The organism is Agrobacterium sp. (assembly GCF_059499945.1).
Genome location: NZ_JCABZP010000016.1, coordinates 1 through 230,686, shown reverse-complemented (window position 1 = coordinate 230,686; position 230,686 = coordinate 1). Strand labels below are relative to the sequence as shown.

Annotated in this window: 203 protein-coding genes and 3 riboswitches (1 of these 206 cut by a window edge); of the genes, 85 read left to right on the top strand and 118 right to left on the bottom strand. The window is 59.2% G+C overall.

Features of this window, described 5'->3' with window-relative positions:
* A protein-coding gene (gene acnA / locus AC5I5B_RS20395) for an aconitate hydratase AcnA (RefSeq protein WP_020810179.1) crosses the window boundary here: on the bottom strand, nucleotides 1–1,358 show its 5' portion. 1,336 nt of this gene lie to the left of the window's left edge; the window shows 1,358 of its 2,694 coding nt (coding positions 1–1,358); its start codon is at nucleotides 1,356–1,358; its stop codon lies beyond the left edge, outside the window.
* A gap of 268 nt (nucleotides 1,359–1,626) precedes the next feature.
* On the opposite strand from acnA, the gene ccmA reads away from it, so the two are divergent.
* The 5 genes from ccmA to AC5I5B_RS20370 all read left to right on the top strand — a co-directional run bounded on the left by ccmA (nucleotide 1,627) and on the right by AC5I5B_RS20370 (nucleotide 4,729).
* Nucleotides 1,627–2,268, top strand: coding sequence for a heme ABC exporter ATP-binding protein CcmA (gene ccmA, locus AC5I5B_RS20390; RefSeq protein ID WP_111793370.1), 642 nt, complete (start codon nucleotides 1,627–1,629; stop codon nucleotides 2,266–2,268).
* Between the two features lie 202 nt (nucleotides 2,269–2,470).
* Complete coding sequence (gene ccmB, locus AC5I5B_RS20385) at nucleotides 2,471–3,130, top strand: heme exporter protein CcmB (protein ID WP_003505065.1); 660 nt, start codon at nucleotides 2,471–2,473, stop codon at nucleotides 3,128–3,130.
* A gap of 60 nt (nucleotides 3,131–3,190) precedes the next feature.
* A complete protein-coding gene (locus AC5I5B_RS20380; protein WP_111834639.1) occupies nucleotides 3,191–3,952 on the top strand; it encodes a heme ABC transporter permease in 762 nt (253 codons plus the stop codon).
* A 4-nt stretch (nucleotides 3,953–3,956) separates the two neighbouring features.
* A complete protein-coding gene (gene ccmD / locus AC5I5B_RS20375; protein WP_035221713.1) occupies nucleotides 3,957–4,130 on the top strand; it encodes a heme exporter protein CcmD in 174 nt (57 codons plus the stop codon).
* The gene (locus AC5I5B_RS20370; RefSeq protein ID WP_003505071.1) at nucleotides 4,127–4,729 is read left to right on the top strand and encodes a DsbE family thiol:disulfide interchange protein; all 603 of its coding nucleotides are present in this window, start codon (nucleotides 4,127–4,129) and stop codon (nucleotides 4,727–4,729) included. Before ccmD ends, AC5I5B_RS20370 begins: the two co-directional genes overlap by 4 nt.
* 16 nt (nucleotides 4,730–4,745) lie before the next feature.
* Here the strand turns inward: AC5I5B_RS20370 and AC5I5B_RS20365 are convergent, their stop codons facing one another.
* From AC5I5B_RS20365 to AC5I5B_RS20335, 7 genes are all read right to left on the bottom strand, one after another.
* A complete protein-coding gene (locus AC5I5B_RS20365; RefSeq protein ID WP_162695550.1) occupies nucleotides 4,746–5,927 on the bottom strand; it encodes a GGDEF domain-containing protein in 1,182 nt (393 codons plus the stop codon).
* 119 nt (nucleotides 5,928–6,046) lie between these two features.
* The gene (locus AC5I5B_RS20360; RefSeq protein ID WP_111834638.1) at nucleotides 6,047–6,643 is read right to left on the bottom strand and encodes a DUF2585 domain-containing protein; all 597 of its coding nucleotides are present in this window, start codon (nucleotides 6,641–6,643) and stop codon (nucleotides 6,047–6,049) included.
* The gene (locus AC5I5B_RS20355; protein ID WP_111834637.1) at nucleotides 6,640–7,290 is read right to left on the bottom strand and encodes a septation protein A; all 651 of its coding nucleotides are present in this window, start codon (nucleotides 7,288–7,290) and stop codon (nucleotides 6,640–6,642) included. Before AC5I5B_RS20355 ends, AC5I5B_RS20360 begins: the two co-directional genes overlap by 4 nt.
* Before the next feature lie 2 nt (nucleotides 7,291–7,292).
* Nucleotides 7,293–8,726 carry a signal recognition particle-docking protein FtsY gene (gene ftsY / locus AC5I5B_RS20350; protein ID WP_111834636.1) on the bottom strand — a complete coding sequence of 478 codons (1,434 nt, stop codon included), beginning with the start codon at nucleotides 8,724–8,726 and terminating at the stop codon, nucleotides 7,293–7,295.
* Nucleotides 8,727–8,758: 32 nt separating this feature from the next.
* Complete coding sequence (mtaB, locus tag AC5I5B_RS20345) at nucleotides 8,759–10,033, bottom strand: tRNA (N(6)-L-threonylcarbamoyladenosine(37)-C(2))-methylthiotransferase MtaB (protein WP_111834635.1); 1,275 nt, start codon at nucleotides 10,031–10,033, stop codon at nucleotides 8,759–8,761.
* On the bottom strand, nucleotides 10,030–10,932 hold the full coding sequence (gene dapF, locus AC5I5B_RS20340; RefSeq protein ID WP_060725469.1) for a diaminopimelate epimerase: 903 nt from the start codon (nucleotides 10,930–10,932) through the stop codon (nucleotides 10,030–10,032). Before dapF ends, mtaB begins: the two co-directional genes overlap by 4 nt.
* Before the next feature lie 122 nt (nucleotides 10,933–11,054).
* Complete coding sequence (locus AC5I5B_RS20335; protein ID WP_080868365.1) at nucleotides 11,055–12,125, bottom strand: MBL fold metallo-hydrolase; 1,071 nt, start codon at nucleotides 12,123–12,125, stop codon at nucleotides 11,055–11,057.
* A gap of 44 nt (nucleotides 12,126–12,169) precedes the next feature.
* Between AC5I5B_RS20335 and AC5I5B_RS20330 the strand changes: the two genes are divergently transcribed.
* The 6 genes from AC5I5B_RS20330 (at nucleotide 12,170) to trmD (ending at nucleotide 16,151) form a co-directional block, all read left to right on the top strand.
* Nucleotides 12,170–12,460, top strand: coding sequence for a hypothetical protein (locus AC5I5B_RS20330; protein WP_495752787.1), 291 nt, complete (start codon nucleotides 12,170–12,172; stop codon nucleotides 12,458–12,460).
* Nucleotides 12,453–14,021 carry a signal recognition particle protein gene (gene ffh, locus AC5I5B_RS20325; protein WP_099085819.1) on the top strand — a complete coding sequence of 523 codons (1,569 nt, stop codon included), beginning with the start codon at nucleotides 12,453–12,455 and terminating at the stop codon, nucleotides 14,019–14,021. The genes AC5I5B_RS20330 and ffh overlap by 8 nt, the downstream gene beginning before the upstream one ends.
* A gap of 11 nt (nucleotides 14,022–14,032) precedes the next feature.
* Complete coding sequence (locus tag AC5I5B_RS20320; RefSeq protein ID WP_003520511.1) at nucleotides 14,033–14,350, top strand: chorismate mutase; 318 nt, start codon at nucleotides 14,033–14,035, stop codon at nucleotides 14,348–14,350.
* 33 nt (nucleotides 14,351–14,383) lie between these two features.
* On the top strand, nucleotides 14,384–14,761 hold the full coding sequence (rpsP, locus tag AC5I5B_RS20315) for a 30S ribosomal protein S16 (protein WP_003505093.1): 378 nt from the start codon (nucleotides 14,384–14,386) through the stop codon (nucleotides 14,759–14,761).
* A 120-nt stretch (nucleotides 14,762–14,881) separates the two neighbouring features.
* Nucleotides 14,882–15,448 carry a ribosome maturation factor RimM gene (gene rimM / locus AC5I5B_RS20310; RefSeq protein ID WP_020809776.1) on the top strand — a complete coding sequence of 189 codons (567 nt, stop codon included), beginning with the start codon at nucleotides 14,882–14,884 and terminating at the stop codon, nucleotides 15,446–15,448.
* Nucleotides 15,449–15,452: 4 nt separating this feature from the next.
* A complete protein-coding gene (trmD, locus tag AC5I5B_RS20305; protein ID WP_111834634.1) occupies nucleotides 15,453–16,151 on the top strand; it encodes a tRNA (guanosine(37)-N1)-methyltransferase TrmD in 699 nt (232 codons plus the stop codon).
* On the opposite strand, the gene AC5I5B_RS20300 is transcribed toward trmD, so the two are convergent.
* Entirely contained in the window at nucleotides 16,133–16,879 is a 747-nt protein-coding gene (locus AC5I5B_RS20300; protein ID WP_111834633.1) for a sulfite exporter TauE/SafE family protein, read from the bottom strand. The genes trmD and AC5I5B_RS20300 overlap by 19 nt on opposite strands.
* A 268-nt stretch (nucleotides 16,880–17,147) precedes the next feature.
* Here AC5I5B_RS20300 and rplS point away from each other — a divergent pair, with 268 nt between their 5' ends.
* The 4 genes from rplS to AC5I5B_RS20280 all read left to right on the top strand — a co-directional run bounded on the left by rplS (nucleotide 17,148) and on the right by AC5I5B_RS20280 (nucleotide 22,208).
* Complete coding sequence (rplS, locus tag AC5I5B_RS20295) at nucleotides 17,148–17,687, top strand: 50S ribosomal protein L19 (protein WP_003505101.1); 540 nt, start codon at nucleotides 17,148–17,150, stop codon at nucleotides 17,685–17,687.
* A gap of 337 nt (nucleotides 17,688–18,024) precedes the next feature.
* Nucleotides 18,025–19,758 carry a type I secretion system permease/ATPase gene (locus AC5I5B_RS20290; RefSeq protein ID WP_080866478.1) on the top strand — a complete coding sequence of 578 codons (1,734 nt, stop codon included), beginning with the start codon at nucleotides 18,025–18,027 and terminating at the stop codon, nucleotides 19,756–19,758.
* Nucleotides 19,751–21,064, top strand: a complete 1,314-nt coding sequence (locus AC5I5B_RS20285) for an HlyD family type I secretion periplasmic adaptor subunit (protein WP_060725366.1) — start codon at nucleotides 19,751–19,753, stop codon at nucleotides 21,062–21,064. The genes AC5I5B_RS20290 and AC5I5B_RS20285 overlap by 8 nt, the downstream gene beginning before the upstream one ends.
* 181 nt (nucleotides 21,065–21,245) lie before the next feature.
* Entirely contained in the window at nucleotides 21,246–22,208 is a 963-nt protein-coding gene (locus tag AC5I5B_RS20280) for a rhizobiocin (RefSeq protein ID WP_111834632.1), read from the top strand.
* A 122-nt stretch (nucleotides 22,209–22,330) separates the two neighbouring features.
* On the opposite strand, the gene AC5I5B_RS20275 is transcribed toward AC5I5B_RS20280, so the two are convergent.
* Nucleotides 22,331–23,608 (bottom strand): MFS transporter, encoded by a 1,278-nt coding sequence (locus AC5I5B_RS20275; RefSeq protein ID WP_003505106.1) that lies wholly within the window; start codon nucleotides 23,606–23,608, stop codon nucleotides 22,331–22,333.
* A 426-nt stretch (nucleotides 23,609–24,034) separates the two neighbouring features.
* Between AC5I5B_RS20275 and leuC the strand changes: the two genes are divergently transcribed.
* Complete coding sequence (leuC, locus tag AC5I5B_RS20270; RefSeq protein ID WP_003505108.1) at nucleotides 24,035–25,444, top strand: 3-isopropylmalate dehydratase large subunit; 1,410 nt, start codon at nucleotides 24,035–24,037, stop codon at nucleotides 25,442–25,444.
* A gap of 61 nt (nucleotides 25,445–25,505) precedes the next feature.
* Here leuC and AC5I5B_RS20265 read toward each other — a convergent pair whose 3' ends face one another.
* Nucleotides 25,506–26,012 carry a DinB family protein gene (locus AC5I5B_RS20265; protein ID WP_060725364.1) on the bottom strand — a complete coding sequence of 169 codons (507 nt, stop codon included), beginning with the start codon at nucleotides 26,010–26,012 and terminating at the stop codon, nucleotides 25,506–25,508.
* Between the two features lie 97 nt (nucleotides 26,013–26,109).
* Between AC5I5B_RS20265 and AC5I5B_RS20260 the strand changes: the two genes are divergently transcribed.
* Entirely contained in the window at nucleotides 26,110–26,706 is a 597-nt protein-coding gene (locus AC5I5B_RS20260) for a TetR/AcrR family transcriptional regulator (protein WP_003505112.1), read from the top strand.
* A 12-nt stretch (nucleotides 26,707–26,718) separates the two neighbouring features.
* Here AC5I5B_RS20260 and AC5I5B_RS20255 read toward each other — a convergent pair whose 3' ends face one another.
* From AC5I5B_RS20255 to AC5I5B_RS20225, 7 genes are all read right to left on the bottom strand, one after another.
* Entirely contained in the window at nucleotides 26,719–28,179 is a 1,461-nt protein-coding gene (locus tag AC5I5B_RS20255) for a M48 family metalloprotease (RefSeq protein ID WP_065695313.1), read from the bottom strand.
* Nucleotides 28,180–28,486: 307 nt separating this feature from the next.
* Nucleotides 28,487–29,203 carry a thiamine ABC transporter ATP-binding protein gene (locus AC5I5B_RS20250; protein ID WP_111834631.1) on the bottom strand — a complete coding sequence of 239 codons (717 nt, stop codon included), beginning with the start codon at nucleotides 29,201–29,203 and terminating at the stop codon, nucleotides 28,487–28,489.
* Nucleotides 29,200–30,825: a thiamine/thiamine pyrophosphate ABC transporter permease ThiP gene (gene thiP / locus AC5I5B_RS20245; RefSeq protein WP_111834630.1), complete on the bottom strand. Its 1,626-nt coding sequence runs from the start codon at nucleotides 30,823–30,825 to the stop codon at nucleotides 29,200–29,202. The genes AC5I5B_RS20250 and thiP overlap by 4 nt, the downstream gene beginning before the upstream one ends.
* Before the next feature lie 19 nt (nucleotides 30,826–30,844).
* Nucleotides 30,845–31,858 (bottom strand): thiamine ABC transporter substrate binding subunit, encoded by a 1,014-nt coding sequence (thiB, locus tag AC5I5B_RS20240; RefSeq protein WP_060727360.1) that lies wholly within the window; start codon nucleotides 31,856–31,858, stop codon nucleotides 30,845–30,847.
* A 37-nt stretch (nucleotides 31,859–31,895) separates the two neighbouring features.
* Nucleotides 31,896–32,006, bottom strand: a riboswitch (TPP riboswitch).
* Between the two features lie 45 nt (nucleotides 32,007–32,051).
* The gene (locus tag AC5I5B_RS20235; RefSeq protein ID WP_003505120.1) at nucleotides 32,052–32,444 is read right to left on the bottom strand and encodes a VOC family protein; all 393 of its coding nucleotides are present in this window, start codon (nucleotides 32,442–32,444) and stop codon (nucleotides 32,052–32,054) included.
* A gap of 96 nt (nucleotides 32,445–32,540) precedes the next feature.
* The gene (locus AC5I5B_RS20230; protein WP_060727359.1) at nucleotides 32,541–34,367 is read right to left on the bottom strand and encodes an ABC-F family ATP-binding cassette domain-containing protein; all 1,827 of its coding nucleotides are present in this window, start codon (nucleotides 34,365–34,367) and stop codon (nucleotides 32,541–32,543) included.
* A gap of 4 nt (nucleotides 34,368–34,371) precedes the next feature.
* A complete protein-coding gene (locus AC5I5B_RS20225) occupies nucleotides 34,372–35,025 on the bottom strand; it encodes a thiamine diphosphokinase (protein WP_003505123.1) in 654 nt (217 codons plus the stop codon).
* A 90-nt stretch (nucleotides 35,026–35,115) separates the two neighbouring features.
* Nucleotides 35,116–35,192, top strand: a riboswitch (SAM riboswitch).
* A gap of 83 nt (nucleotides 35,193–35,275) precedes the next feature.
* Here AC5I5B_RS20225 and metA point away from each other — a divergent pair.
* Nucleotides 35,276–36,202, top strand: a complete 927-nt coding sequence (gene metA, locus AC5I5B_RS20220) for a homoserine O-acetyltransferase MetA (protein WP_003505125.1) — start codon at nucleotides 35,276–35,278, stop codon at nucleotides 36,200–36,202.
* Between the two features lie 176 nt (nucleotides 36,203–36,378).
* Nucleotides 36,379–37,398 carry an aldose epimerase family protein gene (locus tag AC5I5B_RS20215; protein WP_060727358.1) on the top strand — a complete coding sequence of 340 codons (1,020 nt, stop codon included), beginning with the start codon at nucleotides 36,379–36,381 and terminating at the stop codon, nucleotides 37,396–37,398.
* Nucleotides 37,399–37,413: 15 nt separating this feature from the next.
* On the opposite strand, the gene mtgA is transcribed toward AC5I5B_RS20215, so the two are convergent.
* On the bottom strand, nucleotides 37,414–38,160 hold the full coding sequence (mtgA, locus tag AC5I5B_RS20210) for a monofunctional biosynthetic peptidoglycan transglycosylase (protein ID WP_020010807.1): 747 nt from the start codon (nucleotides 38,158–38,160) through the stop codon (nucleotides 37,414–37,416).
* 137 nt (nucleotides 38,161–38,297) lie between these two features.
* Between mtgA and AC5I5B_RS20205 the strand changes: the two genes are divergently transcribed.
* Complete coding sequence (locus AC5I5B_RS20205) at nucleotides 38,298–39,212, top strand: polyprenyl synthetase family protein (RefSeq protein WP_026363750.1); 915 nt, start codon at nucleotides 38,298–38,300, stop codon at nucleotides 39,210–39,212.
* Between the two features lie 32 nt (nucleotides 39,213–39,244).
* On the opposite strand, the gene AC5I5B_RS20200 is transcribed toward AC5I5B_RS20205, so the two are convergent.
* From AC5I5B_RS20200 to AC5I5B_RS20175, 6 genes are all read right to left on the bottom strand, one after another.
* On the bottom strand, nucleotides 39,245–39,907 hold the full coding sequence (locus tag AC5I5B_RS20200) for a YiaD family glycine zipper/OmpA-like lipoprotein (protein WP_003505133.1): 663 nt from the start codon (nucleotides 39,905–39,907) through the stop codon (nucleotides 39,245–39,247).
* A gap of 66 nt (nucleotides 39,908–39,973) precedes the next feature.
* Nucleotides 39,974–41,224 (bottom strand): flavodoxin-dependent (E)-4-hydroxy-3-methylbut-2-enyl-diphosphate synthase, encoded by a 1,251-nt coding sequence (gene ispG, locus AC5I5B_RS20195; protein WP_003505135.1) that lies wholly within the window; start codon nucleotides 41,222–41,224, stop codon nucleotides 39,974–39,976.
* A 120-nt stretch (nucleotides 41,225–41,344) separates the two neighbouring features.
* The gene (locus tag AC5I5B_RS20190) at nucleotides 41,345–42,535 is read right to left on the bottom strand and encodes an MFS transporter (RefSeq protein ID WP_003505136.1); all 1,191 of its coding nucleotides are present in this window, start codon (nucleotides 42,533–42,535) and stop codon (nucleotides 41,345–41,347) included.
* A gap of 12 nt (nucleotides 42,536–42,547) precedes the next feature.
* On the bottom strand, nucleotides 42,548–43,348 hold the full coding sequence (locus AC5I5B_RS20185) for a DeoR/GlpR family DNA-binding transcription regulator (protein WP_087745164.1): 801 nt from the start codon (nucleotides 43,346–43,348) through the stop codon (nucleotides 42,548–42,550).
* Nucleotides 43,349–43,477: 129 nt separating this feature from the next.
* Nucleotides 43,478–46,939, bottom strand: a complete 3,462-nt coding sequence (pyc, locus tag AC5I5B_RS20180) for a pyruvate carboxylase (protein WP_111834629.1) — start codon at nucleotides 46,937–46,939, stop codon at nucleotides 43,478–43,480.
* Nucleotides 46,940–47,045: 106 nt separating this feature from the next.
* Nucleotides 47,046–47,783, bottom strand: coding sequence for a helix-turn-helix transcriptional regulator (locus AC5I5B_RS20175; RefSeq protein WP_003505141.1), 738 nt, complete (start codon nucleotides 47,781–47,783; stop codon nucleotides 47,046–47,048).
* A 338-nt stretch (nucleotides 47,784–48,121) separates the two neighbouring features.
* Here AC5I5B_RS20175 and AC5I5B_RS20170 point away from each other — a divergent pair, with 338 nt between their 5' ends.
* A complete protein-coding gene (locus AC5I5B_RS20170; protein ID WP_026363748.1) occupies nucleotides 48,122–49,888 on the top strand; it encodes a glucan ABC transporter ATP-binding protein/ permease in 1,767 nt (588 codons plus the stop codon).
* Nucleotides 49,889–50,622: 734 nt separating this feature from the next.
* On the opposite strand, the gene AC5I5B_RS20165 is transcribed toward AC5I5B_RS20170, so the two are convergent.
* The gene (locus AC5I5B_RS20165; protein ID WP_111834627.1) at nucleotides 50,623–59,118 is read right to left on the bottom strand and encodes a glycoside hydrolase family 94 protein; all 8,496 of its coding nucleotides are present in this window, start codon (nucleotides 59,116–59,118) and stop codon (nucleotides 50,623–50,625) included.
* Between the two features lie 576 nt (nucleotides 59,119–59,694).
* Here AC5I5B_RS20165 and AC5I5B_RS20160 point away from each other — a divergent pair.
* The gene (locus AC5I5B_RS20160; protein WP_162695549.1) at nucleotides 59,695–60,873 is read left to right on the top strand and encodes a M20 aminoacylase family protein; all 1,179 of its coding nucleotides are present in this window, start codon (nucleotides 59,695–59,697) and stop codon (nucleotides 60,871–60,873) included.
* Between the two features lie 76 nt (nucleotides 60,874–60,949).
* Here AC5I5B_RS20160 and AC5I5B_RS20155 read toward each other — a convergent pair whose 3' ends face one another.
* On the bottom strand, nucleotides 60,950–61,093 hold the full coding sequence (locus tag AC5I5B_RS20155) for a hypothetical protein (RefSeq protein ID WP_003505150.1): 144 nt from the start codon (nucleotides 61,091–61,093) through the stop codon (nucleotides 60,950–60,952).
* A 229-nt stretch (nucleotides 61,094–61,322) separates the two neighbouring features.
* Between AC5I5B_RS20155 and AC5I5B_RS20150 the strand changes: the two genes are divergently transcribed.
* Nucleotides 61,323–62,426, top strand: a complete 1,104-nt coding sequence (locus tag AC5I5B_RS20150; RefSeq protein WP_003505153.1) for an NAD(P)/FAD-dependent oxidoreductase — start codon at nucleotides 61,323–61,325, stop codon at nucleotides 62,424–62,426.
* A gap of 12 nt (nucleotides 62,427–62,438) precedes the next feature.
* Here AC5I5B_RS20150 and AC5I5B_RS20145 read toward each other — a convergent pair whose 3' ends face one another.
* The 4 genes from AC5I5B_RS20145 to denD all read right to left on the bottom strand — a co-directional run bounded on the left by AC5I5B_RS20145 (nucleotide 62,439) and on the right by denD (nucleotide 67,217).
* Nucleotides 62,439–63,413, bottom strand: coding sequence for a threonine ammonia-lyase (locus tag AC5I5B_RS20145; RefSeq protein ID WP_111834626.1), 975 nt, complete (start codon nucleotides 63,411–63,413; stop codon nucleotides 62,439–62,441).
* Between the two features lie 124 nt (nucleotides 63,414–63,537).
* A complete protein-coding gene (locus tag AC5I5B_RS20140) occupies nucleotides 63,538–65,322 on the bottom strand; it encodes an IlvD/Edd family dehydratase (RefSeq protein ID WP_080864123.1) in 1,785 nt (594 codons plus the stop codon).
* Nucleotides 65,323–65,331: 9 nt separating this feature from the next.
* On the bottom strand, nucleotides 65,332–66,234 hold the full coding sequence (locus AC5I5B_RS20135; protein WP_111834625.1) for an NAD(P)-dependent oxidoreductase: 903 nt from the start codon (nucleotides 66,232–66,234) through the stop codon (nucleotides 65,332–65,334).
* Nucleotides 66,231–67,217 (bottom strand): D-erythronate dehydrogenase, encoded by a 987-nt coding sequence (gene denD, locus AC5I5B_RS20130; protein WP_111834624.1) that lies wholly within the window; start codon nucleotides 67,215–67,217, stop codon nucleotides 66,231–66,233. The genes AC5I5B_RS20135 and denD overlap by 4 nt, the downstream gene beginning before the upstream one ends.
* 199 nt (nucleotides 67,218–67,416) lie before the next feature.
* On the opposite strand from denD, the gene AC5I5B_RS20125 reads away from it, so the two are divergent.
* From AC5I5B_RS20125 to AC5I5B_RS20100, 6 genes are all read left to right on the top strand, one after another.
* Nucleotides 67,417–68,862, top strand: coding sequence for an FAD-binding oxidoreductase (locus AC5I5B_RS20125; protein WP_111834623.1), 1,446 nt, complete (start codon nucleotides 67,417–67,419; stop codon nucleotides 68,860–68,862).
* 117 nt (nucleotides 68,863–68,979) lie between these two features.
* Nucleotides 68,980–69,696, top strand: coding sequence for a FadR/GntR family transcriptional regulator (locus AC5I5B_RS20120; protein WP_003505172.1), 717 nt, complete (start codon nucleotides 68,980–68,982; stop codon nucleotides 69,694–69,696).
* A 203-nt stretch (nucleotides 69,697–69,899) separates the two neighbouring features.
* Nucleotides 69,900–71,060 (top strand): fumarylacetoacetate hydrolase family protein, encoded by a 1,161-nt coding sequence (locus tag AC5I5B_RS20115; protein ID WP_003505175.1) that lies wholly within the window; start codon nucleotides 69,900–69,902, stop codon nucleotides 71,058–71,060.
* A 21-nt stretch (nucleotides 71,061–71,081) separates the two neighbouring features.
* Complete coding sequence (locus AC5I5B_RS20110; RefSeq protein WP_003505177.1) at nucleotides 71,082–71,612, top strand: TRAP transporter small permease; 531 nt, start codon at nucleotides 71,082–71,084, stop codon at nucleotides 71,610–71,612.
* A 4-nt stretch (nucleotides 71,613–71,616) separates the two neighbouring features.
* Nucleotides 71,617–72,894 (top strand): TRAP transporter large permease, encoded by a 1,278-nt coding sequence (locus tag AC5I5B_RS20105; RefSeq protein WP_003505178.1) that lies wholly within the window; start codon nucleotides 71,617–71,619, stop codon nucleotides 72,892–72,894.
* Nucleotides 72,895–72,933: 39 nt separating this feature from the next.
* The gene (locus tag AC5I5B_RS20100) at nucleotides 72,934–73,941 is read left to right on the top strand and encodes a TRAP transporter substrate-binding protein (protein WP_060727351.1); all 1,008 of its coding nucleotides are present in this window, start codon (nucleotides 72,934–72,936) and stop codon (nucleotides 73,939–73,941) included.
* A 107-nt stretch (nucleotides 73,942–74,048) separates the two neighbouring features.
* On the opposite strand, the gene acs is transcribed toward AC5I5B_RS20100, so the two are convergent.
* Nucleotides 74,049–76,001 carry an acetate--CoA ligase gene (gene acs, locus AC5I5B_RS20095; protein ID WP_111834622.1) on the bottom strand — a complete coding sequence of 651 codons (1,953 nt, stop codon included), beginning with the start codon at nucleotides 75,999–76,001 and terminating at the stop codon, nucleotides 74,049–74,051.
* 233 nt (nucleotides 76,002–76,234) lie between these two features.
* On the opposite strand from acs, the gene AC5I5B_RS20090 reads away from it, so the two are divergent.
* Nucleotides 76,235–76,936, top strand: coding sequence for a DUF1013 domain-containing protein (locus tag AC5I5B_RS20090; RefSeq protein WP_026363744.1), 702 nt, complete (start codon nucleotides 76,235–76,237; stop codon nucleotides 76,934–76,936).
* A gap of 57 nt (nucleotides 76,937–76,993) precedes the next feature.
* Here the strand turns inward: AC5I5B_RS20090 and AC5I5B_RS20085 are convergent, their stop codons facing one another.
* A complete protein-coding gene (locus AC5I5B_RS20085) occupies nucleotides 76,994–77,653 on the bottom strand; it encodes a YggS family pyridoxal phosphate-dependent enzyme (protein WP_162691890.1) in 660 nt (219 codons plus the stop codon).
* Nucleotides 77,654–77,846: 193 nt separating this feature from the next.
* Here AC5I5B_RS20085 and leuS point away from each other — a divergent pair, with 193 nt between their 5' ends.
* The 3 genes from leuS to holA are packed head-to-tail and all read left to right on the top strand — an operon-like array spanning nucleotide 77,847 to nucleotide 82,064.
* Nucleotides 77,847–80,477 carry a leucine--tRNA ligase gene (gene leuS, locus AC5I5B_RS20080; protein WP_111834620.1) on the top strand — a complete coding sequence of 877 codons (2,631 nt, stop codon included), beginning with the start codon at nucleotides 77,847–77,849 and terminating at the stop codon, nucleotides 80,475–80,477.
* Nucleotides 80,470–81,015 (top strand): LPS assembly lipoprotein LptE, encoded by a 546-nt coding sequence (locus AC5I5B_RS20075; protein ID WP_003505190.1) that lies wholly within the window; start codon nucleotides 80,470–80,472, stop codon nucleotides 81,013–81,015. Before leuS ends, AC5I5B_RS20075 begins: the two co-directional genes overlap by 8 nt.
* An 11-nt stretch (nucleotides 81,016–81,026) precedes the next feature.
* Complete coding sequence (holA, locus tag AC5I5B_RS20070) at nucleotides 81,027–82,064, top strand: DNA polymerase III subunit delta (protein ID WP_111834619.1); 1,038 nt, start codon at nucleotides 81,027–81,029, stop codon at nucleotides 82,062–82,064.
* Between the two features lie 71 nt (nucleotides 82,065–82,135).
* Here holA and fdxA read toward each other — a convergent pair whose 3' ends face one another.
* The 3 genes from fdxA to AC5I5B_RS20055 form a co-directional block, all read right to left on the bottom strand.
* Nucleotides 82,136–82,474: a ferredoxin FdxA gene (fdxA, locus tag AC5I5B_RS20065; RefSeq protein WP_003505193.1), complete on the bottom strand. Its 339-nt coding sequence runs from the start codon at nucleotides 82,472–82,474 to the stop codon at nucleotides 82,136–82,138.
* A gap of 158 nt (nucleotides 82,475–82,632) precedes the next feature.
* Nucleotides 82,633–83,049 (bottom strand): RNA-binding S4 domain-containing protein, encoded by a 417-nt coding sequence (locus AC5I5B_RS20060; protein ID WP_003505195.1) that lies wholly within the window; start codon nucleotides 83,047–83,049, stop codon nucleotides 82,633–82,635.
* Nucleotides 83,050–83,053: 4 nt separating this feature from the next.
* A complete protein-coding gene (locus AC5I5B_RS20055; RefSeq protein ID WP_003505197.1) occupies nucleotides 83,054–86,134 on the bottom strand; it encodes a helicase-related protein in 3,081 nt (1,026 codons plus the stop codon).
* Here AC5I5B_RS20055 and AC5I5B_RS20050 point away from each other — a divergent pair.
* Nucleotides 86,133–86,480: a hypothetical protein gene (locus AC5I5B_RS20050; protein WP_020811742.1), complete on the top strand. Its 348-nt coding sequence runs from the start codon at nucleotides 86,133–86,135 to the stop codon at nucleotides 86,478–86,480. The genes AC5I5B_RS20055 and AC5I5B_RS20050 overlap by 2 nt on opposite strands.
* A 112-nt stretch (nucleotides 86,481–86,592) precedes the next feature.
* Here the strand turns inward: AC5I5B_RS20050 and AC5I5B_RS20045 are convergent, their stop codons facing one another.
* Nucleotides 86,593–87,918, bottom strand: coding sequence for a ubiquinone biosynthesis hydroxylase (locus AC5I5B_RS20045; protein WP_423753527.1), 1,326 nt, complete (start codon nucleotides 87,916–87,918; stop codon nucleotides 86,593–86,595).
* Between AC5I5B_RS20045 and tesB the strand changes: the two genes are divergently transcribed.
* The 6 genes from tesB to AC5I5B_RS20015 all read left to right on the top strand — a co-directional run bounded on the left by tesB (nucleotide 87,894) and on the right by AC5I5B_RS20015 (nucleotide 95,340).
* Nucleotides 87,894–88,778, top strand: a complete 885-nt coding sequence (gene tesB, locus AC5I5B_RS20040; protein ID WP_003505201.1) for an acyl-CoA thioesterase II — start codon at nucleotides 87,894–87,896, stop codon at nucleotides 88,776–88,778. The two genes, AC5I5B_RS20045 and tesB, sit on opposite strands and share 25 nt — an antisense overlap.
* A 212-nt stretch (nucleotides 88,779–88,990) precedes the next feature.
* Nucleotides 88,991–89,341, top strand: a complete 351-nt coding sequence (locus AC5I5B_RS20035; RefSeq protein WP_004444057.1) for a P-II family nitrogen regulator — start codon at nucleotides 88,991–88,993, stop codon at nucleotides 89,339–89,341.
* A gap of 29 nt (nucleotides 89,342–89,370) precedes the next feature.
* Entirely contained in the window at nucleotides 89,371–90,717 is a 1,347-nt protein-coding gene (locus AC5I5B_RS20030; protein WP_020810586.1) for an ammonium transporter, read from the top strand.
* A gap of 216 nt (nucleotides 90,718–90,933) precedes the next feature.
* Nucleotides 90,934–93,600 (top strand): FtsK/SpoIIIE family DNA translocase, encoded by a 2,667-nt coding sequence (locus tag AC5I5B_RS20025; protein WP_162695548.1) that lies wholly within the window; start codon nucleotides 90,934–90,936, stop codon nucleotides 93,598–93,600.
* 50 nt (nucleotides 93,601–93,650) lie between these two features.
* Nucleotides 93,651–94,376, top strand: a complete 726-nt coding sequence (locus AC5I5B_RS20020) for an outer membrane lipoprotein carrier protein LolA (protein WP_161974148.1) — start codon at nucleotides 93,651–93,653, stop codon at nucleotides 94,374–94,376.
* A 160-nt stretch (nucleotides 94,377–94,536) separates the two neighbouring features.
* Nucleotides 94,537–95,340 (top strand): exodeoxyribonuclease III, encoded by an 804-nt coding sequence (locus AC5I5B_RS20015; RefSeq protein ID WP_003505210.1) that lies wholly within the window; start codon nucleotides 94,537–94,539, stop codon nucleotides 95,338–95,340.
* 21 nt (nucleotides 95,341–95,361) lie between these two features.
* On the opposite strand, the gene AC5I5B_RS20010 is transcribed toward AC5I5B_RS20015, so the two are convergent.
* Together AC5I5B_RS20010 and AC5I5B_RS20005 are read right to left on the bottom strand one after the other, a co-directional pair.
* Nucleotides 95,362–95,817: a cyclic nucleotide-binding domain-containing protein gene (locus tag AC5I5B_RS20010; protein WP_031233965.1), complete on the bottom strand. Its 456-nt coding sequence runs from the start codon at nucleotides 95,815–95,817 to the stop codon at nucleotides 95,362–95,364.
* A gap of 151 nt (nucleotides 95,818–95,968) precedes the next feature.
* Nucleotides 95,969–96,652, bottom strand: a complete 684-nt coding sequence (locus tag AC5I5B_RS20005) for a response regulator transcription factor (RefSeq protein WP_003505216.1) — start codon at nucleotides 96,650–96,652, stop codon at nucleotides 95,969–95,971.
* Between the two features lie 286 nt (nucleotides 96,653–96,938).
* Here AC5I5B_RS20005 and AC5I5B_RS20000 point away from each other — a divergent pair, with 286 nt between their 5' ends.
* A complete protein-coding gene (locus AC5I5B_RS20000) occupies nucleotides 96,939–97,442 on the top strand; it encodes a L,D-transpeptidase family protein (RefSeq protein WP_031233964.1) in 504 nt (167 codons plus the stop codon).
* A 72-nt stretch (nucleotides 97,443–97,514) separates the two neighbouring features.
* On the opposite strand, the gene AC5I5B_RS19995 is transcribed toward AC5I5B_RS20000, so the two are convergent.
* Nucleotides 97,515–98,084 carry a CarD family transcriptional regulator gene (locus AC5I5B_RS19995; RefSeq protein WP_003505223.1) on the bottom strand — a complete coding sequence of 190 codons (570 nt, stop codon included), beginning with the start codon at nucleotides 98,082–98,084 and terminating at the stop codon, nucleotides 97,515–97,517.
* 541 nt (nucleotides 98,085–98,625) lie between these two features.
* Here AC5I5B_RS19995 and AC5I5B_RS19990 point away from each other — a divergent pair.
* Together AC5I5B_RS19990 and AC5I5B_RS19985 are read left to right on the top strand one after the other, a co-directional pair.
* Nucleotides 98,626–103,386 carry an NAD-glutamate dehydrogenase gene (locus AC5I5B_RS19990; protein ID WP_111834617.1) on the top strand — a complete coding sequence of 1,587 codons (4,761 nt, stop codon included), beginning with the start codon at nucleotides 98,626–98,628 and terminating at the stop codon, nucleotides 103,384–103,386.
* 109 nt (nucleotides 103,387–103,495) lie between these two features.
* The gene (locus AC5I5B_RS19985) at nucleotides 103,496–104,872 is read left to right on the top strand and encodes an MFS transporter (protein ID WP_111834616.1); all 1,377 of its coding nucleotides are present in this window, start codon (nucleotides 103,496–103,498) and stop codon (nucleotides 104,870–104,872) included.
* Between the two features lie 56 nt (nucleotides 104,873–104,928).
* Here the strand turns inward: AC5I5B_RS19985 and phaR are convergent, their stop codons facing one another.
* Nucleotides 104,929–105,504 carry a polyhydroxyalkanoate synthesis repressor PhaR gene (gene phaR, locus AC5I5B_RS19980; RefSeq protein ID WP_003520279.1) on the bottom strand — a complete coding sequence of 192 codons (576 nt, stop codon included), beginning with the start codon at nucleotides 105,502–105,504 and terminating at the stop codon, nucleotides 104,929–104,931.
* A gap of 243 nt (nucleotides 105,505–105,747) precedes the next feature.
* Here phaR and AC5I5B_RS19975 point away from each other — a divergent pair, with 243 nt between their 5' ends.
* The 4 genes from AC5I5B_RS19975 to bfr all read left to right on the top strand — a co-directional run bounded on the left by AC5I5B_RS19975 (nucleotide 105,748) and on the right by bfr (nucleotide 108,857).
* The gene (locus AC5I5B_RS19975; RefSeq protein ID WP_003505229.1) at nucleotides 105,748–106,929 is read left to right on the top strand and encodes an acetyl-CoA C-acetyltransferase; all 1,182 of its coding nucleotides are present in this window, start codon (nucleotides 105,748–105,750) and stop codon (nucleotides 106,927–106,929) included.
* 171 nt (nucleotides 106,930–107,100) lie between these two features.
* Complete coding sequence (phbB, locus tag AC5I5B_RS19970) at nucleotides 107,101–107,826, top strand: acetoacetyl-CoA reductase (protein WP_060725465.1); 726 nt, start codon at nucleotides 107,101–107,103, stop codon at nucleotides 107,824–107,826.
* A 268-nt stretch (nucleotides 107,827–108,094) separates the two neighbouring features.
* Nucleotides 108,095–108,406 (top strand): (2Fe-2S)-binding protein, encoded by a 312-nt coding sequence (locus AC5I5B_RS19965; protein WP_003505234.1) that lies wholly within the window; start codon nucleotides 108,095–108,097, stop codon nucleotides 108,404–108,406.
* Entirely contained in the window at nucleotides 108,372–108,857 is a 486-nt protein-coding gene (bfr, locus tag AC5I5B_RS19960) for a bacterioferritin (RefSeq protein ID WP_003505236.1), read from the top strand. Before AC5I5B_RS19965 ends, bfr begins: the two co-directional genes overlap by 35 nt.
* 42 nt (nucleotides 108,858–108,899) lie before the next feature.
* Here bfr and AC5I5B_RS19955 read toward each other — a convergent pair whose 3' ends face one another.
* The 14 genes from AC5I5B_RS19955 to rplU all read right to left on the bottom strand — a co-directional run bounded on the left by AC5I5B_RS19955 (nucleotide 108,900) and on the right by rplU (nucleotide 121,082).
* Nucleotides 108,900–109,412 carry an RNA pyrophosphohydrolase gene (locus AC5I5B_RS19955; RefSeq protein ID WP_080570260.1) on the bottom strand — a complete coding sequence of 171 codons (513 nt, stop codon included), beginning with the start codon at nucleotides 109,410–109,412 and terminating at the stop codon, nucleotides 108,900–108,902.
* Between the two features lie 46 nt (nucleotides 109,413–109,458).
* Nucleotides 109,459–110,658, bottom strand: coding sequence for a divergent polysaccharide deacetylase family protein (locus tag AC5I5B_RS19950; protein WP_111834615.1), 1,200 nt, complete (start codon nucleotides 110,656–110,658; stop codon nucleotides 109,459–109,461).
* 62 nt (nucleotides 110,659–110,720) lie between these two features.
* On the bottom strand, nucleotides 110,721–112,049 hold the full coding sequence (locus AC5I5B_RS19945; RefSeq protein WP_003505242.1) for a S41 family peptidase: 1,329 nt from the start codon (nucleotides 112,047–112,049) through the stop codon (nucleotides 110,721–110,723).
* Nucleotides 112,039–113,436, bottom strand: coding sequence for a murein hydrolase activator EnvC family protein (locus tag AC5I5B_RS19940; RefSeq protein ID WP_111834614.1), 1,398 nt, complete (start codon nucleotides 113,434–113,436; stop codon nucleotides 112,039–112,041). The genes AC5I5B_RS19945 and AC5I5B_RS19940 overlap by 11 nt, the downstream gene beginning before the upstream one ends.
* Nucleotides 113,437–113,595: 159 nt before the next feature.
* Nucleotides 113,596–114,078: a 23S rRNA (pseudouridine(1915)-N(3))-methyltransferase RlmH gene (gene rlmH, locus AC5I5B_RS19935; protein WP_003505246.1), complete on the bottom strand. Its 483-nt coding sequence runs from the start codon at nucleotides 114,076–114,078 to the stop codon at nucleotides 113,596–113,598.
* 158 nt (nucleotides 114,079–114,236) lie between these two features.
* A complete protein-coding gene (gene rsfS / locus AC5I5B_RS19930; protein ID WP_003505248.1) occupies nucleotides 114,237–114,725 on the bottom strand; it encodes a ribosome silencing factor in 489 nt (162 codons plus the stop codon).
* A gap of 69 nt (nucleotides 114,726–114,794) precedes the next feature.
* Complete coding sequence (locus AC5I5B_RS19925) at nucleotides 114,795–115,379, bottom strand: nicotinate-nucleotide adenylyltransferase (protein WP_050816429.1); 585 nt, start codon at nucleotides 115,377–115,379, stop codon at nucleotides 114,795–114,797.
* Between the two features lie 42 nt (nucleotides 115,380–115,421).
* Nucleotides 115,422–116,708, bottom strand: a complete 1,287-nt coding sequence (locus tag AC5I5B_RS19920) for a glutamate-5-semialdehyde dehydrogenase (protein WP_035212838.1) — start codon at nucleotides 116,706–116,708, stop codon at nucleotides 115,422–115,424.
* A complete protein-coding gene (gene proB / locus AC5I5B_RS19915; protein WP_060725331.1) occupies nucleotides 116,701–117,870 on the bottom strand; it encodes a glutamate 5-kinase in 1,170 nt (389 codons plus the stop codon). Before proB ends, AC5I5B_RS19920 begins: the two co-directional genes overlap by 8 nt.
* Entirely contained in the window at nucleotides 117,867–118,937 is a 1,071-nt protein-coding gene (gene obgE, locus AC5I5B_RS19910; protein WP_065695302.1) for a GTPase ObgE, read from the bottom strand. The genes proB and obgE overlap by 4 nt, the downstream gene beginning before the upstream one ends.
* A 169-nt stretch (nucleotides 118,938–119,106) precedes the next feature.
* Nucleotides 119,107–119,697: a GNAT family N-acetyltransferase gene (locus tag AC5I5B_RS19905; protein WP_060725329.1), complete on the bottom strand. Its 591-nt coding sequence runs from the start codon at nucleotides 119,695–119,697 to the stop codon at nucleotides 119,107–119,109.
* Nucleotides 119,694–120,326 carry a GNAT family N-acetyltransferase gene (locus AC5I5B_RS19900; protein ID WP_003505256.1) on the bottom strand — a complete coding sequence of 211 codons (633 nt, stop codon included), beginning with the start codon at nucleotides 120,324–120,326 and terminating at the stop codon, nucleotides 119,694–119,696. The genes AC5I5B_RS19905 and AC5I5B_RS19900 overlap by 4 nt, the downstream gene beginning before the upstream one ends.
* 131 nt (nucleotides 120,327–120,457) lie before the next feature.
* Nucleotides 120,458–120,727 carry a 50S ribosomal protein L27 gene (gene rpmA / locus AC5I5B_RS19895; protein ID WP_003492686.1) on the bottom strand — a complete coding sequence of 90 codons (270 nt, stop codon included), beginning with the start codon at nucleotides 120,725–120,727 and terminating at the stop codon, nucleotides 120,458–120,460.
* A 40-nt stretch (nucleotides 120,728–120,767) separates the two neighbouring features.
* Nucleotides 120,768–121,082, bottom strand: a complete 315-nt coding sequence (gene rplU / locus AC5I5B_RS19890) for a 50S ribosomal protein L21 (RefSeq protein WP_003492690.1) — start codon at nucleotides 121,080–121,082, stop codon at nucleotides 120,768–120,770.
* Between the two features lie 332 nt (nucleotides 121,083–121,414).
* Here rplU and AC5I5B_RS19885 point away from each other — a divergent pair, with 332 nt between their 5' ends.
* On the top strand, nucleotides 121,415–121,855 hold the full coding sequence (locus AC5I5B_RS19885) for a metallopeptidase family protein (protein ID WP_080866490.1): 441 nt from the start codon (nucleotides 121,415–121,417) through the stop codon (nucleotides 121,853–121,855).
* A gap of 676 nt (nucleotides 121,856–122,531) precedes the next feature.
* Here the strand turns inward: AC5I5B_RS19885 and AC5I5B_RS19880 are convergent.
* Together AC5I5B_RS19880 and AC5I5B_RS19875 are read right to left on the bottom strand one after the other, a co-directional pair.
* Nucleotides 122,532–122,738, bottom strand: a complete 207-nt coding sequence (locus AC5I5B_RS19880) for a DUF1737 domain-containing protein (RefSeq protein ID WP_080866492.1) — start codon at nucleotides 122,736–122,738, stop codon at nucleotides 122,532–122,534.
* Nucleotides 122,735–123,646: an HpcH/HpaI aldolase/citrate lyase family protein gene (locus tag AC5I5B_RS19875; RefSeq protein ID WP_162695547.1), complete on the bottom strand. Its 912-nt coding sequence runs from the start codon at nucleotides 123,644–123,646 to the stop codon at nucleotides 122,735–122,737. Before AC5I5B_RS19875 ends, AC5I5B_RS19880 begins: the two co-directional genes overlap by 4 nt.
* A 110-nt stretch (nucleotides 123,647–123,756) precedes the next feature.
* Between AC5I5B_RS19875 and AC5I5B_RS19870 the strand changes: the two genes are divergently transcribed.
* From AC5I5B_RS19870 to leuB, 3 genes are all read left to right on the top strand, one after another.
* Nucleotides 123,757–123,987 carry a hypothetical protein gene (locus AC5I5B_RS19870; RefSeq protein WP_003505260.1) on the top strand — a complete coding sequence of 77 codons (231 nt, stop codon included), beginning with the start codon at nucleotides 123,757–123,759 and terminating at the stop codon, nucleotides 123,985–123,987.
* Nucleotides 123,988–124,151: 164 nt separating this feature from the next.
* A complete protein-coding gene (leuD, locus tag AC5I5B_RS19865; protein WP_003505261.1) occupies nucleotides 124,152–124,757 on the top strand; it encodes a 3-isopropylmalate dehydratase small subunit in 606 nt (201 codons plus the stop codon).
* A 222-nt stretch (nucleotides 124,758–124,979) separates the two neighbouring features.
* Entirely contained in the window at nucleotides 124,980–126,092 is a 1,113-nt protein-coding gene (leuB, locus tag AC5I5B_RS19860) for a 3-isopropylmalate dehydrogenase (RefSeq protein WP_020809681.1), read from the top strand.
* Here leuB and AC5I5B_RS19855 read toward each other — a convergent pair.
* From AC5I5B_RS19855 to cobA, 3 genes are all read right to left on the bottom strand, one after another.
* Nucleotides 126,073–127,317 carry a cytochrome-c peroxidase gene (locus AC5I5B_RS19855; protein ID WP_111834643.1) on the bottom strand — a complete coding sequence of 415 codons (1,245 nt, stop codon included), beginning with the start codon at nucleotides 127,315–127,317 and terminating at the stop codon, nucleotides 126,073–126,075. The genes leuB and AC5I5B_RS19855 overlap by 20 nt on opposite strands.
* Nucleotides 127,318–127,540: 223 nt before the next feature.
* Nucleotides 127,541–128,857 (bottom strand): cobyrinic acid a,c-diamide synthase CobB, encoded by a 1,317-nt coding sequence (locus AC5I5B_RS19850; RefSeq protein ID WP_003505266.1) that lies wholly within the window; start codon nucleotides 128,855–128,857, stop codon nucleotides 127,541–127,543.
* The gene (gene cobA, locus AC5I5B_RS19845; RefSeq protein ID WP_495752786.1) at nucleotides 128,854–129,642 is read right to left on the bottom strand and encodes a uroporphyrinogen-III C-methyltransferase; all 789 of its coding nucleotides are present in this window, start codon (nucleotides 129,640–129,642) and stop codon (nucleotides 128,854–128,856) included. The genes AC5I5B_RS19850 and cobA overlap by 4 nt, the downstream gene beginning before the upstream one ends.
* Before the next feature lie 58 nt (nucleotides 129,643–129,700).
* Between cobA and AC5I5B_RS19840 the strand changes: the two genes are divergently transcribed.
* Nucleotides 129,701–130,831, top strand: a complete 1,131-nt coding sequence (locus AC5I5B_RS19840) for a cobalt-precorrin-5B (C(1))-methyltransferase (protein ID WP_020809683.1) — start codon at nucleotides 129,701–129,703, stop codon at nucleotides 130,829–130,831.
* Here the strand turns inward: AC5I5B_RS19840 and cobM are convergent.
* Genes cobM through AC5I5B_RS19825 form a run of 3 tightly spaced genes read right to left on the bottom strand, consistent with a single transcriptional unit; the run spans nucleotide 130,786 to nucleotide 133,228 of the window.
* On the bottom strand, nucleotides 130,786–131,559 hold the full coding sequence (gene cobM, locus AC5I5B_RS19835) for a precorrin-4 C(11)-methyltransferase (protein WP_065695304.1): 774 nt from the start codon (nucleotides 131,557–131,559) through the stop codon (nucleotides 130,786–130,788). The genes AC5I5B_RS19840 and cobM overlap by 46 nt on opposite strands.
* Entirely contained in the window at nucleotides 131,556–131,975 is a 420-nt protein-coding gene (locus AC5I5B_RS19830) for a cobalamin biosynthesis protein (RefSeq protein WP_060725324.1), read from the bottom strand. The genes cobM and AC5I5B_RS19830 overlap by 4 nt, the downstream gene beginning before the upstream one ends.
* Complete coding sequence (locus AC5I5B_RS19825; RefSeq protein ID WP_060725323.1) at nucleotides 131,969–133,228, bottom strand: bifunctional cobalt-precorrin-7 (C(5))-methyltransferase/cobalt-precorrin-6B (C(15))-methyltransferase; 1,260 nt, start codon at nucleotides 133,226–133,228, stop codon at nucleotides 131,969–131,971. The genes AC5I5B_RS19830 and AC5I5B_RS19825 overlap by 7 nt, the downstream gene beginning before the upstream one ends.
* Between AC5I5B_RS19825 and AC5I5B_RS19820 the strand changes: the two genes are divergently transcribed.
* Nucleotides 133,227–134,009, top strand: a complete 783-nt coding sequence (locus AC5I5B_RS19820; protein WP_060725322.1) for a cobalt-precorrin-6A reductase — start codon at nucleotides 133,227–133,229, stop codon at nucleotides 134,007–134,009. The genes AC5I5B_RS19825 and AC5I5B_RS19820 overlap by 2 nt on opposite strands.
* Here AC5I5B_RS19820 and AC5I5B_RS19815 read toward each other — a convergent pair.
* Genes AC5I5B_RS19815 through AC5I5B_RS19785 form a run of 7 tightly spaced genes read right to left on the bottom strand, consistent with a single transcriptional unit; the run spans nucleotide 133,976 to nucleotide 142,255 of the window.
* Nucleotides 133,976–134,737: a precorrin-3B C(17)-methyltransferase gene (locus tag AC5I5B_RS19815; RefSeq protein WP_020809686.1), complete on the bottom strand. Its 762-nt coding sequence runs from the start codon at nucleotides 134,735–134,737 to the stop codon at nucleotides 133,976–133,978. The genes AC5I5B_RS19820 and AC5I5B_RS19815 overlap by 34 nt on opposite strands.
* Nucleotides 134,734–135,501: a precorrin-2 C(20)-methyltransferase gene (locus tag AC5I5B_RS19810; RefSeq protein ID WP_087745200.1), complete on the bottom strand. Its 768-nt coding sequence runs from the start codon at nucleotides 135,499–135,501 to the stop codon at nucleotides 134,734–134,736. Before AC5I5B_RS19810 ends, AC5I5B_RS19815 begins: the two co-directional genes overlap by 4 nt.
* The gene (locus AC5I5B_RS19805) at nucleotides 135,498–136,130 is read right to left on the bottom strand and encodes a precorrin-8X methylmutase (RefSeq protein ID WP_107677672.1); all 633 of its coding nucleotides are present in this window, start codon (nucleotides 136,128–136,130) and stop codon (nucleotides 135,498–135,500) included. The genes AC5I5B_RS19810 and AC5I5B_RS19805 overlap by 4 nt, the downstream gene beginning before the upstream one ends.
* Complete coding sequence (gene cobG / locus AC5I5B_RS19800) at nucleotides 136,127–137,482, bottom strand: precorrin-3B synthase (RefSeq protein WP_111834613.1); 1,356 nt, start codon at nucleotides 137,480–137,482, stop codon at nucleotides 136,127–136,129. The genes AC5I5B_RS19805 and cobG overlap by 4 nt, the downstream gene beginning before the upstream one ends.
* Nucleotides 137,482–140,832, bottom strand: a complete 3,351-nt coding sequence (gene cobN, locus AC5I5B_RS19795; RefSeq protein ID WP_111834612.1) for a cobaltochelatase subunit CobN — start codon at nucleotides 140,830–140,832, stop codon at nucleotides 137,482–137,484. The genes cobG and cobN overlap by 1 nt, the downstream gene beginning before the upstream one ends.
* 2 nt (nucleotides 140,833–140,834) lie before the next feature.
* Nucleotides 140,835–141,872, bottom strand: a complete 1,038-nt coding sequence (gene cobW / locus AC5I5B_RS19790; protein ID WP_111834611.1) for a cobalamin biosynthesis protein CobW — start codon at nucleotides 141,870–141,872, stop codon at nucleotides 140,835–140,837.
* A complete protein-coding gene (locus tag AC5I5B_RS19785) occupies nucleotides 141,869–142,255 on the bottom strand; it encodes a DUF1636 family protein (RefSeq protein WP_162695546.1) in 387 nt (128 codons plus the stop codon). The genes cobW and AC5I5B_RS19785 overlap by 4 nt, the downstream gene beginning before the upstream one ends.
* A gap of 158 nt (nucleotides 142,256–142,413) precedes the next feature.
* Nucleotides 142,414–142,629: riboswitch (cobalamin riboswitch) on the bottom strand.
* Nucleotides 142,630–142,763: 134 nt separating this feature from the next.
* Between AC5I5B_RS19785 and cobO the strand changes: the two genes are divergently transcribed.
* Together cobO and AC5I5B_RS19775 are read left to right on the top strand one after the other, a co-directional pair.
* A complete protein-coding gene (gene cobO, locus AC5I5B_RS19780; RefSeq protein ID WP_031233710.1) occupies nucleotides 142,764–143,381 on the top strand; it encodes a cob(I)yrinic acid a,c-diamide adenosyltransferase in 618 nt (205 codons plus the stop codon).
* Nucleotide 143,382: 1 nt separating this feature from the next.
* Nucleotides 143,383–144,840 carry a cobyric acid synthase gene (locus AC5I5B_RS19775; protein ID WP_080866495.1) on the top strand — a complete coding sequence of 486 codons (1,458 nt, stop codon included), beginning with the start codon at nucleotides 143,383–143,385 and terminating at the stop codon, nucleotides 144,838–144,840.
* Here the strand turns inward: AC5I5B_RS19775 and cbiB are convergent.
* The gene (gene cbiB / locus AC5I5B_RS19770; RefSeq protein WP_111834609.1) at nucleotides 144,827–145,792 is read right to left on the bottom strand and encodes an adenosylcobinamide-phosphate synthase CbiB; all 966 of its coding nucleotides are present in this window, start codon (nucleotides 145,790–145,792) and stop codon (nucleotides 144,827–144,829) included. The two genes, AC5I5B_RS19775 and cbiB, sit on opposite strands and share 14 nt — an antisense overlap.
* Here cbiB and cobD point away from each other — a divergent pair.
* Nucleotides 145,791–146,837, top strand: coding sequence for a threonine-phosphate decarboxylase CobD (cobD, locus tag AC5I5B_RS19765; protein ID WP_111834608.1), 1,047 nt, complete (start codon nucleotides 145,791–145,793; stop codon nucleotides 146,835–146,837). The genes cbiB and cobD overlap by 2 nt on opposite strands.
* Here the strand turns inward: cobD and AC5I5B_RS19760 are convergent.
* The 9 genes from AC5I5B_RS19760 to AC5I5B_RS19720 form a co-directional block, all read right to left on the bottom strand.
* Entirely contained in the window at nucleotides 146,819–148,096 is a 1,278-nt protein-coding gene (locus AC5I5B_RS19760; RefSeq protein WP_060725312.1) for an L-fuconate dehydratase, read from the bottom strand. The two genes, cobD and AC5I5B_RS19760, sit on opposite strands and share 19 nt — an antisense overlap.
* 36 nt (nucleotides 148,097–148,132) lie before the next feature.
* The gene (locus AC5I5B_RS19755) at nucleotides 148,133–148,462 is read right to left on the bottom strand and encodes an L-rhamnose mutarotase (protein ID WP_020809694.1); all 330 of its coding nucleotides are present in this window, start codon (nucleotides 148,460–148,462) and stop codon (nucleotides 148,133–148,135) included.
* Between the two features lie 11 nt (nucleotides 148,463–148,473).
* A complete protein-coding gene (locus AC5I5B_RS19750; RefSeq protein ID WP_111834607.1) occupies nucleotides 148,474–149,607 on the bottom strand; it encodes a mannitol dehydrogenase family protein in 1,134 nt (377 codons plus the stop codon).
* A complete protein-coding gene (locus AC5I5B_RS19745) occupies nucleotides 149,604–150,614 on the bottom strand; it encodes a zinc-binding alcohol dehydrogenase family protein (protein WP_495752785.1) in 1,011 nt (336 codons plus the stop codon). The genes AC5I5B_RS19750 and AC5I5B_RS19745 overlap by 4 nt, the downstream gene beginning before the upstream one ends.
* Before the next feature lie 3 nt (nucleotides 150,615–150,617).
* Nucleotides 150,618–151,439, bottom strand: coding sequence for an amidohydrolase family protein (locus AC5I5B_RS19740; protein WP_111834606.1), 822 nt, complete (start codon nucleotides 151,437–151,439; stop codon nucleotides 150,618–150,620).
* Between the two features lie 3 nt (nucleotides 151,440–151,442).
* Nucleotides 151,443–152,456: an aldo/keto reductase gene (locus tag AC5I5B_RS19735; protein WP_111792787.1), complete on the bottom strand. Its 1,014-nt coding sequence runs from the start codon at nucleotides 152,454–152,456 to the stop codon at nucleotides 151,443–151,445.
* A gap of 97 nt (nucleotides 152,457–152,553) precedes the next feature.
* Entirely contained in the window at nucleotides 152,554–153,495 is a 942-nt protein-coding gene (locus AC5I5B_RS19730) for an ABC transporter substrate-binding protein (protein WP_003505310.1), read from the bottom strand.
* Nucleotides 153,496–153,570: 75 nt separating this feature from the next.
* Nucleotides 153,571–154,593, bottom strand: a complete 1,023-nt coding sequence (locus AC5I5B_RS19725; RefSeq protein ID WP_003505311.1) for an ABC transporter permease — start codon at nucleotides 154,591–154,593, stop codon at nucleotides 153,571–153,573.
* An 8-nt stretch (nucleotides 154,594–154,601) separates the two neighbouring features.
* Nucleotides 154,602–156,167: a sugar ABC transporter ATP-binding protein gene (locus AC5I5B_RS19720; RefSeq protein ID WP_162687265.1), complete on the bottom strand. Its 1,566-nt coding sequence runs from the start codon at nucleotides 156,165–156,167 to the stop codon at nucleotides 154,602–154,604.
* A 255-nt stretch (nucleotides 156,168–156,422) separates the two neighbouring features.
* Here AC5I5B_RS19720 and AC5I5B_RS19715 point away from each other — a divergent pair, with 255 nt between their 5' ends.
* Together AC5I5B_RS19715 and AC5I5B_RS19710 are read left to right on the top strand one after the other, a co-directional pair.
* A complete protein-coding gene (locus tag AC5I5B_RS19715; RefSeq protein ID WP_111834605.1) occupies nucleotides 156,423–157,115 on the top strand; it encodes a FadR/GntR family transcriptional regulator in 693 nt (230 codons plus the stop codon).
* Nucleotides 157,116–157,159: 44 nt separating this feature from the next.
* Complete coding sequence (locus AC5I5B_RS19710) at nucleotides 157,160–158,692, top strand: UxaA family hydrolase (RefSeq protein ID WP_111834604.1); 1,533 nt, start codon at nucleotides 157,160–157,162, stop codon at nucleotides 158,690–158,692.
* Between the two features lie 84 nt (nucleotides 158,693–158,776).
* Here AC5I5B_RS19710 and purH read toward each other — a convergent pair whose 3' ends face one another.
* The 4 genes from purH to htpX all read right to left on the bottom strand — a co-directional run bounded on the left by purH (nucleotide 158,777) and on the right by htpX (nucleotide 164,686).
* A complete protein-coding gene (gene purH, locus AC5I5B_RS19705; protein ID WP_111834603.1) occupies nucleotides 158,777–160,393 on the bottom strand; it encodes a bifunctional phosphoribosylaminoimidazolecarboxamide formyltransferase/IMP cyclohydrolase in 1,617 nt (538 codons plus the stop codon).
* Between the two features lie 152 nt (nucleotides 160,394–160,545).
* Nucleotides 160,546–162,213: a heparinase II/III family protein gene (locus AC5I5B_RS19700; RefSeq protein ID WP_162695551.1), complete on the bottom strand. Its 1,668-nt coding sequence runs from the start codon at nucleotides 162,211–162,213 to the stop codon at nucleotides 160,546–160,548.
* 125 nt (nucleotides 162,214–162,338) lie between these two features.
* Nucleotides 162,339–163,724 (bottom strand): RsmB/NOP family class I SAM-dependent RNA methyltransferase, encoded by a 1,386-nt coding sequence (locus AC5I5B_RS19695; RefSeq protein WP_111834602.1) that lies wholly within the window; start codon nucleotides 163,722–163,724, stop codon nucleotides 162,339–162,341.
* Complete coding sequence (htpX, locus tag AC5I5B_RS19690; protein ID WP_111834601.1) at nucleotides 163,721–164,686, bottom strand: zinc metalloprotease HtpX; 966 nt, start codon at nucleotides 164,684–164,686, stop codon at nucleotides 163,721–163,723. Before htpX ends, AC5I5B_RS19695 begins: the two co-directional genes overlap by 4 nt.
* Before the next feature lie 116 nt (nucleotides 164,687–164,802).
* Here htpX and AC5I5B_RS19685 point away from each other — a divergent pair, with 116 nt between their 5' ends.
* A complete protein-coding gene (locus AC5I5B_RS19685) occupies nucleotides 164,803–165,012 on the top strand; it encodes a DUF1674 domain-containing protein (protein WP_003505320.1) in 210 nt (69 codons plus the stop codon).
* A 59-nt stretch (nucleotides 165,013–165,071) separates the two neighbouring features.
* Here the strand turns inward: AC5I5B_RS19685 and AC5I5B_RS19680 are convergent, their stop codons facing one another.
* The 8 genes from AC5I5B_RS19680 to hemE all read right to left on the bottom strand — a co-directional run bounded on the left by AC5I5B_RS19680 (nucleotide 165,072) and on the right by hemE (nucleotide 173,820).
* On the bottom strand, nucleotides 165,072–165,953 hold the full coding sequence (locus AC5I5B_RS19680) for a ParB/RepB/Spo0J family partition protein (protein ID WP_003505321.1): 882 nt from the start codon (nucleotides 165,951–165,953) through the stop codon (nucleotides 165,072–165,074).
* Between the two features lie 30 nt (nucleotides 165,954–165,983).
* Nucleotides 165,984–166,778, bottom strand: a complete 795-nt coding sequence (locus AC5I5B_RS19675; RefSeq protein WP_003505322.1) for a ParA family protein — start codon at nucleotides 166,776–166,778, stop codon at nucleotides 165,984–165,986.
* A gap of 19 nt (nucleotides 166,779–166,797) precedes the next feature.
* A complete protein-coding gene (gene rsmG, locus AC5I5B_RS19670) occupies nucleotides 166,798–167,415 on the bottom strand; it encodes a 16S rRNA (guanine(527)-N(7))-methyltransferase RsmG (RefSeq protein ID WP_111834600.1) in 618 nt (205 codons plus the stop codon).
* A gap of 11 nt (nucleotides 167,416–167,426) precedes the next feature.
* Nucleotides 167,427–169,310, bottom strand: a complete 1,884-nt coding sequence (gene mnmG / locus AC5I5B_RS19665; protein ID WP_495752784.1) for a tRNA uridine-5-carboxymethylaminomethyl(34) synthesis enzyme MnmG — start codon at nucleotides 169,308–169,310, stop codon at nucleotides 167,427–167,429.
* Nucleotides 169,311–169,373: 63 nt separating this feature from the next.
* Nucleotides 169,374–170,705: a tRNA uridine-5-carboxymethylaminomethyl(34) synthesis GTPase MnmE gene (mnmE, locus tag AC5I5B_RS19660; RefSeq protein WP_162694597.1), complete on the bottom strand. Its 1,332-nt coding sequence runs from the start codon at nucleotides 170,703–170,705 to the stop codon at nucleotides 169,374–169,376.
* A gap of 87 nt (nucleotides 170,706–170,792) precedes the next feature.
* The gene (gene rho, locus AC5I5B_RS19655) at nucleotides 170,793–172,058 is read right to left on the bottom strand and encodes a transcription termination factor Rho (protein ID WP_004444236.1); all 1,266 of its coding nucleotides are present in this window, start codon (nucleotides 172,056–172,058) and stop codon (nucleotides 170,793–170,795) included.
* A gap of 185 nt (nucleotides 172,059–172,243) precedes the next feature.
* Nucleotides 172,244–172,789, bottom strand: a complete 546-nt coding sequence (gene hemJ / locus AC5I5B_RS19650) for a protoporphyrinogen oxidase HemJ (RefSeq protein ID WP_020809711.1) — start codon at nucleotides 172,787–172,789, stop codon at nucleotides 172,244–172,246.
* The gene (gene hemE / locus AC5I5B_RS19645) at nucleotides 172,786–173,820 is read right to left on the bottom strand and encodes a uroporphyrinogen decarboxylase (protein WP_031233715.1); all 1,035 of its coding nucleotides are present in this window, start codon (nucleotides 173,818–173,820) and stop codon (nucleotides 172,786–172,788) included. Before hemE ends, hemJ begins: the two co-directional genes overlap by 4 nt.
* Nucleotides 173,821–174,229: 409 nt before the next feature.
* Between hemE and AC5I5B_RS19640 the strand changes: the two genes are divergently transcribed.
* From AC5I5B_RS19640 to dnaQ, 5 genes are read left to right on the top strand one after another with little or no spacing between them, the layout of a single operon-like run.
* Complete coding sequence (locus AC5I5B_RS19640) at nucleotides 174,230–175,051, top strand: pyruvate, water dikinase regulatory protein (protein WP_111784284.1); 822 nt, start codon at nucleotides 174,230–174,232, stop codon at nucleotides 175,049–175,051.
* Between the two features lie 31 nt (nucleotides 175,052–175,082).
* Nucleotides 175,083–175,682, top strand: a complete 600-nt coding sequence (locus AC5I5B_RS19635; protein WP_003505332.1) for a Maf-like protein — start codon at nucleotides 175,083–175,085, stop codon at nucleotides 175,680–175,682.
* Nucleotides 175,675–176,535 carry a shikimate dehydrogenase gene (locus AC5I5B_RS19630; protein ID WP_495752783.1) on the top strand — a complete coding sequence of 287 codons (861 nt, stop codon included), beginning with the start codon at nucleotides 175,675–175,677 and terminating at the stop codon, nucleotides 176,533–176,535. The genes AC5I5B_RS19635 and AC5I5B_RS19630 overlap by 8 nt, the downstream gene beginning before the upstream one ends.
* Nucleotides 176,535–177,143, top strand: coding sequence for a dephospho-CoA kinase (gene coaE / locus AC5I5B_RS19625; RefSeq protein ID WP_060725295.1), 609 nt, complete (start codon nucleotides 176,535–176,537; stop codon nucleotides 177,141–177,143). The genes AC5I5B_RS19630 and coaE overlap by 1 nt, the downstream gene beginning before the upstream one ends.
* Nucleotides 177,136–177,834 carry a DNA polymerase III subunit epsilon gene (dnaQ, locus tag AC5I5B_RS19620; RefSeq protein ID WP_099085783.1) on the top strand — a complete coding sequence of 233 codons (699 nt, stop codon included), beginning with the start codon at nucleotides 177,136–177,138 and terminating at the stop codon, nucleotides 177,832–177,834. The genes coaE and dnaQ overlap by 8 nt, the downstream gene beginning before the upstream one ends.
* A 98-nt stretch (nucleotides 177,835–177,932) precedes the next feature.
* On the opposite strand, the gene secB is transcribed toward dnaQ, so the two are convergent.
* On the bottom strand, nucleotides 177,933–178,415 hold the full coding sequence (gene secB / locus AC5I5B_RS19615; protein WP_004444254.1) for a protein-export chaperone SecB: 483 nt from the start codon (nucleotides 178,413–178,415) through the stop codon (nucleotides 177,933–177,935).
* Nucleotides 178,416–178,517: 102 nt separating this feature from the next.
* Nucleotides 178,518–179,066, bottom strand: a complete 549-nt coding sequence (locus AC5I5B_RS19610; RefSeq protein WP_003505340.1) for an FxsA family protein — start codon at nucleotides 179,064–179,066, stop codon at nucleotides 178,518–178,520.
* 140 nt (nucleotides 179,067–179,206) lie between these two features.
* Here AC5I5B_RS19610 and AC5I5B_RS19605 point away from each other — a divergent pair, with 140 nt between their 5' ends.
* From AC5I5B_RS19605 to gyrB, 5 genes are all read left to right on the top strand, one after another.
* Nucleotides 179,207–179,905, top strand: a complete 699-nt coding sequence (locus AC5I5B_RS19605; RefSeq protein WP_003505341.1) for a Tim44/TimA family putative adaptor protein — start codon at nucleotides 179,207–179,209, stop codon at nucleotides 179,903–179,905.
* Nucleotides 179,902–181,011, top strand: a complete 1,110-nt coding sequence (gene mltA, locus AC5I5B_RS19600) for a murein transglycosylase A (RefSeq protein ID WP_111792795.1) — start codon at nucleotides 179,902–179,904, stop codon at nucleotides 181,009–181,011. Before AC5I5B_RS19605 ends, mltA begins: the two co-directional genes overlap by 4 nt.
* Nucleotides 181,011–181,580, top strand: coding sequence for a Smr/MutS family protein (locus AC5I5B_RS19595; RefSeq protein ID WP_003505344.1), 570 nt, complete (start codon nucleotides 181,011–181,013; stop codon nucleotides 181,578–181,580). Before mltA ends, AC5I5B_RS19595 begins: the two co-directional genes overlap by 1 nt.
* Entirely contained in the window at nucleotides 181,577–181,942 is a 366-nt protein-coding gene (locus AC5I5B_RS19590; RefSeq protein ID WP_060725292.1) for a helix-turn-helix domain-containing protein, read from the top strand. Before AC5I5B_RS19595 ends, AC5I5B_RS19590 begins: the two co-directional genes overlap by 4 nt.
* A 156-nt stretch (nucleotides 181,943–182,098) precedes the next feature.
* Nucleotides 182,099–184,534 carry a DNA topoisomerase (ATP-hydrolyzing) subunit B gene (gyrB, locus tag AC5I5B_RS19585; protein ID WP_003505346.1) on the top strand — a complete coding sequence of 812 codons (2,436 nt, stop codon included), beginning with the start codon at nucleotides 182,099–182,101 and terminating at the stop codon, nucleotides 184,532–184,534.
* A 105-nt stretch (nucleotides 184,535–184,639) separates the two neighbouring features.
* Here gyrB and AC5I5B_RS19580 read toward each other — a convergent pair whose 3' ends face one another.
* Entirely contained in the window at nucleotides 184,640–185,242 is a 603-nt protein-coding gene (locus tag AC5I5B_RS19580; protein ID WP_060725291.1) for a nitroreductase family protein, read from the bottom strand.
* Between the two features lie 128 nt (nucleotides 185,243–185,370).
* On the opposite strand from AC5I5B_RS19580, the gene AC5I5B_RS19575 reads away from it, so the two are divergent.
* The 8 genes from AC5I5B_RS19575 (at nucleotide 185,371) to AC5I5B_RS19540 (ending at nucleotide 193,627) form a co-directional block, all read left to right on the top strand.
* Nucleotides 185,371–186,213, top strand: a complete 843-nt coding sequence (locus tag AC5I5B_RS19575) for a fumarylacetoacetate hydrolase family protein (protein WP_060725290.1) — start codon at nucleotides 185,371–185,373, stop codon at nucleotides 186,211–186,213.
* Between the two features lie 124 nt (nucleotides 186,214–186,337).
* The gene (locus AC5I5B_RS19570; protein WP_336510234.1) at nucleotides 186,338–187,570 is read left to right on the top strand and encodes a polyhydroxyalkanoate depolymerase; all 1,233 of its coding nucleotides are present in this window, start codon (nucleotides 186,338–186,340) and stop codon (nucleotides 187,568–187,570) included.
* A 68-nt stretch (nucleotides 187,571–187,638) separates the two neighbouring features.
* Nucleotides 187,639–188,406 carry a M48 family metallopeptidase gene (locus AC5I5B_RS19565; RefSeq protein ID WP_111834596.1) on the top strand — a complete coding sequence of 256 codons (768 nt, stop codon included), beginning with the start codon at nucleotides 187,639–187,641 and terminating at the stop codon, nucleotides 188,404–188,406.
* A 102-nt stretch (nucleotides 188,407–188,508) separates the two neighbouring features.
* Nucleotides 188,509–189,171 carry a phosphoribosylanthranilate isomerase gene (locus AC5I5B_RS19560; protein WP_003505352.1) on the top strand — a complete coding sequence of 221 codons (663 nt, stop codon included), beginning with the start codon at nucleotides 188,509–188,511 and terminating at the stop codon, nucleotides 189,169–189,171.
* A 1-nt stretch (nucleotide 189,172) separates the two neighbouring features.
* Complete coding sequence (gene trpB / locus AC5I5B_RS19555) at nucleotides 189,173–190,393, top strand: tryptophan synthase subunit beta (protein WP_003521170.1); 1,221 nt, start codon at nucleotides 189,173–189,175, stop codon at nucleotides 190,391–190,393.
* Nucleotides 190,394–190,397: 4 nt separating this feature from the next.
* Entirely contained in the window at nucleotides 190,398–191,237 is an 840-nt protein-coding gene (gene trpA, locus AC5I5B_RS19550; RefSeq protein WP_003505355.1) for a tryptophan synthase subunit alpha, read from the top strand.
* Between the two features lie 27 nt (nucleotides 191,238–191,264).
* Nucleotides 191,265–192,161 (top strand): acetyl-CoA carboxylase, carboxyltransferase subunit beta, encoded by an 897-nt coding sequence (gene accD / locus AC5I5B_RS19545; protein WP_003505356.1) that lies wholly within the window; start codon nucleotides 191,265–191,267, stop codon nucleotides 192,159–192,161.
* 86 nt (nucleotides 192,162–192,247) lie between these two features.
* Entirely contained in the window at nucleotides 192,248–193,627 is a 1,380-nt protein-coding gene (locus AC5I5B_RS19540; protein ID WP_423753516.1) for a bifunctional folylpolyglutamate synthase/dihydrofolate synthase, read from the top strand.
* Between the two features lie 47 nt (nucleotides 193,628–193,674).
* Here AC5I5B_RS19540 and trxA read toward each other — a convergent pair whose 3' ends face one another.
* The 12 genes from trxA to chvI form a co-directional block, all read right to left on the bottom strand.
* The gene (gene trxA, locus AC5I5B_RS19535) at nucleotides 193,675–193,995 is read right to left on the bottom strand and encodes a thioredoxin (protein ID WP_003505361.1); all 321 of its coding nucleotides are present in this window, start codon (nucleotides 193,993–193,995) and stop codon (nucleotides 193,675–193,677) included.
* A gap of 77 nt (nucleotides 193,996–194,072) precedes the next feature.
* On the bottom strand, nucleotides 194,073–197,630 hold the full coding sequence (gene addA / locus AC5I5B_RS19530) for a double-strand break repair helicase AddA (protein WP_495752782.1): 3,558 nt from the start codon (nucleotides 197,628–197,630) through the stop codon (nucleotides 194,073–194,075).
* Entirely contained in the window at nucleotides 197,620–200,805 is a 3,186-nt protein-coding gene (addB, locus tag AC5I5B_RS19525) for a double-strand break repair protein AddB (protein ID WP_111834594.1), read from the bottom strand. Before addB ends, addA begins: the two co-directional genes overlap by 11 nt.
* Nucleotides 200,802–201,539 (bottom strand): nucleotidyltransferase family protein, encoded by a 738-nt coding sequence (locus tag AC5I5B_RS19520; RefSeq protein ID WP_060725460.1) that lies wholly within the window; start codon nucleotides 201,537–201,539, stop codon nucleotides 200,802–200,804. The genes addB and AC5I5B_RS19520 overlap by 4 nt, the downstream gene beginning before the upstream one ends.
* 16 nt (nucleotides 201,540–201,555) lie before the next feature.
* Nucleotides 201,556–203,064 carry a tRNA (adenosine(37)-N6)-threonylcarbamoyltransferase complex ATPase subunit type 1 TsaE gene (gene tsaE / locus AC5I5B_RS19515; protein ID WP_111834593.1) on the bottom strand — a complete coding sequence of 503 codons (1,509 nt, stop codon included), beginning with the start codon at nucleotides 203,062–203,064 and terminating at the stop codon, nucleotides 201,556–201,558.
* Nucleotides 203,061–205,643 carry a sensor histidine kinase gene (locus AC5I5B_RS19510; protein WP_003505368.1) on the bottom strand — a complete coding sequence of 861 codons (2,583 nt, stop codon included), beginning with the start codon at nucleotides 205,641–205,643 and terminating at the stop codon, nucleotides 203,061–203,063. Before AC5I5B_RS19510 ends, tsaE begins: the two co-directional genes overlap by 4 nt.
* Nucleotides 205,644–205,851: 208 nt before the next feature.
* A complete protein-coding gene (gene ahcY, locus AC5I5B_RS19505; protein ID WP_020010684.1) occupies nucleotides 205,852–207,252 on the bottom strand; it encodes an adenosylhomocysteinase in 1,401 nt (466 codons plus the stop codon).
* Between the two features lie 128 nt (nucleotides 207,253–207,380).
* Nucleotides 207,381–207,656: an HPr family phosphocarrier protein gene (locus AC5I5B_RS19500; protein WP_003505372.1), complete on the bottom strand. Its 276-nt coding sequence runs from the start codon at nucleotides 207,654–207,656 to the stop codon at nucleotides 207,381–207,383.
* Nucleotides 207,657–207,667: 11 nt separating this feature from the next.
* Nucleotides 207,668–208,069 (bottom strand): PTS sugar transporter subunit IIA, encoded by a 402-nt coding sequence (locus tag AC5I5B_RS19495; RefSeq protein WP_003505374.1) that lies wholly within the window; start codon nucleotides 208,067–208,069, stop codon nucleotides 207,668–207,670.
* Nucleotides 208,070–208,194: 125 nt separating this feature from the next.
* Complete coding sequence (locus tag AC5I5B_RS19490; RefSeq protein ID WP_003505375.1) at nucleotides 208,195–208,659, bottom strand: HPr kinase/phosphorylase; 465 nt, start codon at nucleotides 208,657–208,659, stop codon at nucleotides 208,195–208,197.
* On the bottom strand, nucleotides 208,649–210,439 hold the full coding sequence (chvG, locus tag AC5I5B_RS19485) for a two-component system sensor histidine kinase ChvG (protein ID WP_060725280.1): 1,791 nt from the start codon (nucleotides 210,437–210,439) through the stop codon (nucleotides 208,649–208,651). The genes AC5I5B_RS19490 and chvG overlap by 11 nt, the downstream gene beginning before the upstream one ends.
* 57 nt (nucleotides 210,440–210,496) lie before the next feature.
* Nucleotides 210,497–211,222, bottom strand: coding sequence for a two-component system response regulator ChvI (gene chvI, locus AC5I5B_RS19480; protein ID WP_003505377.1), 726 nt, complete (start codon nucleotides 211,220–211,222; stop codon nucleotides 210,497–210,499).
* A gap of 339 nt (nucleotides 211,223–211,561) precedes the next feature.
* Here chvI and AC5I5B_RS19475 point away from each other — a divergent pair, with 339 nt between their 5' ends.
* The 3 genes from AC5I5B_RS19475 to lysM all read left to right on the top strand — a co-directional run bounded on the left by AC5I5B_RS19475 (nucleotide 211,562) and on the right by lysM (nucleotide 214,244).
* On the top strand, nucleotides 211,562–213,172 hold the full coding sequence (locus AC5I5B_RS19475) for a phosphoenolpyruvate carboxykinase (protein ID WP_107677715.1): 1,611 nt from the start codon (nucleotides 211,562–211,564) through the stop codon (nucleotides 213,170–213,172).
* 112 nt (nucleotides 213,173–213,284) lie between these two features.
* A complete protein-coding gene (arfB, locus tag AC5I5B_RS19470) occupies nucleotides 213,285–213,719 on the top strand; it encodes an alternative ribosome rescue aminoacyl-tRNA hydrolase ArfB (RefSeq protein WP_003505379.1) in 435 nt (144 codons plus the stop codon).
* A 75-nt stretch (nucleotides 213,720–213,794) separates the two neighbouring features.
* Complete coding sequence (gene lysM, locus AC5I5B_RS19465; RefSeq protein ID WP_020010677.1) at nucleotides 213,795–214,244, top strand: peptidoglycan-binding protein LysM; 450 nt, start codon at nucleotides 213,795–213,797, stop codon at nucleotides 214,242–214,244.
* Between the two features lie 49 nt (nucleotides 214,245–214,293).
* Here the strand turns inward: lysM and coaA are convergent, their stop codons facing one another.
* Genes coaA through hisB form a run of 7 tightly spaced genes read right to left on the bottom strand, consistent with a single transcriptional unit; the run spans nucleotide 214,294 to nucleotide 218,914 of the window.
* Nucleotides 214,294–215,295: a type I pantothenate kinase gene (coaA, locus tag AC5I5B_RS19460; RefSeq protein ID WP_020010676.1), complete on the bottom strand. Its 1,002-nt coding sequence runs from the start codon at nucleotides 215,293–215,295 to the stop codon at nucleotides 214,294–214,296.
* Nucleotides 215,292–215,615 carry a phosphoribosyl-ATP diphosphatase gene (locus AC5I5B_RS19455; RefSeq protein ID WP_003505383.1) on the bottom strand — a complete coding sequence of 108 codons (324 nt, stop codon included), beginning with the start codon at nucleotides 215,613–215,615 and terminating at the stop codon, nucleotides 215,292–215,294. The genes coaA and AC5I5B_RS19455 overlap by 4 nt, the downstream gene beginning before the upstream one ends.
* 15 nt (nucleotides 215,616–215,630) lie before the next feature.
* Nucleotides 215,631–216,407, bottom strand: coding sequence for an imidazole glycerol phosphate synthase subunit HisF (gene hisF / locus AC5I5B_RS19450; RefSeq protein WP_003505384.1), 777 nt, complete (start codon nucleotides 216,405–216,407; stop codon nucleotides 215,631–215,633).
* The gene (gene hisA / locus AC5I5B_RS19445) at nucleotides 216,404–217,147 is read right to left on the bottom strand and encodes a 1-(5-phosphoribosyl)-5-[(5-phosphoribosylamino)methylideneamino]imidazole-4-carboxamide isomerase (protein ID WP_111792803.1); all 744 of its coding nucleotides are present in this window, start codon (nucleotides 217,145–217,147) and stop codon (nucleotides 216,404–216,406) included. Before hisA ends, hisF begins: the two co-directional genes overlap by 4 nt.
* Before the next feature lies 1 nt (nucleotide 217,148).
* Nucleotides 217,149–217,799 (bottom strand): imidazole glycerol phosphate synthase subunit HisH, encoded by a 651-nt coding sequence (gene hisH / locus AC5I5B_RS19440; protein ID WP_003505386.1) that lies wholly within the window; start codon nucleotides 217,797–217,799, stop codon nucleotides 217,149–217,151.
* Nucleotide 217,800: 1 nt separating this feature from the next.
* Entirely contained in the window at nucleotides 217,801–218,295 is a 495-nt protein-coding gene (locus AC5I5B_RS19435) for a DUF2628 domain-containing protein (protein WP_020808748.1), read from the bottom strand.
* 22 nt (nucleotides 218,296–218,317) lie between these two features.
* Entirely contained in the window at nucleotides 218,318–218,914 is a 597-nt protein-coding gene (hisB, locus tag AC5I5B_RS19430) for an imidazoleglycerol-phosphate dehydratase HisB (protein ID WP_020010670.1), read from the bottom strand.
* Nucleotides 218,915–219,114: 200 nt separating this feature from the next.
* Here hisB and hslV point away from each other — a divergent pair, with 200 nt between their 5' ends.
* The 4 genes from hslV to AC5I5B_RS19410 all read left to right on the top strand — a co-directional run bounded on the left by hslV (nucleotide 219,115) and on the right by AC5I5B_RS19410 (nucleotide 224,475).
* Nucleotides 219,115–219,639: an ATP-dependent protease subunit HslV gene (hslV, locus tag AC5I5B_RS19425; RefSeq protein WP_003505389.1), complete on the top strand. Its 525-nt coding sequence runs from the start codon at nucleotides 219,115–219,117 to the stop codon at nucleotides 219,637–219,639.
* Between the two features lie 75 nt (nucleotides 219,640–219,714).
* The gene (gene hslU, locus AC5I5B_RS19420) at nucleotides 219,715–221,022 is read left to right on the top strand and encodes an ATP-dependent protease ATPase subunit HslU (protein ID WP_020010668.1); all 1,308 of its coding nucleotides are present in this window, start codon (nucleotides 219,715–219,717) and stop codon (nucleotides 221,020–221,022) included.
* Nucleotides 221,023–221,221: 199 nt separating this feature from the next.
* Nucleotides 221,222–222,187 (top strand): DUF1402 family protein, encoded by a 966-nt coding sequence (locus AC5I5B_RS19415; protein WP_003505391.1) that lies wholly within the window; start codon nucleotides 221,222–221,224, stop codon nucleotides 222,185–222,187.
* 119 nt (nucleotides 222,188–222,306) lie between these two features.
* Complete coding sequence (locus tag AC5I5B_RS19410) at nucleotides 222,307–224,475, top strand: malate synthase G (RefSeq protein WP_162695545.1); 2,169 nt, start codon at nucleotides 222,307–222,309, stop codon at nucleotides 224,473–224,475.
* Between the two features lie 78 nt (nucleotides 224,476–224,553).
* Here AC5I5B_RS19410 and AC5I5B_RS19405 read toward each other — a convergent pair whose 3' ends face one another.
* Nucleotides 224,554–225,267, bottom strand: a complete 714-nt coding sequence (locus AC5I5B_RS19405; protein ID WP_003505393.1) for a L,D-transpeptidase — start codon at nucleotides 225,265–225,267, stop codon at nucleotides 224,554–224,556.
* Nucleotides 225,268–225,450: 183 nt separating this feature from the next.
* On the opposite strand from AC5I5B_RS19405, the gene AC5I5B_RS19400 reads away from it, so the two are divergent.
* On the top strand, nucleotides 225,451–225,936 hold the full coding sequence (locus tag AC5I5B_RS19400) for an MmcB family DNA repair protein (RefSeq protein WP_004444350.1): 486 nt from the start codon (nucleotides 225,451–225,453) through the stop codon (nucleotides 225,934–225,936).
* Nucleotides 225,937–225,942: 6 nt separating this feature from the next.
* On the opposite strand, the gene AC5I5B_RS19395 is transcribed toward AC5I5B_RS19400, so the two are convergent.
* The 3 genes from AC5I5B_RS19395 to hrpB form a co-directional block, all read right to left on the bottom strand.
* Entirely contained in the window at nucleotides 225,943–226,530 is a 588-nt protein-coding gene (locus AC5I5B_RS19395) for an ActR/PrrA/RegA family redox response regulator transcription factor (RefSeq protein ID WP_111792806.1), read from the bottom strand.
* A 73-nt stretch (nucleotides 226,531–226,603) separates the two neighbouring features.
* Entirely contained in the window at nucleotides 226,604–227,911 is a 1,308-nt protein-coding gene (actS, locus tag AC5I5B_RS19390; protein WP_112958694.1) for a two-component system sensor histidine kinase ActS, read from the bottom strand.
* A gap of 29 nt (nucleotides 227,912–227,940) precedes the next feature.
* The gene (hrpB, locus tag AC5I5B_RS19385; RefSeq protein WP_162695611.1) at nucleotides 227,941–230,406 is read right to left on the bottom strand and encodes an ATP-dependent helicase HrpB; all 2,466 of its coding nucleotides are present in this window, start codon (nucleotides 230,404–230,406) and stop codon (nucleotides 227,941–227,943) included.
* Nucleotides 230,407–230,686: the final 280 nt, after the last annotated feature.

Genomic DNA, 230,686 nt, shown 5'->3' with positions numbered 1-230,686 from the left:
GCGAGAAGGCCGGCAGCGATGAGAACCGAGGGGTTGGAGGTGTTCGTGCAGGAGGTGATGGCGGCAATCGCCACATCGCCGTGACCGAGATCAAAAGCTTCGCCTTCGACAGCATAGCGGCTGTTGATCTGGCCGGGCTTCTTGTAGTCGTTCTCGAGAGCCGTTGCGAAATTCGGCGCAATGGTTTCGAGCGGCAGACGGCCTTCCGGGCGCTTCGGACCGGCCATGGAGGGCACGACGTCACCAAGATCGAGTTCCAGCGTGTCGGTGAAGACGAGGTCGGAACCATCGCCGGTGCGCCACATGTCCTGCGCCTTGGAATAGGCTTCGACGAGCGCGATACGATCCTTGGCACGGCCGGACATGGTCAGGTAGTTGATGGTTTCGCCGTCAACCGGGAAGAAGCCGCAGGTCGCGCCATATTCCGGGCCCATATTGCCGATGGTCGCACGGTCGGCCAGAGACATCGAATCAAGGCCGGGGCCGAAGAATTCGACGAACTTCGATACCACGCCCTTCTTACGCAGCATCTGCACGACCGTCAGAACGAGGTCGGTCGCGGTGACGCCTTCCTTCACCTTGCCGGTCAGCTTGAAGCCGATGACCTCGGGCAGAAGCATGGAGACCGGCTGGCCGAGCATGGCAGCTTCAGCCTCGATACCGCCGACACCCCAGCCGAGAACGCCGAGACCGTTGATCATGGTCGTATGCGAATCCGTGCCGACGCAGGTATCCGGATAAGCGATCGTCTCGCCGTCCTCCTCCTTCGTCCAGACGGTCTGGCCGAGATATTCGAGGTTGACCTGGTGACAGATGCCTGTGCCGGGCGGAACCACGCGGAAATTCTTGAACGCCTGCTGGCCCCACTTCAGGAAGCGGTAACGCTCGCCGTTGCGCTCATATTCCAGTTCAACGTTGCGGGCAAAGGCGCTCGGCGTGCCGAATTCATCGACGATAACAGAGTGGTCAATGACGAGATCGACGGGAACCAGCGGATTGATCTTTTCCGGATCGCCGCCAAGAGCCTTGATACCGTCACGCATGGCGGCAAGATCAACCACGGCGGGAACACCGGTGAAGTCCTGCATGAGAACGCGGGCGGGGCGGTAGGCGATTTCGGTTTCGGTCAGGCCCTTGTTACCAAGCCATTCGGACACCGCAAGGATATGTTCCTTGGTGACGGACTGGCCGTCCTCGAAACGCAGCAGGTTTTCCAGAAGAACCTTCATGGAATAGGGCAGCTTGGAAACGCCCTTCAGGCCATTGGCTTCAGCCTTGGGAAGGCTGAAATAGACGTAATCCTTACCGCCAACGGTAAGGACGGAACGACATTTGAAACTGTCGAGTGATTTGGGCATGGATAAAAACCCCGCTTACACTGATAGCCAACACGTTCGTGCGGACACCTATGCACTCATGCACATCAGGATGCGGGTACGACCATTTCCGCTGTCCGCACGTGAAAATTGCTCCTCGCAATCGTCAAGTCCGGCGCAAGATGATGTTCACGCCGGCCGCTGGCGTGTTGACACCCATATAGATAATTTCAGACAAACGTGCCAGACCATTCAACCAAGCTAATCGATTTTTTTATCGAGACGACGAAATCTGAAACGGAACCGCAGCATGGATTTGACGGCGGAAAATCTTGGCGTGCGACGCGGCGAAGATTTCATATTCATGAATATTTCCTTCAAGTTAAGCGACGGAGAGGCGCTGGTGCTGACCGGGCGCAACGGCTCGGGAAAATCCACGCTGCTGCGCACGGTGGCGGGTCTGCTGCGTCCCGAGCAGGGACGGATTAAGATAGCCGGCGAAGGAATTGAGCCGGACATGCGCCCCTCGGAGGCCTGCCATTATCTCGGCCATCGCAATGCCATGAAAACCGAACTGACCGTTTCGGAAAACCTGCGCTTCTGGAAGGATTTCCTCGGTGACTTTCCCGGCGGCAGGGGCATGGCGATTGATGAGGCCGCGGAGATCGTCGGCCTTGCCGGTATTACCCACCTGCCCTTCGGTTATCTCTCCGCCGGCCAGCAGCGGCGGTTTGCCATGGCGAAGCTTTTGATTGCCTGGCGACCGGTGTGGATTCTCGATGAGCCGACCGCGGCGCTTGATAAGGCTGCGGACGGAATGTTTACCGATCTTGTGAAAAACCACCTTAGAAGGGGCGGGATTGTACTTGCTGCGACCCATCAGCCGCTGGGGTTGGAGAATACGCAGGAATTGCAGATGACGGGGTTTGCAGGGGTGGAGGCTTGGGCATGATGGTGATGTGCGTGCGGCTTACCCCCCTCTGCCCTGCCGGGCATCTCCCCCTCAAGGGGGGAGATCGACTCGCGGTTAGGTCTCGACAATCTCAACGTTTGAGAATGAAGCGTCGGGAAAGCCTCCTGCTGATCTCCCCCCTTGAGGGGGAGATGCCCGGCAGGGCAGAGGGGGGTAACGCCGCGAACACGAGGACGCCCCAATGACCGCCCTCTTCCTCCGCGATATCAAACTCTCCATCCGCGCCGGCGGCGGCGCGCTGATCGGCGTGCTGTTCTTCATGACCGTGGTTGCCGTCATCCCGTTCGGCGTCGGTCCCGATCTCAACCTGCTCGCCCGCATCGGCCCGGCCATCGTCTGGATCGGCGCGCTTCTATCAGCTCTTCTCGGCCTCGACCGGCTGTTCCAGGCCGAACGGGATGACGGATCCCTCGATCTGATCCTGATGCAGGAAACCCCGCTCGTCCTGACCGTCTTCGTGAAATGCCTGGCGCACTGGGTCACGACCGGTCTGCCGCTGGTGCTTGCCTCGCCGCTGCTCGGCCTGTTCATGAACATGGACGAGGTGGCGATCGGCGCCGTCATGCTCACCCTTCTCGTCGGTTCACCCGCCATTACCTTCATCGGCGCGGTGGGCGCAGCGGTTGCCGTTGCCCTGCCGCGCGGCGGCCTTCTGGTCTCCATCCTCGTCCTGCCGCTCGCCATTCCCGTCTTGATCTTCGGCGTCAGCGCTTCCTACGCAGCCGTGCAGGACCCGGCGCCCTTCATGCCGCCATTTCTCATCCTCTGCGCGATCACGTTATTTTCAGCCGTGACCGGCCCTTTCTTTGCCGCTTTGGCATTGCGCAATGTTATGGATTGATGAAGCACCGATTGACAGGGATCAATTGCGGGACGGCCATTCTCGGGTTACACAAACGGCATGAACGAGCAGACCTTCACCATCACCAAATTCAGTGATCTCGCCAACCCCACGCGGTTCCTGGCGCTGGCGGCACGCATTCTGCCTTGGCTCGCGGCTCTGACAGCACTGGTACTGGCATCAGGCCTTTATCTATCCTTCACCACCGATGGCGATTACCAGCAGGGTTATACCGTGCGCATCATGTATGTGCATGTCCCCTCCGCCTGGCTTGCCATGATGTGTTATTCGGTCATGGCGATCTCTGCGATCGGCACCCTCGTCTGGCGTCACCCGCTCGCGGATGTCAGCCATAAGGCCGCCGCCCCCATCGGCGCCGCCTTCACGCTCATCGCACTCATCACCGGCTCGCTCTGGGGCAAACCCATGTGGGGAACCTGGTGGGTATGGGACGCACGGCTGACCTCCGTTTTCGTGCTTTTCCTGATGTATCTCGGGCTCATCGCACTCAACCGGGCCATGGATGATCCGTCCAGGGCGGCCCGCGTCAGCGCCGTGCTGATCCTCGTCGGTTTCGTGAATATCCCCATCATCAAATTTTCGGTCGAGTGGTGGAATACGCTTCACCAGCCGGCAAGTGTCATCCGCATGGGCGGTTCCGCCATCGATGCGGAATTTCTCTGGCCGCTTCTGACGATGGCCATCGGGTTCACGCTGCTGTTCTTCACCTTGCATATCGCCGCCATGCGCAATGAAATCTGGCGTCGGCGTGTCGCAGCGCAACGGCGGCTTGCCGCCCGCATCGCGAACCGGGAGGGCTGAGAGGATGACACACGCCTTTTATATCGGCATGTCCTATGCGGCCACCGGCCTCGTCGTTCTCTGTCTCATCGCCTGGGTCGTCATGGACGGCCAGGCGCGCAAACGGGAACTGAAAGAACTGGAGGCCTCCGGTGTGCGCCGCAGGGCAAGAGCCGGTTCCGCAGGTGACGCGCAATGACGCAGGCCAACCACGACGACACCAAAGCCAAAACGACGGGCCGTGCACGTTATGCGCTGGCGCTTCTCCCGTTGCTGCTGTTTGGCGGTTTCGCCCTCATCGCCGGCAAGATGCTCTACGATCAGGACGTGAACGGGCTTGACATCAGCGCCATTCCCTCGGCGCTTATCGGTACCAAGGCACCCGCCCTGTCGCTACCGCCGCTGGAGGGCTCGAACCTTCCGGCGCTGACCGATACCGCCATCAAAGGCAGGCTGACGCTGGTCAACGTCTTCGCCTCCTGGTGCATTCCCTGCCGGCAGGAGCACCCGCTGCTTCAGGAATTGGCGAAGGACGACCGCATCACCGTCGTCGGCATCAATTACAAGGACAAGCAGGATAATGCGCTGCGTTTCCTCGGCGAGCTCGGTAATCCCTTTGCGGCGATAGGCGTCGATCCGAACGGCAAGGCGGCGATTGACTGGGGTGTCTATGGTATTCCCGAAAGTTATCTGGTCGGCGCGGATGGCACGATCCTTTATAAAAAGGTCGGCCCCTTCGATGCCCGCAGCGTCGAACGGGACCTGCTGCCAGCCATCGCGGCCGCAGCCGGGAAATAACCCACTCCGCAAGGTATCACCCCTTGGTAACGACCCTCAGCGACGGGCCTTCAGCCGGCAGACGCATGCCTTCCAGCACGACTTGGTCGCGACCGCCACGTTTTGCGGCATAGAGACTATCATCGGCACGCTTGATGGCATCGTGGATTGAATGATCCCCCCTCGCGACGGCCGAGACACCGAAGCTTGCCGTGATCTGGCTGGTTACACCCCGGTTGCGCCAATCGAGCGACGAAAGACCTGTACGCATGCCATTGGCAAGTTGGCCGGCTGCGGCAGCCGTCTGGCCGGGCAGGAAGACAACGAATTCCTCACCGCCAAAGCGCGCCACCAGCGCATCCCCGGGCGCGTTTTTTCTGAGAAGATCGGAAAGGCCGATGAGAACGATATCTCCTGCCGCATGACCGTAGACGTCGTTGATGCGCTTGAAATGATCTATGTCGCAGACAATGACCGCGCCCTCAGGCGTATCGTTGCGAAAATCGGGAACACGGTGATCAAAGCCGCGGCGGTTCAGCACGTCAGTCAGAGGATCATGTTCCGCCGCATGCAGATGCCGGTCGACGGTGACGGAAATCTGGCTCGCAAGCACGGAAAGCGCAAGCAGGAAACCGAAAATGCTCGCGGCGAGCTGCATGTAGAAGGCATAATCCGACTCGAAGAATTCGCTGAGCTCGATCATTGAGCCCCCCGGCGTCATCACCAGCAGCATGCCGATGCGCACCAGCGTTTCCACCACCACAAGACAGGCAATTCCCACCATCAGCCTGTCGGCGAGCGCGACGGGGCGCTTTCGCACGAGCCAGACCGGGATCGCAAGCAAAAGGGCGCAGACGAGATCGCCAATGACGAGCTCGCGTTTCAGATCCGGCGTGATGAAAACATGGAAAGAGACCAGCAACACCGCAACCACGACGATCGACAGTCGGGCCGCGGTATGAAGCGGCCGGTCAAAATGGGTAAGCAGCGCGTGGCCATAGAGGAAGAAGGCGGAGAAGAACAACAGGTTCGAAAGGATCGCCTGGACTTCGAAAGGCAGGCCACCGAGCACCAGAGGCGTCGCAAAACCAAAGGCCGCCGAAAGATATCCGATACCCCAATAGCGGGCGGAAGCGTGACCGATCCTCTGCAGGAACAGGAACACCACGCCGAATGTCAGCATGATGAAGGGGAGAAGATAGGCGAAATTATCTTGCAACGGGTTCTGCCAGGAAGAGACGGGTCTTTGAACCCGGACGATACCGCAATGCCCTTAAAAAAAGCCTGCATGTCTCGCGTGGTTTCAGTCCATCCCGGCCAAAATCCTGGCGGCTGCGTTCACATTTGCGGGAGCGCGTTCTGCCATTCCTTGATCGCCTCCACAGGCCAGACCAGCATGACGACGTTCAGCGTCAGATTATCGCGGATCAGCCAGCCGGTGAAGATTTCGAAGAAGATGGCGATCACAACCGTCAGCCACACCGGCACGCGGGCGGCGAAGAGGAAACCCAGCACCATAAAAACCGTATCCATCGCCGAGTTCAGGATGCTGTCGCCGGTGTAACCCAGCGCCATGGTCGCCGTGCGGTAACGATCGATGATGAGAGGCGAGTTTTCAAGGATCTCCCATGCCGCTTCCACCAGAACCGCAAGTGACAGCCGCATGGAAAGCGGTTTGTTGCGGAAGAGCAGCCAGGCGAACCAGTAGAACAGGAAGCCGTGAATGATATGCGAGGGCGTATACCAGTCGGCCAGATGCTGGGAATTGCCCAGTGTGTTCACGCCCGGCTCGAACAGCTTCACATAACCGCATTCGCAGATCGGAATGCGGCCCATGGCATAGAGAATGACGATCTGCAGGAGAAGCAGCCCGGCGGCCACGCCGAACCATTTGAGCGAGCGCGAACGGGAAGCCGACATCTCTGCAATTGTCATTTTTCGTCCTTGTTGAGCGGTTCCAGCGAATGGCGCATGACGAGCGGCATTTGCGCCATGGTGAAGATGATGGTGATCGGCATCGTGCCCCACACCTTGAAGGCGACCCAAGTGTCGGTGGTGAACATGCGCCACACAACCTCGTTCATCACCGCGAGGAAGAGGAAAAACACGCCCCAGCGCAGCGTCAGCTTGCGCCAGCCCTCATCCGTCAGCCTGAAGGCCGAATTGAAGACGTAACCCAGCAGCGATTGCCCGAAGAACAGGCCGCCCAGCAGAATGACGCCGAACAGCGTGTTGACGATGGTCGGCTTCATCTTGATGAAAGTGTCGTTCTGCAGCCACAAGGTCAGCGCGCCGAAGACGAACACCACGATGCCTGATATCAGCGGCATGATCGGCAGTTTCCGAGTCAGCGCCCATGAAACCGAGAGAGCCAGCGCCGTTGCGATCATGAACAGGCCGGTGGCAATGAAGATCGGCCCGCCGAATTCCGTCAGCACGGGGAAGGTGGAGGCCAGCCATTCGCCCCGGGAATTGGCGAAGAAGAACACCATGAGCGGGCCAAGCTCGAGCACGAATTTCAGGAGCGGGCTGATTTCCGCAACCATCTTTTCGCTTTCCTTGGAATTGCTTTCAATATCCATACTCACACTCCCGCAATGGCCTTGGCGAAATCTTCCGCCTCGAAGGGCTCCAGATCATCAACACCTTCACCCACGCCGATGAAATAAACCGGCAGCTTGTGTTTGGCAGCGATGGCGACGAGGATACCGCCCCGCGCCGTGCCATCCAATTTTGTCATAATCAGGCCCGAAACGCCCGCGACATTGCGGAATATTTCCACCTGGTTCATGGCGTTCTGTCCCGTCGTTGCATCCAGCGTCTGCAGCACCGTGTGCGGCGCGTCCGGATCGAGCTTGCCGAGCACGCGCACGATCTTTTCCAGCTCCGCCATCAGTTCCGTCTTGTTTTGCAGACGGCCGGCCGTATCGATGATGAGCACATCGCTTTTCTGCGCCCGCGCCTGCTCATAAGCGTCGTAGGCAAGCCCCGCCGCATCCGCGCCGAGCTTGGTGCCGATGAATTGCGACCCGGTCCGATCGGCCCAGATCTTGAGCTGTTCGATGGCCGCCGCGCGGAAGGTATCGCCGGCCGCAAGCATGACCTTGAGGCCAGAGCCCGAGAGCTTGGCGGCAAGCTTGCCGATAGTGGTCGTCTTGCCGGTACCGTTCACGCCGACGACGAGAATGACATGCGGCTTGTGCGAGAGATCGAGTTCCAGCGGCTTGGCGACAGGCTTCAGGACCTTGGTGATCTCACCCGCCATGATGCGCGCCACATCTTCGCCGCTGACATCCTTGCCGTAACGTTCGGAAGACAGGGCGCCGGTGATGCGCATGGCGGTCTCCACACCCAGATCCGACTGGATGAGAAGGTCTTCCAGCTCATCGAGCGTGTCCTCATCCAGCTTGCGCTTGGTAAAGAGCGCCGAAATCTGCGTCGTCAGCTGCGACGACGTGCGGGCAAGCCCGGCCCGCAGGCGCTGAAACCATGTCAGTTTTACCTGCGGTGCGATAGGGGCGGGTTCCTGCCGTTCACTTGCCGACGAAAAACCCTTGGGCAATGCCGTTGGAACCGCAGGTTCGACGGCACTCGCAGCCTCCGCCTCGTCGAGCAGCGCATCCATCGCATCCGCATCCAGCACGACATCCACAGCTTCCGACAAAGCTTCGTCCTGCTCTTCCGCGGCGGCTTCCGCCTGTAGCAACGACAATGGAACCACGCCCATATCGCCGGAAAGCTCGGCACCGGGAAGAAGCGGCGCGTCCTCTTCCTCATCTTCTTCGGAGAGCACTACATCCGTCGCCTCGTCCGGGGCCGGGCCACCGGCCGTCTCCATCTCCAGTTCGGAAACCGGGTCCTTGTCGACAGCGCCATGCACTTGCGCGTCGCTCAGCGCCGCTTCGAAGGAGGCGTTTTCATTGCCGCGCTCAGACGCGGCGTCCTCTTGCGGCCGCTCTTCCGTTTCGGCCTTGTCCTTGCCGAACGAAAAGACTTTTTTGATGAAGCCGAGGGCCATGGTCGTTCCCGTGTCTTTTCTCTTTAGCCGCCTCAGGCCGCATTTGCCGCCAGAAGCTTCATGTTCAGATGTTTGCCGTTGTGGCCGGTAATCGCAACCTGCGCAAGAGTACGCGCAGGAAGATCAGGCGCCGCGACCAGCGTGAAATTATTGGTATGGGCAAAACCGTTGTTTTCGACGAGGATCGTCTGCATCGAACCGACCATACCTTGCAGATGCGTGAGCCGCAGCGCTTCTCCGCGTTCACGAAGCCTCGCCGCCCGCTCCTTCACCAGCGCGCGGTCGAGCTGCGGCATGCGAGCCGCCGGCGTGCCGGCACGCGGGCTGTAGGGAAATACATGCAGGCTGGAAATGCCGCATTCTTCCGCCAGCGTCGCGGCATTTTCGAACATCTCTTCCGTCTCTGTCGGAAAACCGGCGATCATATCCGCGCCGAAGGCGATCTCCGGCCGCAGCGCCCGCACGTCGCGACAGAAGCGGATGGCATCGGCCCGTGAATGGCGGCGTTTCATGCGTTTCAGGATCATGTCGTCGCCATGCTGGAGGGACAGGTGCAGATGCGGCATGAAACGCGGCTCATCAGCAATCAGATCCATGAGATGATGATCGGCCTCGATACTATCGATGGAGGAAAGGCGCAGGCGCAGAATATCCGGCACCTGCTTCAGCAATGTCTTGGCAAGATAACCAAGCGACGGCTCACCGGGCAGGTCAGCGCCATAGCTGGTCGCATCCACCCCGGTCAGCACGATTTCGCAATAGCCGCTTTCCGTCAGCCTGCGCGCCTGATCCACAACCGCACCCATGGGCACCGAGCGCGAATTGCCGCGCCCATAAGGAATGATGCAGAAGGTGCAGCGATGATCGCAGCCATTCTGTACCTGAATGAAGGCGCGCACATGCCCGTCTATGTGCTTCACCATCTGCGGCGCTGTCGCCTTGATGCTCATGATGTCGTTGACGCGCAGCTTTTCTTCCGCCGAGACGCCGAAATCCGGTAGCGCGCGATAGGAGGCGCTTTTCAGCTTTTCCTCATTGCCCAGCACCGCATCCACCTCGGGCATTTCGGCAAAGGTCTGTTTTTCCGTCTGTGCGGCGCAGCCGGTAACAATGATGCGTGCATGCGGATTGTCGCGCCGTGCGCGGCGGATGGCCTGGCGCGCCTGACGCACCGCCTCGCCCGTCACGGCACAGGTATTGACCAGCACGGCATTGTTGAGCCCGGCTTTTTCGGCCTCCGCCCGCATCACTTCCGATTCATAGGTGTTGAGACGGCAGCCGAAGGTTATGACCTCGACGCCACTCATACGGCCCCCTGTTCGGCCGCAGCATCACGCGACCAGACGCCGGTAACGGGATCGACCATGCCGGACCATTCCCATTCGGCAGGGCCGGTCATGATGACGTGATTGTCCTCACGCCAGTCGATGGTCAGCGGCACGCGGATGGGGCTGGAGGCGACATCGATGGTGACCTTCCGGCCGGTACGGCCGGTGCGGGCGGCGGAAACGGCTGATGCGCAGGCGGCCGAACCGCAGGCGAGTGTCAGCCCTGCGCCGCGCTCCCAGGTGCGGGTGCGAAGCGCACTGTCGGAAATCACCTGCGCCAGCGTGATATTGGCCTTCTCCGGAAACATCGGATGGTTTTCGAGCAGCGGCCCGAAACGTTCGAGGTCGAATTCCATCGGATCACGATCCACCCAGAAGATCGCGTGCGGATTGCCCATGGACATCACAGCAGGCGAGTGCAGGATCGGCGCATCGATCGGGCCAATCTGCAATTCGATGCGGCTGGTATCGTGGAACTCCTCCGAAAGCGGAATGTCGCTCCAGCGGAACCGCGGCAGGCCCATATCGACTGATATCATGCCATCTTCATGTTCGACGGCGTTCAGGATGCCCGCCACCGTCTGGAAGGTGAAGCTAGTCTTGCCCGTTTCGGAAGACAGCGCCTGCACCACGCAGCGCGTGCCATTGCCGCAGGCCTGCGCCTTCGTGCCGTCGCAATTGAGAATATCGATGAAGGCATCCGTGCCGCCAACACGCGGATCGTGGATCGCCATGATCTGGTCGAACTGTGTGGCAGCATCGGCGTTCAGCGCAATCGCCGCCTCCGGCGTGACCATATCTTTACGGCCGCGCATGTCGATAACGAGGATCTTGTTGCCAAGCCCGTTCATCTTCGCAAATTCGACCGTATCCGCCATCGCCTTAAACCTGAAAACTGTCTGAAAACCGGTTTGCATTCGGGATTTGCCCCGCGCTTTCGCCCTATATGGCGGAAAGACCGGCAAATTACCAGACTGTTGCGGCGCAAACGGGGCTGCGGTCAGACGGAAGGCACGTCGAAAACTTCACCGGGACGCATTGGCCGGAAACGGCTTTCGTCGACCCCCTGCTCCGTCAACGCAACCTTGAGGGCCGCAAGCGGCGCATCCACGGCCTCGTCCGTCAACTGTACTGTCCCCCAATGGTGCCCGCAAACATGCGCCGCGCCGCAAAGCTTCATTCCTTCCACGGCTTCCGCCGGGTTCTGGTGCTGGCCCTTCATGAACCAACGGGGCTCATAGGCACCGAAAGGCAGGTTGGCGAGACGGAACTCACCGTGCTTCTTGCGCGCGGCGTGATAGTTGAGGCCCTCGTGAAAGCCGGTATCGCCTATATGGTAGATTTTACCGCCTGGCGTTTCGATGACGAAGGCGGCCCAGAGCGCCATGCGTCGGTCGTTAAGACCGCGGGCCGACCAGTGGTGGCACGGTTCGAAATGAATTTTCACCGAACCTGTCTCCACCACATCGCCCCAATCGCCGACCTTGATACGCGCCGCCTCGACACCGGTGCGAATAATCGCGTCATTGCCGAGCGGCGTGATGAAAAGCGGCTTGTGCGCCACATGCAGGCGCTTCAACGTTTCCATATCCAGATGGTCGTAGTGATTATGGGTCACCAGCACCAGATCGATGGGCGGCAGATCCTCGAAACGGATGCCGGGCGGATTGACCCGTTTGGGACCGGCAAAACTGAAAGGGCTGGTGCGCTGCGACCACACCGGATCGACGAGAATATTCAAACCCGCCGTCTGGATGAGAAATGAAGCATGGCCCACAAAGGTGACGCGCATGTCCCTGCCTTCGATGCGGGCTTCCGGCTTTGCGAAGGGAAAGGGGCTCGGATAGCTTTCCGGCCATGTGGCGCGCTCGCCATTGAAGCGCCATTTCAGCAGCCCCATGAAATTGCCGGGCGGCGAACCGCCGGGGTTGAAGAAGCGCATCCCGTCGAAATGATCGGAGATCGGGCCGCTATAATAGGCGCTGGCGCTCGAACGGCGGGCATAAAGGCCACCACCCGCCAGAGCGAGCAGGCCAAGAGCGGAAAAACGAAAAAATTTTCGACGGTTCATGACAAATGTATAGGGAGCGAAAGAGGGCCGTTCAAGCACCGCCAATGGTGGCCGGCGACCAATCACGCAAAGATGAAATGCAGGCCTTCGCGCCTGAAACCCGGCACCGCCTTGACTTTTCCCGCGCTTTCCTGTTTATCGCCGCCAATCAGCTGGCAGTTTCACGACTCCAAGCCGCCGACCGGGACCCGCAAAGGTATAAAGAGATCCCGGAGGTCAACACCCGACAGCGCGATGCGCCCTCGGGTGCTTTTTGGCTTTTCGTCTTGTTTTTGGCAGCGAAAGCACCGACGTTTCGGAAACCCCGGAACGAAGAAGGAAGAAACGATGTTTGAAAACCTCCAGGACCGCCTTGGTTCCATTCTGAATGGACTGACCGGCCGTGGCGCGCTGACGGAAGCCGATGTTGCTGCCGCCCTGCGCGAGGTTCGCCGTGCGCTTCTGGAAGCGGACGTTGCGCTGGAAGTCGTGCGTTCCTTCACTGACAAGGTGCGTGAAAAGGCTGTCGGCGCAGCCGTTCTGAAATCCATCAAGCCCGGCCAGATGGTCGTCAAGATCGTGCATGACGAGCTTGTCGAAATGCTCGGCACCGAAGGCGTCTCGATCGACCTGCATGCGGCCGCCCCCGTCGTCATCATGATGGTGGGTCTGCAGGGTTCGGGCAAGACCACGACAACAGGCAAGATCGCCAAGCGCCTGACCGACCGTGACAAGAAGAAGGTGCTGATGGCATCTCTCGACACGCGTCGTCCGGCCGCACAGGAACAGCTTCGCCAGCTCGGCGTGCAGACCGGCGTCGATACGTTGCCGGTCATTGCCGGCCAGTCGCCGACAGATATCGCCGCGCGCGCCGTGCAGGCTGCAAAGCTCGGCGGCCATGACGTCGTCATTCTCGACACCGCCGGCCGTACCCACATCGACGAACCCTTGATGCTGGAAATGGCCGACATCAAGAAGAAGTCCAATCCGCACGAAATCCTGCTCGTCGCGGATTCGCTGACCGGTCAGGACGCCGTCAACCTTGCACGCAATTTCGATGAGCGCGTCGGCATCACCGGCCTCGTACTGACCCGTATGGACGGCGACGGACGCGGCGGTGCGGCCCTCTCCATGCGCGCCGTCACCGGCAAGCCGATCAAGCTGATCGGTATCGGCGAGCGCATGAATGAACTCGACGAGTTCCATCCGCGCCGTATCGCCGACCGTATTCTCGGCATGGGCGACATCGTCTCGCTGGTCGAGAAGGCCGCCGAAAACATCGATGCGGAAAAAGCCCGCGCCATGGCCGAGAAGATGGCCAAGGGCAAGTTCGACCTCAATGATCTGGCCGACCAGCTTGGTCAGATGAAGAAGATGGGCGGCATGGGTGGCATCATGGGGCTGATGCCCGGCATGGCTGGCATGAAGGACAAGATGGCTTCGGCCGGCATGAACGACAAGATGTTCGACCGCCAGATCGCCATCATCTCCTCGATGACCAAGGCGGAACGCGCCAATCCCGATATTCTGAAGCACAGCCGAAAGAAGCGCATCGCCGCCGGTTCCGGCACCGATGCCGCTGAAATCAACAAGCTTCTGAAGATGCATCGCGGCATGGCCGACATGATGAAGGCCATGGGCGGCAAGGGCAAAGGCGGCATCATGAAGCAGATGATGGGCGGCCTTGCCGGCAAGATGGGCCTCGGTGGTCTTGGCGGCGGCATGCCTGATCTGTCGAACATCGATCCGAAGCAGCTTGAAGCGCTCCAGAAGCAGGCAGAAGCCGCCGGTCTCGGCAAGCCGGGCGGGATGCCCGGCCTCGGCGGCATGCCGGGCGGATTGCCGGGCCTCGGCAGCGCCAAGCTGCCAGGTCTTGGCGGCATGCCGGGCCTGCCCGGCTTTCCGAAAAAGAAGTGAGGGGGACACCAGTGAACAATGCAGAGGTGAAAGCCCAGCTTTCCGAATACCGACAGTCGATCGACAATATCGATGCCGCACTGGTTCACATTCTTGCCGAACGTTTCCGCTGTACCAAGGCGGTGGGCGTGCTGAAGGCAAAATACAATTTGCCGCCGGCCGACCCGGCGCGCGAGGAATACCAGATTGAACGCCTTCGCCACCTGGCAAAGGATGCCAATCTGGATCCGGATTTCGCCGAGAAGTTCCTGAACTTCATCATCAAGGAAGTCATCCGGCATCATGAAGCAATCGCCGCCGAACATGGCGGCACCGAAAAGACCGCCTGAAAGGCGGACAAGCCATCCTAAGGAGTAAATGACATGGCACTTAAAATTCGTCTCGCACGCGGTGGTTCCAAGAAGCGCCCGTACTACCAGATCGTCGTTGCTGACGCCCGTTCGCCCCGCGACGGCCGTTTCCTCGAGAAGGTCGGTTCCTGGAACCCGATGCTTGCCAAGGACAACCCGCAGCGCATCGAGCTGAAGGCTGACCTCATCAAGGAATGGATCGCCAAGGGCGCACAGCCGACCGACCGCGTTCTGCGCTTCCTCGCAGAAGCCGGTCTTGCCGAGCGCGCCGCTCGCAGCAACCCGGAAAAGGCAAAGCCGGGCAAGCGCGCTCTGGAGCGCGTCGCTGAAAAGAAGCAGAAGGCTGAAGATGCAGCCGCTGCTGCTGCGGAAGCCTCTGCCGCAGAATAATCTGCGCAGAATCTTTTGAAGAACGGGTGGCGTGGTTTTCCATGCCGCCCGTTTTTTGTTTATTTTGGCGTCAACAAACCTTAAAGCTGACGCAACCACCACCAGAAGACGGACGGCCCGATGGCAAAGCTGGAAAACCCGGTACTCATGGCAAAGATCGGCGGCGCGCAGGGCCTGCGCGGTGAGGTCCGTGTCAGCACCTATACGGCCGATCCGATGGCGCTCGGCGATTATGGCAATCTGGTCACCGCCGATGGCCGCATCTTCGAAATTCTTGAGGTGCGCGAGGGCAAGAACGTTGTCGTCGTTCGTTTCAGGGGCATCAACGACCGCAATGCGGCCGAAGGCCTGAACGGGCTGGAACTGTTCATCGACCGCGATAATCTGCCCGACGACGAGCTTGACGATGACGAGTTTTATTATGCCGATCTCGAAGGGCTGGAAGCCGTTGATGCCGAAGGCAAAAGCTATGGCGCCGTCAGCGCCGTCTATGATTTCGGCGCGGGCGATCTGCTGGAGCTGAAAGGTGCGGGCCGTCGCCCTGCCCTCATACCCTTTTCGGAAGCAGCCGTGCTTGAGATCGATCTCGAAGCCGGGCGCATTCTCATCGACCCGATGGCCGCCGGACTGATCGACAATCCCGACGACAAAGACGAAACCGGCGCATCGCCTTTCGGCAAGAAATAAAGCAATGACTTTCAAGGCCACCGTTCTGACGCTCTACCCGGAAATGTTTCCGGGACATTTGGGATATTCGCTGGCGGGCAAGGCGCTGGAACGCGAACAATGGTCGCTTGAGGCCGTGCAGATTCGCGAATTCGCGACGGACAAGCACAGAAGCGTCGATGACACCCCGGCAGGCGGCGGTGCCGGCATGATACTAAAACCCGACATTCTTGCTGCAGCCATCGACCATGTTTCGGATGGCGATACGCGACCGCGCCTGCTGATGAGCCCACGCGGCAAACCACTATCGCAGGACCGTGTGCGCGAACTGGCGGTTGGCGACGGTGCGATCATCGTCTGCGGCCGTTTCGAAGGCGTCGATCAGCGGGTCATAGAGGCACGCGGGCTGGAGGAAGTGTCGATCGGCGACTACATCCTCTCAGGCGGCGAGCCGGCCGCACTGACGCTTCTGGACGCCATCGTCCGCGTCCTGCCGGGCGTCATGGGCAACGATCTGTCAGGTGTGCATGAAAGCTTCGAGGGCGGGCTGCTGGAACATCCGCATTATACCCGTCCGCAGGCATGGGAGGGCCGCGATATTCCCGCCGTCCTCACGTCAGGCAACCACGCCGCCATCGACAAATGGCGGCACGAACAGGCGCTGGCGCTGACGAAGGAAAGACGGCCAGACCTTCTTAAAAAGGCTCAGGCCGAGACGAAATAATAGGCCGTCAGCACCAGGCCGACCGCGATGACCAGCCAGCGAATGATCCATTGCGGCACGCGCCTTGCCGTGTGCACGCCCGCATAGCCGCCAAGTGCCGCTGCCGGGAACATGATGAGCGCCGCCCACCAGGATACGACGCCGCCGCTGACGAAGATCGTAATCGCGATGATGGCGATCACCACCGACAGCAGGTTCTTCAGCGCGTTCAGATGATGATAGCTGCCGCCCGAGGTGATCCCGAGGATGGCGAGCATCATGATTCCCATGCCGGCACCGAAAAAACCGCCATAGATGGAGGCGAGCCCCTGAAAGACGAGGCTCGGAAGATTGCCGGGAGACCGCTCCGCACTGACCTTCGGACGCAGCCACGGGCCAGCGGCGAAAACGGCGGTGGCGGCGAGAAGCAGCCATGGAACCAGCTGGCGGAAGGAAGGATTGTCGAGCGACAGCAGAAGCAGCGAGCCGGCCAGCCCGCCGACGACGGAAACGGCTGACAGCAGGATCGCCTCGCGCCAATGCGCACGGATTTCCGGCCCATAGGCGATGACCGAGGTGATATAACCCGGAAACTGCACGATAGCCGAAGTGGCATTGGCAACGATGGGCGGCAGGCCGGCCAGCGTCATCGCCCCGAAGGTCAGGAAAGTGCCGCCGCCGGCAATGGCATTGACGACACCCGACAGAAAGCCGGTCGCAAACAGCATGAGAACGATGAATGTGGACATGGCCCCTCCCAAGGTTTTCATGCCATATCCGGCAGAAAGCCGCTTCGCAACTGCAGGAACGCGGTGCGCAATTGATAAAATATTGTCACGAAAGGGATGACAAACGGCGCTGCCTCGTGTATGTGCCCGCGTGGAATTGGGGTTTACCCCTTTAACCGCAAGCAAAGAATGGCGAACCCGCTCCTGCCGCAAGGCATGATCCCAAGGCTTTGACCGAAGGACGAACCGTTGAGCGCTCTGGCTGTTTCAGAAGAAATCAGAGGTTAACATGACCAATATCATTCAGCAGCTGGAAGCCGAACAGGCTGCCAAGATCGAAGCAAAACGCACCCTGCCTGAGTTTTCTCCGGGCGACACCCTGCGCGTCAACGTTCGCGTTACCGAAGGTAACCGTACCCGCGTTCAGGCTTACGAAGGCGTTTGCATCGCCCGTTCCGGCGGTGGCCTTTCCGAAAGCTTCACCGTTCGCAAGATCTCCTACGGCGAAGGCGTCGAGCGCGTATTCCCGATCTACTCCCCGCTGGTCGAAGGCGTTGAAATCGTTCGCCGCGGTAAGGTTCGTCGCGCGAAGCTCTACTACCTGCGCGACCGTCGCGGCAAGGCTGCCCGTATCGTTGAAAACACCGGTACGCGCGCCCGCAAGCTGAACGAATCCGAGCGCCAGGCAGCAGCCGAAGAAAAAGCACGTCTGGAAGCCGAAAAGGTAGCAGCAGCACAGGCTCTCGCCGCCGAGAAGGCAGCAGCCGAAGCCGCAGAAGCCAAGGCAGCAGAAGAAGCAGCAAAGGCTGCTGAAACCGCAGCCGAATAAGATTTCCATTTCGATGGATTAAAGAAAAGGCGGCCTTCGGGCCGCCTTTTTTGTGGTGTCTCGCTGCAAACCTAAAGCCGCAGACTGAGAATTGGCAAGCGGCCTGGAACTATGTTGCACGAGCGGTTTTATGCAGCTTGGAAAATCGAAAGAAAACTCGCCTTACTGCCCGCCTGCCGCGCGACCTTTCAGTCATTTCTCATGAAAGGATGCAGAAAGATTCCAATCAACTACAGATACTTACTTAATTTTTTCGTGTGGGTGTTTTAGCCCATCCTCGAATAGCATTGCCTAATTCCCTTTATTGTGCAATTTTCTTGCTGTTTTAGGTGTTATTATGTTTTTATTTAATTCTTTTTTAACAAGAAATAAGTCCGCTTTCCTGGCAGTTGGCCTCGCCAGCGCGTTGATGAACATCCTTAATCTTTCCGGCTCACTTTTCATGCTGGAAGTTTACGACCGCATTCTGCCCAGCAAGAGCATTCCCTCTCTTGTGGCGCTGGTCGTTCTGCTGATCGTTCTCTACGCGTTTCTCATGGGGTTCGACGCGCTGCGAGGCCGTATATTGGCGCGCATCTCGGACAATATGGACGACGCGCTCAATCAGAAGCTTTTCAGGGCGTCGATCAGCGCCCCGCTCCTTGCTTCCGGGAAGATCGATGGGCTGCAGATCGTCGGTGATCTCGATCAGATCCGCCAGTTTCTCTCAGGGCCGGGGCCTGCGGCCTTTTTCGATATTCCCTGGCTGCCCATCTATCTCCTGATCTGTTTTGCCCTGCATCCGTGGATCGGGTTCGCTGTGCTCGGCGGAGCCGTGGTTCTCATCGTGCTGACGCTTCTGACCAATTGGCTGACCGAAAGGGCGACAAAGCAGGCTTATACTGCGCGAGGGCAGAGAAACGTCCTCGTCGGCAGCAGTCAGCGCAACATTGAATCCATCAAGACCATGGGCATGATGGATGCAGTGACGTCCATGTGGGACGAGTTGCACTCCAGATATCGCTCCGTCACCCTGTCGACTTCAGATACGGCCGGCATGCTCGGTGCCATGTCGAGAACCTTCCGCCTGTTGCTGCAATCCGGCGTCATGGCCATCGGCGCCGTGCTTGTCATCGACGGCCATGCATCGGCGGGCAGCATCATCGCAGGTTCGATTCTCTCTGCGAAGGCGCTCGGCCCTGTCGAACATGCAATCGCGAACTGGCGCAGCTTCATGACCGCAAGACAGGGCTGGAAACGCGTCAACGAGTTCCTGGAGCTGGTGCCGGAACCCACACCGCCGCTCTCCCTGCCGCGCCCGCAATTTACCGTCGCAGTCGATCGTGTAACGGGTGGGCCGCCCAATGGCGCACGCGATACGGTCGCCGATATTTCCTTCACGCTGAACGCAGGCGACGGGCTAGGCATCATTGGCCCAAGCGCGTCCGGCAAGTCCACGCTGGCACGCCTGATGACCGGCATCTGGCCCTATGAACGTGGCTCCGTCCGCTTTGATGGGGCCGCACTCAACCAGTGGGATTTCGAGTTTCTCGGCAAATCCATCGGTTACATGCCCCAGCAGGTGGAACTGATGCCGGGGACGGTGGCGCAGAACATTGCGCGCTTCGACCGCAATGCGACTGCGGAAGCAATCGTCGCCGCAGCCAAGGCTGCGCAGGTGCATGAGCTGATCCTGAACCTGCCCAACGGTTACGATACCTATATTGGCGACCGCGGCGAGGCTTTGTCGGGCGGGCAGAAGCAGCGCATCGGCCTTGCCCGTGCCCTGTTTGGCGAACCCTTCTTCGTCCTTCTCGATGAGCCGAACTCCAATCTGGACAGTGAAGGCGAAGGAGCCCTGCGCAATGCGATTGGCGACATCAGGGCGCGCGGCGGCATCGTCGTCGTCATTGCCCATCGCCCCAGCGCCATCGAAAGCGTCAATCTGGTGATGGTGATGAGCAACGGCCGGATGCTGCGCTTTGGCACGAAGGAGGAGGTGCTCGCGCAAATCCTGCGGCAGAACATCCGCCAGGTGCCTGAGGAGGAAGAAACGCGCAAGATTGAAAACCGGGTGAGCGAAAATGGTTGAAGCGGAAAAACCCGGCATGACGAATGCGTCCATTCTCAGACATTCGACGGCAGTGGTCGTTCTCGCCCTTGGCCTTTTGGTCGGATTGGGCGGCTGGGCTGCTTTCGCAAAGCTTGCCGGTGCGGTGGTGGCCACGGGCCGGGTTGTCGTTGAAGGCAATTCAAAAAAAATCCAGCATCTTTCCGGCGGCATCGTCAGCGAGATCAATGTCGCCGAAGGTGACAGGGTAGAGGCCGGCCAGATCCTCCTGCGGCTGAGCGCCACCGTCGTTCAGGCGAACCTCTCCATCATCGAGAATACGCTTGCGCAGCTCTACTCGCGTCGGGCCCGTCTCCGTGCAGAGATTGCCGAAGCACCGTCTTTCACTGTAACGGAAGACCTGGCGGCGCTGACGAGTTCGAAGGCGGCCAAGACCTTCATCGACAGCGAACAGAACCTTTTTAATAGCCGTCGCAACGCGTTGGTCGGCATGAAAAAGCAGTTGGGAACGCGCAAGGACCAACTCGGTGACGAGGCGCGTGGCCTCGAGGTGCAGGTGGAGGCGACGGACAATGAGCTTGCCATTGTAAAGGACGATGTTTCCAAGACGGACGAGCTCTTCAAAAAAGGGCTCGTGACGCTCCAGCGCCTCAATCTCCTCAAACGCCAGCTGTCCAATCTCGAAGGCCAGCAGGGCCAATATATCGCCGCTCGTGCGCAAACGGTGGGCAAGCTGAGCGAACTGGATCTGCAACTGCTTCAGCTCGACGAAGACCGCAAATCGGAAGTCACGAAAGATCTGACATCAATCGAAGCGACCGTTGCGGAATATGAAGAACGGCTGGCGGCGACGCGCGACCAGCTGGATCGCCTCGACATCCGCTCGCCGATTGCCGGTCGCATCTACCAGCTTTCAGTGCACAATATAAATGGCGTCATTCAATCCGGCGAAGTGCTGATGCTGGTGGTGCCGGAGCGGGATGAGCTTGCGATCGAGGCCAATATAACCCCGCGAGACATCGATCAGATTTACGTCGGGCAACCGGTCACCGTTCGCTTTACGGCGTTCAACCAAAGCACGACGCCGGATTTGAGCGCGGAGGTTGCTGTCGTTGCCCCCGATCTGCAGACGGATTCCCGAACTGGCACATCTTATTACGCGTTGCGCATCAAACCCAACAAGGCCGGCATGACGCACCTACCTGGCGGGAAGTTGTATCCTGGCATGCCGGCAGAAGTATTTATCCAGACCAGCGAGAGGAGTGTTCTTTCTTATTTCGTAAAACCATTCCAAGACAGGCTCAGAAAAACCTTCGTTCAGGAATGATTTATTTCAGAAAAAGCGGCTTTTAGAGAAAATTTCTCAATACACCAAATACGCGATTTTTCGAAAAAAACGTATTTCTTATATTGTATTATCGTTTTTTATGTATTAAATATTACCCGCAATAATTACTATTAATTTAATTTCAATTCATCAATTTCTCAAAGATTTATAGGAGTTTAAAATGGCGTTAAAAGTAACTTTCGGTAATGGCGGCGCCGCTTCGGTTTCCTCGCTTACCAGCCTGATCGACCAGGAAGCTTATAAGCTCCTCACGGAATCGACCGCTCAGGTCAAGAACGGTTCCTCGCTCGAATCCGGTAGCGTCAATGTCGGCGCTGTATCAGTTCCCGGCACCGGTGCAGGTGGTACGGTGGATGTCGGTTACGATGCCTCCTCGAACGGCTTCAAATTTGACGTATCGTCAGCATGGAATTCGGTAAAGAACGCTCTCGCCCAGTCCGACACCTCTGAAAACCTTATCTTCAAGGATTTCGTTCAGGTCGACGTTCATCTTGGCGGCACCGGTTCGTCCACCGTGGAAGTTCTCAATGCCAAGCGTGGCAACATCACGACCGGCGCTGGCAATGACACGGTCACCGTCTCTGTCGTTTCAAATGAAAAGACCTGGGTAAACAATTTCAACATCGATACCGGGGCAGGCAACGACACTATCAAAGTCAAGGCTGGCGCGGCATTTAACGACGCCTCTTCGGCTGGGACGGGCGGTCTTGCCGCCAATACAGGCGCTGTGAACGGCGGCGCTGGTATCACGGACGGCAGCTTCACCTCTGTGAAGATCAATGCGGGTGCCGGCAACGATTCCATCGACCTGAGCGAGGTAAAGCTTGCTTCGTCGCTGGTAACCGGCGGTAAGGGTATCGATCACATCATCGCAAGCGGTGGCGCCGATACCTTCGTCTTTAATCTCGGCGACATGGCCAAGAGCTTTGCGACTGATACCATCGAAGGCTTCAACGCCGCCGTGGACAAGCTCAAGCTGGTCGGCACGGTGATCGATAACTGGGCGGTATCGACGATCGATAACGACACCATCCTCAGCTACAACGTCACTGGCGAGCACAAGGGCGAAAAGATCGTTCTCTCCGGTGTTCACCTGACCGGTAGCGATTGGTTCACCGCGTAATTCTCTCGAAGAGAATTTCATTATTTGCCGCTTAAAATGATCGTGGCCCGGAAACATCCGGGCCACGATTTTTTACAGGTGCGACGGTCGGCAATCGTGTCAGCTGTCGCGATCTTCCAAAGTCAGGCGGCCCCGACCTGATTGCCCATTCTGCGCGTTGCGACGATGACAAGCACCCCGGCAAGCGCCAGGCAGAAAGCAAGGAAGAACATCGGCGCAATGGTGCTGCCGGTCTGATCCTTGATCCAGGGCACCACATTCTGCGCCACGAAGCCACCCAGATTGCCGACGGAATTGATCGCAGCGATACCGGCAGCCGCACCTGCTCCCTTGAGGAAGCGGCCGGGCAGGCTCCAGAATACCGGCTGGCCGGCAAAGATGCCTGCGGCGGCGATGCAGAGGAAAGCGAACTGCAGGACCGGATCACTGAGCAATGCCGACATCAACAGGCAAAACGCACCGATGAAGGCAGGGCCGACGATATAGGGCGTCTTGTTCTTTGCCTTGTCGGCTGCCAAAGGCACGACGAACAGGGCAACGGCGACGATCACCCAGGGGATGATGTTGATGAAGCCGTTAGCGGTGTTGGAAACGCCGAAGCTCTTCACGATCGTCGGAAGCCAGTAGCTGAGACCATAGGCGGCCAGCGGAAAGCCGACATAGCAAAGCGCCATGAACAGAACGCGCGGATTGACCAGCGCCTTGAAGCCGTCCTCCGCATGCTCTTCCATGCCCTTGTTCTCTTCGGCCAAGCGGTTCTTCAGCCAGGTTTTCTCATCCTGCGTCAGAAACTTCGCCTTTTCCGGCGTATCATCAAGATAAAAGAAGGTGGCGATACCGGCGATGACGGCCGGAATACCCGTGGCGAGGAATACCCATTCCCAACCGGCATAACCGAGGAAACCATCCAGATCGAGCAGCATGCCGCCAAGCGGCGCGCCGATAGCATTGGCAAGCGCGCTGAAGATCATGAACAGGCCGATCATGCGGCCACGATAATCGCGCGGGAACCAGAGCGTCATCAGGAACAAAACGCCGGGGAAGAAACCCGCCTCGCAGAGCCCGAGCAGGAAGCGCAGGATGTAGAACATCGTGGCGTTCTGCGTATAGGCAAGCGCGATGGTGACGGCGCCCCAGGAAACCAGAATGCGGGCGAACCATTTGCTGGCGCCGAAACGGTTGAGGAAAAGGTTGCTCGGCACCTCGAAGAGGAAATAGCCGATGAAGAACAGCGAAGCGCCAAGGCCGTAGGCATATTCGCTGAGGCTCAGCGCATCAACCATCTGCAGCTTGGCATAGCTGACATTCTGGCGGTCGATATAGGCGATGAGATAAAGAAGGCCAAGAAACGGCATCAGCCGCCAAGTGATCTTCGAGATAAGGGCTTTTTCGGATACCATATGCTTTTCCCTCCCTTCGATTGCTCGTCGAAATGCAAATGATAAGGGAACCCATCTATATGTGCGTTGCAAAATACGCAAGTTGCACTGCATCATAACCAGCGGCGACAACTAGAAGGCAGGCCCGTCAGGGGCTTCGGCCATGATGCAGTGCATATAGAAAATGCCGAGCCGTCGCGTTCAAGGCTGTACGCATTCATATTGCCGTAAAACCGGCGATCTGCTATGAACGCTGCCATGGGATCTAAATTCGGATGTCTCGCGCAGAATGTTTATGTGCTGCAGGACCACAAGCGTCTGCCGGCACGGTTCTTTGCGCGCGTTTCCGGGGCGCTCACCAGCCGACTTAGGCTCGCCTGACAGCAGCACGCTGTCCACCGCCTTACTGAACCCTCATTACCCTTTTATATGACAAGGCACAGAGCCATGAGCGCACCCCGCACCCTGTATGACAAAATCTGGGACGACCACGTCGTCAATCGTGATCCCGACGGAACCTGTCTTCTCTACATCGACCGTCACCTCGTCCATGAGGTGACGAGCCCGCAGGCCTTCGAAGGCCTGCGCATAGCCGGTCGCCCCGTGCATTCACCTGCCCGCACGCTGGCCGTCGTCGACCATAACGTTCCAACCACGGCCGACCGGCTGGAAGGTATCAAGAACGAAGAAAGCCGCATTCAGGTAGAAGCGCTCGCGCAGAACGCTAGGGATTTCGGCGTCGAATATTATTCCGAGCGCGACAAGCGCCAGGGCATCGTTCACATCGTCGGCCCCGAACAGGGTTTCACCCTGCCGGGCATGACGATCGTCTGCGGCGACAGTCATACCTCGACCCACGGCGCCTTTGGCGCACTGGCGCATGGCATCGGCACCTCGGAAGTGGAGCACGTTCTGGCGACCCAGACGCTGATCCAGAAAAAGGCCAAGAACATGCTGGTGCGTGTCGACGGCAAAATCCCGGATGGTGTTACCGCCAAGGACATCATCCTCGCCATTATCGGCGAGATCGGCACGGCTGGCGGTACCGGTCACGTGATCGAATTTGCCGGCGAGGCGATCCGTTCGCTCTCCATGGAAGGCCGCATGACGGTCTGCAACATGACCATCGAGGGCGGAGCCCGCGCAGGTCTTATTGCACCTGACGAAACCACCTTTGATTACATCAAAGACAAGCCGCGCTCGCCGAAGGGCGAAACGCTGGAACAGGCCATCGCCTATTGGAAAACGTTGAAGTCCGACGAAGGCGCACATTACGACAAGGTCGTGGTACTGAACGCGGCCAATCTGCCGCCGATCGTCTCCTGGGGCTCGTCGCCGGAAGACGTGACCTCCGTTGAAGGGATCGTTCCCAATCCGGATGATATCGAGGAAGAAAACAAGCGTACCTCCAAATGGCGTGCGCTGGAATACATGGGCCTGAAGCCCGGAACGCGCATCACCGATATCGCCATCGACCGCGTCTTCATCGGCTCATGCACCAATGGCCGCATCGAAGATTTGCGCGCGGCGGCGAAAATCGTCGACGGCCGCAAGGTCGCCCCCACGGTCTCGGCAATGATCGTACCCGGCTCCGGTCTTGTGAAGGAACAGGCGGAAAAGGAAGGTCTCGACAAGATTTTCCTCGAAGCCGGTTTCGAATGGCGCGAACCGGGATGTTCCATGTGCCTTGCCATGAATGACGACCGCCTGAAGCCCGGCGAACGCTGTGCCTCGACCTCGAACCGCAATTTCGAGGGCCGCCAGGGCTATAAGAGCCGCACCCACCTCGTCTCCCCTGCCATGGCAGCAGCGGCGGCGATCGCCGGTCATTTCGTCGACGTGCGCGAGTGGCAATAGGTTCCTGACACCATCGTTTCAGGAAAGCCACCCGTCCCACACAGGGGCGGGTGGCTTTTTATTATGCCCCCTGCAAACGCCGTTGCGGCTGCGTGCCGTGCAGAAACACAGCAAAAGTATCCCAGGGCGGCGTGATGGAGAGCTGGCTCAGAATACGCGCGACCTCCCCTCTGTGAATGCCGGCATGCAGGACCATATGCGAGATCATCTCGGCACGGGACATGTAACCTTTGTCACCATCCGTAAAGGTGAAGGCGACAAATTCGCCAAGCGATGCCGGTGATGTTTTCCCGATGTAGTCGAGATACCAGCCATCCAGAGCAGCGACATCCTTCGCAAGATCATCCAGCTGCGGTGTTGCCTCGGTATTGTCGGAGAGAAAACCGTGCGCCGCTCCGGTGAGATGGCCCGAAAAAATCCTTGCGACCACGTAATAATGATTGATCAGCCGAATTGCCATTTGCCGCTCGGATGCGTTCTGGACGGGATCGAGTTGTTGCAGCTTCTCGAACAAGTCCCTGTTCGCCCATGCGTGATAGCCGAGCAGGCTCCTGAGCAAATCCCTCATGACAATATCCTTTACATCTGAAAAATGTGAGCACTATGTTTATATTTTCGTCATGGAGGATGCCTTGTCTACTCGCATTGCAAAGCGGAAAACCGAGATGCGCAAGGAGCCGCGTCAGGAGCGTTCCAGGGCAACGGTCGATGCTGTCATCCATGCGGCGGCTCGCATTTTAAGCGATCACGGCTGGGCGGGTTTTACCACGAACAGGGTCGCCGAAACGGCCGGCGTCAGCATCGGCTCGCTCTATCAATATTTCCCGGACAAGGTTTCGATCGTGGAAGCGGTACGCCATCGTCACCTCGAGGACTGTCTCTCCATCATGAAGAGCATCGCGCAAAAGCGGCAATCGCTCGCTAGATTCGTTGAAGAGCTCGTGACCGGCATGATCGGGGTCCACAGCATCCATCCCGGCCTTCACAAGGTCCTTCTGGATGATGCGCCGAGCCACCAAGGAACGAACGATCCCAACAGCGCTTTCGAACAGGAATATCTCGGTCTCTATGCGGCAGCGATCGCGGCACATATGACAGCCGGTTCAAAGGTCGAAAGCGGAACCGCAGCGCGGATCGTATCGGATGCCATTGACGGCATCATTCACAATGCCGCCCGCCGCGGAGAGCTGCAGTCGCCCAAAGTCAGGCGGGAAATGATCGCACTGGTTCACGCCTACCTGTCGCAGGCAACCGGCGAATAGGAGGCCGCAAGCTTATTCCGAAATGATCTTCACCCGTTGCCCGGGCTGGATTGTGGCGGTGGCGCTCATGGCGTTGATCATGCGGAACATGTCCAGCTTCCGGTCGGTTCCCATCATCCGCGCCGCCATCGTCGCCACGGTTTCACCGGGCTTCACCGTCACCACCCGCACCCTGAGCGGCTTCAGCGAGGCTATTTCCTGCGGCGTCATCTTGCGGAAGCTGGTGCGCAATGTGTTGGCGATGGAATCGAGCTGGGTATTGCCCTTCGGCACGGCCGTCAGGAAACGAAATATCTGCTGGCCGACGCGAATGACGGTCACGTCGAAATCCCATTTATCCGCGCTTGCCCGCGCCGTCGCAGCCTCCAGACCGTTGATCTGGGTTTCCTTGACGGTTTCCGGCAACAGGCCGGCAACCCAGCCGCTGGTCAGATAATTGGCAAGGCTTGTCTGTTTCGGATCGGCGACGCCGTCGAAGCGGATGGCCATATCGCCCGGCCCCGTCGCCAGAACGGCCTCAACCTTGTTGTCGATGACGAAACCTTCCGGCACATCGAAACGAATGCCGAGCGTTCCGTGCAGGAATGTCTGGCCCCGGACATACCCTTCCTGCGGGCTGTCGCCATAAAGCAGGCCGTCTATGCCGTCCAGAAACCACTCGCGACCACGATCCCCGACCTGGCCGTCCTGGCCGAAGGCGCGGGCATGACGGCGCGCAAGCTCGATACGCTGCGGCGTGTTGGGGTGGCTGGAAAGGAAGTCGAGGCTCTGGTCGTTTTCAGGATCGGCCGAGGAAAACCGCGCATAGGCCGCCATGGAATCCAGAAAACGCGGCGAGGCAAAGGGGTCATAACCGGCCTCGCCCAGCATCCGCACGCCGATCACATCCGCCTGCAATTCCTGCTGACGCGAAAAGGCCGCGAGCCGCAGCTTGCCGCGCGCAAGCGCCTGCTTGCCGGCGAGATCACTCGACAGCACTTCGGCAACCACGCGGCTGGCAATCACCTCCGCCTCTTCCCGGCGCTGGCGTTCAATGCCATGGTTGGCGGTGACATGGCCCATTTCATGCGAAAGCACGGCAGCCACTTCCGAAGCATCGTTGGCAAGCGCCAGAAGCCCACGCGTCACGTAAAGATATCCGCCCGGCAGCGCAAAGGCATTGATGGCCGGCGAGTTCAGGATGGTGATGCGGTAGGACTGTTGCGGATTTTCCGAAACCGCCGTCAGCGCGCCGGCGATGCGGGCGACGAGCCTTTCCGTCTTGGCGTCACGATATTCGCCGCCATAACTCGCCACGATGCGCGGATGCTCGCGCGCACCCATCTGGGCGCGGGGATCATTCTTCTGCACTTCTTCCACGGTCTGCGGATTATCCGAGGGACGCAAGGTGGACTGGTAGGCCGGGCTGAAGAGAGACTGGCACGACGACAGGAACACCGCAGACGCTGTCAGCACGGAACAGGCGGCAGCCATCCTGCCCGAACGGCGAAGGCCTGAACGGGAGAAGAGCCTCCACTGTGCAGTCATGCTATTTCTCATTCTCTATGCCTGCCCCTAACGTTCCTGATCATCCGTTAATTGCAGACCAGAATAACAGATTCGCCCCAACGGGCGATGAATGCCAAAACGGTAAAAACGATCCATCAAGTCCGGAATATTCCTGAAGAACGCAATAATTCCCATCTTTTCTCGGGCAACAACTTGAAACTGGCAAGTGCAAATTAGCGCCATTGAAGTCATCTAAAGCGATTGCCAGCGGCACGCGTCGAAAATAAGGCGATCACCCGTTCAGAAAACTGTCGACCGCCTTCACATTTTGTGTGGCGAAGAAATCTGCGGTCGAACCGGTATAGACAACACGGCCGCGTTCAAGAAACACCACCCGCTGCGCCAGCTTCTTTATGTCTTCGGGATGGTGGGTGACAATAATCACCGTGTTTTTTGTTTCGGCGTGCAAGTCGAGAAGCAGGGAGGTCATGCCCGCCCGCAATCCCGGATCGAGTGCTGCAAAAGGTTCGTCGAGCAACATGACAGGTTTTTTCCTGACCAGCGCGCGCGCCAGCGCCGCCCTCTGTCTTTCTCCACCGGAAAGCGTGCCCGGCAAGCGTTTGTCGAAACCCGCAAGACCGACACGGACGAGGGCCATCTCAATCTCTTGCCGGTCTTCCACCCGCAATTTCAGCCTGGGGCTGACACCGAGAGCGACATTGGTGAAGATATCGAGATGGGCGAAAAGATTATTATCCTGAAAGATTGATGAGACCGGTCTTTCCGAAGGATCAAGCGCGGTCATGTCCTGCCCGCCGATCATCACGCGCCCGGAATCCGGTTCCTCGAAACCGGCGACGAGATTGAGAAGCGTGGATTTTCCCGAGCCGGATGCCCCGACAACGGCGGTTATCTGCCCCTTAGGGAACGAACAATCAAGTTCGAAATCCTGTGTTCCAAGCCGTAGCCTGACCTTGTCCAGTTCAACGGCAAAATCATCGCCTGTCATATGCTCGCCCTTGCTGATTGGGATTGCCGTGAAACGCCGCCTGCGGCAAGCAGCAGGCAGACAATGCCGAGAAGGAAGGCATAACCGGCGGCATCATTGGTGCGATAGCTGCCCATATTGCTATAGACCAGCCACGGCAGGGTGACGAAATTTTCCGAGCCGAACAGGGCAACCGCGCCTAAATCGCCGAGCGACAGGGCCATGGCGAAGGAAAACGCCATGGCCAGCGACCGCCACAGAACCGGCAGATCGGCAAACCGCAGCCGCGTGAGGCCCTGAAGCCCGAGACTGGCGGAAAGCCGGCCGGTGCGTAAAAAATGACTGGTGAAGGCCGGCTCCAGCACCCGCATGGCAAGCGGCAAAGCCATCAACATATTGATAAGCGCCACGAGAACGGGAGCATAGAAGCTGACATCACCGAAAACCCGCAATAACAGGAACCACCCGCTTCCCAACACGACAGGCGGCACCAAGAGCGCCAACGAAGACCCCGCCCCAAGCATGGCGGAGAGCAAGCGCAGAGGCTGCCCCACCTGCCGTCTGGAGCCTACAGCCTGGCGCGCGCCGATGATCGCCATGCAGTAGAGCACGACAAGGGCTGCGGAAAGCGCGGCGATTGCAAGGCTGGTCGCCGCCGCGCGCAGAAAAATCGGTGCAGACAGAAGACGCGGCAGATCGGCACTCAAACCCGAGACAGCTATGGCGACAAGCGGCAGGCCGATCAGCAGAATAGCGAAGACAATGGCCGCCCCATCCCACAAACGTGCGCCGATGCTCTTGCCATCGAAACGGCGAAGGGAACGACCAAGCGAAGGGATTTCCGCTTCGGGCGACGGCAAAAAGGCGAGAAGGCCGAGCAGAATTGCGGTGAGGGCAATCTGCAAAACCGAAAGCGCAATCGCCCGCTGCGGATCGAAATCGAACCGCAGCGCCTGATAGATCGCCACCTCCAGTGTCGTGGCTGCCGGCCCGCCGCCTAAAAGAAGCACGAGCGTGAAGCTGGTGGCGCACAACATGAAGATAAGCCCGGCAATGCCGGGAACGAGACGCGCGACCGCCGGCCATTCGATAAAACGGAAAACCGAGACCGGCCCCATGCCGAGGCTTGCCGCCATGCGCCAATATTCGCCTGGAATACGTTCAAGCCCGGCCAGCATCAGCCGGACCGAAAGCGGCAGATTGAAAAACACATGGGCGATAAGGATGCCGGAAAGGCCGTAAATGCTGAAAGGTTCATCCGCACCGGCAAAAACGAGGGCCGTATTCAAAACACCCTGCCTGCCCCAGATGGTGATGATGCCGAAGGCGCCAACGATGACAGGCAGACCCATCGGCACCGCCATCAGCCTGATGATCCAGATCCTTCCCGGAAACTCGCGTCGCCGGGAAAGCGCCAGCGCCACCGGCAGGCCAAGAACAATGGAAAGAAGGGTGGAAAGCGTTGCCTGATAAAGCGTGAAACGCAGGATGCGCAGCGTATAGGCATCCATGATACCGGCAGCAGACGCGCCCGCATCAAAAGACAGGAGGGCCGCAACGGCGAGCGCCATGAACAGGAAAACGGCGGCAAAAGCCGCCGTTCCGAAAATGATCGATCGCCGATAATCGCGACGCAGCATCATGTGCGGGCGTGCCTCCTCCTCAATTCATGCTCATGGCCGTGAGCCATTCATCGATCCACGCCTTGCGGTTCTTCGCCACCTCTTCCGGGTCCATCAAGAAGGTCTTCTGCGGCACGACGAGCTTGGAAAACGCCTCGGGCAGGGGATTGGACGTTGCCGCAACCGGCATCATCCAGTTGTTTTCCGGAATGGCATCCTGAAAACCTGATGTCAGCGTAAAAGCGAGGAACTGCTTTGCCAGATCTTTGTGCGGCGCGTTTTTGAGAAGGCCGGACACTTCGATCTGGATATAATGCCCTTCGGAAAAAGCCGCGGCCTGATAACGATCCGTTTTTTCGGCGACCATATGATAGGCGGGCGAGGTGGTGTAGGAGAGCACCATCGGCACCTCCCCCTTGGTGAAAAGGCCGTAGGATTCCGACCAGCCCGGCGTGACGGTGAGAATGCGCTTCCTGAGCTTTGCCCATGCTTCCGGGGCCTTGTCACCGTAGACCGATTTTACCCACAACAGCAGGCCGAGCCCCGGCGTGGAGGTGCGCGGGTCCTGAATGGCGATCTTCTGCGAGGGGTCGCCTTCCACCAGCTCTTTCAGGCTCGCCGGTGGGTTCTTCACCGTCTGCGTGTCATAGATGACGGCAAAATGCCCGTAGTCGTAAGGCACGAAAACATCGTCCCTGTAACCGCCCGGCACCTTGGCCGCCGACGCATCGACGCCGCTAACATCAAAAAGACCGGTCTGTTTCGCCTCGGCAACAAGATTGGTGTCGAGACCAACGACCACATCCGCCCTGGACCCTGCGCCTTCAAGCTTCAGACGGTTAAGAAGCGCCACACCATCCGCAACACCGACGAAATTGACCGTGCAACCGCAGACCTTCTCGAAGGCTTCTTTTACCTTGGGACCGGGACCCCATTCGGAAACGAAACTCTCATAGGTATAGACTGTCAGTTCCTGTTTGTCCTGCGCGGCGGCAAGACCGGGCAGGAACAGCGAAGCGGCAACAAGGGAATTCAGGAAAAGACGACGGCGCACGGGTATCTCCTCAAAACAAAAAGGGAAATAGCCGCCTGCCTTGAAGCCGTCTAATCCCTCCGCCGGTATGAACCGGATCAGGTTCTTCGGGTTGGCAAGCCTCTCAGCCTTTTGCACGCAAGCGCAAAAGACACCCCGTTAGATCAAGATGATGGTGTAGTCCGGTCGTCCCTGCTTGGCAAGATGGCCGCCGTCAGCCCTGCTCCGTCATATGCACCAGCTCCCAGACGTGCCCGTCGGGATCCTGAAAACTGCCGGCATACATGAAGCCGTGATCCTGCACGGGTTTCCAATCACTGCCACCGGAGGCAAGCGCCGTTGCGATCATCCGGTCGATTTCGTCGCGGCTTCCCGCCGTGAGACAGGTCAGAACCTCGGTGGTGCGCGTCGCATCGGCGATGTCGCCGTTGATGAAATCGCGGAAACGCCCTTCCTGAAGAAGCATCACGAAGATGTTTTCTTCCACGATCATGCAGAGCGTGCGGTCGTCAGAATATTCCGGATTGAAGCTGAAACCGAGAGCCGTGAAGAAGCTTCTTGATTTCTCGATATTCTTGACCGGCAGATTGACGAAAATCATGCGCATTTTCACAACTCCTCCAAACGAACCAGCATAGAACGGCAATTCCGCTTTTCTGTCAAAGACCGAAGGAGGGTCGATCAAACGAGGGGCCTGCGGCCTTCAGCCTTCCAGTTCCTCGCGCAGCATCTCCAGCTCCAGCCATTCTTCTTCCATGGTCTCGAGCTTTTCACGCAGCTTCGTCATTTCCTTCGCCAGCGTGTTGAAAGTGGCCGGATCCTTGGTGAAGAGATTAGGATCAGCCATGCGCTCCTCGCGCTTGGCGATTTCGCCTTGCGCCTTTTCCATCTCCTTCGGAAGATTTTCGAGCGCGAATTTCTGCTTGAAGGAAAGCTTGCCCTTGGCCTTTGAAGGATCCTGCGACGCGGAGGCCGAAGGTGCGGCCTTCGCTTTTTCCTGCTTCTCAGCCTTGCGTTTTTCTTCCGCAGCACCCTTGCGCTGCGCCATCATGTCCGAATAGCCACCGGCATATTCGATCCATCGCCCATCCGGCTGGTCCGGATTGACCGGGGCGATGGTGGAGGTGACGGTGCGGTCAAGGAAATCGCGGTCGTGGCTGACGAGAATGACCGTGCCGGAAAATCCAGCGACGATTTCCTGCAAAAGATCGAGCGTTTCGATATCGAGATCGTTGGTCGGCTCGTCGAGGATCAGAAGATTGGTCGGCCGCGCCAGGATGCGTGCCAGAATAAGGCGCGCGCGCTCGCCGCCGGAAAGGTTGCGGATCGGCGTACGGGCCTGTTCCGGCTGGAACAGGAAATCCTTCATATAGCCCGTCACATGCTTCAATTCGCCGTTGACCAGCAGGTTTTCGCCGCGACCATCGGTCAGATAATGCGCGAGCGTATCGTTGGGATTGAGATCCTCACGCTTCTGGTCGAGCGTCGCGATCTCCAGATTGGTGCCGAGCTTCACCATACCGCTATCGGGCTCAAGCTGGCCGGTGAGCATCTTCAGAAGCGTGGTTTTACCGGCGCCATTGGGGCCGACGAAACCGATACAATCCCCGCGATGGACACGCAGCGAAAACGGCGCGACGATCACGCGCTCGCCGTAAGCCTTGGTGATGGCCTCGGCCTCGATGACCAGTTTGCCGGATTCGCGCCCTTCGGTGACGGTCGCCTGCACCGTGCCCTGCGGCCCCTTGTGGCCACGATATTCCGCGCGCATGGCCTGAAGCTCACCGACGCGGCGCATGTTACGCTTGCGCCTCGCGGTCACGCCATAACGCATCCAGTGTTCTTCGCGTTCGATGGCCTTGCCGAGCTTGTGCTGCTCCAGCTCTTCCTCTTCCAGCACCTTGTCGCGCCATTCCTCGAAATGGGCAAAGCCGCGATTAAGACGGCGGGACTGGCCACGATCGAGCCAGACGGTCGAAGTCGAGACTTTTTCGAGAAAACGGCGGTCGTGCGAAATCAGCACCAGCGCGCTGCGCGTCTGCTGCAAATCGCTCTCAAGCCATTCGATGGTCGGCAGATCCAGATGGTTGGTGGGTTCGTCGAGCATCAGGATATCAGGTTCCGGCGCCATCACGCGGGCAAGGGCCGCACGTCGCGCCTCACCGCCGGAAAGGCTTGCCGGATGTTCCTGCCCCGTGAGGCCGAGATGTTCAAGAAGATAGGTGACGCGATAGGGATCGTCGCCGGGTCCGAGCCCAGCCTCGGCATAGGCCTGCACGGTGTCGTAACCGTTGAAATCCGGCGCCTGTTCCAGATAACGGATGGTCGCGGACGGATGCCGGAAAACCTCACCCGACTGCGCTTCAACGAGACCCGCAGCGATCTTCATCAGCGTCGACTTGCCCGAACCGTTGCGCCCGACAAGGCAGATGCGATCGCCCGGCTCTACCTGGAGATTGGCGCCATCGAGCAGCGGGGTCACGCCGAAGGTCAGCTTGATGTCATCGAGTTTCAAAATTGGGGGTGCCAAGGTGTCAGGCTCCGGTCAGATCATAAGGGCGGGCGAGCACGATGGCTTTTCCGCTTTTCAGCGAGAAATGCACGGGGCCGCCATTCGCGACATTGGAAATAGTGCGGGAGGAGCCGAAAGCAAGCGCGAAATCCTTCAGCGGATAACGCACATTGCCGATATCAAGCCCCGCAAGGGCGGTAAATCCGGCAACAGAAAACAGCGAAGCGGGCGGCAGATCGACATCCAGCAAACCGGGAAGCAGCGGCCGGGCCTCTTCTTCACCTGACGTCAGCGTAACGTCGATACCACGTTCGGCCAGCGCCACCGCGTAAAGAAGGTGCTGCAGCGCATGGTCGCTTCTCTCGCCTCCAAGCGCACCGACAAGCACCAGCGAATGCGCTCCACGGGAGAGAGCTTCCGATACCGCGATCTCGCCATCCGTCACCGCCTTTGCGGCCGGGTACGGCTGCCGCGCCACATCTGGCCAGGCGTCCAGCAACTCTTTGCTGGCGGAATCGAAATCCCCGACCCACAGCTCCGGCGCAAGGCCAAGCGGCCGGGCATGGCGCATGCCGCCATCGGCCGCAATCACACGGCTATCCGCGACCGCCTCTTTCAGACGATCGGTCACCGTGACATCGCCGCCAAGCAGAATGGTGAAACGCTCTTTATCCATGCCCTGCCTTACCGCACCTCGGCCAAAAATGGAAAGCCGAAACCCCGATGAAATCAGCCTATATTGATTTTCGCCGGCTTCGGGATTATGAAACGCCTCAGTGGTGATTTGCCGACCGGCTTGCAGCCACTTTAAAGAAGTCGCTAAAGGGTCGAGGAAAAAGGCAATTTCCTGGGACCGGTCGCGATTTCGCTGCCGGTTTTTTTGTTTTCGCAACGTTCTTTACGTGATCCGGAAAAGAGAGTTCGACATGCCGATCAAGATTCCCGATACGCTTCCCGCTTTTGAGACCCTCGTTCACGAGGGCGTGCGGGTCATGACCGAAACGGCTGCTATCCGGCAGGATATCCGCCCGCTCCAGATCGGGCTTCTCAACCTCATGCCGAACAAGATCAAGACGGAAATCCAGATGGCACGCCTCGTCGGCGCTTCGCCGCTGCAGGTGGAACTGTCGCTGGTGCGGATCGGCGGCCATCGCGCCAAGAACACGCCGGAAGAGCATCTCCTGTCCTTCTACGAGACGTGGGAGGAAGTGCGCCACCGCAAGTTTGATGGTTTCATCATTACCGGCGCCCCCGTGGAGACGCTGGCCTATGAAGACGTGACCTACTGGAACGAAATGCAGAAGATTTTCGAATGGACGCAGACCAATGTCCATTCGACGCTGAATGTCTGCTGGGGGGCGATGGCCGCCATCTATCATTTCCATGGCGTGCCGAAGCACGAACTGAAGGAAAAGGCTTTCGGGGTCTATCGTCACCGCAATCTTTGCCCCTCGTCGATCTACCTGAACGGCTTTTCGGATGATTTCCAGGTTCCTGTCTCGCGCTGGACTGAAGTACGCCGCGCCGATATCGAAAAACATCCGAGACTCGAAATCCTGATGGAGTCAGAGGAAATGGGCGTTTGTCTGGTGCATGAGAAGGAGGGCAACCGGCTCTATATGTTCAACCATGTCGAATATGATTCGACGTCGCTTTCGGATGAGTATTTCCGGGACGCGAATGCCGGCGTGCCCATCAAGCTGCCGCATGACTATTTTCCGCACAACGACCCGGAACTTGCCCCGCTCAACCGCTGGCGCAGCCATGCCCATCTGTTTTTCGGCAACTGGATCAACGAGATATACCAGACGACGCCCTATGATCTAGAAGCCATCGGGCAACTGGCCGCTTAAAGCGCGTCGCGTTTGGTCAAACGCATGCGACGCGCTTTCTTCTTTGTTTTAAGCATGTCTTTGTCCCAAAACCGCAGGACACTTTTGGGAGACATGCTTTGAATTGCGGGATTGCGAATTGCCGGAAAATGACGCAACGTCCGCCGGCAATTCATGGCAACCGGGAGAATGATGTTATGGGCGACGCGGCGGCACGGGAGAATTTCGGTTTCACGGCGACCGGCGAAAAAGTCGAACGCGTCACCATCTCGAAAGGCGGGCTGACGGCCAAGGTCATCACCTGGGGTGCCGTCATTCAGGATCTGCGTCTTGAGGGCCACCAGCCGCCGCTCGTGCTCGGCTTCGACAAGTTCGAGGATTACAAATATTCCTCCTATTTCGGCGCCACCCCCGGCCGCAACGCCAACCGTATCGGTGACGGCCGGTTCTCGATCGACGGGCACGAATACCAGCTGGAACTGAACGAAAAGGGCGTAACCCATCTGCATGGCGGCAGCGACGGCATGGGCAAACGCAACTGGATGCTGATGGAACATGGCGAAAGCCATGCGATTCTGCAGATAATCGATCCCGATGGCCGCGCCGGTTATCCGGGCAATTGCACGGTCACGGCCACCTATACGATCCTCGACGGCGGTGTGCTTTCGGTGGTCTATGAAACGGTGACCGACAAGCCGACCATCGCCAATGTCTGCCAGCATTCCTATTTCAATCTCGATGGGGCAGATACCGCACTTGGGCATGAGATCAGCATCGCTGCTGACTTCTACCTGCCCACCAACGACAAGCAGATACCGACGGGCGAAATCCGCTCCGTCGAAGGAACCGTGTTCGACCTTCGCCAGACAACACCGATGCGGCGCAAGGAGAATGGCGAGCAGGTCCTCTACGACCATAATTTCTGCCTTTCGCCCGAACGTCGCGCCAAGCGCAAGGTCGCCCGCGCCTATTCGCCGGCCTCCGATATCGCTCTTGAGGTTCACACCACCGAACCCGGTGTACAGCTTTATTCGGCCTTTAAACTGGACGTCCCGGTTCCCGGCCTCGATGGCCGTCACTACGGCCCCTTTGCGGGTTTCTGCCTGGAAACGCAGATTTGGCCAGACGCCGTCAATCACCCGGATTTTCCGCATGCAATCCTGCGGCCGGGCGAAACGCTGCGTCAGGAAACCGACTATATTTTCAAGAAAGGCTGAACCAGCGCGCTAGGGTCAGTCCAGCACGCAGCCGACATAGCCGCCGGAGGCGCGGGCGCGACGCTCGATAAGGCCGGCAAGCCGTTGCAATCCGCGTCCCGGCTTGCTGGCGACGCGGTCGATGGGATTAGGTAGTGAAACAGCCAGCAGCGCCGCCTGGCGGGAACTGAGCTTTGCGGCCGGCACCTTGAAATGGTGCTGTGCTGCGGCCTCAATGCCGTAGATGCCAGGTCCCCATTCGGCAACGTTGAGATAAATCTCCATCATCCGTTTTTTGGACCAGACGAAATCGGCGGCGATCGCCAGCGGCAATTCCAGCCCCTTGCGCAGGAAAGAGCGGCCGTTCCAGAGGAACAGGTTCTTGGCCGTCTGCATCGGAATGGTGCTCGCGCCACGGGTGGAGGCCCCGTCGAGCGCATTGCTGACCACGGACTGCATCTGGTTCCAGTCCACGCCGCCATGGAAACAGAATTGCCCGTCCTCGGACATCATCACCGATTGAACAAGGCGCGGGGAAATATCCTCGAGCGGCACCCAGCGTCTGTCATAACCCTGAAAGGTCACCAGATCGGCGAGCATCAGCGTCGAGACCGGCCGGAAAAACGGCAGTGCATAGACCGGGATCAGCAGATAGGGCAGGATCAGCAAAGCCAGCAAGGTCATGATGATGCGCTTTGCCAACGTGCGAAAATCCACCTTCGGACTGCTCCGGTCTTCCGCCAGCACGGCGTAATCTGCGTCGCTTTCAGGCGTACTGCTCAATATTCGTCAAAGCCCCGCACCAATTGAAGCCTTTCATAGTCCATTGCCGCCTTCAAGGCGAGTCCGGTCAAATAGTTGCGCCTCTGGAATCACGAAAAGGTTTGCCTGCATTCGCGCGGCATGCCAAAGAGCGCGGCATGGACGCTGCGATGACAAATTTCGAAACGAAGCTGCGCGAAAACGCGGCTAAAACCGAAGCCCTGCTTGGCCGCCTGCTTTCCGGCGAAGCACGCGCAGACGAGATCACGCGCCCACAAAACCTGCTCGACGCCATGCGCCATGGCGTGCTGAACGGCGGCAAACGCCTGCGGCCCTTCCTCGTCATCGAAAGTGCCGCCCTTACGGGCGGAAATGCCGAAGCCGCCCTTTATGTCGGCGCCGCGCTGGAATGCCTCCATTGTTATTCGCTTGTTCATGACGATCTGCCCGCCATGGATGACGATGACCTGCGCCGCGGCCAGCCGACGGTGCATCGCAAATTTGATGAGGCGACCGCCATTCTCGCCGGCGACAGCCTGCTGACGCTTGCCTTTGATATCATCGCCTCGGACGAAAATCCGCTCGCGGCCGAACGCAAGGCCGCGCTCGTGCTTTCGCTTGCCCGCGCAGCGGGCATCGGCGGCATGGCCGGCGGCCAGGCCCTCGATCTCGCTGCTGAAAAGACAGCGCCGGATGAGGCCGGCGTCATTACATTGCAAGCTATGAAAACTGGCGCACTGCTGCGTTTTGCCTGCGAAGCGGGCGCAATCATCGCCGGAAGCGATGTTTCCGAAAGGCAAAGGTTGCGTCACTTCGGCGAAAAGATCGGCCTCGCCTTCCAGCTTGCCGACGATCTTCTGGATTTGACGGCCGACGCCGCCACCATGGGCAAGGCGACCGGCAAGGATGCCGCGCGCGGCAAGGGAACGCTCGTGGCATTGCGCGGCGAAGACTGGGCGCGCCGCAAGCTGCAGGAGCAGGTGGCGGAAGCTGCGGAACTGCTGGCTCCCTATGGCGAAAAGGCCGCGATTCTCATCGCGGCCGCAAGATTCATCGCTGAACGGAAAAGCTGAGCCGGTTCTCCTCTCAGCTTCCCATCATCCAATCAGCCCTTGAGCGGCGAAATCAGCACTTCGACGCGACGGTTCTGGGCGCGACCGTCAGACGTTGCATTCGAGGCGATCGGCTGCGACGGGCCGAAGCCGAGCGTCGAAATACGGCGCTGGTCGACGCCGCGCGCGCCGATATAATTCGCAACCGATGCGGCGCGACGCTCGGAAAGCGCCTGGTTATGCTGCAGGCTGCCGGTGGAATCGGTGTGGCCGTTGATGTCGATGAGCGTGCGGTTGAACTTGTTCAGCACAATGGCGACAGAATCGAGCGTCGGGTAGAATGGCGGAATGACCTGATCCTGGTCCGTCGCGAAGGTGATGTTCGACGGCATGTTGAGAACGATGCTGTCGCCGCGGCGAGTAACCGAAACACCCGTTCCCTGAAGCTGGGCGCGAAGCTCGGCTTCCTGACCATCCATGTAATTGCCGATAGCGCCGCCGGCGAGCGCGCCGATGCCCGCGCCGATAAGCGCGGCATTGCGGCGACCGGTCGGCGAACCGCCGACAGCCAGACCACCCAGAGCACCGACCACGGCGCCGATGCCGGCACCGCCGGCGGTGTTCGACATCTTCTGCTCACCCGTATAGGGATCGGTGGTGGTGCAGGCGGAAAGATAGGTCCCGCAAAGGGCGACGATCGCGATTTTTTTGATCATGTGTTTTTATGCTCCGAGAGGTTCAGGAGGTATGACAGTGGAATTCCGGCCTTTTCACGGTACTCTTTACTCCGCCGCATCTTTCCGGCCAAAACGCTTTTCGATGTAATCGATCACAAGCGCTTCAAAATCGGCGGCGATATTGGGGCCACGCAGGGTTAGCGCCTTCTCTCCGTCGATGAAGACGGGCGCTGCGGGGCTTTCGCCGGTTCCGGGTAACGAAATGCCGATATCGGCATGTTTGCTTTCACCGGGGCCATTAACGATGCAACCCATGACGGCGACATTGAGCGCCTCGACACCAGGATATTTCTCACGCCAGATCGGCATGTTCTTGCGAATATCGTTCTGGATATTCTGGGCAAGTTCCTGGAAGACGGTGGACGTGGTGCGCCCGCAGCCGGGACATGCCGCAACGACCGGAATGAACTGACGGAAACCCATGACCTGCAGCAATTCCTGCGCCACCTGCACCTCGCGGGTGCGGTCGCCATTCGGCTCCGGCGTCAGCGAAACGCGGATCGTATCGCCAATACCATGCTGCAACACGTAACCCATGGCGGCGGATGAAGCGACGATGCCCTTCGAGCCCATTCCCGCTTCGGTGAGACCGAGATGCAGGGCGTGGTCGGAGCGTTCCGACAGCATCGAATAAACGGCGATGAGGTCCTGCACCTGGCTGACCTTGGCCGACAGGATGATGCGGTTACGTGGCAGGCCGATCTCTTCGGCAAGCTCGGCGGAAATCAACGCCGACTGCACGATCGCCTCGCGCGTGACCTGACGAGCGGAGAGAGGGAAGCCCTGCTCCTTGTTCTTGTCCATCAGGGTCGTCAGCAATTCCTGATCGAGCGACCCCCAGTTGACGCCGATTCGCACCGGCTTGTCGTATCGGATCGCCATTTCGACGATCTCGCCGAACTGCTTGTCCTTCTTGTCCTTGAAGCCGACATTACCGGGATTGATGCGGTATTTCGCCAGCGCCTCGGCACAGGCAGGGTGATCGGCGAGAAGCTTGTGACCGATATAATGGAAATCGCCGATCAGCGGCACATCCATGCCGAGACGCAGCAGCCGCTCGCGGATTTTCGGCACGGCGGCAGCGCTCTCATCGCGGTCGACGGTGATGCGCACCATTTCCGAACCGGCCTGGAAAAGCGCCGCCACCTGCTGCACGGTGGCGTCGATGTCAGCCGTATCGGTATTTGTCATCGACTGCACGACGACGGGCGCACCGCCACCGACGATGACACCGCCCACGTCTACGGCGACGGATGCGCGGCGGGGCTTCGGATCGTAATCGGCATGTGACGTCATGGCGGTCTCTGGAGCTTGCGGCAAGGTCTGGCAATTGAGGTGAAACAAGGGGGCCTCCTTGTCAACACCCAACGCGCTGGAGCTTCTACTTTACCGCAATCATGGCAAAATTCGAGACGCCTATTCCTTGCCCGCACCATCAGCATGCCGGGCGAGCCGTGAAAGTAGCAGAACGACCACATGCAGCAGCGGCAGAGCGAGAAACACGCTGGCAAGACCGGTATGTTCAGCGATGAAGCCGATCGCCGAGGGCGCTACCAGAATGCCGGAATAACCCATGGTGGTGACGACCGAAAGGCCGATGCCAGGCGCCAGTCCCGGCATATTGCCCGCCGCCGAAAAGGCGATCGGCACCATGTTGGAAATACCGATACCGGCAATGGCGAAACCGATAATCACGAAAGTGGAATTTCCCGCAAGGCCGGCAATCAGAAGACCGGTGATCGACATGACCGAGCAGAAACGCAGGGTTCGGACCGCCCCGAACCTGTCACGCACCAGATCGCCGGCAAACCGCATGATCGCCATGGTCATGGAAAATGCCGCGAAAGCGAAACCGGACTGCGAGACGGAAGCGCCCAGTTCGTTGCGCAGATAAAGGGCACCCCAATCGAGGATGGCACCCTCCGGAATCATCGAGAATAACGCCATCAGGCCGATGATCCAGGGCAGCGGCGTCAGCGGCAGGCCGCCTTTCGGGCGTTCCTCCTCAGGATGCGGGCGATCCGCGAGAACCCGCGGCCATGCAATGACCAGCAACACCAGCGCGATGACCGTCAACGCAACGGCATGCCCCTGCACACCGATCGCCGTGATGAGATAACCGCCAAGACCAGCGCCGATCAGACCGCCGAGGCTCCAGAAGGCATGGCACGACGACATGATGGCGCGGCGCATATCCCGTTCCACCGCCACGGCATTGGCGTTCATGGCGACATCCATCGCCCCCGTCAGCCCGCCGAACAGAAATACCGCGATCACCCCCGCCCACACCGTGCCGGCCCAGGAAATGAAAAGCAGCGTCGGCAGAAAGATCGCGGCGGTGACGAGGCTCACCGTGCGCGAGCCGAAACGGGCAATCTGGGAACCGGCAATGGGCATGAAAACCAGCGAGCCGATGCCGAAGACCAGAATGATGAGGCCGAGCGCGCTTTCACTGAGGGAAAGGCGCGCCGCAAATTCCGGAATCTTGGGCGCCCATGACCCCATCATGAAGCCATTCATCAGGAACAACAGGGAAACGCCCAGCCTGTGCCGTGTCAGATAGGACGAACGCATGCCTGTCGGCGAAAATGTCGTGGGGCCATTCATCGGCAATATCCTTCAGACTTGACCGTGGGAAAATCGGGCGGCGTCATCGTCGCCGCAATGAATCTGTACGCCCTTTGCCGACAGCGCCTCGACGAATACGCGGTCGGCATCCTGCTCCAGCACGAGGGAAAGAGGTGGAGAAAAATCATGCACATGGAAAGCAGCCTTATGGCCGAGCTTTTCCGTGGTAATCGCTGCGACGATCCGCTGGCTGGCGCTGCAGGCAAGCCGCTTGAACACCGCATCTTCAAAAACATCCGCCGACAGACCCGTCTCGGCCGCAACGCCGCACACACCGAGAATGCAAAGATCGGGCCGCATCAGTTCGAGCTGCCGAAGCGCCATGGCGTCGATAGCCGCACCTACAGCCGGATCGACTTTTCCGCCGATCAGCACCAGATCGATATTGGCCCGCCCCGTCAGTTCGGCGGCAATGGCTGGCGTATTCGTCACCACTGTCAGGTTGAGACCGGCAGGGATCGCGCGTGCGATGGCGAGATTGGTGGAGCCGGCATCGATGAAGACGACCATGCCGGGTTCAAGCAGCGGGACAGCGGCACGCGCCAGCATGGCCTTGCGGTCCGCATCCTCGGCAATGCGCGTCTTCAGTGGCACCGTCTTGCTGTCGGAAAGCAGCGCCCCGCCATAAACGCGCAGGCATTCCCCGCGGGCCGCCATCTCACGCAGGTCACGACGCACCGTGTCTTCGGAAACGCCGAAGTTCTGCGCAAGATCCTGCGCCAGCACACGGCCGCTTTGCCGTAGCTGCGCGAGGATAAGCGCCTGCCGCTCGCTGACGAAATGATCACTCATGGAGACTCATGCATAAACAGGAACAAACGTGCACGAACATGCATATTCGAGTTTCCACCGAAGCGCAATAAAAAACGCCCGCCGAAAAAGACGGGCGTCTGACTGTGTAATGAGAGATTCGAACGGCTTTTATTCGGCGTAAGCGATCAGCAGATCCTTCGCATCGATCTGGTCGCCGGGGCGCACCAGAACTTCCGCGATCTTGCCGTCGCGTTCGGCGTGAAGCGCGGTTTCCATCTTCATGGCTTCGATGGAGAGCAGCACGTCACCGGCCTTGACCTCCTGACCCTGATTGACGAAGACGCGGCTGATAACGCCGGGCATCGGTGCACCAATATGGACAGCATTGCCCGGTTCGGCCTTGCGGCGCACGGCGGAGCCGGAAGCACCATGGGCACGATCCGGCACCTTGATGCGGCGCGGCTGGCCGTTGATCTCGAAGAACACCGTCACCATGCCCTTGTCATCAATGCCGGACGAGGCCTGATTGACGATGACAAGCGTCTTGCCGCGCTCGATATCGGCAAACAGCTCCTCGCCATCCTCCATGCCGTAGAAATAGGCATGGGTGGGCAGCACGGAAACGGGGCCGTATGTCTCGGCGGTGAGCGCGAAATCGGTGAACACCTTCGGATACATGAGATAGGACGCGAACTCGAAGTCGTCGACCTTGCGCTCCAGCTTGGTCTCGATCACCTTCCGCTCCGCGTCGAGATCGGCATCTGCCAAAAGCGAACCCGGACGAACGGTATAGGGCGCTTCGCCCTTCAGCGCCTTTTTCTGCAGGGCTGCCGGCCAGCCGCCTGGCGACTGTCCGAGATCGCCTTTCAGCATCGAAACCACCGATTCCGGGAAAGACACTTCACGATCGGGGTTTTCGACATCGGCGACCGTCAGATCCTGGCTGACCATCATCAGCGCCATGTCACCGACGACCTTGGAGGACGGGGTTACCTTGACGATATCGCCGAACATGCGGTTGGCATCGGCATAGGCCTGCGCCACCTCGTGCCAGCGGCTCTCCAGACCCAGCGACCGCGCCTGTTCCTTGAGGTTGGTGAACTGGCCGCCCGGCATTTCGTGCAGATAGACTTCCGAAGCCGGTCCCTTGAGATCGCTTTCGAAAGCCGCATACTGGTTACGAACAGCTTCCCAGTAGAAGGAAATGCGGCGGATCCATTCCGTATCAAGACCCGTATCGCGTTCCGACCCTGCCAGCGCCTCAACGATCGAACCAAGGCATGGCTGCGAGGTGTTGCCAGAGAAGGCATCCATCGCAGCATCCACGGCGTCGACGCCGGCATCCACAGCGGCCAGAACGGTGGCGGCGGAAATGCCCGAGGTATCATGGGTGTGGAAATGGATCGGCAGACCGGTCGCCTCGCGCAACGCCTTGAACAGAACCTTGGCGGCAGCCGGTTTCAACAGACCCGCCATGTCCTTGACGGCGATGATATGAGCGCCGGCTTTTTCAAGCTCGGCGGCAAGGCCGGTATAATATTTGAGATCATATTTCGGACGCGCCGAATTCAACAGATCGCCGGTATAGCAGATGGTCGCTTCGCAGAGCTTGTTCTCCTCGGCAATCGCATCCATCGAAACGCGCATATTCTCCACCCAGTTCAGGCAGTCGAAGACGCGGAAAAGATCAACTCCGCCCTTTGAGGCCTGGCGGACGAAATATTTCACGACATTATCAGGATAATTCTTGTATCCGACGCCGTTTGCGCCGCGCAGCAGCATCTGCAGCAGCAGGTTCGGCGCGCCTTCGCGGATAAGCGCCAGGCGCTCCCACGGGTCTTCAGTCAGGAAGCGCATGGAAACGTCGAACGTCGCACCACCCCAGCATTCCAGCGACAGAAGTTGCGGCAGCGCCTTGGCGTAAACACTCGCGACATGGGCGATGTCATGGGTGCGAACGCGGGTAGCGAGAAGCGACTGGTGCCCGTCGCGCATGGTCGTATCGGTGACCAGCACGCGCTTTTCATTACGCATCCAGTCCGCAAAGCCCTTCGGGCCAAGCTTGTCCAGCAGCTGCTTTGTGCCGTCAGGTGTCGGCGCATCGATATAAGGCACGATGGGCTTCGCCGCCTTTTCGGACGGCCTGGCGCGACCCTTGGTTTCCGGGTGGCCGTTGACGGTCACGTCGGCGAGATAGGTCAGAAGCTTGGTGGCGCGGTCCTGACGCTTGACCTGTGCGAAGAGCTCCGGCGTCGAATCGATGAACCGGGTCGTATAGGTGTTGTTACGGAAGCTGTCGTGACCGATGATGGCTTCGAGGAAGGTGAGGTTGGTCGCCACGCCGCGAATACGGAATTCGCGCAGCGCGCGGTCCATGCGGTTGATCGCCTCATCCGGTCGCGGCGCCCAGGCCGTCACCTTCACAAGCAGCGGATCGTAATAGCGGGTGATGACAGCGCCGGTATAGGAGGTGCCGCCATCCAGACGGATACCGAAGCCCGAAGCGGAACGGTAGGCGGTGATACGGCCATAGTCCGGAATGAAATTATGTTCCGGGTCTTCGGTCGTGATGCGGCACTGCAGCGCATGGCCATTGAGACGGATGTCCTCCTGGCGCGGAACGCCGGATTCCGCCGTGCCGATGGCGGCACCTTCGAGAATATGAATCTGCGCCTTGACGATATCGATACCAGTCACGACTTCGGTGACGGTATGCTCCACCTGAATACGCGGATTGACCTCGATGAAGTAAAATTTGCCGGTATCGGCATCCATCAGATATTCGACCGTGCCGGCGCCGATATAATTGGTCGCGGCGGCGATCCTCAGGGAGTAGGCGGCCAGTTCCTGGCGCTGCGCTTCGGACAGATAGGGTGCAGGCGCACGCTCGACGACTTTTTGATTGCGCCGCTGGATCGAACAATCACGCTCGAACAGATGCACGACATTGCCATGCGTATCGCCGAGAATCTGGCTTTCGACGTGACGCGCACGCTCGACCAGCTTTTCGAGATAAACTTCATCCTTGCCGAAGGCGGCTTTCGCCTCGCGCTTGGCCTCCGTCACCTCGCGGGCGAGGTCCTGCTTTTTGCGGATGGCGCGCATGCCGCGACCGCCGCCGCCCCAGGAGGCCTTGAGCATCACGGGATAGCCGATTTCTTCGGCCATGCGTTCCACTTCCGCTATATCATCAGGCAGCGGATTGGTGGCGGGAACAACGGGGACATCAACCGAGATCGCCAGATTGCGGGCGGCGACCTTGTTGCCGAGCTGGCGCATCGTATCCGCCGTCGGTCCGATGAAGGTGATGCCGGCCTTGTTGCAGGCCTCCACGAATTCGGGGCTTTCAGACAGGAGACCGTAACCGGGATGGATCGCGTCTGCTCCCGAGAGCTTGGCCACGCGGATAACCTCCTCGATCGAAAGATAGCTCTCGATCGGCCCCATGTCCTTGGCGAGATGCGGCCCTCGGCCAACCTGATAGGATTCGTCCGCCTTGAAGCGGTGCAAAGACAGCTTGTCCTCTTCCGCCCAAATCGCAACGGTTTTAATCCCAAGCTCATTCGCTGCCCGGAAAACGCGGATCGCAATTTCGGATCGGTTGGCAACAAGTATTTTCGATATCTTCAAGACGGTCTCCCCACACGCCAAAACAAAACTTCTGCTGCACTGCGGAATTAAGCAGCAAAACCCGGTCTTGGAAAGGGCAATTCCGGCGAGAACTGTCCTGTTTGCGCTAGCTCAGCAATCCATGACGAAAAGCAAGCGCTACGGTGTGCTGTCGGTTCTTGGCGCTGAAACGGCGCTGGATTCCGTTGATATACCAGTCGACCGTGTGGTTGGAGATCGATAGCTGACGTCCGATTTCCGTCGAGGTCATGCCGTCTGCCATCAGCGTCAGCACCTCCATTTCGCGCCTCGTAAGCTCGAGAGCGGAAACGTCGGGGGCATTGCTGAAGCCATGAGCCTGCCCGGAAAGATCGAGCAGGCGCCAGAACACGGCACGCGTGGCAGCATCAAGCAGCTCCACCTGCAAGGAGGGCAATTGCCGATCCTGACCGCCAATGAAGACCGCACCGATGAATCCCGCACGACCGTGCACGGGAAAGGCATAGCCGCCCTGCAGACCGTAGCGGCCTGCGTCGTGGAAAAAGACGCTCGCCCTTTTGCGATGCATCGCACGCGGCAGGCCCTCAAGCGCTTCCTTCCATTGAAACGGCTTGTGCACCATGCCGATCACCTTGCGGACGGGATCGACGAGATTGTACTTCTTGGCCCTGTAAACCTCCAGCCAGCCTTCAGGCAGATGTTGCGCGAGAATGTGTCCACTGGAGGCGATCTCCCCGGTCATCCGCCTGCTGACGAGAAAATATTCGAAACCGTATTCGCGAATGAGCGTTGCAAATTCGGAGCGAACGCGGTCGGCGCTTCCCGCCTGGTAACACGCTGAGATGAAGTGAAGAATATCATGCATAAAGACACGGGGTCCGGAGCTTGGCTTGAAGGGAATGACACGGAGGACATGGTCCCGCGATGACGTCATGTTACTCGGGCGCCGGTCGGTTGAGATTGAACATATCGTCGTTATCAATCCCTGAAACGAAGATGCTAAATCTTGTGACGGCAGGCCCCGGGAAACATCGGGTTCGGTTTTTTCGGTTCGCACGCGCGGTCAATCTGTTAAGCCGCCATTCAGACAGAAAGAGCGATAATTACACAAAATTCGCCGTCTCATGCAACCTTGCTAAAGTAGCATGGCGTTGAGGCCGAACAATAAACCGCTTGAAAAGACGCACGGACTGGATTGAAAATTTGACCTTGTTTCAGGTTTATACACGCGCTCTGCGCTATCTGACCGTTCATAAATGGCGTGTGACGGTTGTCGTCATTGCCAACGTCATTCTTGCAGCGATCACCATCGCCGAACCCGTACTGTTCGGCCGGATCATTGACGCCATCTCTTCCGGCACCAATGTCACGCCCATTCTCATTCTGTGGGCGGGTTTTGGCGTCTTCAACACCGTCGCTTATGTCGCGGTCGCCCGCGAGGCCGACCGGCTGGCCCATGGCCGGCGCGCTTCGCTGCTGACGGAAGCCTTTGGGCGCATCATCTCCATGCCGCTCTCCTGGCACCATCAGCGCGGCACGTCGAACGCCCTGCACACGCTCCTGCGCGCCAGCGAAACGCTGTTTGGCCTCTGGCTCGAATTCATGCGCACGCATCTGGCCACTTTCGTCGCGCTGGTGCTGCTTGTGCCGACCGCCATGTCCATGGACATGCGCCTCAGTTTCGTTCTGATTGGCCTCGGCATCGTCTACTGGTTCATCGGCAAGTGGGTGATGGGCCGCACCAAGGATGGCCAGGCTTCGGTAGAGGAGCACTATCACAGCGTTTTTGCCCATGTCAGCGATTCCATCAGCAACGTGTCGGTGCTGCACAGCTACAACCGCATCGAGGCTGAAACGAAGGCGCTGAAATCCTTCACTGAAAAACTCTTGAGCGCACAATATCCGGTGCTTGACTGGTGGGCCTTTGCGAGTGCTCTGAACCGCACGGCCTCCACTGTTTCGATGATGATCATCCTCGTCATCGGTACCGTTCTGGTCAAGAACGGCGAATTGCGCGTCGGCGACGTCATCGCCTTCATCGGTTTTGCCAATCTCCTGATTGGCCGTCTGGATCAGATGCGGCAATTCGTGACGCAAATTTTCGAAGCCCGCGCCAAGCTCGAGGATTTCTTCGTTCTGGAGGATTCCGTCAAGGAACGGGAAGAGCCGGGCGACGCCCGCGAATTGTCGAATGTCTCCGGCACCGTGGAATTCCGCCACATCAATTTCGGTTTCGCCAACACCAAGCAGGGCGTTCATGACGTCTCGTTCACGGCGAAGGCCGGCGAGACCGTTGCGATCGTCGGTCCGACGGGCGCCGGCAAGACAACGCTCATCAACCTTCTGCAGCGCGTCTACGATCCCGATTCCGGCCAGATCCTGATCGATGGCACCGATATTTCGACGGTGACGAAAAATTCGCTCCGCAATTCCATCGCCACAGTATTTCAGGATGCCGGGCTGCTGAACCGCTCCATCCGCGAAAACATCCGCCTCGGCCGTGAATCGGCAACCGATGCGGAAGTGATGGAAGCAGCGGCGGCAGCGGCGGCAACGGATTTCATCGACAGCCGCATCAATGGCTATCTGACCCAGGTCGGTGAACGCGGCAACCGCCTGTCCGGCGGCGAGCGCCAGCGCATCGCCATTGCGCGCGCCATCCTGAAGAACGCTCCCATTCTGGTTCTGGACGAAGCGACCAGTGCGCTGGACGTGGAAACGGAAGCCCGCGTGAAGGCCGCTGTCGACGCGCTGAGAAAGAACCGTACGACCTTCATCATCGCCCACCGCCTTTCCACGGTCCGCGATGCCGATCTCGTCCTCTTCCTCGATCAGGGCCGGATCATCGAAAAGGGTACTTTCGATGAGCTGAGCCAGCGCGGCGGACGCTTCACCTCGCTGCTGCGCACCAGCGGCCTGCTGACAGAAGATGAAGGCCAGCAGCCCCGGCCAAAGGCCATAGCTTCCTGAGTGTTTGGCTGACAGAATGAGAACAGGGCGGACAGCATGCTTGTCCGCCCTTTTTTCTTTGCCCGCTTCCCGACGGCAGTGCCAGATCACAGGTCTCCTATCGGAGAATTCCGGTCAAGGAACTGGCCAGCCAAAAATCGATCTGCCCGAATGGGAGGACATTTCCCAGAAAGGCAACGATACCTGCTGCGAGATTAGTTAGGAAAACTCCGAGCACCACGCCAAGCGTTACTCCGACGCTCGTCTTCCGCGGGTAGCGCGCCAACCAACACGACAACGCCAGGGAAAGAATGGCGAGCAACACCAACAGTGCAGGTTCTGTGAAAGAGGTGTTGAATTGCAAGGTAACTCCCTTTCCGATCGACCGAGAATATCGCGAAACACGCGGAGACCAATCAAGATTCCTGAGTGCAAATCCTGAAGCCGACCATAGATGACAGGTTCCTGCCGTTGCCCGTCTTCAATAATTAATCACTCGCAACTGCTGCTTTTTTCCGAAAAGATTGACGACAGGTCGGACCGGACAAATCCGGCACTGCGCCGTGAAGGCCTGCCTGCATGACCTTATCTCGGTGCCGCAGGACCTTTCAGCCGACCGCTGCGAAGGAGACCGGGCTTCCGGGCCATGATCCGGCCGATGTGCCAAGTTGGAAACCAAGCTAGCACCATAAAAATTCAGGCCCCTGCGTCACCACAGGAGCCTGAGTCTAAAAGCGAACAGAGGCCTGATCGTCTCAGTCGAAGGGGATCACCCTGTCGCCTGCCGACAAAGCCTTGCCATCGACGGATACGGAGACTTCCGCCCCACCGGCCTTGCGGCTGACGGCGATGTCCCTTGCCTTCCCGTCGAGCGTGATCTTCACCGAGAAACCGCTCCAGTCCTCCGGCAGAGACGGCGCAATATGCAGCTTGCCGTCGGTGCGTGTGATGCCGAGAATACCCTCGACAGCGGCGCGGTAGAGCCAGCCGGCCGAACCCGTGTACCAGCTCCAGCCTCCACGGCCCGCATAAGCGCCTTCACCGTAAACATCCGCGGTCACCACATAGGGTTCGACCCGATAGGTTTCTGACGATGCCGCATCGAGCGCATGATTGACCGGGTTGAGCAGCTTGAAGCAGTTCCATGCCTCCTGCGCCCTACCCTGCTTGGCGAGGGCAAGAACCACCCAGGTTGCGGCATGGGTATATTGCCCGCCGTTTTCACGCACGCCCGGCGGATATCCCTTGATGTAACCCGGATCATGCGGTGCACGCGAGAAGGGCGGCGTGAACAGCCTGATAATGCCGGTCTGCTCATCGACCAGATGCTCCATGACGGCATCCATGGCCTGCCGCGACCGACCCTCTTCGCCTTCGCCGGAGAGAACGCTCCAGCTCTGGCCAAGGGAATCGATCCGGCACTCCTCGCTTTCGGCGGAACCGAGCGGCGTGCCGTCATCGAAATAACCGCGCCGGTAATAGCTGCCATCCCAACCCGCTGTTTCCAGCGCGTTGCGCAGCCTTTCCCGATGCGATGCCCATTTGCCGACGCGGTCGGCATCGCCACGCTTTTCCGCAATCTCGATGAAATCGCGCAACGCCCCGGAAAGGAACCAGCCGAGCCAGACGCTGGTGCCCTTGCCGCCGACGCCGACGCGGTTCATGCCGTCGTTCCAGTCGCCGCCGAGGATCAGCGGCAGGCCATTTTCGCCGGTGCGATGAATGGCGAGATCAAGCGCCAGCGCCGCATGTTCGTAAAGCGTGGCGGATCTGTCGCTGATCTCCGGCTGGAAGAAAGCATCATGCTGGCCGGGCATCAATGCCGCCCCCTTCAGGAAGGGGATGCTTTCATCGAGGATCGCGACATCACCCGTGGCCGAGACATATTGGTTGATCGCATATGCGAGCCAGACCACGTCATCCGAGATGGTCGTGCGAACACCGGCGCCCGTCAGAGGCAACCACCAGTGCTGCACATCGCCTTCGGGGAACTGGCGACCGGCTGCGCGCAGGATCTGCTTGCGGGCGAGATCCGGCTGGTAGAGCAGGAAGGCTAGCGTATCCTGAAGCTGGTCGCGGAAGCCGAAGGCGCCGCTCGACTGGTAAAAGGCCGTGCGCGCCAGAATGCGGCACGCCAGCGCCTGATAGGGCAGCCAGTTATTGACCATGTGATTGAAGCCGGCATCGGGCGTGGAAACCTGCAGCTGGCCGGTAAAGCCGGTCCAGAATGCCTTGCTCTCGTCCAGCACCGTCTGGAAGTCCGCGTTGCGAACATCCTTCACCAGCGCTTCGGCCTCTTCCGCATTGTCGGCATCGCCGAGAATGAAGGTCATGTGCCGTTCTTCACCGGGCTTCAGATGGATTTCCTGCATCAGCGCCGCGCAGGGATCGCCATCGACCTCGGTGCTGCCGCTGAGTGCGCTACCCGACACGATGCCCTGCGGGGCCTGTGCCGAACCGAAGCGGCCGATGAATTCCCGGCGGCTGGTGGTGAAGCCGCTCACCTCACTGTCAAGCGTCAGGAATGCCGTGCGGGCGCTATAGTCGATGCTGTAGGGGTTCGACGCGAAGATCGCATTGCTGCCGGCATCGTGTCTGCTCAGAATGAACGGCGCGGATTTCTGGGCGTTGTTGCCCAGCACCCATTCCACATAGGCGTAGACCTTCAGGCGCCGGCTTTTTGAACCCTTGTTGCGAACGATGACCTGCGAGAACTTGACCGGTTTTTCGCGATCAACGGTCTGTGTCACTTCGACTTCAAGTGTATCGGCCACGCCTGTCAGCACGGAGTAACCTAGGCCATGGCGGGTTTCGAACATGGCTTCCGGATCGCGCGACAGCGCGGCGCAGGGAGTATAGAGCTTTCCTGTCTCCACATCGACGACATAGAAGGCCTCACCCGGCCGGTTGACGACCGGATCGTTGCTCCAGGGCGTCAGCTGATAGTCGCGCGAATTGCGGCTCCAGCTGAAGCCGGCGCCTTCGGCCGAAATGTGGAAGCCGAAACTCTCGTTCGAGATGACGTTGATCCACGGATGCGGCGTGGACTGCCCGCCATTGAGGCGCACAACATATTCCTGGCCGTTCCTGGCGAAGCCGCCAAAACCGTTCCAGAAATCGAGATCACCCGCATCTTCGACCTGTTCCGCAACCGGGAAGGACGGTACCGGCAGACGGGCCTGCGCAGCGTCGCTTGTGCCATCGGGGCCGCGATGGGCCGCAAACAGCGAGACCGCACGGTTGATCTGGTCGACAATCTTGCCGTTGCGCACGTGGAGAACGACGCGGGAAGCGGCGAGAAGCGCGCTCCACGTCTCTTCGTCCATCAGGTCGCGGCGCACGGAGAAGACGTGCGGACGACCGCCATCGGCGGGATTGATGCGGCGCTGCGCCTCGGAAATATGATCCAGCGCATGCTGCATGTCCTGTGCATAGGATGCAGCCCGTTCGTTGACGATAACGAGATCGAAGATCACGCCGCGTGAACGCAGATATTCATGGGCGCTCAGCGCCTCACGGGCGATATCCATGTCCATATCGTCGTTGATGCGCAAGCTGAAGATCGGGAAATCGCCTGAAATCGCGAGCGGCCACAAAGCACGCTGCGAGGCAAGGCCGGTTTTCAGCGTTTCCGAATCCGCACGCAGATGCATGTCCGGATAGGTCAGATAACGGCCGAGATGCTGGAAGGCGGCCGCCTGCTGCGAGGTGACGCCCACATGGCGCATCTGCACCTGCGTGCGTGTCCAGGCGTGCACGAGTTCATGGGCAAACGCGTCCGGATGACGATAACGGTCGATCGCCTTGTCGACCTCCTCGCGGCTTGGCGCGGCAATCGTCCAGAAAATCACGCTCACCTTCTTGCCCGCCGGCACGCGTACGGTGCGGCGCAATGACAGGATCGGATCAAGCGTGAAGCCGTCGTTGCTGGAAAGCGTCGCACCGGCATCGAAAGCCGCCGCTTCGCGCAGCGAGCGGCCGCGGCCGATGAACTTGGCACGATCGGTCTCGAATTCCGTCGGGCGCGACGGGCCGGCATTGTCGGCGGCAAGATGCGCGATGACGGTGCCGGGCTCGTTCGGGCTGCGACGGTTGCGCCAGGCGCGGATGACATCACCGCGGCGGCCGATCTCGGTCTGCACGAACATGCGCGAGAACAGCGGATGGGCGTTGTCGTCATCTTCAGACGCAATGACGGGCTCCATATAGGAGGTCACTTCGATATAGCGATCCTCGGAACCGACATTGAGCAGCGTGACGCGGCGGCCTTCGGCATCGTGCTCGGTGGCGACAATGCATTCGACCACGCTCTGCAGATCGCCGGTGGTCTTGTGGAACTCGGCCTTGTCGTCGGTGAAGATCGTCTTGGTCTTTTCGCCTTCGATAACACGCGGCTCTGCCGTCGCACTCCACCATTGTCCGTTGGTGGTGTCGCGCAGGAAGATGAAGGTGCCCCAGCGGTCTTCGGTCGGATCGGCCTTCCAGCGGGAAATCGCCTGACCGTTCCACTTCGAATAACCGGCACCCGTCGAGGTGAGCATCGTCGAATAATGGCCGTTCGAAAGGAACACCACTTCGCGGTCGCGCGCGGCCGGGTCGACGATGGAGCGCACTTCCGCACGCAACAGGTCCGCCTGTTCCTTGCCGGGGGTTTCCGGCTCGTATTTCGCGCTCATGACGGGCACTTCGCGCGGTGCCTTTTCCTGCAACAGCAGTTCGGCCGCTTCAATCACCGGATCGGAATGGAAGAGTTCGCGCAGCACGCCATCGAAAGCGACGTTGGCGACGGCCGCAATCGACATGCCGTGGTGGTGGGCATAATAGTTGTAGACCACCGCGCAGACCTTACCATCAGGCACACGTGTCGGTGTGAAATCCACCGCATCATGGAAGCCGTACTGGCCAAGCGCGCCAAGCTTGCGCAGCTTGTCGAGGTTCTCAAGCGCACCATCAGGATCGTACTGGCTGGCGAGGATCGACGCATAGGGCGCGATGACAGCATTCTGGCCGAGACCGCGCTTGAGGCCAAGCGTCGGCACACCGAAGTTGGTGTACTGGTAGTTCATGTTGTGATCGCGGGCGTTGAACGCCGCTTCGGAAATGCCCCATGGCGTGCCGAGGCGGCGGCCGTGGTTCATCTGTTCCTTAACGATCAGATTGTTGGTCTGGTTGAGAATGCCGCCCTGACGCTCCTGCATGACGAGCGGGGGCATCAGATATTCGAACATCGAACCCGACCAGGAGACCAGCGCGCCCTGCGCACCGATCGGCACGACCTGACGGCCGAGACGGTACCAGTGCTCTGTCGGCAGATCGCCCTTGGCGATGGCAAACAGGCTGGTCAGACGGCATTCGGACGCCAGAAGGTCGTAGCAGGCCTCGTCCAGCTCCTTGCTTTCGACGCGATAGCCAATCGACAGAAGACGGCGATCCTTGCGGTACAGGAACGTGAAGTCCATCGAGAAAGCGAGGTTGCGGCTGCGGTCGCGCAGCGATGCGAGACGCTGGCGCAACGGTTCCATATTGGTGAGATCGATGGCGCTGTCGGAAATATGCGCCTCACAGCAATCCACCAGCAATTGCGCCCAGCGGGTCACTTCCGCGCTCTGCGCAGACTTCACTTCGTGATCGACATTGGTAGCGAGTTTCTGGATGTCGCGCGCAAGCACCGCCAGATTGATGACGCGGATCGATGCGAATTCATGCTCGCGCTTGACGGACGCCAGAGCGTTCGAGAACCCGATGATACGCTCTTCGAGACGGCGATGCAGCGGACGCAGGTTCTTGCGGTCGTCAGGCAGCGCTTTCAGCGTTTCGCGCAGGATGCCGGCCAGATCGCCGATACCGTCCAGATTGCCCTGAAGATGCGCGGAAGGCGCTTCCGCCCACTGGCGGCAGGCCGACGAAACTGCAATCAGGTGACCGGCAAGATTGCCGCTGTCCACCGCCGAAACATAGCGGGGTCCAAGCGTCTGCAACGTGTCCGTATGGTACCAGTTGTAGAGATGGCCGCGATGTTTCTCCATCTTCTCGACGGTCTGGATCGTGTTCTCGATCCGCTCCAGAGTATCGGCAAAGCTGATCCAGCCGAACTGGCGCGCCGAAATGATGGAAAGCAGGTAGACGCCGATATTGGTGGGCGACGTGCGCGAAGCGACGATCGGCTCCGGCGTTTCCTGGAAGTTATCAGGCGGCAGGTGGTTTTCCTGCGGCGTCACGAAGGCCTCGTAATAACGCCATGTGCGGCGCGCGATCTTGCGAAGCTCGAAGGAGACGTGTTCCGAAACGAACAGCCGGTCTTCGGTTTCAGCCGACTGGCTGACATACCAGGCAACGGCAGGCGACAGAACCCAGAGAAGCGTGAAGGGAATGCCGATCAGGAAGGCATTGTCACCCGGCAGCGCCGCGAACAGCAGGCCGAGCATCGCCACTACGGGCGCATGCCACATCTGTCGATAATAATCGATGATGCTGCCCTGCGCGCTCGACTGCATGCTGGCGGCGGTACGCCATTCCAGCATCAGCTTGTGGCTGACGAGCAGGCGGTAAAGCGAGCGGGCAATCGCGTCGGTCATCATGCAGGCGGCATCGGCGATGAAGACGATGCGCAGCGCCACCTGTGCGTTGGTCGCGCGGATTTCCGACCAGATGGTGTGGAAATGCGCCTGCGGCACGATATCGGTGGAGCGCGGCACGAGACCGGAGAGCAGGGAAAGCGTGGGGGCTACGAACAGCGAGAAGATCAGCAGGATCTGCCAGATCAGCGCACCGAGCGGATCCATGAAATACCAGCCGAGGATCGAGGCAAAGAACCAGGCGATCGGCGTCAGCGAGCGACGCAGGTTATCGACCATCTTCCAGCGGCCGATCGCGGTAACGCCACGGGCACGATCGAGGATAAAGGGCAGAAGCTGCCAGTCGCCACGCGCCCAGCGATGCTGGCGCGAGACTTCAACCTCATAGCGGGTCGGGAAATCCTCGACCAGTTCCACGTCGGTCACCAGCGCGCAGCGCGCGAAGGAGCCTTCGAGCAGATCGTGGCTGAGAATGGAGTTTTCCTCGATCCGGCCCTTCAGCGCCGCCTCAAAGGCATCCACATCGTAAAGGCCCTTGCCGGTGAAGGTGCCCTCGGACGTCAGGTCCTGATAGACGTCGGAAACGGTGAAGACGTAAGGATCGATACCGCGGTTGATCGAGAAGACCCGCTGGAAAACGGATGCGTCCTTGCCGGTGGTGAGCGAGGGCGTTACGCGCGGCTGCAGCAGACCGTAGCCTTCGACAACCCGTCCGGACACCGGGTCAATCACCGGACGATTGATCGGGTGGTGCATCTTGCCGACAAGCTTGGTCACCGCATCGCGCATCAGGCGCGTATCGGCATCCAGTGTCATGACGTATTTCACGCCCTCCGGCACGACATTGGCGCCGCCGAGGAACGTTGTATCCTTGTCGCCGCGCAGCAGCATGTTCAGCTCATGCAGCTTGCCGCGCTTGCGCTCCCAGCCCATCCAGCAGCCTTCAGCCGAATTGTAGATGCGGCGGCGGTGCAACAGGTAAAAGCGTGTCTTGCCGTCAAAGGCATAACGGCTGTTCAGCGCCGCAAGCTCACGCTTGGCATAATCGAGAATTTCGAGGTCATCGTCGGACTGTTCATACTGCGCATCGCGCCAGTCGCTCACCAGCGAGAAATAAATCTCGCCATGCGGATTGGCGAGATAATGCACCTCGATATTGCGCATCATCTCATCGACACTGTCGCGGCTGGTCAGCATGCAGGGCACGGCAACCAGCGTGCGGGCGTCCTGCGGAATACCGTTCTTGAACTCGTATCCGACCAGCCGGAACGGCTTCACAAAGAAGGTGACGAGCGTGTTGAAGAGGCCGGTCGCGCCCTCGGATGCCGGCAATGCGAACATCAGCAGGAAGGCGGTCACCACATACCAGGGCATGCCCGCCTGCGCCAGGAACCAGCCAACGGCGAGCATGGCGAGCGCGGTGATTAGAAACACCGGCGCCGCAATCGCAAGCCAGTTGAACTTGCGCATCGCCCGGACGATACGCTGCGACACCAAAGGCCGGTAACCCAGCGCCTTCTCAAGCTCGAAACGACGCTGGCCCACGAGCACGGAGCCGACATTGACGGGATGTGTCTCGTCCGCCTCCACAGGCGTATCAGCGCGCGCCATTTCGACAGCGGCACGCGCAACCTCAACTTCAGTCTTGGGAGAACGGCGCGCCAGAAGTTCGATAGTATTGCGGTAGGTGTTTCGCGAACCGAAATCGAGCGTTTCGTAATCGGTCTCTTCGCGCAGAACCTTGTCGATGTGGCTGACTTCCTCGAACCACACCGACCATTCGGTATCGTCGATTTCGCGCAGGCTCTTGACGATGTTGCCCATCGTCACGTTGCCGGATGCAAGACGGTTATGTTCCGACATCATGACGTTTTCGGCGTCCGTGCCGGCAGCATGCAGGCGCTCTTCGAGCCATGCCACCGCAAAACCCGATGTCTGGGAGCCGTTGCGGAGACGATAAAGGAATTGCGTTGCGAAAGTCGGGTCGTCGACCAGCGTATCGACCTGCTTCAAAAGGGCCGCGGAGGCCTCCGCATCGTTGAGACGAATGATCTCGTCAACGACCTCGTTCGCCTTCTGGCGCATGCGGCGCGAACGCTCCACACGGATGGAGATGCGGCGAAGATTTTCGATGAGGACAAAACGGATGATCGACGGCAGCGCCCACAATTCGCCGATCTGCAGCGTCTTTGAGGTCTGGTAGCCATCCACCAGCGCCGTCATGTTCTCGCGCGAAACCGTGCTGTGGGTATGGGCGACATAAAGCCAGCCGAGCGCCATGACCCGCGGGATCGTCACCCCGCCCACCGTCATCGTCGGCAGCTGGCGATAGAACTTGCGCGGAAAATCGCGGCGAACTTCCTGGATCGCCTCTTCGATGACGTAGTGATTGTCGAGCAGCCATTCCGCCGCCGGCGTTATCGTCGCGCCATTTTCCGCGTCGACCGCCGTTGTGCGGTAGACCCGCAGAATTTCCTTCTCGTTCTCGCGATGACGCTCGAAGAAATCGAACTCCATGAAGCCGGGAAGGCTGTCGGCGCCATCGCGCGAAAGCGCGGCGCCCGCATCATGCAGTTCCTCGACCGTCATATAGGACGCGCGGATCGAATCGTTATGATCGATCTGCTTCGTCTCGGAATCACGGGCGGCGGCGGTCGGGGTAATATGAAATGACATCGGGCTCGTATTCTGAACTTTAGGGAAACTTGTTCGACTTGACCGGCATTTCGTCCATGGCGGGAACACATACGAAAATCAGGCCACGCTATATTTATGACTTATCCTGAACCTTCGGTGAACCGGACCGGACGCCGTGCGGAACGGATCGTCAGGCGGGTGGTATCCGCAGGTGCAGCATGTTGCAGTGAAATTATTCCGATACGATCGGAAAACCGCAGATCGGTGCGGACAGGAGATTTTCGATAACAGGAAGAAAATGGCATCCTGCGGCCCGGCAATGCCGTTCCGACCGAATTTCGCACCCTCCCCGACGGCGAAAATTGTTCGCGCAACGTCGATAATCCCCCGTTGACAACCTGAAGGGCAACGCGGAACCGAGACTGCCCGCGCTACATCCGAAAGAAGCTAATGCCCCAGGACGTCAATAGTTCCATGCCACCTGTCGCGGCACGATGCAAGCGCTGAATTTCAGGCCATTTCCGCGCCGATGACGACACTTTAGAATACATAAATATGCTGATATGTCCTTTGGGAAAGACGCCGGAAAAAACGGCCAAACCCGGGATTCTGAAAATGACGAAACAGACCGCGAATATCGCATCCTTTGCCAACCATATGCCGGATGTGGTGGCCATACGCCGCCACCTGCACCGCAATCCGGAAATCGGTCTTTCGGAGTTCAAAACCTCGGACTTCATTGCCGGGCAATTGGTGGAAATGGGTTATGAGGTGACGCGCGGGCTCGCCGGCACCGGTATCGTCGCCACGCTCAGCAATGGCGACAGCACGCGCACGCTCGGCATCCGCGCCGATATCGACGCCCTCCCGATCCACGAAGAGACGGGGGCGGATTATGCAAGCGCCAATCAGGGCGTGATGCATGCCTGCGGCCACGATGGCCACACCGCCATGCTGCTCGGCGCGGCAAAGATCATCGCTGAGCGCAAGAATTTCGATGGAACCCTGCATCTGATCTTCCAGCCGGCGGAAGAAAATTTCGGCGGCGCCAGAATCATGATCGAGGACGGGCTATTCGAACGTTTTCCCTGCGATGCGGTTTTTGCCCTGCATAACGATCCCGGCCTGCCCTTCGGGCAATTCGTGCTGCGCGAGGGGCCGATTCTCGCCGCTGTCGACGAGTGCAAGATCACCGTCAACGGTTACGGCGGCCACGGCGCCGAGCCGCAGGACGCGGCCGACCCCATCGTTGCCGGCGCGAGCATCATCATGGCCTTGCAGACGGTGGTATCCCGCAATATCCATCCGCAATTGTCGGCGGTCGTCACCGTTGGCGCGTTCCATGCGGGTGCTGCCAGCAATGTGATTCCCGAGACGGCGGAAATGCTGCTGACCATCCGCTCCTTCGATCCGGGCGTGCGCGATGAGCTGGAAAAGCGCATCCGGGCGATAGCCGAAGGCCAGGCGGCCAGCTATGGCATGAGCGTCACCATCGATTACGAGCGCGGGTATAACGCAACGGTCAACCACAAGGCGGAAACGGATTATGTCGCCGATCTCGCCCGCCGCTTTGCCGGAACTGAAAGGGTGGCTGAGATGCAGCGCCCGTCGATGGGCGCGGAAGACTTCGCCTATATGCTGGAGAAGCGGCCCGGCTGTTATTTTTTCCTCGGCACCGCGCGCACCGACAACGACCCGCCGCTGCACCATCCGAAATTCGATTTCAACGACGATATCCTGCCGATCGGAACCGCTTTCTGGGTTGATCTGGCCGAGGATTACCTGAAGGCATGAATGGACATGAAAAAGGCCGGTCGGAGGAGCGACCGGCCTTTTGTTCTCAAATACCCTGATGAGAAAGTCGGGAGGATCAGGGAACGAGACCGAATATGACGGCAGCGACAAACGCCACGCAGACGCCGACAAGAGCCGCATGAACCGAATCTTTCCAGTTACGCGGCGACTGGGGCTGCGAGACAAAGTCTTTCACTTTTCCTGCCTTGGAATAAGACATTGTGCACTCCCTTCCTGCTCGGCCCTTCAAAGCGGGCATTGCTTATTTCACGTAGAGAATAGCTTTATTCCCCACTGTTTCAGTAGAGATAAAATTCCATAAGATTGGCGCATCGGGAAAAATACGGATTGCGACTTGCCCACCGGCAAGCATCAATCTACCCATTGCCCGGGATCAACGCGCTGGAGGGCATTTCCGTTCAAAACCAGCGGCGGGCACGGAAAAGACCATGACGGATATCGACGCCATCATCATCGGAGCCGGGGTGATCGGACTGGCGACAGCACGCGAGCTGGCGATGCGCGGCCTCTCCGTCATCATCCTCGAAAGCGAAAAGGAATTCGGCTCGGCCACTTCCTCCCGCAACAGCGAAGTCATTCACGCCGGGCTCTATTATCCGGCCGGAAGCCTCAAGGCCCGGCTTTGCGTGGAAGGCAAGGCGCGACTCTATGCTTTCTGTCAAAGCCACGGCGTCTCATATCGCCGCTGCGGCAAACTCATCGTCGCCGCGAGCGATGAAGAGACGGCCATGCTCACCACCCTCCGCGAAAAAGGCAAAGCCAACGGTTGCGACGACCTTGAGCTGATCGATGAGCGACAGGCAGTCTCGCTCGAACCCGCGCTCACCTGCGTCGCAGCCCTGACATCGCCCTCGACCGGTATCATCGACAGCCATGGTTATATGCTGGCGCTCCTTGGAGACGCGCAGGATCATGGCGCAGCCCTTGCCCTGAACGCACCCTTCGAAAAGGCAGAAGTGATCGGCGATGGTTTCCGGGTTCACGTCGGCGGCGCGGAGCCCACAAGCCTGACATGCCGGCTGCTCGTCAATTCCGCCGGACTTGTTGCGCCGATGGTGGCAAGAAAGATCGAAGGATTGTCGGAGGATTTGGTCCCGCAAGCGCGTTTTGCCAAAGGCAGCTATTTTTCGCTGGCCGGCAAGTCGCCCTTTTCACGGCTGATCTACCCCGCACCTCACACCCATGGCCTTGGCGTGCATCTCACTCTCGATCTTGCCGGCCAGGCCCGTTTCGGGCCGGATGTGGAATGGGTGGACACCATCGATTACGCCGTTGATCCCCGCCGCATGGAGGGTTTTGGCGACGCGATACGGCGTTATTGGCCGGGCCTTCCCGACCATGCGCTGATTCCGGCCTATTCCGGAATCCGGCCGAAGATTTCCGGTCCGGACGAACCGGCCATGGATTTCCGCATTGACGGGCCGGAAACCCACGGCGTTGCCGGCCTCGTCAATCTCTTCGGCATAGAAAGCCCCGGCCTGACCGCCTCGCTGGCGATTGCCAACGAGGTCGCGGCACGACTCGAGGCTTGATCTCAACCTCATTCAGCCGAAACGGGACAGCGCGCCCACCATGATGTCAGGATCGACATTGCCGCCGGAAGCCACTGCAATCGCCGTTTCGCTCTCCAGTTCATCGCCGTGGAAGAGGGCCGCCGCCAGCGCCACCGCACCACCGGGTTCGACGACGATCTTCAGCCGGTTGAAGGCGAGAACCATCGCCCGCAGCGCTTCCTCCTCGGTCACGGCAATGCCCTTTCCGCAAAGCTCCGCCATGATCGGGAAAGTAATGTTTCCGGGCTGTGGCGTGACGATCGCGTCGCAGATCGAACCCGAGGTCGTGGCGTTACGCTCGATCTTGCCCGAGGCAAGGGAGCGGGCCACATCGTCGAACCGCTCCGGTTCTGAAGTCCTGACCCTGTAGTTCTGAGCTTTCGCCGCAAGTGCAAGGGAGATGCCGGATGTGAGGCCACCGCCACCGCAAGGCACCAGAACCTCGGCTGCATCGATACCCAGCTCCGCGCCCTGTTCGGCAATCTCCAGCCCCACCGTCCCCTGCCCGGCAATAACCAGCGGTTCGTCATAGGGCCTGATCAGTGTCAGCCCACGCTCGCGCGAAATGCGATCTCCGATGGCATCGCGATCTTCGTTCGCCCGGTCGTAGAGCACCACGTCCGCACCATAGGCGCGGGTATTGTCGATTTTGATCTTCGGTGCATCCGACGGCATGATGATGACGGCGGGAACGCCGTGCAGGCGGGCTGCAAGGGCCACGCCCTGCGCATGGTTGCCGGAGGAAAAGGCGATAACACCCTTGCCGCGCACCTGCGCGGGCAGGCCGGAGACGGCCGACCAGCCGCCGCGAAACTTGAAGGAACCCGTCCTCTGCAGGCATTCGGCCTTTATGAACAGCTTTCGCCCGGCAATCTCATCCAGAAAAGGTGACGACAGCAATGGCGTCCGCACCGCGTGGTTGCCGATACGCTCGCGCGCGGCCTCTATCATCGAAATATCTGTCATGTCCTGCCCTCGATAATGCGGATGTAACGCGGATTCGCGGATACATTAGGAGGTCGCAATCAAATGCGAAACAGTCCGAAAGGAAAAATCCCCGGACGTGGCCGGGGATTTTTGTCAGGTGCGATCAATGATTGTGCCGGGGCATCTTCTCGGCGATCCGGCGGAAATCCGCAGCTCCTTCCAGAACCGCGCCGTCCGAAAGCTGGGTCACCGACTGACGATAAATGCGCTGCCAGGGCGTCGCATCCGCGGGAACAGCGGGAATGCCGTCAGCCTTGCGGGCCGCAAGCTCCTCATCCGGCACCAGCGCATTGCACTCGCCTTTGTTGAAGTCGATGCGGATCACATCGCCCGTGCGGAGCCATGCCAGCCCGCCGCCTGCGGCACTTTCCGGCGAGGCGTTGAGGATCGACGGGCTGTCCGCCGTTCCCGATTGCCGGCCATCGCCGATCGTCGGCAGGCTGGTGATGCCTTTTTTCAGGAGCGCATCCGGCGGCTGCATGTTCACGACCTCAGCCGAACCCGGCCAACCGAGCGGCCCCGCACCACGAATGACGAGAATGGTGCGTTCGTCGATATCGAGAGATGGATCATTGATGCGGGCGTGATAGTCTTCCGAACCATCGAACACCACACATTTGCCCTCGAAAATGCCCTCGCGGCCCGGCTCGCTCAGATAACGCTGACGGAATTCCGCCGAGATAACGCTCGTCTTCATGATGGCGAAATCAAACAGATTGCCCTTGAGGACGAGGAACCCGGCCCGTTCCTTGAGCGGCTTATCGTAAGGCAAGATCACGTCGCGGTCGGTCGATTCCCGCCCGTCCAGATTTTCCGCCACCGTTTTGCCGGTCACGGTCGGACAGCTTCCCTCGAGCTTGCCCGCTTGCAGAAGCTCCCACATGATGGCGGGCGTACCGCCGGCGCGGTGGTATTTCTCGCCCAACCATTTGCCGGCGGGCTGGACATTGGCAAGCAGCGGAATGTCGTAACCGTGGACCTGCCAGTCCTCTTCACGAAGCTCGACGCCTGCATGCTTGGCCATTGCTGCCAGATGCGGCTGGGCATTGGTCGATCCGCCGATTGCCGAATTGACGCGGATCGCGTTCAAAAACGCCTCGCGCGTCATGATGTCGGAAGGCTTGATATTCTCGACAACCAGTTCGACGGCGCGGCGGCCGGTGCGATAGGCCATCTGGCCGCGTTCGCGGTAAGCGGCCGGGATTGCGCCGCAGCCGGTCAGCGACATGCCGAGCGCTTCGGCAATGGCATTCATGGTCGAAGCCGTGCCCATGGTGTTGCAGTGACCGACCGAAGGAGCGGATTCGAGCGCCGCCTGCAGAAATTCCTCGCGGGTGATTTCACCGGCGCCGTATTTGCGGCGCATGCGCCAGATGACGGTACCGGAACCAACGAGATCACCGTCATGATACCCGTCAAGCATCGGCCCGCCAGATAGAACGATGGCCGGAATATCGACGGTGCTTGCCGCCATCAGCGCCGAAGGCGTGGTCTTGTCGCAGCCCGTGGTCAGAACGACGCCGTCGAGCGGGTAACCGTAGAGCACTTCCACGAGGCTGAGATAGGCCAGATTGCGGTCAAGCGCCGCCGTCGGGCGCTTGCAGTTCTCGAACATCGGATGGGTCGGAAACTCGATGGGAATACCGCCCGCATCGCGGATGCCGTCACGCACCCGCTTGACCAGTTCCACATGGACGCGGTTGCAGGGCGTCAGGTCACTGCCGCTCTGGGCGATGCCGATAACCGGCTTGCCGGAACGCAGTTCTTCCGGCGTCACACCGTAATTCATGAAGCGCTCCAGATAGAGCGCCGTCATGTCGAGATGGTCAGGGTTGTCGAACCAGTCCTGGGACCGCAGGCGGCGCATGGGTGTCTTGTCGTCGCTCATGAGATCGCTTCAGCCCTGTTCGCGGTTGTTGAGTTTTTCGAGGTAAAGCAGGATGCCGCTATGGTCGATATCCGCCCCGCCATCGCCGACGAAATCATCGAATTCCCGCGTCACCTGCTGGGTGAGCGGCAGGGTAAGTGACAGGTCCTTCGCCGTTGCCAGCACGCCGTTCAGATCCTTGAGCTGGAATTTGGACGGACCGCCCGGCACGAAATTGCGCTTCACCATGCGTTCGCCATGCAGTTCCAGGATCCGGCTTTCGGCGAAACCACCACGTATGGCGTTGCGGAAACCTTCACGGGATGCACCGCCCGCTTCCACCAGCATCATCGCCTCGGCAACCGCGCCAATGGTGATGGCAACGATCTGCTGGTTGGCGAGCTTGCAGAGCTGGCCGGCACCCGAGGGACCGACATAGGTAAGCCTGCCCATCGGCGCGAAGACATCCGCAAGATCCGAGATCAGCGCCTCGTCGCCACCGGCCATGATGGCGAGCGTACCGGCTGTCGCGCCCGGCACACCGCCGGAAACCGGCGCATCGATGTGATGAATGCCCAGCGCCTCAAGCCGAGATGCATGTTCACGCGCGATCGGCGGCGCAATCGAGCTGCTGTCGATGACAACAGCGCCCTTTTTCAGCGCTTCGGCCACACCAGCCTCGAACAGCACTTCGCCCACGGCCTTGCCATCGCTCAGCATGGTGATGACGATATCGGCACCCGTGGCGGCTTCGGCCGGAGATGCCGCGAGAACGGCACCATCGGCAACCAGAGCCTCGGCCTTATCAACGCTGCGGTTCCAGACTGTGACCGCAAAGCCAGCGCCCAGCAGGCGTCGGGCCATCGGCCCGCCCATCAGGCCGGTGCCGATAAAGGCAACCGACCGCTTCTTCTCCTCCCCGCCAACACTCATTTCAGTGAACCTCCCAGCTCGTCCTCGATATGAACCTGAATGATCTCTTCGAAGGAGCTTTCAGCCGTGAAGCCCAGCTCCCGGGCGCGCTTGGCCTCAAAACCGGGCGCCCAGCCCTCACACATGCGCATGATCATCTCGTTCGGCTCGCGGCGGATGAGAGCGACAGCCTTTTCGCCCGCGACCTTGCGCAGCGCTTCGATCTGTTCGCCGACGGTGGCGCTGAGACCCGGCATCGACAGGTTGCGGCGCGGACCGACCTTTTCGACGTCGATCGTGGCGCCATGGATGAGGAAACCGACAGCGGAACGCGGCGAGGCATGCCAGTGGCGAATGCTTGCCGGCACCGGCAGAACCGCTTCCTGGCCAACCAGCGGCTCGCGCAGGATATTGGAGAAGAAGCCGGAGGCAGCCGCGTTCGGCTTGCCGGGACGAATGCAGATGGTGGGCAGGCGAATGCCGATACCATCGAAGAAACCGCGACGGCTGTAATCGGAGAGCAGCAGTTCGCAAATCGCCTTTTGCGTACCGTAGCTGGTCAGCGGCGTGGTGTGGAATTCATCCGGGATCGGATAGGGGAGCGGCGCACCGAAGACGGCGATCGACGAGGTGAAGACCACGCGCGGCTTGTAACCATCCTTGCCGTTGGCAATGCGGATGGCGTCGAAGAGATAACGCGTGCCATCGAGATTGATGCGGTAGCCCTTGTCGAAATCGAGTTCGGCTTCACCGGACACGATGGCGGCAAGGTGAAAGATGACATCGGGGCGGGCTTCGACCAGCTTTTCGGCCTCGCCCGGCGCGGACAGATCGGCCGCGCGCGCATCAACCGCACCGGAGAAGCCGGCGGGCGCTTCAGGCTGAAACACGTCGATAAGCGTGAACCTGTCGATCGACTTGCCGCCAAGCGATCCGTCCTTGACGAGACGCTGCGTCAGCTTGCGGCCAACCATACCTGCGGCGCCGATGATTGCGATATGCATGTCTTCCTCCTCTTTGTCCCGGTCATTCTCCCGAGACCGAAAAATCACCATCGGCCAGTCGACCGATAAATTAGCTTGTAAGGTTGTCTGATAACCTTATATGATCGAGTTGAAAATAGTATTTTTTCACAAACCGGCAAAAGCAAGGGTGAAAGAGCCCTGTCCGGAAATTTAGGGCGGATTGGACGGAGAGGGTGGAATGACGATCGTGAGCGAACACGATATCGAGGAATTGCGGTTCTCGCTGAAGAACAGGCTGGGCGAGGCTTTGCTGCTGACATCGCAGGAAGACATGCTGCGTTATTGTCGCGACTGGCACGGCGACGTCACAAGTTCGGCCGTGGCCGTGATCCGCCCCCGATCGACCAAGGAAGTCTCCGACACCGTTCGCGCCTGCGCCGAACTCGATCTCGCCATCATTCCCCAGGGGGGCAATACCGGACTGGTGCTCGGCGGCATTCCCGATGCGCCGAAGCGTCAGGTTGTGCTGAGCCTTGAGCGCATGAACGCCATCCGCACCATAGACAGCGACGATTTTTCGGCTGTCGTCGAAGCGGGCTGCATTCTGTCGGAATTCAAGGATGCGGTGCAGGACAAGGGAATGTTCTTCCCGCTGTCGCTTGGCGCACAGGGCAGCTGCCGCATCGGCGGCAATGTTTCCACCAATGCCGGCGGCATCAACGTTCTGCGTTACGGCATGACCCGCGAGCTGGTGCTGGGTCTCGAAGTGGTATTGCCTGACGGCAACATCTGGAACGGCCTGTCGACGCTGCGCAAGGACAATCGCGGCATTGACCTGAAGCAGCTATTCATCGGCGCAGAAGGAACGCTCGGCATCATCACCGCCGTGTCCGTCAAGCTTTACCCCAATCCCGAACATGTCGAGACGGCGCTGCTCGGCCTCAATTCGCTTGACGATGCCATCAAGCTTTACCGCCGCGCCCGCCGCGAATGCTGCGACCTGATGTCCGCCTTCGAATTCATGCCGCCGGTTGCCTTCACACTGGCGATTGAGGCGATCCCCGACCTCAAAATGCCGATCGCCGGCGATTACCCGGCCTATGTGCTGATGGAAATTTCCGGCTCCGGTTTGGTGGACACAGCCGACCTTATGGGGCGTTTCCTAGAGGGCGTCATGGAAGACGGGCTGGTGCTGGACGGCGTCATCGCCTCCTCGCGGGCACAGGCGCAATCGCTGTGGCTCTTCCGCGAGGGCATGAACGAAGGTCAGGCGCTGCGCGGTTCCCATATGCGCACCGATATTTCGGTGCCGCTGTCGAAACTTGCGGCCTTCGTGGCCGAAGCCGAAGCGGAACTGGCGGAAAAACTGCCGGAGTGCCTGGCGGTTTCCTACGGCCATGTCGGAGACGGAAACGTCCACCTCAACGTGCTGCCGCCGAACGGCGCGACGCCGCAAGAGCGCGAAGCGTTCATCTATAAGTCCAAGACACTCGTTAACGAGGTCCTTGACCGCTATGTCGGCAGCATCAGCGCCGAACACGGCATCGGCCGCCTGAAGCGTTCCGATTTCGAAAGCCGGCTATCCGATGTGCAGCGCCGGATGATCACTGGCCTTAAAAACACGTTCGACCCCGATTTGCGGATGAATCCCGGTTGCCAGATAACCCTGCAACCGGATAGCTAATCGAGGAACGGCAAAGGCGGCTGAAAACGCCGCCTTTGAAAACCCCGTTGACGGCGAAGGAGGAAGTCGCCTGCCGCGGGAAAAAGAACCAATCGTTTCTGTGGAACGGGAGCAACCATGACGCTGGAGTTCAATCAGATACATCGCAACGACCATCTGCCCGGCCGGATCGCCGCGGAGATCGCGCGCGAAATCAATGATTCGAAGCTCGGCCCGGGCGACAGGCTGCCAACCGAACATGTTCTGGCGAAGACCTTCGGGGTCAGCCGCTCGGTCATCCGCGAAGCGATCGCGCAATTGCGCAACGAGGGGTTTGTCGAAACCCGGCAGGGTGTGGGCGCATTCGTCACCGATCCCCGGCAGAGACTATCCATCCGCATCGAACGCTCCCGGCTGAACGACCCGGAGAATTTCCGCGATCTTTTCCAGCTTCGCATGCCTCTGGAAATAGAGGCAGCGGGTCTGGCCGCACTGCATCGCAGCCCACAGCAACTGACGCGGCTGGCGGCCGCTTTGGAAAAGATGAAAACCGCCGATGACTGGTCAACGGAAGGCGTTGCTGCCGATCTCGACTTTCACCGCATTCTGGCGGAAGCGACGCAGAACGAATATTTTCTGATGTTCCTCGGCTTCATCGCGGAACGCATCAGTTCCGCGATCAACATCGCATTCTCCCGCGCGGTTTTTGGCGAAATTCTCGAGGTGACGATCGCCGAACATGTGGCAATCTATGAGGCCGTCGAGAAGGCAGACGCCGCTGCTGCCAAGAACGCCATGCGCAAGCATCTGATCGGCGCCGCAAGCCGGGTCAATCTCGAACTGGATATCTTCTAAGAGCAGCGAAAGACCACGCCGGCAAAGCTATAGGACAGGTTTACGGCTTTCCGGGAATTGAGACGCGAAAGACGACAAATTTGTCGGCAAGGCCGCTAGACTCGTAGCAAAAGTCATACTAAGAAGAATGGGATTAAGTTGTCAGACATCCAGACAATAAGACCGCAGGAGGCGGCCTGTCGGATGCTGAAGGGGAGGACTACATGACCGGCACAAGGTCCATCGACGCTACTGCAATTTTGCCTGAAGATTTCGAAAACGCGCTGCTCGTCGGCCGCGTCTGGTCGAAAAGCGAGGGCGGCCCCTGCCCCGTCCTGCTCAAGGGCGGCGTGCTTTATGACCTCACTTCGCTTTCCCCGACCATGTCCGAACTTCTGGAAAACACGGATCTGGTGGAGCGGCTCGCCGACACCGGTACATTCGTCGCACTCGGTGCGCTGGAGGCGTTTCTGGACGGTTCCGCCGGCGAACTTCTTGCCCCCAATGACATTCAGGCCGTCAAGGCTGCAGGCGTCACCTTTGCCGACAGCATGCTGGAACGGGTGATCGAAGAGCAGGCCAAGGGCGATCCGCTGCGCGCGCAGGAAATTCGCGGGCGGCTGGCCCCGGTTCTCGGCGACAATCTCAAGGGACTTGAGGCCGGCTCGGAAAAAGCCGCCGAAGTCAAGAAACTGCTCCAGGAAATGGGCCTGTGGTCGCAATATCTGGAAGTAGGTATCGGCCCCGATGCGGAGATCTTCTCCAAGGCGCAGGCCATGGCCTCGGTGGGCTGCGGCGCCCTGATCGGCGTTCACCCGAAATCGCAGTGGAACAACCCGGAACCGGAAGTGGTGCTGGCCATTACCTCCGATGGCCGCATCATCGGCGCAACGCTTGGCAACGACGTCAACCTGCGCGATTTCGAAGGCCGTTCCGCCCTGCTGCTCAGCAAGGCCAAGGACAACAACGCCTCCTGCGCGATCGGTCCTTTCATCCGCCTGTTCGACGGCAACTTCACCATTGAAGATGTGAAGAAGTCGCAGATCTCGCTTCTGGTCGAAGGCGAAGACGGTTTCACCATGACGGGCGCCAGCCCCATGGAGGCGATCAGCCGCACGCCGGAAAACCTTGCGTCGCAGCTTTTGAACCGCAACCATCAATATCCTGACGGTGCCGTCTTTTTCCTTGGCACGATGTTCGCGCCGGTAAAGGACCGCCATGGACCAGGTCTCGGTTTCACCCATTCAAAGGGGGACCGTGTCGAAATCTCCACGCCCAAGCTCGGTAAGCTGATCAACTGGGTCACGACGACTGACGAATGCCCGGAATGGACATTCGGCACCGCGGCCCTGATGCGCAACCTGGCGAAACGAGGGCTGCTCTAGATATTTCTTCGGGAGGGGAAAATGCAAAAGACCATCAATCTCTTTTACCGGATTCTCGAAATCATTCTCGTCCTGCTGCTCGCCGGCATGTCGATCATGGTCTTCGTCAACGTCGTCATGCGTTACTCGATGAATTCCGGCATCAACGTCTCGGAAGAACTGTCGCGCTATTTCTTCGTGTGGCTGACCTTCCTCGGCGCCGTGCTCACCTTCCGTGAGAACAGCCACATGGGCATTGAAACGCTGGTGATGTTCCTGTCGCGCCGTGCCCGCATCGTCTGCATGATCGCGTCGAACATCATCATTCTGGCCTGTTCCGCCATCTTCTTCTGGGGAACCTGGAAGCAGTCAGGCATCAACGCCAGCATGCATGCCCCCGTCACCAAGCTTTCGATGATCTGGGTCTATGGCATCGGCATGTTCACCGGCGGCCTGATGTTCATCATCGCGCTGGAACGCCTCTACCGTCTTTTGACGGGCCGCGTGACAGAGGACGAAATCGCCCAGTTTGCGGGCGAGAACCTGACGATCGAACAGCTTTCGGAGCGCTGATACCATGACACTTCTCGTTTTTGTCGGCTCTCTCCTGGGAGCCATGGCGATTGGCGTTCCCGTCGCTTTCTCGCTGATGTTCTGCGGCGTCGTGCTCATGTGGTACATGGGCATGTTCAACACTGCGATCATCGCCCAGAACATGATTTCGGGCGCGGATACCTTCACGCTGCTGGCCATCCCGTTCTTCATTCTGGCTGGCGAATTGATGAATTCGGGCGGCCTGTCGCGCCGCATCATTGATTTCGCCATCGCCTGCGTTGGTCATATCAGGGGCGGTCTCGGCATCGTTGCCATCGTGGCGGCCATCATCATGGCCAGCATCTCGGGTTCGGCGGCAGCCGATACCGCAGCCCTTGCCGCAATCCTCATCCCGATGATGGCGAAGGCCGGTTACAATATTCCGCGCTCCGGCGGCCTCATCGCTGCAGGTGGCATCATCGCACCGGTGATCCCCCCGTCCATGGCCTTCATCGTTTTCGGCGTCGCCGCAAACGTCTCGATCACCCAGCTCTTCCTGGCAGGTATCGTTCCCGGCATTCTGATGGGCATTTCGCTGATCGTCGCCTGGCTGATCGTCGTTCGCAAGGATGACATCAAGCCGCTGCCGAGAACCACAGCCAAGGAACGTCTCGTCGCAACCGCCCGCGCCGGCTGGGCGCTCGGCATGCCCGTCATCATCCTCGGCGGCATCAAGGCCGGCATCATGACACCGACGGAGGCCGCCGTCGTCGCTGCCGCTTACGCGCTGTTCGTCGGCATGGTGATTTACCGCGAACTGAAGCCGGCGGACCTGTTCCACGTGCTTCTGCGCGCCGCCAAGAGCACCTCGATCATCATGTTCCTCGTCTGCGCTGCACTCGTCTCCGCGTGGCTCATCACGGCGGCGAACATTCCGAACGAAGTCGCAGGCTATATCGAGCCGCTGATCGACCGTCCGATGCTTCTGATGATCGTCATCATGGTGTTGGTCTTCATCGTCGGAACCGCGCTCGACCTGACCCCGACCATCCTGATCCTGACGCCTGTTCTGATGCCCATCATCAAGCAGGCAGGCATCGACCCGGTCTATTTCGGTGTACTCTTCATCATCAACAACGCCATCGGCCTGATTACCCCTCCGGTTGGCGTCGTGCTGAACGTCGTCAGTGGTGTCGGCCGCATCCCGCTCGGCAAGGTCACAATCGGCGTCTGGCCGTTCCTCGTCGCCGAAACCATCGTGCTGGCGCTGCTGGTGATATTCCCTGACATCGTCATGGTTCCGCTGCAGTACCTTCGTTAATCGATACTTTTTCTCGACCACAATCCAAGGGAGGATATTATGAGAAAGCTTCTTCTGACCACTACAGCGATTGCCTTCGCCGTTGGCGCCGCTGCCCCGGCAATGGCCGAATTCAACAGCCGTAACATCCGCGTTTCGAACGGCATCAACCAGGACCACCCGGTTGGCAACGGCATCAAGGCCATGCAGGCCTGCCTCGATGACAAATCCGGCGGCAAGCTGAAGCTCACGGCATTCTGGGGCGGCGCGCTTGGCGGCGACCTTCAGGCAACGCAGGCCCTGCGCTCCGGCGTTCAGGAAGCTGTCGTAACCTCGTCCTCGCCGCTCGTCGGCCTCATCCCGTCGCTCGGCGTCTTCGACCTGCCGTTCCTCTTTGCGAACGACAAGGAAGCCGATGCCGTCATGGACGGCGCCTTCGGCGACATGATGAACAAGAAGCTGGAAGAGCAGGGTCTCGTGAACCTCGCCTACTGGGAAAACGGTTTCCGCAACCTGTCCAACTCCAAGCATGCCGTGAACAAGTGGGAAGATTTCTCGGGCCTCAAGGTCCGCGTGATGCAGAACAACATCTTCCTCGACACCTTCCAGAACCTCGGCGCCAACGCAACGCCGATGGCCTTCGGTGAGGTGTTCTCGGCGCTTGAAACCAACGCGATCGACGCACAGGAAAACCCCTATGTTACGATCGACACCTCCAAGTTCTACGAGGTGCAGAAGTACATCACCGAGACGAACCACGCCTATACGCCGTTCCTCTTCCTCTTCTCCAAGCCGATCTTCGACAGCTACACGCCCGAAGAGCAGACGGCCCTGCGTGAATGCGCAGTCGTCGGCCGTGACGAAGAACGCAAGGTCATCCGCGAACTGAACCAGAAGTCGCTGGAAAAGATCAAGGCTGCCGGTCTCGAAGTGAACACGCTGTCTCCGGAAGAGCAGACCCGTATTCGCGAAAAGTCGATGGTCGTGTACGAAAAGCACAAGGCTGAAATCGGCGCTGACGTCGTTGACGCCGTTCTGGCGGACCTGAAGAAGATCCGCGGCCAGTAATCCTTACCGGATAAAATTGAAAACACCCGGAGGTTCCACCTCCGGGTGTTTTTGTTTGTGAAAATGGCCGACAGAAAAAAGGCTGCCGAAGCAGCCTTTTCAAAAGATCACGCCGTGCGGTTCTGCCGGTTGGCGATGAGGTCTTCGACCACCGCCGGATCGGCGAGCGTCGATGTATCCCCCAGCGCACCAAAGTCGTCCTCGGCGATCTTGCGCAGGATACGCCGCATGATCTTGCCGGAACGGGTCTTGGGCAGGCCCGGCGCGAACTGGATCTTGTCAGGTGTCGCAACCGGCCCGATCTCGTTGCGCACGTGTTTCACCAGCTCCTCGCGCAGCGCATAGTCGCCATTCTGGCCCGCCATCAACGTGACATAACAATAAATGCCCTGTCCCTTGATGGGATGCGGATAACCGACCACGGCCGCTTCCGAAACCTGATGATGCGACACCAGCGCCGATTCCACTTCGGCCGTGCCAAGGCGATGACCGGAAACGTTCAGCACGTCATCGACGCGGCCGGTGATCCAGTAATAACCGTCCTCATCACGACGGCAGCCGTCACCGGTGAAGTATTTGCCCTTGTAGGTCGAGAAATACGTATCGATGAAGCGCTGATGATCGCCATAGACGGAGCGCGACTGGCCCGGCCAGCTGTCGATGATGCAGAGATTGCCGTCAGCCGGCCCTTCCAGCACGTTGCCTTCGGCATCGACAAGTTGCGGCTGCACGCCGAAGAACGGCCTCGTCGCCGAGCCGGGCTTCAGATCGGTCGCGCCCGGCAGCGGCGAGATGAGAATGCCGCCGGTCTCCGTCTGCCACCAGGTGTCGACGATCGGGCTCTTGTCTTCGCCGACCACATGGTAATACCACTCCCATGCTTCCGGGTTGATCGGCTCACCCACCGTGCCGAGAAGACGGATGCTGGAGCGCGACGAGCGCTGAACGAACTGGTCGCCCGCCCCCATCAGCGATCTGAGCGCCGTCGGCGCCGTGTAGAAGATATTGACCTTGTGCTTGTCGATGACTTCCCAGAACCGGCCCTGATCGGGGAAGTTGGGAACGCCTTCGAACATCAGCGTCGTCGCGCAATTCGCTAGCGGCCCATAGACAATATAAGAGTGTCCGGTGACCCAGCCGACATCGGCGGTACACCAAAAGACCTCTCCATCCTTGTAGTCGAAGACATATTCATGCGTCATCGACGTATAGACGAGATAACCACCAGTCGTGTGCAGCACGCCCTTCGGCTTGCCGGTAGAGCCGGAGGTATAAAGGATGAACAGCGGGTCTTCAGCGCGCATCTTCACCGGCGGGCAATCCGGCTTAACGGTGGCGATTTCCTGATGGTACCAGATGTCGCGGCCGGGAGCCCAGCCGGTCTTGCCGCCGGTGCGGCGCACCACCAGAACCTTGTTGACGATGACATATTGCTTGGCGGCGATATCGATCGCCTTGTCGGTGTTTTCCTTGAGCGGGATAGGCTTGCCGCCGCGCACGCCCTCATCGCAGGTGATGACGAAGGTGGACTGGCAATCGACGATGCGGCCCGCCAGCGCTTCGGGCGAAAAGCCGCCAAAGACGACCGAATGGATGGCGCCGATGCGGGCGCAGGCGAGCATCGCATAAGCCGCTTCGGGTATCATCGGCATATAGATGGTGACGCGGTCACCCTTCTTGACGCCGTGCTTCTTCAGCACATTCGCAAGACGGCAGACATAATCATAGAGCTGGTTATAGGTGATCTTCTTGTCGATATAGGGGTTATCGCCTTCCCAGATGATCGCCGTGCGCTCGCCATGCGTCTTCAGGTGACGGTCGATACAGTTATAGGAGACGTTGGTGAGGCCGTCCTCGAACCACCTGATCGGCACCCTACCCTTGAAGGACGTATTCTTGACCTTGGTATAGGGCTTGAACCAGTCGATCCGCCGGCCGTGCTTGTCCCAGAACTTTTCCGGATCCTCGACGCTCTCCTGATACCATTTCTGGTAACGCTCATTGTCGATGAGCGTGCGGGCCTTCGCCGATTTGAGCACCGGGTAGATTTTGGCAGACATGAACTCCTCCTGGAACCAGATATGGCTAGATATGCGTGACCTTGAGACTCCCACCTCAGGCATGTGTTGAATTCATAGCAGTTCAAATGCGCACGGCAATTAGACAAAGGTCATTTGTTTCGCAAAGAATTGCAATTATGATGCAATCCGGTTATAGAGCGCCAATATCCCGGAAATCAGTGGTTGATACCACGCCCGCGACACCGGCGCGGACGGACAGAAGGACTGTATCTATGGCTCAACAATTGCTCATGCCAAAAGCTACGGCTGTATGGCTGGTTGACAACACCGCGCTGTCGTTCGATCAGATCGCCACGTTCTGCAAACTGCATCCGCTTGAAGTCAAGGCAATTGCCGACGGTGAAGCCGCGCAGGGCATCAAGGGCCTCGATCCGATCGCGACCGGACAGCTTTCCCGCGACGAGATCGCCCGTGCCGAAGCCAATCCGAACCATAAGCTGAAGCTTTCCGAGCCGAAGGTCCGCGTGCCGGAATCCAAGCGCCGTGGCCCGCGCTACACGCCGGTTTCCAAGCGTCAGGACCGTCCGAACGCTATTCTCTGGCTCGTTCGCAACCACCCGGAACTGAAGGATGCGCAGATTTCGCGTCTCGTCGGCACCACGAAATCGACGATCGAGCAGATTCGCGACCGTACCCACTGGAACTCGGCAAACCTGACGCCGATGGATCCGGTAACGCTCGGCCTCTGCAGCCAGATCGATCTCGACCTTGAAGTCGAACGCGCCTCGCGCGGCCGCCCGCTGCCGACAGCCGAAGAGCTGGACAACACACTGCAGCCGGCAACCGTGACGGAAGGTCTGGATTACAACTTCCAGCGCGAAGAAGACGAACAGATCGACGCCGATGCGGTCTTCAAGAAGCTCTCCTCGCTGAAATCCACGCAGAAGGACGAAGACGAGGACGATCAGTACTGATCGTCGTTTTCGAATGCTTGAAACCCGGCCTCAGCGCCGGGTTTTTTGTTTATGGCCTTATCGCGTACCGAAGATGGCCGAACCCACACGCACACTGGTCGCGCCGAATTCGACGGCCGTTTCGAAATCCCCGGACATGCCCATGGAAAGCTTCTCAAGGCCGCACTCCCTGGCAAGCTTCGCCAGCAGCGCAAAATGCGGACCGGGATTTTCATCAGCCGGCGGAATGCACATCAATCCCTCAACCTGCAATTTCAGCTCATCCCGGCAAAAGGCCACGAAAGCAACTGTCTCACGCGGATCGATGCCCGCCTTTTGCGGCTCAAGCCCGGTATTGACCTGAACATAAAACCGGAGGCTGCGGCCCTGTTTGGCGCATTCCTCGGCAAGCGCGCGGGCGATCTTTTCGCGGTCGACGCTCTCGACGACATCAAACAGCGCCACGGCATCCGCCGTCTTGTTGGATTGCAACGGGCCGATCAGACGCAACTCTATGCCGTCAGTCTTCTCTTTGAGTTTCGGCCACTTGCCCTGCGCTTCCTGCACGCGGTTCTCGCCGAATACGCGCTGGCCGGCATCGATGACCGGCTGGATCGCCTCCGCATCGAAGGTCTTCGAGACCGCGACAAGGGCAACATCCGCAGGCTTGCGGCCGGATTTTTCCGCGACATCACCAATGCGCTGCCTGACATCCTCAAGACGTGCTTCGATTTCCATCACAAGACCTTCATTTGAACCATTCGCAACGCTAACTAGACGCCGATTGCCTTGATGCCAAGCGGGTTTAGCACCATTTGAGGCACGCTGGCCAAGATTGAACGCCCGAATGCCCCGCCAAACTTGACGCCCCGGTCGTTTCATGGTGAAGGTCAGCGCAAATTTTTCCCCTCGATACCCGGAATTCTAAACAATGGCCATCGAACGTTACAATCCTCGCGACGCCGAGCCGCGCTGGCAGCAGAAATGGAACGAAGACAAGGTTTTCGTCACCGACAACAGCGATCCGCGTGAGAAGTATTACGTTCTAGAGATGTTTCCCTATCCGTCGGGACGCATCCATATGGGCCATGTCCGCAACTACGCCATGGGCGACGTCGTCGCCCGCTACAAGCGTGCCCGTGGTTTCAACGTCCTGCATCCGATGGGCTGGGACGCCTTCGGCATGCCTGCCGAAAATGCCGCCATGCAGAACAAGGTTCATCCGAAGGATTGGACCTACCAGAACATCGCGACCATGCGCGGCCAGCTGAAATCCATGGGCCTGTCGCTGGACTGGACCCGCGAATTCGCCACCTGTGACGTGGAATATTACCATCGCCAGCAGGCGCTATTCGTCGATTTCATGGAAAAGGGTCTCGTCTATCGCAAGCAGTCCAAGGTCAACTGGGACCCGGTCGACCACACCGTGCTGGCCAACGAGCAGGTGATCGACGGTCGCGGCTGGCGCTCCGGCGCGCTGGTGGAACAGCGCGAACTGACGCAATGGTTCTTCCGCATCACCGATTTCAGCCAGGACCTGCTGGACGAGCTGGATACGCTGGATCAATGGCCGGAAAAAGTGCGCCTGATGCAGAAGAACTGGATCGGCCGCTCTGAAGGCCTGTCGCTGCGCTGGCAAACCGTCACTGACACGGCGCCGGAAGGTTTCTCCGACATCACCGTCTATACGACGCGCCCGGACACGCTGTTCGGCGCATCCTTCCTGGCGATCGCCGCCGACCATCCGCTGGCGCGGGAACTGTCTGCGCAGAATCTTGCGATTGCCGAGTTCTGCGACGAATGCCGTCGCCATGGCACCTCCTTGGCAGCGCTGGAAACCGCGGAAAAGAAGGGTATCGATACCGGCGTCAAGGTCGTGCACCCGCTGGACCCGACATGGGAACTGCCGGTCTATGTCGCCAACTTCGTATTGATGGACTATGGCACCGGCGCGATCTTCGGCTGCCCCTCCGGCGACCAGCGCGATCTGGATTTCGCCCGCAAATACGGCCTGCCGGTCGTCGCCGTCGTCGCACCGGAAGGTCCGGATGCCGCAAGCTTCACCATCGAAGACACCGCCTTCACCGATGATGGCGTGATGATCAATTCCGGCTTCCTGAACGGCATGAATACGACGGACGCTTTTGAGGCGGTCGTGCAGAAGCTCTCTGCTGAGATGCTGGGCAACACGCCGCAGGCCGAGCGCAAGGTCAATTTCCGCCTGCGCGACTGGGGCATTTCCCGCCAGCGTTACTGGGGTTGCCCTATCCCGGTCATCCATTGCGAAGTCTGCGGCGTGGTGCCGGTTCCGAAAAAGGATCTGCCGGTCAAACTGCCCGACGACGTGACTTTCGATGTGCCCGGCAACCCGCTGGACCGGCACCCCACATGGCGCCATGTCTCCTGCCCGCAATGCGGCCATGACGCACGCCGCGAAACGGATACGATGGATACATTCGTCGATTCCAGCTGGTATTACACGCGCTTCACCGCGCCGTGGGAAGACGCACCGACCGACCCGAAGGTCGCCAACCACTGGCTGCCGGTGGATCAATATATCGGCGGTATCGAGCATGCCATCCTGCACCTGCTCTATTCGCGCTTCTTCACCCGTGCGATGCGCGAAACAGGGCATGTGGATGTCAAGGAACCCTTCAAGGGCCTGTTCACCCAGGGCATGGTGGTCCACGAGACTTACAGCCGCGGTGAAGGCACAACGCGTGAATGGGTGCCGCCTGCCGAACTGCGGATCGAGGAAAACGACGGCGCGCGCCGCGCCTTCCTGCTCTCTTCCGGCGAAGAGGTGAAGATCGGCTCCATCGAGAAGATGTCGAAGTCTAAGAAGAACGTGGTCGACCCTGACGATATCATCGCATCCTACGGGGCGGATACCGCGCGCTTCTTCGTTCTCTCCGATTCGCCACCTGATCGCGACGTCATCTGGTCTGAAGCCGGTGTGGAAGGTGCAAACCGATTCGTTCAGCGCGTCTGGCGGATCATTGGCGAAGCAGCCGAACAGTTGAAGGACGTGAAGCCGAAGCCGGCAACCGAAGGCGAAGGGCTGGCAGCCTCCAAGGCGGCTCACAAGACGCTGAAGGCTGTTCAGGAAGATCTGGACAAGCTCGCCTTCAACAAGGCCATCGCCCGCATCTACGAACTGGTCAATGCGCTGGCCGGTCCGCTCGCCGATGTTGCTTCTGGCGGAAAGCCTGACGACGTCAAGGCAGCGGCGCGCGACGCCGTCGAAATCCTCATCCGCATCATTGCCCCGATGACACCGCATCTGGCGGAAGAATGCTGGTCGGCGCTGGGCAATACGGGCCTCGTGGCCCAGACACCATGGCCAAGCTTCGTCGCTTCGCTGGTCGAGGAAAACGACGTGGTCATGCCCGTGCAGGTCAATGGCAAGAAGCGTGGCGAATTGACAATCGCGCGCGATGCGGATCAAGATGCGGTCCGAACGGCCGCCCTTGCGCTGGATGCCGTCAAATCGATTCTTGCCGGTGGCGAGCCCAAAAAAGTCATCGTGGTTCCGCAGAGGATTGTGAACATTGTTGTCTGACGTTTTTTCAAGATGGAGCCGCGTCGCGGCAGCGATTTCCGTCGTGACGATGGCTGGTCTTCTGGCGGGCTGCCAGGTGCGCCCGCTTTATGGTGAGGCTTCCGGAACCAAGGAGAGGCTGGCGGCCGTCAGCGTCTCCGAGACCGGTGGCAGGGTCGGGCAGGAAGTCCGCAATCAGCTGATCTTTCTGATGGCCGGCGGCGCGGGCCAACCGGCCACGGCGCAATATAACGTCAAAGTTTTTGTAAGCTCGAGCGCCACGTCAACGGAAGTGCAGAACTACGACCTGACGACCCGGGCGAACAACAATTACGACGGCCCCTATCCCGGCCGTGTCGTGATGAGCGGTCAATATGTGCTGACGCGCGTTTCCGACGGTCAGATTCTGCGCTCTGCACGCCGCAGCGTGACGGCGCAGGTGGACTTGCCGCAGCAGGAATTCGCCAAGATCCGTGCAACTCGCGACGCCGAGAATCGTGCCGCCCGGGAACTGGCTGAAATCATCCGCACCGATATCGCCGCCACACTCGGCCGCTGAGAGCGGCGGCCGTGACGGAGATAAAGTCCCATGAATTCGAGCGCTTCGCCGAAAATCCGGCGGAGCGCTTTCGCATTTTCGTGCTCTACGGCCCGGATCGCGGCCTCGTGTCGGAACGGGCGACCCTCATCGCCAAAAAGACCGGTATCGATCCCGACGACGCTTTCGCATCGCTAAAGCTGACCGCATCCGATCTGCAGGGCGACCCTGGCCGCCTGCTCGATGAAGTGAACGCCATCGGTCTTTTCGGCGGTGAAAAACTCGTCTGGGTCAAAGGTGCCTCAGCCGAAAAGGCGCTGGTGGATGCCCTCCAGATTCTGGCGGAAACGCCGCCGGAAGCGAGCTTCCTGATCATCGAAGCGGGCGATGTCAAAAAAGGTACCGGACTGCGCAAGATCGCGGAGCCTGCGCGCTCCATCGCCGCGATCCCCTGTTATGCCGACGATGCCCGCTCGCTGAATGCACTGATCGATCAGGAACTATCCGCAGACAATCTCCGCATCGCGCCTGCTGCGCGGCAGAGGCTGATAGAATCGCTCGGCGGCGACCGTATCGCTTCGCGCAATGAAATCCGTAAGCTCGCGCTCTATTGCCGTGGCGCGGACGTGGTCGAAGAAGACGACGTTCTCTCCATTATCGGCGATGCCAGCACGGTCTCCGCCGACGATGCCGTTGACGCCATCCTGAAAGGCGACAGAAACGCCTTTTTCCATGCGACGCAGAAGATCGTCTCTTCGAAGACGCCGATCTTCCTTGTGCTCCAGGGATGCCTCAAGCAATTCCAGCTGCTCGACCAGATGCGGGCCGAAATGGATGAGAAAAAACTGCAGGCCGGCCAGGTCATGCAGACGCTTGGACGCCACATCCACTTCCGCAGAAAACCCGTCATCGAAAGAGCGCTGCGAACGTGGCAGCCAGCGGCGATTGCCCGCGAGATGAACCGTCTGCAGGCCGCCATCCTGCAAAGCCGCCAGCGGCAAAGCCTGGAGGAAAGCGTGGCCCTTCTGACATTGCTCTCCACCACGCTCCAATCCGGCCGCGGCGGATAAACAAAAAGCCCTCGTGCTGGGTGCAACGAGGGCTTTTCAAATATTTGTACAGGACCTTCGTAAATCCGAGGTCAGTCGCCCTTACCGGGCTCGGCAGAGAAATAAAGCTCCAGCTTGCCTTCAACTCCGTCCATTTCCTTGGCTTCCGCCATCGGGTCGCGCTTGATTGTGATGTTCGGCCAGATTGCCGCATATTCGGCATTGAGCTTCAGCCACTTGTCGAGACCCGGCTCCGTATCGGGCTTAATAGCCTCGGCGGGACATTCCGGTTCGCACACACCACAATCGATGCATTCATCGGGATTGATCGCGAGGAAATTTTCACCCTCGTAAAAGCAGTCGACGGGGCAGACCTCAACGCAATCGGTATATTTGCAGCGGATGCAATTGTCGGTCACGACATATGTCATGATGAACTCCAGAATATGCAGGCCGGGTCTTTGGGCTTCGGAACACAAGCCGTCGCCCGGAATTCAGACAGGGCAATTTCGCAAGTGACGTAATGCCTTTGACTACAGATAGCAAGGATAAACAATTCTGAAAAACGGGTGCGACTTGGAGGTTTATTCTAATCTTTGCTTCCGTCGCTATCAGACAGAAACCTGTCGAGCGCCCTGCGCTCTTTTTTAGTCGGACGCCCGCTGCCCGGCTGGCGCAACGCCTGCTCGAGAGGCGTCAGCCTGTCGGAAGGTTCCCGTGGCGGTGTCTGGTCGTCATAGAGAAGTCTGGCTTCCTCATAGGGCCCACGCCGTGTTCCGCCGGACTTGACGACGAGCAACTTGTCCATGCGCTCGAAACCGATATCGAGCCTGTCACCCGCCTTCACCGCATGGCTGGGCTGGCGGATGGTAACCCCGTTGACCTTGACGTGGCCCGACTGAATGTAGCCTTGGGCAAGCGAACGGGACTTGGCCATACGGGCAAAGAACAGCCACTTGTCCAGACGCTGTCGCGTGCTTTCCAGTGGCTGTTCGCTGCTTCCCATAGGCTTACTTCTTCAGCTGCTCCTTGAGAGCAGCGAGCTTTGCGAAAGGTGAATCCGGATCGAGCGGCTTCTCCTTGCGCGGCGGCTTGGCTTCGAAGCGCTGCTGCCCCTGCGGCTTTCCGCCACGGTCATTGCGTTCCGGCCGGTCCTTGCGCTCCCCGCGATCATGACGATCATTGTTGCGGTTGTTGCCACGGTCGGGACGTCCGCCATCACGCTTGCGCTCGCCGTCGCCACTGCGATTGGCAGCTTCGCGGTTTGCACCGTCACGATTGCCGGGACGGCCTTCACCGCGACGCTCACCCTGTTCGCGGGCTCCCTCACCACGGCCTTGACCGCGATTGCCGGGACGACGGTTTTCGCCACGCTGATTTTCGTTGCGACCACCCGGACGCCACAGAAGGACAGGCTTGGGCTCGGCGGCCTCGGCGTTTTCCGACGCAGCCTCGGCTGCAGCAGCCTCTTCGCTGGCAGCTTCCGCAACCGGCGCCTCGGCAGCTTCGCCTTCCGCAACAGTCGCCGTTTCGGACACCTGCTCTTCGGAAGCCGGCTCGTGCTCCTCGGTCTCGATGCTTTCCTCTTCTGCCGTCGCCGCTTCTGCAGCAACCGGGGCAGAGGCACCGGCGTGACTGGCGAGGAAGGCCTGCGCCTCTTCCGCCGTCACCTGGTCGGCGCGGTAACCGAGACCCTTCAGAATTTCTTCCATGTCGTCGAGCGTCGCGCCGAGAATGGAAAGCATGGCTGTCGTGGTCGTGAAACGGCGACCGTCATAGGCGCCTTCCGGACGCGGCTGCTGGCCGGGCTTCCATTGCAGGAGCGGACGGATGAGATCAGCCAGACGCTCGAGAATGTCGATACGCACGGCGCGCTTTCCGAGGAAACGGAAACCGGCGAGCTTATAGAACATGCGCTCGAAGCTGGCATCGGTGACGACCGATGTACGGCCGGCGGCAAGCACCGGAATGAGATCGCCGTAACCCGGCTTGCCAAGGCCATCATTCTTCAAAGCCCAGAGCAGCGTGACGAGCTCCGCCGGAGCGGGCTTGAGAAGCGCGGGCAGGAAAACATGGTAGGCGCCGAAACGCACGCCGTAACGGCGCATGGAGGCGCGCGCGTCCTGGTCGAGAGACTTCACGTCTTCGGCAACGTCGCGGCGGAACAGCACGCCAAGATTTTCGACCAGCTGGAACGCCAGGCCCTTCGCCAGACCCTGAAGGTCTTCGGCGCGGGAAATATCGTCCAGCGGCTTCAGCACGGTCGCAATCTGATGATTGACGAAACGCTCGACGCGCGCCAGCGCGTGATCACGGGCATTGCCGCTCAACTGCTCGTCGGCAAGCAGGATCACCCGCGGCTTCATGATGTTGTCGCCGGCCGAAAGGCGGGCTACCGGCTCGCCCAACCAGCGAACCAGACCATCGGAGCTCAAAGCGAGATCGCCATTTCCACTGGCATGCAGACGCGCAGCACGCGCCTCGTATTCGAGCGCGAGCGCCTTCTGCGCCGCAGCCTGCACGGCCTTCTGATCCGGCCCTTCCATTCCCGGCACCGGCGTGAACCGGAACCCGGCCAACTGGCCGACGTGATGTCCTTCTACAAAGACATCACCATTTACACTGATTTCAGCTTCAAGCATCGCATTCTCTCTCAGGCGCCTCATGAGCACAGATGTCCTGCGATCAACAAAGCGTTTCGTCAACCTTTCATGTAGCGCATCGGACAATCGATCCTCGATTTCCCGAGTCTTTTCTTGCCAGTGTGTCGGATCGGCAAGCCATCCTGGGCGGTTCGATACATAAGTCCATGTTCTGATCTGCGCAATCCTCGCAGACAAGGTATCGATCTCTCCATCCGTCCGGTCGGCGCGGCGCACCTGCTCGGCCATGAAATCCTCATTCACCGCCCCCCGTTTGACGAGGTCGAAATAGAGCGTGGAGATCAGGTCGGCATGCTGTGCGGGGGCGATGCGGCGATAATCGGGCAGCGCGCAGGCCTCCCAGAGCTTTTCCACCCGCGAATCGGTGGTCGTCACATCAATGATCTCAGGATAACGCGACAGATATTCCAGCGCCTGCTGGTCAATTGCCGGCAGAGCGCGCGAAAGTCCCTGGATCGCCGGTGCGGCGTCGAGGCTCAGGCGCAGATTGGCGATGGAGGAAAAATCGAAATTTTTCGTCCGCCATTGCAGCACCTTCACCGCGTCGAACTGATGGGTTTCGATCCGCTCCACCAATTCGTCATCGAACGGATCGACACGCCCCGTCACACCGAATGTACCGTCGCGAAGGTGGCGACCGGCGCGGCCGGCAATCTGGCCGATCTCGCCGGGATTGAGATTGCGGAACTGATAACCGTCGAATTTGCGGTCCTGTGCGAAGGCGACATGATCGACATCGAGGTTGAGACCCATGCCGATGGCGTCCGTCGCGACAAGATATTCGACATCGCCGGACTGGTAGAGACCCACCTGCGCATTGCGCGTGCGTGGCGAAAGCGCACCCAGCACCACGGCTGCGCCACCGCGCTGGCGGCGCACCAGTTCGGCAATGGCATAGACCTCATCGGCGGAAAAAGCGACGATCGCCGTGCGCTGTGGCAGACGGGTTATCTTCTTCTGACCCGCATAAAAAAGCTGCGACAGGCGCGGACGTTCCACCACGGTAATTCCGGGCAGCAGCTTTTCGAGGATAGGGCGCATCGTGCCCGCGCCGAGCAGCAGCGTTTCCTCCCGCCCGCGCAGATGCAGCACCCGGTCGGTGAAGATATGCCCGCGCTCGAGATCACCCGCCAGCTGCACCTCGTCGATCGCGACGAAGGCGGCCGTCGTCTCGCGCGGCATGGCTTCAACCGTGCAGACGGAATATTTGGCTTTGGGAGGTGAAATCTTTTCTTCGCCGGTAATCAGCGCCACATTCGGCGCCCCAACCTTTTCAACGAGGCGGGTATAGACCTCCCGCGCCAGAAGACGCAGCGGTAGGCCGATGACACCGCTGCCATGCGCGACCATCCGCTCGATCGCGTAATGGGTCTTGCCGGTATTGGTGGGGCCGAGAACGGCCGTGACACCGCGGCCGCTCAGGATCATGGGGCGAAAATTCAACGTACTATCCGCGAATCGACTTCATCTGCTTGCCGTGCCGCTCACCATTGCTGATGCGGGCCGCACGCACCACACATGGCAACGCCCGCTGACAAAGGCAATAGGCCTTGCCCGCAAAGTGGCGCAAGGCGACCGATCCACGGAATTTTCCGTGCAGATTCAGCAAGTTGAAGAAACAAAAAGAATCCGGCGAAAATCGAATCGATTCGGCTACGGAACAGTCTGCGAACGAATCGAATACGAATCGCTGACTCCGCATGATTCAGCTTTTGTTCTCCGCAATATCTGGTTGGCGAGCGCGCGGCCCATACCAGATTATGAATCCGGATAAGTCCTTGGCCGGATTCATCTTTACGGAAGGGCGTCGGGGCAGAAAATACCGGGATAGGCTGTCAAGCGGCAATCCCGGAAAAGCCGATCCGAAATATATGCGAAGGGCTGGATCAAAGCGCCTCGCCGACAAGCAGACGCGGCGCATTCGCATCCGTCGTGCCGGCGGCCTGACCGATGAAATAGGATTTCAGACCCGGCAAACGATCCACGACGCCGAGACCGAAATCACGCATGACACGGATAGGACCAATATCATTGGAGAAAAGCCGGTTCAGCACATCGGTCGTCACGCCCATCCGCAACGTATCGAAACGCCGCCAGGACTGGTAACGCTCCAGAACATTGAGAGAGCCAATATCGAGGCCCAGACGGTCGGCCTCGACCACCGTTTCCGCGAGCGCCGCCACATCCTTGAAGCCAAGATTGAGACCCTGCCCGGAAATCGGGTGAATGCCATGCGCCGCGTCACCCGCAAGCGCAAACCGTGGCGCGACGAAGGAGCGCGCCAGCGTCAGCCCCAGCGGGAAGGCGCGGCGGGGACCGACGGGACGCAGAGGACCGAGCTTGTGACCGAACCGGCGCTCCAGCTCTTCTTCAAACACCAGATCGTCGGAGGCCACCAGCCTGTCGGCATCGGCCGTGCGTTCGGTCCAGACGAGCGAAGACCGGTTTCCCTTCAAGGGCAGGATGGCGAAGGGGCCCGATGGCAGAAAATGCTCCTCCGCACAACCCTCATGCGGCCGCTCATGCTCAACGGTCGTCACGATACCGGACTGATCATAAGCCCAGTGCACGGTCTTGATGCCAGCCATGTCCCTGAGTGCCGAGCGAACCCCGTCACAGGCAATCAGCAATCGCGATTCGAGCATTGACCCGTCGGAAAGGCTGATGGCCGTCGACTGCGGCCCCGCGGCGAAATCGGAAACACTGAGACCGTGGCGGATTTCTATGCCAAGGCGTTCGCACAGGCCCCGCAACGCCCCCACCAGAGCGACGTTCGGAACCATATGGGCAAACGGCCTGCCCTCTTCTACGGCACCGTCGAACGTCAGGAACACGGGACGCACCGGATCGGCGGTCTTCGAATCGGTGACGATCATCTTGTGGATCGGCTGGGCTTCCGGCTCAATCTCGCTCCAGATGCCGAAAACATCGAGCATCCGGGTGGCCGCCGCGATGATGGCGGACGCACGGACGTCCTTTACCCAGACATCCTCGGGAGCGGCCTCGACCACCTGCACATTAAGATGCCGGGCCGCCTGCTTGATTGCAACAGCAACGGAAAGACCGACATATCCGCCGCCTGCCACCACTACGTCCAGCATCACGCTTCTCCTCAAATCTTGTGCACGCATCATCGGCGCACTATAGACCATGTGACGTCTTCCTACAGCCGGAGCAGGCCGAAAAAATGTCGCATCCCTCGCAAACGTCAGACCCGATGGCCAATCTCATCGCCACGCTCGATCTCGAGAAGCTGGAGGAGAACCTGTTCCGGGGCGAAAGCCCGCAAATCGGCTGGCAGCGGGTTTTCGGCGGTCAGGTCATCGCGCAGGCCCTGATTGCCGCCCAAAGGACCGTGGATGACGACCGTTTCGTGCACTCGCTGCATGCCTATTTCATGCGCCCGGGCGATCCGCTGGTGCCCATCGTATACCAGGTAGAGCGCATCCGCGATGGCGCGAGTTTCTGCACCCGCCGTGTCGTCGCCATTCAGCATGGCAAAGCGATTTTTTCCATGTCTGCTTCGTTTCAGATTTTCGAGGATGGTTTCGACCATCAGATCAAGATGCCTGATGTGACGCCGCCCGAAAAGCTGATGAGCGAAGAGCAGATGCAGGCGGCCTTCCTCGCCAAGGCGCCCGCTTCAATTCGCAAATACTGGAGCAACAAGCGGCCGATCGAGATAAGGCCGGTTTCGCTGACCCACTATATCTCGAAAGAAAAGCTGGAACCGCAGCAGGATATCTGGGTCCGCGCCGTCGGCGACGTGCCGGATGATCCGCGTCTGCAGTCGGCCATTCTCGCTTATCTCTCAGATATGACCCTGCTCGACACCTCGCTCTACGCCCATGGAACAACGATCTTCGATCCCTCCATTCAGGTGGCGAGCCTCGATCACGCCATGTGGTTCCACCGCCCCTGCCGTCTGGACGACTGGCTGCTTTACACACAGGATAGCCCCAGCGCTTCCGGCGCTCGTGGTTTGACCCGTGGCAATATTTTCACCAGACAGGGTGAACTGGTCGCTTCCGTGGCGCAGGAGGGTTTGATCCGCAAAAGGGCAAATGATTAAATAATGTGCTTTTTCTGAAAATCGCACATTTAATAGACGCAAATTTTGGCGACAAATGCCCCTTTTTCAGACGCCTTTCATATAAGTTTTATATTTCAATACGTTAGATACACACTCAAAACTGGCACGCCCTTTGAATGTATGTCCTCAGTCGCTGTTACTGATCTGCCAGCGGCAGGAGAGTCGGCTCCGTGCCGAGGACAAAACAAAGGATGGGAAACCAGATGAAAATTGTGATGGCCATTATCAAGCCGTTCAAGCTGGATGAAGTGCGCGAAGCGCTCACCGGCGTCGGCATCCAGGGCCTGACCGTGACCGAGGTAAAGGGTTACGGACGCCAGAAGGGGCATACCGAGATTTATCGCGGCACGGAATATGCGGTGAGCTTCCTTCCCAAGCTGAAGATCGAGATCGCAGTTCCATCCGACGTCGTCGACAAGGCCGTCGAGGCGATCGCGTCTGCGGCAAAGACCGGGCAGATCGGTGACGGCAAGATCTTCGTCTACTCTATCGAACAGGCCGTGCGCATCCGTACCGGCGAAACCAACACAGAAGCGCTTTGAAGCACGGCTGACAGGGGAGTTTTCTAACTATGCAACTCAACAAATTTTCCACGCTCGGCAAGCTGGGCGCCGCAGCGGCGGCCCTGATGGCGCCGGCCATCGCCTTTGCCCAGGATGCCGCGCCGGCAGCAGCCGCAGCGCCCGTTCCTGAAAAAGCCGACACCGCATTCATGTATGTCGCGACGATCCTCGTGCTGTTCATGATCCTTCCGGGTCTGGCGCTGTTTTACGGCGGCCTCGTCCGCACGAAGAACATGCTCTCCGTTCTCATGCAGTGCACCGTCATCACCGCGGTCATGATGCTCATCTGGGTCATCTACGGCTATTCTTTTGCCTTTGGCGGCGGCACCGGCCCCTATTTCGGCGGTTTCGGCAAGCTGTTCCTGTCGGGCGTTTCGCTTGACAGCACCTCGGCAACCTTCTCCCAGGGCGTCGTGATCTACGAATACACCTTCATCGCCTTCCAGATGACCTTTGCGGCCATCACCCCGGCGCTGATCATCGGTGCCTTCGCAGAACGCGTGAAGTTCTCCGCCGTCATTCTCTTCACCATCCTGTGGGCCACCTTCGTTTACTTCCCGATCGCTCACATGGTCTGGGATGCGAACGGCCTGATCTTCGGCATGGGCGCTCTCGACTTCGCCGGCGGCACGGTCGTTCACATCAATGCCGGTGTAGCGGGCCTGATCGGCGCGATCATGGTTGGCAAGCGTACCGGCTTCGGCAAGGACATGATGGCCCCGCACTCCATGACGCTGACGCTGGTTGGCGCAGCCATGCTGTGGTTCGGCTGGTTCGGCTTCAACGCCGGCTCCAACCTCGAAGCATCTGGCGGTGCGGTTCTTGCAACCATGAACACCTTCCTCGCCACTGCAGCAGCCATCGTTTCCTGGTCGCTGGTTGAAAGCTTCACCCGCGGCAAGGCTTCCATGCTGGGCGCAGCTTCGGGCATGATCGCCGGCCTCGTCGCCGTAACGCCTGCGGCCGGTTCCGTCGGACCCATGGGCGCTATCGTTCTCGGCCTCATCGTCTCGCCGATCTGCTACTTCTTCGTCTCGGTTGTGAAGAACAAGTTCGGCTACGACGACACAGCTGACGTCTTCGGTGTCCACGGCATCGGCGGCATCATCGGCGCCCTCGGCACCGGCATCTTCACGTCTCCGCTGCTTGGCGGCACGGGCAAGGCCGATTTCTCCATCGCCTCGCAGGTCTGGACGCAGTTCGTCGCCGTCGCCATCACCATCGTCTGGTGCGCCATCGTCTCGGCGATCCTCTACAAGATCGTCGACGTGATCGTTGGTCTCAGGGTTCCGGTCGAAGCCGAACGCGAAGGTCTCGACCTCGCGACCCACGGCGAAGCCGCCTACCACTCCTGATATCACGGAAGAGGGGTTCTCCATCCCCTCTTCCAAAAGAAGGCCCGCTTCGGCGGGCCTTTTTCTTTGACGCAAACCCGTGAACGCTCAAAAAACCGCATGGTTAATACGACATTAACCAGCAAGCGGTTAGTTTTCCCTGTCAATCCGGGATTTGGTCACCAGCCGAATCTTGCCGAAACCAAGAAAAGCGACGGGTTCAGGGACATGGGCAGAATGCATTCTCCGACATTCGATGGTCGTCACACACGCTTCGTGCTGACGGCGTTTTTCGTGCGTCAGATCATGGCTCTGGCCGGTTTCGCTATGCTGGCCACGATCGCGCTGGGCATTGCCGCACTCGCCACATGGAATGTGGCGGATCCGAGCCTCTCCTATGCGACAGGAAACCAGCCTACCAATCTTCTGGGTTACGGTGGTGCGATTTTCGCCGATATCGTGATGCAGTTCCTCGGGCTTTCCGCAATCATCTCGCTTCTCCCGGTCATCGCCTGGGCGATCGCGCTGATCGCCAATCGTAAATTCCACCGCATACCCGTCCGCCTCGTGGCCTGGATCGCTGGCGCCATTGTCTGCGCCGCCTCGCTCGGCTGTTTTCCTGCCCCCGTCACCTGGCCGCTTCCGAACGGCATCGGCGGTGTCATCGGTGACATGATCCTGCGTTTTCCCGCCCTTTTTATCGGCGCTTACCCCACCGGCACGATCGCCACGGTACTGGGTGTCATATTCGCGGCACCGGCTGCCTGGCTGATGCTGTTTGCCGCCGGTATTGTGGGCGGCCTGGACGATGAACTGGAGCGGGAAGAAGCCGCTCCGGTCACCACCAGCAAGGCCCGCGCAGCCCGTGAAGTCGAAGAGGATGACGAAGACGACGGCGAAGGCTTCTTCGCCAATATGCTCGCCTTCGGCGCGCTTACGCATTATTGGTACATCACCCAGGCGCGCTTGCGCCGCCTGTTCGGCCTGAAGTCGAAGTCCCTGCACGATGAGTTCGAACATCCCTATGACTTCAACGAATATGAGTTCGGCACGCTGAACGAACCTTCTCGCCTCAAGACCGCAATCAACCGCCTCGACCAGCGCGCAGAGCCGTCTTTCGAAGAACGCGCCGCATCGCGTCGCCAGATGTCACCTCCATCCATCGCGCTCGATCATGACGAGGACATGGATAACGAACCGCCCTTCGACGCGGACGAACGCCGTCTGCCGGACGGCATTCTCTCCGACGACGAGGCCGACCAGAAATTCACCGCCAGACAGGTGCCGGGACGCGGACAGCCCAGAATAACAGCACCTTCCGCACGACCGAAGCCCAGCGAGCGCGTGGCAAGGGAGGCGCAGGCCTCCTTCATCGCCGCAGACGGTTTCCAGCTGCCAACCGTCCATCTTCTGGCAGAACCGAAGAATGTCGTTCGCGACAATATGCTGAGCGAGGAAGTGCTGGAACAGAACGCCCGCCTTCTGGAAGGCGTTCTCGAGGATTTCGGGGTCAAGGGCGAAATCATCCATGTCCGCCCCGGCCCGGTCGTCACGCTTTACGAACTGGAACCGGCGCCCGGCATCAAATCCTCGCGCGTCATCGGTCTTGCTGATGACATCGCCCGCTCCATGAGCGCGATTGCCGCCCGTGTCGCCGTCGTTCCCGGTCGCAACGCCATCGGCATAGAACTGCCGAACCAGACGCGCGAAACCGTGTTCCTGCGCGAACTGATCGGCAGCCGCGATTTCGAAAACAGCAAGGCGAAGCTCGCCATGGCGCTCGGCAAGACCATCGGCGGTGAACCCGTCATCGCCGATCTTGCCAAGATGCCTCATCTGCTGGTCGCCGGCACCACCGGCTCGGGCAAGTCGGTTGCCATCAACACCATGATCCTGTCACTGCTCTACCGCATGTCACCGGAGCAGTGCCGCCTGATCATGATCGATCCGAAAATGCTCGAACTGTCGATCTATGACGGCATTCCGCATCTGCTTTCTCCGGTCGTTACCGATCCCAAAAAGGCCGTGGTGGCTTTGAAGTGGACGGTGCGCGAGATGGAAGAGCGCTACAAGAAAATGTCGAAGATCGGCGTGCGCAATATTGACGGCTTCAACAGCCGCGTGCAGCAGGCGCTCGACAAGGGTGAAATCCTTACCCGCACGGTCCAGACCGGCTTCGACCGCCAGACTGGTGAGGCGATCTACGAAACGGAAGAGTTCGACCTGAAGCCACTGCCTTATATCGTCGTCATCATCGACGAGATGGCAGACCTGATGATGGTTGCCGGCAAGGACATCGAAGGCGCGGTGCAGCGCCTGGCGCAGATGGCGCGTGCCGCCGGCATCCACGTCATCATGGCCACCCAGCGTCCGTCCGTCGATGTCATCACCGGTACGATCAAGGCAAACTTCCCAACCCGCATCTCCTTCCAGGTGACGTCGAAGATCGACAGCCGCACCATCCTTGGAGAACAGGGCGCCGAACAGCTGCTCGGCATGGGTGACATGCTCTATATGGCGGGCGGCGGGCGCATCCAGCGCGTGCACGGCCCCTTCGTTTCCGACAATGAAGTCGAAGAAATCGTCGCCTATCTGAAGACACAAGGGTCGCCGGAATATCTGGAAGCGATTACCGAGGAAGACGACGAGGAAGGCAATGCCGGCGGCCCGGCCGGCGCAGGCAACTTCTCCGATTCCGAAGACCCCTACGATCAGGCCGTGGCCGTCGTGCTTCGCGATGGCAAAGCCTCCACCTCCTATGTGCAACGGCGTCTCGGCATCGGTTACAACCGCGCCGCCTCGCTGATCGAACGCATGGAGCAGGAAGGCATCATCGGTCCCGCCAATCACGCCGGAAAACGCGAAATCCTCGTGCCAACGGAAGCAGACATCATCGAGCGGTAACGTCCGCAACCAAGCGGGGCGGAGAAGCGTTATTCCACGCTTTCAACGTCATGAAGCCGCCGCCTTTTATGCGGACAATCGCTGCGATGAAGGAGAATAGAATGAACGACCTCACCACCGGCGAAACGGCCACCGCAAACGCAACGCAAAACGGCGTGACGCGACGTGGCGTGCTGACGGCATTTTCCATGGCCGCGGTGATCGCCGGCCTATCGCCGCTTGACGCCTTTGCCCAGGCGGCCGGCAATAGCGCGACCGCACAGAAAATCGCCAATCACTTCTCGTCGGTCAAAACCATGATGGGGGAATTCGTCCAGTTCGGCCCGCGTGGTGAGCAGACCGGCGGCAAGTTTTACATCGAACGGCCCGGCAAGCTTCGTTTCAATTACGAGGACCCATCGCCCATGCGCGTCATTGCCGACGGCAGGAACGTCGTCATTGGCAATATGAAGCTGAAGACATGGGATCTTTATCCGCTCTCCAAAACGCCGCTCAGCCTGCTTCTGTCCGACAAGATCGATCTCGGCAACCAGAAGGTCCGGAACGTGAAGGAAGAATCGGATCTGACCACAATCGTGCTGGGCGACAAGAGCGTCTTCGGCGATTCCACCATTACCCTGATGTTCGATCCGAAGACCTTCGACCTGAGGCAATGGACGACGACCGACGCCCAGAACAAGGACACGACCGTCATGATCTTCAACGTCCAGACCGGCGTAAACCTTGATGAACGCGTCTTCAGCATCAATTATGAGGAAGTCCGTAAAGGCGGCTGAGGCATCAAGCCCACGGAAACTTTTGAAAGGCGGCCCTGCGGTCGCCTTTTTCATTTTAGCGCTAAAATAAATTCCCGTTTTCATCGCGATGTTATAAGCCTGCGCCCCGGAAACATGTCACGGGCCATGCGGTTCGCGGCAATAAAAGCGGAGCACATGCATGTCGTTTTCGATAACCACCTGGAACATCAACTCGGTCAGGCTCAGAATGCCGATCGTTGAGCAGTTTCTGGTGCGTTACAAGCCCGACATTCTCTGCCTGCAGGAAACGAAATGCCCGAATGGCGAGTTTCCGATGAAGCCGCTGAAGGCGCTGGGTTATGAGCACGTCATCATCCATGGCCAGAAGGGCTATCACGGCGTCGCCATCGCCTCGAAGATTCCGCTGACCGAAGATCATCGACAGGACTATTGCGGAATCGGTGACGCGCGGCACATTTCCGCGATTTTCCAGGTTGGATCGCGCCGTGTGCGGCTGCATAATTTTTATGTGCCGGCGGGCGGTGACGAGCCGGATCGCTCAATCAATCCGAAATTCGGCCACAAGCTCGATTTCATCGAGGAAATGAAGGCGCTGCGTGCCGATGGCGTGCCCGGCACCTCGTCCATTCTCGTCGGCGATCTCAACATCGCACCGCTCGAAAATGACGTCTGGTCCCACAAGCAGCTTCTGAAGATCGTCAGCCACACGCCTGTTGAAACCGAGGGGATGCTTGACATCATGAAGCAGGGCAACTGGCTTGATCTGATGCGTCTGAACGTGCCTGAGACTGAAAAGATCTATACTTGGTGGAGCTACCGCGCCAAGGATTGGGAGGCGGCTGATCGCGGCCGCCGTCTTGACCATATCTGGTCTTCGCAGGATCTCGGCCCCTCGCTTGAAAAAATCGACATATTGCGCGAGGCCCGTGGCTGGAACCGGCCATCGGACCACGTTCCGGTCACCGCCCAGTTCCGGTTTTGAGCCGGCGCGTTTGACTTGACGTCAGACGAAGCGGTTCTGCAACCGGGCCGCACCCGCCGCCAAAGACGCGATATTGTCGCGAATACGCGCCGATACGATATCGGCCACTTCCGGAAACTCCTCCACTAGCCGGTGAAAGAGGATGCGCGTTATCCGAATGACTTCGGAATCCTCAGCCGCGACCGCAGTGAACTTTCTTTCGCAAAGCGTGAAAAGCGCCAGCTCCGAAAGCAGCGCCCCTTTTCCGGGCGTCGCCTGCAGCACGGGCTTGCCATCCCGCCCGGCCGTGAAAAGCTCGAAATGGCCCGATGTCACCGCAAAGGCGCATTCGGCCGGTGAGTGCTCCCGGAACAATGTCTGCCCGGCAGATACACGGCGGCGTTCCGCACCGAAGGCGATGAGCCGCAGCTGGTCATCGCTGAACCCTGCAAACAACGGCACTTGCCCCAGCAGCATGATATCGTCCGTCAAGGCCATGTCGATCGTTACTCCGGAAAACGCCTGCATCACTATAGCGGTTTTCCAATATCAGTCCTCAAAATACAAGGTGTTAGAACGCCGCGCGCCTTTTCGGACGCGCGGCGTGAGCTTCAACGACGACATATGAAAGGCGCAACAAGGTCCCTGCTCAGGGAACGATCTTGTATCCGCCGTTCTCGGTGACCAGAATTTCAGCGTTGGACGGGTCGCGTTCAATCTTCTGGCGCAGACGATAGACATGCGTTTCGAGCGTGTGTGTCGTCACCCCGGAATTGTAACCCCAGACCTCTTCGAGCAGGACGTCGCGTGTCACGACGGTGCTGCCGGCGCGGTAGAGATAACGGATGATCGCCGCTTCCTTTTCCGTCAGCCGGATTTTCTTGCCATCCTCCGTCGTCAACAGCTTCTGGCTGGGTTTGAACTGATAGGGGCCGACAGTGAAAACCGCATCTTCACTCTGCTCGTATTGGCGCAGCTGCGCCCGGATACGCGCCAGAAGCACGGCGAAACGGAAAGGTTTCGTCACATAGTCGTTGGCACCAGCTTCCAACCCAAGGATAGTATCGGAATCAGTGTCGTGCCCAGTCAGCATGATGATCGGCGCCTTGAAGCCGCCCTTGCGCAACAGCTTCACCGCCTCACGGCCGTCCATGTCCGGAAGGCCGACATCCATGATCAAAAGATCGACCTGAGCGGTCTTGGCGGTCTGCATCGCCTGTGCGGCGTTTGCGCCGCTCAAAAGCGAGAATTCCTCATAGGGAGACAATTGCTCGGTCAGCGTCTCCCGAAGATCGTCGTCATCGTCCACCAGAAGGATAGTGCGAGCCGTCATTCGGATTCTCAGCCTTTCTTACTTTAGCGCACCAGCCCAAAAATCAGGTTCGATTTTCGAGAAGCACGATGCGTAGTTTAAAAGAGTTAGAGCGTCCCTTGGGCGTCCGAAAAGACGCCTGGCGCTCCAATTATCAGCCAATTCAGCGGTTTGCCGATAAAAGGTCAACCCATTGCCTTGATATAACGAAGTGCTATGACTTCACGTTAAATAACCTGCAAAGCAAAATCTCGTGAAAAACATGAGCATACAGCCCGCAAGACAACGTAAACGCGCATCGACGCTCATGGTTCGGCCAGCCCCTTCGAAAATCAGCCGCGCCATCGTCCAGCTCGGACACCTCACTTTTCCAGCCGCGATCGGTCGAAATGGCCGCACCGCACTGAAACGCGAGGGAGACGGAAAATCCCCCATTTCCACCACGCGCCTCCTGCACGGGTTCTATCGCGGCGACCGCCTTCCCGGCATCGCCACGGCGTTGCCGATGCAGCGAACACGGAAGTCCATGTTATGGTGCGACGAGCCACGCAACGCCAATTATAACAGGCTGGTCAAGGCGCCCTTCGCCCTGAGCCATGAAGAAATGATGCGCAAGGACGGCCTCTACGACGTCTGCCTGGTGCTTGACTGGAACATCACCGCGAGAAGCCGCAACCGGGGCTCGGCGATCTTCATGCATCTGATCCGACCGGGATATGAGCCGACCGCAGGCTGCGTCGCCCTGCACCCCCGAGACATGCGCCGCATTCTACCGTATCTGCGCAAGGACACAAAGATCCGCATCCTGTGACGTTGAGCCTGCAAGCAGCCAACAAAAAACCCGCCATTAAGGCGGGTTTTTTTAGAAGGAAAAAGCCTGATATTAAGCGGCTTCGTCCTGAGAATCGTCCTCTTCAACGGTCTTGCCACGCTTGGGGCCCTTGGCAAGGTTGACTTCCACCAGGCGAACAGCCTCGGTTTCCGACATCTTGTTGACGGCGGCGATTTCGCGCGCCATGCGATCGAGCGCAGCCTCATAAAGCTGACGCTCGGAATAGGACTGCTCCGGCTGGTTTTCCGCACGGTAGAGATCGCGCACAACTTCCGCAATTGCGATGAGATCGCCGGAATTGATCTTCGCATCATATTCCTGCGCGCGGCGCGACCACATGGTACGCTTCACACGCGCCTTGCCCTGCACCACTTTCAGCGCCCGCTCGACAAAATCGCCTTCGGAAAGCTTGCGCATGCCGATGCTGACGGCTTTTGCGACGGGAACTTTAAGACGCATCTTGTCTTTTTCGAAATCGATGACAAAAAGCTCAAGCTTCATGCCGGCAACTTCTTGTTCCTCGATTGCAGAAATGGTACCGACACCATGAGCGGGATACACAATCGCTTCACCGGTCTTGAAACCGTGATGTGCTGGAGATTTCTTCTGCTGGGTCGTCATTCGTTCTAAAAACTCCCTGTTACATACCCGGGGATGCCGGGGTTGGGTCGGTCAGGCCCTGATGAGACGGGGGAACCGTCAGGTGACTCCGCACTGGTCCAGCCGTGCACGCAAAAACACACCTTCCCGTCTTGCGGGGTTCGATAACGTAAACGCTCGATATGTCACGGAAACCGCGTGCAAAAGAGGTGTTGCTTTCGTGGTGTTTTTGGGCACACAAATGCCACGCTGTGGATCAGTGTCGTTGGTGTACCACAAAAATAGGCGCAAATCAATAATTTGCTTCGACCGTGGCCGCAACATCACATGGCGGCCAAAGAACCGCCTAAAAATTAGCCGCAGAAATACTGTCAAAATGCTTCGTGACAGGCCTCATGGCAAAAGGAGCAAAAAAATTTCGTTTCCAAACTGCAGAAACACGAAAGCCTCTTAAACTCTTCGTAATTCCACGCCAATATCCGATTCGACTGAAAAGGCAAAATCCGCAAATTGGCGATGCTTTTTTATATTAAAGTGTGATTTTTGGAGGAATCCACGTTAAATGGGCTATAGAAACAATCCAAAACGCGAAAAACAGATCGAAAAAGCGCGCCAGCAGGCAATTGCCGAAAATGTCCAATTTCTTGATCCAGGTATTCTTTATGGAAGGGCAAGTGCGGACGATATAGAATATTATTCCGCAGAGATGCTGGCGGCGAGCGCGGCCCACAGTTTCCAGGCACTTTCGCACTGGACGGGAGAGGTTCCGTACATCGGCATCTCCCAGGTGGAGGGCGTTTCACCGCGGGACATTCCGGTAACGGTTCTGACCATTATCGGCCGCAATATGCCTTTCCTTTATGATTCCGTCATGGGCGAGGTCACCAGCAGCTATCGCGGCCTTTATCTCGCCGTGCACCCGATACTGGTGCGCGACGAAAGCGCGCAGGCAGGCTATCGTCTTGCGGAACCGGAGGATGATCCCGCTGAAAATATCAGCCTCATCCAGCTGCATATCGCGCCGCTCACGCAGCAGGCCGCCGCAGCGCTGGAAGAGAAGCTGCGCTTCGTACTGACGCAGGTCCAGTCAGCCTATCGCGACTGGCGGCCCATGCTGGCGAAACTCGACGAGGCGCTGGACGAATTGTCCAAGCGCGGCTCATCGCGGCGCAAGACGGAGCGAACGGAAGCGGTCGAATTCCTCAACTGGCTTCGCAATGACAATTTCACCTTCCTCGGCATGCGTGACTATACCTATTCCGGCAAGGGAAAGAACGCGAAGATCGAACGCGGTGACGGCGTCGGCCTCGGCAGTCTCAGCGATCCGGATGTGCGCGTGCTGCGTCTCGGCAAGAACGCCGTGACGACGACCCCGGAAATCCTTGCCTTCCTCGACGGCCCGGATTTCCTCATCGTCACCAAGGCCAATGTGAAATCCATCGTGCACCGCCGCGCCTATATGGATTATATCGGCATCAAACGCTTCGACGAGGACGGCAATGTCATCGGCGAATTGCGCATCGTCGGCCTCTTCACCGCCACCGCCTACACGCGCTCGGTCAAACAGATACCCTTGCTGCGCGCCAAGGTCGCGGAAGTCGAACGGCATTTCGGCTTCGATCCGAACAGCCACTCCGGCCGCATCCTGCAGAACACGCTGGAAGCCTACCCGCGCGACGATCTCTTCCAGATCGAAACGGATCTTCTGATCCGCTTCGTCGAGCAGATCATGGAACTGAGCGACCGGCCACGCGTGCGCGTGCTTGCGCGTATCGACCGTTTCGACCGCTTCGTTTCGGCCATCATCTTCGTTCCGCGTGAGGAATATAATTCCTATGTGCGTGAGAAGATCGGCGATTATCTGAGCAGGGTCTATGACGGGCATATTTCCGCCTATTATCCCGCCTTCCCCGAAGGCGCCGTCGCCCGCGTGCACTTCATCGTCGGGCGCACGGAAGGCAAAACCCCACGCATTGCCCAGGACAAGCTCGAAGATGCCGTCAGCGATATTGCAGCGCGCTGGATAGACCACTTCATTGCGCTGTCGGAGCCCGGTGCGCCGGTGCTGGAGGTGGATCAGGCGTATCAGGAGGCCTTCACGCCGGAAGAGGCGATCGGCGACATGCCCGATATTCTGGGTGCCGCGAAGGGTGAGCCGGTCCGCATCGAATTTTACCAGCAGGAAGGCCAGTCGGCCGACACGCTGTCCTTGAAAATCTTCCACCGCGACGGTCACCTGCCGCTTTCGCGCCGCGTACCGCTGCTCGAAAATCTCGGCTTCAACGTCATCAGTGAGCGCACCTTCGACATCGGTGTGGTTTCAGATGGCGAGAAGCGCGATATCGTTCTGCACGATATGGAACTCTCTGTCGCAGCCGGCACGACGCTCGATCTGCCGCATTACGGACCGAAGCTCGAAGAAGCCTTCCTTGCCGCCTTCTCCGGCAAGGTCGATAACGACAACTTCAACCGCCTGATCCTCACCAGCGGTTTGACAGTGCGCGAAGTTTCCGTCCTGCGCGCCTATGCCCGTTATCTGCGCCAGACCGGCATCGTTTATTCACAGGAGCATATTTCCGAAACGCTCTATAAATATCCTGACATTTCGCGGAATATTTTCGCGCTGTTCAAGGCCGGCTTCGATCCGTCTGTTGAGGAAAAGAAGCGGGTGAAGAAACTCGCCGAGATACACAAGGCAATCGAAGCGGCATTGAGCGGCGTTCCCAATCTCGATGAGGACCGCACCCTCCGACGTTACGTCAACGCCATCGACGCGACGCTGCGCACCAACTACTTCCAGAAAAACGCCGATGGCACGCCGCGTGACATTCTGGCGTTCAAGTTCGATCCCAAACATCTTGATGGCCTGCCCGACCCGCGCCCCTTCCGCGAAATCTTCGTTTATGGAACCGAGGTCGAAGGTGTGCATCTGCGCTTCGGCAAGGTCGCACGTGGTGGTCTGCGCTGGTCGGATCGCGGCCAGGATTACCGCACGGAAGTGCTCGGTCTCGTCAAGGCGCAGCAGGTCAAGAATGCGGTGATCGTTCCTGTTGGCGCCAAGGGCGGCTTCTTCCCGAAGAGCCTGCCCGCCGGCGGCTCCCGCGATGAGGTCTTTAATGCCGGCCGCGAAGCCTACAAGACCTATATCCGCACCCTGCTGTCCATCACCGACAATATCGTTGATGACGCTATCGTGCCGCCGGCCGATACGCTGCGGCTCGATGGCGACGATCCCTATTTCGTTGTCGCCGCCGACAAGGGAACAGCAACCTTCTCCGATACGGCGAATGGCCTTGCCCACGACGCCGGCTTCTGGCTGGACGATGCCTTCGCATCGGGTGGCTCGGCCGGTTACGACCACAAGAAGATGGGCATCACCGCGCGTGGCGCCTGGGAAACCGTAAAACGCCATTTCCGTGAAATGGGCACCGACATACAGACCACGCCCTTCACCGTGGCAGGCGTGGGCGACATGTCCGGCGACGTTTTCGGCAACGGCATGCTGCTGTCGGAAAAGATCAGGCTGATTGCGGCCTTCGATCACCGCGACATCTTCATCGACCCGGACCCCGATACCGACAAGTCCTTTGCCGAGCGCAAGCGGCTTTTCGAACTGCCCCGTTCCAGCTGGCAGGATTACGACCGTTCAACGCTCTCCGGCGGCGCGATGATCATTTCGCGCTCCGAAAAATCGGTGACGCTGACGCCAGAAGCCGTGGCTGCCATTGGCATCGACAAATCCGTCGCCACGCCCTTCGAGATCATGACCGCCATCCTGAAGGCGCCGACCGATCTTCTGTGGTTCGGTGGCATCGGCACCTACATCAAGGCGGCGGTGGAAACCAATGCCGAGGTGGGCGACAGGGCGAATGACCCCATCCGCGTCAACGCAACGGAGTTGCGTGCGAAGGTCATCGGCGAAGGCGCCAATCTGGGCATCACCCAGAAGGGCCGCATCGCCTATTCGCTCTCGGGCGGGCGTTGCAATTCCGACGCGATCGACAATTCGGCGGGCGTGAATTCCTCCGACGTCGAGGTCAACATCAAGATCGCACTGGCCTCCGCCGTTAATAGTGGTCGCCTGACGATGCCGAAACGCAACCAGCTTCTCGCTTCCATGACGCCGGAAGTGGCGCAGCTCGTGCTGCGCAACAACTACCTGCAATCCCTGGCGATCTCGTTGACGGAGCGGCTGGGGCTCGCCAACCGGGAAGAGCTCGGCCGCCTGATGAGCGCATTGGAGGCAACCGGACAGCTGAACCGCAAGGTGGAAACCCTGCCGAACAATGCCGAACTCAGCGAAAGATATGCCTCCGGCAAACCGCTGACCCGGCCGGAAATCGGCGTGCTTCTGTCTTATGCCAAGCTGACCCTGTTCGACGCATTGGTGGCAAGCCCGCTTCCGGACGAGCCCTATCTCCAGCATCTGCTGGTCGATTATTTCCCGGCCAAGATGCAGAAGAACTATGCCGACGATATCAAGGCGCATCGTCTGCACCGCGAAATCGTCGCGACCGCACTCGCCAATGCCGTGGTTAATCGCGGTGGCCCGGGCTTCGTACAGAAACTTGCCGATGCGAGCGGTCTTCTGGCCGCTGATGTCGTCAAGGCGGCGGTGATCGTCGAGGACGGTTTTGGTCTCAAACGTCTTTGGAGCGAAGTCGACGCGCTTGACGGCAAGATCGGAGGTGAAGTCCAGAACGGGCTTTATGCGACGATCACGCGTATCTTCTCGGATGCGAGCAGACTTTACCTGCAAACCGGGAGTGCGGGCGCGGCGACGGGCGACATGGCGACCGAGATCGAGCGCCTGAAAACCGCGATCAAGACGCTGTCGCCAGCGGCAGCGAAATATCGCCGGGAGCTTGGCGTCACGGAAATCGACGGCGTTCCCCCAGCTCTTCTGGAGGAACTCGATACGCTTTCGCTGCTGATCTATGTGCCTGAAATCATGCGCATCGCCGAAAGTGCGGGCACGACGCTCGCCCGCGCCGCCGAAAGCTATGCCACCGTCTCCTCGACTTTCCGTGTCGCGCGTCTGCTGGATGCCAGCCAGCGCATCACGCCGGCGGATCATTACGAGAGTCTGGCTCTCCTGCGCAGCCAGGATCAGATCTCCTCGTCGAGACGACGGATCGTCATCTCCGCGCTGACGGAATATGCCAAGGAAAAGGATCCGGTTCAGGCCTGGTATGCGGCAGACCGCGTGCGCGTCAACCGTATCGTCTCTGAACTCGGCGCACTCAGCGACAGCGGCGATACCAACCTTGCCCGTCTGACGGTCGCGGCGGGGCTGCTTGGCGATATCGTTCAGGCACGCTGATCGGCAGCCTAGAAAAATGCCATCCGGGTCACTGCCCCGGATGGTGTCAGACAAGTCGGATGCACCCGCATCGCGCATTTTATTTCCCGATTTTCCGATAGGACGATGAATGACTGCCCCTTCCCCAAATGCGGAAACAGTGGTTGCCAAACGCGGCATCTGGGGCTGGGTGATGTTCGACTGGGCGGCGCAGCCGTTTTTCACGGTCGTCACAACCTTCGTTTTCGGACCCTATTTCGTCGCACGGCTCACCGACGATCCGATTTCGGCGCAGGCGACATGGAGCAACATGGCGACGGTGTCGTCGATCATCATCGCCCTCTTCTCCCCCATTCTCGGCTCCATCGCCGACCAGTCCGGCGCACGCAAGCCGTGGATCGCCTTTTTTGCCGCCATCAAGATCGTCAGTCTTTTCTTCCTGTGGTTCGCAACACCGGGATCGCCGCTCATCCTGCCGATTATCTGTATTATCCTCGCTTCCATCGCGGCCGAATTCTCGATTGTCTTCAACGATTCCATGATGCCGCGGCTGACCAATCCGCAAAATGTCGGGCGCATTTCCAATCTCGCCTGGGGGCTTGGTTATCTCGGCGGGATGGTGGTGCTGACCGCCGTGGTGACGCTTCTGGCCGTAAGCCCTAAAACCGGGCTGACATTGGCCGGAATTACGCCGCTCTTAGGACTGGACCCCGCCAGCGGTGCGGATGCGCGAGTAACCGGGCCAATTGCCGCAATCTGGTATCTCGTCTTCATTCTACCAATGTTCCTGTTCACGCCCGATGCGAGAAGGGGCCTGCCCTTCGGCGTGGCGATCCGCTCAGGGCTTTCTGAACTTAACAACACGTTGCGTGAGCTGCGCAGCCGCCCGCTTCTGCTACGATTTTTCATCGCCCGGATGCTGTATCAGGATGGCGTGAATGGGCTCATCATCCTCGGAGGAACGTTTGCTGCCGGAATGTTCGGCTGGGAAACTATGGAAATAGGCCTTTTTGGCATTTTGCTTAATATAGTTGCCATCGCAGGCTGTTTCACGGCCGGGCGCGTCGATCAGACACTCGGTTCTCGTATCACCATTCTGATTAGCCTGTCGCTCCTGCTGCTCGCGACGCTCGGACTCGTCTCGACGGACAAAGACTCCACCCTTTTCGGCCTGCTACAATTATCGACCGCAGATAATGGCGGCATCTTCGCCACCGGCGCGGAAAAGGCCTATCTGCTTTATGGTGTGTTGATCGGCCTTGCCTTCGGCCCCGTTCAGGCCTCGTCACGATCTTATCTCGCCCGCAACATCACCGTGGCGGAGGCGGGCCGTTATTTCGGTATTTATGCGCTCTCCGGACGCGCCACCAGCTTCATGGCGACGCTGTCGTTTTCCATAGCAACCACAATAAGCGGCTCGGCCCATATCGGCATGGCGACGCTCATCGTATTTCTGGGATCAGGGTTCCTACTATTGCTGCGCGTGCCGGAAAGAACGGCAGGCTGAAAGTCTGAAGCAAAAGCCGATGCGGTTTGCTGAAACCGGGCATCGGCCCGACAGGATCAGAGCTGATCGAGCTTTTGCTGCAATGCGCGCAACTGCGCCTTCAGCTCATCGATTTCGGATGCATTCGGCTTGCGGGTTTCCTTGGGCGCCTGCGGCATTGCGAAAGGCGTGAAGCCCTGCATCGCCTGGCGGAAGAGTTCAGTGTTGCGGCGGATCTGCTCTTCCATCATCTGCAGCGGCGCCTGGAAATTGCGCGCCAGCGAACCGTCGCCGAAGGCCTTGGCCATGTGCTCCTGCATCTGGCTCTGCTGATCGGAGAAGGTCTTCATCGAATGTTCGAGAAATGTCGGCACCACCATCTGCATCTGGTCGCCGTAATAGGAGATCAATTGCCGCAGAAACGCCGTCGGTAGCAGCGTATTGCCGGTTTTGGCCTCCTGTTCGACGATGATCTGCGTCAGGACCGCGTGGGTAATATCCTCTGATGATTTGGCATCCTGAACCTTGAAGTCCTCGCCGCGTTTGACCATCTGCGCCAGATCATCAAGCGTCACATAGGTACTGGTGCCGGTATTATAGAGCCGCCTGTTGGCGTATTTTTTAATGATTGTTTCGCCGTCGTGTTTCGCCATGCCCGCCTCCTCGCGATGATGGTATTTTCTTGTTTTTTGGTGTTATTGCTCTTCCCACCGCAAAGTGTATGCGCAAAACAAGCCCTCTGACAAATGTTTTGTGCATCGCAACAGTTTGTTTTTTGCGCAGCAATTTTCCGCAAGATTCCAGCGTGATTTAGCAACATCTTTTAAAGCAACTTTCGCCATTTGACTTGTATTGAAAGCTTTGCCAGTCTCCGCCCGCAAGTGAGGAGAAAACTAATGACCCTGCCTTCAATCGTAATTGCCAGCGCCGCGCGCACCGCAGTCGGCTCTTTCAATGGCCACTTTGCCAATACGCCAGCCCATGAACTGGGGGCGACCGTCATCAGCGCCGTGCTGGAACGCGCCGGCGTCGCGGCTGGCGAAATCGATGAAGTCATTCTCGGTCAGGTCCTGACGGCGGGCGAAGGGCAGAACCCGGCGCGGCAGGCGGCGATGAAGGCCGGAATTCCCCAGGAAGCAACCGCCTTCGGTCTCAATCAGCTCTGTGGTTCCGGCCTGCGCGCCGTGGCCCTTGGCATGCAGCAGATCGTTACCGGCGATGCGGCCATCGTTATTGCCGGCGGCCAGGAATCCATGTCCATGGCGCCCCACTGCGCCCATTTGCGCGGCGGCGTGAAGATGGGCGATTTCAAGATGATCGACACCATGCTGAAAGACGGCCTGACTGACGCCTTTTACGGCTATCACATGGGCATCACTGCTGAAAACATCGCACGCCAATGGCAGCTTTCCCGCGATGAACAGGACCAATTTGCGGTCGCATCGCAAAATAAGGCCGAAGCCGCGCAGAATGCCGGTCGTTTCACTGACGAGATCGTTGCCTTCACGGTCAAAGGCCGCAAGGCCGATATCGTCATCGATGCGGATGAACATATCCGCGCTGGCGCTTCACTGGAAACGATGGCCAAGCTGCGCCCCGCCTTTGACAAGGAAGGCACCGTGACGGCGGGCAACGCCTCCGGTCTGAATGATGGTGCCGCCGCCACGCTTTTGATGTCGGAACAGGAGGCGGGAAAGCGCGGTATCAAGCCGCTGGCCCGTATCGCCTCCTGGGCGACGGCAGGTGTCGATCCGCAGATCATGGGCACCGGCCCCATCCCCGCCTCCCGCAAGGCGCTGGCCAAGGCTGGCTGGTCGATCAGCGATATTGGCCTTGTGGAAGCCAACGAAGCCTTTGCGGCCCAGTCCTGCGCGGTGGTGCGCGAACTTGGTCTTGATCCTGATATCGTCAACGTCAATGGCGGGGCGATTGCCATCGGCCATCCGATCGGCGCCTCCGGTGCGCGCGTCCTTAACACCCTGATTTTCGAAATGCGCCGCCGCAACGTGTCGAAGGGTCTCGCAACGCTCTGCATCGGCGGCGGCATGGGTGTCGCCATGTGCATCGAAGCACTCTGAAACCACCGCCTGACTTGTCAAAAAGCAATTCCGGTTCGGCGTGCAATAGGTTAGAAGCGGCCTCCCATTGGCCGCATTTCTGTGGCCGGTGAGCGCGACGAAAAACTTCTGCAAGATATGGAAGCATCCTCGCATATGCAGGCGCTTCAATGACAGGTCATGGAGGCCGATATGAGCCGGGTTGCTTTGATTTCCGGCGGGACGAGCGGCATAGGCGCCGCAATCGCCCGCGCCCTGCAGGCGGCCGGCTACCGCGTGGCCGTCAATTACGCTTTCACGACGGACAGGGCGGAAGCATTCCAGAAAGAAACCGGCATCCCTGCATTCCAGTGGGATGTGCGCGACTATGACGCCTGCGTCAGTGGCATTGCGAAGGTGGAAGAGACTTTGGGGCCTGTCGAAGTCCTCGTCAACAATGCCGGCATCACCCGCGATGCGATGTTCCACAAGATGACACCGCAGCAATGGCGCGAGGTGATCGACACCAACCTCACCGGCGTGTTCAACATGACGCACCCCGTCTGGCCGGGCATGCGCGACCGCGGCTTCGGTCGCATCGTCAATATTTCCTCCATCAATGGCCAGAAGGGACAGGCAGGGCAGGCCAACTACTCCGCCTCGAAGGCAGGCGATATCGGCTTCACCAAGGCGCTCGCCCAGGAGGGCGCCAGCCGCAACATCACCGTCAACGCCATCTGCCCCGGCTATATCGGCACGGAGATGGTAAGAGCGATCCCGGAAAAGGTTCTGGCCGAACGGATCGTGCCGCAAATTCCCGTAGGACGGTTGGGTGAACCCGAGGAAATCGCGCGCTGCGTTCTGTTTCTGGTTTCCGACGAGGCCGGCTTCATCACCGGCTCGACCATGACGGCCAATGGCGGACAATATTTCGCCTGAGGCCATCCATCGCCGCCCTGCCGGCCGCCTAAACTCAGTAAACTTTCCGTGATCTCGGCTTCGATAAATTTGCGGCGCACAAAAACTTGAAGATGAAAGACAGGAAAGACAGGCCGCCTAAACCAATGAAAATACGATAGTTTTTGTATAGTTTAGAATGAGTCTAGAAAACCCTTGGCGACTCATTTAATAGGTTTTTCTTGACATTGGCTGTCCTGTTTTGGTTTAAGAATGAAAACAACGTGTTGCGTCATACAGGCAGTCCATCATGCTGGTTTGCAGCTGCAATTACATCACTGATCACGATATCCGGGACGTCATTAACGAGCTCCTCGACGAGGACTGTTGGCAGCTCATCGTTCCTGCAAAAGTGTATCACGCCATGGAAAAACGCGGCCGCTGCTGCGGCTGTTTCCCGACCGTTGTCGACCTGATCATCAAAACGACTGAAGAATATCATGCCCGTCGCCACTCGACTGAGGCCGATGTTTTTGATTTTATGTCCCGCCTGAAGCAATTCCATGAAGAGAACAGGAGAGCGGACATTGAAAGGCGACAAAAAAGTCATCGAGCGGCTTAACGAGGCCCTTTTTCTCGAACTCGGTGCGGTAAACCAGTACTGGCTTCACTATCGTTTGCTGGAAGACTGGGGCTACACGAAGCTCGCCAAAAAGGAACGTGCTGAATCCATCGAGGAAATGCAGCACGCCGACAAGCTGGTCGCACGCATCATCTTCCTTGAAGGCCATCCCAACCTTCAGACGGTTTCGCCCCTGCGCATCGGCCAGAACGTCAAGGAAGTTCTGGAAGCTGACCTTGCCGGCGAATATGACGCCCGCACCTCCTACAAGAAATCGCGCGATATCTGTTATGAGGCCGGAGACTACGTCTCCATGAAGCTTTTCGAAGAACTGCTGATCGACGAGGAAGGCCATATCGACTTTCTCGAAACCCAGCTCGAACTGCTCGGCAAGATCGGCGAAGAGAAATACGGCCAGCTCAATGCCGATTCCGCCAACGAAGCGGAATAAGCACTGGCGACAGGACAGAAAAGGCGGCCCAGGCCGCCTTTTTTATTTGCCGGAAAGGTGCTGGAACTCCGCCACAACCTTCTCGTATACCGCCCGCTTGAAAGGCACGATGAGCTCCGGCAGGATTTCCATCGGCTTCCAGTCCCATGCGTCGAATTCGGCCGTGTGCCCGGTTGGCGGCGGATCGATCTGGATTTCGCTTTCATCGCCCTCGAAGCGGAACGCAAACCAGCGCTGCGCCTGCCCGCGATATTTGCCCCTGAGGCCGATACCAATCAGTTCGGGCGGCAGATCATAGTGAATCCAGTCGCTCGCTTCCGCAAGCAGGCTCACCGTTTTCATGCCCGTCTCTTCGTAGAGTTCGCGAATGGCGGCCGTCAAAGGCCGTTCGCCGTCATCGATGCCGCCCTGCGGCATCTGCCACAATTGCGGTGAACCGTCATATTCGGAATTGCCTTCCTTGATACGCCGACCGGCCCAGACGAGGCCCCGAGCGTTCAGAACCATTATTCCCGCACAGGGACGGTAAGGCAAATCTTCTGCTTTGATTGTCATGGGAAACCCGCACTGTCTCAACGCCGGAAATGGTCGCAGGCAAGGTTTACTGCCCCGCCTGCCCGGAAACAAGCGCGGAAACACCGACGATCTCAATACCGCGCCCGCCGGCCTCACGCGACCATTTCGAGATCGCCGCAACGCTTTCATCGAAGGCCGACGCAACGCCGATCGCCTGGCCATTACGCCGCGCAATCCGCTCCAGCTCGTCCAGCTTGCGCAGAATGGAAGCTTCGGTGACTTCGCCGTCGAGCAAAATATCGGCAAAGCCCTGCGGCGCGGAAATAGCCTTCGCGATCCCCCCGCTCAACGACTGCGCCGAGGAGCCATCATCCAGAAACAGCAGGCCACGCTTGCCGATGTCGCGCATGACAGGCTCCAAGGCCGCCTGCTCGGCAAGAAAGCGCCCGCCGAGATAATTCATGATGCCGGTGTAATTGGTGATTTTTGTCATGGAGCGATGCAGCCGGTCGATATTGACCTTGGCAGGGTCACCCGCCAGCAGCGTGTCCGGGCCGGGATTAGTACCCGGATAACCGAAGGGTTCCAGCGGTATCTGAAGAAGAATTTCATGTCCTTGCCGGCGCGCTTCCTGCATCCAGCGCTGCAGGCTGTTGCCGCTGGCGGCAAAACCAAGCGTGACCTCCGGCGGTAGGTCTCGGATCGCTTTTTGCGACCCCGTCTGGCTGAGACCCAGCCCGCCGACCACGATCGCCACCCGTGTGCCCCGTGCGCCCGACCAGGGCCGTGCATATTGCTCCATCGGCCGCAAACCGTCCGCGCCAACGACCGGCAATCTGCCGAATGCGGTTTCTTCCAGCAGCTCCTCATTGGGCCGCGTCGCCATGCGCGGATCCTGACCATAGGTCTGGCCGCTCATCAGCACCGGCCCGTCACCCTCGCGCGGGCGGGGGGAGTACACCGATACGACATTGCCATCAGGCATTGTCTCGCGATTGATATTGGCGCCGGAGCGCCCGCTTTGCGGCTGCAGAACGGCAGCATCACCGGGAGCCGTTACCTCGGCCAGTGCGGTTTCAGGTGTCTTGTCGGCAAGCTGAGGCTGTGCATCCGGCCCGCTCGCCGTCTTCTGCAAATTGCCGGGCGAAAGCGCCGTATAGACGGACAGGCCGACGATCGAAAAAAACGCAAGCACCGACAGAGCCATAATGACGGAAAAGCGCCGGTTAATACCGGCGCTTTTTTTCTGACGACCTAGAAGCGGTTTTCGCAGGTCCGAAGGCAATGAACGATCCGTCCAAACGGTTGGGCAATCGAGACAATGCGCCGGCTGACCGGCGCACTATCTTACTGCTTGTTGACCACAGCCTTGTCCGGGTTCGGCGGGAAAGACGGATCCGTCTTGGCGCCGCGCAACAGGTCCAGCGCGTAGTTGAGCTGGATGTCGTCCTTTGCTTCCGGCGGCACGTAGGCGGAGGAACCAGAACCTTCGTCCGTTTCACTCTGGCCCTTGATATGGCCGGTCAGACTGGATTCGCCTTCGGTCGTGACGCGACCCTGCAATTCCGGCGGCAAAGGCTGTTCAACCTTGATGTCAGGCGTAATGCCCGTGCCCTGGATCGATTTGCCCGACGGCGTGTAATAAAGCGCCGTGGTCAGACGCAACGCACCGGCCTCGCCGAGCGGGATGATCGTCTGGACCGAGCCCTTGCCGAAGGAGCGCGTGCCGACGACGGTCGCACGACGCAGATCCTGCAGGGCACCGGCAACGATTTCCGAAGCCGAAGCCGAACCGCCGTTGACGAGCACGATTACCGGCTTGCCATCGGTCAGATCACCGGCCGTCGCGTTGAAGCGGCGGGTCTCGTCGGGATTGCGGCCACGGGTCGAAACGACCTCACCGCGCTCGAGGAAGGCGTCGGAAACATTGATCGCCTGATCAAGCAGACCACCCGGGTTGAGGCGCAGATCGAGCACATAACCCTTCAGCTTGTCGGCAGGCACATCAGCCTTGATCTTCTTGATCGCCTTTTCGAGATCATCATAGGTCTTCTCGGTAAAGGAGATGACGCGCAGATAACCGACATTGTCACCCTCGACGCGGGACTTGACGGCCCGCACGGCAATGACATCGCGCATGACGGTGAATTCAAGCGGCTTGTCAGCGCCCTGGCGGATGATCGTCAGCTTGATCGGCGTCTTGACCGCGCCGCGCATCTTTTCAACCGCCTGTTCCAGCTTCAGGCCACGAACCGGCGTACCGTCAATTTCTGAAATGAAGTCGCCGGCGAGAATGCCTGCGCGGGAAGCCGGCGTGTCGTCGATCGGCGTGATGACCTTGACCAGCTCGTTCTCCATGGTCACTTCGATGCCGAGACCGCCGAATTCACCCTTGGTCTGGGTGCGCATATCGTTGGCATCCTTGGCATTCATGAAGCTCGAATGCGGATCGAGCGAGCTGAGCATGCCGTTAATGGCATTTTCCACCAGCTTCTCGTCATCCGGCGGCGTCACATATTGTGCGCGCACGCGCTCGAACACGTCACCAAAGATCGACAGTTCCTTATAGGTCGAAGGCCCGGCCGCCTGTGCCGGCATGCTCGCCGAATAAATCACACTCATCGCCGTGGCGCCCATAAGCCCACCGATAAGGAGAAGCGAAACCTTACGAATCATTGTGCGCCCTTCCGGTATTTTTTGCGGTCCACCACGGTTGGGAATCAACCGGTACACCATCTTTCCTGAACTCAATGTAGAGCGTTGGCCTGTCGGTTTCCAGCGCCAATGCTGCTGCACTCGCTACTCTTTTTGCACCCATGGAGGCGATGGGCTCTCCGGAGAACACGAACATGCCCTGCCGCGTCCTCACATTGTCCATGCCCGTCATCACCACATGATATCCGTTACCCGTATTGAGGATGATCATCCGGCCGTAACTGCGAAAATCTCCAGCAAACACCACGAAGCCGTCTGCAGGCGCCGTCACGATGGCTTCCGGTCCGCTCGCGACAACAATTCCCTTGGAAAAGTGGCCCGTTCCGTCCGCATCGCCGAAGCGCCGCAGCACCTCGCCGGCCACCGGCAACTCCAGCTTTCCCTTCAAACTCGCGAAGGGATATGCGGGCGCAATGCGGTTTTTATCGGGCATTCCCGCCTCGGCCGCGGCGCGTTCCTTCTCGCGTTCCGCCTCCGAAAGACGAGCAAGACGCTGCTCTTCCGCCCGCGCCTTTTCCATCGCTTCCCGCACCGAGGTAATCTCGCCTTCGAGCGAACTGACCAGCCCCTCAAGGCTCGTCGCCTTGCTCGCAAGCTCTTCAGATCGCTTGCGTTCCGCCTCCAGTTCGGCCGCCGTCTGGGAATTCTTGCGGTCATTTTCGGCAATCAGGAGGTCGAGGCGTTTTTCCTCTTCCAGACTTGCCGTCATCATACCCGTAAGATCACCCTTTTCGCGAGCGATTGCCTGCCTGACGTCGGTCAATTCTTTGAGAGCGGCGACGAGCTTGTCGGTTTCACCGCGAATGCCGGGCACGACGGCGCCGAGAAGAATGGCGCTGCGCACGGAAGCCAGTGCATCTTCAGGTGAAACGAGGAGAGCCGGTGGCGGGTTTCTGCCCATGCGCTGCAATGCGGCCAGAACCTCCGCCAGCACGCCGCGTCTTTCCCGCAATGATGCCTTGACGCCATCCTCACGGACCGAAAGCTTGGCCAGGCGATCCTCGCCGTCGCTGATCTTGGCTTCCAGCGCCTTGCGTCGGGCAGCCGATGCGATCAGTTCCTCGCGAATGCGCGCGCTGTCCTGATTGAGGGAGGCGATGCTTTCTTCGAGCGTCCTTGTCTTGTCTTCCGAAAGGCCGATGCTGTCGACCAGCTCCTCCAGATCCTGCCGGTTCTGGTCGCGGCGCTTCTCCAGCGTCTGCAGCGCATCCGGCGAGGAAGCATCGGTTGCCGCCGGGGCAGCGCCCGCATCGTCACGCGAATGGGTCGGACCGCCCCCCATGACGAAAGCAGCAATAACCGCGCCCGCAAGGGCAGCGTGCCGTTTTCGTTGAGGCGTGGTGTCCATTTGAGCTTTCTTTGATGCCGAAGCAGGAGCGCCGATATTAGGGATTTTGCCGCGATCTTCCAAGAGGCCTGAGAAAGGCCGCCGCCAAAGTCGTCCGCAGTCAGCGGTGTCGCGGAGCTTCATGTTGAAATTGAGACAATTCCCCGAAAGGAAACCCGTTCAGGCGCGGTGATAGGGATGGCCGGAGAGGATCGTGACAGCCCGATAGAGCTGCTCGGCAATCAGGATACGAACGATCTGATGCGGCCATGTCAGCTTGCCGAGATTGAGAACGGCCGCCGCCCTGTCGTAAAGCGCGGGGTCAAGCCCATCTGCCCCGCCAATGGCGATCACAAGGTCACGTTTGCCGCTATCACGCAGATCGCCAAAAAATGAAGCAAAGGCGGGACTATCAAGTGCCTTTCCGCGCTCGTCCAACAGGACGAGGACAGCGCCATCGGCCAGATGTTTCTCCAGCATCGCGGCTTCTTCGCGTTTGCGGGTCTCGGCATTGGAAGCACGGCTTTCACCCACCTCGATCACCCGCGAAAACTCCAGCCCGATCGCCGGGCCGGTCTTTGCCAGACGCTCGATATAACGGGCCGCAAGATCCTTTTCAGGGCCGGATTTCAGCCGTCCCACCGCAAAAATTGAAATCCGCATCGCAAACCTGCATTCGTCGTGACCCAACAGGGTCCCGCTCTTAACAGCATAGCCTGCGGATTCCTATGCGGCCGGTCTGATTTCCGGCCAGAGGCACCGTTTCCGAAGTCAGATTGATCTTCGGCAGAAACGATGCACTCGCTCAAAGGCTCACCGCATCAATGCAGCGTCTCTTCCGGCATATCCGGCGTCGCCCACATTTTTTCAATGTTGTAGAAGGCGCGGATTTCCGGGCGGAACACATGAACGATGATGTCGCCGGTATCGATCAGCACCCAGTCTCCGGTCTCAAGACCTTCGACGCGGGCGTTTCCGAACCCTTCATCCTTCATGTCTTTCAGAAGATGCTCGCAAATCGCCGAGACATGCCTGTTCGATCGCCCGGAGACCACAACCATGTAGTCCGCAAGCGCCGATTTTCCGGCAATGTTGAGAGAGACGATATCTTCAGCCTTGGAGTCCTCGAGGCTCGCGAGGACGGTTTCGAGGGCATGGCCGGCGGCATCGGCGCCACTGTCCTGACCCTTCGGGATAGCAACAAATGCTTTTCCCTTGGCGTGTACTGTTGTCAGAGGTTTTCCTTTCCAAGAATGACAAAACAGGCACTGCGCGACGCGATTCTCTGCGTCACACAATGAAGGTGGCATCAAAGCATTAACTTTTCAAGATATGGGCACTTCAACATCAGCCGCATACATCATTTGTGATCGGAGCTGTCATTTACGGCCGTTGCGCAGCGCCGTGGAACTGAGCGTAGAACGCGGTCCGTGAATGAAAACCCAGGCGGGAGCGCGTTTTTTCCACAGAACCCCGGCATCGTCCTCATCTATCCGCGCCTGGCTGAAGGCCTGCGCCATGGTGGAGGAGAGGTAGGACAGGGTCGAACCCGGTCGATCGATCACCGCGATTGGAAAAGTCTCGGCTATGGTGCGCCATTTCTGCCAATGGTGAAAACTCTTCAGATTGTCGGCACCCATGACCCAGATGAAGCGGACGTGCGGATTTTTTGCCTTCACCTTCGCGAGTGTATTGGCCGTATAGCTCATCCCCAGCGTTTTCTCGAAAGCCGTCACCTTGATGCGTGGATCGTGGACCAGCTTTTCGCAGGCCGCGATGCGATCTTCCAGGGACGCCAGCTCCGAACGGCTTTTCAGCGGGTTGCCCGGCGTGACGATCCACCAGAGCTGATCGAGACCCAGCCTGCGCAGCGCAATCTCGGCCACAAGCGCATGGCCTGCATGGGGGGGATTGAAGGAGCCGCCGAAAAGCCCGACGACCATGCCGCGTTCGACATGCGGCATGGTGAGATAACGTCTGTCGAGGCGCTTATCAGCGGGCAAATATCAGGTCCGTGTCTGGCCGGTGCCATGCACCCGGTATTTGAACGAGGTGAGCTGCTCGACACCAACCGGGCCCCGCGCATGCATCTTGCCGGTGGCGATGCCGATTTCCGCACCCATGCCGAATTCGCCGCCATCGGCAAATTGCGTCGAGGCATTGTGCAGCAGAATGGCCGAATCGAGTTCGTTGAAGAACCGCTCAACCACGTCAGAGTCCTCGGCGATCACCGCCTCGGTATGGTTGGACGAATAGGTGCCGATATGCTCTATCGCACCGGAAATGCCCTCCACCACAGCAACCGAAATGATTGCGTCGAGATATTCGGTGCGCCAGTCCTCTTCCGTTGCCGGCACCAGACCCGCCACCACATCACGAACAGCTTGCGAACCGCGCACTTCGCAGCCAGCTTCGATCAAGGCTTTGACGAGCGGCTCGAGATGCGTGGAAACGGCAGCGGCATCCACCAGCAATGTCTCAGCCGCGCCGCAAATGCCGGTGCGTCTCATCTTGGCGTTAACGACGATACGTTTTGCCATGTCGAGATCGGCGGATTTGTCGACATAGATGTGGCAGATGCCTTCCAGATGCGCAAAGACCGGCACGCGGGCTTCCGACTGCACCCTAGCCACGAGGCTCTTGCCGCCGCGCGGCACGATGACATCAACAGTGCCGTTCAGGCCGCTGAGAAGTGCGCCGACGGCCGCACGGTCGGTCACCGGCACCAGCTGAATGGCATGCTCGGGAAGACCGGCAATCTTCAGCCCCTCCACGAGGCAGGCATGAATAGCACGCGATGAATGTTGCGAATCCGAGCCGCCGCGCAGGATGACGGCATTGCCCGCCTTGAGGCACAAAGCACCGGCGTCCGCCGTCACATTCGGGCGGCTTTCGTAGATCACGCCGATGACGCCAAGCGGCGTACGCACGCGCTCAATCTTCAGCCCGTTGGGGCGATCCCAGGCGGCAATGACTTCGGCGACCGGATCGGACAGCGCCGCAACCGAGCGAATACCTTCAGCAATGCCGGCGATGCGGGCATCGTTGAGCGTGAGCCTGTCAACGAAAGAAGCAGCAAGACCGGCGCTCTCGGCTGCGGTCAGATCCTTCCTGTTGGCGGCAAGGATCGCCTCCTTCGACGCCTCGATGGCGGAGGCCATGGCGAGCAGCGCACGGTTCTTCTGGTCCGTGCCGGCGATGGACAACGGTCGTGAAGCAGCTTTCGCCTGAGCGCCGATGGTGATCATCAGCGCATCGATGTCATGGCTCTGCTTCACGGCCTGTTCAGGCATGGACCTCATCCTTCTTTGCATGTTTAATTTTGACGGCGGCGCCGGTCATCACGAGATCGTCGCGATGGATCATGGCCGCGCGCCCGACATAACCGAGGATCGCCTCGATCTCGTTGGACTTGTGACCGATGATAAGGCGCGCCTCTTCCGCATCGTAGCCCGCAAGACCACGAGCGACTTCCCGGCCTTCCGCACCGATAATGGCGATTGCATCCCCACGGCCGAAATTGCCCTTCACCAGTCTCACACCCGCGGGAAGCAGGCTTTTTCCGGCATAGAGCGCCTTTTCCGCGCCGGCATCCACATGGATTTCACCGGCCGGCTGCAATTGCCCGGCAATCCAGGTCTTGCGTGCCGTCACCGGCGTGCCTGATGGTGCAAACCACGAGGAGCGCGCGCCGTTTTCGATGGCCTTCAGCGGATTGAACGTTTTGCCTGACGCAATGATCATGCCGCAACCGGCAGCGGTTGCAATCTTGCCCGCATCGATCTTGGTGCGCATGCCACCGCGCGACAACTCGGAGGCCGCACCACCTGCCATGGCTTCTATCTCGGGGGTGATATCAGCGATCGTCTCAAGGAATTTCGCGTCCGGATCGAGATGCGGCGGAGCCGTATAAAGTCCGTCAATATCCGAAAGCAGCACCAGAAGATCGGCACCCGTCATGGTCGCCACACGCGCTGCCAGACGGTCATTGTCGCCATAACGGATTTCGGTGGTCGCAACCGTATCGTTTTCATTGATGATCGGGATAGCGCCGATCTTCAGCAACTGGTTGATGGTGGCGCGCGCATTGAGATAACGGCGACGCTCCTCGGTATCGGACAGCGTCAGCAGAATCTGGCCTGCAACGATTTCATGCCGCGACAGGCTTTCCGACCACGCCCGCGCCAGCGCGATCTGACCAACCGCCGCCGCCGCCTGGCTTTCCTCCAGCTTCAATGCACCAGAAGGCAGGCCAAGCACGGTACGCCCAAGCGCGATGGCGCCCGAAGACACGACCTGGACATCCGCGCCGTTTTTCTTCAGCGCAGCGATATCTTCGCAGATGGCATCCAGCCAGTCTTTCTTCAGACCGGTCTTTCGGTCCACCAGAAGCGCCGACCCGATCTTGATCACGATCCGATGGTGGCTCGCCAGCGGCTTGCGCGTCAGGCTCATAGGCGGTCGTCCTCTTCTTCGGCCTCGCTATCCTCATGCGGCATGGACCTGTCGGGCAGGGCAGTCTCCCCGCCCTCGCTTGCCGAAACGATGATGTCGCGAAGGGCGCGCAGCGCTTCCGTCATGCCGATATGCGCGGCGGCAGACAGAAGAAGCGGCGGACGGCCGCAGGCCTTTTCCAGTTCCTTCGCCTTCTTTTTCAGTTCTTTTTCATCGAGCACGTCGATCTGTGACAGCGCCACGATTTCCGGCTTGTCGGTCAGCCCGCCACCATAGGCGTCCAGCTCGGCCTTGACAGTCTTATAGGCCTTGCCGACCTTTTCTTCCTGTGCGGAAACCAGATGCAGAAGCACGCGAGTGCGCTCCACATGGCCGAGGAAGCGGTCACCAATGCCCACGCCCTCATGCGCGCCTTCGATGAGGCCGGGAATATCGGCCAGCACGAATTCGCGGCCGTCGATGGTCGCCACGCCGAGGTTCGGATGGAGGGTGGTAAAGGGATAATTGGCGATCTTCGGCCGCGCGCGGGTCACGGTCGCGAGGAATGTGGATTTACCCGCATTCGGCAATCCAACAAGACCGGCATCGGCGATCAGCTTCAGGCGAAGCCAGACCGTCTTTTCTTCGCCTGCAAGACCCGGATTGGCATGGGTGGGCGCCTGATTGGTCGAAGACTTGAAATAGGCATTGCCGAAACCGCCATTACCGCCGGCGGCAAGACGAAAGCGCTGGCCTTCCTTGGTGAGGTCGATGATCAGCGTCTCATTGTCTTCCTCAAATATCTGGGTACCAACAGGCACCTTCAGCACCACATCCGCGCCCTTGGCGCCGTTGCGGGTCTTGCCCATGCCGTGCTGCCCGATCGAGGCCTTGAAATGCTGCTGAAAACGGAAGTCGATCAGCGTGTTGAGACCGTTGACGACCTCAATCCAGACATCGCCGCCACGTCCGCCATCACCACCGTCAGGACCACCAAATTCGATGAATTTTTCGCGCCGGAAAGATACCGCGCCTGCGCCGCCATCACCGGACTTGATATAGACTTTTGCTTCATCGAGAAATTTCATCGGACTGCCGTTCTATCGGTTTGCGGGCGCGGCCGCCAATCGCGTTGCGCCAAACAAAAATATCGTCGTTTCGAATACAAGCGCTTCTTCACAAGGTCAAAGACTATCGTGCGGGAAGCCCCTGTGCGAGACAAGGCCGGTTTGGTGCAAACCGGCCTTGTTTTGATTGTCAGCGATGCGGCCGGACAAAATCCTCAGCCGTGATCATCGTGTCGATATGCGCCACCATGGCGGCGCGCGCCGTGGCGTAGATCTGGTGGCAGCCGGTCACCCGGAAGCCGAGTTTTTCCTGCACCCGCAGCGAAGCGGGATTATCCGCAAACACGCCGGAATGAAGGGTCACGCCCGGCATGCGGCGGAAGAACCGCTCAACCACGCCGGCCACCGCCTCGGTCATGTAACCCTTGCCCCAGTAGAAGCGGTTGAGCCAGTAGCCGAGATGCCACTCGCCGTGCCGCAATTCCACCGAAACGACGCCGATGAGGGTATCGTCGCCACTGGTAATGGCGAAATCCCAGTCGGGCAGGGTGCCTGAGGTGCGCAGGACCAACCATTCCAGCGCATCCTGCTTGTGATAGGGTGCCGGAACACGAGCGAGCATCCTCGTCACAGCAAAATCGCCAAGCGATTCCGCAATGCTGCCGGCATCGGAAAGCCGCTGCGGGCGCAGCACCAGACGCCGCGTCTCGATGACAGGGCAGGGGCCGGGCGGAGCCACAGTGGCAGCAGCCCGGCGACGGGTAAGCTCTAGCGCACTCATCCCATGTCCCCCCAGCTCTTCAGCGAAACCCAGGTCTTGCGGTCCAGCCGGTACCATTCGACCGGCACCATGCCGCCGAGCGCCAGCGAACCGACCATGCCGGAACCCTGAAACTGGAAACCGCACTTCTGGATGACGCGGCGCGAAGCGATGTTGGTAACCCGGCAGCGGGCATCGATCTGGTCGATTTCACGCGTGCGGAAGGCCATGTCGATCAGCGCATGCGCGGCTTCCGTCATGTAGCCCCGGTTCCAGTAGGGTTCCCCCAGCCAGTAACCGATCTCAAGCGTCTTTTCGTCTTCCTGGGGTTCGAGCGCGCAGCAGCCCAGAAACTCGCCATTGTCCATGCGGGTAATCGCATAGACGCACTTGCCAATCTCGCCAGCTTTGGAGCGTCGCACAAAATCCGCGGCGTCTTTGGCCGTGTAAGGGTGCGGCATACGCGACACCATGGTCGCGATATTGGCATTGTTGGCAAGATGGGCAAGGGCGTCGATGTCTTCTTCGTGAGGCTTGCGTAAAACCAGCCTCTGCGACAGTAAAACGGGGCAATCGCTCCTTGACCGATCGGGCCTCGGCCGCTCTTCGGGTGACCGTGATTGGTCAACCCTCAACAATTCAGCTTGCATGGTTCAGTCCCTCCATGAGGTTAAAGAAAAAGGGGAGTTGGGTGGTGCCCCATCTCCCCTGTTTTCTTGACTGAACCTGATACGTCTCAGCCGGGTCGATGGGACACCGGCTGCATATGACGCTTACCGGCTTATTCTGCGGCTTCCGCTTTCGGAGCCACGGATACGAATACGCGGCCGTTGGCCTTCGTACGGAAGTTCACGTTACCTGCGGTCAGTGCGAAAATCGTGTGGTCCTTGCCGATGCCAACATTGGCGCCCGGATGCCACTGCGTGCCACGCTGACGCAGAATAATGTTGCCTGGAATGACAGCTTCGCCGCCGAACTTCTTTACGCCAAGGCGCTTGGATTCGGAATCGCGACCGTTACGCGAGGAACCGCCAGCTTTTTTGTGTGCCATTGGAGTTCTCCTTTAAACCTTGTTTCCCGTGTCGCGCCGATCAGGCAGCAACGATGTCCGTGATGCGGACGACAGTGTGATGCTGACGATGGCCGCGCGAACGCTTGGAGTTCTGACGACGACGCTTCTTGAAGGCGATGACCTTCTTGCCGCGATTGTGCTCGACAACTTCAGCCTTGACGATGGCGCCCTTGACAAAGGGAGCACCGAACTTGGCGTCGGCGCCTTCGCCAACAACGAGAACTTCGGTGAATTCTACAGTTGCGCCTGCCTCTGCTTCCAGCTTTTCGATGGTCAGCACGGCGTCGGCCGCTACGCGGTACTGCTTACCGCCGGTCTTGATGACTGCGAACATTTTTTATCCTTTCATGTTCGTTCCGGCTCTGCTCGCAAATGCAAGCTGGCCGTCTTTTTATCAGTCGGAATTTGGTAGAAACCCTTGGGAACAGAATGCCCCTTTGAATGTCTGCCGGTGAAGCCGCCTTTTAAGGGGCGGAATAAACGGAAGGCGCATTACGCCATCAATTTGGGTGCCGATTACGCGAGACGCCAGTTTATGTCAAGATGACGACGGCCCGAAAAGTAACTGTAACGCCAAGAATTTCATGCTTTTTCGGCGGGTGAAGCAGTCAGGTCTCGAAATTTGCCCAGCAAGTGTTTATATGGGCCTTCCAACAAGGAGCAGAAATGGCCCGCATAGACCAGACCGACGATTGGCGGGACCGCCATGCGCCGACAATTTCCGCCTTCGAGTCGCTTGCGATCGAGGCATATGGCCACCTGCCGGAAGAATTTCGCGCATTAACGAAGGATCTCATCATCGAGATCGCCGATTTTCCGACCGATGACGTGTTCGAGGACATGGCTCTCGAAACGCCTTTCGACCTTCTCGGATTATTCGAAGGACGCGGCATCTCCGAACGTTTCACCATGGAAACGGGCGAGATGGTGAACCGCATCACGCTTTATCGCCGCCCCATTCTCGACTACTGGGCCGAAAATGAGGAGACGCTGGGCGATATCATCACCCATGTCCTGATCCATGAAATCGGCCATCATTTCGGCCTGTCGGATGACGACATGGAACGGATCGAAGAAAGCGCAGACGAGGCCGCCGCCGAACGTTAAAAGACCGGCACCGAAAAACTATGGTGCCGACCCTCAAGCCACTAGTGGTCGCGTCTCATTGAAAGTGCAACCGTCTCGCTACCCACAAGACGTTTGCGCTTAATCACTTCATTAACCCGCCCCGGGTTTACGCCGTAAGAAGCTGCAATGTGGTGCTGAAACTCACCACCCCAGTACCGTAACCAAATTTCTACCGCGTCTTTTTCGGTCAATTTATAAGACTGTTGATGCATGTGATTGTCCTGTTAGGTTTTCAACCTTGGACAAACTTGACAGAAGAGTCTGTGAGCGTATTTTGCTCCGTGTATATGCTGATCCGCAAGCTTTCCAAGATATTGTGGTTTCGACACGGAGCCGAGGTTGCACCCTCGGCTTTGTCGTGCCAGCTCAGAGACCGCCCCCGAGCTCGTAAATATATGTTGGGACTCGATATTTTGAGTCAAGCTTAGGGCGATAGGCCGTATCTGTTCACTTTATGTACAACGGCAATTTCATCTCAAGACACGATGAGATTTGCAAATTTTATATTTTAAAAACATACACTTAATGTATTTTCGCGCATTTCGAACAAGGGCTGTGAATAATACGCCCTAATATTCGTTTTGTTTCAGTAACAAACAAGAAAATCGAGAGAATCAGATCGACGGACCCGAATCACTCGATTTTCTACTTCAGATCACTGCTCGCCGAGCTTGATGTCCGGGTGGTATTCCTTGCCCTCGACCACCTTGGTCACGGCCTGGCCGCAATGCATGACGCCGCTTGCGGCGTTGAAGGCATAGCTCGGCGAACCCGCGAGTTCCCAGCCCTTGTTCAGCGCCTCGGTCACCCGGTGACAGAATTTCGCGTCGTCGGGACCGGTTATGAAACGATAGACCTTCACGTCCTGTTTGCCTTTCTTTGTGCGATGATATCGGCCATGTCGACCAGCCTTTCGGCCTCAACCACATGCAGCCGCTCGATCATGCGACCGTTCATGTTGATGACGTTCAATTCCACAGATTCCGGTTTTGCGAAAGCGGCAATGATCTCGCGCGCTTCCGCGACCGCCGCCTCGTCCGGCGCGAAGCGCCCGTTGGCCGGCTCGATCTGGGCCGGGTGGATCAACATCTTGCCATCGAACCCCATGGCGCGACCCTGCTCACATTCGGCTTCGAAAGCGGCGATATCGCGAAAGTCGTTCGAGACGCTGTCGATGACGTCGAGCCCGTAGGCGCGGGCGGCAAGCACCACCTGCATCATCCACGGTACGAGATAGGTGCGTCCTGGGAGGGCCGGAACCCGCGTTTCCTTGCGCAGGTCGTTGAGCCCAATGACAAAAGCCGCAAGCCGCGCATCCGGCGTATGGGCCGCGTCAGCAATCGAGGCGGCATTCAGCACACCAAGCGGCGTTTCGATCATCGCCCAGATTTTCAGGCGCTCCGGCGCATCCGCCTCAGCCAGACGATCGGCCACTTCATTGATATCGGCCGGCTGTTCCACCTTCGGCAAAAGAACCGCATCCGGCCGGCAGGAAAGCACGAGTTGCAAATCCGCCTTTCCATCCGGCGTCGAAAGCGGATTGATACGAATGACGATTTCCCGCCCGCGGAAAGACTGCGCCGAAAACAGTTTTTCCAGATTGTCCCGCGCCTTGCCCTTCATATCGGGTGCGACGGAATCCTCCAGATCGAGAATCACCCCGTCACAATCGAGATCGCGGATTTTTTCCAGCGCCCGGACATTAATGGCCGGAACTGACAGCAGCGAACGGCGCGGTCTCACAAGAATATTTTCGGAAAAATCGACCATGCCGCACTTGTGTCAAGCTTTTGTGACATCTGCAAGCTGACAATCCACTGAATCCTCTTGCAAGCCGGAAGAAGAAGGCCCACATTCGTCTGGATAGAAAGGTTTGGATCATGCAAGGCATACGTTCGTTTTTCATCGCCGCATCCGGCATTGCAGTTCTGGCGATAGTCGCCCTTTTCACCGCGTCGCTTACGGTCGCTTTTGTCGGCGTGCTCGCGGTTCTCAGCGCTGCCCGCCTGCTTTCTGCGCGTTTGAAGCCGGCCCCTATTCCGGTCAAGCCCCGTAACCAGCGTGATATGCGCGTCTGGAACGACGGTAAGGGCACGATTATCGATCTCTGAGATCGTCTCAAATCGGCAAAAATGCCAGCGCGCCACACACGGCGTACCGAAGAACGTGGGTTTGCGCTTCTAAAGCGCTTAATTTTGCGGTATTTCCCGGCTGAAAATATCCGGCAGGCCTGTCGGCGCCGGATTATGTTCAAGGGAAACACGGGAAGCGACAGATGGAAAAATTCACCAAGCTGACGGGCGTTGCCGCGCCCATGCCGGTGGTCAATATCGACACCGATATGATCATTCCGAAAGACTATCTGAAGACCATCAAGCGCACCGGCCTTGGCAAGGGCCTTTTTGCCGAGTCGCGTTATCTTGAGGATGGCTCGCCCAATCCGGATTTCGTGCTGAACAAACCCGCTTATCAGAACGCCCAGATCCTTGTCGCCGGCGACAATTTCGGTTGCGGCTCCTCACGCGAACATGCGCCATGGGCGCTTCTCGATTTCGGCATCCGCTGCGTGATCTCCACCAGCTTCGCCGACATCTTCTACAATAACTGTTTCAAGAACGGCATTCTGCCTGTCGTCGTCAGCCCCGAGAACCTCGAAAAGCTGCTGGACGATGCGTCGCGCGGATCGAACGCCGTTCTGTCGATTGATCTGGAACGCCAGGAAATCAGCGGCCCCGATGGCGGCACGATTACCTTCGAGATCGATGAGTTCAAGCGTCACTGCATGCTGAACGGGCTTGATGATATCGGCCTGACGCTCGAACATTCCAGCGCCATCGACACGTTCGAAAAGGCGAACGCCTCGGTCCGCCCCTGGGCCTGACAACATTTCCGCTCGTCAAAAAAGCCGATCCCGTACCAAACCGTACCGGATCGGCTTTTGCTTTGCTTGAAAAGCCGTTGAGGCAGAGATAAGAAGCCCACGATCCCGTCCGGCTGCGATAAGACTTTGCATCTGCAGGACGGAAACGAGTTTGACGCCGCGCTCGCCGCAACCGAAAACCCTTCGTGATGTTTTCCGGCGCGCCGCCCAAGGAGGGTTCTCATGACAGTCCGTTCGCTTTTCCTGCTGCCCGGTGACGGTATCGGCCCCGAAGCCATGGCCGAGGTCCGCAAGCTGATCGATTATATGAACAGCGCGCACAATGCCGGCTTCACTGTCTCGGAAGGCCTCGTCGGCGGCTCTGCCTACGACGCCCATGGCGTGGCTATTTCCGATGCGGATATGGAAAAGGCGCTTGCCGCCGATGCGATCCTGTTCGGCGCCGTTGGCGGCCCGAAATGGGATGGCGTGCCCTACGAGCACCGCCCGGAAGCCGGCCTGCTGCGCCTGCGCAAGGATCTCGAACTTTTCGCCAATCTGCGCCCCGCCATCTGCTATCCGGCGCTCGCTGCCGCTTCCTCGCTGAAGCCGGAGCTGGTCGAGGGTCTCGATATCCTCATCGTCCGTGAACTGACGGGCGGCGTTTATTTCGGCGAACCGAAGCAGATCATCGATCTCGGCAACGGCCAGAAGCGCGGCATCGACACGCAGATCTACGATACGTTCGAAATCGAGCGCATCGCCAGCGTTGCTTTCGAACTGGCCCGCACCCGTGACAACCGCGTCTGCTCGATGGAAAAGCGCAACGTCATGAAATCAGGCGTTTTGTGGAACCAGGTGGTCACCGAAACCCATTCCGCCAAGTTTAGGGATGTTCAGCTGGAACATATGCTGGCCGATGCCGGCGGCATGCAGCTGGTGCGCAAGCCCAAGCAGTTCGACGTGATCGTCACCGACAATCTCTTCGGCGACATGCTCTCCGACGTCGCCGCCATGCTCACCGGCTCGCTCGGTATGCTGCCGTCCGCCTCTCTCGGCGCACCTGACGCCAAGACCGGCAAGCGCAAGGCCATGTATGAGCCGGTCCACGGTTCGGCCCCTGACATTGCCGGCAAGGGCATCGCCAACCCCATCGCCATGATCGCGTCCTTTGCCATGTGCCTTCGCTACTCGTTCAACATGGTGGATGAGGCGACAAAGCTCGAAACCGCAATCGCAAACGTGCTCGACAAGGGCATCCGCACCGCCGACATCATGGCCGAGGGCAGCCGCCAGGTCGGCACCTCCGAAATGGGCGACGCGGTTCTCGCCGAATTCAAGGCGCTTTCGGCGTAACGCTTGATGAAACCGGCTGGGCAGGCGGCACGTTCGCCTGTCCATCTTCTTTCGGCAGAAGATGCTCATATCTTTTGTCAGTCAGCGTCTTCAGAAATGCGACAATGGCGTCCACACGCTTGTCGTCCAGCGCCGGTGCGGATGTCAGTTCCGTCATGGCGATATTTTCAGGCACTTCCGGCGCATCCCACGTCTTGCCGGTTTCCGGGTTGATCTGGCGGCTGGGCTTCTTGCTTTTATATTTCACATAAAACAGCACCACCGTACGCAAATCCCTAAATACGCCGTTGTGCATGTAAGGACCGGTGACGGCGACATTGCGCAGCGTCGGCACCTTGAATTTGCCGCGCTGGGCGGCATCGCCGGCAACTTCAGGATTTTGCGCCAGCCCCAGATCGACCGCGCCCGGCTTGGAGCCGTTCACGGCCCGAACCGATGTATTGGCGGGAACGCCGATGTTGAAATATTTGTGGTTGGTGAAGAGGCCGTCTTCCAGGCCCTTGGCGCCGCGGATTTCGTGGCAGGTATTGCAATTGGTAAATTGCGTCGAGGAGATCAGGACCCGACCCAGCTCTTCCTGATCGGTCAGCTTCTCCTCGCCGCGCAGGAAACGGTCATATTTGGAATCGAAGGTGGAAAATTCATCGGAGCGCTCGAAGCTCGCCAGCGCCTTCGTCATCGCGGCATAGGCAGTGTCGTCGCTCTCAAAAACATCCTTGCCGAACTTCGTGCCGAAAGCCGCGACATAATCCGGGTTTTCCCGGAGCCGTTTGACGACCGAGGTCTTGTCCGGCATGCCCATTTCGAGGGGATTAAGCGGCGGACCGCCCGCCTGATCTTCGAGCAGAGAGGCGCGGCCATCCCAGAATTGCCCGCCGACATACTCGCCCGCCGCATTCCTGCCGAAAGGCGGCGTGAAGCGGGCATAAGCTGCAGTCGGCGCATTGCGGTCGCCCAGCGAAATCCCATCGTCGCCGAGAGAGACGTCCCGCCCGACCTTTTCGCTCTCCCGCGCATCGGAAAACCCGGCAGCCTGCATATGGCAGGTGGAACAGGCCATGGTGCGGTTCATCGAAAGGTTGGGATCGTCGAACAGCGCTCCACCGAGCTTTTCCAGCGTTGCGTAATCTTCACCGTCGTGGGCGACCGTGCCGTCGGTTCCCAAAGGGGCCAGCAAAATGGTCGCAGCGAGAGCGGCAGAGACAAAAAATCCGGGTTTCATCATCGGTAGGCACGCTCGATATGAATGCGCGAGGGCAGGTTCGGACCAGGAAATATGAAGCGGCTTTCGGTCCGGCTGCGCTTCACCGAACATGGATCACGGCAGACAACTCCGCTCTTCCATGCCCTATAAAATGATCTATAGCACTTTCCCGTTATCCAAGCCTACAAACTTTCGCAGCTTGCTCCACTTTGCCGCAGGTCCCACGGACCAAAGCCGTTAACGGTCAACCGCCTCTGGCGATGGCATGGAAAAAGGTGCCTGAGACAAATCCTCTCCTGCCGCCCGATGGCCCCAGCGGACGACCCTGCCCGTCAGCAATCTGGGCGAAGGGCTCATCGCTGCCGGCATCAGTAACCCGCGCATAATGGAATTCATGGCCGCGCAGAACATCCCCCGCCGTGCCGAGCGGGCCGCTTGCCGCAATTGTTGCCTGCCGGTAGCCTAGATTCATCTTGCGCGTCGCAAAGCTGGTGGCATGCGACAGAAGCCCGGTCATTGCGTGGGTCACCCCATCCGCATCTTCCAACGCCTCGCCGAGCACCATGTAACCGCCGCACTCGCCGTGCACAGGCTTTGTCGCGGCAAAGCGGGCAATACCTGCCTTGAAACCAGCCGCATCCGCAAGCTTCCCGGCGAAAAGCTCGGGATATCCGCCGGGTAGCCAGCAGATATCACAGCTGTCGTCGGGCGCCTCATCCGCGAGCGGTGAGAACGGCACGATCTCGGCCCCGGCCGCCTGCCAATGCTTCCTAAGATGCGGGTAAAGGAAGGTGAACGCCGCATCCTCCGCCAGCGCGATACGCTGACCGGGCGGTGCGATTGCCGCATCCACCGAGCCTGAAGGCACGTCCACCGGCGCGGCGAGTGAAAGCAAGGCATCGAGATCGATGGATTTTTCCATCGCATCGGCCAGTCGTTCTATATGTGCATCGATCTCCGGATGTTCGCTGGCCTGCACCAGCCCCAGATGCCTTTCGGGCAGGATGAGCGAAGGATCACGCAGCACGCAGCCGGCAACGGGAAGGCCGATTTTTTCGATCGCTTCCGTGCACAGCGTCCGATGTCTTTCGCTGCCCGCCCGGTTCAACACAACCGCCGCCATGGTAACGGCCGGATCGTAGTGAGCAAAACCGTGGGCGACGGCAGCGGCCGTCTGCGACTGACCGGACACATCCAGCACGAGCAGCACGGGAATGCCGAACAGCCGCGCCAGATCCGCCGCCGAACCCGTGCGATTTTCCGCAACCGGAATGCCGTCGAACAGGCCCATGGCGCTTTCGATAAGAACGAGTTCCGCATCTTCCGTCTGTTGCGAAAAAAGATGTCGCAGCAAGTCTGGCCGCATGGCCCAGCTATCCAGATTAAGACCCGGTGTGCCGGTGGCGAAGGTGTGGAAACCGGGATCGATGTAATCCGGCCCTGTCTTGATGCCGCGCACCTTGATACCGCGCCGGGCAAAGGCCCGGAGCAGGCCGATGGTCACGCTGGTCTTGCCAGAACCCGAGCGTGGCGCGCCAATGATGATCGCCCGCGCCGTCATGAGCCGGAAACTCCAAGACGCGCCCGCATCGAAACAATCTCGCCGATAACGATCAAAGCCGGCGCTTCGAAATTTTCCCTGATTGCATCGTCAGCTATGCTTTCCAGCTTGCCGATGAAAATCCGCTCCAGCGCAGTCGTTGCCGACATGATGACGGCGACCGGCGTTTCGCCGGAACGGCCGCCCTGCATCAGAAGACCGGCGATCGTGCCAATATTCTTCAGCCCCATGTAAACGACGATGGGTTCCCGTGTTTTCGCCAGCGCCAGCCAGTCCAGATCCTCTTCCGTGCCCGCTGCGTGGCCCGTGGCGAGAGTCACGGCGCGGCTGATGCCGCGCATGGTGGCGGGAATGCGGGCTGAAGCAAGCGCTGTGAACGACGAGGTCATCCCAGGCAATATGCGAAACGGAATGCCGGCATGGACAAGCGCCTCCGCCTCTTCACCGCCACGCCCGAAAATAAAGGGATCGCCGCCCTTCAGCCGCAGCACCTTTTTGCCTTGGCCGGCGAAATCGATCAGCGAAGCGGTAATGTCATCCTGCGTTGCGGAAGGCTTGCCGCCCCTTTTACCGGCAAAAACAATCTCTGCCTGCGGACCCAAAGCGACGACATCGTCGCTCACCAAAGCATCGCGCACGATGACGTCGGCCTGAGACAGCGCGAGCGCCACTTCCAGCGTCAGATAACGCACATCGCCCGGCCCTGCGCCCGCGAGCCAGACGTGACCGGCCTGGAAGACCGGACCTTTTGCGGCAACGCTGTTCAAAATCTGCGGTATCGACATTCTTCTTGGCTGCTTTTTAACGATGACGGAAAAAGCCGTCCCGGCTATAGAAATTCATATGGAAACAGATGGAAAGACCCTTCGCCGCGGCTGGACCACGGGCACCTGCGCGGCGGCCGCCACGAAGGCGGCCTGCGCTGCCCTTTTGACCGGCGAATTTCCTTACCCTGTCGAGGTCGAACTTCCAAGCGGCGCGAGGCCTGCATTTTCCCTCGCCACCGAGGAAAAGGGTGAAAACTTCGCCCGCGCCGGTGTCGTCAAGGATGCGGGTGACGATCCCGACGTAACCCATGGTGCGCTGATCGAAAGCACGGTGCGACGAGGTCAACCGGGAAGCGGCATCACCTTCAAGGCCGGCAAGGGCGTGGGCACCATCACACGGCCGGGCCTGCCCCTGCCACCGGGAGAACCCGCCATCAACCCCGTACCGCGCAAGATGATCGAAACAGCGATTCGAGAGGTGGCCGGAGAAAGTGCCGATTTCGAAGTCGAGATTTCCGTCCGCGACGGCGAGAAACTGGCGGAGAAAACCCTGAACGGCAGGCTCGGCATTGTTGGCGGCATTTCCATCCTCGGCACAACAGGCATCGTTATTCCCTTTTCCTGCTCCGCCTGGATCCACTCCATCTGGCGTGGCATTGATGTGGCGCGCGCGACCGGCTGCGCCCATGTGCTGGGCGCCACCGGCAACACCTCCGAAAAAGCCGGGCAGGCGCTTTACGATCTGCCGGAAACCGCGCTGATCGACATGGGCGATTTCATCGGCGGCATGCTGAAATACCTGCGCAGTCATCCGGTCGAGCGGGTGACGATTGCCGGCGGCGTCGCCAAGATGACCAAGCTCGCGCAGGGAATGCTCGACGTGCACTCCAAGAAGGGACTGGCCGATCTTGATGCGCTGGCGGCATTGGCGACGGAAGCCGGAGGAGACGAAAGCCTCGCCATTGCCATCCGTCAGGCCAACATGGTGGCGCACGCCTTTGAGCTGGCCGAACGCGCGGGGATAGACCTCGGTGCGGTCGTGGCGGAAAAAGCCTGGGTGACCGCAGCGGCGGCGCTGAAGACGCCCGCCATTGCGCTTGATATTCTGGTGTTCGATCGTCAGGGCACGCTCAAGGGGCGCACCGCCTCCACGCCGTCGCATCAGCCCGTCGCATCTTCTTTCGGAGATCGGAACCGCCGGACATAGTCGGTGCTATAAAGCGCGCTTTCACGAAAATCCGTCGAGGCAAGTCCACGTCCGACGAAGATCAGGGCCGTCCGCTCCACCGGTTCGGCTGCGAGCTTTCCTTCAATGTCGAACAGCGTTCCCCTGATAACCCGCTCATCCGGCCAGGAGGCGCGAACCACGATGGCAACCGGGCAATCGGAGCCGTAAAGTGGCGCCAGTTCTTCCACCACCTTGCCGATGGCATGAATGGCGAGATGAATGGCGAGCGTCGTACCCGTCGCACCGAAAGCCTTCAGCGTCTCACCGTCAGGCATCTTCGATGCTCGACCGGAAATGCGGGTCAGTACAAGGCTCTGCGCCACTTCCGGCACCGTCAGTTCCCGCTGCAAAGTGGCGGCTGCAGCGGCAAAGGAGGGCACGCCGGGCGTGACGGTATAATCGAGACCCAGCCGCTCCAGTCGGCGAATCTGTTCACCCATGGCGCTCCAGACGGAAAGGTCGCCGGAATGCAACCGCGCCACATCCTTGCCGGCCTCTGCTGCAGCCACAAACTCCGCCTCGATCTCGTCAAGCGAAAGCGCTGCCGTATCGACAATGCGTGCACCCGGCGGGCAATAATCGATGAGCGCCTTCGGAACCAGTGAACCCGCATAAAGGCACACCGGGCAGGCGGTGATAAGATCGCGCCCGCGCACCGTAATGAGATCGGCGGCACCCGGACCGGCGCCGATGAAATGAACCGTCATTGTTGTTCTCCATGTTCGATGGCGCAGCCGCTATCACGTGGGGCATCGTCAGTCGTTGCGATGGCTACCGTCACATCGCCAACCACAAGACGCGGCGCGACCAGCCTTGCATTCTCTCCGGCGGCGGCAAGCGCCGCCGCTTCGCTGACACTTGGCGAGCAGGCATGATCAAGGCTTGCCTGTGAAAATGTCATTGTTTTCGAAGCGACCGCATCGAGCCGCTCCTGCGATACGATTTCCAGCGACAGCGACAGGCTTTTTGCCGCTGCCGTAAGACCGGCTTCACCGGCTTTGAGCGGCGCAGTCGCCAGGCATTCTGCGGTCATGCCAAAAGCATGCTCCGCAGCACGCACGGCGGCCATGACAGCATCCGGACCCGTGCCCTTGCGACAGCCTATGCCAGCCACTGTCACCATGGCTTGACCCAGCTCCACTGCGTCACCGGCATTGCCGGACGCCAGCCCGACATGGAGCCGACAGCCACCACCCGCGATACATCCAGACGGATCATCGAACCGCCAAGCCGCGCATGGGCGGCAAGCAGTACCGCCTCCATTTCCAGCGTCACCGCATTGGCGACCAGCCGCCCACCCGGTTTCAGGGCCTCCATGGCCCCCTCCAGCACGCCCGTTTCACTACCGCCGCCGCCAATGAAAATCACATCCGGCTGAGGCAAGCCTTCAAAAGCTGCGGGGGCCGCGCCGATCATGACCTCAAGCCCCGGTACACCGAAAGCTTCGGCATTGCGGGCGATACGCTCCGCCCTTTCCGGATGCTGCTCTATGGCGATCGCACGAAGCGAGGGATGCGACAGCATCCATTCGATACCGATCGAACCCGAACCGGCACCGATATCCCACAACAATTCGCCCCGCCGTGGCGCGAGAGAGGAAAGTGTCACGGCGCGGATTTCGCGTTTGGTGATCTGCCCGTCATGTTCGAACAGGCTGTCATCCAGTCCCTGTGCAAAAGGCAGGATACGGGCACCCTCAGCCGCGACGACATCAATCGCCACCACATTCAGCGGGTCGATGTCTTCAAAGGCGAAATCAGCCGCCCTGACCTGCCGCTGCTTTTCCCGCTCTCCGCCTAGGGCTTCGAGCAAAACGAATTCCGACTGACCGAAATCCAAATCGGACAACAATTCCGCAATCAAAGCCGGGGCGTGAGCATCCGAGGTAAGCGCAATGATGCGCGCACCGGCATGGAGATACGGCCGCAAGAGATCGATGGAACGGCCGTGTAGCGAAACGCATTCGACCGATTGCAGCCCCCAGCCAAGCCGCGCCGCCGCCAGGGAAAAGGCGGAAGGCGAGGGATGACAAACCGTCTCATCCGCCTCGACATGCCGCAGAAGCGTGACGCCGACGCCATAAAAGAACGGATCGCCGGAGGCGAGCACACAAACCCGCTTGCCACGCAGCGCCACGACATCACTCATATCCGTGTCGAACGGCACCGGCCAGCGCCGTGCTTCACCACGAACAGCCGCAGCCGCCAGTTCCAGATGGCGTTTACCGCCGAAAACGATCTCGGCCGCCTCTATCGCCTGGATCGCGTTCCGGCCCAGCCCCGCGAGCCCATCCTCACCAATGCCGACGATGGAAAGCCACGGCTTCTCTTTCTTTTCTGTGGAAGCATCGCCCGTTCCGGAATATTCAGACGTCATGACACGCTCCATACTCATCCTTGGCGGCACGGCGGATGCCCGCATTCTGGCCGGCAGGCTGGCAGAAGACTCCGGCTACCGAATTCTGCTTTCCATGGCCGGTCGCACACTCTCGCCGGTCGAACAGCCGGTGCCGATGCGCAGTGGCGGTTTTGGCGGTGCCGTAGGTCTTGCGGATTTCATTCGCACCGGGGGTTTCGATATTCTGGTGGACGCCACGCATCCCTATGCGGCGAAGATTTCCACCAATGCCGTTGAGGCGGCGCGGCTTGCCAAGGTCCCGCTTGTGGCGCTTTCGCGTTCCGCCTGGCAGTGCCAGCCGGATGACACATGGCATGGTGTCGACAGCGTCGAGCAGGCTGTTATTGCGCTCGGCAGCGAAGGCCGGCGCGTGTTTCTGGCTTTGGGACGGCAGGAGCTGCTTCCTTTCGAAGCCGCGCCCCAGCACAGCTATCTCATCCGCAGCGTTGACCCCGTGGAGCCGCCACTGAAACTGCCGCATGCGCGCTACATCACCGCGCGTGGTCCTTTTGCGCTGGATGATGAAATCCGCATGCTGGAAGAAAACCGCATCGAGACATTGGTCTCGAAAAATTCCGGTGGCAGCGCCAGCTATGGAAAGATCGAGGCCGCAAGACGGCTCCGCCTGCCGGTCATCATGATCGAGCGGCCGCGAAAGCGAAACGACGCGTCCATGAATGATGTGACGGTGCCGGATATTGCAGCTGCGCTCACCGCCATCCAACATCAGCTCTCTCTTCTCGAAAAACGCGGCGAATAAACCAGCGGTTCTTTGCCGGATCGTTCAATCAGACGGGTTTCAACCGAACCGACGATGATGCAGGTGGCCATGTCAGCCATGTCGCTCGAGGCTTCCGAAAGAGGTATCACCCGGATACGCTCATCCGCCCGGCCTGCTGCCCGACCGAAGATCACCGGCACAGAACCGGGCAAATGCGCCCGCAACAGATCAAAAGCGGTACCGAGCTGGTGCGGACGCGCCTTGCTGACGGGATTGTAGAAAGCCATGACAAACCCTGCTTCCGCCGCCGCAATCAGCCGTTTTTCAATGATGCTCCAGGGCTTCAGATTGTCCGACAGCGAAATGGCGCAGAAATCATGGCCAAGCGGCGCGCCGGCCCTCGCAGCGACCGCCAGCATGGCGGTCACGCCGGGCACGACGGAAAAATCGATCTCGCGCCACTCGGAAGGACCGCTTTCGATCGCCTCGCAAACTGCCGCCGCCATGGCGAAAACGCCGGGATCACCGCCGGACACCACGCAGACCTTGCCGCCGGAAGCCGCAAGCCGCAAAGCCTGCTCGGCGCGGGAAATCTCCTCGCGATTGTCGGACGCATGGCGACGCTGGTGCGGCCCAAGCGAAAGGCGATCGAGATAGGGAATATAACCGAAGAAATCCTCCGAGGCATCGACAGCGGCAAGCGCCTCCGGCGTCACCTGCGCCGCACTACCCGGGCCGAGGCCGACAACGACGAGCCTGCCGGTCATGGCTTTTCACCTGCAGAGGGCCTCGTTTTCCAGCCCGGCACCAGAACCAGTGAAAAATAGGGCGCAGGCGATGCATCACGTTCGATGAGCCGCACCGCATGGCTGTTGGCCATCGTGCCGCGCTCGACATAAAGCGCTTCTTCAAGCTTACCGGCCTTTTCCAGCGCCCGGCGAATCTTTGGCAGGTTGCGCCCCACCTTCATGATCACCGCACCGTCCGTGCCGGACAGACGTTCCGTCAGAACATCTTCGCCAAGCGTGCCGGGAAGGACGCTCAAAATATCATCGCCCTGCACCAGCGGCAGACCGGCCATGGACCAGCAGCCGGACATTGCCGTGATACCCGCAACGACCTCCGCCGGGTAGGACGGAGCAAGCCGCAAATGAAGGTGCATATAAGAACCGTAAAACAGCGGATCGCCTTCCGACAGCACGGCAACATTGCGCCCGGCCTCGAGATGCACGGCAATATCCTTCGCCGACTGATCGAAAAAGGCGGCGATCGCATCGCGATAATCGCTGCCGTTTTTGTCGCTTTCGACGGTTACCGGATAGACCAGCGGCATTTCCAGCGTACCGGGGCGAATGAAGGCTTCGACAATGCCACGACCGTTACCGCTGCCACCCTTTTTGCAGAAGAAGGCGAGCACATCGGCATTTTCGATGGCACGAACGGCTTTCAGCGTCAGAAGTTCGGGATCACCGGGGCCGGTGCCGACGCCAACGAGTTTACCCCTGGGGTTTTCAAAAAGAGCCGCGCTCACAGGCCAGCCCTCGCAACCGCGTTGATGGCGGCAGCCGTCATCGCCGAGCCACCCATGCGTCCCTTGACGATGGCATAGGGAATGCCGAGCGAACTTGCTTCCAGCGCGTCTTTCGATTCCGCCGCACCGACAAAACCAACGGGCATGCCGATGATGGCGGCGGGGCGCGGCGCGCCTTTTTCCAGCATTTCCAGAAGATAAAACAGGGCCGTCGGCGCATTGCCGATGGCGACCAGCGCGCCATCCAGCTTCTCGGCCCAGAGATCGAGTGCGGCGGCGGAACGGGTATTACCGATCTTTTGCGCTATCTCAGGCGTGCGCGGATCGCGAAGGGTGCAGATCACATCATTATCAGCCGGAAGACGGGCACGCGTCACGCCGTGGGCCACCATTTCAGCATCACAGAGAACGGGCTTGCCGGCTCGTAGAGCACCACGTGCAGCGGCAACAAAATCCGGCGAAAATCGGAAATGGCTGGCCGCCTCCACCTGCCCGCAGGCATGGATCATGCGAATGGCGATATCCGCCTGCTCTTCGGTAAAGGCGGACAAATCCGCTTCTTCGCGAATGATGGCGAAGGAGCGCTCATAGATCGCATTGCCGTCGCGAATATAGTCATAGTCGGTCATCGGTCATCCTGTCGAAGCGCCGCACCGATCGCCTGTTTGCCCAGCCGGGCAAACAGGGTAGCGGCGTTTTCCCCGGGCTTATGTTCTTTTTCGTAAAGACGGGCAAGCCGCGAAAGCACCGTCCTCTGATGCGGGAAAGGTAAAATGCCATCCGGCACATCGCCGGGGCGGCCTGCAATAGAAAAGACCAGGCCATCGGCAGTGCCGGAAAAAGTGAGAAGCGACGGCGCGGGATGAGCGCAACCCTTACCACAGCCGGAAATATGCAGCGTGAAGGAGCCATCCAGCAATGACGCGCATTCCTCAGACGCAAAGGCGGCCAGTTCATGGGTGGGAAGAAAAGCCGAAGCGCAGCCCGGCGCGCCGGGACAGACGGCGATGGAAGAGCGCGCGTCACCTGCCGTCGTTATGAAACCGGACTCCCCTGCAATCTCCAGCAAGGCGTTGCAAGCGGATGACGATCCAAAAAATAGCAGGCTATGGTTTGGGGATGGCCGTAGAGCCTTGATGCCGAGCGTACCGGCCCGTTCGCAGAGATGAGACAAATCGCAGGCCCGGATTTGCCCGAAAGCAGGCGCGACAGCAACTGCAAAGCAGTCCTTTCCCGTCGTCATCAGTCCCAGAGGTGCAGAAGCCACCCTGGCTTCGTCCGCAATCACCCGATCGAGCAGGCGATCTCCGCAAACTGTCTTTATGGTCGAATGGTCCAGATCGCGGCCACGGGTAAGCGGTCCCTTGCCGGCCAGAAAGGCGAGCAGCGACACGACGGCGCCCGCCGCCGCGCCCGTCTCGACCAGTCCCGCATTCAGCGCCCTGCTTTCCGGCCCGCCAACGAGCAATCGCCAGAAGGTCCGACCATCAAGTGACAGTGCTTTCAGGCGAATATCGGCCAGCAAATCTCCCATGGAGAGGTGCCCGCCGCCATCAACGACGACAGACATTTTAGCGGCAAGCTTCTCATGGAGAATGAGCCTGTCAGCCCCTTTTCGAATCTCTGCGGCGAGTGGGCGGCCATCAGCGATTTCCGCGTCATCCCGACCGGCGAGAGGCGAGGTCTCAACTGCCAGTCCCTCACGCAGCGGCAAATCCAGCGCCAGAACATCTTTTTCCAGGGCGCGGGCGCTTTCCGGCGTCAGGCCGCGAAATTGCAGGCTGCCGCGTGCGGTAATGTCGATCAATCCGTTGCCATGCAGTTCGGCAAAATGGCAAAGCGCCGCCATGTCACGCGGGGCAATATCCGCCTCGAAAGCGATCCGCGACAAAAACCCGTCTCCGGTGCGCATGGGAACGGAGAGGGCCGGGCAGAGGCCACGGCGGCCAAAGGGCTGGACGGGATCGGCAGCGGCCATCATCACGCCTCCACCCTTTGGGGCCGCGGCAGGATGAGCATTTCAAGTTCCGCATCCACAGCATTGCGGCGGCTATGCCACAACCCACGACGGCGGGCGGATAAAAACCGTTCGGCCATCACTTGCGCCGCTTTCGGATTTTCCCGCAGAATGAAATCGCGCACGTCCTCATTGCCGAAATAGGCGTCGTAAAGCGCCTCGATCAACGAGGAGGACACCGCATGTGTGGTTTCGGCAAAGCCGATCAGCCGGTCCACCGTCTCGGCGAACTCCGCCGCCCCGCGCGGACCATGCCGCATCTGGCCTGCAATGAAGCGTGGATTGACGGCGCGCGCGCGCACCACCCGCGTCAGCGCCTGCGTCATTGACCTTGCACGCGGGCGTGCCGGATCTGTGGTATCCAGCGCCACGATGTCAGCGACCCCGCCAAGCACGGCCTTCGCAGCGGAAAAGCCGCCGATAAAGGCGACATCGGAAGAACCATCGAGAAGGTCACGACCCGGATCATCGCCGGTATGAACCAGAAGGTCGGCCCGCCTGACGAGCTCCACAAAACCGGTATCTTCGAAAATCTCCAGCCCGTCCGCACCACCGAAAGCGTGGCTCGCCGCGTCGAGATAGGCCTGCCCCAGCTCCTCGCGTTCTTCCCATTTCCCGCTCGCAAGCTTTTCTTCGATGCCGGCACCATAGGTGCCGGGCGCGGAGCCGAAAATGCGCGCCGGAATATGCCCAAGCGCGACGGCCTCTTCCGCCAGAGGATTGTCGCCCGGCGCTTCCTCCCGCCGCGCAACGGCCTTGGCGGCAGCATCGAGAAGCGCGATCAGCGCCGGGAACATGTCGCGGAACAGGCCGGATATGCGAAACGTGACGTCGACACGCGGCCGCCCCAGGCTCGCCGGCGGCAGAACCTCGATGCCGGTGACCCGGCCGGTGGCGAGATCGTGGATCGGTCTCGCCCCCATCAGATGCAGCGCTTGGGCCACATCCTCACCGCCATTGCGCAGACTGGCGCTGCCCCACAGATCGAAAACCAGATGTTTCGGCCAGTCGCCGTGGGACTGCAGATGATGGCGCAGCACCTCTTCGCCCGCCATTTTGCCGAGCTCGAACGCCGTCGGCGTCGGCATGGTGCGCGGATCGGCGGCATAGAGATTGCGGCCCGTGGGCAGCACATCGAGCCGTCCGCGCGCAGGTGCGCCGGAGGGGCCGGGGGCGATATGCCGGCCATCAAGCGCAGCCAGCAGGGCAGCTTTTTCCGATTTGGCGCTTTCAAGCCTCAGAAGATCGGTCTCGGCTTCGGCACAGCGGCCAAAAACATGCTGGCCGTCCTTGATGGCGAAATCCTTGAGGTCGCACAGAAAGGCGTCGATGCGCGACAGGGCCGCATCGGCATCATCCTTCACACCCACGCCCGCCTCAGCTGCAAGCCCAGTCTCCAGCGCCTTTTCGACAATCAGTTTCGCCAGTCGGTCACGCCGGCGGCGATCCAGCCCATCCGCCTGCGCATATTCATCAACGAGCTGTTCCAGCGCCGACTGTTCCGGGGAAAGCCCGGCATTGACCAGCACCGGTGGAACATGGCCGATGGTCACGGCCGCGATACGCCGCTTGGCGACCGCCGCTTCGCCTGGATTGGAAACAATGAACGGATAGACTACGGGTAGCGAGCCGGTGACAATTTCGGGAAAACAATCACGGGAAAGCGCGACCGTCTTGCCCGGCAGCCATTCCAGCGTGCCGTGCGCACCCACATGCACGATGGCATGCGCATCTGCGACCCGCTGCATCCATGCACCGAAAGCGACTAACGCGTGACGCGGCGGCAGGGCAGGGTCGTGGTAATCCACCCGGCGATCCTCGTTGCGGCCCCGGTCGGGCGCGAGCGCCACGAATACTTCGCCGAAACGGGCGACACGAAACCGGAATGCACCATCAACCAATGCGTCGTCGTCGGTTGCTGCGCCCCATGTCGCATTTACGGATGCGGCAGCTATAGGTGGCAGGGCGGAAAAAAAACTTTCATAGACGGAAAGACCAATCGTCGCTTCCTGCTTTTCGACGCGGTCGAGCAGCGCCCGCGCGGTCTTAGGAATATCCTCGACCACATAACCTGCGCCAGCGAGATCGCGCAGCATTTCGAGAACGCTTTGCGGCACATCAAGACCGACGGCATAACCGGTTCGCCCGGGCGCCGCACCGGGATAATCCGGCATCAGAATGACGATCCGGCGATCCCGTGGAGCGGCATTCCGCAGCCGCAGGAAAGCGGCGATGCGATTTGCCACCTGCTCGACGCGATCGGCCTCGGGTACATTGAGTAAACTCGCGCCACCATCCATTCGCGCCTGTTTGAACGAAATCGCGCCGGCGAGAATCCGGCCATCCAGTTCCGGCAGAACGACATGCATGGCAAGATCGGAGGGATTGAGACCGCGCGCATTTTCCGCCCAGCCGTCCCGTCGCGTCGTCGCCATCACCACCTGAAACACCGGCACGCCGAGCCGGTCGAACAGTGTTGTACCCTCGTCATCCGTCTGGCTGGCGAAGGCGGTGGCGGCAATGATGGCGGCGGGTTTGAGATCTGGCAGCACCGTTTTGAGGAAACGGATCGCCTCTCCATCCTTCAGGCCGCTGACAAAAATCGGCAAAGGTGCAAAACCGCGCTGCGAAAGCGCTTCGAAGAGCGCATCCACGGGAGCAGCATCTGCCGCCAGAAGCATGGAGCGGTAAAAGAGGATCGGCAAAAGGGGCGCACCGGCGGGGAAACCCTCGCAGGCTTCCGCCCGATCCACGACGCCCCTGCCGGGTCGGTAGAAACCGGCTTTCGGCAGCGGTTCAGCCTCGATATCCGGCCATGTCTCACCATTTGCAAGGGAGGTAAGACCACCGGCAAGCCGGCCCATATTCTCCTGCCCACCCTCGCGGAAGAAGGAGAGGGCAGAGGCCAAGATCCGCCGATCGACGGTTGATGCCGCTTCAAGCTTTTCATCTCGGTCGCTGCATTCTCCCGGCAGGAGCAGCAGCCTTATCCCGCGCCTGCGCGCCAGAATGGAAAGCTGATCGACACCGTAGCGCCAGCGTTCTGCACCGCCGAGAATCCGGATAAGAATAACCTTGGCGTGTTCCGCCGTCTTTTCAATCCACAGATCGACCGACATTGGGTGCCGAAGCTCGGACAGGTTGTCGGCGGACAGGGAGGGTGGTGTACTCTCGGTTCGCCGCCAGGCCTGCTCCAGCCCGGCCAGATCGCTGGCCGAAAAAGACAGCATCACCACATCCGACCGGGGCTGGTTGAGATCAACCGGCTCTATCAGGTCGTCCAGAGACGAGGATGTGGTGGCGAGAATATGCATCGTCAGGCGGCCAGCATCTGCTCGATCTTTTCGCGATTGAGGCCCTTTTCGCCGATGACGACGAGGCGGCTGCGGCGTTCTTCACCCGCGGCCCAGGGCCGGTCGTAATAGTGGTTGACGCGGCTGCCGACAGCCTGCACCTGCAAGCGCATCGGCTTTGCGGAAACTTCGATGAAGCCCTTGATCCGCAGGACATTTTCCGCAGCAGCCGTCTCGGCGATACGGATAGCCAGCGCTTCCGGGTCGGTGACGGCCGGCAAGTCGATGACGAAGCTGTCGAAATCGTCATGCTCGTGGTCAAACTCGCCATCATGGTGGGTGCGGCGGTTTTCGATATCCTCTTCCACCGCAAGGCCAAGACCGATCAGCACGGCGGGATCGATAGCGCCATTGGAGGCCACGACGATCTTTGCTGCCTTCGGCAGATGTTCGAGAATATGCGCCTTGGCCTTGTCCAGGCCGGCATCGTCAAGAAGATCGGCCTTGGTCAGCACAATAAGATCGGCGCAGGCGACCTGATCCTCGAAAACCTCTTCGACCGGGTCATCATGATCGAGCGCCTCGTCATTGGCCCGCTGAGCGGCGAGCGCTTCCATGTCATGCGCCACCTGTCCTTCGGCGAGGGCAGCGCCATCCACCACGGCCACGACGGCATCCACCGTCACGCGGCTCTTGATGGCCGGCCACTGGAAGGCCTGCACCAAGGGCTTCGGCAAGGCAAGGCCCGAGGTCTCGATGAGGATATGCTCCACCTTCGGCTGGCGGCTCAGAATCTGTTCGATGGCGGGCTGGAAATCATCCGCCACCGTACAGCAGATGCAGCCATTGGCCAGTTCGACGATGTTTTCTTCCGGGCAGCTTTCAATGCCGCAGCCTTTCAGAATCTCGCCATCGATGCCGATATCGCCGAATTCATTGACGATGATCGCCAGCCGCTTGCCGTCAAGCTTTTCGAGAAGACCGCGCAGCAGCGTGGTTTTGCCGGCCCCCAGAAAACCGGTAACGATGGTGCAGGGAACGCGGTCCAGAAGGGTGCTCATGATCTCTCCTCGGTAAAATCGAATGGGGGAATGCGCGCCACCATGCCGCGCTTTAATGGTTCGGGGCGGCCGCGCCAGGGCATCAGGCCATCGGGGGCGGCAGCCAACAGCCGCGCGCCGGTCAGCAAATCTTCCGCATCACCGGTCGTCAGCCCGCCGAATACATAGGACCAGCCATTGGCGCTGCACAGCACGGCGCTGAGGCCGCGCTTGCAATTGGCAAGACAGTTGACGGAACGAACGGTGACACCCGTTTCCTCCGCCTTTGCCATGACGGCATCGGCGAGACGCGAACCGGGGCGCGGTTCGGCATTGGCGTCGGCTTCATCGCGGCAGCTTCTGCAAATGAAGACGGTCACGCCGGACGCCGTTTCGTCCTGCATGTTTCCACTCGTAGAAGAAGATGTCGCTGAAATATCCAAACCGTATCGTTTCCCGCGCCTTGCAAAAAATCTCGGGGTGCGGATGTCGAAAACGGCATGCGGACAGGCGCAAACCGGATGTTCGATCTAACCGACTGACCGGAGCACCCCGCCCGGCAGACGTTTTTCCTGAAACGGCAGGTCTCCTGGCTCGCGGCTTTACACCCTGACACCGCCTTCCCGAACCATCTTCAAGGGTCCAGTGGCTTTACGGTGCGGGCTTACCGCTTACAGTTGCGGGGGCAGCCACGGAATGACCCGGTAATCGGGTTGGAACCGTGTTCCCTCTTAGCTTTTCCCGTTGCCGGGAAAAGACCGTCAGTCCGTTACCCTTAGGCTGAACGGGCGTGAGGGTCAATGCTGCGGGCCCTGCGGCGGCACATTGCCGGGTGCGGCAAATTGGGTATAGTCGCCGCTCCGAATGTCGGGGGCACTGGATCCCGCACGGCTGGATGAAAAGGAAAATGCAATGACACGCGACATCAGCGACAGCGAGGCCGAACGCCACCGGCAGAAAATGGTCAACCGCAAGACGGTGCAGGATGCCGAAGTTGCGGAAAAGACCATTGAAAAGGGTCTGCTGATGATTAATACCGGCCCGGGCAAGGGCAAATCCACCGCCGCTTTCGGCCTTGCCCTGCGCATGCTCGGCACCGGACGCAGGGTCGGCGTGGTGCAATTCATCAAGGGGGCATGGTCGACGGGCGAACAGCAGGCGCTGACCTTGTTCGGCGACAAGGTCGTCTGGCGCACCATGGGCGAGGGTTTCACCTGGGACACGCAGGATCTGAAACGCGATGTCGCAGCGGCGGCAAAGGCCTGGGAAGAAGCCAAGATCCTGATGGCCGACGAAACCATCGGCCTGCTGATCCTCGATGAGCTGAACATCGCACTCCGCTACGATTACCTGCCGCTGGAGGAGGTGGTGGAAACGCTTTCCAGCCGCAGGCCCGATCTGCATGTCATCGTTACCGGCCGCAACGCCAAGCAACCGCTCATCGACGCCGCCGACATGGTGACGGAAATGACCCTCGTCAAACATCATTTCAAGGCGGGCGTGAAGGCGCAGGCGGGGATAGAATTCTGACATGGCTGCACGCGTGCTGATGTTTCAGGGAACCGGCTCGGATGTCGGCAAATCGCTGATGGTGGCCGGCCTTGCACGGGCCTTCGTCAGGCGCGGCCTGTCCGTCATGCCGTTCAAGCCGCAGAACATGTCGAACAATGCGGCCGTGACCGCCGATGGCGGCGAGATCGGCCGCGCGCAGGCGCTGCAGGCGCGGGCGGCGGGCGTGCCGCTTTCCGTGCACATGAACCCGGTGCTCCTGAAGCCGCAGAGCGAAACCGGCGCACAGGTGGTCGTGCAGGGCAAGATCGCCGGCAATGCCAAAGCGGCCGATTACCAGCACATGAAGGCCGGACTGATGCCGCGCGTGCTGGAAAGCTTCGAGCTCCTGAAACAGCAGGCCGATCTGGTGCTGGTGGAAGGGGCGGGCAGCGCGTCCGAAATCAACCTGCGTGCCAATGACATCGCCAATATGGGATTTGCGAGAGCTGCGGACGCGCCTGTGATCCTGATCGGCGATATCGACCGGGGCGGCGTCATCGCCAGCCTCGTCGGTACCAAAGCCGTGCTCGAAGCTGAAGACGCGGCGATGATCGAAGGTTTTATCGTCAACCGCTTTCGCGGTGATCCGGCCCTGTTTTCGGACGGCATGCGGATAATTGCGGAAAAGACCGGCTGGGCCTCCATCGGGCTTCTGCCGCATTTTGCCGACGCCGCACAATTGCCGGCGGAGGATGCTCTCGGGCTTTCCGGCCCGGCTGAGCGGAAACCTGGCGCGAAGATCCGCATTGCCGTGCCGATCCTGCCGCATATTTCCAATTTCGATGATCTCGATCCCCTGGACATGGAACCCGATGTCGAACTGATCCGCGTGCGGCCGGGCGAGACAATTCCTACCGATTGCCGTCTGATCCTGCTGTGCGGTTCGAAATCCACTATCGCCGACCTTGCCGTGCTGAAGAATGCTGGCCTGGACATTGATATCAAGGCGCATGTAAGACGCGGCGGCTATGTTCTGGGCCTCTGCGGCGGATACCAGATGCTTGGAAAAACAGTTGCCGATCCTGACGGTATCGAAGGATCGCCAGCGACGGTCGAGGGAATGGGCCTGCTGGATGTCGACACGGTTCTGACGGGCGACAAGCGGCTCATTTCCGTTCGCGGCACGAGTTTCGACGGCATAGATTTATCCGGCTACGAAATGCATGTCGGCGAAACCACAGGCATGACGGACCATCTGCCGTTCTCGACGCTCGATGGGCATAATGATGGCGCCATCTCGGCCTCTGGCCGCGTCTTCGGCACCTATATTCACGGTCTTTTCGCGGATGATCGCCAACGCGGCGCATGGCTGGAGCGTCTCGGCGGGCAGGGCGCGGACCTGAACTATGATGCGCAGGTGGAGACTGTTCTCGATCATCTTGCGGTCCATATGGAGCAGCACCTCGACCTCGACCGTCTGCTGGCTATAGCGCGATAAGGATCGCCAGAAGTCCGAACAGGCCGATCAACAGCAGATCGGCCACCCGCGCCAGTCGCAGCGCCCTGCGAATATCCTCCGCAACAAGCGTCGCCCTCCCGCCTTCACCCATGAAGCGCGCCTCGATCATCTGCCCGCCATAGGAGCGTGGGCCTGCAAGCGCGAAGCCCAGAGCGCCGGCCAGCGCCGCCTCCGGCCAGCCGGCATTGGGGGAACGGTGGTGATGGGCATCGCGACGTATCGCGGCAATGGCCCCGCCGGGTGATGCGCCCTTCACGAAAAACGAAGCGGCCACGAAAAGACCGCCGCTCAGTCTCGACGCCGGCAGATTGACCAGATCGTCCAGCCGGGCGGACGCCCAGCCGAAGGCCTCATGGCGGGGTGAGCGATGGCCGATCATGCTGTCAGCCGTATTGATTGCCTTGTAAGCCGCGCCGCCCGGCAGGCCCAGGAGACCGAGCCACAGGGCGGGTGCAACGATGCCGTCGGAAAAATTCTCGGCCAGACTTTCGATCGCCGCCCGGCAGATCGCCGCCTCATCAAGCTTTTGCGGATCGCGCCCGACGATCATCGATACCGCCTTGCGGCCACCGCCCACGCCCTCGCGCTCCAGAGCAGTGGCGACAGCCTCCACATGCTGCTCAAGACTTTTCTGCGCCGGAAGCGAAGCGCCCAGCACGGCAACCAGCAAAATGCCGAAGGGCAGAAAAATCAGGGTGGATTGCGCAAACCATGCAAGGAGCAGCGTCAGCCCGACGAAACCGGCCAGAGCCGCCACACCTGCCGCCTTGCGCTGTGAAAATGACGCGTTCTCCCGGTTCCATTTTTTGTCCAGCAGCGCGATAAGCGAACCGACCCAGGTAACGGGATGGCCGATGCGTTTGAACAGCCAGTCCGGATAGCCGGTCAGGCGTTCGATCAAGAGCGACAAGAAAGCGAGAGCAAAGAACATGGGCGAAACAGTACCAGAAAAGGCGCAGGCTGCGATCCGTCACGGCGGCAATCTCGGCAGGGCGCGTCTGATGTTTCCTGAAGCGCCGGAACCGTGGATCGACCTTTCGACCGGGATCAATCCGCACTCCTATCCGCATTCGCCCGTTCCCGCCAGCGCATTCGCCCGCCTGCCGGAACCGGATGCCGCCGAAGAATTGAAACAGCTGGCTGCAGCCCATTTCGACGCGCCTTCCGCCCGGCATGTGGTGCTTTCACCCGGCACCCAGATGCTGATGCCATTGCTGGCTCAGATTGCACTTGCTCGCGGGGCCAAGAGCGGCACCGTGCTTTCGCCCGCTTATGCGGAACATGCCCGGACCGCGCGGATGGCCGGACTTGCCGTGACCGAGGTGGAAAACACCCGGGAGCTATCGGCTCACGATTATGCCGTGGTGGTCAATCCCAATAATCCCGATGGCCGCATCACAGATCGCGCAGCGTTGCTGTCGCTAGCCGAAGCCATGCGCCTCAAGGGCGGATTGCTCGTCGTGGACGAAGCCTTCACCGAGACGGGACTTGCCGAAAGCCTCGCGAATGCCACCGGTCAGGAAGCGCTGGTGGTCCTGCGCTCATTCGGCAAATTTTACGGCATGGCGGGCGTTCGGCTGGGTTTCGCCATTGCACAGCCCGATATCGCCGCTGAACTTGAAGCAAAGCTCGGCCCCTGGGCGGTTTCTGGCCCGGCGCTTCATATCGCGACGCAGGCTCTGGCGGATAAGAAATGGCAATCTTCCATGCGTCTGCGCCTTGCCGAAGACTCCCGGCGCATGAATGACATGCTGGAAAAAACGGGACAGGCGATTGCCGGCGGCACGTCCCTTTTCACTCTGGTGCGCACCCCCCGGGCCACCGAACTGTTCAGCCATCTTGGCCAACACGGCATTCTGGTCCGCATTTTTGATGAAAGGCCGAACGACGTGCGTTTCGGCCTTCCCGGGAGCGAAACGGAGTGGCAGCGCCTTAAGGAGGCGCTGTCATCCCTCGGTTATTCCTCGAAGGTGTAGGTCTCGATCGACTCCGGCTTCATTTCGATGGAGAAGCCCGGCAGTTTCGGCGGCATGTAAGCGGCGTTTCTGATATCGCAGGGTTCGATGAAGTGCTCGTGCAGATGATCTACATATTCGATCACGCGGCCTTCCTTCGTACCAGATACCACCAGATAGTCGATCATCGACAGATGCTGCACATATTCGCAAAGGCCGACGCCGCCGGCATGCGGCCAAACCGGTAAATTGTATTTGGCGGCGATCAGGAGAACCGCCAGCACCTCGTTCAGGCCACCCATGCGGCAGCTGTCGATCTGCACCACATCGATCGCGCCTTCAGCGATGAACTGCTTGAACATGATCCGGTTCTGGCACATTTCGCCCGTCGCCACCTTCACCGAACCGATGGCAGCACGAATTTTGCGATGGCCAGCGACATCATCCGGGCTGGTCGGTTCTTCGATGAAGAAGGGCTTGGAAAAGGCGAGCTTATTCACCCACTCGATTGCCTGATCAACTTCCCACACCTGATTGGCATCGATCATCAGGTAACGGTCGGGACCAATCACCTCGCGGGCTATGGTAAGACGGCGAATGTCGTCTTCCAGATCACGGCCGACCTTCATCTTCACATGGTTGAAACCGGCATCGATGGCTTCCTGGCAAAGACGGCGCAGCTTGGCGTCGTCATAGCCAAGCCAGCCGGCCGACGTGGTATAGCAGGCGTAACCTTCGTTCTTCAGCGTCTCGATACGTTCCTTCTTGCCGCTTTCGGCTTTTTTGAGGATCGCGAGCGCATCGTCGCGGGTCAGCACGTCCGTCAGATAGCGATAATCGACGATATCTGCGATTTCTTCCGGGCTCATGTCGGCGACAAGCTGCCACACCGGCTTGCCCGCCTTCTTGGCCAGCAGATCCCATACCGCATTCACAACGGCGCCGGTGGCGAGATGCATCGCGCCCTTGTCCGGGCCGATCCAACGCAGCTGGCTGTCGCTCGTCAGATGCCGCCAATATTTGCCGGGGTTCTCGGTGACGGTGGCAAGATCGGTGCCGACCACCAGATGACGCATCGCTTCGATGGCCATGCAGCAGATGTCATTGCCGCGGCCGATGGTGAAGGTCAGCCCGTGGCCTTTGAGACCCGCCTCATCGGTATCGAGAATGACATAAGCCGCCGAATAATCCGGGTCGGGGTTCATCGCATCCGAACCGTCGAGACTTTGGGAGGTCGGAAAACGCAGGTCGAAAACACGCAGATCAGTAATTTTGGTCATGGCCGGTCACTCGCGGTCAGTGTCAAAGGAAATCGTTCAATCGTGGTGGAAGGTCTCTTCCATCATCGCCCACCACTCGCCTTCCTTGCGGCTTTCGAGTGGTTGCTGGCAGGGAATCGTGAAGGACCACCATTCCTGGTTCTTGGGGCTTTCGGCCATCTTCGCCATGTCGGCGCTGATATCGGTGCCGTGATATTCCCAATAGCCGAAGAGCAGATTTTCCGGCTCGCGCAGGAAGATCGTGTAATTGCGGATATTGCAGTCGCTGATGAGCGCCAGAATTTCAGGCCAGACGGCGGCGTGCAGCCTTTTATATTCCGCGATCATGTCAGGTTTGACGCCTATGACCATGCCCATACGCTGCATGAAAAACTCCGTTATTGCTTGATGGTGGCGAGCGCAGCGCGCAGCTTTGTCTGCGGTAGGCTTAATCCCAGCCGTTCCGCCGCGGCAATGACCGGAGCGAAGCGGCGACGCTTCTTTTCGTCGTGGTTGCCGGCGATATCAGCCAGCCGATGCGCGAGAAAGGGATTGCGCAAACGCTCCCGCAACTGACCTATATAGGCCTGCGCTTCGTCTCCCATGCCTTCGGCCGCAAAGACCGGCAGAACCTCGTCCCGCCAGAGCGTCTCCAGATCCGCGACGAGAGCATCGTCGGCCATTGCCTGACGCACCGTCTCGTCTTTCCCGCGCGCATCCTGCGTCCAGCGTTCCGCCAGATAGGAATGGCCGAGATTGAGCAGGAAAAGCTTCAGCTTTTCATAGTGATCGAGATCGTCCGTGAGCACCACGGCAGGGTGCGTGCAGGGAATGACAAGCCCGTCCTGCTTCTCGATCGCCCATAGCGCATAGGGCTCCGCCACCGCACCCACCGGATCGATAGGTTCGGAGACGATGCGATCCACCAGACTATTGGCGAAACGGCACTTCTCGTTCAGATAAAAGGCAAAACCCGCCGGCAATTGCCATTCATCGGCAAGCCGGCGAATGACCTCCTTCAGCCTTTCGCCGTTACGCGGCACAAGTTCACAGGGGAAGATGGACACGGTCGCTTCCGGATTGCTCTGAAAACGCTCCAGCATCAACATGCAGAGTTTCGCCGGAAAGCTCTTCGGCACGATCGTAAAATCGCCAGCAAGCCCAGCATTGTCGGCCGAATCCAGCTCATAACCGCGGTCGCCCGTATTGGACAGAATGACCTCGGCCTCGCAGGCGAGGCGGCGCACTTCGGCCCAGTCGGTCGCAGCGGTCAGTGCCCGCGCGACAGCCCTGCCTTGAATTTCCTCGTCCACTTCCTGCCCATCACGAATACCGCGAATAAGCACTGGGTAGGGCGCGCCGCTGTTCAGCGCCGCAACGCGCTTCAGGCTCTCCGCATTGCCGGTCGTCTGGATAATCGCAATGCGCCCGAGCGCTTCGCCCTTGTCCAGCGCCTGCGAAACAAAGAGATCCGCATGCGCCAGAAGAAAGCGGCTGGTGCCGAATTGCAGGATGGGCGTATCGGACGTCATGCGACCTCCACCATGCCTTTGATCACTCCGGCCTTCGGATCGGTCAGGCCGGAAAATTTGGAGGGCACATCGGCAAGCGTCATGCGATGGGTGATCAGTGCCTCCGGCACCTTGCCTTCCCGCAGCGCCTGCAGGACGCGCTCGAAATCCTGAGGCGTGGCATTGCGGCTGCCGAGCAGCGTCGTCTCACGCTTGTGGAACTCCGGATCGTTGAAGCTGATATCGCTGGCGACGATGGAGACCAGCACGTAGGAACCGCCATGGCCGACAAAGGAAAAGCCGCGCTCCATGGCTTTCGGATTGCCGGTCGCATCAAAGACCGCATCGAAGAAATCGCCGTCGGTGATTTCGGAAAGACGATCTTTGTCACCTTCCCCGAGTGTCACCGTATGCGCAACGCCAAGATGCTCCTTGCAGAAATCCAATCGGTCGGTACGTCCATCGATCATCGTCACTTCGCCACCATCGAGAACGGCGAAAACCGCAACGGCCATGCCGATCGGGCCGGCACCGACGATCAGAACCTTCTGCCCCCTCTCGACTGTGCCACGGCGCACCGCATGCGCACCAATAGCCAGAAATTCGGTCATCGCCGCCTGGTCGAGGCTCAGCCCCTCCGCCTTCAGTACAAATTGCTGCGGCACGCTCAGATATTCGACCATGCCGCCGTCACGATGAACGCCGAGCACACCGATATTGCGGCAGCAATTGCTCTTGCCCTTAAGGCAGGCGCTGCATTTGCCGCACGAGATATAGGGAATGACGGTGACCACGTCGCCCACGGACAGATGGCTGCCTTGCGGCGCCTCTTCCACCGTGCCGGAAAGCTCATGACCCATGATACGCGGATAGGAAAGATAAGGCTGGTTGCCGGTGAAGATGTGCAGATCCGTGCCGCAAACACCAATGCGGCGGATGCGCACCAGCACTTCACCTTCGCCACGCGCTGGTTTCGGCAGTTCCTTGGGGACGAGTTGACCTGGGGTTTCGCAGAAAATCGCCAGCATGCATCACCTGTGGGAAAGGGAATAAAAACGAATGGCATTACCGCCAAAGACTGCCGCATGGTCCTCTGCCGGCACGATATCGCGGCAGAAATCCAGCCATGCCTGATAATCGCCGGCCAGCCGCAACACCGGCCAGTCACTGCCGAAAATCACGCGGTTGCCACCAAAGAGTTCAAGAATGGTCTCGGCATAAGGCCGCACGGCTTCCGGTCGCTGTTCACCGCGCTCGGTCAGCAGACCGGAGAGTTTGCAATGGACATTGGGAAGAGCCGCCAGAGCGGCCATATCCTTGCGCCAGTCGCTGTAGTGACCGATGGCAATCACGGGCTTCGCGCCATGGTCGATGACGATGGGCAACTGCGGATGGCGGCGGGCGAACGACAGCAGATGCGGCAGATTGGGCGGCAGGACCAGCGCATCGAACGCCAGACCGTGCTTTACCAAAGCCGCCGCGGCTGGATCGAGTGCCGGATCATCGATCCAGGCAACATCCTCCATGCCCTGCAACATCGGACGCACAGCCTTGAAGGCCGGATGTTTTGCCCGGCGAGCAATTTCACTCGCCGCCTCGGGAGACTTCATGTCCACCCAGCCAACCACGCCCTTGATGAAATCGGTCTTTTCCGCCAGTTCCAGCATGAAATCCGTGTCGGCCCGTGTCTCCATCGTCTGCACCAGCACGGTGCCGGAAACTCCGGCAGCGGCCAGCAAGGGCGACAGATCGGCGGGGAGAAAATCCCGGTAGATGGCGGCGAGCGACGGCGGCGGCCATTGCCCGGCACGATCCTTCATCAGCCAGAAATGCTGGTGGGCGTCGATAATCATGCCTCAAGCCTTCCCGACAGGCGTAGGCGCACCTTCGGCAATCAGGCCACGTCTGTGCAGCTCGGACCAGAATTCATCCGGGATCGACTGTTCGAACCATTCGATATTGGAAGCGAGCTGCTGCGCATTACGCGCACCTGAGACAACAGTGACCGAAGCCGGATGGGCGAGCGGAAACTGCAATGCGGCGGCCTGCAGCGATACGCCGAGTTCCTCGCAAACACCCTGCAGCGCATCGACACGCGTGAGAATATCGGCAGGCGCGTCAGCATAATTGAATTTGCGGTTGCCAGCGAGAATGCCGGAATTGAAAGCACCGGCGACAACGATACCGACGCCGCTTTCAGCGCAACGGTTCATGAAACCAAGGCTCTGCTGTTCCAGCAGCGTATAACGGCCAGCGAGCATGGCGACGTCGATGTCGAAGACATCCATCGCGTCGCTGACAATTTCCCACTCGTTGACGCCAAGGCCGATGGCCCCCGTCGATCCTTCCTCGCGGAGCTTGCCAAGCGCCCGGAAGCCGCCGCCCGTGGTCAACTGCTCCCAATAATGCTGGTGCTTTTCGCCATGGGTGTAGGAACCGATATCGTGGACATAAAGAATATCCGGCTTCAGGACGCCTAGCCGCTGCTGGCTTGCCTCGAAGGAGCGCAGAATACCGTCATAGGAATAATCATAGACCGGGCGGAAGGGCAGGGGCGCTATATAAGCATCCTCCTCCGGACCGACGGTCTCGTCAGGAACCATCACACGGCCGACCTTGGTGCTGAGCGTATATTCGCTCCGGTCATGCTCCGTAACCATGGTGCCGAGACGACGCTCCGACCGCGTATAGCCATAAAACGGCGCGGTATCGAAATAACGCATGCCGCTTTCCCATGCCTTGTCGAACGCACCCTTGGACTCTTCATAGGGGGTGACGCGGTAGAGATTGCCCATCTGGGCGCAACCGAGGCCCATGACGGTGACGTCAACGGCGCGGTGCGGCAACTTACGTGTATCGGAGACTTTCATCGCAGGGACTTCCTGAATTTCTAGCTAGAGCGGGATGGTGAAAACCGCATCTCAAACAGGTAAGGCGCGCCGCCACAGGGCGGCGCGCCATCATGCATCAGTAAAGAACGTTCTTGGCTTCCGGCTTTTCGATATTGTCCTTGGTGACAACAACGACGCCGGTATCGACGAACTTCTCGACCTTTTCCTTGTTGATGAGCTTGGAAATGGTCTCTACGCCCTTTTCACCCATCTGGTAGGAACCCTGAACCACGATACCGCCCAGCGTGCCATCCTTGACGAAGCTCTGAAGGTCCTGATTGCCGTCGAAACCGATGGCGACGACCTTGCCGGCCTTGCCGCTCTGGGCGAGAGCGCGGCCAACGCCGATTGCCGTCGGCTCGTTAGCGCCGAAAATGCCCTTGAGGTCCGAATTGGCGGCCAGAACGTCGGTCGTCTGGTTCAGCGCGGTGGCCATCTGCGACTGCGAGTAGAACGGTCCGACAATCTTCAGATTGGAGTTCATCTGGATATAGTCGGTGAAACCGCCGACACGGCCGATTTCGGAACCGGCACCAGCGACATAAGACATGACGGCGATCTTGCCTTCCTTGCCCACCTTGTCGATCAGCGCCTGCGCTGCCAGTTCGCCGGCTTTCTTGTTATCGGTCGCCAGGAACGACTGGTAATATTGCTCCGAGCCCTTGGCGAGCTGCGAGTCGATCAGGACGACGGGAATACGGGCTTCCCAGGCCTTCTTGACGGCAGGCACCAGCGCGTCCGGATCGGAAGGTGCGAGAACAATACCAGCAACCTTACGGTTGATGGCGTTTTCAACCATGTTGACCTGGTCGGCAATCGCCGATTCAGCAGCCGGACCCTGGAAGGTCATGGTGTTGCCGGAAGAATTCTTCATCGCCGCGTCAGCGCCCTTCTGGACGTTCTGCCAGAAGGTGGAGTTGACGGTCTTGACGATGACGGCGATTTCACCGGCCTGCACGGTGGAAACGCTCCACAGCGCGATTGCGGATGTCAGAAGGGCAGTCGCAATTTTCTTCATTTCTTCCTCCGTGATGTCGGCATACCGGGCCTCCCCTGCCGATCTTTTTTGCGGAAAGGGTCCGCAGCCCTTTGATCAGCGGCGGTTGCGCAGCTGGTCGATCCAGACGGTGACCAGAATGACGAGGCCGATGATGATCTGTTGCGTGAAGGCGGAGACGCCATTCATATTGAGACCGTTGCGCAGGATGCCGATGACGAAGGCACCGATGGCCGTACCGGAAATCGTGCCGACGCCGCCGATCAGCGATGTGCCGCCGATAACGGCGCTGGCAATCGCATCCAGCTCATACATCACGCCCTCATTCGGCTGGGCAGTGACGAGGCGCGACATCAGCACGCAGCCCGTCAGCCCGGCGAGCGTGCCGGACAGGATGTAGGTGAAATTGGTGACGCGGGCGACGTTGACACCGGAAAGGCGTGCAGCATCCGCATTGGAGCCCACGGCGTAGATGTGGCGGCCGAGGATCGAGCGGTTGAGCATGAAGGAAACCGCAAGCGCAATCACCACCATCAGGATGACGGGGTAAGGAATGCCGGGGAAAACGACATTCGGAAAACCGTCGTCACCGATATTAACAATGCGGAAGAGAGCGCCGTTGCCGAGTTCGCCAAAGGATTCACCAAGGCCCGAAACGGCGCGCGCACCGGTAATCTGCAGCGCCACGCCGCGCGCGATCAGCATCATGCCGAGAGTGGCGATGAAGGGCGGCAGCTTGAAACGCGTGACCAGAAGGCCGTTGATGAAACCACAGAGCGATCCCGTCAGAATGCCGAGCAACATGCCGATCGGCACAGGCATGCCGAGTTCCTTCACCGCAAGGGCGGCAACCACACCGGCGAGCGCCAGCACCGAACCGACAGAAAGATCGATACCGCCGGTGATGATGACGCAGGTGGCACCAATGCCGAGCAGAGCGATGGACGTGACCTGCAACGCAATCGTCATGCCGTTATTGACGGTGAAGAAGGCGCTGCTGGTGGCGGAGAAGACCGCGACGAGGGCGAACAGGCTGCCGAGCGCAGCAAACTTCTGGATGATGTCCTTCTGGCGGTCGCTGACAGCAAAGCTCTTCTTGGGTTCTGCAATATTGGCCATGTCGTTCCTCACTGCGCGGCCCGGCCGTAACCGGACGCATACCGCATGATTTCTTCCTGATTGGTCTTGGCGGTTTCGAGTACGCCCGTGATGCGGCCCTGATGGAAGACCGCGATGCGATCCGTCAGCCCCAGAATTTCCGGCAATTCCGAACTGATGAGAACGACGCCGATGCCCTGTGCGGCCAGTTCGTCCATGATCTTGTAGATCGCGAATTTCGCGCCGACATCGATGCCGCGTGTCGGCTCATCGAAGAACAGCACGCGCGACTGGCGGAACAGCCATTTGCCGATGATGATTTTCTGCTGATTGCCACCCGAAAGCAGCCGCACCGTCTGATCGATCGAAGGGGTGCGGATATTCAGAAGGTCGACGTAGCGCTTGGCGACGTCGTCGTGCTTCTTGAAGTCGATCAGCCCGAAACGGTTGGAAACCTCGCCGAGATTGGCAAGCGTCGTATTGGCCGCCACCGACATCTTGATGGCGAGGCCATCGCTTTTGCGGTCTTCCGAGAGATAGGCAATACCTTCTTCGATCGCGTCCTGTGGCGAGTTGATCGAAAGCTCGCGCCCATTGAAGGTGATTTTGCCGGCATCAAGCGGATCGGCCCCGAAGATCGCCCGCGCGACTTCCGTTCGTCCCGCGCCCATAAGTCCGGCAAAACCGAGGATTTCACCGCGCCGCAGTGAAAAGCTCACATCGCTGAATACGCCATTGCGGGCCAGACCTTCAACGGAGAAGATGACGTCTTCCGTCGGGCGCGATGTGCGCTCGGGGAATTTGTCTTCCAATGAACGCCCGACCATGCGGGTGACGATGTCATCGACGGTAATCGAGGCGAAATCGTCGGTCGAAATATAACGTCCGTCACGCAGGACCGTCACACGGTCGACGATCTCGGCCATTTCATCGAGACGATGGGAAATGTAAACGATGCCGACGCCGGAGGCTTTGAGGTCCCGGATAACCTTGAAAAGAAGGCGGGTTTCCTGCTCGGTCAGCGAAGAGGTCGGCTCATCCATGATGAGCACTTCCGCATCAAGCGACAGCGCCTTGGCAATCTCCACCATCTGACATTGGGCGACGGAGAGGCCACGGACCATCTGGTCGGGGTTGATATCAACACCCAGCCGGTCGAGACAGCGCTTGGCGTCGAGACGCAGCTTCTTGCGGTCAACGAGGAAACCGCGACGCGGTTCGCGCGCAAGATAGATGTTCTCGGCAACGGAAAGATGCGGAACGAGGTTGAGTTCCTGGTGAATGATGGCGATGCCGGCGGCTTCGGATTCCAGCGGTGATGCATATTGCACCTTCACGCCCTTGTGCAGGATCGTGCCGTCGCTCGGCTGATAAACGCCGCTGATGATTTTCATCAGCGTCGATTTTCCCGCACCATTCTCGCCGCAGACGGCATGCACTTCACCGCCGCGCAAATCAAAATGCACGTTGGACAGCGCTTTGACGCCCGGAAATTCCTTGCTGATATTGTCGAGACGCAGAAGGGCCGAACGCTCCGCGCGCGCCATCTCCTCAGGCGAAAAATCGCCCCGAATTGTCGATGCGCCCTGCGACATCTGGAAACCTCCCACCCGTATCCCCGCTCCACCGGGGTTCATGAACAGGTCAAATGGTTAGGCCGGTTTTTCAGAATGGTCAAGCCAATTAGGTCAAAATTTGCTATCCTGCATCCGAAGCGGAAACAGAGTATCGAAATCATATCGGTAATAAGCATGTATTTTCATATGATTAAGTAATTCCTTGCGCATTGATACGCTTGGCGTTACGGTAAGGCCAAATACGGATTGCAGATAGGGCTCGTCGGAAAACACATGAGTGGTCAGGCCAAAATAGCGGAACCGCGCAGGCTTTATCAGCAGATTGCGGACCAGATACGTGAACTCATCGATATGGGTGAATTCCTACCCGGTACGCGGCTTCCCGCCGAACGGGAACTGGCCCAGAAGCTCGGTGTATCAAGGCCTTCGTTGCGCGAGGCGCTGATTGCGCTTGAAATCGACAACACCGTCGAGATTCGCATGGGTTCCGGCGTCTATGTGTCGGCGGAAGCTCTGCAGACGACCCATCATACCAAATCGCTTGGCGACAGCCCCTCCGAACTGATGCAGGCGCGGGCCGCGCTGGAGGGCGCGACCATCGTGCTGGCGGCAAGCCGGATGACCGATGAGACGATCGCGACCCTCCGCCAGATACTCAACACCATGCAAAGGGAAATCGAGGCCAGTCGCAAACCTCTGGATCAGGACCGGCTGTTTCACGTCACCATAGCCGAGCAATCCGGTAACAGCGTTCTGGCCCGAATGGTGGCGAACCTTTTCGATGAGCGCCACAGCCCGATTTCGGCCCAGCTTCGCGTGAAATTTGAAGACCGCGATACCTGGACCCATGCGCTTCAGGAACATGAAGCCATTCTGGCGGCGCTTGAGCTTAAAGACCCGCTGCTGGCGCAGGCAGCCATGCATACCCATCTGGAAGGTTCGAAGAGACGCTGGGTAGAAAGCTGATTTCGAAACATAGCAGACAATATATACCGGGAGGAGGATAACCCGTGAGTGAGAATTCCGAGGCAACCATTTTGCTGAACGCCAACGACAATGTCGCGGTGGCGCGTCGGTCCATTCCGGCCGGCGGCGCAACGGGCAGGGGAGATCTGGCGGCGCTCGAATTGATCGGGCGCGGACATAAGGTGGCCCTCAAACTCATCAAATCCGGAGACGAGGTGCTGAAATACGGACAGGTGATCGGCATCGCCACACAGGATATCGAGCCCGGCCGGCATGTTCACCTGCACAATCTCGCCATGGTGCCGTCCGAACACGCGCATCAGTTCAGTATCGATATTGAAGAAAAGGGCATGCTGCCGGAAGCCGAGCGCCGGACGTTCAAGGGGTATGACCGCGGCCTCGGTGGCGTCGGAACACGAAACTATATCGGCGTCATCGCTTCGGTGAACTGTTCCGCCACGGTATCGCGTTACATCGCCGATTATTTCAACAAGCAGGGCGGCCTTGATGGTTTCGACAATGTCGATGGCGTCGTGGCGCTGACCCATGGGGGCGGCTGTGCGCTGAATACAAAATCGGAAGGTTACCGCCTGCTGATCCGCACCATTCAGGGTTATGCCCGCCATCCGAATTTCGGCGGCATTCTGCTGATCGGCCTCGGCTGTGAAACCAACCAGATCGCCCCCATCCTCGAACATTACAAGATGGAAGAGGGTGAGCGGCTGCGCACCATGACGATCCAGCAGCATGGCGGCACCCGCAAGACGATCGATGCGGCGATCGCCGAGATCAAGGCCATGCTGCCAATGGTCAACGCCGCCAGCCGCACCGAGCAACCACTCTCCAAGCTGAAGGTGGCGCTGGAATGTGGTGGTTCGGATGGTTACTCTGGCATTTCCGCTAACCCGGCCCTGGGTTATGCCTCCGACCTCATCGTCCGCAACGGCGGCACCACAGTCCTCTCCGAAACGCCGGAGATTTACGGCGCCGAGCATCTGTTGACGAAGCGCGCAGTCACCCCTGCCGTCGCCGAGAAGCTCTTGCAGCGTATCGACTGGTGGCGGGATTATACCGCCCGCAACGGTGACGAACTAAACAACAACCCTTCCCACGGCAACAAGCTTGGCGGCCTGACCACCATTCTGGAAAAATCACTCGGCGCAGTCGCAAAGGGCGGCTCCATGCCGCTGAAGGCGGTTTATGAATTTGCCGAGACCGTGACGGAGCAGGGTTTCGTCTTCATGGATACACCAGGCTATGATCCCGTTGCCGTCACCGGCCAGGTCGCGGGCGGCTGCAACGTCATCTGTTTCACCACCGGCCGCGGCTCGGTCTCGGGCTTCAAGCCGGCTCCCTGCATCAAGATCGCCACCAATTCCGAAATGTATGAACACATGAAGGAAGACATGGATATCAATTGCGGCGAGATCGTCACCGGCAACGAAACCATCGAACAATCCGGCAAACGAATTTTCGAGCATATTCTGGCCGTCGCATCCGGCGACAAGACCGTCAGCGAGATTTACGACTACGGCGACAACGAATTTGTGCCTTGGCAGGTTGGGGCTGTGACCTGAACCTGCGACACCAGACTGTCCCACGTGAAACAAAAGGCCCGGAAATCACTTTCCGGGCCTTTGTCATTTCTGCCTGTTCCGCACTTAGTGGCGGAAGTGACGCATGCCGGTAAAGACCATTGCCACATTGTGCTCGTTCGCAGCGTCGATCACTTCCTGATCGCGCATGGAGCCACCCGGCTGGATAACAGCGGTAGCACCTGCGGCGATCGCGGCGAGCAGACCGTCAGCAAAGGGATAAAATGCTTCCGAAGCGACGGCAGAGCCGCGTGTCAGCGGCTCGGAAAGACCAAGAGCCTTGGCGGCATCTTCCGCCTTCTGGGCGGCAATGCGGGCGGAATCCACACGGCTCATCTGGCCGGCACCGATGCCTGCGGTCTGCCCGTCCTTAGCATAGATAACGGCATTGGACTTAACATGCTTGGCGATCTTGAAGGCGAACTTCATGTCTTCAAGCTCCTGCGTCGTTGGCGCACGCTTGGTGACCACCTGGAGATCCAGATCTTCGACCATGCCATTGTCGCGGCTCTGCACCAGCAGGCCACCCGAAACGGTCTTCGCCGTAATCCCGGCCGCGCGCGGATCAGGCAGACCGCCAGCGGTCAGCAGGCGCAGGTTCGGCTTGCGGGCGATGATGGACTTGGCTTCTTCCGTCACGTCAGGTGCGATGATGACTTCCGTGAAGAGCTTGACGATCTCTTCCGCCGTTTCCGCATCAAGCGTGCGGTTCAAGGCGATAACGCCGCCAAAGGCGGAAACGGAATCACATGCCAGCGCGCGCCGATAGGCTTCGGCAAGCGTCGGGCCGGTCGCAACGCCACAGGGATTGGCGTGTTTGATGATGGCAACGGCCGGCGCGTTTTCCGGCAGGAATTCCGCCACAAGCTCGTAAGCTGCGTCCGTATCATTGATGTTGTTGTAGGAAAGCTGTTTGCCCTGAAGCAGAGTGGCGGTCGCCACGCCAGGGCGCTTTTCGCCCGTCAGGTAGAAGCCTGCGCTCTGGTGCGGGTTTTCACCATAACGCATCTTTTCCTTCAGCGCGCCGCCGATGGCGCGGTAATCCGGCGTCTCGATCGCAAGCGCTTGCGCGAACCAGTTGGAAATCACCGCGTCATAGGCAGCCGTGCGGGCATAGGCCTTGGCGGCAAAACGCTGGCGTAGCGCATAGGAGGTCTGGCCGTCATCAGCCTGCAGGGCTTCAACCAGGTCAGGGTAATCGGACGGATCGGTAACAACAGTGACATAGGCATGGTTCTTGGCGGAAGCGCGGATCATTGCCGGGCCACCAATATCGATGTTCTCGACCGTCGTCGGATAATCGCCGCCCTTGGCGCGAACTTCCTCGAAAGGATAGAGATTGATAACCGAGAGATCGATCGCCTCGATGCCGTGCGCCTTCATCGCCTCGACATGCTCCGCGTCGTCCCTGATAGCCAGCAGCCCACCATGGACATTGGGGTGCAGAGTCTTGACGCGGCCGTCCATAATCTCAGGAAAATTCGTCACGTCGGAGACATCCGTCACCGGCAGGCCTGCTTCCGCAATGGCTTTCGCCGTACCACCGGTCGACAGGAGCTTGACGCCAAGCTTCGACAGAACCGTCGCCAGCTCTATAATGTCAGTCTTGTCAGACACGGAAAGAAGCGCCGTGCGGATTTTGACCTTGTCGGGGGCGGGGATTTTCTTGGACACGACGGCCATCAGGCATACTCCGTTCAACGGGGAGGACAGGCTGGAATGGGATTGATCCAGCAATTGCCGCCGCGTTAACACAGCTTACCGGATTAATAAACAGCGGGGATGTCAAACGGCGTAAACTATGGCGGTTTTTGCCCCGCACCGCCGGAAATTTCCTAGGCCTGGCGTTCGATCAGCCAGCGGATTTCCCGCGTATTCGCAAGATTGAAGGAGAGCTCGATCTGCTGAGAGGGCCGCATGCCGGACGCATCGGCCATGAAGACATCCTCGGTGACGAAAAGCTCCAGCCCGGGCGCCGAAAACAGCCAGACGGTTCCATCCGCCGCCTCCAAGTAGACCGACTCTTCGTCCCGCTGATGCAGCTGAATGTGAGGATGAATGTGGAAACGCGAAACCGCGGAGATCGACTGCAATTGCGTTTTTGCGGCATTCTCATCAGCCCGAAGCAGATCCCGGCCTTTTATCTTGGTGCCGGCCGCATTCAATTCTATTTCCCGCTCGTGATAGCAGCCGAAATTCTGCAAATAGCCGTCATGAGACGCCCACAGGATGTCATTGCCATTTGCATCCGTTCCACGCCGGCTGTCGACATGGCTGACGCCAGATACCATGATGGGACCAAGCAGCCGCGAGCGCGACAGTCTGCAGGATGATGTATCCGCAAGCGTGACGGTGGAATGCGCGGCCGTGGAACGGCTGGCCCGCTGATATTCCGGCGCGGCATTTCGCGGAAAGCCTGAATTGACGATGAAGCGGTTCTTGCCACAGGACATTTCAAAAGACAGGCAACCCGAATGGGCACTACGTGAAAGCTCCGCAGAAGCGGGATACCCCGTATCGACGATGATGACCGTATCGTCCGTCGCAAGCCGGTGATAGTTCACATCCGGCAGGACTTTGGAGGGCCTGCCAGCCGTTTCGTCGTAGCGCAGCACGGAAACAAGCTCATTGGCCAGTGTGGCCGTGGCGCCGTTGAACAGCGCGAGATCGCCGCCCTGATGCCGGAAGAACCGAATCGCCGGAAACATGCGGTCTATCGCCGGCACCAGACCGGAGGGGAGATCATGGCCCAGATTGATATAACTTTGTCGCAGCGGCAGGAGATCGAGCAGCAAATCCAGCATGACCCGTGGGTTACGGGAAACATGCCCGCCATCGGGCAGAATCTGGCGTTCCATTTCCTGAGCCAGCTTCATTCCGTTCCGGTTGATGCGCGACAGGCGGGTAGGCATGGCGATAGAGGCCATGGCAAGCGCGATCCTAACCCTCAGCCGCGCTTCGCCGTCAGGCGCATGTCTGACGATTCTTTCGAGATACCGCACGTGAAAGGTAAGGCTTTTCAGGAAACGGCGGTAAAAACCGGCATCAGCCTCGTATAAAACCACGGGAGAGTGCGAGAGCCAGGCTATCAACCTCTGCGCCGCGATTTCCGGCGACCAGGCGATACCCGCAAGCCGTCTGCCATGGATCACCATCCATTCGGCGACGATGCGGCGAGCCCGCTTGCAGGCCTCGCTCGATTTATCGGATCGAATATGACGCAGCCAAGTGAATGCATGCAGCCGTTCTTCGAAAACCGCCGAGGGGTAGTCCACCTGAAAGGGCGAAGCCCCGCCGGTTTCGACGACACGCCCGGCCAACGCGATGCGGCCCCGCAACAATTCCTCGGCGAAATAGGGATCGATCGCTCTGAGATCGGTCGGCGCCGCCACCAGACCATCGGGCACACGATTGGCAAATCGCGACACATGCAGGCGCAAAGGCGTAAGGCCGACACACAAATGACGATACGCCATCCGCGACAGAAGACCGGCGGCATTCATGCTGCCTGCAAAGGACCCTAACAAGCTGTGTTTCCCGTTTCACATGTTTTGTTTTTATCAGTGAACCGCGACGACCGGAACGTTTTCGATAAATATCTAATGATTCGCGAGAGCTTGGCTTTTTTCTACTTCTTACGCAAGACACTGCTAAAAAACCCATCGACGCCGCCGAACATATCAGGCGTCGTACGAAGATCGCCATCGGCGCTGATAGCCGCTTCCATTCCGGGCCAATCCTCGCGGCGGACGGCAACACGCTCCACGCCGGGATTTTCCGCCAGAACCTCGGCAATCATCTCCTCCCCTTCGGAAGGATCAAGCGAGCAATTGGAGAAGACCACGAGACCGCCGGGACCAACAAGGGTCAGCGCCTGCCGCAGCATCTGGCCCTGAAGAGCGGCCAATTTGGCGATATCGTTCTCATCCTTGGTCCAGCAGACATCAGGATGTTTGCGAAGTGTCCCGGTGGAAGAACATGGCGCATCAAGGAGAACCGCGTCAAAAAGCTGTTCCGGCTGGTACTTCAGCATATTCGCCTCCACCGTCTCGGCATTTAGGCCAAGTCGATCGAGATTTTCCCTGAGGCGACGAAGACGGTTGCCGGATTGATCCAGCGCCGTCACCCTGGCGCCCGCCAGCGCAAGCTGGGCGGTCTTGCCGCCCGGGGCCGCGCAGAGATCGGCGACACGCTTGCCGGAGATATCGCCCAGTAACCTGACAGGCATGCTCGCCGCAAGATCCTGCACCCACCATGCACCCTCGGCGAAACCTTCGAGCGATGGGATTTGTCCCTCGAATTCACCCAGTCGCACGCTGCCGTTCGGCATGAGCGTACCGCCCAGTTTCTCCGCCCAAAGAGCGGGATCCGCCTTGATCGTGAGATCAATGGAGGAGGGTGTCAGCTGCGCCTGCGAAATCCTTTGGGCTGCCTCATTTCCGTAAGCCGAAACAAGCCGCGCATAGAACCAGTCCGGCAGCACGGGAACATCGGCGACAGCCTTTTCGATCTCCGCTTTTTCACGACCGAGCCTTCTGAGAACGGCATTCACCAGCTTGACGAAACGCTTGTTGCGCGGATCACGGTGAGCCTGCTCCACGGCGAGGTCGACAGCGGAATGATCCGGCACATCGAGGTAGAGCATTTGGGCTGCACCGACGACAAGGACGTGGTGCAGCGATCGCGCGCCCTGCGGCAGCGGCCCATCGAGCAGCATCGACAATGCCGTTTCAATCCGGGGCAGGTGGCGAAACGCGCTGTTGACGATGGCCCTTACCAGCGCCCGGTCGGCAAGCGACAGGGCTCGATAGACGGGATTGCCGTTTTCGTTATCAAGCATCCCGTCCAGCGAGGTCTTCTTTTCCAGAACGGCCGCTAGAATGCGGGTGGCGGCAATGCGCGCGGCAAGGCCTGGCTTATCCTGGAAAGACGAAGGGCCGTCTTCACGGCCCCTCCCATTTGCAGGTCTCGGTTTTCTGGACCGCGCCGGCTTATTCTGAATATCGGATGTCAAGACCACGGCCCCTTGCGCTCGTTTTCATTGCCTCGTCCCCAGCCTGTTTTGGGAACAGAGCTTGATTTGCGCAGAGGTCTATCACCCGAGGACGGCGGCGTCGATCCTCGCGGAGAAAACTCCTGTGCCATGGCGTGCAGCGCCGCCACGCGGTTTTCCGTGTTCGGATGCGTGGAAAAGAGATTGTCCATGCGCTCGCCGGAAAGCGGATTGATGATGAACATATGCGCCGTCGCCGGGTTGCGCTCGGCATCATCATTGTGAATGCGCTGCGCCATGCCCGAAATCTTTTGCAGGGCGGAGGCAAGCCAGAGCGGGTTGCCACAGATTTCCGCGCCGCGGCGGTCGGCGGAATATTCACGCGTGCGGCTGATCGCCATCTGCACCAGCATTGCCGCCAGCGGCGCGACAATCATCGCAACCAGCACGCCGATAAAACCCAACGGGTTGTTGTTGTTCTCCCGGTTGCCGCCGAAGAAGAAGGCAAAATTGCCGAGCATGGAAATGGCACCCGCCAGCGTGGCGGTGATTGTCATGGTCAGCGTATCCCGGTTCTGCACATGTGCGAGTTCATGCGCCATGACACCGGCCACTTCCTCAGGAGTTAGCCGCTCCAGCAATCCGGTGGAAGCCGCAACAGCGGCGTTCTGCGGATTTCGTCCAGTCGCGAAGGCATTGGGCTGCGGGCTGTCGTAAATATAGACCTTTGGCATTGGCAGACCGGCATTCTGCGACAGATCGCGGATCATATGAAAAAACTCAGGCGCATTGGCCTCATCAATCTCCCGCGCATGATAGGCGGCGAGGACCATCTTGTCAGAATTCCAGTAGGAGAAAAGATTCATACCGGCCGCAATAAGCAGCGCAATCATCATGCCGCCCTTGCCGCCAATCAGAAAACCGACACCCATGAACAATGCGGTCATGAAGGCCAGAAGCATTGCCGTGCGCATCATGTTCATCCGTTAAACTCTCCTTCTCACTCACCGGGAATATTCCGGGGTTTATAAAGCCCATCAGATTATATAATCTGGTAAGCGGCAAACGTATTTCAATATCCCGTCATAGGGAGGATTTCATGCAGAATGCGGATAATGACAATGCCACGGACGGCGCAGAAAGGGCCAAGCAGCTTTCGCCGGCGGCGCAACGGGCTTTGAAGGAAGCAGAAGAACGGCGCAGACAACAGGCCGATCTGCAATTGCCGCCGGAAACCGGCGGTCGCGGTGGCGCTGAACCTGTGCGTTTCGGTGATTACGAAATAAAAGGCCGGGCCATCGATTTTTGAGCCCACAAATAAAAATACCCGCCTTTGGCGGGTATTTTATAATTAAAAACAATTAGTTACTACTTCTGCTCCAGAAGGCGGCATACCGCTTCAAGCTGTTCCAACGTCCGGTAACCGATGCGGATTTGCCCGGATCCACCTTTGTGGCTGATCTTCACATCGAGTCCGAGAGCATCGGACAGGCTGCGTTCGAGCGCGATCGTGTCGGAATCCTTTTCCGCAGCAGGTCGCTTCTCCGCGACATCACCCTGCGACTTGATATCGTTCTGCGCCAGGCGCTCGGCATCACGCACCGAAAGTCCCTTGGACACGATTGTTTTTGCAAGCGTCGCCGGATCGGATGTGGAAACAAGCGCACGCGCGTGACCTGCGGAAAGCGAACCATCCGCCAGCATATCACGTACCGGATCTGGAAGCTTGAGAAGCCGAAGGCTGTTGGCAACGTGGCTTCGGCTCTTGCCGATGATTTCGCCGAGATCATTTTGCGTATAGCCGTGTTCGGCGATCAGCTGTTCATATCCCATCGCTTCTTCGAGCGGATTGAGATCTGAACGCTGTACGTTTTCGACAATCGCTAATTCCAGCGCCGTGCGATCATCCACGTCGCGAACGATGACAGGGACATCGGTAAAGCCCGCCAGCTGCGCCGCGCGCCAGCGTCTTTCACCCGCAATAATCTCGTAGCGGTTGACTCCAACTGTTCTCACGACCACAGGCTGAACAATTCCGTGCTGACGAATGGAGGCGGCCAGATCCTGCAGCTCATTCTCATCGAAATGACGACGGGGGTTTCTCTGGCTGCGAGCGATGAATTCGATCGGAATGGTACGGTCAGCATTAACAGCGCGCTGAGGCTCACCCACCGGCACTGGTTGATCCATTTCTCCGATCAATGCAGCAAGACCGCGCCCCAGCCGACGCTTGGAAAGATCATCACTCATAAGATATTACTCCATACATTCCGGCAAACGTCAGGCGGCTTTACGCAGACGCTCTCTCTGGATCACTTCGGACGCCAGCTGCAAATAGGCCTGGCTGCCGGCGCATTTCAGATCGTAAAGAATTGCCGGTTTACCATAAGAAGGCGCTTCGGAAACACGCACGTTGCGTGGAATGAGCGTGTGGTAAACCTTTTCTCCAAGATGCGTGCGCACATCTGACACAACCTGTTGCGCAAGATTGTTCCGCGCATCGAACATCGTCAGAACGATGCCCTGTATATCAAGCTGCGGATTGACCGACCCTCGAATCTGACTGACCGTGTCCAGCAGCTGACTAAGGCCCTCCAGCGCAAAGAACTCGCATTGCAGTGGCACGAGTACAGAATGCGCCGCCGTCATCGCATTCATGGTCAGAAGATTGAAAGAAGGGGGGCAATCAACAAGAATATAGGAATAGCCTCTGGCTTCCTGTGTTTCCATGGCTGCGCGCAACAGAAAAACGCGGTTGGAAACATTCGCGACCTGCATCTCGAAACCGAGCAGATCCATCGTGGAAGGCACGATATCGAGATTGGGAACTGCCGTGGGAACAGCAACTTCCGCGACTCCATGATCTCCCACCAGAAGATCATAAGACGAAAGCTTGCGCTCCTTGCGGTCGATTCCAAGGCCGGTACTCGCATTACCCTGCGGGTCCAGATCCACGATCAGCACCCGCTCACCAATAGCCGCCAGCGCGGTAGCCAGATTAATGGCGGTGGTTGTTTTACCAACGCCGCCTTTCTGGTTAGCAACTGCGATAATCCGGTTTTTTTCAAAAGTCATACCGCACCTGGCCAGTTCGTCAGCGCCTCAAAACGAGGTTGCTGATTTCAAGAACAACAGAATCTGCCTCAATGGCACTCTGATGTTTTACCAGATCAAACTCCCAGCGACCATGTGCTTTCTGCACTTCGGAATCATAATCCCGGCCTTTATTAAAATAGGCCTTCAGATTTGGATTTTTCTGCGCCCAGGGGTGAATATAATCGAAAAGCAGGTCCAGTTCGGCGAGCGCGCGTGCTGAAACGACGTCGCAATTCTTGATGACTTCAGGTGCCGTCTCGATTCTGACAGGATGTACTGCACCTCTTGCACCGGTTTCCTTCAGTGCAATTCGCAGGAATGCCGCTTTTTTATTGTTGCTTTCAACGAGATCGACCCAGCCATCGCCAAGCTCAGCCAGAAAAATTGCAGTGACGACACCAGGGAATCCGCCCCCGCTTCCAAGATCGATCCAGTTTTTCGGCCGAGGGGAGAGCTGAAATATCTGCGCGCTGTCGGCGACATGCCGGCTCCAAAGCTCAGTGAGAGTGGAGGGCGCGACCAGATTTGTGGTTCTGTTCCACTTCTTAAAAAGCTCGACAAAATGTTCGAGCCTTTCCTGTGTTTCACGTGAAACACTCTGGCCGTTTATCTTCATAATCCGACTCGCTATTGGTGCATGCGCAATTTTTCATTTCGCGTTGCGGAGTCCTTCCGCAGAAGCGCGAGCAGCAGCGATATCGCAGCCGGTGTCATGCCGTCAACACGGGCGGCCTGCGCAATATTTTCGGGACGGGCTTTTTCCAGCTTTTGTTTAAGCTCATTGGAGAGGCCGGAGAGGTCCTTAAAGTCGAAATCGTCGGGAATTTTCCTGTCTTCATCCCGTTTGATATCAACGATATCAGCGCTCTGCCTCTGCATATAGACCGCATAGCTCGCTTCGATCTGCAAGACTTCGGCGACTTTCCTGTCAAGCGCGCCCAATTCAGGCCAATGTCCAGCGAGGGTCTCCAACGTCATATCAGGATAGGCGAGTAATTCATAAACGGAACGGCGCTGGCCGTCCTGATTGAGTTTCAATCCCTGTTTTGCCGCCTGGGACGGACTGATGGAGATTGCCTTCATCAACTCACGACCACGATCCAGATCGGAAATGAACTTTGCAAAGCGTTCCTGCCGCTCACGACCGACAATGCCCGCCATCTGGCCGACCGGTGTAAGTCGCAGATCCGCATTATCCACGCGCAGCGAGAGGCGATACTCCGCTCTTGATGTAAACATCCGGTAGGGTTCACTGACACCCTTTGACGTCAGGTCATCGATCATGACACCGATATAGGACTCGGTGCGGCTGAAATAGACTGGATCAGCATCGCCCGCATAAAGCGAAGCGTTCAGACCGGCCACGAGACCCTGGGCACCCGCTTCTTCATAACCGGTCGTGCCGTTGATCTGGCCGGCAAGAAACAGCCCCGGAATCTTGCGGCATTCCAGAGACGGCTTCAGCTCGCGCGGATCGACATAATCATATTCGATCGCATAGCCAGGCTGGAGAATTGTAACCTGTTCAAGCCCGGGTATCGTCCTGATAAATTGCTCCTGCACAGAAGCGGGCAGGGAAGTCGATATGCCGTTCGGATAGATGGTGTGATCATCAAGGCCTTCCGGCTCAAGAAATATCTGGTGGCCGTCCCGCTCGCCGAAACGGGTTATCTTGTCTTCGATTGACGGGCAATAACGCGGACCAACCCCTTCGATCTGACCGGAGTACATTGCCGATAGATGAATATTGTCCTTGATAATCCTGTGACCAGCAGGCGTGGTGCGAGTGACGCCACACTCGATCTGGGGATTAACAATATGATCCGTCATGAAGGAAAACGGTACGGGATCCTCATCAGCCGCCTGGCGATCCACCGCATTCCAGTCAATCGTACGTCCGTCCAGTCGGGCAGGGGTCCCTGTTTTCAGACGACCCATAACAAGACCGAGCCGTGAGAGCGTGTCCGAGAGACCTAGAGACGGCATTTCTCCTACGCGCCCCGCCGGAATCTTTTCGGAACCGATATGAATGAGACCACGCAGGAAGGTGCCGCTCGTCAGCACGACGGCGCCGCAAGGAATCCGGCTACCGTTTTTCATGATAACCGCCGCGACCCGATCATCGTCCATTTCAATATCGAAAGCATCGCCCTCAATAATCGTCAGGTTTTCAATCGCATCGATTTCACGCTGCATCGCCTCGCGATAAAGCCGTCGATCGGCCTGTGTGCGCGGCCCGCGAACAGCGGGGCCCTTCTTGCGATTGAGCATGCGGAACTGAATACCCGCCGCATCGGCAACGCGGCCCATCAAACCATCCAGCGCATCGATCTCACGAACGAGATGCCCCTTGCCGAGACCGCCGATAGCGGGGTTGCAGGACATGACGCCAATCGTCTCGCGCTTGTGGGTCACAAGGGCGGTCTTTGCGCCGTGCCTTGCAGCCGCGGCAGCGGCTTCGCTACCCGCGTGACCACCACCAATAACAATGACATCGAATGACTGGTGCATATCCTTGCGCCCTGTTCCGTCAGCGTCAACATCACGGTCTCAGCCGCCGATGTTTCACGTGAATCATTTTCCTATGCAGAATTCCGAGAAGATCACGCCCAGCAAATCTTCCACATCAACACGGCCGGTGATCCGTCCGAGCGATGTGGCGGCGAGCCTCAAATATTCCGACCTTATAGCAAGATCTGGGGTCGCGGAATCGAGCGCATCACTAACATAGTTCAGCGTCTCTTCAAGTCGTTTTTTATGACGGGCACGGGCGGGAAACAAAGTCTGGCCGGCGCCGACGCGTTTTTCTATCTCCTGCTTGAGCACCGAACGCAATTCGTTCAGGCCTATTCCCTCTTTGGCTGAGATAGACAAATCAAATTGATCGTCCAATGTAGTGGGATGAAGTGCAGCTTTTGTTCTAACCCGGAGATAGCTCCGATTTTTGAATGATTCGAGAGGTTGTTTCGGGGGCGAATCATTATCTTGCAGCAGTAGAATAATATCTGCCGTTTCAGCTGTCAGAACCGCACGCCGAACACCTTCCAGTTCCACGACATCCTGTGTTTCCCGTATTCCTGCCGTATCGAAGATCCGGACCAGATAACCTTCCAGATTGATGTCGACACTCAAGACATCTCTCGTCGTGCCGGCAATGTCGGTGACGATCGCAACATCTCGGCCGCTGAGGGCATTCAAGAGGGTGGATTTGCCCGCGTTCGGTTCGCCAACGAGCGCAACCTTGAACCCGTCACGAATGATTTCGCCACTTCCGCCTCCCTGGAGATGATCACGGATTTCCCCGCGCAACTGCGCCACTGCGTCCCAGACCTGTGCAGCCACCGAATCCGGAACATCCTCTTCGTCTGCAAAGTCCAGTTCCGCTTCTATAAGGGCGCGAGCCCGCGTCAGGCGACTGGCCCAGCCATCATAGAGTGCCGATAATTTGCCGGTGCTCTGTTCCACCGCCAGCCGTCGCTGCATTTCCGTTTCGGCTTGCAACAGATCTGCCAGACCTTCGACCTCAAGGAGGTCCATCTTCCCGTTCTCGAAGGCTCTACGGGAAAATTCGCCAGCATCAGCGGGTCGAAATCCACTGAGGTTTTCGAGTTCGGTAAAAATCGAAGCGATAACCGCGCGACTGCCGTGGCTATGAATTTCGACGCAATCCTCACCGGTGAAAGAATTTGGCGCTGGAAAAGCAATTACCAGCGCTTGGTCGATCACCTCATTGTTTCGATTCCGAATCGAGCAGAGTGTGGTCTTTCTTGGTGATGGAAGGTCCCGACCCGTCAGCATCTTCAAGGCATCAAAAGCCCCTGACCCGCTGATCCTGAGAACAGCGACGCCAGCAGGCAAGGCACCGCTGGAAAGCGCATAGATCGTATCGGCGGAAGCTGGCATCATTTACCTCGGTCTAAAACAGTCAAGCCGCATCCGAGTGAACGGATACGGCTTTACAAATCTTATGATGAATCCGGCTAAAAGTTCGGATCAGGTATTCATCGATTCAAAGAAATCCGAATTGTTCTTTGTCTGCTTCAGCTTGTCGATCAGGAATTCGATGGCGTCCATCGTTCCCATCGGCGCGAGAATGCGGCGAAGAACGAAAATCTTCTGCAGATCCTGGCGCGGCACCAGCAGGTCTTCCTTACGCGTACCGGATTTGAGAATATCCAGAGCCGGGAAGATACGCTTGTCGGCAACCTTGCGGTCAAGCACGATTTCCGAGTTGCCGGTACCCTTGAACTCTTCGAAGATGACTTCGTCCATACGGCTGCCGGTATCGATCAGCGCCGTGGCGATAATCGTCAGCGAACCGCCTTCCTCGATATTACGAGCAGCGCCGAAGAAACGCTTCGGGCGCTGCAGGGCATTGGCATCCACACCACCAGTCAGGACCTTGCCGGAGGAGGGAACAACCGTGTTGTAGGCGCGGCCAAGACGGGTGATGGAATCGAGCAGGATGACAACGTCGCGGCCGTGTTCGACCAGGCGCTTCGCCTTTTCGATGACCATTTCAGCGACCTGCACGTGACGGACTGCCGGCTCGTCGAAGGTAGAGGAAACAACCTCGCCCTTCACCGAACGCTGCATGTCGGTCACTTCTTCCGGACGCTCATCGATCAGGAGAACGATCAGATAGCATTCCGGATGGTTTGCCGTGATGGAATGGGCGATGTTCTGCAGCAGAACCGTCTTACCGGTGCGCGGCGGCGCCACGATCAAACCGCGCTGGCCCTTGCCGAGCGGCGCGACAAGATCAATCACACGCGACGACAGGTCCTTCGAGGTCGGAACATCCAGTTCCATCTTGAAGCGCTCATTCGGGTAGAGCGGCGTCAGATTGTCGAAGTGAACCTTGTGGCGGATCTTTTCAGGATCGTCGAAATTGATCGTGTTGACCTTGAGAAGTGCGAAATAACGCTCGCCTTCCTTGGGGCCGCGGATCGGGCCTTCAACGGTATCACCGGTCTTCAGCGAGAACCGGCGGATCTGCGAGGGCGAAATATAGATATCGTCCGGACCGGGCAGATAGTTTGCGTTTGCGGACCGCAGGAATCCGAACCCGTCCTGCAGGACTTCAACGACGCCTTCGCCGATTATTTCGATGTCCTGGCTCGCGAGAACCTTGAGGATTGCGAACATAAGCTCCTGCTTGCGCATGGTGCTCGCATTTTCAACTTCCAGGGATTCAGCAAAAGTCAGCAAGTCGGTAGGCGATTTGCTCTTAAGTTCCTGAAGCTTCATTTCAGCCATGAAGGAAAGACCGTTTAATAATGTAATTTGGGGGAGGGCGTGTTCGCGAATCAGATGCTGAGGAAGACACCGCAGATGACTGAATAATTCACATGCCACGAAGATGAGTGGTCCGAAAATAGCGATTGAACACGGCCGCTGCAAGAGGAAAGCACGAATTCCGCGAAATTTATCGTTGCACCGTCTTAACCGAAGGGTTTCACAACCACAAGTATGACAATCAGGATCATCAGCAGGGTCGGAACTTCATTCATCAACCGCCAGTGACGAGCAGGTCTTGTATTTTCATCCCGCGCAAAACGCTTCGCACTGCGGGTGAAATAAACATGTGTCGCTGTCAAAAGCACCACCAGCCCGATTTTTGCATGCAGCCAGCCGCCGGAAAAACCATAAACCGACCATGCGAGATAAAGCCCCAATATCCAGGAAATCATCATCGCCGGGTTCATGATGACCTTGATCAGCCGCTGCTCCATGACCTTGAAGGTTTCGGATTGCTGCGAACCGACGGGTGCATCGGTGTGGTAGATGAAAAGCCGCGGCAGGTAAAAAATCGCCGCCATCCAGGAAATCACGGCGATGATATGCAGCGCCTTGACCCACAGATAGAGATCGGCCGGATCAGCATAAAATAACAGGGCGACGAAAGCGGCAAAGACACCAAGTGCAATGCCGGCGCGCAGAGCCGCGCGATTGCCGGAACGGGCGGAGGTTTGTTTTTCATCACTCATGCCCCGGCTCCACCGCCGCGCACGCGCTGCACCAGCCGGGTGACGTTTTCCGGGTCAGCCTGCGGGGTAATGCCATGGCCTAGATTGAAGATCAGCGGACCCTGTCCCAGCGCCTGCAAAACAGCGTCGATGCCATCCTGCAAGGCCTTGCCGCCCGCTACCATCAGCATGGGATCCAGATTGCCCTGCACCGGGCCTTCCTTCTGCAAGTCCCTGGCAAAACCGAGCGGCACCGACCAGTCGAGCCCGATGGCGTCAGCGCCCGTCTTGCGACGATAATCTTTGAGAAGATAACCGGCCCCTTTGGCGAAAGCGATGATCTTTGCCGAGGGCCGACGGGCGCGCACCGATGCGATAATGCGGGCAACCGGCTTTATCGCATAATCCTCGAATTCCTTCTCACCGAGCACACCGGCCCAGGAATCGAATATCTGCACCGCATCGGCGCCGGCATCGATCTGCGCCACCAGATAATCAGCGGAAACATCGGCAAGAAAAGCCAGCAGCTTTTCCATGGCGGCCGGCTCCTGATAACCGAACAGCCGCGCCGGAGCCTGATCCGGTGTTCCGTGTCCCGCGATCATGTAGGTCGCAACCGTCCAAGGCGCGCCGCAAAAGCCAAGAAGCGTCGTTTCATCCGGTAAGGTCTTACGCAAACGGGAAACGGTTTCGAAAACGGGCGAAAGATGCGCCATGACATTTGCGGCATCCAGCTTCTCGATACCACTGACATCGATCGGGTCCATGGCAGGACCCTTGCCTTCGCTGAAGGAGACGTTGCGGTGAAGCGCGTCGGGTATCACCAGAATATCGGAAAAGAGAATTGCGGCATCCAGCCCGAACCGGCGAATGGGCTGGAGAGTGACCTCCGTTGCCAGCTCGGGGTTATAACAGAGATCGAGGAAACTTCCGGCACTCTTCCGCGTTTCCCGATACTCGGGAAGATAGCGCCCAGCCTGTCGCATCAGCCAAATGGGCGGCGGCGCGACCGTCTGCCCGTTCAACACCGTCATAACCTTGCGTTCGCTCATGGCACCTAGCTTCTAAAAAATAAAATCAAAGAGATTTAAAAGATTTTCTATTTCTTAGAGTCTGTGAGTAGCAAGGATTAAAATCATTCCAGTCGAAATGCCGCAGTTGCAAGGCCCATCAGGTACCTGAGGATATTGTCGATGTGCTTACTCGTAGATAATTCGGAAAACGACAATTTACTAAATTATTTCATTTAGTTACCGCCGAACCAGAAAACCGCATATCTGTGGATAATCTGGGGAGAATTTTTGAACAACTCCACATTCTTCAAATAATTCACAGGCGCGCCGGCGATGATTGAAGCCACTTGCGGATTGTGGAAAAACACCACTTTATTCACGGCGCGGTTCGACCCGCAGGGCAATTCGGGGATTTGTCCCGGTTTATCAACAGCGGGAGAAAAACAGCGTGGAGAACAAAAAAAGCTTCTTCCATCTGCACCTGATTTCGGACTCAACCGGCGAGACTCTGATGTCGGCCGGTCGTGCCGTCTCGGCCCAGTTCCACGCCTCAATGCCGGTGGAACATGTCTATCCGATGATCCGAAACCAGAAACAGCTCGCGCAGGTGGTCGACCTCATCGACAAGGAGCCGGGTATCGTCCTCTATACCATCGTCGATCAGCAGCTGGCCGAGTTCCTGGATCTGCGGTGCCATGCGATCGGGGTGCCCTGCGTCAATGTCCTCGAACCGATCATTGGTATTTTCCAGACTTATCTCGGTGCGCCGTCCCGACGGCGGGTGGGCGCGCAGCACGCGTTGAATGCGGATTATTTTGCCCGGATCGAGGCGCTCAATTTCGCCATGGATCATGATGATGGGCAAATGCCGGAAACCTATGACGAGGCTGATATTGTTATCATCGGCATCAGCCGCACATCAAAAACACCAACCAGCATCTATCTCGCCAACAGGGGAATAAAGACTGCCAATATTCCGGTTGTTCCCAATGTGCCTTTGCCCGAAAGCCTCTATGCCGCCACCCGGCCGCTGATTGTGGGTCTGGTCGCGACATCGGATCGCATATCGCAGGTGCGTGAAAACCGGGAGCTGGGCACGACGGGCGGATTTGACAGCGGGCGTTACACGGATCGCGCCACCATCATGGAAGAGCTGAAATATGCGCGCTCGCTCTGCGCCCGCAATAATTGGCCACTGATTGATGTCACACGCCGCTCCATCGAGGAAACGGCCGCAGCCATCCTTGCCCTCCGCTCGAGGACGCGATAATCCGGATCGCACCATTCGGAGCAGACAGTCGATGAAACAAGAGTTGATCCTCGCCTCGTCCAGCGCATCCCGCCAGATGCTGATGCGCAATGCGGGGCTGACATTTTCGGCAATCCCGGCGGATATTGATGAGCGTGCGCTCGATGAGCAGCTGGAACGAGACGGCGCCAGCCCGGAAGAGGTCGCACTGGAACTTGCCAGGGCCAAGGCTCTTGCGGTCGGCGCGCTCCATCCGGAAGCACTGGTTCTTGGCTGCGACCAGACCATGGCGCTTGGTGCCCGTGTCTATCACAAGCCAAAAACGATAGTGGAGGCCGAAGCGCATCTGCTCTCATTGTCCGGCAAGGTCCATCGTCTGAACAGCGCTGCCGTTCTCGTCCGGCATGGAGAGGTGGTGTGGCAGACCGTTTCCAGCGCCGAGCTAGGCGTTCGAACATTAAGTGCAGAATTTGTCTCCCGTCACCTGAAACGGGTGGGCGAAAAGGCCTTGAGCAGTGTCGGCGCTTACCAGCTTGAGGGAGAGGGAATCCAGCTATTCACCTCAATCGAGGGCGATTATTTCACCATTCTAGGTCTGCCGCTTCTGCCGCTTTTATCGAAACTGCGCGACATGGATGTCATCGATGGCTGATTCACGTGAAACATTAACCATAAATGCCTTCGTTGTCGGTTACCCGATCAAGCATTCGCGGTCGCCTATTATCCATTCTTACTGGTTGAAGAAATTCGGGATTGCCGGTTCGTATAAGGCCGTTGAAGTCTCTCCTGATGATTTCACGAATTTCATTGCAGTGCTGAAGGAAGGCAAGCCGGGCACACCCGTCGGCGGCAATGTCACTATTCCCCATAAGGAAGCGGCCTATCGGCTGGCAGATAAACCCGATGCTCTGGCGGAAGAACTCGGTGCCGCCAACACTGTCTGGATGGAGGAGGGCAGTCTTCGCGCCACCAATACGGATAGTTACGGTTTCGTCGCCAATCTCGATGAACGTCATCCGGGCTGGGACAAGGCCGAGCGGGCCGTGGTTTTGGGTGCCGGCGGCGCAAGCCGGGCAGTCATTCAGTCCCTGCGTGATCGCGGTATTGCCGAAATCCACGTCCTCAATCGTACCGTCGAACGTGCGCGTGAACTGGCCGACCGTTTTGGACCGCGGGTCTTTTCCCATCCCCAGGCAGCGCTTCATGAGGTTATGCAGGGCGCTGGGCTTTTCGTGAACACGACATCGCTCGGCATGGATGGAACGGAAGCGCCGCATCTTGATTTTTCGCCGCTGGCCGCCCAGGCCGTCGTGACCGATATCGTCTATGTGCCTTTGAAGACCCCGATCCTGAAGATGGCGGAAGAGCAAGGCATTGCGACGGTCGACGGATTGGGCATGCTGCTTCATCAGGCAAAACCCGGTTTCATGCGATGGTTCGGCAAAATGCCTGAGGTGGATGAAACCCTGCGTTCTCTCATCATCGAGGACATGGAGAAACATTGATGATCGTCATCGGTCTCACCGGCTCGATTGGAATGGGAAAAACGACGACCGCCAAGCTGTTTGCGGGGGAAGGGGTTCCGGTTCTCGATTCGGATGAGGTCGTGCATGGGCTATACCGGAGCGAAGCCGTTCCGCTGATTGAGGCAGCATTTCCGGGTACCACCGTTTCCGGTGTGGTGGACAGGCAGAAACTCGGCGATGTCTTGCGGGAGAATCCGGCTAATTTTGGCAGACTGGAGGAGATCGTGCATCCGCTGGTACGCAAGAGGCAGGAAGCCTTTCTGGCGGCGGCAAGGAAAGACGATCGGCAATTCGCCCTCCTCGATATCCCCCTGCTGTTCGAAACCGGGGCGGAAAGTCGCGTCGATAAAGTCGTGGTGGTAAGTTGTGCGCCGGAGATTCAGCGAGAGCGGGTTTTGTCCCGACCCGGCATGACGGAAGAGAAATTCGAAATGATCCTCGCCCGACAGACGCCCGATGCGGAAAAGCGCCGGCGTGCCGATTTTATCGTCGATTCCGGAAGTGGTGTCGAAGCAGCACGGGATCAGGTAAGAGAGATATTGCAGAAACTGGCCGCTGAGTCGCGCCGCGGAGAGATGAATGCGTGAGATCATTTTCGATACGGAAACCACAGGCCTTGAATCGAAGCTGGACCGCGTGATTGAAATCGGCGGTATCGAGCTGATCAACCACTTTCCCACCGGCCGCACGCTGCATCTCTATATCAGCCCTGAAGATCGCAAGGTTCATCCCGACGCGCTTGCCGTTCACGGCATTACCGACGAGTTTCTGAAAGACAAACCGAAATTCGCCGAGGTCGTCGACCAGATTCGTGACTTCTTCGATGGTGCGCGCTGGGTGGCGCATAATGCCACATTCGACATGGGCTTCATCAATGCCGAATTCGCTCGCCTCGGCATCGAACCGGTGTCCGCCGATCTGGTGACGGACACGCTTTCGCTTGCCCGCCGCAAGCACCCCATGGGGCCGAATTCGCTGGATGCGCTTTGCCGGCGTTACGGCATCGATAATTCCCACCGTACCAAGCACGGCGCACTTCTCGACTCCGAACTGCTGGCCGAAGTCTATATTGAAATGATCGGCGGGCGGCAGACGGCGCTCGGCTTCGGTTCCGCCGCCAAGCAGGAAACCATTGTCATCGAGGATGATGTGCCGCTTGCGCCGCTGCAACGGCCGAGCCCTTTGCCCTCAAGACTGGATGCGGAGACGGTGGCGACCCATGGCAAGCTCGTTCTTGGCATGGGCGACAAGGCAATTTGGAACCGCTACCAGAATTGACGCCTGCTGAGGCGTTGAAATGGAACTCTGGCCAAAGAAAAACCCGGGCGAAGAACCCGGGTTTTGTTTTATCTGCAATGTAGGGCCTTGGGCGCCGCTTAGTTCGGTACAGCCTGAACCTGGGCCTTGGCCTGTTCTTCGGCAACGCGCTGCGCAAACATCTGCGCGAAATCGATCGGGTCGATCATCAGCGGCGGGAAGCCGCCATTGCGGGTGACGTCGGCGATGATCTGGCGGGCGAAGGGGAAGAGCAGGCGCGGGCACTCGATGAACAGCACCGGCAGCATATGCTCCTGCGGGAAACCGGCAATGCGGAACACGCCGCCATAAACTAGCTCGGCCGCAAACAGGACCTTGTCGCCATCCTTGGCTTCCGCATTCAGCGTCAGGACAACGTCGAAATCCGAGCCGGAGATCGGGTTTGCATTGACGTTGACATTGATGTTGATCGAAGGCGCATTCTCACGGGCCTGAAGCGAACGAGGAGCACCCGGATTTTCGAAGGAAAGATCCTTGATGTACTGGGCAAGAATGTTGAGGGAAGGACTTACTGCGCCCTGTGCACCATTTTCAGCGGTCATTACGTTTCCTCACGGCGTGAATTCGTGGAAGGCGGTCTATCATTTCGACCCGGGGCTTACAACCCTTCGTGATCGGGTCATCGCGATCCATTCCGCCCGAGATCAGGGTTTGGGCAGGTCGCGATCATCAGGTTTGCGCGACCATGGGGAACCCTTTGGCTCCTCGCGGTGAAACTCCTCCTCGTCGAGATCCACCACCTTCGAATTGCCGGCATGTCCCGGACCGTTGCGAAAGCCGGAAAAATCACCGGGCTGAGGACCGGATTGCTGGCCGGATTGCCGAAACGAACCCGCAACGACGACCCGCGGTCCGAAGGCTTTCCAGAAAAACCGCCGTACGATCGGAGACAGAAGCAGAAGGCCGAGAATGTCGGTAATGAAGCCGGGAATGATAAGCAGGATCCCGGCAACGACGCGCATAGCGCCATTCACCAGTTCATCCGCCGGCTGCGCGCCGGTGCGGCCCGCATCCTGAAGGTTTCTCACCATGCCGATGCCGCCGAGACGTAGGATCAGGAGCCCCAGAAACGACGTGAACAGGACAAGCGCCAATGTCAGCCACAAGCCGATCGCTTTGCCGACGATAATGAAGCCGGCAATTTCGAGAATGGGCATCATCAGGATGACGATGGGGAGAAAGGAAAAACGCATCTTCTAGCCTTGCGTGTGCATCTCTGGCAGATTGCCGGTTCCCGGGACACCGATGATTGAATCTGCACATTTGAATGATGATAAGATGCAGACTATATGATGGTGAGGTTTTCGAATTTAAATGGCGGTTTTGGTAAAACATGGGCTTTAGCGACTTTATCACATTGTTTTTTCTCGTTGCAGCGGTGCTGATCTTCTTTCAGCTGCGCAGCGTCCTTGGCCGCCGTACGGGCAATGAGAAGCCGCCATTCGACCCCTATAGCCCGCGAGATGTGGCAAAGGGCCCCGTTGCAGATGATAACAAGGTCGTGACCTTGCCGAAACGCAGCGAAGCAGAGGATGAGAACCGCTTTGCTGAGGCGGATGCGCTAGCGCCCGTCGATAGTCCACTCAATGCATCGCTGCGTGAGGTGATGACCAGGGACCCGTCCTTCGGTCCCAAGGAATTCCTGAACGGCGCTCGCATGGCTTATGAAATGATCGTCATGGGTTTTGCCGATGGGGATCGCAAGACGCTCAAGAACCTTCTGTCGAAGGAGGTTTTCGATGGTTTCGAAGCGGCGATTTCGGAGCGTGAAGGTCGTGGCGAGGTGGTGAAGTCCACCTTCGTGGGCATTGAGAAAGCAGATATTACCCAGGCCGGTGTGCGCGATTCCGAAGTGCAGATCACCTTGAGGATCATCAGCCAGCTGATTTCGGCGACCTATGACAAGGACGGCAAGCTGGTGGATGGCGATCCGGATACGGTTGCGGAGGTGGATGATATCTGGACCTTCTCGCGCGATATCCGCTCGCGTGATCCGAACTGGAAGCTGATCGCTACCGAATCCGAGCAATGACCGCGCCCTTTTCGATCGAGGAAGTTTCTTTCAGCGACCTGCCCGGATGGCGGCAAGACGATCCGGGCAAGCTTTTTCCCGCGATGGCGACAATCCTGTCGCATCTTCGGAACGCAAAACCCTACAGGACCGGCGCGCTCGGGGTCACGGCGGCGGAACTTGTTTCGCTTCTGGAAAGTGCTGAGAAAAACCTAGCAAACAGTCCGGAACAGGCGCGCCGGTTTTTCGAAACCAATTGCGTGCCTTTCAGGATTTCTTCGGCTCCGGGAAAAAGCGGTTTCGTAACCGCTTTTTACGAACCCGAACTGGAAGTGTCATCTGAACCCGACGACATCTGGCGTTATCCGATTTACCGCCGGCCGCCCGAACTGGTGGATATCGACGATACCAATCGGCCCGCTGGCTTCGATCCGTCCTATGCTTTCGGCGGGGCGGACGAGGACGGTATTTCCTATTTTCCCGACCGCCAGGCGATCGATGAAGGGCATCTGAAGGGCAGGGGCCTTGAGATCGCTTGGGCGAGATCGAAGGTGGACCTGTTTTTTGTCCATGTGCAGGGTGCGGCGCGTCTGGTTTTTCCTGATGGCGCGGTAAAGCGCATCACCTATGCGGCCAAGGCCGGGCATCCTTTTTCGCCGATTGGCCGCCTGCTTCTTGATCGCGGGGAACTTGATCCGAAAACCGTATCGATGCAGACGATCCGCAAATGGCTCGCTGACCATCCCGACGAGGTGGATGGGGTGTTATGGCATAACCGCTCCTACATTTTTTTCCGGGAGGCGGATGTCGCAGATCTGGATATGGGGCCGATTGCCGCCGCAAAAGTGCCGCTCGTTGCGGGGCGGGCGCTTGCGGTGGACAGGCTCATCCACACGTTCGGGCTTCCCTTCTTCATCCATTCACCGTCGCTTACCCATCTCGATGGTGGAAAACCTTTCGCGCGGCTGATGCTGGCGCTCGATACGGGTTCAGCCATTGTCGGCCCGGCCCGTGGCGATATCTTCACGGGCTCCGGTTTCGAAGCAGGAGAGCTTGCCGGTACGGTGCGCAATGAGGCCGAGTTTTATATACTGATACCGCGGGTTGCTGCGGAGAGGTATCGGTGATGAAGAGCAGTCGCAAGCTCGGCAAGGAAGAGCGCATTCTGTGGGGAAAGGTCGCAAAAACCACGCGGCCGATCTCCGGCAGACTGGAAGACTTGCTGGCTTTCGAGGACATGGAGGAGCCTTTGGTTGAACCCGAGGTTTCCCAGACCGGCAAGAGCAGCTTCCCCCGCATGCTTGCCGAGCCGGCCGAGCCGCCGTCAGCGGCTCCGGACAAAAAGCCGAAAATTCATCAGCCGATGGAAAAACCGGTCAAGCGCAAGCTCACGCGTGGCCGACTGCCGCTGGAAGGGCGGATCGATCTGCACGGCATGTTCCAGAGCGAAGCCCATGCGGTGCTGCTTGATTTTCTGTTGCGCGCGCATGAACGGGGTCTCAGGCATGTGCTCGTCATAACGGGCAAGGGGCGTTCCATTGGCAGCGATGGCGCGTTGAAAAGGGCGGTGCCCATGTGGTTTTCCAAACCGGAATATCGCCACCTGATTTCATCCTATGAGGATGCATCCGCCAATCACGGCGGCGACGGCGCGCTTTATGTGCGGCTGGCGCGTCGGCGGGGTGAAAAGTCATGACGCCCTTTGCGGAGGCCGTGCGGCAGCTTCGTGAACGCAAGGGCGTGACGCAGAAACAGATGGCCGCCGCCATCGGCGTGTCGCCGGCTTATCTTTCGGCGCTCGAGCATGGCAAGCGTGGAAAGCCGAGCTTCGATCTGCTGCAGCGCATCGCCGGATATTTCAACATCATCTGGGATGAGGCGGAGGAATTGTTCTTTCTGGCCGGCTCGTCCGACCCGAAAGTGGTGATCGACACCATCGGCCTGCCGCCGCAATATACGGCTTTCGCCAACCGTCTCGCACGGGATATTCGCAAGCTGCCGCCGAGTGTGGTAGAGGAACTGTCAGCCTTGCTGCAAAAAAGCCGTTCTTGCGATTGAAACCCCTCTATCCCCTGCTTTATTCAGCATCCTGAAGCATGCGGCCTTTGGGATTGGGTATAGAATTTCTATAGTCGCATGTCGGATTTGAGTGATTCGCTGGCTTCAGGCCTTCTCACTGGAAACCTGGCCAGGAAAACTTTGGAAAGAGTACTTATGACCGAAACATCGTCAAGCGAAGTCGGCGCGAATGCGGAATATGGAGCCGATTCGATCAAGGTTCTCAAGGGCCTTGATGCCGTGCGCAAACGGCCCGGCATGTATATCGGTGACACCGATGACGGTTCCGGCCTGCATCACATGGTCTATGAAGTCGTCGACAACGCCATCGACGAGGCTCTCGCCGGTCATGCCGATCTGGTGACGGTGACGCTGAACGCCGATGGCTCCGTAACGGTGACGGATAACGGACGCGGCATTCCGACCGACATCCATTCTTCCGAAGGCGTTTCCGCCGCCGAAGTCATCATGACCCAGCTGCATGCTGGCGGTAAATTCGACCAGAATTCCTACAAGGTGTCCGGCGGCCTGCATGGCGTGGGCGTGTCGGTGGTCAATGCGCTCTCGGTCTGGCTGAAGCTCAGAATCCGCCGCAATGGCAAGCTGCATGAAATCGGCTTCACCCATGGCGTTGCCGATGCGCCGCTTTCCGTCATCGGCGAATATGAAGGCCGTTCGGGCACGGAAGTCACCTTCCTCGCAAGCCCGCAAACCTTCACCATGACGGACTATGATTATGGAACGCTGGAGCATCGCCTGCGCGAGCTCGCATTCCTGAATTCCGGCGTGCGCATCCTGCTCACCGACAAGCGCCATTCTGATATCAAGCAGGAAGAGCTGCTGTATGATGGCGGCCTCGAAGCCTTCGTCCGTTATCTCGACCGTGCCAAGAAGCCGCTGGTGGACAAGCCTGTCGCCATCAAGGGCGAAAAGGACGGCATTACGGTTGAGGTCGCGCTCTGGTGGAACGACAGCTACCACGAGAACGTGCTCTGCTTTACCAACAACATTCCCCAACGCGACGGCGGCACCCATATGGCCGGTTTCCGCGCGGCGCTGACCCGTCAGGTAACCTCCTATGCCGAAACTTCCGGCATCCTGAAAAAGGAAAAGGTAAGCCTGCAGGGTGAGGACTGCCGCGAAGGTCTGACGGCCATTCTTTCCGTCAAGGTTCCCGACCCCAAGTTTTCCTCGCAGACGAAGGACAAGCTCGTTTCGTCCGAAGTGCGTCCGGTCGTGGAAAGCCTCGTCAACGAAGCGCTCTCCACCTGGCTGGAAGAACATCCGTCCGACGCGAGAATCCTCGTCGGCAAGGTGGTGGAAGCGGCGGTTGCCCGCGAAGCTGCCCGCAAGGCGCGCGAACTGACGCGCCGCAAGGGTGCGCTCGATATCGCCTCTCTGCCCGGCAAGCTTGCCGACTGCTCCGAGCGCGATCCGGCGAAATCCGAACTTTTCCTCGTTGAGGGTGACTCCGCTGGCGGTTCGGCCAAGCAGGGCCGCTCGCGCGAAACGCAGGCGATCCTGCCGCTGCGCGGCAAGATCCTCAATGTCGAACGCGCCCGTTTCGACAAGATGCTGTCCAGCCAGGAAATCGGTACGCTGATCACGGCACTTGGCACGTCCATCGGCAAGGACGAGTTCAACGCCGACAAGCTGCGTTACCACAAGATCATCATCATGACGGATGCTGACGTCGACGGCGCTCACATCCGTACCCTGCTGTTGACCTTCTTCTTCCGCCAGATGCCGGAACTGATCGAGCGCGGCCATCTCTATATCGCCCAGCCGCCGCTTTATAAGGTCACGCGTGGCAAATCCGTGCAGTACCTCAAGGATGAAAAGGCGCTGGAAGAGTACCTGATCTCCATGGGTATCGAGGAAGCATCGCTGACGCTCGGCTCTGGCGAAGTGCGCGTCGGCGCCGATCTTCGTGAAGTCATTCTGGATGCGTTGCGCATGCGCTCGCTGATCGACGGGCTGCATTCCCGTTACAGCCGCTCGATCGTGGAACAGGCTGCCATTGCCGGCGCGCTGAACCCCGAGCTTTCGGCCGATGCCGCCCGCGCCGAAGAAACCGTTGCCGAAGTGGCGCGGCGTCTCGACATGATTGCGGAAGAAACCGAACGCGGCTGGTCCGGCACCGTGCTGCAGGATGGCGGTTTGCGCTTCGAGCGCATGGTGCGCGGCGTCAAGGAAGTCTCGACGCTGGATATGGGCCTGCTCGGTTCGGCCGATGCCCGCCATATCGATCAGCTCGCGGCCCGCACACGCGATATCTACGTCACGCCGCCGGTCCTGCAACGCAAGGATGGCACGATGGAACTGGCCGGTCCGCGCGCGCTGCTGGACGCGATTTTCGCGGCCGGGCGCAAGGGTCTTTCCATGCAGCGCTACAAGGGTCTTGGCGAAATGAATGCCGAGCAGCTGTGGGAAACGACGCTTGACGCCAATGTTCGCTCGCTTCTGCAGGTCAAGGTCAACGACGCCACCGATGCCGACGGCCTGTTTGCCCGCCTGATGGGTGACGAAGTGGAGCCGCGCCGCGACTTTATCCAGGAAAATGCGCTGAGCGTTGCAAACCTCGACATTTAATCTTGTGGAGCGTTTCGCGTAACGATTCACGTGAAACGAAACTTTAACAAAGGGCCCGGCGGAAATTGACCGCCGGGCCTTTTGTTCTGTGCGGACAAGCTGAAATCAGTCGGTCTTGCCCGTGAAGCGTCCTTCAAAAGCCACGTCTGAAAGCGGCAGACGCTTGCTCGGTACTTCCCGTTCCGCCAGATCGTCAGGAAGAACGGACTTGTCGGTCAACGTGCCGATGGCAACCCCGGCCTCCACATTGTAGCCTTCTGGAATATTCAGCCTCTCAACGATCTGGTCTTTCAAGATGCCAGCCATGCCGTGGGCGTGGTAACCGAGCAGATGCGCCTGCATGGCAAGCGAAAACCAGGCCGCACCGGCATCGAAGGAATGGGTCGCGGATGGTTTTTTCTCACCGTCGCGCGAGATGTTATGGTCGCGGGAAATGACGAAGAGCAGCACAGAGGCGTTTTTAGCCCAGCGCTGGTTTCCCTCCACAAGCAGTTCCACGAAAAGCGGCCAGTCTTCGCTGTCCTTGTGCGCATAGACAAAGCGCCATGGCTGATAGTTGGAGGCGGAAGGCGCCCAGTGCGCCGCATCCAGAATGGTCATCAGATGTTGTGGCGGCATGGCGTTGCCGTCGAAGGCGCGCGGAGACCAGCGATCAAGGAAGAGGGGATCAACGGGATATTCGGATTGCCTGTTATTGCTGTTCGTCACGGGCCATGTCCTTTTGATTGACGGGAAGGAAAAGGTATTTTTCGAAACTTGGCGCAGTCAAGGGGTGACAAGTATGAATGCATCGTTCATATATGCATCACCTTGTCTGACAACCGGGAGAGAGTTCCATGAAATTGATGCGTGTTGGCCAGCCCGGCCAGGAAAAACCTGCAATCCTCGATGCGGAAGGAAAAATCCGCGACCTGTCCGCCCATGTGAAAGATATCGGCGGCGACGCCATTTCTCCCGAGGGCCTCAAAAAGATCGCCGCGATCGATCTGAGCACGCTTCCGGTCCTGAACGAAGACCGCATCGGCGCCTGCGTTGCGGGAACCGGAAAATTCATCTGCATCGGCCTCAATTTCTCCGACCATGCCGCCGAAACAGGTGCCACCGTACCGCCGGAACCGGTCATTTTCATGAAGGCGACCTCGGCCATCGTCGGTCCGAATGACAACGTCACTATTCCGCGCGGTTCTGAAAAGACCGACTGGGAAGTCGAGCTCGGCGTTGTTATCGGCAAGACCGCCAAATATGTCTCGGAAGCCGATGCTCTCGACTACGTTGCCGGCTATTGCGTTTCGCACGATGTTTCCGAACGCGCCTTCCAGACGGAGCGTGCCGGCCAGTGGACCAAGGGCAAGTCCTGCGACACCTTTGGCCCCATCGGCCCCTGGCTGGTGACGAAAGAGGAAATTACTGACCCGCAGAACCTCGGCATGTGGCTGAAGGTGAACGGCCAGACCATGCAGAACGGCTCCAGCAAGACCATGGTGTACGGCGTTGCCCACGTTGTCTCCTATCTCAGCCAGTTCATGTCGCTGCATCCCGGCGATGTCATTTCCACCGGCACCCCTCCCGGCGTCGGCATGGGCCTGAAGCCGCCGCGTTACCTGAAGGCTGGTGATGTCGTGGAACTCGGTATCGAGGGTCTCGGTTCCCAGAAGCAGACCTTCGTCGCCGACATCTGATCGCCACAGCGTTCAACGGAAAGTGAGGCGCTGGCGGGAAACCGCCGGCGCCTTCGATTTTGTGCACCTGCGAAAAGCTGCTATGGTTGAAAAAAAGAGCGTGATCGCGAGGGAGGCGTCATCAGTGTTCTACCACCTCTATGAAATGAACCATGCGGCCATGGCGCCGCTGCGCGCCGGTGCCGATATGATGCGCCAGGCCTGCAACAATCCTATGAACCCGCTTTCCAGCACGGCCTTCGGAAGAAGCCTCGATGCCGGCTTCGAGGTTTTCGAACGCCTGACGCGCCGTTATGTCAAACCGGAATTCGGCCTTGCCACGACTATTGTCGATGGAGAGACCGTTACCGTTGCTGAAGAGACCGTCTGGTCGCGTCCGTTCTGCAATCTCGTCCATTTCAAAAAAGAGATCGATCCTGCCCGCCAACCTGAGCCGAAGGTGCTGCTGGTGGCGCCGATGTCCGGCCATTATGCGACCCTGCTGCGCGGCACCGTGGAGGCGCTGCTGCCTTCGGCCGATATTTACATTACCGATTGGGTCGATGCCCGCATGGTGCCGGTGAGTGATGGGACCTTCGATCTCGACGATTACATCAGTTATGTCATCGAGATGCTGCGCGAGATAGGTCCGGGGGCGCATGTGGTCGCCGTCTGTCAACCGTCCGTGCCTGTTCTGGCCGCCGTTTCGCTTATGGAGGCCGATGGCGATAAATTTGCACCGGCATCCATGACGCTGATGGGCGGTCCGATCGATACGCGCATCAATCCCACAGCCGTCAATGGTCTCGCCACGGCGAAGCCAATCGAATGGTTCCGCGATAATGTCGTCATGCAGGTGCCGTGGCCGCAGCCCGCCTTCGGCCGCAATGTCTATCCCGGCTTTCTGCAACTCTCCGGTTTCATGTCGATGAACCTCGACAAGCACATGACAGCGCATAAGGATTTTTACCTCAACCTCGTCAAGAATGACGGCGATTCTGCCGAAAAGCACCGCGAATTTTACGATGAATATCTTGCTGTCATGGATCTGACGGCGGAGTTCTATCTGCAGACGGTGGAAACGGTCTTCATCGACCATGCGCTCCCGAAAGGAAAGATGCAGCATCGGGGCAGGGCGGTCGATCCCGCCGCCATTCGCAATGTTGCATTGTTCACTGTGGAAGGGGAGAATGACGATATTTCGGGCGTCGGCCAGACAAAGGCCGCCCATGATCTCTGCAGTAACCTCCCCGAAAACAAACGCGCCCACTACATGCAGCCGGATGTCGGCCACTATGGCGTCTTCAACGGTTCGCGTTTCCGCAAGGAAATCGTGCCGCGCATGCTGGATTTCATCCGCAAGCATCAGACTGCCTAGGGTAAGATGGCGGGTGGTGCCGCGCATTTGCGTGGCCAAGGGACGGACGAATCGGCTATGAAGGGTTCATGTTTTCGCTCCTCAGAAAATCCCTGAAGTCACCGGCGCCAAAGAAGGTTGCGCCGAGCCAGCGCACCGTCGCGGTGGCGGGCCGGCAGGTGCCGATCACGGTCAGGGAAAATCCGCGGGCCACGCGCATCACCTTGCGCATCGAACCGGGCGGCCGGGCGCTGAAACTGACGATCCCTATGGGCCTGCATCACCGCCAGGTGGATGATTTTCTCGAGAGGCATCAGGGCTGGCTGGAAGGCAAGCTTCTGAAATTCAGCCTCGATGACGGTTTGCGGCCGGGCGCAGCCATCGATATCAGAGGCATATCCCACCGCATTGACCATACCGGCAGCCTGCGAGGGCTGACACATATCGCGAAAGACGCTGATGGCGTCGACGTTCTGAGAGTCAGCGGCGCGCCGGAGCATCTGAGACGACGGATCGCGACATTCCTGAAAAAGGAAGCGAAGGCTGATCTGGAACGGCTCGTTGCCGTTCATGCCAGCGCTGCCGGCCGGCCGGTGCGGTCCATCAGCATGAAGGATACACGCAGCCGCTGGGGCTCCTGTTCCCATGATGGAAACTTGAGCTTTTCCTGGCGTATCGTCATGGCCCCGGAAAAGGTCATCGATTATCTTGCCGCCCACGAGGTCGCGCATCTGAGCGAAATGAACCACGGTCCGAAATTCTGGGCCTTGTGCGAAAAGCTGTGCCCGCACACCAATGAGGCCAAGGACTGGCTGAAACGCCACGGCTCCAAACTTCACGCCATCGATTTCGATTGAAACCTGCGGCACGGATCGCCATCTGGATTCACGTGAAACATTCCATCGGGAATGGGTGCGATTTGGCTCGACTCTTGTCGCATTTCATGTCAGGTCGCGGGTATGAAACCGGATATCAAGATTTGCGGATTGAAGACACCGGAAGCGCTGGAGCGCGCCGTCAGGCGCGGTGCGTCCCATGTCGGTTTTATTTTCTTTGAAAAAAGCCCGCGCAACATCGAGCCCGATATTGCCGGCAGGCTGGCGGAAGCCGCCCGTGGCGCCGCCAAGGTGGTCGCGGTCACCGTCGATGCCGATAATGATTATCTCGATGAAATCGTTGATCTCGTAAAACCGGATATCCTGCAGCTGCATGGCAATGAAAGCCCGGAACGGTTGCTGAACATCAAGGCGCTTTATGGCCTGCCCGTCATGAAGGCGATTTCCATTCGCGACGCCGCTGATCTTGCCAAAATCGACCCTTATATTGGAATAGCCGATCGTTTTCTGCTGGATGCCAAGGCGCCGGCGGGCTCCGACCTGCCGGGTGGTAATGGCGTCTCGTTCGACTGGACCATCCTGCGATCACTTGACGGAAGCATCGATTACATGCTTTCCGGAGGGTTGAACAAGGACAATGTCGCTGAGGCTCTGGCGGAAACCAAGGCAAGCGGACTAGATTTGTCGTCCGGTGTCGAAAGCGCGCCGGGCATCAAGGATCTGTCCATGATCGATGCATTTTTTGATGTGGTGAATGATTGGTCGAAAGGCCCAAAGGGAGCTTGAAGTGAACGACGCGCCAACACCCAATTCTTTTCGTGCTGGTCCCGATGAGGACGGCCGTTTCGGTATTTACGGAGGTCGCTTCGTTGCCGAAACGCTGATGCCGCTCATTCTGGATTTGCAGGCGGAATGGGACAAGGCCAAGACCGATCCCGCGTTTCAGGCGGAACTCAAGCATCTCGGCGCGCACTATACCGGTCGCCCGAGCCCGCTTTATTTCGCGGAACGCCTGACGGCGGAACTTGGTGGCGCGAAGATCTATTTCAAGCGCGAGGAGCTGAACCACACCGGCTCGCACAAGATCAACAATTGCCTCGGCCAGATCCTGCTTGCCAAGCGCATGGGCAAGACCCGCATCATCGCGGAAACCGGCGCCGGCCAGCACGGCGTTGCCTCCGCAACGGTGGCAGCACGTTTCGGTCTTCCCTGTGTCGTTTATATGGGCGCGACCGACGTAGCCCGTCAGGCCCCGAACGTCTTCCGCATGAAGCTTCTGGGCGCCGAGGTGAAGCCGGTGACAGCAGGTCATGGCACGCTCAAGGACGCCATGAACGAGGCTCTGCGTGACTGGGTCACCAATGTCGAGGATACCTATTATCTGATCGGCACCGCGGCTGGCCCGCATCCCTATCCGGAAATGGTTCGCGATTTCCAGGCGGTCATCGGTGAAGAAGCCAAGGCGCAGATGCTGGAGGCGGAAGGCCGTCTGCCGGATCTGGTCGTCGCGGCTGTCGGCGGCGGATCGAATGCCATCGGCATTTTCCATCCTTTCCTCGATGACAAGAATGTCCGCATCGTCGGCGTCGAGGCGGGCGGCAAGGGCCTTTCCGGTGACGAGCATTGCGCTTCGATCACGGCCGGTTCGCCGGGCGTGCTGCATGGCAACCGCACCTATCTGCTTCAGGACGAGGATGGCCAGATCAAGGAAGGTCATTCCATTTCCGCCGGTCTCGATTATCCCGGCATCGGCCCGGAACATTCCTGGCTGAACGATATCGGCCGCGTGGAATATGTGCCGATCATGGACCATGAGGCGCTGGACGCCTTCCAGATGCTGACCCGCCTCGAAGGCATCATTCCGGCTCTCGAGCCGAGCCACGCTTTGGCAGAGGTCATCAAGCGCGCGCCAAAGATGGGCAAGGATGAAATCATCCTGATGAACCTCTCCGGCCGTGGTGACAAGGATGTCCACACCGTCAGCAAGTTCCTTGGAATGGATGTATAAGATCATGACTGCACGTATGGACAAGCGCTTTGCCGATCTGCGCGCTGAAAATCGCCCGGCCCTGATTACCTATTTCATGGGCGGCGACCCGGATTTCCAGACCTCGCTCGGCATCATGAAAGCGCTGCCGGAAGCCGGTGCTGACGTCATCGAACTCGGCATGCCCTTTTCCGACCCGATGGCGGATGGTCCGGCCATTCAGCTGGCCGGCCAGCGCGCGCTGAAGGGCGGACAGACGCTGAAGACCACGCTCGATCTCGCCCGCGAGTTCCGCAGGCAAGACGATGCAACACCCATCGTGCTGATGGGCTATTATAATCCGATCTATATCTATGGCGTCGAAAAGTTTTTGGACGACGCGCTGGCGGCTGGCATCGATGGCCTGATCGTAGTCGATCTTCCGCCGGAAATGGACGATGAACTCTGCATACCGGCGCTTGCGCGCGGCATCAACTTCATCCGTCTCGCTACCCCGACTACGGATGGCAAGCGCCTGCCGACCGTCCTTAAAAATACCTCAGGTTTCGTTTATTACGTTTCGATGAACGGTATCACCGGTTCGGCGCTTCCCGATCCCTCGTTGATCTCGGGCGCTGTCGGTCGTATCAAGGCGCATACGGAACTGCCGGTCTGTGTCGGTTTTGGTGTCAAGACGGCCGATCATGCAAAAGCGATCGGCGCGGTGGCAGATGGCGTTGTGGTCGGTTCGGCCATCGTCAACCAGATTGCTGGCAGCCTGACCAAGGACGGGCAGGCGACCGCCGATACCGTGCCGGCCGTTACGACGCTGGTAAAAGGACTTTCAACGGGCGTGCGTGCGTCGCGCCTTGCCGCTGCGGAATAAGCGCGCGGCCCAGTCAGGAGTAGACAGTTGAACTGGATCACTAATTACGTTCGGCCGCGGATCAATTCCATGCTTGGCCGCCGCCCGGAGGTTCCGGAGAACCTGTGGATCAAGTGCCCGGAAACGGGCGAAATGGTCTTCCACAAGGACCTGGAAGACAACAAGTGGGTCATCCCGGCTTCTGGTTACCATATGAAGATGCCGGCCAAGGCGCGCCTTGCCGATCTTTTTGATGGTGGCGTCTATGAGGCCCTGGTCCAGCCGAAGGTAGCGCAGGACCCTCTGAAGTTCCGCGATTCCAAGAAATACACCGACCGTCTGCGTGACAGCCGCACGAAAACCGAGCAGGAAGACACGATCCTTGCCGGTGTCGGCCACTTGAAAGGCCTGAAGATCGTTGCCGTCGTGCATGAATTCCAGTTCATGGGCGGTTCGCTCGGCATCGCCGCCGGCGAAGCCATCGTCAAGGCCTTTGAGCGTGCGATTTCCGAGCGTTGCCCGCTCGTCATGTTCCCGGCCTCCGGCGGGGCGCGCATGCAGGAAGGCATTCTTTCGCTGATGCAGCTGCCGCGCACCACGGTTGCGGTAAACATGCTGAAAGAGGCAGGCATGCCCTATATCGTGGTTCTGACGAACCCAACGACGGGTGGTGTTACGGCCTCCTATGCCATGCTGGGTGACGTGCATATCGCCGAGCCGGGCGCTGAAATCTGCTTTGCGGGCAAGCGTGTGATCGAGCAGACCATTCGTGAAAAGCTGCCGGAAGGCTTCCAGACCTCGGAATACCTGCTGGAACACGGCATGGTAGATATGGTCGTCGACCGCCGCGAAATCCCGGACACGCTGGCCAATCTGCTCAAGATCATGACCAAAGCGCCTGCTGACAACGCAAACGCCGTCGTACCGCTGGCGGCTTCGGCCTGAGGAAAAAAATATGTCGCCCGGAGGCATAAACTGCCTTCGGGATGATGCTATACGTTGCATGATTTCATTTTTGGTGCGGCGGACAAATGGCAAGCAAAACGCCTGAAAGGCGAACGGAAGACATGACGAAGCCCGCGATCGGTGAGGCCGAAAAGATCATTGAGGAGCTGATGCAGCTCCACCCCAAGGGGTTCGATCTTTCACTCGACAGAATTTCCCGTCTTCTCGAAAAACTCGGCAGTCCCCAGAACAGAATGCCGCCGGTGATCCATGTGGCCGGCACAAATGGCAAGGGTTCGGTCACGGCCTTCTGCCGTGCCCTGCTGGAGGCGGCAGGGCTTTCCGTCCACGTGCATACATCGCCGCATCTTGTGAACTGGCATGAGCGGTACCGTATCGGCGTGGCCGGCGATAAAGGTCGTTATGTTGAAGACGAGATCTTTGCGGACGCGCTGCGCCGCATTGAAACTGCCAATGCCGGTCAGATGATAACGGTTTTCGAAATTCTGACTGCGGCGATGTTCGTGCTTTTTGCGGAACAACCCGCCGATGCCGCCGTCGTAGAGGTTGGCCTAGGCGGTCGATTCGATGCAACCAATGTAATCAACCACCCAGCCGTCTCCGTCATCATGCCGATCTCGCTCGATCATCAGGCCTATCTCGGTGACCGCGTGGAGCTGATAGCCGCCGAAAAGGCCGGCATCATGAAAAAGGGTTCGCCCGTCGTCATCGGTCATCAGGAATATGATGCGGCGCTCGAAACGCTGATTGCCACGGCGGAGCGGCTCGGTTGCCCGGTATCCGTCTACGGGCAGGATTTTTCCGCCCATGAAGAATTCGGCCGCATGGTTTATCAGGACGAGTTCGGCCTGGCCGATGCGCCGTTGCCACGACTTCCCGGCCGTCACCAGCTTGCCAATGCCGCTGCCGCGATCCGCGCCGTCAAGGCCGCCGGTTTCGAGGTGACGGAACGGATGATCGAAAAGGCCATGACCACGGTGGAATGGCCCGGCCGTCTGCAGCGTATCCTGTCCGGCAAAATCGCTGAAATGGCCCCTAAGGATGCGGAAATCTGGGTCGATGGCGGTCATAACCCCGGCGCGGGCGAGGTTATCGCCGAGGCGATGGCTGGCTTTGAGGAAAAGATGGCACGCCCGCTCTTCATCATTGCGGGCATGATCAACACCAAGGATCCGGTGGGTTATTTCAAGGCCTTCGCCGATATCGCCGAATATGTCTTCACGGTGCCGATCGGCGGCACGGATGCGGCGATCGACCCCGTGGTACTTGCCCATGCCGCCTTCGATGCCGGTCTTGTTGCGGCACCCACCTCGTCTCTCACGCATGCCTTGGAAGAGCTGACGCGCCGCTTTGATCCCGAAGGACCAGCGCCGCGCATCCTGATCGGCGGCTCGCTTTACCTTGCGGGCAATGCGCTTGCCCTGAACGGCACGGTTCCCCAATAAAAAAGCCCGGCATCACTGCCGGGCTTTTTTCATTCCATCGATATTGCTTATGCGGCGCCGGAAATCCAGGCGGAAAGCGCTGTCTTGGGAGCAGCGCCAACCTTGATATCAGCCACTTCGCCGCCCTTGAACATGGCAAGGGTCGGGATCGAGCGCACGCCGAACTGCGCTGCCAGTTCCGGGTTTTCGTCGATGTTGAGCTTTGCGACCTTGACCTTGCCGGCCAGCTCGGACGAAATTTCCTCAAGGCTTGGCGCGATCATCTTGCACGGGCCGCACCATTCGGCCCAGAAATCCACCACGACGGGTTCGGCGGATTCGAGGACTTCGGACTGGAAGTTGGCGGCATCGACTTTTACGGTAGCCATATCTGGCTCTCCTTTCAGCTAATCTTTTCCGCTATCGATGTGATGCGGGCGCGTCGGAATTTCAATGCCCCGGTATCTCACTTTGTCTTTATTGCGGCAAGGGCCTCTCTCATCGCATCGTCTTCGACTGCCACAAAAGTGGCATTTTCCGTATAGATCAGCGCACAGACAAATTTCTTGCCGGGATAGAGCGATGCTAGAATTTCGCGATAGATGGCAAGCTGCGCCGTGTGGGAGAAAGGTATTTCACGCGCTTCGCGCGGCGGCACGCGGTTGGTCTTGTAATCGACCAGAATGACGCGATCACCATCCACGGCCAGCCGGTCGACGCGGCCGGAGACGGCATATTGCTGCCTGCCGATCGTCATCGTGCCCATGATCGACACTTCCGCGCGGCTGTTGGCGGAGAAGGCCGGTTGTACCGCCGGTTCGGACATGACGCGCAGAACCGCTCGTATCAAATGTTCGCGCTCGGCAGCAGGCCAGAAACGAGCCGCACGCTCCGCATAGCGGCGCGCAGCCGCTTCCCGCTCCTCCTCGGTAAAATCCGGCAGGGCTTGCAGCATGCGATGCACTAGCCTACCGCGCTGCAGCGCCAGCGACGAGACATCGGTTTTCTCGCCGAAAAGCGGCGAACGCACGGCGAGATCGTCCGCGCCGTCATCAATGATGGTGCCGGCACCGGACGGGCTGAGCGGTCTCGGCAGGGAGGGCAGTGCCGGCAAGGGAGCGAGAAGTCCCGCCGGAAGGGCGTATTCTTCCTGCTGCTGCGTTTCTGGTAGCTTTTGCGGGACAGATGTCGTGCGAGCCTCGGATTTACGCCAGACAAGCCCCTGCCATTCCTCGCCATCCGCCATGAAAAGCTGCGGCTTGCAATGGTCTTCATTGTTGGCAAGCGCCGCCTTGACGATGGCATGCCAGCATTCGGGATTTTCCTTCTGGCCGCGATAACCGCAGACGACGAGATGATCAGCAGCGCGCGTCATCGCCACATAAAGCAGCCGTCGATATTCGTCTTCGGCGGCCGTCTTCAGTCGTTCTTCATCCGAGCGGATGAGATGGTTGGAAAAACCGCTGCCGGGTAGCCACACCGGGAAAGCGTCCTCACCCGCTTCGACGAAGCGCAGTTTCGGCACATGGCTGTGGTTGAAGGCTTTCGAACCGCCATCAACGACAAAAACAACCGGCGCTTCCAGGCCCTTGGAGGCGTGCACGGTCATGATGCGCACTTCGCCGCGATCCTTGTCCTGCTCGCGCTTCACTTCAGGAGAATCGGTTTCCAGAACGGACAAAAAGGCCTGCAGGCCGGGCAGGCCGGTTCTTTCGTGATCCAGCGCAAAGGACAGGAACTCATCCAGAACGTCGCTCGCCTCGTTGCCAAGCCGGCCGAGAAATTTTTTGCGCCCGTCATGCAGGGTCAGGACCGCTGCAAAGAAATCATGCACCGTGGCCGTTTTCGAAAGCGCGATGAAGCCTTCCAGCTTGGCGGCAACGGTGGAAAGGTGACTATTCTCTTCCTGCGAAAGGATTTGCAGCCGTTTCCAGACGCTTTCCGTTTCCGATCGCGTGGCGGCAATGTCGAAAACGTCATCTTCTGTCAGGTTGAAGAGCGGGCTTTTCAAAAGTGCGGCGAGTGAAAGGTCATCTTCGGGCAGGACAACGAAATGGCCGAGCCCCAGAAGGTCCTGCACGGCAATGTGGTCGGTCAGGCGAAGACGGTCGGCACCGGCAACGGGAATGTTCTTGCGCCCTTTCAACTCCCGGGTCAGCGCATTAACGAAGGCATGGCGTTTTCTGACGAGCACCAGAATATCGCCGGGCTCGACGGTACGCTCGACACCTTTCTCGATAATGGTTTCGTTTCCGATCATATCGGCGATGCGCGCGGCGATACGGCGGGCAACGATGGTGGCCGGCGCACTTTCCCGCAGCGCATCGAAGGGGGCAGTCCAATCCTCTTCGTCTTCAGTGGTTTCCGACGCCACCATGTCCCACACTTCCACAGTGCCCGGATGACCGGCCCGGTTGGATCGGTGTTCCACCGGTTCGTTATCGGCGCTGAGACCGCTGGCGTTATTCGGGTCTGAAAACACCTGGTCGACAGCGGCCAGCACATCCTGCGTGGACCGGAAGGATAGCGGCAGGCGGATGCGGTGAAAGGCCTGCTCCACAGAATCGACGCGCCTTTTGGTCTCTTCGCGCTCCTGCGAAAACCGTTCCGGCCGCGCACCCTGGAATGAATAGATCGACTGTTTTTCATCGCCCACGGCAAACAGCGTGCGCCGTCCCAAGCGGGCGCTCTCGCCCGTGAAGAAATCCGCCGCCAGCGACTGGATGATCGACCATTGCACCGGGCTCGTATCTTGCGCCTCGTCGACCAGAATATGGTCGATGCCCTGATCCAGCTTGTAATGCACCCAGGCACCCGCCGTATCGCGGTTGAGGAGGTTGGCGGCGCGCTCGATCAGGTCTTCGAAATCGAGCTGGCTTCGCTGTTTCTTCAGGTCTTCGAAATCGCCGATCAGCCTTTCGGCTAGAACAAGGGCGCATTTTGTCGCCGCCAGCATCCGCACCAGACGATAACGGTTGCGGCAGGAAATAGCATGGTCACGCGCCAGCGTCAGCGCATCGAGAAGTTCGGGGGCGGATTTCTGCATGCCCTTGTTGATGACATAGGCATCCGATTTCTTTTCCCCCTTGGCTGTCAACAGCGCCGCTTCGATGAATTGCATCCGCTGGACGGGGTCCGGGTGGCGTTTTGCCTCCCTGAGCGCATAAGCGACATCGATGACGCGTGATCCGCCTACCTCGTCGGCAAGGGCCAGATAGGTATCGAGCGCGAGGCCGGAGAGGCCGGGCAGAGGCCAGAAGGCGGCCGCCGCGGTTTCTTCGGTTTCCCCATCTGCGATCTGCATCGCCTGCCGCAACCGGGCATCGATGCCGCCAAATTGTTTGGCGTCTAGCAGAAAACCACGAAGGGCGCTGCGATTGGCGATGATGGCGGAGAGCAGTGCTTCCAGCCCGCTTTCATCGGCGAGATCGAGCACATAGGCTAGCGCCTGCGCCAGTTCCGCGTCGCGCTCCGTTGAAACCGCCGTCAGAAGTGAGCGGCGCGCCTCGGCCAGCAGCGTGGTCGCTGCGCGGTCATCGAGAACGGAGAAATGGCCGGCGACATTGGCTTCCAGCGGAAACTGGTGCAGCAACGCCTCGCAGAAGGCGTGGATGGTCTGGATTTTCAGCCCGCCCGGTGTTTCCAGCGCCTTGGCAAACAGCCTGCGCGCTTCGGCAAGCTTGATCCGATCCGGCGCCTTGCCCTCGATGGCGGCGATGCGGTCCTTGAGATCGGAGTCCGGCAAAGTAGCCCATTCCGCCAGACGGTCGAAAACACGGCTCGACATTTCCGACGCCGCGGCCTTGGTATAAGTGAGGCACAAAATCGCCGAGGGCCGGCAGCCGGCCAGAAGCAGGCGAATGACGCGCTGGGTCAGGACATGGGTCTTGCCTGAGCCGGCATTGGCCGACACCCATGCGGAACTGGCGGGATCGGAGGCAAGCCGCTGCCGGGCGCTGGTCCAGTCGATCCAGCTTTCAGGCGTGTCGGTGGCGGGGCCGGCGTCGAAGGGATCAATCGTCATCGCCGTCTCCCGGTTCTGCCGTCGACCATTCCGAAACGCGGGCGAGGTGGTCATATTCCCCGCCATAGGATTGCTGCTCCTCGGGCACCAGCCGCGAGGCAAAACCATTCTCGCCTTCACGCAGAGAATGAACGAATTTGGTGAGCTGTTCGATCGATTCCGTGGCGAGCTCAATCGCCGATTTCGGCGGTCTTTTGCTGCTTCGGCTGGAATGTTCGTTATTGACCTGATCGGCAAAGAAGCGCTCGCCCGGCCGCAGGCGAACATAGATGAGATTGTCAGGCGCGGGCGAACCGGCTTCGCGGAAGGCGCCACGCATCAGCGCTGCGGCTTCCAGCGCAAGCTGTGGATCAAGCAGCGCGCGCGCCTGATTGACGGAAGGCGCAAGCCCCGTCTTGTAATCGATAATATCCGCGTGGCCGTTCGTCTTGATGTCGATGCGGTCGGCGATCCCGGTCAGCCTTATGCCCGCCTCGGCGATTTCCTGCCCGGCGCGTGCCTCGAAAAAGCTGTGGCGGATGGACGGATGCCTTTCCTTCTCCCAGTCGATGAAGGCGCGGGCCACCGCCGCAAAACGCGGCCGCCAGATGACATCCACATGGGGAGGCAGGTTTTCCGCGTCGAAACACTCATCGAGAATGCGTTGCATGGCCGCGAGCGAGGCTGGCGTGCCGGGAATATGCGCCTCGCGGGAATAACGCTCGATGATCGCGTGATAGAGCGTGCCGCGATCGGCGGCGTTCGGATCGCGGTTGAAGGGGGCAAGCGGGTCCAGTTTCAGGATGCGTCGCGCATAGATCGAATAGGGGTCGCGGCGCAGGCGGCCCACTTCGCTGAAGGAATAGCGCGTTGGCTGCAACTCGGCCGGCGGCTTCGGGGCAGGGCGCTTTGCCGCTTCCTGATCGATACTTTCATCCATCAATCCTGCCCAATGGCGATAGGTCTCGCCGCGCTTCTTCAGGCTTTCGGCAAATTTCTCGCCGCCCAGCGCCAGAAGACGCTGCAGCCAGCGTGAGGCGACGGCGGGTGTCGAGCCCTGCCTCAGCGCGCGGGTGTAAAAAATCTGCCGGGTGCCATTTGCCATCTCGAAATCATGCGCCAGCTGGCCGATACGCCGTTCCGGCGGCTCCAGCCCAATCGCGGTCTTCATGGTGCGGGACAGAAACGGATTATTCGCTGTCTGGCCGGGCCAGAGCCCTTCATTGAGGCCGCCGATCACGACGGTGTCGACACTTTGCAGCCGTGCCTCAAGGGCGCCGAAGATGAAAATGCGCGGGTGGCGCATCGATCGTGGCTTGATCGATTCACCGGCCACCAGTGCCGCAAAAATATCGATCCATTGCGGTCCGTCCGCGTCGAGGATCTCGCCGCTTTCCATCAATTCGCCGAACAGCTCGGAAAGCTTGTCTCCCGCTTCACCGGACCAGAGTGCGGCAAGATCGTTGTTTTCATCCGCACAGATGGCTTCGATCACGCGGCCCGTCCGCTCCGCCCAGACGGACAGTGGCAATTTATCGGTGAAGGCGCGGCCGGATCGATCTCTGCGGATAAAGGCGGAGCCGAGCGGCTCGGTCGCAACGGCGATCCGCCGCGCCAGATCGCGCCCGGCCTCCGCGCTTGCCTGCGGTAGGGCCAGCCGCCAGGCGGGCGGGTACCGGTCATCGCGCTGCACCACAAGCTGTGCATCCAGAACCGCTTCCAGATTGCCGATTTCGGTTTCCACACGGCCGCCGCGCAGCGCAATCAGCTCCAGCGCTTTCGAGGCTTTCGCGAAAGCTTCATCGGAAAGCCCGAAACGGCTGAGCGGATGTTTCAGGAGGGAAATAATTGGCACGGGGTCTCCGGGCCTGAGGATGGCCTCCAGCGCCAGTTGCGTCAGCCCGGCTTGCGGGGTGGCGGAAAGCGGCGTACCGGCCGAGTCGTCGGCTTCGATGCCGAAGCGCTGTAACTCCGTCGCCACGCGTCGCGCCAGTCCGCGGTCCGGTGTAATCAATGCTGCCTGCGATGGACGGCCAGCACCCGGTGCTTCAAGGGCCAGCCGCAAAGCCACTGCGATGGCCGTTGCCTCCTCGCGCTCATTGGCGGCTTCAATAAGCGTGGCGGTTGCGAAAGCATCGTCGAAAAAGCCGGGTTGCCTGTCTTCGCGCCAGCGATTCCAGTCGCTGGTGGATTTGGCCGGTGCGAGTGCGGCCGAAAATACCGCTGCTCGCTTTTCCAGATCGCCGTCAATGGCGCCAATCTGATCCACGTCATCGCGCAGGATGCCGAGCTTCTGCAACAGCATATAAAGCCCGTATTGCGAATGGGTGCGGCTCGAAGGATCGGTGGGGTCCTCGGCAATCGCCTGCCATTGTTCCTCCGGCATGGCGAGATCGAGGCCAGGAAGCACAACGGTGCCTTGCGGCAGGGCGGCAACGGCGGCGATCAGATCGGCTGCCGCAGGAATGGAGCCCGTCGACCCTGCGGCGATGATGGGTCCCGTATCCGGCAAATTGGCAAGCCGGTTAGCTTCCGCCCGCAGGATGGCGTTGCGATGCCGGCCGGCGGAGGAACGGTTGAGTTCGGCAAGCCGCGCCGGCCAGAAGACGCTGGCGATCCGCAGGAAGTCCGCAGTCAGCTGCCACCATTGAGCGTGATCGCCAGTATCGAGATGCTGAAGCGCTTCCCAGTCCTTTTCTTCGGTATCCATCGCATCGATCACCTCGCCAAGCGCACGCGCCAGCCATATAGCATCGGCGGGGCTGGCGGGGGCGACAAGCGGCGAATCGGAATGGATGGCCCGGATGGCGTCCGGCAGGCTGTTGCGCCAGGCGAGAATGAGACGCCCCAGTTCGATGAGCCGGCCGGTGCCGGAAATCGGTGGCGCCAGATCCATGATCTCAGGGTTTTCGATCTCGAAGAAGCCGCTATCGTCATCCGTCTCACCCAGAGGCCGGATCAGCGGCAGAATGGCGGATCGGCCGCCTAGAAGATCGACGAATTCGGAGCGCAGCACGCGGGCGGAGCGCCGCGTCGGCACATAGATCGTCACCTTGGCAAGCGATAGCGGATCGGCCGGGTCGTATTTATAGCCTGATGTCAGCGTCCCATCACACAGCGTTTCCGCGAGCGTCCTGAGGAACGGTGTTCCCGCGGCGATCGTCAGGACGCGCTTTGCGTGGTGAGTAAGGGTCATGCAGAGCGTTTTTCCCTGAATTGCCGGATAATGCTTTCGGCGTCTTCTATTGCGTCGGGCGTGCCGACCGTAATCCAGTGGCCATCCAGAGAAAGCCCGAAAAGCCGGTCTTTTCCGATGGCGCGATCGAAATAGATATTGAGGTTGAAGGCATCCACCGGCGCATCGTCCAGCAGTCGCGAATCCATGGCGATGGCGCCCGCATAAACTACCGGGGTTGGGTCGCCATCGCGATACCGCGCCAGTTTTCCGTCATCCGCCAGGTTGAAATCCCTCTTCCCATTGTGTCCGGTGGTGCGATCCATGTCGACGCAGAGCAGCGCCATATCCATGCGGGCGGGATCGAAGAATTGCGCAAGCTTGCGCAGGTTGCTGACCGCATTCAATTGCTCGCCGATCCAGAAAAGATCGGCATTCATGACGAAGACCGGGCCGGGTTCCAGAAGCTTCAGGCCCTTGGCAAGTCCGCCACCGGAATTCATCAGCTGCGACTGCTCGTCGGAAATCAGGATTTCGGCGTCGGTGCGGTTTTCGAGATGAGCAATCATCTGTTCGGCGTGGTGATGCACATTGACGACGATTGTCTCGGCACCGGCTTCGACAAGGGAATCGAGCGCGTAGTCGATCATCGGCTTGCCGGCGATTTTCACGAGCGGCTTCGGGATCGTATCCGTGATCGGGCGCATCCGCGTGCCAAGCCCGGCGGCCAGCACCATCGCGTTTTTGATCGTCATCGTGGTCAACCGTCTTTCAGTCGTTAAATTCGATGCCCATGCGCAGGCACCAGTCTCTGAGCGGTGCGAGTTCCGGATGCGAAAGCGCTGCACTGAGATAGCGGAACGTCCTCGGCATATGTTTCATATAACCGGGTTTTCGATCCCGTTCCAACAGCCTCACCCAGATACCGGCAAGCTTGCAGTTGCGTTGCGCCGACATGATGGCGAAAGCCTTGAGGAAAGCGGCCTCATCGAAAGGCGTGCTTCTTCTGTTCTCGAGATAGTGCGAAAGCAGGCGCGCTTGCAGTTCGGGGGAGATGGTAACGCGGGCATCCTGCACGATGGAAGCGACATCATAGGCGGTCGGGCCGATCATCGCATCTTGAAAATCGATCAGGCCGACTTGCCGTATGCCGCTGTTTTGCGGCTGCCATATAAGGTTGGGTGAATGGAAATCGCGCAGCACAAGTCCCGTCTCACAGTCGGCGAGCTGGTCGATCAGCCTGTCCCATAGAGCGTAATAGTCGCTCTTTTCGCTATCGGTGAGGGGCTTGCCGCGTTTATGCGGCAGATACCATTCCGCCAGCAGCGAAACCTCGATCTTCATCGCCTGCCGGTCGAAGGGGGGAACCTCATAGGCGCTGCCGTCACCCACTGGCAGCAGGTCGGGCCGCGAGGCCTCGTGAAGGGCCGCGAGACAGGCGACGCTTTGCAGATAGCGGTCCTCTATCGGCGTCCCGTCAGGCGCCAGCACGCCCTCCCGCCCGAGGTTTTCCAGCAGGAGAATGCCCTGATCGGTATCCGCCGCCAGAATCTCCGGCGCGCAAAAGCCGCTATTTCTCAGATAATTGCCAATAGCCACGAAGGAACGCGCATCCTGGGCAAGATGGGCGATTTCCGCATAGGTCTTGCCTTCAGCGACGATCGCCCCTCGCATGGGGCGCCGCCAGTCCATCAGGATAAGATCCGGCCCACCAGTTGAAACGGTCTCATAGGCGCGTGTGGAAGCATCGCCGCTTAGAAAGCGCCGGGCCACATCGCCCCTGCCATTTTTCGCGAGAAATGCGCGGATGGCGAAAACCCGCTCAAGCCGTGCTTTCAGTTTTGCCGGAGCCTCGATGGCGGCGAGCCGCCCTTCGCCGGAATGTGTCAACGTTAGGGTTACGGTCTGTTCCGGCGGCAGAATATCAGTGGCGATATCCGGCCACTCGATCAGGCAGATGCCGTCCTCCAGCATCTCATCGATGCCGAGTTCGTCCAGCTCGGAAACATCCGAAAGCCGGTAAAGATCAAGATGGGCGACCGGAATGCGGGCGTCATAAGTCTGGATGATCGTGAAGGTGGGGCTCGGCACTTCGAGATCGGGCTCATCCGCCATCCCGCGGATGAAGGCTCGGGCGAGCGTCGATTTGCCGGTGCCGAGATCGCCGATGAGTGCGAGACAATCGCCGGGTTTTAAGGCCAGTGCGAGGTCTTCACCGAGCCTGATGGTGTCCTTTTCTCCCTCAAGGGGAATGGTGATCGGCAAGATGTCTTCGCTCATTCTGCGGCGATGGAATGCGGCCGTGTGCCGGAAGGAATGCGGCACGTGACGATGGTGCCGTTGCCGGGTCGGCTGTCGATGCTGACAGTGCCATGGTGCAGGCTGACGAAGCTTTCCACGATGGAAAGGCCAAGCCCTGCACCGGTTCGCCGCCCGCCATTGCCGCGCGTCGCGAAGCGGTCGAACACGCTCTTCAGCATGTCTTCAGGAATACCCGGACCCTTGTCCGCCACCGAGAACACGAAGTCACCTTCGCTGCGCTGGCAGGAGAGCTGAACCGAAGACCCTTCCGGGGCGAAATTGATCGCGTTGGTCAGCAGCTTGATGAGAATCTGCTTCAGCCGCTGGTGATCGGCCACGAGACTGCCGAGATGGGCCGGTGCAACGATCTCGAGCGAAATGCCGCTTTCCTGCAGCCGGTCGGCGATCTGCACCGAAACGTCTTCAAGCAACTCATTCAGATCATTATCCGAATAATTGAGCTGCATGATGCCGGCATCCACGGTCGCGAGATCGAGAATATCGTTGACGATGGTCAGGAGAACCGAGGAGGAGGTGGAAATATGGTCGAGATATTCCGCCTGCCGGTCCGTCAACTGGCCGATGCCGGGTGTCTTCAGGAGGTCGGTGAAACCGATGATATTCGTCAGCGGCGAGCGCAGCTCGTAGGAAACATGCTGCACGAAATCGTTCTTCAGCTCGTCGGCCTTCAAAAGCGCGTCGTTCTTTTCCTTGAGCGCCCGCTCGGCCCGCACGCTGTCGGTCATGTTGACGAAGGTCAGCATGGTCTGTGAATCGGGCAGCGGAATGATGGCATAGTCGAGCACAAGGCCGGAAAGCAGTTCCAGCGTTCCCTGTCGCGAGGGCCGCTCATCATCGAAGCTGGTAATGAACTGGCTGAAGGCGCGCCAGCCGTCCGGCCTGTCATAAGATTGTGTGCAGGCGGTTTCGATGGCGCGGATATGGGTGCCAGTCTCAGCCTGTTCCGCGGTCACGCCCCAGAGCGCCCGGAATGCCGGGTTGGAGAGGCGAATGCGCCCATCCGCACCGAACACGGCGACACCTTCGGCCAGATGGTCGATGGTTTCGCCCTGCACCTTCACCAGCGTGTTGTAGCGCATCTGCAGGTCGACCTGCTCGGTCAGGTTCTCGAAAACCCAGGTCGCGCCGCCCTGTGGATGGGCGGTTGCAATAACCCGCAGGGTCTGGCCGTTCGGCAGGTGCCAGAGATCGGTCTTGGTATCCAGCGAACGGTAGACGGAAAGCGCCGCCTCTTTCCAGTTCTTCCAGTTCAGCTGCTCCGGCAATTTGCCGGCGGTGCGCAGCCTGTCCAGAAGCTCGGAATTATCAGGGCTGGATTCGAGGAAAACGAGGTCGAAACCCCAGAGAGCCGCGAAAGCCTGATTGTAGAATTGCAGCCGCTGCCGGCCGTCGAAAATGGCGACGGGCGTTGCCAGATGATCGAGCGTTTCAGCGTGACTTTTCAGAACCCGCTTGAGTTCCTCGCTGATGGTTTCGGCTTCCGTTGCGTCGATAGCGATGCCAGCCGAACCGCCGGCTGTCTTGATATCCACGACGTCAAAGAAGGTGCGGTTTCCGGAAACAACCGTCGAAATACGGTCGTGATAGGGTGATTCCGGTGTCGCGGCCGCGCGTATCTTCTGCCGGGTAACCGTGTTCAGCAGCTCGCGTTTTTCATGAACGGCCTGGTCGGCGTCGCGTGCATCCACAGCATGCGCATAAGCGTGGTTGACCCAGGTGAGTTCGCCTTCGCCATTGCGCCGCCAGACGGGTTGTTCGATGGAATCCAGAAGCTCCTGAAATGTGGAGACCGAAGCGATCAGGCGCTCGCGCTCCACCTGCAATTCAGCGAGTTCCGCGCGCAGATTGTTGAGCGCGATGAAACGGGCAAAGGCATTGCCGCCGGAAACCCGGCCTTGAACTTCAATGACTTCGCCGCGCTGTGTTTCAATGGTTAGATCGAAACTCTGCGCATGGCTGCGGAGTTTTTCGATGGATTTTTCAAGCTGGCTTGCGGATGCCGGTTTCAGCCAGCGGCCAAAGGCCAGAAAATCGTGATCCGCCTGCGGCACACCGGTTTCTGCCGGCAGCTGTCCCAGAAATTCGGGGCGCTTATCCGCGCCGTCCCAGATGACGATGCGGCGGCTCTTGTCGGAAATCAGCGCCTCGTATTTCGCGATCTTGTGGTGGGACTGGGCAAGCGCCTGACGGTATTCGCTGCTCTCCGCCTCGATATTGCCGCGCTGCCGCACCAGCCAGACAACGGAAAACAGCGTTGCCGAAAGCATGCCGACGAAAAGCGAATAGGTGATTGTTTCTCCGGATGAAAATAGTCGCGCGCCGGTCTTTGCCACAAGCCCGTCCTGCGCCAGCGCCATGCTTGCCGAGCCGGCCAGAACCGTGCCCGACATCAGGACAGGAAGCCTCGCAACGCCTGTTCGAACCGCACTGAATACCAGCCGGCAACGCGTAAGAGCCGCGCTCAATGCCACGCCAGCATGCGTGTTTTCAACGCGTTGAACTGTCTGCTCGCGCAGATCCGAATTGTGAACCGTCATCCCCGGTCTGTCTCCGTCCTATGTGCCGCATCTTCGACAAGACATCCCATTTCGTCCCCGCCGCCCTTTGGCGTGTCCGAATCAAGTCTGATGACAATACCGCCTTCATAAATCTGCGGAAAGGGAGCGCGCAAAAAAGATGCCGCGCACTTTGTCAAGTGCGCGGCATCTAGATGTTGTGTAATTTTAGTGGATATTAACTATGATATTAATATCTGTAGTGTTCAGCCTTGAACGGACCTTCCTTCGAGATGCCGATATAATCAGCCTGAAGGTCGGAAAGTTCGGTCAGGCGCACGCCAAGCTTCTCGAGATGAAGGCGTGCGACCTTCTCGTCGAGGTGCTTCGGCAGCACGTAAACCTCGTTCTTGTATTCGCCCTGCTTGGTGAAGAGCTCGATCTGGCCCAGCACCTGGTTGGTGAAGGACGCCGACATCACGAAGGACGGGTGACCGGTGGCGTTGCCGAGGTTCAGCAGGCGGCCTTCCGAGAGCAGGATGATGCGGTTACCCTTCGGGAACTCGATCATGTCGACCTGCGGCTTGATGTTCGTCCACTTGAGGTTACGCAGCGATGCGACCTGAATTTCATTATCGAAATGGCCGATATTGCCGACGATGGCCATGTCCTTCATCTCGCGCATATGCTCGATGCGGATCACGTCCTTGTTGCCTGTCGTGGTGATGAAGATATCTGCAGACGAGATGACGTCTTCCAGGCGAACGACTTCGAAACCGTCCATGGCAGCCTGAAGCGCGCAGATCGGGTCGATTTCGGTGACCTTCACGCGGGCGCCGGCGCCCTGCAGCGAAGCGGCAGAACCCTTGCCCACATCGCCGTAACCGCAGACCACGGCAACCTTGCCGGCCATCATCACGTCGGTTGCGCGGCGAATGCCGTCGACGAGCGATTCCTTGCAGCCATACTTGTTGTCGAACTTCGACTTGGTGACGCTGTCGTTGACGTTGATGGCCGGGAAGGGCAGCAGGCCCTTCTTGCTGAGATCGTAAAGACGGTGAACGCCGGTCGTCGTTTCTTCTGTGACACCCTTCAGCGCGTCGCGCTGTTTGGTGAACCAGCCGGGGGAAGCCTTGAGGCGCTTGTTGATCTGCGCGAAGAGGATTTCCTCTTCTTCCGAACCGGGATTGGACAGAACGTCCTCGCCGGCTTCAGCACGTGCGCCGAGCAGGATATACATGGTGGCGTCGCCGCCATCGTCAAGGATCATGTTGGAGAGGCCGCCATCGGCCCACTGGAAGATCCTGTCGGTATATTCCCAATATTCTGTCAGGCTTTCACCCTTGACCGCGAAGACCGGAATGCCGGCCGCCGCAATTGCCGCCGCCGCATGATCCTGCGTCGAGAAAATGTTGCAGGAGGCCCAGCGAACATCCGCGCCCAGTTCCTTCAGCGTCTCGATGAGAACGCCGGTCTGGATCGTCATGTGAAGAGAACCGGTGATACGTGCGCCCTTCAGGGGCTTGCTTTCGCCGAATTCCTTGCGGCAGGACATCAGGCCCGGCATTTCGGTTTCGGCAATGTCCAGCTCCTTGCGGCCGAACGCGGCAAGGTTGATATCGGCGACGATGTAGTCCTTCTCAAGGCTCATGAAGTTCTCCAGATCAGAAACGCCGCGCCTTGCGGCCCGGCTTTTAAACGTAGCAGCGGTTTAGCAGGCCACGAACGATCTGGCAATGATGATATAAAGAAGTCTTTATGTCTTTATATGGTGCCGGCTCAGGCTTCTTCGCCGAAGCGGTCGGCGACCAGCGCCTCGAGCGCTTCGATCGCTTCTTTCGCCTGATTGCCGCTCGCCTCGACATAGACGCTGCATCCGGGGCTTGCGGCCAGCATCATAAGACCCATGATGGAGGTGCCGCCAACGGTCATGCCGTCTTTGGAAACCGTGATCGTCGCGTCGAAACCTTCGACCATCTGCACGAATTTGGCGGATGCCCGGGCGTGGAGACCGCGTTTATTGATGATCGGTAGTTCCCGGGTAAATGGCGACATGGGCTGACTTCTTATTTGCCGCTCAAAACGCGGCTGGCGACGTTGATATATTTGCGGCCGGCATCGGATGCATCCTGAAGGGCCTTGTCCATGTTATCTTCGCTGCGAACGCCGGCAAGCTTGATCAGCATGGGAAGATTGACCCCGGCGATGACTTCGACATTGCCGTTGTTCATGACGGAAATCGCGAGATTGGAGGGCGTGCCGCCGAACATGTCCGTCAGGATGATGACGCCATTGCCATCATTGGCACGCGCAACGGCGTCGATGATGTCCTGCCGGCGCTGATCCATGTCGTCTTCGGGACCGATACAGACCGTCTCGATCAATTTCTGGGGACCGACGACATGCTCCAACGCATGGCGAAACTCCTCAGCCAGCTTGCCATGGGTGACAAGCACTAGTCCGATCATGAAATGCTCCCTTGCACACGCACTCTCATTGCCGACTATCGCAACGCGGCAATCCTGTCCATCGGTGGGATTTCATCTTGATGAGGAAAATGCGAATCGCAAGCCTAAAATCGCCTGAATCACGGTCACTTCACATTCGTTTTAAAAAGATTCTGAGCAAGTGCAGCAAATTTTCCATAGGGCGTAAGACTGGAAAGCGGAATACGTAAGAGCGGAAGATGCCCGCCGCAGGGTAGCAACAACACTTCGTCATCTTCTGGAAGTCTTGGATTTTCAGGTGAAAGAACTGTCGTGACGGCGAAATGTAGTGGCGCGCGCGCAATGCTTTTCAACGAAACAATGCCGCTGCCGCGCAATTCCAGCAGGCCGGCGATTGTTTCCGGCCGCTCGGCGATGATGGTTTCGCCGTCGCGATACACGAAAATCTGATCGTCCGCGATCAGTGCGGCCGGCAATCCGCAGCGTTCAGCCTCCGTCAGGAAGCTGAAGGCAAGCTCGCTTTTACCGCTGCCCGATGGTCCGGCAAAGAGGATGCCGGTGTTTTGAACGACGATGGCAGTGGCGTGAAGGTTGAAGCGTTCAGCGTTCATGGGTTTCGGCCGCCGGCAGCGACAGGGTGAAGCGCGCGCCGGAAATCACGCCATATTTGTCAACGACATTTTCCGCCCGGAGACTGCCGCCATGGGCTTCGGCGATCTGCCGGCTGATGGAAAGGCCAAGGCCCGAATTCTGGCCGAACCCTTCGCTCGCCGGCCGGTCGGTGTAAAAGCGCTCGAAGATCCGGTCGATATCTTCCGCCTGAATGCCGGGGCCGTTGTCCTCCACTTGCACGATGCAGCGATCCTTGTGACGGGAAAGGCGCACGGTGATGCGGCCACTGTCCTCGGCAACGAAAGAGCGTGCATTCTCGATGAGGTTGGTAACGATCTGGCCAATGCGGAGATCGTGGCCGTTCACCACGAACGAGGTCTTTGCGCCCGCTTTCCGGTCGACAGAATAGTCGATCGTCACGCTTTTCTTTTTGGTGCTTATCTGACGGGATATGTCCACCAGACCCTTCATCAGAACATCGAGATCGAGCGGCGAGGCGTCGGCGCGCGCCAACTCGGCATCGAGCCGCGACGCATCCGAAATGTCGCTGATCAGGCGGTCTAGACGGCGGACGTCGTGGAAGATGATCTCGGTCAGGCGCTGCTTGGACTCTTCGGTCTTGGCGCGCGGCAGGGTTTCCACGGCGCTGCGCAGCGAGGTCAGCGGGTTTTTGAGTTCATGGCTGACATCGGCGGCGAAACTTTCGATGGCATCGATACGGTCGTAGAGCGCCGTCGTCATTTCACGCAGCGCAATCGAAAGATTGCCGATCTCATCCTGGCGCGCCGAGAAATCCGGTATTTCCTCACGCGTCCTTGCGCCGCGGCGCACTCGGATCGCGGCGGCCGAAAGGCGCCGCAGCGGCGTGGCGATGGTGGAGGACAGGAGCAGTGACAGCACGATATTGACCAGGGTGGCGATGCCGAAGACGCGCATGATCGCAAGGCGCTCCGCATGCACGATCTTGTCGATATCGCCCGCCTGCGTCGACAGAAGCAGAACGCCGAGCACGGCCCGGAAGCGCTGTACCGGCACAGCCACAGAAACGATCAGTTCGCCCTTTTCGGTGACGCGCACGACAGCGCCGCGAACACCCGTCAGCGCATTCATCACTTCCGGATAGATCGAGCCGTCGCCACCCGGCGCTTCCTTGTATTGCGGCAGGCTGCTGGGCTGCAGCATGCGGTTGAACATGCTGGTGAACCAGTCGCCCCAGGTCTGCGTCTCCGGCGTCACTGGCGGCAGATCGAAGCGCAGAACCTGACCGCGCGAATAAAGATGGCGGGAATCGAGCAGCAGGTTGGCGTCGGCATCGAACAGCCGTGCGCGGGTACGCGTCGGCGAGATCAGCCGCCGCAGCACCGGCGCCACCCGCTCCGGATTGATCGGGAAACTCAGGTCCTCGTCATTGGGGGCGGGGGTAATGCTCTGCCCCGCCTGCAATTCGAGCAGCTTTTCCGGATTGATGGTGATCGAATTGGTATCGACGGAGGCGGAAGCCGAGACCGCACCGGCAATGATTTCGCCCTGCGTCAACAGGCTTTCCACCCGTGCGTCGATCAGCCCTTCGCGGAACTGGTTGAGATAGAGAATGCCGCCGACCAGAACCACCGTCGCCGCAACGTTGAAGAAAAGAATGCGGCGCGTGAGGCTGGAAAACACCGCATTGCCGAAAATGCGCCGGATGATCGTCAGCGGATGGATACGATGGCGGCGTTCGCTGCCGCGTTCTTCGGCATCGTCACTATCCGAGACGGTTTCCGGCGTTTTCTTCAACACGTATTAAAGTCCTCACCACCCCAGATCGGGCGGTCCCTTCTGCTCGAGTCGGCTTCTTCAAGCCGCTTCGCGGAAGCGATATCCTACGCCATAAAGCGTTTCAATCATATCGAAGTCGCCATCGACGAGTTTGAACTTCTTGCGAAGACGCTTGATGTGGCTGTCGATGGTGCGATCATCCACATAGACCTGTTCGTCATAGGCCGCATCCATCAGCGCGTCGCGGCTTTTCACCACGCCGGGCCGCTGCGCCAGCGAATGCAGGATGAGGAATTCGGTGACCGTCAGCGTCACCGGCTCACCCTTCCAGGTGCAGGTGTGGCGTTCCTGGTCCATGGCGAGCTGCCCGCGCTCGAGCGTGCGCGCCTGCTGATCGGCGGTCGGCTTCAGCACGCTGCCGGTTGCGGCGGAAGCCTCGCGGCTGCTGGCGCGGCGCAGGATGGCTTTCACGCGTTCCACCAGAAGGCGTTGCGAAAAGGGCTTGGTGATGAAGTCGTCGGCGCCCATCTTCAGGCCGAACAATTCGTCGATCTCTTCATCCTTGGAGGTGAGGAAGATAACCGGCAGATCCGACTTCTGGCGAAGACGCCGCAAAAGCTCCATGCCGTCCATGCGTGGCATCTTTATATCGAAAATGGCGAGCTGCGGCGGACGGGCGATCAACCCGTCAAGCGCGGAAGCGCCGTCCGTATACGTTTCGACCCGGTAGCCTTCGGCTTCGAGCGCGATCGATACCGAAGTCAGAATATTCCGGTCGTCGTCGACAAGCGCGATCGTCTGCATATAGTTGGTCTCCATCGTCATTTTCTCGTAACTCCCGACATTCACCCAGCCAAGGTTGTGCGCCGCGAGCCACTCTCTTGAGTATAAAGGTGGAACAAATTGTGGCAAAGGAAAACTCGCTGCCAAATCGCCGGGCTGGAGCGAGGGGATTTTGCGGAAAGGCCGCAGTTGGATTTTAATGCGTCTTCAACCGATTTAAAAAGAAATAAAATCTTTTAAATCGATTAATATATTGAAATCACTAAGTTTTTTAAAGTTTGGCTCTTGCGTTTCCAAAAGCCGCCACGTATTTTCCGTGGAAATTTCAACGGCCTTATCGTCATTAACAAGGAACGCGTCATGAACGAGCTTGGGGTTCATAATCCTGCCAATGGAGTTGCGGAACTCGGACTGGGCGAGGCCTCCCGCGTCTTTTATAACCTCAATGAGAGCGAATTATACGAAGAAGCGATCCGCAACGGCGAGGCCGAACTGACCATCGATGGTGCGCTTCGCGCCGTCACCGGCCAGCATACGGGCCGTTCGCCGAAGGACAAATTCGTCGTCCGCGATGCCTCCACCGAGAACACCATCTGGTGGGACAACAACAAGCCGCTGTCGCCGGAAAATTTCGAGTTGCTGCGCCAGGACATGCTGGCCCATGCCGCCGGAAAGACCCTCTATGTTCAGGACCTGATCGGCGGCGCCGATGAGGAAAATGCTCTGCCGACCCGCGTCGTCACCGAGCTTGCCTGGCATTCGCTGTTCATTCGCAACCTTCTTATCCGACCGAAGCAGGAAGAACTGGCGGGCTTCAAACAGAAGCTCACCATCATCAACCTGCCGAGCTTCAAGGCCGATCCGGACCGTCACGGCGTTCGTTCGGAAACCGTCATCGCCTGCGATCTCACCAATGGTCTTGTCCTCATCGGCGGCACCTCCTATGCCGGTGAAAACAAGAAGTCGGTCTTCACAGTCCTCAATTATCTCCTGCCGGCCAAGGGCGTCATGCCCATGCATTGCTCGGCCAATGTCGGTCCAGAAGGTGATTCCGCCGTGTTCTTCGGCCTGTCCGGCACCGGCAAGACCACGCTGTCGGCCGATCCGTCGCGCACGCTGATCGGCGATGACGAGCATGGCTGGGGCGAGCACGGCATCTTCAACTTCGAAGGTGGCTGCTATGCCAAGGCGATCAAGCTTTCGGCTGAAGCCGAACCGGAAATCTACGCCGCGACCCGCCGTTTCGGCACGGTTCTCGAAAACGTGGTGTTGGACGAAAACCGCGTTCCCGACTTCAACGACAACTCGCTGACGGAAAACACCCGCAGCGCCTATCCGCTGCACTTCATTCCGAATGCATCGGAAACGGGCATTGCCGACCATCCTAAGACGATCATCATGCTGACGGCGGATGCCTTCGGCGTGTTGCCGCCGATCGCCCGTCTGACGCCGGAACAGGCCATGTACCACTTCCTCTCCGGTTACACTGCGAAGGTTGCAGGCACGGAAAAGGGCGTGACGGAGCCGGAAGCGACGTTCTCAACCTGCTTCGGCGCACCCTTCATGCCACGCCACCCGGCGGAATATGGCAACCTGCTGCGCGAGCTCATCGGCAAGCACGGCGTGGATTGCTGGCTGGTCAATACCGGCTGGACCGGCGGTGCCTACGGCATCGGCAAGCGCATGCCCATCAAGGCGACCCGCGCGCTTCTGACGGCAGCGCTGACCGGCGACCTGAAGAATGCGGAATTCCGCACCGACGCGAATTTCGGTTTCGCAGTGCCGCTGTCGCTGGATGGCGTCGATAGCGCGATCCTCGATCCGCGTTCGACCTGGGCCGATGGCGCAGCCTATGACGCGCAGGCGAAGAAACTGGTGTCGATGTTCGTCACGAACTTCACCAAGTTCGAAGATCACGTCGATAGCAAGGTTCGCGATGCTGCACCGGGCCTGCTGCTTGCGGCTGAATAAATAGAGCCTCATTCGTGAGGAGGAGGGGACCCGGCCTTGTGCCGGGTTCTTTCGTTTTCTCCGCTGTTTTCATTTTTTGCGATCTGTGGCATCACCGGCGCGGAGAAAGATCATGGCCAGCGACCCGCTTTACATCAGCAACCGTATCACCATCGCCGGCTGGGAGCTGACGGAGCAATTCGTGCTGGCCGGCGGGCCGGGCGGCCAGAACGTCAACAAGGTCTCGACGGCGGTTCAGCTGTTTTTCGACATTGCCAATTCACCGTCTCTTTCGGACCGGGTGAAGACCAATGCCCTGCGCCTCGGTGGCAGGCGTGTGTCGAAAGAAGGCGTGCTGATGATCGAGGCGAGCCGGTTTCGCAGCCAGGAGCGCAATCGCGAAGATGCGCGCGAACGGCTGAAGGAGCTGATCCTCGAAGCCGCCGCCCCGCCGCCGCCGGTGCGTAAGGCCACCAAGCCGACCAAGGGCTCGGTCGAGCGCCGCCTGAAGGCGAAGTCCGGCCGCTCCGATATCAAGAAAATGCGCGGCAAGCCCTCGGGCGAATAGGGGCCAAATGTTTCGCGCTTGTCATAGAGCTTCAAATATCGTCTGGTAAGCCTCCCTACAACCAAGGAGGGTGCTATGGGTCTGTTCAATTTCATCAAGGAAGCGGGAAAGAAGCTCGGTATCGGCGGCGATGATGCGCCCGATGTCGAAGCGGTCAAGAAGGAACTCGCTTCCCACGATCTCGGCACGGACAAGGTTCAGGTCGAGGTGGTAGACGACAAGGTCGTTCTGAAGGGCGAAGTGGCCGATCAGTCGGTCTTCGAAAAGGCGGTTATCGCGGTCGGCAATACGCTCGGCATTTCCAAGGTCGAGGCGGGTGAGTTGAAAGTGGCCGAAGCGCCCGCGAAGGAGCCGGTGTTCTATACGGTCAAGAAGGGCGACAATCTCTGGAAGATCGCTGAAGCGCAATATGGCAAGGCCAATGGCGCGAAGAACAACATCATCTTCGAAGCGAACAAGCCGATGCTGACCCATCCCGACAAGATTTATCCCGGCCAGGTTCTGCGTATTCCCGACCTTGCGTAGTAGCGGCTCTTAACCGCTGCAATGGAGATGCCGCCTTGTGCGGCATCTTTCACAATTTGCGAAGCGCCACCGTATCGATCAGGTGGTTCTTGCCTTTGCGCAAGATAAGATCGGCGCGCGGGCGCGTCGGCACGATGTTCTGGCGCAGGTTCTTCAGGTTGATGTTCTGCCAGAGGCCTTCGGCAATGCTGAGCGCGGCTTCTTCACTGATCGAGGCATAACGGTTGAAGAACGAATTGGGATCGCGGAAGGCGGTTTTTCTGAGATTCATGAACCGGTTCACATACCAGTTGTGAATGAGGTCCTCGTCCGCGTCGATATAGATCGAGAAATCGAAAAAGTCGGAAACGATCGGCACAATCCGCCCCCCCGCCGGCAGGTCGCGCGATTGCAGTACATTAATGCCTTCGAAGATCAGAATATCCGGCTGGTCGATGACAGTGAACTCATTCGGCAGAACGTCATAGGTCAGGTGCGAATAGCGCGGTGCTTTCACATTGGGCTGGCCCGCCTTGATCGCCGACAGGAAACGCAGGAGCGCGCCGATATCGTAGCTTTCGGGAAAGCCCTTGCGCTCCATCAGGTTTTCGCGCCGCAGAACCTCATTCGGATAAAGAAATCCGTCTGTCGTGATGAGATCGACCTTCGGGCTGGAGGGCCAGCGCGCCAGAAGCTCCTTCAGGATACGCGCCGTCGTCGATTTGCCAACCGCCACAGAGCCGGCAATGCCGATGACAAAGGGCGTCTTGTTGACGTCAGCCATATTGAGAAAGCGGTTGCGCTGCTCGAAAAGCAGCTGTGACGCCTCGACATGCGAGGATAAAAGGCGCGACAGCGACAGGTAAATGCGCCGCACTTCGTCCAGATCGATCGGGTCGTCCAGCGAGCGCAAGCGTTTGACCTCATCGGCGGAAAGCGTCAGTGGCGTGTCAGCGCGAAACTTCGCCCATTCTTCCGAACTGTAGAAGTGGTATGGCGAATATTCATCCGGCCGGAAATGATCGAGTGTGCTCGGCATGCCTCTCTCCCCGCTGCCTGCCTCGACATTCATGATGTCGGCCTCGCCGCCTTTTCCGCAAGGCCGGTTTGACCGGTCCGGCGCTCCAGCTCGGCAAAAACCTCGTCCAACGGAATGTCGGCAATCTTCAGCACCACCAGCAGATGGTAAAGCAGATCGGCGGCTTCGTTCTTCAGCCCGTCGCGATCTTTCGCGATGGCTGCGATGACGGCTTCCACCGCCTCTTCGCCAAGTTTTTTCGCTGCGCGTTCCTGGCCGGCAGCAACCAGCTTGGCCGTCCAGGATTCGTCAGGAGAGGCAGCGGCACGGGTCGCGACGATGCGTTCCAGATCGGAAAGGGAAAATGCGCTCATGAGAAGTTCCTGCAATCAGTCGAGACGCATGGCGATGCCATGCTCGGCCATGTAGCTCTTGGCTTCACCGATCGAATAGGTGCCGAAATGGAAGATGGAGGCGGCAAGTACCGCAGTTGCATGGCCATCGCGAACGCCAGCCACCAGATCATCCAGTGTTCCGACGCCGCCCGAGGCGATGACGGGCACGCGAACCTGATCGGCAATGCTGCGCGTCAGGCCGATATCATATCCGCTTTTGGTGCCGTCGCGGTCCATCGAGGTGACAAGCAATTCACCCGCGCCGCGTTCGACCATTTTGATGGCGAATTCCACGGCGTCGATACCGGTCGGCTGGCGTCCGCCATGGGTGAAGATTTCCCAGCGGCCGGCTTCCCCATCCTTCGAAACGCGCTTGGCGTCGATGGAAACGACGATGCACTGGTTGCCGAACTTGTCGGCCGCCTGCGCCACGAAGTCAGGATCCTTCACCGCCGCAGAATTGATGGAAACCTTGTCCGCGCCGCAAAGGAGCAGCTTGCGGATGTCAGCAACGGCGCGGACCCCGCCGCCGACGGTCAGCGGCATGAAGCAATGATCAGCGGTGCGCGAGACGACATCGAAGATCGTATCGCGATTGTCCGAGGAGGCGGTGATGTCGAGAAAGCAGAGCTCGTCCGCTCCTGCCGCGTCATAGGCTTTCGCCGCTTCGACGGGGTCACCGGCATCGATCAGGTCGACGAAGTTCACGCCCTTGACGACGCGGCCGTCTTTGACATCAAGGCAGGGAATAACACGGGCTTTGAGGGTCATGCGCGTACCTCCTTCGCGGCCTTGATGAGGGCAAGTGCCTCGGCAGGGTCGATGCGCCCATCATAAAGCGCGCGGCCTGAAATCGCACCCTCGAGCTTTGCGGCATCCGGCTGCAACATGCGTTTGATGTCTTCGATGGAGGCAAGGCCGCCGGAGGCGATGACCGGGATGGAGACGGAATCCGCCAGTTCCAGCGTCGAGGCCCAGTTGATGCCGGCCAGAATGCCGTCACGATCGATATCGGTGTAGATGATGGCCGCGACGCCGGCACCTTCAAAGCGTTTGGCCAGTTCGATGACGCCGAGTTCGGACGCTTCCGCCCAGCCTTCCACGGCAACCTTGCCACCCTTGGCATCGATGCCGACGGCGACCTGGCCGGGGAAACGCTTGCAGGCTTCCAGAACGAGAACCGGATCGCGCACCGCCACGGTGCCGAGAATGACGCGCGCAAGCCCACGGCTCAGCCACGCTTCAATATGATCGAGCGTGCGGATGCCACCGCCGAGCTGCACCGGATTTTTCGTCGCTTTCAGAATGGCGTCGACCGCCTCGCCATTGACTGTCTGGCCGGCGAACGCGCCATTGAGATCAACCACATGCAGCCATTCGAAGCCTTGGTCCTCGAAGGCCTTCGCCTGTGCGCCGGGGTCCTCGTTGTAGACGGTGGCCTGGTCCATATCGCCGAGTTTCAGGCGAACGCACTGGCCGTCTTTAAGGTCGATTGCGGGAAAAAGAATCATGTCAGGGCTTCCAGCGCAGGAAATTGGAAATCAGGGCAAGGCCGAGCGTCTGGCTTTTTTCCGGGTGGAACTGCGCGCCCGCCATATTGTCGCGACCGACGAAAGCCGTCATCGCGCCACCGTAGTTGGTGGTGGCGATGACATCCGTCGAGTGCTTTGCCGACAGATGATAGGAATGCACGAAATAGGCGTGCAACCCATCCGCTCCGGTCTTGATGCCGTCGAAAAGCGGGTGAGCGTGGCGGATTTCCAGCGTGTTCCAGCCGATCTGCGGGATTTTGAGGCTGGGGTCGGACGGCGTCATTTCCACGACGTCACCCTCAATCCAGCCGAGTCCGGTACTGACAGTCTTTTCGAGCCCGCGCGAGGACATCAGCTGCATGCCGACGCAGATGCCGAGGAAGGGGTGCGCTTTTTTCTCGACGGCTTCGATGAGCGCCTCATGCATGCCGGGAACGGCTTCGAGACCCGCCCGGCAATCCGCATAGGCGCCGACGCCCGGCAGGACGATGCGGTCTGCCGAGGCGACGTGATCCGGCTTGTCGGTCAGGTCGATGGTTGCATTGATGCCGGCTTCGCGGGCGGCACGCTCGAAAGCTTTGGTGGCCGAACGCAGATTGCCCGAACCGTAGTCGATGATCGCGACACGCATGTCAGCGCCTTCCATTCAAGTCGAAAAGAAACGATCCGGCGGGATCGTTGACGAAATTTCTGCCGCCTCTGTTTTGCGGCGAAGGAGACCAGACCGGCTGGGACAGCTGCTCCGCCGTTTCGGCGTCTTCGGAGAGACCGGAGAAATATATGTCTTCGGCGCTCGAAAGATCAGGGGCGGAAACGACTGACGTCAGCTTCCAGCCTTTGCGGATCAGGTGCCGGACGAGAAAATTGCGTCCCTCCAGCGCCGTGATGATCCCGATTGCGAAACCGCAGAGAAGGCCAACTGGTTCGAAGCCGGCTAATATTGAGATCTGGCCGGCCAGGATGAGCGCGATGATGATGACGGCCGTCGCCAGCCAGAGCCGGTTGATGGCGAGCCAAAGCCAGGGCGCAATCAGGGCCAGCCACACAAAACGGTCTGCAATGAAGCGGGTCGTCTTGTGGTCCCTGTCCGGCCCGTTGGGGGCTTCCAGAACGAGATAGCTTGTCATGGGCTTCCTGACAGCTTTGGCGTCAGGCCAGCATGCCCTTTGTCGAGGGAACGCGGCCTGCCTGCCGGGGGTCGATTTCGGTTGCCGTGCGAAGAACGCGGGCAACGGCCTTAAAGCATGTTTCGGCGATATGATGGTTGTTGGCGCCGTAATGGTTCAGGATATGCAGCGTGATGCCGGCATTCTGGGCGAGCGCCTGAAAGAATTCGCGCACCAGCTCGGTATCGAAGGTGCCGATCTTCGGTGCGGAAAAATTGACGTTCCAGACGAGAAAGGGCCGGCCGGAAATATCGACGGCGGCCTTGGTCATCGTCTCGTCCATGGCAAGATCGAGCGAGGCATAACGGGTAATGCCGCGCCGGTCGCCCAGCGCCTTGGCAATCGCCTGGCCGATGGCAATACCGGTATCTTCCACGGTGTGATGGTCATCGATATGCAGGTCGCCCTTGACCTCGATCTCCATGTCTATCAGCGAATGGCGGCTCAGCTGGTCCAGCATATGGTCGAAAAATCCCACGCCGGTGGAAATTGTCGACTTGCCGGTGCCGTCGATATCCACGCGCACCGAAACCGCGGTTTCGTTGGTCTTGCGGATAATCTCGCCTTTACGTTCTGCCATTTTGGCCGCTCCGTGAAAATGTTGCCGTTCCTTATCAGCACGGGACACAAATATCCAGTTGTTCCATCGTCTTGCATGACACGCCGAAAACGGTGCGTCGCCGCGAAGATTGCAATCGTGAAAAGCAAACTTACATAGAAACCGAGAAGGGCCGCATCCGGCCCGTTAACCCCAGGCCCGGCAGGGCAGACAGGTGTTTGATGACAACAATTATTACAGTCAGAAAGGGCGGCAAGGTCGTCATGGCTGGCGATGGCCAGGTGAGCCTTGGCCAGACGGTCATGAAGGGCAATGCCCGTAAGGTTCGCCGTATCGGCAAGGGTGAAGTGATTGCCGGTTTTGCCGGTGCGACGGCGGATGCCTTCACGCTGCTCGACCGTCTTGAGAAGAAACTCGAGCAATATCCGGGGCAGCTCATGCGCGCAGCCGTCGAGCTTGCGAAGGACTGGCGGACGGATAAATATCTGCGCAACCTCGAAGCAATGATGCTGGTGGCCGATAAAACCACCACGCTTGCCATCACCGGTAATGGCGATGTGCTGGAACCGGAACACGGCGCGATCGCCATCGGTTCCGGCGGCAATTACGCCTTTGCGGCGGCCCGCGCCATGATGGACACAGACAAGTCCGCCGAAGAGGTGGCGCGCCAGTCGCTCGATATTGCAGCCGATATCTGCGTTTATACCAACCACAATCTCGTCGTCGAAACCCTCGACGCTGAGTAAGCTCAATTTCTCACCAATGGGTCCTGTGGGCCGGGCCTGGATGGCCGGCCGGAGCAGGAAAGCCGAGAGGATAGAATGACAACTTTTTCTCCCCGGGAAATCGTCTCGGAACTCGACCGCTTCATCATCGGCCAGCATGAAGCCAAGCGTGCGGTCGCGATTGCGCTGCGTAATCGCTGGCGCCGCCAGCAGCTCGATGAGAGCCTGCGCGACGAAGTCATGCCCAAGAATATTCTGATGATCGGACCGACAGGTGTCGGCAAGACGGAGATTTCGCGCCGTCTCGCCAAGCTTGCCGGCGCCCCCTTTATCAAGGTCGAAGCCACGAAGTTCACCGAAGTCGGCTATGTTGGCCGCGATGTCGAACAGATCATCCGCGATCTGGTCGAGATCGGCATTGGCCTCGTGCGTGAAAAGAAACGCGCAGAAGTGCAGGCCAAGGCGCATCAGAGCGCCGAGGAACGGGTGCTCGATGCGCTGGTGGGATCCACGGCATCGCCCGGCACGCGTGAAAGCTTCCGCAAGAAGTTGCGTGATGGCGAGCTGGACGACAAGGAAATCGACATCGAGGTGGCGGATAGCGGCTCGGGCATGCCCGGTTTCGAAATTCCTGGCATGCCGGGCGCCAATATCGGCGTTCTCAACCTGTCGGAAATGTTCGGCAAGGCCATGGGCGGACGCACCAAGAAGGTGCGCACGACGGTATCAAAATCCTATGCCGATCTCATCCGCGATGAATCCGACAAGCTGCTCGACAATGAAATGATCCAGCGCGAAGCGGTGAAATCGGTCGAAAATGACGGCATCGTTTTCCTCGACGAGATCGACAAGATCGCCGCCCGCGATGGCGGCATGGGCGCGGGCGTCTCGCGTGAAGGCGTGCAGCGCGACCTGCTGCCGCTGGTCGAAGGCACCACAGTCTCGACGAAATATGGCCCTGTCAAAACCGACCACGTCCTGTTCATCGCATCGGGCGCGTTCCATGTGGCGAAGCCTTCGGATCTTCTGCCGGAACTTCAGGGTCGCCTGCCGATCCGCGTCGAGCTGAAGCCGCTGACGAAGGAGGATTTCCGCCGTATCCTGACGGAAACGGAAGCAAGCCTTATCCGCCAGTACAAGGCGCTGATGGCGACGGAAGAACTGGATCTCGATTTCACCGATGACGCAATCGATGCTCTGGCCGATGTGGCCGTTCATCTCAATTCGTCGGTCGAGAACATCGGTGCGCGTCGCCTGCAGACGGTGATGGAGCGTGTTCTGGACGAGATTTCCTTCAACGCGCCGGATCGCGGAGGCTCCGCCATCAAGATCGACCAGGAATATGTCAAAAAACATGTGGGCGATCTCGCCGCCGACACGGATTTGTCGCGCTATATTCTCTGAAGACTTCGGGGATCCGAGAAAGAAGAGTGCGGCCATATTTGCCGCACTCTTTTATTTTATCCGCCTTGTCTCGCATTCAGCCCGCATTTTGTTTATGGGAAGGGCTGCATTCCGGTTGGAACCGCTTTAGTGGAATGATCCGGTTTTCCCAGCGTATTTCGCTGGCGGAAACCGCAGGCTTGAGAAAAGGCATTCGCTCGTGCGCAAAACTCTTCTGGCATTTGCCGCTGCTTTGGCGGTCACCGTCACCGCGTCTTCTTACGTCGAAGCCGCGACGGTCGTTCCGCCGGGCAATCGCAATGCCGAACAGCCGGGTGTTCCCGGCGCTTCCGCAAAAAGAACCAAGGCGTCCAACACGTCTTTCGAGCGCAAATACCAGAAGGTCATCGAGCTTTTGTCTTCCGACAAGGCCCTGATCGCCAAGATCAAGTCGACGGCCGGGCGCTACGGCATCGATCCGATCCATATGATCGGCGCGATCGTCGGCGAACATACCTATAATGTCGACGCTTATGACCGGCTGCAGTCCTATTACGTCAAGGCCGCCTCCTATGCCGGCGGCAGCTTCCGTTTCGGCTACAAGGACGAAACCATCGCGCAGTTTCTGACGCATTCGCAATTTGCCAAATGCCAGTCGAAAAAGGATTCCTACAGCCTCTGGAATTGCCGTGAAGATGTCTGGGACGACAGTTTCCGTGGTAAGACCGTCGATGGCGTGGCCTATCCGAACAACCGTTTCAGCGCCGTATTCTTCCAGCCCTTTTATGCCGGCCAGACTTTTGGCCTCGGCCAGATCAACCCGCTGACGGCGCTGATGTTGTCCGACATGGTGTCGAGAACCTCCGGTTACGAGAGGCTGGATGAAAACGATGCCACAGCGGTCTATACGGCGATCATGGACCCGGACCGGTCACTCGCCTTCATGGCCGCCTCCATCCGCAAGTCTATCGATGATTACCGGTCGATTGCCGACATGGATATTTCGAAAAATCCGGGTGTGACCTCCACGCTTTATAATGTCGGCGGATCGCAGCAGCGTGCCGCCGCCCTTGCCCAGAAGAACCGGCAGCGCGCCTCGGGCGGGGAACAGCCGCTGTTACCGGAAGAAAACTACTACGGCTGGCTGGTGAACGACCGCCTCAAGGATCTGCAGGCGCTTTTGTAGAAAAAGACGACTATCGGCCCCATTGTTTCCAAAACGGAAATAATATTTGGCTGACTGCCGCAATTGACGAGCGCCCGTCTCCGCGTCCAATCTGTATCTCCAGAATAGAGGAGGCGCATGTGAGCCGCACGAATAAATTCGGTCTTTCCATCGATGACAGGCTTTATGCCTTTCTGACTGACGACGTCCTGCCAGGCACAGGTCTGGACAGTGAGGCGTTCTTCGAAGGTTTTTCGACCATTGTTCACGAGCTTTCTCCGAAGAACCGTGAATTGCTGGCAAAGCGCGACGCCCTGCAGGAAAAACTGGATGGCTGGTATCGGCAGAATGGCGCTCCGGTAGATTTTGATACCTATGAGGGATTTCTGAAGGAAATCGGCTATCTGCTGCCGGAAGGTCCTGGCTTCAAGGTGGAAACCAGCAACGTCGACCCTGAAATTGCTGCCGTTGCCGGCCCGCAGCTCGTCGTTCCGGTTATGAATGCACGTTATGCACTGAATGCCGCGAATGCCCGCTGGGGTTCGCTTTACGACGCACTTTACGGCACGGATGCCATTTCCGATGCTGACGGTGCGGAAAAGGGCAGGGGCTATAACCCCGGGCGCGGCGAGAAGGTCATCGCCTGGGCGCGAAACTTCCTCAATGAATCCGCGCCGCTGGAAACGGGAAGCTGGTCCGATGTGACCGGTTTCGAGATCGAAAATGGCCTGTTGCAGCTTGCCATCGGCGACGCCAAGACTGGCCTCAAGGATGCAGCCCAGTTCAAGGGTTTCAGCGGCGAAGCAGCAAGGCCTGCAACGATCCTTCTTGGCAAGAACGGTCTGCACACCGAGATTGTCATCGATCCCACGACCGAAATCGGCAAGAGCGACAAGGCGGGCATCTCCGATGTCATTCTTGAATCGGCGCTGACGACCATCATGGATTGTGAGGATTCGGTTGCCGCCGTCGACGCCGAGGATAAGGTGCTGGTTTACGGCAACTGGCTTGGCCTGATGCGCGGCGACCTGACGGAGGAGGTTTCGAAGGGCGGCAAGACCTTCACCCGCAGCCTCAATCCGGATCGCTATTACACGGCTCCCGATGGCGCGGCGCTGACGCTGCCGGGCCGTTCCCTGATGCTGGTGCGCAATGTCGGTCATCTCATGACCAATCCGGCGATCCTCGACAGGGACGGCCGCGAGGTGCCTGAGGGCATCATGGATGCCGTCGTCACGGCGCTGATCGCTCTTTATGATGTCGGTCCGTCCGGGCGTCGTCAGAATTCCCGCGCCGGCTCGATGTATGTGGTCAAGCCGAAGATGCACGGGCCGGAGGAAGTGGCCTTCGCCAACGAAATCTTCAGCCGGGTCGAAAAGCTTGTCGGCATGGCGCCGAACACCATGAAAATGGGCATCATGGATGAGGAGCGTCGTACCACGATCAACCTCAAGGAAAGCATTCGCGCCGCGAAGGATCGTGTCGTTTTCATCAATACGGGCTTCCTCGACCGCACCGGTGACGAAATCCACACCTCGATGGAAGCGGGTCCGATGATCCGCAAGGGCGACATGAAGCAGGCGGCATGGATCGCCGCTTACGAGAACTGGAACGTTGATATCGGCCTCGAATGCGGCCTTTCCGGCCATGCGCAGATCGGCAAGGGCATGTGGGCCATGCCGGATCTGATGGCGGCGATGTTGGAGCAGAAGATCGCGCATCCGAAGGCCGGCGCCAACACGGCCTGGGTGCCGTCACCGACCGCAGCGACGCTGCATGCCACGCATTATCACAAGGTCGATGTCGCCGCCGTCCAGGAAGGACTGAAAAGCCGCGGCCGCGCGAAGCTTTCCGATATCCTGTCCGTGCCGGTCGCGCCGCGTCCCAACTGGGCGCCGGAAGAAATCCAGCGTGAACTCGACAACAATGCGCAGGGTATTCTCGGCTATGTCGTGCGCTGGGTCGATCAGGGCGTCGGCTGCTCCAAGGTGCCTGATATCAACAATATCGGGCTGATGGAGGACCGCGCCACGCTGCGCATCTCCGCGCAGCATATGGCGAACTGGCTGCGCCATGGCGTGGTGACAGAGGAACAGATCGTCGAGACCATGAAGCGCATGGCCGCCGTGGTCGATACGCAGAATGCCGACGATCCGGCCTATCTGCCGATGGCATCCGATTTCGACGGATCGGTGGCATTTCAGGCGGCTGTCGAACTGGTGCTGAAGGGCCGCGAACAGCCGAATGGTTACACCGAACCGGTTCTGCACCGTCGTCGTCTGGAACTGAAGGCCAAACAGGCGGCCTGACACCGTCAGCAGTCCTGAGAAACAAAAAAGCCGCCGGGGGAAATCCACGGCGGCTTTTTCTTGTCCGGTATCTGATCTTTATTGGATCACGACGACTTTCGTGCTGCGGCCGGGGCGGACGCGGCTGTATAGGTCGATGACGTCCTGGTTGATCATGCGGATGCAGCCGGAAGAGGCGGCGGTGCCGATCGAGGCCCATTCGGGCGAACCATGGATGCGGAACAGCGTGTCCTGTCCCTTTTCGTTGAAGAGATACATGGCGCGCGCGCCGAGCGGGTTGGAAAGGCCCGGTCCCATGCCGGCCTCGACATATTTGGCCACTTCCGGCTTACGGTCCGCCATTTCCTTCGGCGGATGCCACATCGGCCATTCCTGCTTCCAGGCGACATAGGCTTCACCGGCCCAGGCGAAACCCGCCTTGCCGACGCCGATGCCGTAACGAACCGCACGGTTGCCGGAGAGGATGTAATAGAGGTAACGCTCGCGCGTGTTGACGATGATGGTGCCGGCGCGTTCGGATGTCTGGAATTCGACAATCTGACGGCGATACTTCTCGTTGACACGGTTGATCGGAATGGCCGGCAGCGCATAGCCCGCATCGGTCACGGCACCGTAAACATCGTTGAAGATCTGGACCGTTTCGACCTTCGCCGGAACGGGGTCAGCAACCGGAACAGACGCTGCGATCTTGCCGGAGGTCGGAGCGGAGGATTGGGAGGTAGTTTCGGCGCAGCCGGCCAGAGCCAGTGCTGCCGTCAGACCGAGTAAGGTCAATGGGGTGCGGATGCGCATGTCGTTCTCGCGGAAAATTCGCCAAATTGTGCGAAGGAGTAGGCTTAATTGGATAAATCGGTTATTTTCCATTCAGCCGCTCTTGGCAAGCCGTTGCGCCGCCGCGAGACGGTTGTGCCTTTAAAATTGCCGGTTGATTGCCTTTTTGCAACAATAGGCCAAACGCTTCAGCAGCCTTTATCCATGACTATTCTTTCCGTTACCAACAATAATCCGTTAATCGACGGCCGCCAGTCGGACAAGGCGATGCTGGTGCGTCGCGGCGTTCAGGTGCTTCTGCACGAAATGCGCCATTCGGTGCTGCCGGAGCTGCCGCTTGCAAGCGGGCGACGGGCCGATCTCATCAGTCTGTCGGTCAAGGGTGAAATCTGGATCATCGAAATCAAATCCTCCATCGAGGATTTCCGTGTCGATCGCAAATGGCCGGAATATCGCCTGCATTGCGATCGGCTGTTCTTCGCCACCCACCCGGAGGTTCCGACCGACATATTCCCGGAGGAATGCGGGCTGATCCTCTCGGATGGATATGGTGCCCATATGCTGCGCGATGCGCCGGAACATAAATTGCCGCCGGCGACCCGCAAATCGGTGATGCTGGATTTCTCGAGAACCGCCGCGACCCGGTTGATGCTGGCAGAATGGACAACCGGGCGCAGCTTTGGCGAATAAGTATCGTTACTTTGGGGCGCGTTTCGCGAGAATGCGCTGCAAGGTGCGCCGATGCATATTGAGCCGGCGTGCCGTTTCCGAAACGTTGCGCTCGCACATTTCATAGACACGCTGAATATGCTCCCACCGAACCCGGTCTGCCGACATGGGGTTTTCGGGAACTTCGGTCTTTTCACCCTTGCGCTGCGTCAGCGCATTGAAGACATCGTCCGCATCGGCGGGCTTGGCCAGATAGTCCAGCGCCCCGAGTTTTACGGCGGTAACGGCGGTTGCAATATTGCCGTAGCCGGTCAGAACGACGATCTGCGTATCGTCCCGGTTCTGCCTGATCGCCTCGATGACTTCCAGACCATTGCCATCCGCAAGCCTCAGATCGACCACCGCATACTTCGGCGGCGCAGCCCTGGAACGGGCTATACCGTCACTCACCGTCTCGGCCGTATCGACGGCAAAGCCGCGTGTTTCCATTGCCCGGGCAAGCCGGCGCAAAAACGGGCCGTCATCATCGACGATCAGCAGCGATCTGTCGGGCCCGATCGGATCGCCGTCGTCCGTTGGCGCGCTGGTGGAGTTGTTCTGGTCTTCTGTCTTCATGTTTGCGGCCTTCCGGCAACTTCGTCGGCTTTGTTTTCTTCTTCTTATCGCCGCTTCAACGTGGATGGTAAAGTCAACGGTTTCTTTTATCGTCCATAAGTGCTCGAGGCCAGACGATTGTGACCCTTGCTCCCTTTTCGCTTGTGCCGCGATTTTCAAAAGTGACACTGGCGCCGGAGCGCTCCAGCAGGGTCTTGGCGATGAAAAGCCCGAGCCCGAGCCCGCCCGCCCGTGTGTCGTTGTGACGTTCGGTCACATAGGGCTCGCCGATGCGGGCAAGCACATCATGGGCATAACCCGGCCCGTCGTCTTCAATGATGACGGCGACGTTCTGCTGATCGTAATCCACCGTTACGGTGACCTTTTCCCGCGCATAATCCACGCCGTTTTCAATGAGGTTGCCAAGACCGTAGATGATACCGGCATTGCGGATACCGACCGGCTCGTCGGCGCGATTGTTCTTTTCAACGAGTTCGAGGCGGATGCCGAATTCCCGGTGCGGTGCCATCACCTCCTCGATCAGCGAGGAGAGCGGCAGGCGGCGCATATGTTCTTCGTTGTCGGTGGAAAGAGAGGTGAGCCGGCGCAGAATATCGCGGCATCTTTCGCTCTGGCTGCGCAGCAGCGCTATGTCTTCGCCAAATTTTTCGTCGTTTCCTAATTCCCGCTCCATCTCTTTCGCAACGACGCTGATGGTTGCGAGCGGCGTGCCAAGCTCATGTGCCGCGGCCGCCGCCAACCCATCCAGCTGTGAGAGATGTTTTTCCCGCTCCAGCACCAGTTCGGTTGCAGCCAGCGCATCCGCCAGCTGGTTTGCCTCATGCGAAACGCGATAGGCATAAAAGGCCGCAAACGAGGTCGTGGCGATGATGGCGACCCAGGTGCCGACATGCAGCAGAAGCTGGATCGGCAAAACCTCGCCGGGATACCACGGAACCGGAAAGGGAGAAAAAGCGATCGCTGTCGAGCAGATGACGGCAAAGGCAAGAAGAATAAGCGAGTGCCGAAGCGGCTGTGAGGCAAACGCAATGATGACCTGCACGCAGATCAGCGGCGCGAACGGATTGGAGAGACCACCCGTGATGTAGATAAGCGCCGTCAATTGCAGCAGGTCGAAGGCCAGCAGCAATGTCGCTTCCCAGGGCTCCAGCCGATAGGTTGAGGGAAAACGGGCGGTGAGAAACAGGTTGGCGAGCGCCAGTGCCGCAATCAATAGGCCGCAGGCCAGAAGCGGCAGGGGGAAATTGAGCCCGAAGGCGACAAACAGGATTGTCGCCGTCTGTCCGGCGACCGCCAGCCAGCGCAGCCAGACAATGGTCTGCAGCCTTATCCTGCGGCTGGCGCGGCCAAGCCTCGTGGTTTCGATCGAATGGCCAGCCACTTTCGTCTCCTTTACCCTCTTTATCGTCATCACGTTCCGCGCGATTTTGCACGGCTGGTCGGCAGGGCCGATGCCGGGTCCTCCGGCCATGGATGGCGTGGATAACGTCCGCGCATATCCGCCCGCACGTCCTTCCAGGATCCCGCCCAGAAACCGGGAAGATCGCGTGTCGTCTGTATCGGCCTGTGTGCCGGCGAGGTCAATTCCAGGAGCAGCGGCAACCGCCCCTGCGCAATCGATGGGTGAGCCCTCAGTCCGAAAAGCTCCTGCACACGAATGGAAAGCGTCGGTTCGCTGGCATCGTAACGGATGGGGTGCCGCTGGCCCGTCGGTGCTTCGAAATGCGTGGGCGCCAGCCTGCCGAGGTCGCGCCCTACCTCATGCGGCACCAGGGACAGAATCCCGTCGGAAAGGCTGCCGGGCCGGATGTCCTGCAGGCTGCGCGCGCCGTTCTGAAAAGGGACGAACCATTCGTCCAGCCGCGAAAGCAAGGCCTCGTCGCTGACATCAGGCCAGGGGTCGCCGATACTGGCGTTCAGAAAGCCGATTCTGTCGCGCAGCTGCAGCGTCTCTTTCGAAAACGGAAGAATGTCGATGCCGAATTCCCTGATACCATTGGCGAGCGCCTGGGCCGCCTGTTCACCCTCGGGGCGGGGCAGGGGTGTTTCGTCGAGGATGATGGCGCCAAGCCGCGTCACCCTTCGCGCACGCGCCTGGCCGCTCGCCTTGTCGAAAAGCAGCTGGTCCTGCTGAACGATGAGGTGCGGCATCCGCTCTTCTATATCGGTCCTTTCTATGCCCGCTGCCGCAAGGATGCGCGGTTGCGCCGCCCGTCCGGTAATATCGGCCACGACAAGCATTTTGCTCGCCGCCAGACGCTCGGTCTCGGCAAGCTCCGCACCCCGCCCATTAGCCATTACATAACGTCCGCGCGCGCCACGCTGGAGTGCGATCCTGTCCGGATAGGCGTGCAGCAGCAGTGGACCGGCCTCACTCGGCAATTCGGCTGTCGCCGTTTTGTCGCCGATCGCATCGAACAGCCTCGATGCCAGCTTCCGCGCCGCCAGCGCCCTTTCGCTCTTGTCGGAAAGAAAGCGTCGCAGCCGTTCATCGAGATCGATGTCGTTTCCGCCGAGCCCCTGTTCCGTCAGCATGACGGCGAGCATCGCCGCCTTTTTCCCCGCACCCTCGCTTGCCGCCGCAATCACCATGGCTGCCAGCCGCGGCGGCAGCGAGAGGCCGCGCATCAGACGACCGCGCTGCGTCAGTGCGCCGCCTTTGTCGAGCGCGCCCAGATTTTTGAGAAGCGCCACCGATTCTTTAAGTGCGGCTTCGGGGGGCATATCCAGAAAAGCAAGAGAAGACGGGTCCTGAACCCCCCAATGGGCGAGATCGAGCGCAAGGCCGGCGAGATCGCTCGCCAGAATTTGCGGTGGCGTAAAGGCGTTGAGCGCCGCCGTTTGTCCCTGATGCCACAGGCGGATCGCAACACCGGGTTCCGTTCGCCCGGCGCGCCCCGCCCGCTGGTCGGCGGAAGCGCGCGACACCCGCACCGTCTCGAGCCTCGTGATTCCCGTTGCCGGTTCGAAGACGGGCAGTCGCTGTAATCCGCTGTCGATCACCACACGCACGCCATCGATCGTAATGGATGTTTCGGCAATCGAGGTGGCCAGCACGATCTTGCGCCGTCCGGCCGGTGCCGGCTTTATCGCTGCATCCTGCTCCTTCTGCGAAAGGTTTCCGTAAAGGGGGATGATATCCGTATCATCGGGAAAACGCCCCTCCAGCCGCGCGGCCGTTCGGGTAATTTCCGCCTGTCCCGGCAGAAAAGCGAGGATGGAGCCGGTTTCCGACCCATGGGCTTCGGTAATCGCCTTGGTGACTTTTTCTTCAACCGGTACGCCCTGCCAACGATCATCATAGCGGACGTCGATGGGAAACGTCCGCCCAAGGCTCTGAATGACCGGGGCATCTGCCATGAGCGCGCTGATGCGTTCGACATCGAGAGTGGCGGACATGACGAGGATTCGCAGATCGTCTCGCAACCCACCCTGCACGTCCAGTGCAAGCGCCAGTCCGAAATCGCCGTCGAGCGAACGTTCATGGAACTCGTCGAAAATCACAGTCGAAACGCCGGCAAGTTCCGGATCGTCCAGAACCATGCGGGCAAACACGCCTTCGGTCACCACCTCTATCCGGGTTTTCGAGGTAATGCGATTGTCGAGCCGCATGCGGTAGCCGACGGTTTGCCCGACTTCCTCGCGAAGCAGCTCAGCCATGCGCCCGGCCGCGGCCCGGGCGGCAAGCCGGCGCGGTTCGAGAAGAATGATCTTGCCGTCACCCCGCCAGTCCTGCTGCAAAAGATGAAGCGGCACCAGCGTCGTTTTACCCGCGCCCGGAGGGGCTGAAAGAACTGCGCGCTTCGCCCCGGCCAGGGCCTCGGCGATATCGCCCAGAACGGCACTGACGGGAAGTTCGGGCAATTCAGTCTTCATAGGGACGGACGTTCTGGTCATGCAAACAGGCCTGCGGCGATTGGGGTGCGTTTAAGCGTCTTATATGCCGTTTCTAATGCACGACCCTGCGCTTTGACAGCCGTATGTAAGGATAAGGCAAATGCTCCGCCGGCAAAATTGCGGTTCCCGGCGCGCTATTTGCAATGAGGCATGGAGGGGAGACATCCGGCCTGTGGTGAAACGTCTGAAGATTCCGTCCCCCTACCCCATTTCCGTTGCGCACCACGAAACTATGTAGTGATATCAATGTCTTGATAAA

Coding starts and splice junctions, on each gene's coding strand:
- ccmA (WP_111793370.1), top strand. CDS start 1,627: ATGGATTTGACGGCGGAAAATCTTGGCGTGCGACGCGGCGAAGATTTC.
- ccmB (WP_003505065.1), top strand. CDS start 2,471: ATGACCGCCCTCTTCCTCCGCGATATCAAACTCTCCATCCGCGCCGGC.
- AC5I5B_RS20380 (WP_111834639.1), top strand. CDS start 3,191: ATGAACGAGCAGACCTTCACCATCACCAAATTCAGTGATCTCGCCAAC.
- ccmD (WP_035221713.1), top strand. CDS start 3,957: ATGACACACGCCTTTTATATCGGCATGTCCTATGCGGCCACCGGCCTC.
- AC5I5B_RS20370 (WP_003505071.1), top strand. CDS start 4,127: ATGACGCAGGCCAACCACGACGACACCAAAGCCAAAACGACGGGCCGT.
- AC5I5B_RS20360 (WP_111834638.1), bottom strand. CDS start 6,643: ATGACAATTGCAGAGATGTCGGCTTCCCGTTCGCGCTCGCTCAAATGG.
- AC5I5B_RS20355 (WP_111834637.1), bottom strand. CDS start 7,290: ATGGATATTGAAAGCAATTCCAAGGAAAGCGAAAAGATGGTTGCGGAA.
- ftsY (WP_111834636.1), bottom strand. CDS start 8,726: ATGGCCCTCGGCTTCATCAAAAAAGTCTTTTCGTTCGGCAAGGACAAG.
- mtaB (WP_111834635.1), bottom strand. CDS start 10,033: ATGAGTGGCGTCGAGGTCATAACCTTCGGCTGCCGTCTCAACACCTAT.
- dapF (WP_060725469.1), bottom strand. CDS start 10,932: ATGGCGGATACGGTCGAATTTGCGAAGATGAACGGGCTTGGCAACAAG.
- AC5I5B_RS20335 (WP_080868365.1), bottom strand. CDS start 12,125: ATGAACCGTCGAAAATTTTTTCGTTTTTCCGCTCTTGGCCTGCTCGCT.
- AC5I5B_RS20330 (WP_495752787.1), top strand. CDS start 12,170: ATGGTGGCCGGCGACCAATCACGCAAAGATGAAATGCAGGCCTTCGCG.
- ffh (WP_099085819.1), top strand. CDS start 12,453: ATGTTTGAAAACCTCCAGGACCGCCTTGGTTCCATTCTGAATGGACTG.
- rpsP (WP_003505093.1), top strand. CDS start 14,384: ATGGCACTTAAAATTCGTCTCGCACGCGGTGGTTCCAAGAAGCGCCCG.
- rimM (WP_020809776.1), top strand. CDS start 14,882: ATGGCAAAGCTGGAAAACCCGGTACTCATGGCAAAGATCGGCGGCGCG.
- trmD (WP_111834634.1), top strand. CDS start 15,453: ATGACTTTCAAGGCCACCGTTCTGACGCTCTACCCGGAAATGTTTCCG.
- AC5I5B_RS20300 (WP_111834633.1), bottom strand. CDS start 16,879: ATGTCCACATTCATCGTTCTCATGCTGTTTGCGACCGGCTTTCTGTCG.
- rplS (WP_003505101.1), top strand. CDS start 17,148: ATGACCAATATCATTCAGCAGCTGGAAGCCGAACAGGCTGCCAAGATC.
- AC5I5B_RS20290 (WP_080866478.1), top strand. CDS start 18,025: ATGTTTTTATTTAATTCTTTTTTAACAAGAAATAAGTCCGCTTTCCTG.
- AC5I5B_RS20285 (WP_060725366.1), top strand. CDS start 19,751: ATGGTTGAAGCGGAAAAACCCGGCATGACGAATGCGTCCATTCTCAGA.
- AC5I5B_RS20280 (WP_111834632.1), top strand. CDS start 21,246: ATGGCGTTAAAAGTAACTTTCGGTAATGGCGGCGCCGCTTCGGTTTCC.
- AC5I5B_RS20275 (WP_003505106.1), bottom strand. CDS start 23,608: ATGGTATCCGAAAAAGCCCTTATCTCGAAGATCACTTGGCGGCTGATG.
- leuC (WP_003505108.1), top strand. CDS start 24,035: ATGAGCGCACCCCGCACCCTGTATGACAAAATCTGGGACGACCACGTC.
- AC5I5B_RS20265 (WP_060725364.1), bottom strand. CDS start 26,012: ATGAGGGATTTGCTCAGGAGCCTGCTCGGCTATCACGCATGGGCGAAC.
- AC5I5B_RS20260 (WP_003505112.1), top strand. CDS start 26,110: ATGCGCAAGGAGCCGCGTCAGGAGCGTTCCAGGGCAACGGTCGATGCT.
- AC5I5B_RS20255 (WP_065695313.1), bottom strand. CDS start 28,179: ATGGCTGCCGCCTGTTCCGTGCTGACAGCGTCTGCGGTGTTCCTGTCG.
- AC5I5B_RS20250 (WP_111834631.1), bottom strand. CDS start 29,203: ATGACAGGCGATGATTTTGCCGTTGAACTGGACAAGGTCAGGCTACGG.
- thiP (WP_111834630.1), bottom strand. CDS start 30,825: ATGATGCTGCGTCGCGATTATCGGCGATCGATCATTTTCGGAACGGCG.
- AC5I5B_RS20235 (WP_003505120.1), bottom strand. CDS start 32,444: ATGCGCATGATTTTCGTCAATCTGCCGGTCAAGAATATCGAGAAATCA.
- AC5I5B_RS20225 (WP_003505123.1), bottom strand. CDS start 35,025: ATGGATAAAGAGCGTTTCACCATTCTGCTTGGCGGCGATGTCACGGTG.
- metA (WP_003505125.1), top strand. CDS start 35,276: ATGCCGATCAAGATTCCCGATACGCTTCCCGCTTTTGAGACCCTCGTT.
- AC5I5B_RS20215 (WP_060727358.1), top strand. CDS start 36,379: ATGGGCGACGCGGCGGCACGGGAGAATTTCGGTTTCACGGCGACCGGC.
- AC5I5B_RS20205 (WP_026363750.1), top strand. CDS start 38,298: ATGGACGCTGCGATGACAAATTTCGAAACGAAGCTGCGCGAAAACGCG.
- AC5I5B_RS20200 (WP_003505133.1), bottom strand. CDS start 39,907: ATGATCAAAAAAATCGCGATCGTCGCCCTTTGCGGGACCTATCTTTCC.
- ispG (WP_003505135.1), bottom strand. CDS start 41,224: ATGACGTCACATGCCGATTACGATCCGAAGCCCCGCCGCGCATCCGTC.
- AC5I5B_RS20190 (WP_003505136.1), bottom strand. CDS start 42,535: ATGAATGGCCCCACGACATTTTCGCCGACAGGCATGCGTTCGTCCTAT.
- AC5I5B_RS20185 (WP_087745164.1), bottom strand. CDS start 43,348: ATGAGTGATCATTTCGTCAGCGAGCGGCAGGCGCTTATCCTCGCGCAG.
- AC5I5B_RS20175 (WP_003505141.1), bottom strand. CDS start 47,783: ATGCATGATATTCTTCACTTCATCTCAGCGTGTTACCAGGCGGGAAGC.
- AC5I5B_RS20165 (WP_111834627.1), bottom strand. CDS start 59,118: ATGTCATTTCATATTACCCCGACCGCCGCCGCCCGTGATTCCGAGACG.
- AC5I5B_RS20160 (WP_162695549.1), top strand. CDS start 59,695: ATGACGAAACAGACCGCGAATATCGCATCCTTTGCCAACCATATGCCG.
- AC5I5B_RS20155 (WP_003505150.1), bottom strand. CDS start 61,093: ATGTCTTATTCCAAGGCAGGAAAAGTGAAAGACTTTGTCTCGCAGCCC.
- AC5I5B_RS20150 (WP_003505153.1), top strand. CDS start 61,323: ATGACGGATATCGACGCCATCATCATCGGAGCCGGGGTGATCGGACTG.
- AC5I5B_RS20145 (WP_111834626.1), bottom strand. CDS start 63,413: ATGACAGATATTTCGATGATAGAGGCCGCGCGCGAGCGTATCGGCAAC.
- AC5I5B_RS20140 (WP_080864123.1), bottom strand. CDS start 65,322: ATGAGCGACGACAAGACACCCATGCGCCGCCTGCGGTCCCAGGACTGG.
- AC5I5B_RS20135 (WP_111834625.1), bottom strand. CDS start 66,234: ATGAGTGTTGGCGGGGAGGAGAAGAAGCGGTCGGTTGCCTTTATCGGC.
- denD (WP_111834624.1), bottom strand. CDS start 67,217: ATGCATATCGCAATCATCGGCGCCGCAGGTATGGTTGGCCGCAAGCTG.
- AC5I5B_RS20125 (WP_111834623.1), top strand. CDS start 67,417: ATGACGATCGTGAGCGAACACGATATCGAGGAATTGCGGTTCTCGCTG.
- AC5I5B_RS20120 (WP_003505172.1), top strand. CDS start 68,980: ATGACGCTGGAGTTCAATCAGATACATCGCAACGACCATCTGCCCGGC.
- AC5I5B_RS20115 (WP_003505175.1), top strand. CDS start 69,900: ATGACCGGCACAAGGTCCATCGACGCTACTGCAATTTTGCCTGAAGAT.
- AC5I5B_RS20110 (WP_003505177.1), top strand. CDS start 71,082: ATGCAAAAGACCATCAATCTCTTTTACCGGATTCTCGAAATCATTCTC.
- AC5I5B_RS20105 (WP_003505178.1), top strand. CDS start 71,617: ATGACACTTCTCGTTTTTGTCGGCTCTCTCCTGGGAGCCATGGCGATT.
- AC5I5B_RS20100 (WP_060727351.1), top strand. CDS start 72,934: ATGAGAAAGCTTCTTCTGACCACTACAGCGATTGCCTTCGCCGTTGGC.
- acs (WP_111834622.1), bottom strand. CDS start 76,001: ATGTCTGCCAAAATCTACCCGGTGCTCAAATCGGCGAAGGCCCGCACG.
- AC5I5B_RS20090 (WP_026363744.1), top strand. CDS start 76,235: ATGGCTCAACAATTGCTCATGCCAAAAGCTACGGCTGTATGGCTGGTT.
- AC5I5B_RS20085 (WP_162691890.1), bottom strand. CDS start 77,653: ATGGAAATCGAAGCACGTCTTGAGGATGTCAGGCAGCGCATTGGTGAT.
- leuS (WP_111834620.1), top strand. CDS start 77,847: ATGGCCATCGAACGTTACAATCCTCGCGACGCCGAGCCGCGCTGGCAG.
- fdxA (WP_003505193.1), bottom strand. CDS start 82,474: ATGACATATGTCGTGACCGACAATTGCATCCGCTGCAAATATACCGAT.
- AC5I5B_RS20060 (WP_003505195.1), bottom strand. CDS start 83,049: ATGGGAAGCAGCGAACAGCCACTGGAAAGCACGCGACAGCGTCTGGAC.
- AC5I5B_RS20050 (WP_020811742.1), top strand. CDS start 86,133: ATGGGGCGAAAATTCAACGTACTATCCGCGAATCGACTTCATCTGCTT.
- AC5I5B_RS20055 (WP_003505197.1), bottom strand. CDS start 86,134: ATGATCCTGAGCGGCCGCGGTGTCACGGCCGTTCTCGGCCCCACCAAT.
- tesB (WP_003505201.1), top strand. CDS start 87,894: ATGTCGCATCCCTCGCAAACGTCAGACCCGATGGCCAATCTCATCGCC.
- AC5I5B_RS20035 (WP_004444057.1), top strand. CDS start 88,991: ATGGGAAACCAGATGAAAATTGTGATGGCCATTATCAAGCCGTTCAAG.
- AC5I5B_RS20030 (WP_020810586.1), top strand. CDS start 89,371: ATGCAACTCAACAAATTTTCCACGCTCGGCAAGCTGGGCGCCGCAGCG.
- AC5I5B_RS20025 (WP_162695548.1), top strand. CDS start 90,934: ATGCATTCTCCGACATTCGATGGTCGTCACACACGCTTCGTGCTGACG.
- AC5I5B_RS20020 (WP_161974148.1), top strand. CDS start 93,651: ATGAAGCCGCCGCCTTTTATGCGGACAATCGCTGCGATGAAGGAGAAT.
- AC5I5B_RS20015 (WP_003505210.1), top strand. CDS start 94,537: ATGTCGTTTTCGATAACCACCTGGAACATCAACTCGGTCAGGCTCAGA.
- AC5I5B_RS20010 (WP_031233965.1), bottom strand. CDS start 95,817: ATGGCCTTGACGGACGATATCATGCTGCTGGGGCAAGTGCCGTTGTTT.
- AC5I5B_RS20005 (WP_003505216.1), bottom strand. CDS start 96,652: ATGACGGCTCGCACTATCCTTCTGGTGGACGATGACGACGATCTTCGG.
- AC5I5B_RS20000 (WP_031233964.1), top strand. CDS start 96,939: ATGGTTCGGCCAGCCCCTTCGAAAATCAGCCGCGCCATCGTCCAGCTC.
- AC5I5B_RS19995 (WP_003505223.1), bottom strand. CDS start 98,084: ATGACGACCCAGCAGAAGAAATCTCCAGCACATCACGGTTTCAAGACC.
- AC5I5B_RS19990 (WP_111834617.1), top strand. CDS start 98,626: ATGGGCTATAGAAACAATCCAAAACGCGAAAAACAGATCGAAAAAGCG.
- AC5I5B_RS19985 (WP_111834616.1), top strand. CDS start 103,496: ATGACTGCCCCTTCCCCAAATGCGGAAACAGTGGTTGCCAAACGCGGC.
- phaR (WP_003520279.1), bottom strand. CDS start 105,504: ATGGCGAAACACGACGGCGAAACAATCATTAAAAAATACGCCAACAGG.
- AC5I5B_RS19975 (WP_003505229.1), top strand. CDS start 105,748: ATGACCCTGCCTTCAATCGTAATTGCCAGCGCCGCGCGCACCGCAGTC.
- phbB (WP_060725465.1), top strand. CDS start 107,101: ATGAGCCGGGTTGCTTTGATTTCCGGCGGGACGAGCGGCATAGGCGCC.
- AC5I5B_RS19965 (WP_003505234.1), top strand. CDS start 108,095: ATGCTGGTTTGCAGCTGCAATTACATCACTGATCACGATATCCGGGAC.
- AC5I5B_RS19955 (WP_080570260.1), bottom strand. CDS start 109,412: ATGACAATCAAAGCAGAAGATTTGCCTTACCGTCCCTGTGCGGGAATA.
- AC5I5B_RS19945 (WP_003505242.1), bottom strand. CDS start 112,049: ATGATTCGTAAGGTTTCGCTTCTCCTTATCGGTGGGCTTATGGGCGCC.
- AC5I5B_RS19940 (WP_111834614.1), bottom strand. CDS start 113,436: ATGGACACCACGCCTCAACGAAAACGGCACGCTGCCCTTGCGGGCGCG.
- rlmH (WP_003505246.1), bottom strand. CDS start 114,078: ATGCGGATTTCAATTTTTGCGGTGGGACGGCTGAAATCCGGCCCTGAA.
- rsfS (WP_003505248.1), bottom strand. CDS start 114,725: ATGCCACCTTCATTGTGTGACGCAGAGAATCGCGTCGCGCAGTGCCTG.
- AC5I5B_RS19925 (WP_050816429.1), bottom strand. CDS start 115,379: ATGCCGCATGTCGAACGCGGCATGGTCGTCGGGCTTTTCGGCGGCTCC.
- AC5I5B_RS19920 (WP_035212838.1), bottom strand. CDS start 116,708: ATGCCTGAACAGGCCGTGAAGCAGAGCCATGACATCGATGCGCTGATG.
- proB (WP_060725331.1), bottom strand. CDS start 117,870: ATGAGCCTGACGCGCAAGCCGCTGGCGAGCCACCATCGGATCGTGATC.
- obgE (WP_065695302.1), bottom strand. CDS start 118,937: ATGAAATTTCTCGATGAAGCAAAAGTCTATATCAAGTCCGGTGATGGC.
- AC5I5B_RS19905 (WP_060725329.1), bottom strand. CDS start 119,697: ATGAGTGCGCTAGAGCTTACCCGTCGCCGGGCTGCTGCCACTGTGGCT.
- AC5I5B_RS19900 (WP_003505256.1), bottom strand. CDS start 120,326: ATGCAAGCTGAATTGTTGAGGGTTGACCAATCACGGTCACCCGAAGAG.
- rpmA (WP_003492686.1), bottom strand. CDS start 120,727: ATGGCACACAAAAAAGCTGGCGGTTCCTCGCGTAACGGTCGCGATTCC.
- rplU (WP_003492690.1), bottom strand. CDS start 121,082: ATGTTCGCAGTCATCAAGACCGGCGGTAAGCAGTACCGCGTAGCGGCC.
- AC5I5B_RS19885 (WP_080866490.1), top strand. CDS start 121,415: ATGGCCCGCATAGACCAGACCGACGATTGGCGGGACCGCCATGCGCCG.
- AC5I5B_RS19875 (WP_162695547.1), bottom strand. CDS start 123,646: ATGGTCGATTTTTCCGAAAATATTCTTGTGAGACCGCGCCGTTCGCTG.
- AC5I5B_RS19870 (WP_003505260.1), top strand. CDS start 123,757: ATGCAAGGCATACGTTCGTTTTTCATCGCCGCATCCGGCATTGCAGTT.
- leuD (WP_003505261.1), top strand. CDS start 124,152: ATGGAAAAATTCACCAAGCTGACGGGCGTTGCCGCGCCCATGCCGGTG.
- leuB (WP_020809681.1), top strand. CDS start 124,980: ATGACAGTCCGTTCGCTTTTCCTGCTGCCCGGTGACGGTATCGGCCCC.
- AC5I5B_RS19855 (WP_111834643.1), bottom strand. CDS start 127,317: ATGATGAAACCCGGATTTTTTGTCTCTGCCGCTCTCGCTGCGACCATT.
- AC5I5B_RS19850 (WP_003505266.1), bottom strand. CDS start 128,857: ATGACGGCGCGGGCGATCATCATTGGCGCGCCACGCTCGGGTTCTGGC.
- cobA (WP_495752786.1), bottom strand. CDS start 129,642: ATGTCGATACCGCAGATTTTGAACAGCGTTGCCGCAAAAGGTCCGGTC.
- AC5I5B_RS19840 (WP_020809683.1), top strand. CDS start 129,701: ATGGAAACAGATGGAAAGACCCTTCGCCGCGGCTGGACCACGGGCACC.
- cobM (WP_065695304.1), bottom strand. CDS start 131,559: ATGACGGTTCATTTCATCGGCGCCGGTCCGGGTGCCGCCGATCTCATT.
- AC5I5B_RS19830 (WP_060725324.1), bottom strand. CDS start 131,975: ATGGTGACAGTGGCTGGCATAGGCTGTCGCAAGGGCACGGGTCCGGAT.
- AC5I5B_RS19820 (WP_060725322.1), top strand. CDS start 133,227: ATGACACGCTCCATACTCATCCTTGGCGGCACGGCGGATGCCCGCATT.
- AC5I5B_RS19825 (WP_060725323.1), bottom strand. CDS start 133,228: ATGACGTCTGAATATTCCGGAACGGGCGATGCTTCCACAGAAAAGAAA.
- AC5I5B_RS19815 (WP_020809686.1), bottom strand. CDS start 134,737: ATGACCGGCAGGCTCGTCGTTGTCGGCCTCGGCCCGGGTAGTGCGGCG.
- AC5I5B_RS19805 (WP_107677672.1), bottom strand. CDS start 136,130: ATGACCGACTATGACTATATTCGCGACGGCAATGCGATCTATGAGCGC.
- cobG (WP_111834613.1), bottom strand. CDS start 137,482: ATGATGGCCGCTGCCGATCCCGTCCAGCCCTTTGGCCGCCGTGGCCTC.
- cobN (WP_111834612.1), bottom strand. CDS start 140,832: ATGCATATTCTCGCCACCACATCCTCGTCTCTGGACGACCTGATAGAG.
- cobW (WP_111834611.1), bottom strand. CDS start 141,872: ATGAGCACCCTTCTGGACCGCGTTCCCTGCACCATCGTTACCGGTTTT.
- AC5I5B_RS19785 (WP_162695546.1), bottom strand. CDS start 142,255: ATGCAGGACGAAACGGCGTCCGGCGTGACCGTCTTCATTTGCAGAAGC.
- cobO (WP_031233710.1), top strand. CDS start 142,764: ATGACACGCGACATCAGCGACAGCGAGGCCGAACGCCACCGGCAGAAA.
- AC5I5B_RS19775 (WP_080866495.1), top strand. CDS start 143,383: ATGGCTGCACGCGTGCTGATGTTTCAGGGAACCGGCTCGGATGTCGGC.
- cobD (WP_111834608.1), top strand. CDS start 145,791: ATGGGCGAAACAGTACCAGAAAAGGCGCAGGCTGCGATCCGTCACGGC.
- cbiB (WP_111834609.1), bottom strand. CDS start 145,792: ATGTTCTTTGCTCTCGCTTTCTTGTCGCTCTTGATCGAACGCCTGACC.
- AC5I5B_RS19760 (WP_060725312.1), bottom strand. CDS start 148,096: ATGACCAAAATTACTGATCTGCGTGTTTTCGACCTGCGTTTTCCGACC.
- AC5I5B_RS19755 (WP_020809694.1), bottom strand. CDS start 148,462: ATGCAGCGTATGGGCATGGTCATAGGCGTCAAACCTGACATGATCGCG.
- AC5I5B_RS19750 (WP_111834607.1), bottom strand. CDS start 149,607: ATGACGTCCGATACGCCCATCCTGCAATTCGGCACCAGCCGCTTTCTT.
- AC5I5B_RS19745 (WP_495752785.1), bottom strand. CDS start 150,614: ATGCTGGCGATTTTCTGCGAAACCCCAGGTCAACTCGTCCCCAAGGAA.
- AC5I5B_RS19740 (WP_111834606.1), bottom strand. CDS start 151,439: ATGATTATCGACGCCCACCAGCATTTCTGGCTGATGAAGGATCGTGCC.
- AC5I5B_RS19735 (WP_111792787.1), bottom strand. CDS start 152,456: ATGAAAGTCTCCGATACACGTAAGTTGCCGCACCGCGCCGTTGACGTC.
- AC5I5B_RS19730 (WP_003505310.1), bottom strand. CDS start 153,495: ATGAAGAAAATTGCGACTGCCCTTCTGACATCCGCAATCGCGCTGTGG.
- AC5I5B_RS19725 (WP_003505311.1), bottom strand. CDS start 154,593: ATGGCCAATATTGCAGAACCCAAGAAGAGCTTTGCTGTCAGCGACCGC.
- AC5I5B_RS19720 (WP_162687265.1), bottom strand. CDS start 156,167: ATGTCGCAGGGCGCATCGACAATTCGGGGCGATTTTTCGCCTGAGGAG.
- AC5I5B_RS19715 (WP_111834605.1), top strand. CDS start 156,423: ATGAGTGGTCAGGCCAAAATAGCGGAACCGCGCAGGCTTTATCAGCAG.
- purH (WP_111834603.1), bottom strand. CDS start 160,393: ATGGCCGTCGTGTCCAAGAAAATCCCCGCCCCCGACAAGGTCAAAATC.
- AC5I5B_RS19700 (WP_162695551.1), bottom strand. CDS start 162,213: ATGAATGCCGCCGGTCTTCTGTCGCGGATGGCGTATCGTCATTTGTGT.
- htpX (WP_111834601.1), bottom strand. CDS start 164,686: ATGAACATGATGCGCACGGCAATGCTTCTGGCCTTCATGACCGCATTG.
- AC5I5B_RS19685 (WP_003505320.1), top strand. CDS start 164,803: ATGCAGAATGCGGATAATGACAATGCCACGGACGGCGCAGAAAGGGCC.
- AC5I5B_RS19680 (WP_003505321.1), bottom strand. CDS start 165,953: ATGAGTGATGATCTTTCCAAGCGTCGGCTGGGGCGCGGTCTTGCTGCA.
- AC5I5B_RS19675 (WP_003505322.1), bottom strand. CDS start 166,778: ATGACTTTTGAAAAAAACCGGATTATCGCAGTTGCTAACCAGAAAGGC.
- rsmG (WP_111834600.1), bottom strand. CDS start 167,415: ATGAAGATAAACGGCCAGAGTGTTTCACGTGAAACACAGGAAAGGCTC.
- mnmG (WP_495752784.1), bottom strand. CDS start 169,310: ATGCACCAGTCATTCGATGTCATTGTTATTGGTGGTGGTCACGCGGGT.
- mnmE (WP_162694597.1), bottom strand. CDS start 170,705: ATGATGCCAGCTTCCGCCGATACGATCTATGCGCTTTCCAGCGGTGCC.
- rho (WP_004444236.1), bottom strand. CDS start 172,058: ATGGCTGAAATGAAGCTTCAGGAACTTAAGAGCAAATCGCCTACCGAC.
- hemJ (WP_020809711.1), bottom strand. CDS start 172,789: ATGAGTGATGAAAAACAAACCTCCGCCCGTTCCGGCAATCGCGCGGCT.
- hemE (WP_031233715.1), bottom strand. CDS start 173,820: ATGAGCGAACGCAAGGTTATGACGGTGTTGAACGGGCAGACGGTCGCG.
- AC5I5B_RS19635 (WP_003505332.1), top strand. CDS start 175,083: ATGAAACAAGAGTTGATCCTCGCCTCGTCCAGCGCATCCCGCCAGATG.
- AC5I5B_RS19630 (WP_495752783.1), top strand. CDS start 175,675: ATGGCTGATTCACGTGAAACATTAACCATAAATGCCTTCGTTGTCGGT.
- coaE (WP_060725295.1), top strand. CDS start 176,535: ATGATCGTCATCGGTCTCACCGGCTCGATTGGAATGGGAAAAACGACG.
- dnaQ (WP_099085783.1), top strand. CDS start 177,136: ATGCGTGAGATCATTTTCGATACGGAAACCACAGGCCTTGAATCGAAG.
- secB (WP_004444254.1), bottom strand. CDS start 178,415: ATGACCGCTGAAAATGGTGCACAGGGCGCAGTAAGTCCTTCCCTCAAC.
- AC5I5B_RS19610 (WP_003505340.1), bottom strand. CDS start 179,066: ATGCGTTTTTCCTTTCTCCCCATCGTCATCCTGATGATGCCCATTCTC.
- AC5I5B_RS19605 (WP_003505341.1), top strand. CDS start 179,207: ATGGGCTTTAGCGACTTTATCACATTGTTTTTTCTCGTTGCAGCGGTG.
- mltA (WP_111792795.1), top strand. CDS start 179,902: ATGACCGCGCCCTTTTCGATCGAGGAAGTTTCTTTCAGCGACCTGCCC.
- AC5I5B_RS19595 (WP_003505344.1), top strand. CDS start 181,011: ATGAAGAGCAGTCGCAAGCTCGGCAAGGAAGAGCGCATTCTGTGGGGA.
- AC5I5B_RS19590 (WP_060725292.1), top strand. CDS start 181,577: ATGACGCCCTTTGCGGAGGCCGTGCGGCAGCTTCGTGAACGCAAGGGC.
- gyrB (WP_003505346.1), top strand. CDS start 182,099: ATGACCGAAACATCGTCAAGCGAAGTCGGCGCGAATGCGGAATATGGA.
- AC5I5B_RS19575 (WP_060725290.1), top strand. CDS start 185,371: ATGAAATTGATGCGTGTTGGCCAGCCCGGCCAGGAAAAACCTGCAATC.
- AC5I5B_RS19565 (WP_111834596.1), top strand. CDS start 187,639: ATGTTTTCGCTCCTCAGAAAATCCCTGAAGTCACCGGCGCCAAAGAAG.
- AC5I5B_RS19560 (WP_003505352.1), top strand. CDS start 188,509: ATGAAACCGGATATCAAGATTTGCGGATTGAAGACACCGGAAGCGCTG.
- trpA (WP_003505355.1), top strand. CDS start 190,398: ATGACTGCACGTATGGACAAGCGCTTTGCCGATCTGCGCGCTGAAAAT.
- AC5I5B_RS19540 (WP_423753516.1), top strand. CDS start 192,248: ATGGCAAGCAAAACGCCTGAAAGGCGAACGGAAGACATGACGAAGCCC.
- trxA (WP_003505361.1), bottom strand. CDS start 193,995: ATGGCTACCGTAAAAGTCGATGCCGCCAACTTCCAGTCCGAAGTCCTC.
- addA (WP_495752782.1), bottom strand. CDS start 197,630: ATGACGATTGATCCCTTCGACGCCGGCCCCGCCACCGACACGCCTGAA.
- addB (WP_111834594.1), bottom strand. CDS start 200,805: ATGACCCTTACTCACCACGCAAAGCGCGTCCTGACGATCGCCGCGGGA.
- AC5I5B_RS19520 (WP_060725460.1), bottom strand. CDS start 201,539: ATGACGATCAAAAACGCGATGGTGCTGGCCGCCGGGCTTGGCACGCGG.
- tsaE (WP_111834593.1), bottom strand. CDS start 203,064: ATGAGCGAAGACATCTTGCCGATCACCATTCCCCTTGAGGGAGAAAAG.
- AC5I5B_RS19510 (WP_003505368.1), bottom strand. CDS start 205,643: ATGACGGTTCACAATTCGGATCTGCGCGAGCAGACAGTTCAACGCGTT.
- ahcY (WP_020010684.1), bottom strand. CDS start 207,252: ATGAGCCTTGAGAAGGACTACATCGTCGCCGATATCAACCTTGCCGCG.
- AC5I5B_RS19500 (WP_003505372.1), bottom strand. CDS start 207,656: ATGTCGCCATTTACCCGGGAACTACCGATCATCAATAAACGCGGTCTC.
- AC5I5B_RS19495 (WP_003505374.1), bottom strand. CDS start 208,069: ATGATCGGACTAGTGCTTGTCACCCATGGCAAGCTGGCTGAGGAGTTT.
- AC5I5B_RS19490 (WP_003505375.1), bottom strand. CDS start 208,659: ATGAACGCTGAACGCTTCAACCTTCACGCCACTGCCATCGTCGTTCAA.
- chvI (WP_003505377.1), bottom strand. CDS start 211,222: ATGCAGACGATCGCGCTTGTCGACGACGACCGGAATATTCTGACTTCG.
- AC5I5B_RS19475 (WP_107677715.1), top strand. CDS start 211,562: ATGAACGAGCTTGGGGTTCATAATCCTGCCAATGGAGTTGCGGAACTC.
- arfB (WP_003505379.1), top strand. CDS start 213,285: ATGGCCAGCGACCCGCTTTACATCAGCAACCGTATCACCATCGCCGGC.
- lysM (WP_020010677.1), top strand. CDS start 213,795: ATGGGTCTGTTCAATTTCATCAAGGAAGCGGGAAAGAAGCTCGGTATC.
- coaA (WP_020010676.1), bottom strand. CDS start 215,295: ATGAATGTCGAGGCAGGCAGCGGGGAGAGAGGCATGCCGAGCACACTC.
- AC5I5B_RS19455 (WP_003505383.1), bottom strand. CDS start 215,615: ATGAGCGCATTTTCCCTTTCCGATCTGGAACGCATCGTCGCGACCCGT.
- hisF (WP_003505384.1), bottom strand. CDS start 216,407: ATGACCCTCAAAGCCCGTGTTATTCCCTGCCTTGATGTCAAAGACGGC.
- hisA (WP_111792803.1), bottom strand. CDS start 217,147: ATGATTCTTTTTCCCGCAATCGACCTTAAAGACGGCCAGTGCGTTCGC.
- hisH (WP_003505386.1), bottom strand. CDS start 217,799: ATGCGTGTCGCGATCATCGACTACGGTTCGGGCAATCTGCGTTCGGCC.
- AC5I5B_RS19435 (WP_020808748.1), bottom strand. CDS start 218,295: ATGACAAGCTATCTCGTTCTGGAAGCCCCCAACGGGCCGGACAGGGAC.
- hisB (WP_020010670.1), bottom strand. CDS start 218,914: ATGGCAGAACGTAAAGGCGAGATTATCCGCAAGACCAACGAAACCGCG.
- hslV (WP_003505389.1), top strand. CDS start 219,115: ATGACAACAATTATTACAGTCAGAAAGGGCGGCAAGGTCGTCATGGCT.
- hslU (WP_020010668.1), top strand. CDS start 219,715: ATGACAACTTTTTCTCCCCGGGAAATCGTCTCGGAACTCGACCGCTTC.
- AC5I5B_RS19405 (WP_003505393.1), bottom strand. CDS start 225,267: ATGCGCATCCGCACCCCATTGACCTTACTCGGTCTGACGGCAGCACTG.
- AC5I5B_RS19400 (WP_004444350.1), top strand. CDS start 225,451: ATGACTATTCTTTCCGTTACCAACAATAATCCGTTAATCGACGGCCGC.
- AC5I5B_RS19395 (WP_111792806.1), bottom strand. CDS start 226,530: ATGAAGACAGAAGACCAGAACAACTCCACCAGCGCGCCAACGGACGAC.
- hrpB (WP_162695611.1), bottom strand. CDS start 230,406: ATGAAGACTGAATTGCCCGAACTTCCCGTCAGTGCCGTTCTGGGCGAT.